Source organism: Microbulbifer echini, assembly GCF_041447225.1.
GTDB classification, from domain to species: Bacteria; Pseudomonadota; Gammaproteobacteria; order Pseudomonadales; family Cellvibrionaceae; genus Microbulbifer; species Microbulbifer echini.
In genome coordinates this window covers 1-187,294 of record NZ_JBGMEL010000010.1, presented here as the reverse complement: position 1 = coordinate 187,294, position 187,294 = coordinate 1, and the positions used below count along the sequence as shown (strand labels likewise).

The window sequence follows — 187,294 nt, the reverse complement described above, 5'->3', positions numbered from 1 at the left end:
AGTTATGCACAAGTCTATCCAGGCTTTCTGTTAATAACGCGCCCCTGTGGAAATCTGCGCAAGGGGCGCTGCTTTTTTACCCGCCTTTTACGGAGCCACGGAAAGACAGTTCGGTAAATAATCAACCTCGTTGTTTTTTCTGACAGAAAAATATACTCAGATCATGATTCTAGAGTGACTTTGACGCTATTTCTCTATTCGTTAGATTGGAGGATACAGGATTGTTAGGATCGATCCATAAAATGGAGGGGGGAGTTTATGTGGCTGTTTAAACTACTGTTGCGATTGATCGTTCTTATTAGCATTGGCTGTATTGTTACTGGGTGCACAAAAGAGAAAAAAATCGTCATACCTGAATCAGGGAAAGTTGTAGATTCCGAAATGGCTGCGCGTATTGACGGAAAAGAAATCAGTCTTAGGGAGTTGGATCAAACTTTGCAGCTGGCTTTGTATGATATTGCTGAGCAAGAGTATCAATTGCGCCTGAGTAAGATATATGCTTGGCCGGATAAGGAAAGTTTTGCCAAAGGAGCGCGGGAAAGGATAGAAGTTCTTTTGAAGGTGCCAGAACCACCGAGAATAAGCTTACCCATTGGATACCGTTTTATACGGGGTGATAGTGAGGCTCCGGTTACATTGGCGGTGTTTTGTTCTTTTCAGTCTCCACACTGTCAGTCAATACAGCCTGTTATACAGCGTCTTACCACTAACTATAAAGACTGGGTAAAGGTGGCATACTTTGATTTTCCTCTGAAATTTCACCGGGAGGGTATTAAAGCAGCAGTTGCGGCTCGTTGTGCGGCGGAGCAGAATAAATTTTGGGAATACCACGATGCTTTATATACATTCACTCCCGAACTAGACGATGCTACTTATGCTCAATTAATCAAACAGTTGCAAATTGATGATGATAAGTTTGTAAAGTGCTTTTCCAGTGATACCCCCAAAAAAGCAGTACTTAAAGACCGGGATAGGGCGCTTGCTCTTGGCCTAAAAAATGTACCTGTAATTTTTATCAATGGTTTGTACCTTAAGGGCCTGCGAACCTATGAACAATATGCCTTTTGGGTAGATAAGGAATTGCGTTCCCTAGGTGTTAATCCGAAACAAAAACAAGCCCAGAGAACAGATGATATTGCTGATGATCGCGAATTACCAATCACCCAACTGCCACTTATTCTGCTGGGAGTTAGCGCATCCAGTGTCGAGAAAAATTCACGGGCTTTAATTACAGCAGAAGAAACTGCGGCTAAGTATTATAATGTAGGGAATGAAGTAATAGAAAATGTATGGCTGCTACGTCTTTATTCTAACTTTGCTGTCATTAAAAGTGAGATTGGTTTGGAGAGATTGCCTCTTAAGGGGAAAGAGGGTGCCGGAATTTTGTTAACGCGGTCCCGTGAACAAAGTGAGGAGTTGGCCCAGCGTATTGAGCAGCCATTGGGGCCGGGGACTCGCAAGCTGATAGCTTCCTCAGGCGTGCTTACCTTGGGGCAGGCTTGGTTGAGTGAACAATTGGCGCAACAAGACGCCCTAGAAGCTAAATTTACTGAAGCTGAGTTGGAGGTGGAAGGACATCGCCTGATGCGACTGGAAGGTGTCCAGGATAATGAATTTTTCACCGCTCTGGGGTTTCAGGACAATGATGTATTGTTGAGAGTCAATGATAGTTGGGTACATAGTGGTCAAAACAATTTGTGGGATGCACTTACCAGTGGGCAGGTCATTGATGTGGCTTTTATGCGCAAGGGATTACCGCAGCGTATACAGTATGTGGTTGAAGAGCTCGGTTATTTTGACGAGAGTTCCGATAGTGAGAAAGACTAATGTTAGATAGGTATGGGCCCGCGAAAGGAATCATCTCGGGCCCGGTGTTCACCGAATAGAAGAGATCATTTATTTATCTGGATTTCCTTGCCAGAGAATATCCGCCACGATGTTTTGACCTTGGACGCTAGGATGGAAGCAGTCTCCACCACCAATATCGTCCTTACCAAACTGAAAGGTGCCAGCATTTACCTCATCTTCACCAGTGTACTCGGCGATTACCTCAACATCATTTATGCCGTTATAGCTCTCAGCTTCTTCAACAAGTATCTCATTATAACGCCGCTGGGCTTCGGTAATTGCGTTATAGCGAGTGATAAAATCCTCTCCATTCATGGTACCGCCATTGGTTGCTATTCGGCAGATGCCAAAGGTTGACCAAACATTTTCACAGTTTACTCGAGAGTTACCAGACTGCTTATCCAAACCTGCTGCACGCAGATCCTGTACTCTTGGCACAGATCCGAGAATAATCGTGGAGCCATTGGGCAGACCATCGACGAGTTTGTCCAAGCCCTCCTGAACAGCTGAGCGCCACTCATTGTCGGTGTAAAGCGGATCATCACAATTGTCAGGATCGGCACAATCTCGGTTACAGATATCATTTCCACCAAGCACAATTTCAACATGGTCAGCGACATTGGATTGGGACAATATTCGATCGGCCTGAACGGCGAAATTTTTCTTACCTCCGCGCATTTCGGCACCGGACTCTGCAGCTTTTTTATTCGCAACCATATTAGGTGAGGTGATTTTGTATTTATCGTAAATACTTTCTACAGAATTGTTATCACCATCAAACCATGAGTGTTCCGGCTGGTCCCCTCCTAGGAGGCAAAAAAGATCCCAGAAGTACTTATTGCGGGTGCAGTCCGCGCCGAATGCCATGGTAATGCTGTCTCCGGCAGCAACCGATTTAGAGGGTGCTGCCCAAGTTGACGGTATCGACAAAACGCTTAAAACGAGTGTTGCTATAACTCCATATCTATTCCACATTGTATTTTCTCCCACACCGACTTTCGTCGTTGTTCATTATTGTTTTGATACTGTATCGGTGAACCAGTGGAGTTTAGGTTGAGGGAAGGAGAGCTGGGGAGTGAATGACTGCGACTATTGAGTCATGATTGAAAAAATTGAAGTGCGTTGGACTTTTGTCGCCAGGGACATTGCGCAGTGATTAACCTTAACAGTTTGATAAATAGCAGTGGGTGTAATATCGGTTAGTTTGATCGACTATCTATTCATAATCCTGGGCTTCCACTATACTGCGGACTACTTGTCGGAGTGCCTATGGGCTGAGATCGCTACTGCGAGATCCGTTGAACCTGATCGGGGTAACCCCCGCGTAGGGAACAAGATCTGAAGTCGTCTATTTTTTACAGTTTAGCGATTTTTCTCTTTGTGTCTGCCCTGGACGCTGCGACCTTTAAATTCCCAAGCTTTAAGGTTACGCATGTCCGAGATCATTGAACAGTCCGGTAAAGCCGGAAAGTCCTCCCGCGCCGCTAGCCGCGATTCTGCTAAATCATTTCTTGAGAATCTCACGGTTCAGTCCTTCCCAAATTCGAACAAGGCCTATTTATTGGGTGAAACAACGGATATCCAGGTTGGCGTTCGCCAGATTTGTCTGGGAGACAGTGTGGTAGGTGGTGATGCTGAAAATCCGGTGTTAGAGCCCAATGAACCGCTGATGGTCTATGACACTTCGGGGCCTTATTCCGAGCCAAATTTCAAAGTCGATGTGCGTGAGGGTCTACCCAAGTTACGTGAGGGTTGGGTGAAGGCGCGAGGTGACACTGAGCAACTGGATTCCCGTCAGGCAGCCTATAGCCAGAAGCGCATGGCCGACCAGGGACTAGACCATATTCGCTTTGAAAACCTACCGAGACCACGTCGTGCCCAGCCGGAGAAAAATGTATCGCAGATGCACTATGCCCGCCTTGGCATTATTACGCCAGAAATGGAATTTGTCGCTGTCCGTGAAAATATGGGGCGTGCAAAATTAGCGGTGGAGATGACAGAAAGCGATTACCAGAAAGCGCGTGATGGTATTTTTATTCCTGAGCAAATTACCCCCGAATTTGTACGAAGGGAAGTCGCTGAAGGGCGGGCGATTATCCCGGCTAATATCAATCATCCGGAAGTGGAGCCGATGATTATCGGACGTAATTTCCTGTGTAAAGTGAATGCAAATATCGGGAACTCCGCGGTGACCTCTTCTATTGAGGAGGAGGTTGAGAAATTAGTGTGGTCTACCAAGTGGGGAGCTGACACAGTAATGGACCTTTCCACTGGCGCCAATATTCATGAAACCCGCGAGTGGATTCTACGCAACTCGCCAGTGCCAATCGGTACCGTGCCGATTTATCAGGCGCTGGAAAAGGTCGATGGTATTGCCGAGGACCTTCACTGGGAGGTTTTCCGCGATACCCTGATTGAACAGGCAGAGCAGGGCGTGGACTACTTCACCATCCATGCGGGTGTACTCCTGCGCTATGTGCCGCTCACCGCCAAACGTATGACTGGCATTGTGTCTCGGGGCGGTTCGATCATGGCCAAGTGGTGCCTTGCTCATCACAAGGAAAACTTCCTCTATACCCATTTTGAGGAAATCTGCGAAATTATGAAGGCCTATGATGTGAGCTTCAGTCTCGGCGATGGTCTTCGCCCTGGCTCCATTGCCGATGCTAATGATGAAGCCCAGTTTGGTGAATTACATACCCTGGGTGAGCTCACCGAAGTTGCCTGGAAACACGATGTGCAGACTATGATCGAAGGTCCAGGTCATGTAGCTATTCATAAGATCAAAGAAAATATGGATGAGCAGTTAAAGCACTGCCACGGTGCGCCTTTCTACACACTCGGCCCTTTGACTACGGATATTGCACCGGGTTATGACCACATCACCTCTGGCATTGGCGCTGCGCTTATCGGTACTTATGGATGCGCCATGCTCTGCTATGTGACACCCAAAGAGCATTTAGGCCTACCCAATAAAGAGGATGTTAAAGAGGGATTGATGGCCTATAAGATTGCGGCTCATGCCGCAGACTTGGCCAAGGGCCATCCACGTGCGCAGAAACGCGACGATGCGCTCTCCAAGGCCCGTTTTGAATTTCGTTGGGAAGACCAGTTCAATATAGGTTTGGACCCGGAGCGAGCGCGAACCTATCACGATGAAACTTTGCCAAAGGAATCCGGCAAAGTCGCGCATTTCTGCTCTATGTGCGGACCAAAATTCTGCTCCATGAAAATTACCCAGGATGTACGCGATTACGCGGCCAAGCAGGAAGCGGCAAAGGGTATGGAAGAAATGGCTATTAAATTTAAGGATATGGGCAGCGAAATTTACCACAAGGGCTGATGAACGTTTTGGGGGAGGTCCGCCTCTCTCGAATTTATGGCATGAGTGCGGTGGTGAAAGGGAGCTTGCTATCGCCGGGTATCTATTGGGAATTGTGAAGATAGGTGGTCAGTGACAAGCGAAAGCAAGGCCAAAATTGCCATTGCCGGTGGGGGGTTGTTGGGGCGATTGCTCGCCTGGCGACTCTGCCAGTATGACGTGAATATTACCCTGTTTGAAGCCGGTAAGTTGTCGGTGCCCCAGGGCGCCTGTTGGACGGCGGCGGGAATGATCTCACCCCTGTCAGAACTGGTCCACAGTGAAAAACAGGTTTATACCCAAGGCTTACAAAGCCTCGATCTTTGGTCAGACTGGTCTAGGAAGCTGGAGTTGCAGGGCGGGCGCGCGGTCGGGTTTCGTCGAGCGGGCTCGGTTCTGGTCGCTCACGGTAAGGACAGAAGTGAACTGTTGCAATTCCTGCGGGAGCTGCAGGGCAAGCTGGGCGAGTCGGCCAGAGAGCAGGTGCAAGTCCTGGATACAAAAGCCCTGCGGGATTTAGAGCCCGCGTTACACAGCTTTGAGCAGGGGCTTTATCTGCGGGGTGAGGCAGATATCAATAATCATCGGCTGCTGCCCTTGTTGCTCGATGTGTTGCGTCTGCAGGGGGTGCAATTGCGTGAGCTCACTAGAGTCAATTGCGAACCGTGGTGTATTTCTTTTCCCGGCGGGGAAGAGCATTTTGACTGTGTTATAGACTGCCGCGGTCTCGGGGCCAAAGATCAGATCAAAGGCCTGCGCGGTGTTCGCGGCGAAGTGATGGTGGTGGAATCCAGAGAAGTTGTCTTGCAGCGCCCGGTGCGTCTGCTACATCCCCGCTATAAACTCTACGCTGTGCCACGCAGCGATGGACGCACGGTGATTGGTGCCACAGAAATTGAGAGCGAAGATCTGTCCCCAATTTCTGTGCGCTCCAGTATGGAATTGTCTTCTGCACTTTATTCCCTTAACCCAGCTTTTGCCGAGGCTCGCATTGTGGAGACTCGAGTCAATTGTCGTCCTGCGACAATGAACAACAACCCCTATATACACAATGAGGAAGGATTGATTCGGGTGAATGGTCTCTATCGCCACGGTTATCTTTTGGCTCCAGCAGTGGTGCAACAGGTAGAGAATCAAGTGGCGCAACAACGGTTACTGGTGTTTTGATGCAGATATTCATTAATGGGGAGCTTTACAGTCTTGAATTTCCTACAGAGCTCACCGTGCTTTTACAACAGTTGGGATATTGTGGGGAAGCCTTTGCCGTGGCGGTTAATGGCGATTTTGTCGCTCGCTCGGAATACAGTAGTACCCAAATTAATAATGGCGATAGCCTTGATATTGTTGCACCGGTAGTGGGAGGTTAAAAGTGAGTGATTTATTAAACTTCTATGGGAAAACATTTAACAGTCGGTTACTAGTGGGTACTGCGTTGTATCCATCTCCCGCCATTATGCGTGAATCGGTGAAGGCCTCTTGCTCAGAAATTATTACCTTGTCGCTACGCAGGCAGAACCCCGCGCAGCAACAAGATAATGTATTTTGGGATTATGTTAGAGAATCCGGCTGCCAATTATTGCCCAACACCGCCGGTTGTAGATCCTCGCGCGAAGCGGTGGAGTTGGCGAAAATGTCGCAGGAAATTTTCCAAACCGATTGGCTCAAGCTGGAAGTTATAGGTGATGATTATAATTTACAGCCGGATCCTTTTGGTTTGGTGGATGCGGCGCGGGAGTTAGTTCAGCTTGGTTTTAAAGTCCTGCCTTATTGCACCGATGATTTGGTCTTGTGTCGCAAGCTTCTGGATGTGGGTTGTGAGGTATTGATGCCCTGGGGGGCACCAATTGGCACTGGGCAAGGGTTGCTCAATAAATACAGTCTGCAAACACTGCGCGAGCGTCTTAGTGATGTGCCGCTGATAATTGATGCTGGAATTGGGGCGCCATCACAGGCTGCGGAAGCACTGGAGATGGGATTTGATGCAGTTTTATTGAATACCGCGATCGCTAAAGCCCAGGAGCCTGTGCTTATGGCACAGGCTTTTAAGCTCGCCGTAGAATCCGGGCGCGCTGCCTTTAATGCCGGTTTAATGCTCAGGCGTCAAACCGCCAGCCCAAGTACCCCCACCCTGGATATGCCTTTCTGGCAGCAGGCAGAAAGTATGCTGCGGGAATAAGATGTTTATGCGAGATCAATTTTTAACGGATAAATCCATTGTCTGGACGATTGCTGGCAGTGACTCAGGGGGAGGCGCTGGTATCCAGGCGGACCTGCTGACTTTCGCCGATTTCGGCTGTCACGGTTGCAGTGCAATTACAGCCAATACTGCACAAAATACGCTGGAAGTAACTGCGCTTAATGCGGTTCCTTTAGCAGTATTGAATTCTCAGCTACAGGCTTTGCAGCGAGACCTGTTTCCCGCTGCGATTAAAATTGGAATGTTAGCCAATTCCGAACAGGTTTTGCTTGTAGCGGATTTCTTACGCAGGCTGAAAGCGCTCCAGTCGGTCCCCATTATTTATGACCCAGTAGCTATTGCCACCAATGGTGCGAATTTGACCGAAGGGGACATTACCACTGAAGTGCTGACACAATTGTTGCCGCAGTGTGATCTGGTAACTCCGAATTTGCATGAGTTGATATGGCTTACAAAAATAAGGGCTAAGGATGCAGCATCCATAATAAGTGCTGCACGACAACTGCACTCCATGGGGGGGGCTGCGGTACTGGTTACTGGCGGTCACTCTCAGCTGGGTCCGAATGAGGTTTCCGACCTGTTTTGGGATGGTGAAAAGGTTGACTGGTTTATCGGCCGGCAAGTGCCCGGCAATAATAGCCATGGCACAGGCTGCTCCTTGTCATCTGCTATTGCGGCCTGTCGTGCTTTGGGCTACCCCGTGCGGGATGCCTGTGTAGTGGGCAAGGCGTATGTGCAGCGAGGCTTGCGTCTTGGGGCTAATCAACATATAGGCACCGGCAATGGCCCGGTGGGGCACTGCGGTTGGCCTCTGGAATTAATTGATTTTCCCGAGGTATTGATCCCGGGAGACGCGCGAGCGCAGCATTATGGCCTGGGCGCACAAATTTCTGAACAGCCACTGGTTAGTGGGTTTGCCGCAATGGACTCCCAGGCATTGGGATTGTATCCGGTAGTGGATACTGTGGGGTGGTTGCAACGACTTGCCGAGCAGGGCGTGCGTACCCTGCAGTTGCGCATTAAAAATCCGGGCGAGGACTTACGCGAGCAGGTTCAGCAGGCTGTTGCTATTGGTCGATCTTATAAGCTGCGTTTGTTTATCAATGATTATTGGCAGCTGGCTATCGAGTGTGGTGCCTATGGTGTTCACTTGGGGCAGGAGGATCTACAGGTTGCTGATCTATCGGCCATCCGATCGGCCGGCTTGAAGCTGGGCATTAGTACCCACGGCTTCTACGAGTTATTGCTGGCCTACCGTTACCGCCCCAGTTATCTGGCAATCGGCGCTATTTACGCAACCGATACCAAGGATATGTCGGAGCAGCTGCAGGGAGCAGAGAAGCTCGCGCGGATGGCTGCACTCTTACCTCAATACCCGCTGGTGGCCATTGGTGGTATCAATTTGCAGCGTGCTCCAGAAGTTATTGCTGCTAATGTAGGTAGCATTGCTGTGGTCAGTGCGATTACTAGAGCGAAGGATTATAAGCGAGCGATTGTCGAGTTTAATGCTCTGCTGGGAGATAAGTGTGCGGAAGCTGAATCATGTTAAGTCGTAAGGAATTACAGCGCTATAGTCGCCAGGTAATGTTGCCCCAGGTGGGAGAGGAGGGGCAGGAAAAGTTGGCGTCTGCGCGGATTATGATAGTTGGTCTTGGTGGCCTTGGCAGTCCTGCGGCACTTTATTTGGCGGCTGCCGGTATTGGTGAGTTACATCTGGTGGATGGTGATCAAATCGATCTCTCTAACTTACAGCGCCAAGTGCTGTATAAAACCAATCATCAGGGCAAATCCAAGTCACAGGTGGCTGCGCAGCAATTAACCGCCGCAAACCCAAACGTACGTATTCACGCTCATTTCCAAATGGCGGATGAGGCTTGGCTTAGAAATCATGTTGGGCAGGTAGATCTGGTGCTGGATTGCACGGATAACTTAGCCATACGTCACCAGATCAACCGAATTTGTTGTGAGCTCGAGCGGCCGGTGGTGATGGCTTCGGTACAGGGTTTTTCCGGACAGTTGATCAGCTTTGATTTTTCTCAGGGGAAAAGTCCCTGCTATGCTTGCTTGTTCCCGCCTCGTGAGCAGGAAGATATTCAAAACTGCTCAACAGTGGGGGTGATTGGGCCGATCTTGGGTATTGTTGGCAGTGCTCAGGCATTAGAAGCGATGAAAATTTTACTCGGATTGCCCGTATCCAGTCTCAATCAATTATATGTAATCGAGGGTGAGTCTCTGTCGATGAGCGCCTTGAAATTAAATAAATCAGAAATTTGTCCAGTTTGTTCTCAGTCAGAATTAACAGAATCCTGCAATAAATAATTTTTTTTTAAATGGGTTGGTGAACTAATTGTTTTTTTGTGGTTTTTTTGCGAAATGATTCTGTATTGTGTGGTGGGGCGTGACACATCTTTCTTATATTGTTAGTGTGTAATCGAAAGCTGTGTATTTGTTGATGTTGAATTTTGTGTCTTGGTTTTCTTGTGACTCAATATTTGTAAATTTTTCAATGCACAGCCTTTTTTACAAAAACCCAACTCTTATACACGAGGGGCGTGTTGTTATGAAGAAAATTGACATTGGTATTAGTGAAAGTGACCGGGAAAAAATTGCTGGCGGTCTTAAGCACTTGTTGGCAGATAGCTATACCCTCTACTTGCAAACGCACAATTTTCACTGGAATGTCACAGGCCCGCTGTTTCGTGAATTACATCTGATGTTTGAGGAACAGTATACGGAGCTGGCCGAGGCGGTTGATGAAATCGCTGAACGTATCAGAACCCTGGGTGTTGCCGCTCCCGGCACCTACCAAGCATTTGCGCAACTGAGCTCAGTTGAAGAAGTCGTGGAAATTCCTGCGGCGGAAGATATGGTTAAAATATTGACCAAGGGGCATGAACAGGTAATCAAGACCTGCCGAGAAGTTTTGAAGTCTGCCCAGAGTGGGGAAGATGAGTCCACTCTTGCACTGGTATCTGATCGTATGCAGGTGCATGAAAAAACTGCCTGGATGCTGCGCGCTACCAGCGGTAATTAAGGTTGTTTTAGGAGGGTTATTCAGCACGGGCTGTTTGCCCGCGCTGAATGAATCTGGCAGCTACTCAGTGTTGCGATCGATGGTCTGCAGGAAGGCACTGGCTGCAGCCGAAAGGGTCCCGCGGCTCTTCAGTAGTATGCCGACTTCCTGATAAACGACGGGAGCCGAAAGAGGCAGGCAGTGCAAACCGTACTCTTGCATCTGAGTTTCGCACAGGCTGGGAACCGCACTGACTCCCATTCTGGCGCGAATCAACCGCCCAATCGTGCTGAGCTGATTAGCTTCGCACAAATAGCGGGCCACCTTGCCGCTCTGCGCAAAGGCCTGCTCAGTCCAGCGGCGTACGGCCGACCCCCGGTTCATCGAAATAAATGGATATGCAGCCAGATCCCGCCAGTGCAGGGCGCTTTTGCCGGACAGGGGGTGCTCTGGAGGAATGACGGCAATAAAGCGGTCCCGCTCTAGGGGAATGAATGCCAGCCCACCGAGGTCTTCCGGGCGAAAGCTGATGCCAAGCTCTGCACGGCCCTCCTGTACTGAACGTACAACGCCTTCCATCACAATATCTTCCAGCACAATGTTGATTTTGGGGTTCTCCCGGTGGAAGTGTGCCAATAGATCGGGCAGGCGATTCGAGGTAAAGGCCGGAATAACGGCCAGTAGCAGTTGCCCCCGCTCGAGGCGAAAGCGCTGCTGGATTGCGTCCAGAGACTGATCCCAGCTGTGTAATAGTTGTTCGGCGCGGACCAGGAAATCCCTCCCTTCGGGAGTCAACATCAGTTGGCGGCCATCGCGACTGAACAGCGGCCCACCGGTGGTTTCTTCTAGGTTGCGGATAGCTACCGATAGCGCGGGCTGGGAGGTGTGCAGTTGGGCGCTGGCCTGTGCCAGACTGCGGTTGCGGGCAACGGCAACGAAGGCGCGAAGCTGTTTTATAGTGGCGCTCAAAGGGGCTCCTGACAGATCAGCGGGTCCCCGTTTGTCTTCAGGGAAAGTTAAATTTTATTTAATGAAACCTCTAAAGATTAAAATAGTTTAAAGTCGCCCGGCAAGGCATGATTGCCGCTTTCGCCTCGCGAAAGTCAAACAACCTCCGAGAATAAAGCATCTAAAAGGTCTGCTGAGATGAAGGACACCGCACAACCCCTTTGGCAACCGAGCCGCGAGTCCATTGCCGCTACGCAAATGGATGAGTTCCGTCGTCTGGTCAATAACAGGCACCAGTTACAGCTGGAAGACTACAGTGCGCTCTATCAGTGGTCCGTGAAAGAGCGGGAGACCTTTTGGAGCGATTTATGGGAATTCTCTGACGTGCTGGCCAGTAAGCGCGATGAGCGGGTAATGGGCCGCGATAGCATGCCTGGAGCCGAGTGGTTTCCCGAAGCCCGCCTCAACTTTGCCGAGAATCTGTTGCGTTTCCGCGACGACAAGCCGGCATTAGTGGAGCGCCTGGAGAATGGCCGTCGCCGCCAGCTCAGCTATGCGCAGTTGTGTAGCCGGGTTGAGCGCCTTGCCTCAGCCTTGGCCAATCAAGGGGTCTCCGAAGGGGACCGTGTGGCCGGCTTTATGCCCAATGTGATGGATACCGTGGTGGCAATGCTGGCAACCACCAGCCTCGGAGCCATCTGGACCTCTTGCTCACCGGATTTCGGTATTAATGGTGTGTTTGACCGGTTTGGACAGGTGAAGCCAAAAGTCCTGTTTGCCTGTGAAGGGTATTTGTACAACGGCAAAGTGATTGATTCGCTACCGCGCCTCGGTGAAATTACTGCCCGCATCGAATCCATCGAAAAGTTGGTGGTGGTGCCAGTTGCTCGCTCCCGGGAAGAAACGGCTGAAGTGTTAGGAGCTGCCCCCCTGGATAAAGCCGTTTTGCTACAGGACTTTGAAGCTGCAGCTCCCGAGCGTGAGCTCACTTTTGTACAAACTGAGTTCAACCACCCGTTGTATATCATGTACTCCTCCGGTACCACCGGGGTGCCCAAATGTATCGTGCACGGTGTGGGCGGCACTCTGCTCCAGCACTTGAAAGAGCATCGCTTACACTGTGATCTGCGCCGTGAGGACGCCCTGTTTTATTTCACGACCTGCGGCTGGATGATGTGGAACTGGCTGGTGAGTGGTCTGGCCTGTGGTGCCACTCTCGTGCTGTTCGACGGCTCGCCTTTCTATCCAGAGGCGAAAAGCTTGTGGGATATGGCGGACGAGGAAGGTGTCAGTGTGTTTGGTACCAGCGCTAAATATATTGCCGCATTGGAAAAGAGCGGCTGTAAGCCTCGTGAGAGCCACGAACTGAAGAAACTGCGCGCGGTGCTGTCTACAGGATCGCCCCTGGCCCATGAAGGTTTCCGCTATGTCTACCGGGATATCAAGCAGGACCTCTGCTTGTCTTCCATTTCCGGGGGCACCGATATTGTTTCCTGCTTCGCTTTGGGTAACCCGACGTTGCCCGTTTACGCTGGTGAGTTGCAATGTCGTGGCCTGGGAATGGCTGTAGAGGTCTGGAATGACGATGGTGAGTCGGTCACTGAGGAGAAGGGCGAACTGATATGTGCTAAGTCCTTCCCCTGTATGCCAATCGGTTTTTGGAATGATCCCGATGGCAGCAAATATCACGCGGCCTATTTTGAAAACTGGCCGAGTGTTTGGGCGCACGGTGACTATGCCGAAATCACCGCCCATGGAGGCGTGATTATTTACGGTCGCTCCGATGCGGTGCTCAATCCCGGCGGCGTGCGGATTGGCACTGCAGAGATCTACCGGCAGGTGGAAAAGGTCGAGGAAGTGCTCGATAGCGTCTGTATTGGTCAGCAGTGGCAAGACGATGTACGCGTGGTGTTGTTCGTGGTTCTGCGTGAGGGGCTGGAATTGGATGAGGATCTGGTGCAGAAAATCCGCTCCACTATTCGTACCAATACCACCCCGCGCCATGTACCGGCCAAGGTAATTCAAGTGGCAGATATTCCACGTACTATTAGCGGCAAAATAGTCGAGCTGGCGGTGCGCAATGTGGTACACGGCAAGGCCGTTAAGAACCAGGAAGCCCTGGCCAACCCCGAGACACTGGTGTTGTTCGAAAATCTGCCCGCGCTGGCAGAGGACTGAGGCTTCTAGGAGGGTAAGGGGATGTAGGCGGGCGCCATTTTGTTTGCGTCGGTTCTGCGCTACCCTTGCCCATTAGTAATACCAATAAATTTACGGCAGAAGAACAGGCATGGTTACATATCTCTACTGGGCGGCGATCATCGCCCTGGTTATTCTCTCTCTTTTCGTCGGCAGCCGCATGGGCAGCTTGAAAATAGGCGCCATTGTGGCCGCAGTTTTCTTTTCGGCCGGGTGGTTGGCGTATTATTTTCACTACGAGCAGGTCTTTGTGAAGCGCTTCGGTGGCGTGATGAGTATTTCTGTGCCCGATGGCTATCGGCACATCGGCGCCACCTGGAAAGAGGATAATCTATGGGTCGAAAATTATGATCCTAGAAGCAACCAATGTATTTTCACTGAGTATTCGAAGGGAAATATCCTCAAGGGGCGGGTGATTATTAAGGATTGCAATCCGCTACTTGGTAGCCCCAGTACGACCAGTACGAGCACCAGTACCCAGCCATAAACCTTTTACTCGTCTCCAGGCCGGTGATTAATGTGGGCTTAAGGCCCTGTTAATACCGGCAAACTCCGCCCGGATACTATCTGTCCGGGGCAAAATCAGATGTGATGGGAATGCACACCCGGTAGCACGTGGAGTAACCGCTGTAGGCAACGGATAATATTTTGCGAATTTTCTTTGTCTTTCTGCTTGTCGGTTTTGTACTGCTGCCCCTGCAGCGGGCGGTAGCCATCCCTTTTTTCTCCAAACTTCCGGGTTTTTCTCTTTCTGTGCAGGGAGACCCCGCACTACAGGACAAATTACGTAAAGAGCTAGAGGAGTTGCGCAAAACCAGCAGTGCGCTTCAGAGCTATGAGGCCCCCCGTGATATCGCCAATTATGAGCGCGGCAATTTAGAGAAACTACTGCGTTCGGATGGCTATTACGATGCCAGCGTACGGGAGTCTGTTGTGGGTGGCGAAATAGTTTATCAGGTGATACCTGGTCCCCAGTATTTGATTAAAAGCTTGGATATTGACATGCCCGTGGACCTGCGTGCAGGGTTTCCGGGGCTGCCGATTGGGGTTGGTGATCCCCTGCGGGCCGACGAGGTGCTCGAAGGGGTGCAAACGATTACCAAGTACCTCAACAATAATGCCTGCTTATACAATGTGGACGTTACCTACCAGGCAACGGTGATTCATCAGGAGGCCTCCGCACGGCTGGAATATCGTGTGGCACCAAGCCCGGAAGTGATGGTGGGTGAAGTACAGATTCTTGGGGCTACCTCTGTAGAAGAGGATTATCTGCGGGATAAACTAAATATCAATCCGGGGGACTGTTTCAGTCGTAGCAAGCTGGATGCGGCTCAGCTGAGTTTATTGCGCACCAATCTGGTGTCCAATGTTGTCAGTCAGGTTTCTGAGCCCTATGGAGGGCTCGTCGATATCACTTTTATCGTGCAGGAGCGCAACCACCGCACGGTTACCTTGGGGGTGGGTTATACCTCCGATGAAGGCCCCGGTGTCTCCGCTAGCTGGGAGCATCGCAATATATTTCATCGTGGTGAAAAGCTGGAGGTGTCGAGTAAGGCTAACTCGGTGAAGCAAACTCTGGAAAGCAAGTTGAGCATTCCGCGTTTTCTCAGTGATAAACAGCGGTTTACCGGCAGCGTTGGACTGACCGGGGAGGATGTGGATTCCTACCGCTCCAAAGCATTGACCCTAAAAGGATTGGTATCGCGCAAGTTAAGTAAGCGCCGCACCGTCAGCGCTGGAGCGGAGCTGAAGTTCAGCCGCGTCGATGAAAAGGTGGAGGGGGCTGTTGTCGAGGGAGAAGACCCTGATGAAAATTATCACCTGTTGGCCTTTCCCCTGGGTTTTAAGTTGAATACAACTGATAAGCCACTGGATGCCCGTCGAGGCGCCACCACAGCCCTGGAGGTAAAACCCTATCTGGATCTCAAGAATAACAGTACTTCGTTTGTAAAAACTATCCTGCAAATGACAGCCTACAAGACCGCAGAATCTGCCCCCTATGAACCCACCCTGGCTCTGCGTTTAAAAGCTGGGGCTATTACGGGTGCGCCCAATCTGAAGCTGCCCGCGGATGAGCGCTTCTATGCCGGTGGCGGTGGCTCTGTGCGCGGTTACGGTTATCAGGAACTGGGGCCTCGTCTCGTGGAAATTGATGAGGATGGCCAAGAGAGCCTGTCCGACGCGATTGGTGGTCGAGGCATCAGTGAGATCTCTATCGAAGGGCGCTTCCGCTTTAGTGATACCTGGGGTGGGGTTCTATTTCTCGATGGGGGCAACGCCTACGAAAACCCTCGTCCCAATTTTTCTAATCTCTTTTGGGGGGCGGGTCTTGGGGTGCGTTATAACACCTCCTTCGCCCCCATCCGCTTTGACTTGGCCTTTCCCCTGGACCGCCGCGACGGCGTGGATGATCGCTATCAAGTCTATATCAGCCTGGGACAGGCTTTCTGATGTCAAAGTTGGGTGCATTTTCCCTGAGTTTTCTTCGTGCATTGAGGGCTTTTCTGCATGGGTTGTGGCGGCCCCTCAGAACTGGGGGTTCGCTGGTCAGTGGCTTATGTCTGTTAATTCTACTCTCGCTGGTTTATTTTCTTGGCACAGAGCAAGGCAGAGTCAATCTAACTCGCACGGCTTTTTACGCGGCGGAGCAGGCGATCGACGGCCTTGCCATCGAGGCCGAGGGTATAGGCAGCGAGCGACTCGGTGCCTGGTTTTTCGAACGTCTTCGGGTCGACTTTCAGGGCAACACCCTGGCCGAAGCGAGCCAGCTGGAATTAACGTTACAGAGCTTTTCCCGCAACCCGATCAATATTGAACGCATCGCTGCGGAAGATCTTTTATTCAATCTCGATGTATTGACAGAATTACTGAACTCTCTAACTCCGGCGGAGACTGACACAACCCAGGACGAGGAGCCGACGGATAACACTGAAGCAACCAGCTGGGAGACCCTACTACCAAGCTTTCGCTTGGGAGCATTACAACTCGATCGGCTACAAGTGATCAGTCGTAAAGTCACTGATATTCCCGCAGTCTCCGTGTTGGGCAGTACGCTGTATCGATGGGAGGGGCAGCCCACTCAGCTGCAGCTTGAGGTCCGTGAATTAAATGGTGGCGATCTACAATTTATTGCCGAGGGGCGCGAGCAAAAGCCCGGCCAGTTTTTTTTAGATTTTTCGGCCAGTGAAAAGGCCCAGGGTTTTATTGGTCGTCTGTTGCATTTACCAGAGGGGCAGGCGCTCGATGCGCGGGGTAAAATTTCTCTGCGCCGCCGTGATCAGCAGGTACAGATTGATATCGAGTCTCTCTCCACTCCCTTTTCCCAGCACAGGCTGACATTGACGGGCAGTTTGCTGGTCGACCTGCTCCCTTGGCAGGTGCGAACTGATGGTGTCTGGTTGCAGGTGGACGGTCGCCGCAGCACCCTATCAGGTAGTATCAGTGCCGATAATATTGTCGCAGACCTCCACCTTAATCGCCTGCCCATAACTCTTTCCCGGCCTTGGCAGAATCTACTGAACAGCGGTTGGTTTAGTGCAGATGTAAAAGTTTCTGGTTCATTGCCACTGCCGAATATGTCCGGACAAATAAAGTTAAATAGTCGTTACCGGGAGCAGCCCCTGGATCTAGCTGGTCGGGTGATCACCGAGCAGGGCATTGTCAGACTGGAGTCCCTAGAGGTAGCGTTTGCCGGTGCGCAGATTCGCACGGCGGGCAGTATCGACACCGAAAATAAAACCCTGGATATGCGCGCAGCAGTGCAGGAGTTGGGAGTTGAAGAGATTCGTCGATTATTGCTCTCTCTGCCGCAAACGGAACATATAACAATCCCCGATGATTTTTCCGGTACTTTGCACCAGTTGCAGGTCATCGCAAAAGGGCCCTGGGATAACCCGGATTTTGAAGGGGATCTAAGTGCTGTATCTGCCTACCGAAATTTACAGAATGAGCTGACGGCCAAGATCGATGGCAACCTGCAGGGGTTAACGATTACGGACTTTACTCTGGTGGGTGACAAGCTGAATGCTCTGGGGGGCGGAACGGTAGATATTGAGGCGAAAACGCTGAATGTGCAGCTGCAGGTGGATATTCGCAACCTCAACCCTAAGGAAGATCTGGGTTTCGCCTCCGCAAAGGGCGTAACCTTGGGGGCCCAAGGTCAGGTTGGCGTGGAGGGACCCTGGTCAAACCCGCGCTTGAGCACCAGCTTGGAATCGGATGGCCTGGTACATGAATACCGCTATAACCTGAAAGGTGATGCCAGTGGCAACCTGGAAAAACTCGACTTACAGGGTTTGCGCCTCGAGTTGTTTGCCAATGGTACCGTGAATCATTTCGGTACGGGGCAGTTCCGCGGTCCTCAGTCGCCGGTGATTATTCCCAGTATGGAAAAGGGGGCAGTGCAGCCGGCACAAAGTGAGAGCCGTCTGAGCTCCCTCGCAGAGGAGGCGCAGCGTCTGGGGCGACAGGGAATTGCTTTGATTGAAGCGCATGGTGTGCTTGAGCCGAAGAGCGACCGACTTCAAGTGGGTGTGAGTGCCCGCAACTTACCACTGAGTTTGGTTGGAGTACTTGGGTTACCCCTACCCAATACCTTGGAAGGGGAGGTGAGCCTGGATGGCGAAATTAATGGCGCGCTGACCAGTCCAGAAGTACGCGCAAGTGTGTTGGCGCAAGGCCGCTATCGCCATGAATCCTGGCAGCTGCAGGGGGCATTAGATTATGCCGACAAGAGTTTGGTTGTCGAAGGCTTGGAGTTTTTGTGGGCGGGGCGCAATCAGTTGTGGGTTCACGGCAGCCTCAATGAGCAGCGACTTGACTTACAGCTGCAGGGCAGGGCCTCGCTGGAAGATATCTCGCGGGAATTACCCGTTACTACACCCGAGCAGGGCGATATCATTCTGCACGCGAGTATTACCGGCAGTCCTCGCCAGCCCCAGCTTGAGGGAGAGTTGCGTCTTAGCGGTTATGCGCCGAGGCGAGAGCGAGGGAGAGTACAGGTACAGCCACTCTCTGTGGCTTTGGAATGGCATACCGAAGGCGATTCGCTACAGGCCACCCTGGTGGCCGATCACGGTGCTCGCCGGGCCATAGATAGTAATGCCAAACTACTGATATCGCCAATTTTTGCCCAGCTGTTTGCAGATAACCCCGCCGAGCCGATGGGTGCATTGCCACTGCAGCTGACCAGCAGTGGCACCGCGGATCTCTCCGTAGTAGCGGAATTTATGGACCCCAGGGTACATGTGATGCACGGGCTATTGAATTTCTCGGCAGATGGTACCGGCACATTGGGAGAGCCGCGCCTGAACGGCGCAATTGAGCTGAGTGAAGCCAGTTACGAACACCGCTCCAGCCATACCCGCATTGCCAATATTGATTTTTATGCGAGCCTGACACCCGGGGAATGGCGTATAGAAAGAGGGAGTGCCAAAGTTGTTGATGGCGGCACGATTAATCTGGGCGGAGCGGTATTTTTCCCTGCGCGAGCGCCGGCGAAAATGGATCTCAGTCTAAGTCTGAATAGAGCCCATCTGCTAAATACACCTGGGGTACGCGGTGCTATCAACGGTCAGGCGACTCTGATCGGCACCTCCGAGAGCGCTGAGGTGGTTGGCCGTTTTACTCTGCGCCCTTTGGCCGTGCAAATCGAGCAGTGGATAGGCAGCTCTGTGCCAGAAATACAAGTAACTGAAGTTCAGGTAGACGGTCTCCAGGTAGAGCGCACACCACCACTGCTCAGTAAAGTTGGTTTGGCAGTAGAAATTGTACTGGACCAGCAGTCCTATGTGCGCGGCCTCGGCCTCAATTCGCAATTGCGCGGCCAGGTAGATATTCATGGGACAGCGGCTAAACCCGAGGCCTCAGGCAAATTGACTATTGTGCGAGGTAGTTTTGATTTACTTGGCAAAAAGTTTGATCTGCAGGATGGAGAAATCCGTTTCGAGAATAACGAGGTGGCAGTCAATGTTGAGGGGGTCTATGAATACAGTGAGGGAGAGATCACTGCAAAAATTTCCGGCAACGCTGCAGATTTGGATATTAATTTTAGCTCCGACCCCTCTGCTTCCCAGGATGAAATCTTGGCACAGCTCCTATTTGGCAAGTCACTCTCGGATATTTCTCCACTGCAAGCTGTGCGTTTGGTCAGTGTGATTCGCAGCCTTCAGACCGGTCGTGCAGCCTTGGACCCTGTGGCCAAAACTCGCGAATTATTGCGTTTGGATACCTTGAATATTGAGCATGAAGAAAGTGATGAGGGGGATGAGTACGCTTTGAGTTTGGGTAAATACATCACGAATCGGATTTATGTGGAATTACAGAGAAGCACTGATCCTCTAAGTCCTTGGCAGGCGGAGATGCAAATAGAAATCCGCGACAACCTCAATCTGGAATTCAAAACGGCTGATGAAGGGGACAGTGGTTCCGGTAGTGTGGAACTGCAATGGAAGAAAGATTATTAGTGGCGCCTGCTATCAGCTTTTAATTCACGCGGTGACAATGGATAGGCGTTTTCCCGTCCGCAGCATTTTTAATGTTTGGTGATTACCATATCTCTAACCTCTAAAGTGCAGCCCTCTTTGGGGGGATGATTGACGCCCCAATTGTCGATCACAATCATCATGGATGTATTAAAAAAAATGGGCCCCGTCTCGCGATAGGCATGCCAAAGTTGGTTCGAGCTGTCACATTTTGTCTCTGAAGGATCACACACTCGAATGTCCCATTGATAAGTCCCGCTATTATGCCCCGATAGAATCTGGCTGGAGGTAAAAGTAATATGCTGACTCGTGCCGGTATCTGCCGTGAGGGCGCCACCTTGCTTAAGCCACTCTACTTGCTTGGGGCGTTCTCCCCAATTTGAGGAGAAGCCGCCGGGACCATTTGGGCCTTTAGTCTCGACAAAATCCACCTCCCGCTCCCCACCATCCCAGCACCCACCAGCTAGTCCACACCAGGGGAACATGAAAACAGCCATCCATTCTGTGGGGCGGCATTTCCCTGGGGGTACGGAAATCTCAAAATCAATTGCGGCAATATCGCCCATCAAAATGTCTTCGTTACCACACTGTATCGCAGTGGTATAAACACAGGCACCTTGAGCATTGCTATTCATTTCAATCATTGCTGAGCCAGGGGTATTGCTTGCCTGGAATTCACTCTGAATACACCTATTGTTTTGGGCAACCTTGTCGTCCTGATGATTAAATAATGGCTTACAGGTGGTAGGTGAGGCCGTTGAGGTTGTTTGCAGGGTAAAAGAAATGACGGCGCAAAGCAGTACCAGGGCTACTCTGTGCATGGAATTAACTCCTGAATTAGAAGGCCCTTATTGATAGTAGCGATTGAAAAAGAATGCCTGCCTCAATGGCTAGTGAGCATGTTGAATTTTAGACTGTTTGTCGCTGGAGAAGAGGTCCTAGGTGTCGTTGCTCGAGTATAGAGGTTTAAGTTTGATCTACCTAATCGGATAAAATACTTTTGGAAAGTTTGATGACTAATGTATTAAGCCAGGAGGATACCTTGTTGAACGCCCTTTCTCGTTTTTTCGAATGGCAGACCAAAGTGTTTGATTCTTGCTTTTACTGTATGTTTTCCAGTAATTGCCTTCAGCGGAAACTTTTTAATTAATGGGGCTCAGCCGAAGGCCTTGGTCGGCGAACGTTAGGGGGTTTTCTTTGTTCGGGTTCAACTAAGAAGACCATTTATTCTAAATGTACTCTATTTGGTGAGGGCGAAAAGAGTTGAAACTATTCTTGCCGTGCAGATGTAGAAATTCCATGACCTGAATGGATAGTTTCTTGCATCCAATATTGCATCGCTAAAGCGATCTGGCCTCCTGCGAGAGTGGATTTTTTTTTGGGGAAATTTAGGTTTTTCTCTTGGTTTTTTCTGCCAGAAAACGTATGGCTTTGTAGCTATTACTTGAAATCAAGTTTGGCTATTTGGTTTTCTGTTTTGATTGGGTTGAGAGTTTGTTGATTAAACGCATCGAGGATTCTTGCGCTTTAAAATTAACTGACCAAAGGTGATTTATACGTTCGCTTCCCTCCCGGACTTTCCGCTGACCAGCGTGGCAGGGTCGAGTCGATAGAAGCGGCTCAGTTCTCTATAGAGCTCTGGATGCAGCGTACGCATGGCAATAGGAATGGTGTAAAAGCTCTCGGTAGCGACCGCAAAAAATTCAGCCGGGGACTGGGCTCCGTATAAGTCCAGTACTGAGGGTTTGTCGCCGGGGGGCTGACGGTGTTCGGCTCTTTGGCGCAGGCGATGAAACTCCTGACTCATTACTTCTGCCCAATTAGCACCTTCCGTTGACGGCTCAAACAGCGGACGACCATCGAAGTAGCCGTCCTCTTCATCTACTTTATGGGCAAACTCGTGAAGTGCGACATTGTGTCCTCGCTGTGGAAATTGTAGATCTTCTTCCAGGTCGCCCCAGGAGAGCACTACAGGCCCACGATAATGAGCTTCCCCCTCTCGCGCACTGTGCCTAGAGGTTTCTATATAGCCTTCCCGGCGGATTTCATGAGCGACATATGTGTCTGGGTAAAGGAGTAGGGTGTAGAGGTTGGGGTAGCATTCATTTTTACGGCCAAGCAGCAGTAGGCAGGCGTGAGCGGCAATGGCGACTTTCATCTTTTCATTTACCTGCAGGCCTTCGCAACCAACAAACTCTTTATCGTGTAAGAATAGTGCGATATTACCGCGTAGTTCTCTCTGCTGTGCCGGATTTAAATATTGATAAATGGGAAGTGTTTCAGTTAACAGCTGTACTTGCTCAGGGTTTAAGGGTTGGGAGCGTCGGTACTGAAGACGCCAGCGGCGGTAAAAGTGCGGAATAAGCCAGACAGCAAGGGCTAATAGGATAATGGCGAAGAATGCATTCATAATTGGATACTGCGTACGATCGGTGAATTTCCCACCGGTTTTGACCGAATTGTTGAGGCAGTCAAAAAGTCTAGTGTTATAGCTCTCATTGCAAATTTAACCAATTAATTCTTCGCCCTTTCTTATGATGGGGGGGATTGTGCCTGTTTCAAGGCTTCCTGACTGGTAGGAGGTTGATGGGTATATGTCATGGATTAAAAATAGAGGGGCAAGCCATGAAAGTTGTTTGTAGTGGCTTGATTAATGGTCACAGGCTGCCAACACTTAGGTTAGCCAAGTGATTTCCCCGTCATTTTTTGGGTTGCTTATGAATAGTCTGCGCACGGTCTTCGGTGTGATTATCGTTCTGTTTTTTATTGCACTCCCGGCGAAGGCCCTATCGGAGGGGACGCCACTAAAAGTGGCGATTGCCGGGGATGCGCCACCCTATGTAATTGATGGCGCAAGTGGCGGCTTGGAGGTGGATATTGTACGGCAGGCGCTACCGGGTTATGACGTTGAGTTTGTTCAAATGGGATTTGCACAAACTGCGCCAGCACTTGAGCAGGGTAAGGTGCAGGCCGCAGTGAATGTAATGAAGAAAAATGATCACCTGTTTTATTCAGGCAATATGATTAGTTTTTCCAATTACGCCATTGCCAAAGCCAGCGATGAGATGAAAGTTAGTCGTATAGCAGATCTCAAGGGTAAAAAAGTCATTACTTGGCAGGGGGCCCCGATGGATCTTGGCATGGAGTTTGAAAAAATGTTTGGCCCCAACGGTACTCAGCGGCAAAACTTGATCCTGGCACCTACAGCGCGTGATCTTGTCGCACAATTTTGGAAAATGAAGGGCGTGGTGGCGGTCGTAGACATGGCGCTTTTCAAGTTTTATAGCCAGAAGATGGGGCATACGATGACACAGGTTGATCTATTTAAGATATTCCCTTTGACGACAGATTTCCGTGTTGGCTTTCGTGACCAGAAGGTGCGCGATGACTTTAACCGTGGGCTTGCGAACTTATGCAACAGTGGCCGCTATCGAGAGTTGCTGAGAAAATATGATGTGGAGCAGAGGGAAGATGTCTGCCAATAATAAGGGGCTATACCGCGGCGTTGATGCTGGTGATCTCTCTTGGCTGGGCTGGAAGTTGGCAGTAAAACGAAAAAGGGCCTGTATTTTTCAATACAGGCCCTTTCTATATGGCGCGCTCGGGAGGATTCGAACCTCCGACCGCCTGGTTCGTAGCCAGGTACTCTATCCAGCTGAGCTACGAGCGCGTTGTTATGGTTGCGGACTATAGTCAGTTGATTTTGAAAAGTCAACTGATTTCCAGGAAAAAACCTTAAAAATCCGCAAGTTAGCGAACTTGCCTAGCTTTTAAAAATGCGCCTAGCAAGTCCGACAGGGCGCGAATTCTGCCGTTTGAACAAGAGGTTTGCAAGCCCTTTTTTTAAAATAGTTGCTCTGGAGTATTTGGTATCAGAAATCTGGCCGAGGTGTTCGCCACCCTGTCTCTCTCAGGTCTAGTTATAGCTAACAGGTGTTTATTCGCCGTTGTTGGCGGAGAACTATACTAATTGTTCCGGGGCAAAATCTCTGCCCCTCAGGTGATGAGGGCTGAGAATCTAAACTGAGCGATACCCTATGGCAATGGCGGACAACGAGGATAAGGGGAAGAAGCTACCGCCAGAGGAGCCAGGTTCTCCACTCTCCGGCCAATCACAGCAGCAGAGCCCACTGAGCTGGCTGCAATATCTCGTTCTTCTCTTTTTGATCATCCTCACGTTTCAATACTGCTCGAATGGGCAGTTTGGGGTAGAAAGGGAGGTATTGTCTTACAGCGATTTCAAAGCAGCCCTCGGTGAGGGCAAGGTTGCCAGCGTACTTTTTAAAGGGCAGCGCATCACAGGGGTCTTCAAGCCGTCGGCCAATGACTCAGCTGCAGATAAGGAGGCGGGTAAGGATAAGACTGAAAATCAGCAAGAAAAACGCTTTGCGACGACCTTGCCCCCGCTAGAGGACCCCCAGCTTCTCCCCTTACTGGAGCGGCAACAGGTGAAAATCCAAGCTGAATCGCCCCAAGGGGGGCTTCTACAGAGGATGGCGATACTCCTGTTGCCCTGGATTCTGATTATTGTCCTATTGGTCTGGCTAGCACGGCGTATGCAGGCTCGCATGGGTGCGGTGACTCCCGGTAGCCCGTTCAGTTTTGCTCGCTCACCGGCCAAGCGCTTTGAGCGCAGTCAATCCGAGATCACTTTTGATGATGTGGCGGGCCTCGCCAATGCCAAGAGGGATCTGCAGGAGATTGCCGGCTACCTCAAAGACCCGGAGCACTATCGCAAACTCGGGGCAAAAATTCCCCGGGGCATACTGCTTATGGGCCCCCCTGGGACAGGAAAAACTCTAATGGCCAAGGCTCTGGCCGGTGAGAGCGATGCCCCTTTTTTTAGCATCAGCGGCTCCGAATTTATTGAAATGTTTGTTGGTGTCGGAGCTTCACGGGTGCGAGATATGTTTGCGGAAGCCAAGAAGGAGGCGCCCGCGATCATATTTATTGATGAGATTGACTCGGTGGGACGCGCGCGCGGTACAGGTTTGGGTGGTGGGCACGATGAGCGGGAACAGACCCTAAATCAGATTCTTGGGGAAATGGATGGCTTCGATCCCCAGGAGGCGGTAGTAGTGATTGCTGCGACCAATCGCCCCGACGTGTTGGATGCGGCACTACTTCGCCCCGGGCGGTTTGACCGCAAAATCACTCTGGATTTGCCGGACAAGCCCGCCCGCAGGGAAATCCTGAGGATTCATTCTAAAAATGTCCCGCTACATGGGGAGGTAGACCTGGAACACCTCGCGGCCCTGACGGCGGGTTTTGCCGGTGCGGACTTGGAAAACCTGATCAATGAGGCCGCCTTGCTGGCGGGAAGGCTAAATAAATCGGTAGTGGATATGGGGTGCTTGTTACAGGCCAGAGACAAGGTGGTACTCGGTGGAGAGCGGGAAGTGATTATGGGGGAGGATGGCCGAAAAACCGTCGCCTACCATGAGGCCGGCCATGCTCTCACGGCAGTCCTGTTGCCCCACGCAGATCCTCTGGAGAAAGCCACCATTATCCCCAGAGGGCACAGTTTGGGGGCAACAGAGCAGATTCCCACGGAGAATCATCACAACATGAAGGTGAGTTACCTGCGTGATCGTATCGGAGTAATGCTGGGGGGCAGGGTGGCCGAGCAACTGGTCTTTAAAGAAGTCAGCAGCGGTGCTGAGTCCGATCTCAAGCAGGCTACCCGCTTGGCTCAGCATATGGTGACGCACTGGGGCATGAGTCAAAAGCTGGGTCCGGTGGCTTTTCGGCGAGGAGAGGAGCACATCTTCCTGGGCAAGGAAATGGCACAACAGAAAGATTTTAGTGAACACACCTCTGAGATTATTGATGATGAAGTTATTGCGTTGATCAGCGGGATAGAACAAGAGATTGAGGAGCTTCTGAAGAATAATGTCAAAAAACTCGATGCCCTAGCGCATGCATTGCTGGAAAAGGAAACTCTGAATGGGGTGGAAATACATCAAGTGATCGCGCAGTGTAGCCAGTGAAATGGCTAGCCTAGTTAGCAGAATGGATTGATGGGGGCAGGCTTAGGTATACCGGCTATATGCCGGAGTAAACCTCTAGTCGATTTGACTACTTTTGACTTAAATCAGAATTTGATTGGTAATTGTATTTTCCAAGTTTGCCAATTATTTCAACTCACCAAAGAATTTTGGCAAAAACCTTTTTGGACTTGAAGGTCAAGTTGGCTTATTGGCAAAGTAGGGCAATACTTGGCAAGAGAATTTTATTTCTAACAAAATGATCATGGGTACCATCTATAGGGTTTCTCTCGGTTTCATTCAAAATTGTGATTGAAGCAAATTTGCTGACTGCTAGGTCTTTTTGTTTTGAGTCAGTGCCGGGTTTTTTCCTGATTTTTCATCCGCTGTGTATTTCAGGCCCTGCGTATCAATTTTTATAATTGTTGGGCACGTGAAGAATTTATAATTTCCAAATTTCCAGTGTTATAACAATCTGGGAGATGAATAGGTTCGCACTTATATAGTGCACCTTGAGATTAAGTTTCTTGTTATTTTTTCATTTTCTCGGTTCAAACGAACTTTCCAGACTAATTGAGTTATTTTTATCGTTCTCCACGATGAATAGACTTCCACCTGGCTTAGCTAGCCTGTAATCTGTTCCCGTCACAGAAAACCTGCGAAATCTGTGTCTCTTTATCAGCGCGGTCTTGGATCGGAGTCTCGCAAAGTCGGAATCTTCTTAGAGAGAGTAGAGCGGCGGGACCAAGTAGTACCGATTGCGATAAGTCCGTTGTTGTAGATAAAAAAAATAAGACAATGGAGAGAAAACATGGGAATTCCGTCAAAACTCAAGCAGCACTCCGCTCTGCTATCCGCCTGTTCAGTAGCAACTCTTTGGTTAGCCAGTGGTGCAGCCCCCAGTTTTGCCGCTGAGGGTTCGGTTAGCACTCTGATGGAGGAAGTGCAAGTGACCGCGCGCAAGCGTGCGGATGCCGAGATCCTGCAAGAGGTTCCGGTTGCAGCCACCGCCTATTCCGGTGACCAGTTAGAGGCACTGCACACCAAGGATCTGCAAAGCCTATCCTTTAAGATGCCCAATGTTCAGTTGGAGGATGTGGGCACTGTCAAAAACACCGCAAACTTTACTGTGCGCGGTCTCGGTATCAACAGTTCCATTCCATCCATTGATCCCACCGTGGGGGTGTTTGTGGATGGTATGTATCTGGGGGTAAACGCTGGCGTTGTCACCGACCTGTTTGACCTGGAAGGTGTCGAGGTCTTGCGGGGGCCACAGGGGTTGCTGTTTGGCCGCAACGTGACCGGTGGCGCGGTGGTAATTAAGACCGCTCGGCCCACAGAGGAGTTTTCCTCGCGCTTTAAACTCTCTACCACAGACAATCTGGACACCGTAGCAGCTGGCTCAATCAACGGTGCCCTCTCCGATACCGTCAACGGTCGCTTAACGGTGTATTACAACGATGACCGGGGCTGGTTCGAAAATGTGGCTACGGGCAATGATAATGCCGGCGCCTCCGATAGCTGGTTTATTCGCCCAAGTTTTAGTATTCAGCTGAATGACACGGCTGAATTGCTGGTACGTATGGAACACGGCCGGATGGATTCTGATGGTGTGGTAGCGCAGAACCGTGGTTCTGAGCCCTATTTTGAAGTGACGGATACAGGGGTTATTCCATGGGGTAGCGCCACTCAAATAGCTGCGTCAGTGGGTATTGATGATTGGGATAACAGCAAGGGCTCGTTTGAGGTGGCCCAGAACGAAGAGGGCTCCCAGAAAGATGAGTGGAGCCAGATCATTACCGAGTTCAACAAGGATGTGGCCTTCGGCGATGGTACCATTACCAATATTCTCGCCTGGCGCGAGTATGAGGCGCGCGGTATGGGGGATATTGACTCCCTGCCTCTAACGCTTTTCCATGCGGATTCCAGTGTTGAGCAGAGTCAGCTCAGTAATGAACTGCGCTATGCGGGTCGCTTTGGTCGCACCGCCTTAACCACCGGCGCTTACTGGTTTAGCCAGGATGTGACTTACCTGGAAAATCGTCTTCTGTTTATGGGGGCATTCGATTGGACTGGGGGCGGCAAGCAGGACCACAGTACTTATGGCGTATTTGCCCAGGCGGATATCGACCTGAATGAGGCTTGGGTGTTGACCCTGGGGGGGCGCTACTCTAGCGAGGAAAAAGACGCCAAGATTGCCTCTATTCCACTGAATACCTGCACTCTGGATGGTTGTTCAAAGTACGATTTTGAGGATAGTGAGAGCTGGAATGCTTTCACGCCCAAGGTAGGCCTACAGTGGTCCGTATCGGATGATACTCAGTTGTATACATTCTGGACCAAGGGCTTCCGCAGCGGTGGCTACAACTTCCGCAATGCCGGTATTAACCCTCTGACTAGAGGACCTTATACCCCACAGGCTACTGATCAGGAGGAGCAGAACAGCTTCGAGATCGGCGCCAAAATGGATTGGTTGGATGGACGCCTGCGCACGAATATGGCGGTATTCCACAATACCATCGACGATATGCAGCGGGAGGAAAACCTTCCAGATGCGGTAACCGGTGTTGCGCAGATAATCCGCAACACCGCCGATGCCACCATTCGCGGTGCGGAGTTGGAGGCTATGGCGGCCCTGAGCGAAAACCTGCTGTTTACTTTTAATGTTGGCTATGTCGATGGGGACTACGACAAGGTATTGGGTGATCTCAATGGGGATGGTCTTGTAGATGGTACCGATCTCGGTCTGGAGATTCCTCGGTTGGCGCCCTGGACTTACGGTGCGGGTTTTATCCACGATCTGCAGTTAGGGGCCTACGGCACACTCACTTCCCGTTTGAACTTCAATCATCGGGATGAGGCGCCTTATACGGATGACAACCGCGGTATGTTGTCGGAAGTCGACATGGTGGATTTCAGTATCGGCTTTACGCCGGACAATGGCAGCTATACCGTCTCACTATTCGGCAAGAATATGCTGGATGAAATGGCCGAAGGCAACAACACTCAATTGCCACCCGAAATGGGGGGAATTGGCGCCAGCTTTACCCCACTCAATAAAGGCCGTGTGATGGGGGTGGAGTTCCTGTACGAGCTATAAAAATTAGACGCTCTCGCCATTAATTGGGGCCCTTGCCGCCGTTGATGGATTTCCTTGTGGTCGGGGTCGCTTGCACAGACTTTCTTTTGGGTGTGTGTGTGGGAGTCCCTGGCCACAGTCGTATTTACTCACCTGTAATTTCTTGGTATTAGCGGTACAGTAGTGCCGAGTATGCCCAGGATGGTATCCAGAAATAGTTGCCATTGCTTTACCGGGTCGTGAAGAAATAGAGGAGTGAAACATGCGTGCGATTGATTTACTGGAATATGGTGGCCCCGAAGTGATGCGGCTTACGAACCTGCCCAAGCCGCAAGCGGCGCCTGGTGAGGTATTAATTGAGGTGGCCGCCGCAGGCGTTAATCGGCCCGATATCGTTCAGCGCAATGGACACTACCCGCCTCCCCCCGGAGCCTCGCCAATCCTGGGGCTCGAAGTGTCTGGACGAATATCCGAAGTTGGTGAGGGGGTGGTGCGCTGGAATGTCGGCGATAAAGTCTGTGCCCTGAGCAATGGCGGTGGTTATGCGGAATTTGTGGCTGTGCCTGAAGGGCAGTGCCTACCGATACCCGGCTCTTTATCTATGCTTGAAGCGGCCGCCCTGCCGGAAACCTTTTTTACCGTTTGGGCCAATGTGTTCGACCGCGCCCGGCTGCAAAGCGGCGAGATTTTATTGGTACACGGTGGCAGTTCCGGTATAGGCACTACGGCTATCCAGCTGGCTCACCAGCTTGGTGCCAGGGTTTTTGCCACCGCTGGCTCCGCTGAAAAATGTGCAGCCTGCGAAAGGCTTGGTGCGGAGCGGGTAATTAATTACCGAGAAGAGGATTTTGTGCAGGTAGTGCGGGAGGCCACCGCAGACCATGGGGCCGATGTCATCCTGGACATGGTGGGGGGCGATTATATTGAACGTAATATTCGTGTGGCGGCAAATGATGGACGCATAGTAAACATTGCTTATCTCCAGGGAGCCAGTGTCGAGATTAATATGTTGCCGGTGATGTTAAAGCGGCTTTCCCTGACGGGATCGACTTTGAGAGCTAGAACGGATCGGGTAAAAGCGGGGATTGCCCAGGCCTTGGAAGCCCAGGTATGGCCACTTATTGAAGCTGGCAAAATTCATCCGCAAATTGCTGCGCGTTTTCCCCTGGGGGACGTTTCTGAGGCGCATCGGTTACTAGAGTCTGGCAACCTCGTCGGCAAGGTTGTATTAACCCTCTAAACCTCAAGAGGCCTTCTTCGTCAGATACTAATATGTGAGGCTAAGTAAAATTTGGCTAGGGTGCAGAATATTTGGGAATCTGTTTGATAACACCCTCAGGAGTATTTTGTGGTGAGCAGTAAGTGTTATCCGGGGAGCGATTTATAGGTGATACTGCGCTGACATCATCGCTCATCATTTCGACATAGGCCTTGTAGAGATTGCTGATATTGCGCACATATTGCACCGGTTCTGAGCCGCGCACATAGCCGTACCGCGCTCGCTTGAAGTATTGAGGTTGTGCCAGTTTCAGCATGGCCACTTCGACATTGTCAAACCAGATATTGGGGTCGAGCCCCAATTGTTTGGCGAGACGCTGCGCATCGAGTAGGTGACCGTAACCCGCATTGTAAGAGGCGAGGGTGAACCACAGTTTGTTGACCGTTGGTAGTGATGGATTAAAGCGATCACGCACCCAATCCATATATTTCACCCCGGCCTTGATACCGCGTTCCGGTTCAAAGAGTGGCGGAGGGAAGCCCATCTCCTCCGCGGTTGCCGGCATTACCTGCATCAAACCTTGAGCGCCAACGGGAGAGACGGCTTTTGGGTTGAAGTTACTCTCTTGCCACATTTGCGCCACGATCATGCGCCAGTCAAAATCGTATTTGAAGGCCGATTCTTTCACCAGGTCATCGTAGGGTGAAAGGTTTTCCCCGGGAATAACCCGGCTACTCACCCTCTGCATAAAGCGTTTATTGGGCTCGAAATAGGCGGCGTACTGTTTTTTGTACTTGGCGGTTTTTCTATAGTTCTGTATGAATTTATTGAGGTTTTTTAGTAAGTGCCAGTTCTGGCGCAGCACTAACCAGCCCTGGGGTTGTGGATCACCAAGTAGGGTGCCAAGTACCAGGTTGGGTTGCACCGAAGCCTCAATTTTTGCGCGGCCTGAGTGGGCGATGGTGGCATCAATCAGCCCGTCTTCAATTAAAGAGAATATTTGTGACTGTGACATGTCTGGCGGCGCAACTTGAATTTCCACATTGATTCCGGCATCGCGCAGTGTTTTTGCGCTGTCAATAAATGAGGAGTAGGCACGCAATGTTAATTTTCGCCCATTCAAATCCTGAATTTGCTCGATTGGCGGTTTATCTTTATTGCTGATCACTTGATCTGCGGACTCGACATAGGGTTTGGTAAATACCATTCCCTTTGCCTCATAGGAGGATGTGATGTTGAGTTCAGCCCCGGCAAAATCTCCCCGGCCGGCCCGGAGCCAGTCCGCCAAGTCCTCCTCGTAGGGCACAACGATAATTTGCAATTGCAATTTGTGCTTATCGGCAAAGGCTTTTGCCAGGTCGTAGTCAAACCCCATCAATAGCCCTTTCCAGAGGAAATATGTCGTGGGTCCGTTATAGGTAAGCAGACGAATAACACCGGATTTTTTGATGCCTTTCCAATCGGTGATACGCTCTTCCTGGGCTTTTACCAGGTTTCGGGTAAGAAAGTTATCCACCGTGGAATGGAGCCTTTTCGCATCCTTGCGCAGCCCCCAGGCAATATTCTGTACCTCGCTGACATAGGCACCTAAGCGCAAGTCATCCCGGTAGTTGCGCAAACCCTCGGCTGAAAAATCCTCCAGAATTGCCACCCGATTTTTTCCCTGATTGAGCATGTCCACCAAGCCGTCGCGATTGCCGTGAACAACAAATTCTTTCACCGTGAGGTTTGCGTCCGGGTACTTGGCGATCAATTCTTTTGCCGTTTCTATATTGGCTGAGCCCTGTGGAACAATCAGTTCAACATCTTTCAGTTTGCTCGGGTCGCTAATATCGGGCCCGGAGGGACCTGTAACAAGCTGTTGGCGGGAGTGGCGAATAGGAACTGCGAAGTCGATAATTTTTTCACGAGCATCCGTAACGGTTAGGTTATAGGCAATAACATCGGCTTCTCCGGCAATTAGCATTTCCACCGCTTGGTCGGGGGTTGCGGCTTTAATCCACTTGGCTTCCAGTTTTAATTGGTTGGCGAGTTTATTTGCCAGTTCGAAGTGGCGCAGGCTGACGACGCTGTCGCGGGGAAGTAAGTTTTCCGAGGCACCGGTCAAATTTACAAAGCGAATGGTGCCGTGCTTTTTTATTGCCTTGAGATCGCCGGTCTCAATGTAATTGACTTGTTGTTCTTTCGCAGGGGTAACAGGTGTCTCGTTGTTTCGTTTTCCCGGCATGTTATTGGCTTCAGGAGACGTAGAGGTAGTCTCTGAGCTGGGTGTTGCGGTCTCAGGTGCTTTTTTTGCACAGCCCGCAAATGCCAGGGTTAGTATCAAAAGATATAACAAAACCCTGATAAAGGGGCTTACAGCTTTATAACGACACTGCATAGATCGCTCCAGAAGCTCTCTACTTGCGGATTATAGTGTCGTGCCGCAGCGGCTCATTTACTGGGTTTTATTTATTGATGCGTTGAAAATTGGTTTAACTCCGTGCGGGGAGTAAATGCCTGCGTTGTGGACAGGGGGATATTGAGAAAACGGGGTTCTCCTTTTTATACCGGGTGAGCCTTAATCGATACTTTCTATCCTGGCAGAGAAATGGCCCTGGGCCAGTTGCACTTGGATTTCCTGGTCCACGGTGAGTGTGCGGCTATCTTTCAAGGCCCGACCCTGTGAGTCTTTGGCAATGGCATAGCCCCGCTGTAGAACGGCCAGCGGACTCACATTGTTGAGCAGCTGTGCCTGCTGGTTGAGCCTGTCGGTGTTGCGTTGCAAGAGGTGTTTCATTGCGCGTTGCAGCCCGTTTTGCGCCATACGTAATTGTTCGTGTTTTTCCTGTAGGCGGCGCTGGGGTTGGCAGTGAGTGAAGGCCCTGTGGGCCACCGTTAATTGCGACCGACGCTGTTGGATCTGCTGCTGCCCCGCGGCGAATAGGCGCATTTCCAGATGGTCCAGGCGCTGTGTGCGGTTTTGTAGCTGCTCGCGAGGGTGGCGCAGTTGGTTGCGTCTCAACATGACCTGCTGCTGCAAATGGCGCATTTGTTGTTGAGTGGCTCGATATAATCGAAGCTTGCTGTTTTCCAGGCGTTGAAATAACTCTGCGGCATTTGCGCTGGCGATTTCTGCGGCGGCAGAGGGCGTGGGTGCGCGTACATCGGCGGCGAGGTCAGAAACCGTCGTGTCGGTCTCGTGACCCACGGCGGAGATTGTGGGAATAGGGCAAGCCGCTAAAGCCCTCGCTACAACTTCTTCATTAAAGGGCCAGAGATCCTCCAGAGAGCCGCCGCCGCGACCCACAATAAGCAAGTCGTGGCGACCGCTGCGCCCGGCCTTTTCAATAGCAGCGGCGATCTGCTGCGCAGCCCCCTGTCCCTGTACGGCCACTGGCCAGAGTTCAATTTGTGCCCCAGGGTGACGGCGCCCCAGCACATGGATCATGTCGCGGATAGCGGCGCCGGTGGGGGAGGTGATAATGCCAATATTGGTGGGTAAATAGGGCAGGGCACGTTTGCGGGCGCTATCGAAAAGTCCCTCAGCCTGCAGTTTTGCCTTGAGCTGTTCCAGTTGGCGCATCAGGGCGCCAAAGCCGGCTTCCTCCATATGTTCGACGATCAGTTGGAATTCACCGCGCCCCTCATAGAGACTCACCCGTGCGCGGATCAGTACTTCACGACCGTTTTTCGGAGGGAATGCCACGCTGCGGTTGCGCCCACGAAACATCGCGCAGCGCACCTGGGCACGGGCATCCTTCAGGCTAAAATACCAGTGGCCGGAGCTGGGCACAGTGAAATTGGAAATTTCGCCGCTGATCCAAAGCAGGGGCACACTGCCCTCCAGCAGGTGTTTCACCTCCCGGTTGAGGTCGCTAACCGACAGGACGCTGCGCTTGGTGTTGGGAGCTGTGGAGCTGGGCTGCATCTGTGCCTCTCAAGAAAAAACTGGCGGAGCAATATTGCAGTATCGCCAGTTTAGGTAAAGTGCTTTACTCGATAAATCCAACTTTGTGTAAATTCTCATTTGCGCTTTTTTACTTGGGGGGTATAATCGCGCCGATACCCAATCCCGCCTATTCGAGGTTTGAGTGTCAACAATGTCTGAATCTAATCTGCGCATCGCGCGCGAAGCCCTCACTTTCGACGACGTCCTACTTGTGCCCGGTTATTCCGAGGTGACTGCCAAGGATGTCAGCCTTAAAACCCAGCTGTCCCGCAACATTACCCTGAATATTCCCATTGTCTCCGCCGCTATGGATACAGTGACGGAAGCGCGCCTGGCGATTGCCCTGGCTCAGGAAGGCGGTATCGGCATTATCCACAAGAGCATGTCTATCGAAGAGCAGGCGCTCGCCGTGCGTGCTGTGAAAAAATTTGAAGCCGGTGTGGTTAAAGACCCGATTACGATCGAGTCTGATGCCACGGTTCGTGAGCTAATTGCACTGACCACTCACCACAATATTTCCGGTGTACCGGTGATGGACAGAGGGGACCTGGTGGGTATCGTCACCAGCCGCGATGTTCGCTTCCTCACCGACCTGGATGTGAGTGTTGCCAGTATCATGACACCGAAAGAGCGTCTGGTAACGGCACATGAGGATGCGCCCTCGGACCAGGTGCGCGAATTATTGCACAAGCATCGCATCGAAAAGGTGCTGGTGGTAAACGATAATTTCGAGTTGCGTGGCCTGATCACCGTTAAAGACTTTAACAAGGCTGAACAGTACCCCAATTCCTGTAAAGATTCCGATGGTCGCCTGCGTGTCGGTGCCTCTGTGGGTACTAGCCCCGATACGGATGACCGCGTGGCGGCTCTGGTTGAAGCCGGCGTAGATGTACTGGTGGTAGATACCGCTCACGGTCATTCTCGCAACGTGATTGAGCGGGTACGTCGCATCAAGAAGATGCACGCTCAGGTAGATGTGATCGGTGGAAATATTGCCACCGGTGAAGCCGCCCGCGCTTTAGTCGAGGCGGGTGCCGATGCCGTCAAAGTGGGTATCGGCCCGGGCTCCATCTGCACCACTCGCATCGTGACTGGAATCGGTGTGCCCCAGGTAACGGCAATTGCCGAGGTATCCTCTGCCTTGGAGGGCACAGGAGTCCCCATGATCGCGGATGGTGGTATCCGCTATTCCGGTGATATCTCCAAGGCGATTGTAGCTGGGGCCTCAGCTGTCATGATGGGTTCCATGTTTGCCGGTACCGAAGAGGCACCGGGTGAAGTGGAGCTATATCAGGGGCGTACCTACAAGTCCTACCGCGGTATGGGTTCCCTGGGGGCCATGTCCCGCACTCAGGGCTCCTCCGACCGTTATTTCCAGGATGCCAGTAAAGGTGCGGAAAAATTGGTGCCGGAGGGTATCGAAGGGCGCGTCCCCTATAAAGGACCACTGTCCGCTATCGTGCACCAGATGCTGGGCGGCCTGCGCTCGGCGATGGGATATACCGGTAGTGCGGACATCGAAATCATGCGCACTCGCCCAGAGTTTGTGCGGGTCACTACTGCAGGCATGGGCGAGTCCCATGTGCACGATGTGCAGATTACTAAAGAGGCGCCCAACTATCCGGTGGGTGGGCGCTAAGCCTTCCCGAGTAAACAGCTTCCAGCACCCAGCCGCAAACGGACCTTTCAGGTCCGTTTGCCGTTATTCACCATGTTATCGAGTCAATCATGAGCCAAGATATCCACTCCAGCCGAATACTGATCCTCGACTTCGGGTCCCAATACACCCAGTTGATCGCCCGCCGTGTAAGAGAGCTGGGTGTTTTCTCCGAAATCCGCGCTTTCGATATGAGCGAGGAAGAGATCCGCGAATACAACCCAAAAGGCGTGATTCTGGCCGGTGGCCCCGAGTCCGTACCGGAGGAGGGGTCGCCCCGAGCACCGGAAGTGATCTTCACTTTGGGTGTACCGGTATTGGGCATCTGCTACGGCATGCAGACGATGGCGCACCAGCTGGGCGGCGCGGTACAGGGTAGTGATATCCGCGAGTTTGGTTATGCCCAGGTGAAAGCGGAGGGTACATCAAAGCTGTTACAGGATATCAAAGACCATCTCAACGATGACGGCGAGGCGTTGTTGGATGTGTGGATGAGCCACGGCGATAAAGTTGTGCAGATGCCGCAAGGTTTCGAACTGATGGCCTCTACGGATTCCTGTCCCATTGCTGGGATGTACTCCGCCGAGAAGAATTTCTTCGGCGTGCAGTTTCACCCGGAAGTCACGCATACCTTGCAAGGGATGCGGATCTACGAACATTTTGTGATTGACATCTGTGGCTGTGAAAAGCTGTGGACGCCGGCCAATATTATCGAGGATTCCATCGCCAAGGTGCGCGAGCAGGTGGGAGCTGGCAAGGTACTGTTGGGGTTATCCGGTGGTGTCGACAGCTCAGTTGTGGCGGCACTCCTGCACAAGGCTATCGGCGATCAGTTGACCTGTGTCTTTGTGGATAATGGTCTGCTGCGCAAGAACGAAGGCGACCAAGTGATGCAGATGTTCGCCGACAATATGGGGGTGCGGGTGATTCGTTCTGAAGCGCAAGACGACTTCCTGTCGCGCCTGATCGGAGTGGATGAGCCTGAGGCCAAGCGTAAAATCATCGGCAACACATTTATCGAAATCTTTGATCGTGAAGCTGCCAAGTTACAGGATGTCAACTTCCTTGCCCAGGGCACCATTTATCCGGATGTGATTGAATCCGCCGCCGCTAAAACCGGTAAAGCGCATGTGATCAAGTCCCACCACAATGTGGGTGGCCTGCCGGAAGATATGCAGTTTGAACTGGTGGAACCCCTGCGCGAACTATTTAAGGATGAGGTGCGTAAGGTCGGTCTGGAGTTGGGGCTGCCCTACGATATGGTCTATCGCCACCCCTTCCCGGGACCGGGCCTGGGCGTACGTATTCTCGGCGAAGTAAAAGCCGAATACGCGGATATCCTGCGCGAGGCCGATGCAATCTTTATCGAGGAGCTGCACAAGGCCGATTGGTATCACAAAACCAGTCAGGCGTTCGTAGTTTTCCTGCCGGTGAAATCTGTTGGTGTTGTGGGGGATGGTCGCCGTTACGAGTATGTAGTGGCGTTGCGTGCCGTGGAAACTGTGGACTTCATGACCGCGCGCTGGGCGCACCTGCCCTATGCGCTTTTAGAGAAGGTATCCAATCGTATTATTAATGAGATAGAGCATATCTCCCGCGTAGTATACGACGTATCCAGCAAGCCACCTGCCACCATTGAGTGGGAGTAACTGTTTAGCTACACGGCTTTCTGATGGGGTGTTCAGCGCCCCACAGTCGGATTTTCCACGCTGAGCGTTCCACTTTCCACAGTCGTGGCTATTTCCCTTGGGGATAGCCACCTGCTTCGCCCGTCCTCCCAATACTCTACACCCTTAACCCTAACTCTTTGATTTTTTAAGCGTTTCCATGTGTGGTCATTTTTTCTTCAGATTGTCACATTGGCGCAACCATGGGCCTTCGCAGCGGGGATAGTGGAGTTATCCTCAGAGATATCCACAGATTCTGTGGGTAGAGGATAACCCAGGGCCATTTAGCCCTAGTTCCGGGGCCGTTAGCGCACTTTTCCTTTTGAGCGGCCCTGGAATATCTTACGTATTAACCGGTAAGGGTGTGTACCCTGAGGATTTAGTCCACGCCATTGAAGGTGAATGGAAGTGTGGTCATCGACAGAGGTTTTAGTCGCTGCGGAGACTCTGTGGATAGGGTGGCCTATTGACCGCCAGCTGCTTTTTAGAGGCATGGTGAGCGATGTACGCCAGGCTTAAGGCAAAGGGAGTCCAAAATATTAACCACATGGGGGAGGGGCCGGATGCAAGGCGATACCCGTCGGAGGACATAAGCAGAAATGTGGTGATTAGGGAGATCATACAGGCAATGCCTGTGCCGGTAAGTCGAGCACAGATCAGGCCCCGGAGAAGGAGGCCTGAAAATATACAGAAAAGCCCCAGGCCTACTGCCCCGCCGTAATACAACATGGAAATAATAATGCTGTGTGGGTGCTCCGGATTGATACCAACCTCATTGAGGATGGCCAGCCCAGCGCTGGTTTCTCGAAGGTTAGTTGCAACGCCAGCGCCGAAAAGCCAGTGATTACTCGCTTCACTCAGGGTGTGTTTCCAGATTACCAGGCGGAAGCTGGATCCACGGTCCAGCAATTCCTGGAAAAATGCCCATTCGATCTGGGTAATTAGCGCACCAAGAGTCACCACGGGCAATATTACCAGCGGCCAGAGTTTTAGCGAGTACAGCGAGCGTAGGTAGAGGGCGCTATATAAGATGATCGCAACGATCAAAGTGATTAAAGGGCCCCGGCTCTGGGTTAGTAGGGTATAAGCCAGTAGCATCGAAGTAGCTGTGATCGTTAAAAGTGCATTGCGACGATCAAAAGGGGTTCTATCTATAAAGCCAATCGCCCAGAGTGAAATCAGTGCAGAGGGTCCCTGAATGGCATGAGAGAGGAATCCGGGCCCGGTGAGGCGCGCGGGGTAGAGTCCATCCAGCATGTAGGTCGCGAGTGTGGCGACTGTGGCAAACAGAACGATGGCGTGTGCGATATGCCTAAATGGTCGGCGGTTCTCCAGGATATCCCGCCCTATGATGTACATGCTGCAAATGAAGATACCGGTTCCGATCAGCCAACGTAGGTGGCGAATGGCTACCTTGCTGGTGATATCTGTGCTCCAGAGGGTGCTCGCAAATAAGTAGGTAAGTAGGGCGGCACCCACCCAAAATGCACTGGGGGTATTGGTAAAAAAAGTTTTCCGCTCTCTATAGATCAAAAACAGTGTTGCCGGCAGGACGGCACAGAAAAAAACTGCTCGGTACAGCTCATCAACTTGGATTGTGGTGGCTGATAAAAAGAATAGGGGGATTGCGAGATGGAGGGTCTTAAGGGCACGAAACATGAATTTGGGTATCTATAAAAAACGCTTAATAGCGGAACAAAAGTACATCTTTATGAGTTCAGCCACTCTAAACCCTGAAATCGCCCAATTCCTAGTATGTTCAGGCTAGGCCGCTCAATTCAATCTTTGATTAAAAGTTCTATTACACTAAATAGTAATAAGTGTACAAAATATCACAGAGGCCAGGGCTCTCACCATAGGGTAACTTGACCTGTGAGTCTGAAAAGCCCAGAGAGAACAACAAAAAAGAACTCTTACCGATATTTATAAGCTCTCCTCTATTTTTAATTGCTCCAAACTCAGAGACTGATCGGCTTGTTATAGCTCCCTACGGAAGCTAATCAGAGCGGCAGTGACGGCCACATTGAGACTCTCCACACCGTTGCGCATGGGGATGCGCAGTAACTCATTACACTGCTTGGCTACCGCATCACTGACACCGCGGGTTTCATTGCCCAGTACAAAAATAGTCGGCCTGTCCCCGGTGACTTCTGCCAGGGTCTTTGGCGCGTGGGAGGATAGGCCGCAGATACGCGCACCGGACTCGCGAAAGTCTCTCAGGGCATCCGCCAGGGTTTCACAGCGCAGGATTTGGGTTTTAAACAGGGCGCCGGCGCTGGCTTTGATTACCAGAGGGTCGACCTGGGCGCAGCCCTTTCTTGGCAGGATTATACCATCCACGCCACCGGCACACGCGGAACGGATTATCATGCCGAGGTTTTGCGGGTTGGTAATGCCATCGAGTGCCAATAGCTCGTAAGCCTGTTGGCTGGTACCTCTTTCCCGCTGCTGTAGGAATGTTTTGCAAGTGCCGTAGTTGGGCAGGGCGAGGTCCAGTGCCACCCCTTGATCCTGGCGGGCATTCTTTGAGATGCGGGAGAGCCCCTTTCGATCCCAGTGGGCAACTTCTATTTGGCGCTCCTCGGCCAGGGCCTCCATGCGATTGATCAGCTGATCTCGCCGGTTGCTGCTTGCCAGGTGCAACTTGTGCAGAGGGAGGCTTGGATCTTCCAGTGCTTCCAGGACCGGTTTGCGCCCGTATATGGTCAGCAGGCTATCGAAGAAGGCTCTTTTTTCCAGGTATTCAGAGGAGTCTTTCACCGCATTGGCTCACTCAGTAGTTCGATCAATTTGGCCGCTGTCTCATCGGACAGCTGGCCGCGCCGCGCCAACTTTACACAGGCGAGACCCAGTTGGCGATAGTGGTGCGCCAAGTGCGGGTCTGCTGAGGTGAGGCTTTTTGCCTGAGTTGCTACTGTTTCCAGGTCTCCCCGGGCAATTGGGCCAGTGAGCGAGGCCTCCGGGCCCAGAGTCATATTATTCTTCACGGTCTGCAGCACTATGGGTTCGAGTAGCCTGAGGGCTTTATCGTGGTTGATGCCTGCAGCGGCGAAGCTTTGCAGGCTAAGATCAATCAGGGTAGTGAGGTAATTGCAAGCGATCACCGAGCCCGCGTGGTAGAGAGATTTGTGCTCGGCACTGATAGCCAGGGTTCTACACCCTATAGAGGCGAAGGCCTCTGTCAACGTCAGCACAGCGAGGCTGTCACCCTCCAGGGCAACGCTGCTGCCACCGAGGCTATCTATGGAGCGTTGCGGGTCGGCAAAGCTGTGAACTGGGTGGGCGCTGGCAATAGAGGTTGGATGCAGGGTCTTGAGTACTTTAGAGCTGAGGGCGCCGCTGCAATGGAAAGCGATTGCCCCTTCACGCTGCTGGAAGTTCGAGGACAGCTGCTCAGCTGCTGTTTCGATTTCTCCATCGCTACAGGAGATCAGCCAGCAATTCGCGTCATTCATGGACTCGATTGACGAGGCGGCTTGCCCGGCACCAATAAACTCGACCGCGGCATGTGCGCTGTCGATGGTGCGATTGTGGATGGATTGAATTTGAAAAAAGCCAGCCTGCTGCCACAAGCGCCCGAGCGTTTTCCCCAGGCGCCCGGCACCAATAATATTGAGTGTTTTCATTATTTGCCGGCGAGGCAGTCCAGATAGGCTTTGACCGCATTCTCCAGGCCCATAGCGATGGCGTCTACGGTGAGGGCGTGGCCGATAGAAACTTCCTGCAATCCGGGCAGTGCACGGTAGCGGGGTAGGTTGACCAGGTTTAGGTCATGGCCGGCGTTCACTCCCAGGCCCAGGTGGCGCGCATGCTCGGCGGCGGCACAGTGGGTATTGAAGATATCTTCCATTTCCGGACTCTGTTTGGCCACTGCTTCCGCGTAGGGACCGGTGTACAGCTCGATACGGTCCGCGCCTACATCTTTGGCCAGGCTGATTTGTTCCTGGTCAGGGTCCATAAACAGGCTGACACGGATACCGGCATCCTTCAATTTGGCAATCACGGGGACCAGGCGTGGGCCGTCCAGTTTAAGGTTGAAACCGTGATCGGAAGTCAGTTGGTCATTGTTGTCGGGTACCAGGGTGCACTGGTCTGGTTGGGTTTCCAGGACAAGTTCCATCAGTCCGGGGTAGTCGCCCTGGTGTGCGGCAAAGGGGTTGCCCTCAACGTTGAACTCGATGCCGTGACGGTTGCCGCATAGGGCGGCCAGCTCGCGCACGTCGCCTGGGCGAATGTGGCGCTGATCCGGGCGCGGGTGCACGGTGATACCCTGGGCGCCAGCGTCCAGGCAGGTGCGTGCGTGGGTGACTACATCGGGGAAGTTACCTTCACGGGAATTGCGGATCAGGGCGATTTTATTGAGATTAACGCTGAGAGCGATCACAGCTTATTCTCCCTTGCTATTGGTGGCGACGGCATCGTCGCCGGTGTTAATACGTTTTGCCTCGAGGATACGAATAGGTACATTGGGGGCGCTGGGATGTTGACGGTAGAGACCGCGGGGCTTTTGCACTATTTCTTCTACCACATCCATACCATCAATCACCCGGCCAAAAACGGCATAGCCGGGTTTGTCTTCTTTGGCGTCGAGGCGGGTGTTATCCACCAGATTGATAAAAAACTGTGAGGTGGCGCTGTTGGGATCGTTGGTCCTAGCCATGGAGAGTGTGCCGCGCAGGTTCTGCAGGCCATTGGCGGATTCGTTGGCGATGGCGTCGCGGGTCTCCTTTTTCTGAAAGTCAAAGGTAAAACCGCCACCCTGCACAACAAAGCCCGGGACTATTCGGTGGAAGATGATCCCGTTATAGAAGCCGCTATCGGTGTAGTCGAGGAAGTTCTCTACGGTAACGGGGGCCTCTTTGGCAAAGAGCTCAATACGAATTATGCCCAAATCGGTTTTCAGCTCCACGTGTGGGTTTTTGGCCAGTGCGGGGAGTGTTAATGCCGCACAAAGTAGCAAAACAAAAAATTTTCGCATCATCCTTAGTCCTTTAGGTTTTACGGCTGAGCCACTGCGCTGCTGCCCATGTGTTGGATGTGGGTCCTGGGAGGGTAGTACCCCTCCCCAGGCTCAATAGTATGCGATTTCAGGGATTTAAGGCGATATCAGTTGGCCCATTCCGAGTGGCGTTTACGCGGGCGTAAATGCGGGGCGATCATTGCGAGCAGGGCTCCCAACAGGACGGATAGGGCGCCGTACATGTACCACTTATGCGACTCACTGCCGGACAGGCGTTGGATCTCGGCCTCCGCCATAGTTTTTTCCTGCTTCAGCAGTTCGTGCTGGTGCAGGAGCTTTTGGTGGCGCTCGTTCATCGCCAGGGCGTCGGCTGACAGGGCTTTGAGAGTTTTCAGCTCGGCAGCCAGAGTCTGATTCTGTTGTTGGATAGAATCCAGGGAGCTGCTCAGTTTCCCGTTTTCTTCCTCCAGTCGGCGCACCTCACCACCGAGGTTGCCCTCCATTTTTTCGAAGCGGGCTAGATTGGCTGTTGCCTCTTCCAGTTTCAGCTTTGCCACCGGTTCGGAAACCAGATATTGGCGTCTTATCCATCCTTCAGTGCCGTTCGTGGTACGTACACGGGTCCAGCCATCTTGCGGAGCATCTTCAAGCACACTGAGTTGGGTGCCGCTGGGCAAACCACGGTGCAGGATGCGAAATCCAGTGCCTTTGCCGGATCGCATGGGCACATGCAGTTGGTCGGTGATATAGCGTGTCTCGGCGGCCGCCGTTGCCGGAACCACATTGAGCAGTGTGGCGGCGATCAGGCCTGACAGTAATTTCTTCATTGTGATACAGCTTCTGCTTAGCGTTGTTATTAGGGCAGTACTAACTTGAACGGTTTGACGGTGACTGAGGCGTAGACGCCCGCATCGACATAGGGGTCGCTATCAGCCCAGGCTTGTGCCTCTTCGATGGAGGGGAACTCCGCAATAATCAGGCTGCCACTAAAGCCAGCCTCGCCGGGTTCCTCGCTGTCTATCGACGGGTGTGGCCCCGCAGCTAACAGGCGGCCCTCATCCTTCAGACGACTGACTCGGGCCAAATGGGCGGGGCGCGCTTTTTTGCGCAAAGGGAGACTATCGCTAACATCTTCACTGATGATTGCGTACCACATTGTGAATCTTGCTCTTGTTGGTTGATTGGAAAATCTTGTTATTGGGGGACCATGACTTCTTCCAGTTTCAACCCGGTTAGTTTGCCAATACGGGAGAACAGGAAAAACAGCACCAGCATCAAAATGATGGTGGCCGGCAGGGCGATCACCGGGTAGCTGAGGGCGGTCATTTTACCCAGCTCCTCATTGAAGGCTGCTGTGCCCGGAGGGCTTTGCAAAATGATTTTTGCCAGTATGTAGTTGAGCACCGACGATAGGAAGAAGGATGCGGCAATCATCCAGGAAGCTTGCTGCAGGGTGCGTTCGAAGGCGCCCTGATTGCCCTTATGGGCAAGGCTCTGGGCGATTTTGCCAGTGTCCAGTATCTGGTCGTTGTATAACAGGGTCTTTACCAGTGGCCAGCGAGTGTAGAGTGAGGCGACGGTGGCAATACCGAGGAGGCCGGGAATGGCGGCTTCTTTGATGGCGATATATTGCGGGTCGAGCTCCATTAGACTGATGCCCCCGGTGAGGAGGATACTGATAATGCCCAGGGCGGAGAAGAAATTGACCTTGCCAGAGCGAATCAAATCGCGGAGACCGTAGCCGAGGGGAAAAGCCAGGGCTACTACCAGGGCCCATTTAGTGCCCAGCCAGTCATCCCCTGACAACTTGGTCAGAACCAGTGTGGGGATCACGATATTTAGAAGTAAGTTGCCAAGCAGGCCCTCTTTCTTCCTGGGTTTTTGCTGGGGTGAAGGGGTGGTTGAATTCGTTTCGGTCATACTCAATTCCGGTGATAATGCCCGCGGGAAGCTTTTGAGAGGTCATTAGGTGATGGCCTTTCGGGTGAAAAAACTTCCCCGCTGACAATACTGCTGTCAGACTCCGGTTCCTCGTGGCCGCCAAGGCAGACTTGTGGTCCGGGCCCTATCCCTGAAAATACCGGCTGCGGCTAAGACAGCTGCACCGGATAATTGTTCCAAATAATAGATACTGCGACTTTTTCACCACCACACTTTTCCACCATCATCAAAGAGAGTGAGAGCCTGTTGTTGAAAGCCTTGCCAGAAGATCTGAATACAGACCTAGTCGACCTGCACTGTCACAGTACCGCATCCGACGGTATTTTAAGTCCTACGCAGCTGGTGTCGAGGGCGAAATCCCAGGGTGTGACGCTGATGGCACTCACCGACCATGATACCTTGGCTGGTGTGGTGGAGGCACAGAAGGAGGGTGACCGCTTGGGCGTCACTGTATTGGCGGGTATTGAACTTTCAAGCCTCTGGGGGCGCCGCCCGGTTCATATTGTGGGGTTGAATGTTGATCCCGCATCGGATCGGCTGCGGGAAGCGATCATTCTGCGCGAACAGCTGCGCCGGGAGCGGGCAGAGCGTATTGCGGAACGCTTACATAAGCGGGGTTTTCCCGGAGCTCTGCAGGGGGGGCGCACCCTTGCTGGGGATGCTGTCCTGGGGCGGCCGCACTTTGCTCGCTGGCTGGTAGAGGCGGGGTACGTGGAAGATACTGCCCGCGCATTTAAGCGTTACCTGGGGGCCGGCAAAATCGGCGATGTGGCGGTGGCCTGGCCGCAATTAGAAGAAACCGTCGAGATCATCCATGCTGCCGGAGGTTCCGCAGTACTGGCTCACCCGCTCAAGTATGGGCTTACCCGGACCCAGCTACTGCGTTTGCTGCAAGCGTTCCACCAGTGTGGAGGCGATGCGATAGAGCTGCTTTGCGGCCGGCAAAACCCCACACAGACCAAGGAGCTGCGGACTCTGATGCAGTCGGTGGTGGTCGAGTCTGACAAGGCTCCGCTGTACTGTTCGCTGGGTAGTGACTTCCACCAGATGGAGCAGCCCTGGAGGGAGCTCGGTTGTGTGCACTTGCCCGAAGACGTCGAGCCTGTGTGGAATCTGTGGCACACTCTGCACCGGGATCGACGCGGGGAAGCGGTATCGGCCTGATTGCGTGGGGTTCACTCTGCGCGCGCAGGTTGCGGATATTGTTTGGCCCGGGATCCCTGGTGGGCGACCTGTGCCCGCCGTGAGAGGTTTCAATTCATAAAAGCTTGGGGGGCTTTGTGGCGCAGTTCTTTCAAATTCATCCGGAAAATCCTCAGGGGCGCTTGATCAGTCAGGCTGCGGATATAGTCACCAGCGGAGGGGTCATTGTGTATCCCACCGACTCCGCTTACGCGATAGGCTGCCGCTTGGGGGAAAAGCTGGCCGTAGAGCGGATACGCGCCTTGCGCCAGCTGGATAAACACCACAACTTTACTTTGATGTGTCGCGACCTGTCAGAGCTGGCAACTTATGCGAAGGTGGACAACCAGATGTTCCGCCTGCTAAAGAATCACACGCCCGGTTCCTATACCTTCATCATGCCGGCCACCGCTGAGGTGCCGCGCCGCCTGATCCACCCCAAGCGCAAGACGATTGGCATTCGGGTGCCTGACAACGCAATTACCCTCGCGCTGATTGAGGCGGTGGGCGAACCGCTGATGAGCTGCAGTCTTATTATGCCGGGCGATGAGCAGCCGCTGACCGACCCCTACGATATTCGCGATACCTTGGAGCACCAGGTGGAACTGATTATTGATGGTGGTTTTTGTGGCTTGGAGCCAACCACGGTGATCGACCTTACTGGTGAGGAGCCGGAGCTGATCCGCCAGGGCTGCGGTGCCGCTGATGAAATACTGGGTTGATTGGCGCCTCGCTGGTGTATAATCGACTGTTTGCGGTTTTGAGGGTGGGGCAGGGTGTCCAGTGAAGAATTACTAGCCGAGGTGGAGGAGCAGGTACTTGCCGATGTCGCGGCTACCGAAACCGAGTCCTCTGCCGACGACACCCCGGAAAACCCAGACCTGCAGAGCGGCGAGGAGCCGCTCGCGCTCGTATTGGGGGAGGCTTTTACCGACCTGCCGCCGGATCTTTTTATTCCGCCGGATGCATTGGAAGTCATTTTGGAGGCCTTTGAGGGGCCTCTGGATCTCCTTCTATATCTTATTCGCCGTCAGAATCTGGATATCCTGGAAATTAACGTGTCGGACATCACCCGTCAGTATATGACCTATGTGGAGATGATGACCTCGATACGTTTCGAGCTGGCGGCGGAATATTTGGTCATGGCGGCGATGCTGGCTGAGATAAAGTCTCGCATGCTGTTGCCACGCCCCCCCGCTGCCGAAGAGGAGGAGGGCGAGGACCCCCGCGCAGCGTTGATTCGCCGCCTACAGCAGTATGAGCGCTTCAAGACTGCTGCCGAGGATCTCGATGAGATCCCCCGAGTGGGGCGCGATATCCATCAGGCCCGTGCAGAGGGGCCGGATCGCAATATCACCCGACCGGACCCAGAGGTGGATCTAAAAGAGGTTCTGGTGGCGCTGGCGGATGTATTGCGCCGTGCTGATATGTTTGAGAGTCACCAGGTAGAACGTGAACGGCTCTCCACCCGCGAGCGCATGACCCAGGTGCTCGACCGTATCCGCCACGGGCAGTTTGTGCCATTTGTGAGCCTGTTTAGTGCGGAGGAGGGTCGTCTCGGCGTCGTGGTGACATTCCTTGCGGTGATGGAACTGGTCAAGGAATCTCTGGTGGAGCTGGTACAGAACGAGTCCTTCGGGCCTATTCACGTGCGTGCGGCCAGCCACAGCAGTGATTCTGTCGATGAGGAATTTGAGGATAGCGAAAGTGACTTCGGTAGCGAAGAGGGGGATGATTTGGCCCGGGCCGCTATCGCTGAAAGCGCCTCGGTTGATGAAGCCTCGCTCACTGTGGAGCAGGCGTCGTCCAGAGAAGAAGAGTTGGAAACGAGAAGATGACAATCGCTCCGGAATTACTGCGCAGGCTCCTCGAAGGTGCTCTACTGGCTTCCGCACAACCCCTCAGTGAAGATAAACTCCTCTCCTTGCTGGATGAGGAGGACCGCCCTTCCATCACAACGCTTCGCGATACGCTCGGAGAAATTGCTCAAAGTTGTGACGGGCGCGGCTTTGAGCTCAAAAAAGTGGCGAGTGGTTGGCGCTTTCAGGTGCCTGAGGACCTAGCCCCCTGGGTGAACCGCCTTTGGGAGGAAAAAGCGCAGAGGTATTCCCGCGCTACCCTGGAAACATTGGCGATTGTCGCCTATCGCCAGCCGGTGACCCGCGGTGATATCGAGGAAATTCGCGGAGTAGCGGTCAGCTCACAGATCGTAAGAACCTTGCTGGATAGAGGATGGATCAAGGTGGTGGGTCACCGCGATGTGCCGGGCAAACCATCGCTCTATGCAACTACCCGGGACTTTCTCGATTATTTTAATCTCGCTTCCCTGGATGAACTGCCCACTTTGGCCGAAGTCCGCGATATTGAAAGTCTGAATAAGATCCTCGAAGCCGAAGGCCTTTCTCCAGAGGAGGTCCCCGCTGCACTCACCGAGGAGGGCGAAGATCCGCCAGGAGATGCCGGGCTAGCGGGTGGAGATCAGAGTACAGCAGAAGCTGAAGAGGTTGTTTCCTCTGAAGAGAGTATCGATGCGGCCGAGGATGCTCTGGTTGCAGCAGCCCTCGAGGATATCGCGGCAGAGACCGCGGATAATCTCGAAGCGGCGGGGCCGGTACAAGCTGAGATGGAAGCACAGGCTGTCGATGATGTTGTATTGGATGCAGCGCCTTCAGAGGCCTTGGAAGATACGTGGGAGTTGGCACAGGTGGCGGGTGAAAATTTGCCTGCCACGGAGCCTCGGGTCATTGTCACCGGGGAAGAACCAGCTCTAGAAACAGAAAATGAAAGCGAAATTGAACAGGAAGCCGAAGATGGGGAGCCAGCGCCCCCTATTGCGGCAGCATTGCCCAAGAGCAGCCTGTTTGGTGATATCGACACGGAGACTGCGTCCGGCCGAGAGGAGCGGGACCGGGAAAGCAGTGGTGTCGATGACGATTCCCAAGATGTAGTGCAAGCGGAAAACACCACCCCATGAGTGATGGCACCTCGCCAGCAGGCGAAAAATTGCAAAAAGTACTAGCGCGCAGCGGCCTCGGGTCACGACGTGAAATGGAGCGCGCAATCGATGCGGGCCGCGTGACGATTAACGGTAAAGTAGCGGAACTCGGCGAGCGGGTTACCGATGCGGACCAAATTGAATTTGACGGTCAGGGCCTGCCCTCTTCAGGGGAAAATCGCTGTCGGGTCATTCTCTACAACAAGCCGGTCGGGGAGATTTGTTCCCGCCACGACCCTGAAGGGCGCCCCACCGTTTACGACCGTCTGCCGAGGCTGAAAACTGGCCGCTGGATTTCCGTAGGCCGGCTGGACTTCAATACCAGCGGCCTGCTGTTATTTACCAATAGTGGCGAGCTGGCCAACAAGCTGATGCATCCTTCATCGGTGATTGATCGTGAATATTTGGTGCGCATCCAGGGGGATGTGGACGACGAGATGAAGAGGCGCCTCGTTAAGGGTGTGCTTTTAGATGACGGCTCCGCGCGCTTTACCGATATTGTCGAGAGTGGGGGAGAGGGCAGAAACCGCTGGTTCTACTGTGTGGTGATGGAGGGGCGTAACCGTGAGGTTCGCCGACTGTGGGAGTCCCAGGGGGTTCGGGTGAGCCGCCTCAAGCGTGTGCGCTATGGCAGCGTGTTTATTCCCTCCCACGTACGCGTGGGCCAGTGGATCGAGATGGAACCTAGGGAGATTGATGACCTGTGCATCACTGCCGGTCTGCCCAAGCTGGGGCAGCGTCCGCTGACGCAGGGGGAAAAACAGATCCTGGAGCGCCAGCGGCGCAAGCTGCGTAAGTCGCCGGTACCGGCGCAGCGACGCAATAAATCCTGAGGTGTGAACCACACGGCATTGTGTCTTAAATTAGGCCCGCGTAATGCGGGCCTCTTTATTTATCAGGACTCGTTTTTTTGGCGCTAGGGCTGCTCGTTTTCCTTCTGATCCCCTGTTTCGTTCTCCTCGGTTTCTCCCGCCTCCTCCTGCTGTTGGTTGCGCATTTCAGACTGTACTCCCTGGGGGCCACCTCCCATCGCATCGTCGACATCGGAGGGAATATCGGAGACAGAGTCCGTAGTGTCGCTATTTTTTCGCTCGTTTACCTCGTTGGTTTTGGCGCTGGATTCCATCAGCTGCTTGAGTTTTGTGAGTCCTTGCTCGTAGGACTCACCCACCATTTTTTTTATGGCTAAGCCCATCCAGCGCTCCCTCGGGCCACCCCCGGTATCGGTATTGAAGCTCCAACTTACCTGGGTGCCGCCATTTTGCTCTTGCAGTTTAAATTCTGCGGTGGCCTCACTGCCGTCGCCAAAATCCAAATCGGTTTGCACCAGTGAGTTCGGTGTACTGGCGGTTATGGTTTGGGTCCCGCCGCCCTCTTTAGAATTTTCACCGTGCCAGCTCATGGAAGCGCCGACGCCCGCTTCCGGGCCGCTGTATTTGTATTCCATGGCTGGGTCGATATTCCGCCAGGGGGACCAACTATTAAACTTGCGAAAGTTGTTAACGTAGGGAAATACCGTCTGGGGAGGTCTGTCGATATAAATACTGCGCTCCAGAGAAACCTCCCTGGGGAATAAGTACCCGGCCATGAGTAATAGGACCAGGAAAATCAGGATGTAGAGTATCCAGCGCATAGCCATGCCCTTTGTTAAATTTGGGGTCATAAACCTCGATGGCCAGCGAATTGCTGGCTTTAGTCAAGGTTATAGCAGCTCCACTGCGGTTCAATCGTCGCTGAGGTGGATCAGCGGCAACTTGATCTCGACACAAAGGCCGGCGCCGACGCTATTACGTGCTGTAATACTGCCGCCGTGGTGCAGTATGGTCCGCTGAGCGATGGCCAGTCCCAGGCCAAAGCCACCGCTCTCGCGGGTGCGGGCGTTATCGGTGCGGTAGAAGGGTCGGAAAATGGCTTCGAGATCGGACTCATCTACACCGGAACCCGAGTCGATGACAGAGATGGTGCAGGTGTCGGTGAATTCCTGCACCAGTATTCGCACCAATCCATTGGCCGGGCTGTACTTGATAGCGTTGCGCAGGATGTTCTCCAGCGCTGCGGTGAGGGAGCTGCCGCGGGTGGCGATCAGCAGTTCCTGGGCGCTGCCACTCATATCGAACCCCAAATGTTTTTCCGCAGCTTCGATGTGGAGATCGTCGAGCAGTGCGTTAAGCAGGCTGTTCAGCTCTACTACATCGTCCAGTGGACGCTGCTCCTGGCTGCTAACCGGCAGGGACAGCACATCGGCGATAATGTCTTCCAGGTAGTCCGCCGCTTTACCGATTTTATCCAGCTCCTTATCCAGTCCCATGACCTGTTTCTGACGAGCGATGGCGAGCGCTACCTGCAGTCGCGCCAGGGGTGAGCGAAGCTCGTGAGAGACATCCTTGATCAGACGGCGCTGTTCGGACATCGATTCCTGTAGTTGAGCAGTCATGGAGTCGAAATCCAGGGCCAGATCAGTGAGCTCATCGTTGCGGGTGTGCAGGCTGGGGGCAACTCGATAGTCCAGCTCGCCGGCTGCGACCCGTTTTGTGGCGGCGCGGAGCTGCTCAAGGGGGCGGCTTAAATAGCTGGCGAGCCAGTAGCAGGCGATCCCGGAGGTAATCATGGAGAGCAATAGCATGGGCCAGAAGTTGCGCCATAAAAATCGCAGTAACAGGCCCTCCTTACTATCCCCGGCAACCAGGGTGATACGCAGGGGATCTCCGGTGCGCATTGGGAGGAAGAAACCTACCGTGGGCTTGTTGTCTACCAGCATGTGAGCCTCACGGTTTCGGTAGTCGAGGCTGTTGATCAGCGGCATCATATTTGCTGGCAGTGACCGCCCGAGCAGGTCATTGCCTTCACTGTCCACGGCGTAGACCCTTCGTTTGACTTTCTTTGGCGCGCGTTCTAGCCAGTGCTGAAACTGCTCGGGCCCGTGGCGGCGGGCGATGCGCATATTGCGCATCACTTCACGAAATAATGCGGGTCCCTCCCAGCGCTCCTCCTGGCGGGGATCGCCGAATTCGCCAAAGTGGGTAATGTAAATGGCGGCGACCACCATCACCATGGCGGTAATCCACGCGCCAAAAAACATCTTCCAGAAGAGGCTGCGCATTTTGAAACTACCTACTGCTTGGCCTGGGTGAGCATATAGCCGGCGCCGCGAATATTGATAATCAAGTCGCGGCTGGCGCCTTTATCCGCGAGCTTTTTGCGAATATTGCTGACGTGAACATCGATGGAGCGGTCGTAGGGCATCAACTTGCGTCCCAGTGCGCTCTCGGTTAGTACCTCTTTACCGACCACATCGCCGGCGTTTTGAATCAGCACCTTGAGAACTGAAAATTCGGCGCCAGTGAGGGATAGGGCCTGGTCGGCCCAATAGGCCTGATATTCGGCCGGTAGCAGGCGCAGCTGGCCACTGGAGAGGCTGTCGTCGCTGTCCTCCACTTCGACCCGGCCGCGGCGCAATATCGCGCGCAGTCGCGCGGCCAGTTCACGTGGGTTACAGGGCTTGGGGAGATAGTCGTCGGCACCCATTTCCAGACCTACGATACGGTCTACGGTATCGCCCTTGGCGGTGAGCATGATCACGGGCAGGGAGCGGCTAGTGGGTGAGGCCTCCTCGCGCAGTTTTCGCAGCACGTCAAAACCGTTGTGCACCGGCAGCATGACATCCAGTACCAGGGCGTCAAAATTCTGGCTCTGCGCCAGTGCCAATCCGCGCCCACCATCGTTGGCCGCGGTCACATCAAAACCTTCCCCGGTTAGATACTCTTTCAATAGGTCGGTCAATTCTGTGTCGTCGTCGATCAGGAGGATGCGGCTCATGGCGTTCTCTCAGTTGCTGTGAGGCCATTATATGCAAAGCATTGGCGCTAGTTATCGCAGCCTCTTGGGCTTTTTACTGTTCTTAACAAATGTTTACCGGGGTTTGCCCCTGTTTACACAGGCCAGACTTACTATGAATTCACTGAATGCAAACGAGAGGATGGAGTGATGAAGAACTGGAAAGTAGTACTAGGTAGCTTGGCTTTGGCCGGGGTGATGGCGGTCCCTGCAGCATCCATGGCATTTGGGGGTGGCGAAGGGCACCACAAGCGCGGTTTTGAGCATATGGCGCGTGAACTGGGCTTGACCGAGGGGCAAAAGGCGCAGTTGAAAGCCAACCGGGAGAGTAACAGCGACAGCAAAAATGCCCAGCGCGAGCAGTTACGTGCGTTGCGTAAGCAAATCCGCGCCGCGATGGAGAGTGGCGCCGACCAGGCCACACTAGACCAGCTTGGTACTGAGTTGGGCAAGCTGGAAGTACAGAAAATGCAAAACCACTTCCAGATACGCCAGCAGTTCGAGGCGATTCTTACCGATGAGCAGAAAGCCAAATTTGAAACGTTGAAAGAGAAACGTAAAGAGCGCCACATGAAATGGCGTGAGGAGCGTCTTGAGCGACGCACATCCGATTCCTGATCCCCACTATCGCAGACTCCTTGTGCGATCTGTCGGGCGTACCCTTCCCCAGAGGTCCGCTCGGCTCATAACCCTTTGCCCCCGCTAGTCGGGGGCTTTTTTATGTTCCCAGTCCACCCGAGCCAGCTTGCCGCGCCCCGCCTTTGCTGGGAGAATACGCCGCCCCGCCAATAGGTATCTAGTGTGGCCCGATTTGGGCGAAGAGGAATAACTGTGAGCAAAATCGGCTTGTTTTATGGCAGCGACGAAGGCAACACCGAATCTGTAGCCCTGCGCATCCGCACCCGCCTGGGGGAAGATCGGGTAGATCTGTTTGATGTAGCCGATGTGACCCAATTGGAGATCGCCAACTATCAGAATTTGATTTTTGGTATCCCGACTTGGGACTTTGGCCAGATTCAATCCGACTGGGAAGAGTTCTGGGAGGATGTGCGGGAAATCGACTTCAGCGGTAAGACTGTGGCCCTGTTTGGTCTGGGCGATCAGTTCGGTTACGGTGATTACTTCCTGGATGCGATGGGCATGCTACATGATGTGATTGTCGGTCGAGGGGCAGCCATTGTTGGGTTGTGGTCGACAGAGGGCTATGAATTTGAGGCTTCCAAGGCGGAAATTGCGGGCGAAGGCAAATTTATGGGCCTCGCTATCGATGAAGACCAGCAGGAAGAGCTGACTACCGAACGCCTCAACCTCTGGTGCAAGCAGATTGCCGATGAGCTTGCCCTCGAAGGTGGTGCCGCCAGTGTCGTCGAGTTGGATGACTAGTTACTTATGCCGTTGACGATCCCCTTTAAAGAATTCTGGCCCTGGCTGACTGAACACCCCAATTGCATTCTCCGGGCCGGCACCCCGGAGAGCGTCGTTTATGATGATGATGACTATTATTGGCGCTTTGCAGAGGAGGATACCCGTACATTGCTAGTACAGGTGATGCGCGGCAAACGCCCGGTAGCGGAGTTCTTTATTGAACCTTCACATATTGTGTCTGTACAAGTGGGCCCAGGGGAAAGGGGGGAGTATAACTTCGACCTGATGACAGAAATCCACGGGCAGCTGCAGGTGATTTATTATTTTGTACTGTCACATGGCTTAGATGAGCCAGTGAGTTCAGTTGAGGAGCCCTCCCAGGCTTCAGGACAGCTCCACTAAAAGGTCGTTTCTTTGTGAAAGCACCAGTTGGTAGCTCAACTGGTGCTGGAAAGTCCGGGGTGGTATTAGCTTATTACTCGTTCACAGCTGGCTGTTTTTCTACTGACCCAATACCGATGTGCTTATCAAGAAAAGCTAGCAGTTCGGTATAAAGCTTCATCTTGTTCTCCTCGCTATAAAATCCGTGCCCTTCGTTGGCAACAATAAGGCTTTTTGCAGGCTTCCCTTCTTTTTCAAGTTTTTTCAGTAGCTCCTCAGCATGTTCAACAGGTACACGCTCATCTTTCTCACCGTGAATAATAAACAAGGGAATGTTGAGTTTATCGGTGTTGTGGATTGGAGAGTTTTCCTTTAAGAAGTTCTTATCTTTACTCAGTTCCCTATTAAGGTAGGCTAACCCTCTATCATGACGCTTGATATCCCCTTTCTTGTACATCATCTCCAAGTCATAAACACCCACATAGCCAGCCGCACATTTATACAGGCCTGGATATCTGATCGGGTTCATTAGGGCAGAGTAGCCCCCAAAGCTGGCACCGTAAATACAAACTTTTCTTGGATCTGCATAGCCTTTTTCTACTGCCCAATGAACGGCGTCGGCTATATCCTTTTGAATTTTTCCTCCCCACTCTTGCTCTCCGGCAGTGTAAAAGTGGTCGCCGTATCCTGTTGAGCCACGAAAGTTTACCTGGAGAACCAAGTAGCCATTTTGGGAAAGTATTTGTACTTCTTGGTCATATCCCCAGTAGTCACGGGCATGGGGGCCTCCATGTGGTACTACTACCATAGGCAGATTTTTAGTTTGTTCTTTCGGGAAAGTCAGATAGGTGCCTATTCTCATGTTGTCCGTGGTGACGAATGACTCAGCTCGCATTGAGTTTAAAGTTTCAGGGGCAAGCCATTCTGATGATGATAATAGAAAGTCTACTTTCTTAGTCTTCAAATTTGCTAAGAAATAATCCCCTGGGAGTCGGTCTCCATAAACTTTTAATATTCCTAAAGAGCCATCATTGGTGAAGCTGGTAAAGTTGATTCTGTAGCCCTCAAAAGCCTTTTTTAAACCACGGAAATAAGCTGCAAACCCATCGCCCTCATCAAAAAAGTACTCCTCAGGGTAGTCGGGGTGCAGGTAAACTCCGATGGGTTTATCACTTTTTGGGTGGTAAATCACCGCGGTAATGTCGGAAATGTCGTGGGAAAATATTTGAGTTAATTCGTTTGTTTTGGTATTAAATTTAACTAGTTGCTCCGTATCGTTAGTGCGGTCTATTTCAAAATAGAAATCTCCTGTTTCTAGATTGCCTCCCCTTGGCCAGCTACGATTTAAAATGGAATTCTCAAGTTTTTCCCATCCCATTTTAGATTTCTTGTAAAGTTCGCGTTCACCATTTTTGTTGCTGCCGGTGGCGAAGATTAAATTCCCATTTCTGTCAGTGTGGGCGCGTCCTACCTGCGGAAGTCCTGTTATTCTTTTTTGTACGCCATTATAAATGTTTACTTCGAGGATTTCTCCTCTTGTTTCCTAGTCCCTAGCCCAGGGAGAGGTGGAGATCAATATTTTATTTTTTTCTTTAGGGAGAGTGTCAATGATTGTTGGGTGGGCATATGTGGACTCAGCCTTTTTTAAGCGAGATCCGACTTGGCGCTCTCCCGCTAAGTGCCCGAATATATTCTTGCCTTTAGTGCCATCATAGTTGATGGCAAATAGTGAACCATAAAACACCGGTGTTTCTAATGCGGCCTTTCGTGATGCGACCTTAGTAACAACTCGCTCATTATTTGCCCAGTAGAAATCGCCGACTTCCTCTTTGCCTCTAAAGCGCAGAAGGCCAGTGATCTTCAGAGGGGTGATCGACATAAAAACCAGTATTCTCTCTCCCTCGTATAATTTTTTAATGGCTAAATGGCTGCCGGTTGGAGAAATTTTTACTTCTTGTATATCTGTATGCCGTACCAAGTCGGATAGGGTAACTTGTTCGCAAATGGCGAGGGTAGGCCAAAGGAGAAAAAGACAAAACAGTTTGCGCATTTGTAAGTTCCTTGTCGTTTTATATTTTTATTATGAGTGACAAGGGATGTTGGTTAAATGGCAAAGGGAAAGCCTTGAGGCTTTCCCTTTGCTAAAATGTCATGACAGTCAAGTTATTTGCTTGCTAGGTCTTCACTATTCCGAATCGGCTTATGCTGATCAAACCAGTACAAAATAGAAGCCACTTTCGCAATCATCTGGCTGGGCCTCGCGGCAATACTATGAGAGGCGCCGGGAATTCGCACCATTGCCGCCTCCACATCATTCAATTTTAAGGCCTGGTAAAACTGCTCTGTTTCGGACATCGGTGTACGGTAGTCCTCTTCTCCGGTAAGCAGCATGGTTGGTGTAGTGACATTGCCGACATAAGTGAGGGGTGAGCGGCGGCGATATTCCTCCGGTTTTTCCCAGGGCATACCTGAGAACCAGTATTTCGTAAAGAATCTGGAGTAATCTGCGGTAAGCACAAAGCTCTCCCAATTAATCACAGGTTTGGCGACCACCGCTGCCCGGAATCGATCAGTCTTGCCAATGATCCAGGCTGTGAGGGTGCCGCCTCCGCTACCGCCGGTCACAAATAGTTGTTCTTCATTGATAAACCCCTGATCAATTACTGTATCAACACCAGCCATCAAGTCATCGTAATCCTGGCTCGGGTAATTGTGGTGAATCAGGTTGGCAAATTCATGTCCGTAGCTGGTGGAACCCCTTGGATTGGTATAGAGGACCACATAGCCGGCAGCGGCGAATAACTGTACTTCAGTAGCAAATCGCGGGCCATAATTGGAGAAGGGGCCGCCGTGAATTTCCAACAGCAGGGGATACTTTTTCTTCGGGTCGAAGTTGGGTGGGTAAGCGACCCAGCCCTGTATATTGCGGCCATCAAAAGTGGACTTGTAATTGATCTCCTCCACTTGGGCCATGTTGCGCAGTGGTATCAAGTCATGGTTGAGACTGGTTAGTGTTTTTACTTTACCGCCGCGGGCCAGAGCCAATTCTGCGGGGTGTTGTGGATTGGTTTGTGTGTAGGCAATATCCCCGCGTTTGGATGTGGCAAAGTGCGTGCCGGAGTAGGGCCGCCCTAGCGATAGACCGCCGGCATCACTGGCGACTACAGTGTCACTGCCACCCATTTTTTTAATGGCAATTTTTGTGGAGCCCTGATCGTCATAGCTGTAAGCGATGCGCTTACTATCGCCAAGCCAGTGGTAGCTGGAGATACTGCGGTCTTTAGCGGTTTGTACTTTGCGGGACTCGCCACTGTCGAGGTTGATGATACGCAGGCTGTGTTGCTGGTATCCGAGCCGCTGATCCTCAAAGCCCAGATAGGCAAGCTTTTTACCATCGGGGGAAATCTGCGGGTGATGATCGGGTCCAAACCTTTCGGTGATCTGCTCAATGCCGCCATCCTTGAGATCCACTCTATAGATTTCAGAGTTCATCAACTCGATCTCGTGATCGGGGTGGCGGTTTGCAGAAAAGTAAATAGCGTCGTTGTTTTTACTCCAGGCGAGACTACTGCCGTGATCGAACTCACCGCTGGTAAGCTGACGCGGTGTACCGCCCTCACGGGGGATGACAAATACCTGGGTGTGCCCCTGCTTGAGATAACCCATGCCGTCCGCACGATAAATACTACTGTCGATAAACTGGGGTGGTTTTGCCCACTTGGCGCCCTCGGGGGCACCGGGCAGTTCAACTGGTAGTGGTTTGCTCTCTGGCACAAACATAGTGAAGGCAATTTGTTTGCCGTCTCGTGACCACTGAATATTGGAAGGGGATTTTGGCAGGTGGGAGATCTGCAGATTCTGCCCGTTGTCGAGCCACAACAGGTGGATTTGAGAGCTGCCGCTGCGAGAGCTGATAAAGGCGATTGTTTTACCGTCCGGGGATAGGCGCGGCGAATAATCAGAGTAGTCCCCCGAGGTCAGTGGGCGGTGGTCCTTGCCGTCGGCACTGATGCGCCACAGGTTTGCCCGTTTGTTGTCCGCCATCTTATTCATGGAGTTGCGAACGTAGTAAATATTTTTCCCGTCGTTACTGAACTGAGGGTCGCTGGCATGCTCGAGATTAAATACATCCTCATAGCTGAAGTTAGTGGGTTGCTCTTCAGCGAGGGCAGGACTGGCGATAAATATCGCCGCGGCTATTTTCAATAGTCTGTTCATTATCTGAGGGCTCCTCCATTTTGTTTTCGGGAAGAGCATACCGCAGAGACAGTTGGGCAGGAGGCGAATAAGCCGGTCGGTGTATTTAGTGGGACAGTCCGTGCAATTAATAAATAATTATCGTCCGGGGCAGTAAATTCAGATTAGCAGCTCCTTAAGCACTTCCCGATAGATTTCCTTAAGTATGTCCAAATCGTCGGCTTTGACTCTCTCATCAACCTTGTGAATAGTGGCATTAACCGGCCCCAGTTCCACTACCTGCGCTCCTGTTGGAGCGATAAAGCGGCCGTCGGAAGTGCCCCCGGCAGTCGATAATTCCGTTTCCTTTCCTGTGATTTTCTGGATAGCCTGTTCCACCGCATGTACCAGTGGCCCCTCGGCCGTGAGGAAGGGATGCCCAGATACATTAAAGTTCGCTTCATATTTTAGGTGGTGCTTATCCAGGATTGCCCTGGCACGGGCCTCCAGTCCTTCGGCGGTAGACTCCGTAGAGAAGCGCCAATTGCAGAGTAAATCCACTTCACCGGGAATCACATTGGTTGCGCCGGTACCCCCATTGATATTGGAAACCTGGAAGCTGGTGGCGGGGAAAAATTGGTTGCCTTGATCCCACTCCTCGTTGGTTAGTTCGGTGAGTGCAGGGGCCAGGCTGTGAATCGGGTTTTCGGCCAGGTGAGGGTAGGCGACGTGCCCCTGTGTACCAAATACTTTTAATTCCAGGCCCAGTGAGCCGCGCCGTCCGTTTTTGATCACGTCGCCGACGCGTTCGCTGCTGGAGGGCTCACCCACAATACAGCCGCCTATTTTTTCTCCCCGCGCCTCGAGCCATTCAACCACTTTGACGGTGCCGTTGGTTGCCGGTCCCTCTTCATCACTGGTGATCAGGAAAGCGATGCGCCCGCAGTGACCCGGATGTGCGGCGATAAACTCTTCACAGGCTACGACCATGGCGGCGAGGGAGCCCTTCATATCCGCGGCGCCACGACCATAGAGAAAACCATCGTGAATTTTGGGGTCGAAGGGGGGGCTGCTCCAGTTGTCCTCTGGTCCGGTGGGCACTACATCGGTGTGGCCGGCAAAGGCGAGTAGTGGCCCTTTACCTTGCCCATTGCGCACTGCCCAAAAATTGTCGGTGTCCCCGCGGCGCAGCCTGGTTGCCTGAAAACCGATTTTTTCCAGACGCTGGATCATCAGGTCCATGCAGCCTGCATCTTCAGGTGTTATGGAGCGGCGGCGGATCAGGTCGAAAGCCAGTTGCAGAGTGGGGGTCACGGAATGTTCCTTGTGTTTGGTCGAGTAGGTGCATGGGCGGTTCGCGGGGAAGTTAGCGGGGCGATAGCCCCGCCGCGCTCAACTTTAATTGCTGTGCAGCGCTTCGTTCAGTTCGATTGCACTCTTGTTAGTCAGGCATTCTACCGCGCCATTGGTAGAGTTCCTGCGGAACAGCAGGTCGGATTTACCGGCCAGGTCGCGCGCCTTGATATGTTCGACGAGTCGGCCGCTATCATCGAGTAAGGCTACCTTGGTGCCGGCGGTGATATAGAGGCCGGCCTCTACAGTGCAGCGGTCGCCGAGGGGAATACCGATGCCGGCGTTGGCGCCGAGCAGGCAGTTGTCGCCCACGGAGATGACGATGTTACCGCCGCCGGAGAGCGTGCCCATGGTGGAACTGCTGCCGCCCAAGTCGGAGCCCGCGCCGACAAACACCCCCGCAGAAATACGCCCCTCGATCATGCCGGGGCCCTTGGTGCCAGCATTAAAGTTGACGAAACCCTCGTGCATGATGGTGGTGCCCTCGCCAAGATAGGCGCCGAGACGCACGCGTGCGGTGTGGGCGATGCGCACGCCCGTGGGCACCACATAGTTGGTCATCTTGGGAAATTTGTCGACGCAGGCAACTTCCAGGTGCTCCCCGTTCAGGCGCGCTTCCAGTTGGCGCTGAGGCAGCTCTTCCAGGTCGATCGCGCCCTGATTTGTCCAGGCCACATTGATCAGTTTGCCGAAAATGCCGTCGAGCTTGGTTTCGTGAGGTTTCACCAGGCGATGGGAGAGCAAGTGCAGTTTCAGGTAGGCCTCTGGCACCGACTGCGGGGCTTCATCGCTGGACAGTACGACCACCACCAGTGGTCGCTGGGAGTTGGCAAATTGCCGCAGGATTTCTGCCTGTTCCGTGGCTCCGGCGCTGTGCAGCTTTTCCGCGAGGCCGTGCAGCTGAGTCGCATCCAGGGGCAGACTGTGATTGCCGCCGTTAATATGTAGGGTTTCAGTGACTGCTTTAGCTATTTCCGCACTGGGTTTAAACAGTGGCTTTGGGTAGAAAACTTCCAGCCAGTCGCCCTTGCTATTACAGGTGCCAACACCAAATCCAATGCCGTAGATATCGCGCATTCTTTCTCTCCTAGTTGGGCTGGTCGGTGAGTTCGGCAAATTCTTTTTCTTTAAATCCGAAACGGGTGATATTGCCTGCGGTGGTTACTGGTCGTTTGATCAGGGTGGGCGTCTCGAGGGCAAGTGTCAGAGCGCTATTGTTATCCATAGCGTCTTTTTGTGTGTCGCTCAGCGCCCGCCAACTGGTGGAGCGGCGGTTCAGCACCTCCTGCCATCCGAATGCGTCCAGCCAAACTTTAAGGGGGACATCGCCCATGCCATCTTCACGGAAATCGTGAAACTGGTAATCGACCCCATTGTTTTCCAGCCATTTGCGGGCCTTTTTTACGGTGTCGCAGTTTTTAATGCCGTACAGAGTAATCACAGTTACGCCTTCTTGGTTTTCTTGGGGTTTTTGCGGCTGGGATAGCAGGTGGTGCAGATTTCACAAACGGTGCCGTCACAGCCGCGCGCGGAGCAGAACTCGCGGCCGTAGAAAATAATCTGCAAGTGCAATTTATTCCACTTTTCTCTGGGAAATAGCCGCTTTAAATCTTTCTCGGTCTGGGTGACATTCTTGCCGCTGGTGAGCCCCCAGCGTTGGGCCAGGCGGTGAATGTGGGTGTCTACGGGAAACGCGGGGTGACCAAAAGCCTGGGACATCACCACACTGGCGGTCTTGTGGCCCACACCGGGCAGGGTTTCCAGGGCGGCCATATTTTCTGGAACCTTGCTGTGGTATTCATTGATCAGAATTTGTGACAGCTTGCTGATGGCTTTGGATTTCTGCGGAGATAGGCCGCAGGGGCGGATGGCCGCCTGGATGTCCTCCACGGGTACCTGGGCCATAGCCTCCGGGTTGTCGGCCAGCTGCCAGAGGGCGGGGGTAACCTGGTTGACGCGCTCATCGGTACACTGCGCTGACAGCAGCACGGCCACCAGCAGTGTGTAGGGATCTTTGTGATCGAGAGGAACCGGGGTTTGCGGGTAGAGTTCTTCCAGGCGCTGCAAGATAAAGTCCACGCGCTCTTGTTTGAGTAAATTTTTTACTGCCATTCTTATTTGTGCCTGGGGGCTCCTGGGTTGCGGTGTCGAAGTCGTTGGTTGTTTAGTTTTGCCGGCAAAATTCCCCGATGCGCTGGGCAGCATCTACGCACTCCTCTAGCGTTGCCACCAGGGCTATGCGTACATACTCCTGCCCGGGGTTCACTCCGTCGCTTTCCCGGGCGAGAAAGGCCCCCGGTAGTACGGAGATATTTTGCTGGCGGTACAGCTCGCGGGCGAACTGTTCGCCGTCGCCGACGCGCGGCCACAGATAAAAACTGGCCTGTGGCTTCTGCACTTCGAGGCAGCCATCGAGAACGTCGAGTACCGCGGCAAACTTCTGCCGGTAGAGTGCGCGGTTTTCCCGCACATGCTCCTCATCGCGCCAGGCGGCGATGGAGGCGTATTGGTTTGGCAGCGGCATAGCGCAGCCATGATAAGTGCGGTAGAGCAGAAATTTTTCCAGTAGCTGCGCGTCACCGGCGACAAATCCGGAGCGTAGCCCCGGCAGGTTGGAGCGCTTCGACAAACTGTGAAACACCACGCAGCGGCGGTAGTCCCCACGACCCATCTGTTCGCAGGCCTGCAATAGCCCCGCTGGGGGCGTGTTTTCGTCGAAGTAGAGCTCTGAGTAACACTCGTCCGAGGCAATGGTGAAATCGTAGCGATCCGCCAGTTCGATCAGTTGTTGGAAATCATCGAGTTCTAACAGCGCGCCGGTGGGGTTGCCCGGTGAGCAGAGATACAGCAGTTCACACTGTTGCCAGGCCGACTCGGGAATGGCGTTGAAGTCCGGTTTGAAGTTTGCGCTGGCGAGGCAGTTGATAAAGTGTGGCTCGGCGCCGGCTAGCAGGGCCGCGCCTTCGTAAATTTGGTAGAACGGGTTGGGCATCAGGACCTTGCTGCGCGGCGATACGGTGGCCTGGGCGAAGGCAAACAACGCTTCGCGGGTGCCGTTCACGGGCAATACCTGGGTGTCGGCACATACCCCCGTGAGCTGAAAGCGCACACTCAGCCAGTCGGCGATGGTCTGGCGCAGCAGTTCCAGGCCTTTGGTGAGCGGGTAGGCGGCGATTTTGTCGAGGTGTGCGAGCAGCTCGCTGTGCACAAATTGCGGTGGTGCGTGTTTTGGTTCGCCGATAGAGAGGGCGATATGGGGTTTGCGCGCGGGCTGTAGACCCGCTTTCAAGGCCTGCAGCTTGGTAAAGGGGTAGGGCTGCAACTTGTCCAGGTTTGGATTCATGGCGGTTTGATCTGCTCGTCAATGGTGCTATTGCGGTGCCGTGTGATCGTCCAGCTCCCGACAAATGGCCTCTTCCAGTTCGCGGTTGATGTCGGCGTCACAGAGGGCGTGCCCCCCGGCATCGGTGATATGGAAAATATCTTCAACCCGCTCTCCGAGAGTGGAGATCTTGGCGTTGTGCAGGCGCAGGTCGTGAGTGACAAAGGTGCGCGCAATCAGCGCGAGCAGACCGGGCCTGTCGGCGCTGGTAATTTCCAGCGTGCTGTAGTGATCGCCGGGTTCCGTAGACAGGTGCGCACGGCTCTCCAGTTCAAACATCTTCAGGCGCCGCGGTGTGCGCCGCTGAATAATTTTGGAATAGTCCTCGACCAGCGCCAACTCCTGCTGCAGCGTATCGCGAATTTGCTGTAGGCGCTGAGGTTCGTCGAGCAGGGGTTGGCCGGACTCGTCGAGCACATAAAAAGTATCCAGGGTGTAGCCCGAGGCCGAGTTGTACAGGCGCGCATCGTGCACGCTCAGGTTGAGCATATCGAGCCCGGTAACTACGGCGGCGAATACATTGGCGCGGTCGGGGGTGTAGACGAAAACCTGGGTGGCGCCGTCGTGCTCACCGGGGCCTGAGTTGCGTGTCAGTACCAGGGTGTCGCTGGGCATCAGGGGGCTGTTGCTGTGCAGCTCGTGAATGGCTGCGGTGTGCCAAACGATGTTATCGGCGCTCTCGCGCACGAAGTAATCGTCGCCCATCTGAGCCCAGATATTCTCCATCGAAGCTTCCGGCAGCCCGAGGGCGCACAGTTTTTCCAGTGCTAGGCTGCGGGTTTCCACGATAATTTCCTCGCGGTCGATGGGGTTCTCCAGGCCGCGGCGCAGGGCGTGCTGGGTGGCCTGATAAAGTTGGCGCATTAGGCTGGCGCGCCAGCTATTCCAGAGCTCCGGATTGGTGGCGTTGATGTCCGCCACGGTCAGGGCGTAGAGGTAATCCAGGTGTTCGCGATCCCCCACCTCGCGGGCGAAGGCGTGCACCACTTCCGGGTCGCTGATGTCCTGTTTCTGCGAGACTTGGCTCATCAACAGGTGTTTCTCCACCAGCCAGCACACCAGGCGGCGGTCCCGCGCCGGTAATTGGTGGCGCAGGCAGAATTCACCGGCATCTACCACGCCAAGCTTCGAGTGATCGCCGCCGCGCCCCTTGGCGATATCGTGGTAGAGGCCGGCGATATACAGCAGTTCCGGCTGGCGCAGTCGCTCAAGGATCTCTGCAGCGATAGGGAATTTTTCTCGCGCCTCGGGGCTGCGAAAACTGCGCATGTTACGCACCACCTGCAGTGTGTGAGCATCCACGGTATATATGTGAAAGAGGTCGTGCTGCATCTGCCCTGTGACCCGGCCAAACTCCGGTAAATAGCGCCCGAGGATGCCGTAGCGGGTCATGCGCGACAGCTGTGTGGAGAGCCCGCGCGCGGAGCGCAGCAGTTCCATAAACAATTCGCTGTTGGCTGGGTCTTCGCGAAATTGTTCATTGATGAGAAGTCGGTGTTCGCGAATCAGGCGAATAGTGGAGGCGCGCACCCGGGTAATCTGCGGGTGTCTGGCCATCAGTACAAAAATCTCCAGCAGCGCTGAGGGGTGCTGGTTGAACACCTGTGGGTAAGCGGCTTCGATGGCGCCGCCACGCAGCTGAAAACGCTCGTTGATGGGGGCTACCGTTTGCTCGCTGCCCTGCCGGATCGCTTCCCCTAAAAATTGCAGCAGCACATCGTTGAGTTCGCGCAGGGCCATCACGATGCGGTAATAGTTGTGCATAAACTGTTCAACAGCCAGCTGGGTGTCGCTGTCCTCATAGCCAAACTGTTTGGCCAGCTCTCTCTGGTAGTCGAATAGCAGTCGCTCTTCGGCGCGCCCGGCGAGCAGGTGCAGGCCGTAGCGCACGCGCCACAGGAAACTCTCGCCGGATTGGAGTATGGCGAACTCCTCCTCGGTGAAAAAGGCCTTGCCCTGTAACTGCCTGAGGGTGCGTACGCGGAAATAATATTTGGCGACCCAGGCGATGGTTTGAATATCGCGCAATCCGCCGGGTGAGTTCTTGATATTGGGTTCGAGGATATATTCCGCAGCCTGCTGGCGATTGTGGCGCTCATCCTGCTCGGCGAGTTTGGCGTCGTAAAAGGCCTCGGTGGACCAGAGTTTACCCGCCTCCATCCGCGCGGCCAATTGCTCCCCGGGTTGGCTGTCACCCACCACTGTGCGAGATTCGGTCAGGTTGGTAATTACAGTGATGTCCTCTGCGGCAAGTGCCAGACACTCTTCCACGGTGCGCACCGAGTGGCCAATATCCAGGCCCAAATCCCAGAGAAAAGTGACAAAGCGCTCGATGCTGTCGATCGTGTCGCTATCGGCGCGATCCTCGGTGAGGATCAGCAGGTCGATGTCCGAGTGCGGGTGCAGTTCTCCGCGGCCATAGCCGCCCACGGCGAGGAGGCTGGCGCCGGGCTTCCAGTGGTACTGGTGCCAGGCGTAATGCAGCAGGCAGTCTATAAAGAGTGCGCGCTCACGTACCAGGGTGGCGACATCCTCCCCCTCGCGAAAGCGTTCGGCCATCTGGTGTTCTGCCGCGCCCACTGCGTCCTTAAAAATCTGCAAGGGAAGCTTTTCGCTGGCAGCGAGGTCCCGGCGAAAACGGGTTTGATCGAAGAAGAACGGAGGGTGCTCAAAATAGGGTGTATTGGCCGGCTGCATGGGTGGGGTCCGTTTGACTGTGACCCGCGCGATGGCGGGTCTTTGCATCTTTCCTGGTTTGCGCGGAGGGTGCTAAAACTTCTCCTCGCCGCGCGCGGTCAGCACTTCGACCCCGCTGCTGGTGACAACCATGGTGTGTTCCCACTGCGCCGACAGGCGGCGGTCCTTGGTAATGGCTGTCCAGCCATCGCCAAGAACGCGGGTGGCGGCCTTGCCGGCATTGATCATCGGCTCAATCGTGAAGGTCATGCCCTCTTGCAGGATTTCGCCGGTTCCAGGCTGGCCGTAATGCAGTACCTGGGGTTCTTCGTGGAATACATCGCCAATACCGTGGCCACAAAAGTCGCGTACCACGGTGTAGTAGTTTTTCTCGGCGTGCTGCTGGATTACGTGACCAATATCGCCAAGGCTGGTGCCGGGCCGCACAATTTCAATGGCTTTGTACAAGCACTCCTGAGTGATGCTCACCAGGCGCTCGGCGTGGGCGGCGGGCTTGCCGACGAAGAACATCTTGCTGGTATCCCCGAACCAGCCATCTTTGATCACGGTGACATCAATATTGATGATGTCGCCCTTTTTCAGCACTTTGCTCTCGGACGGTATACCGTGGCAGACCACTTCATTGACCGAGGTGCAAATGGACTTTGGGAAGCCCCGATAGCCGAGGCAGGCGGGAATGGCCTTCTGCACGTTAACGATATGATCGTGGCAGCGGCGATCCAGTTCTTCCGTAGTGACACCGGGAACCACATACTCGCCAATCATTTCCAGGACCTCTGCGGCGAGGCGGCCCGCGATACGCATTTTGGCAATTTGTTCTGGCGTCTTAATGGCTGAGGTCATGCGTGTCCTTAAGTCTTTCTGTGATGGAGATCTATCTGTGAAGGCGGGCCATTGTAGCGGATTGCCGGTGGCGGGGCATAGCGCCTAACGCCCGCGCAGTCGGGCGGGCGTTAGGCGTCGCCATCTGCTCGATATCGGTCCCCGTCCTTCACTCGGCTCGGGGATTGTGGTATAAAGCGCGCCGCTCCGGAATGCTTCCGGGGTGAAAATGCCGCACACGCATCGACACATGTGTCTGGGTGCCCCTCGCAGGGTTGACGCATGGGATGGGTGGAGGACTAACCCGTACATTTAGAGGTTTATTATGCCGCAAGTAAGTATGCGCGATATGCTGCAGGCTGGTGTTCACTTTGGTCACCAGACTCGCTACTGGAATCCGAAGATGGGTCAATTCATCTTTGGCGCTCGCAACAAGATTCACATCATCAACCTGGAGCACACTGTACCGGCTTTCAATGAAGCCCTGCAGGTGGTCAAGGGGATGGCTGCTCAGAAGAAAAAGATTCTGTTTGTTGGCACCAAGCGCGCCGCACAGAAGTCCATCAAAGAGCAGGCTGAGCGCTGTGGCCAGCCTTTCGTCAGCAACCGCTGGCTAGGTGGTATGCTCACCAACTACAAAACCATTCGCGCATCCATCAAGCGTTTCCGTGAGCTGCAGGCTCAGTCTCAGGACGGTACTTTCGAGAAACTGACCAAGAAAGAAGCCCTGATGCGCACCCGCACGATGGAAAAACTCGACCGCTCCATCGGTGGTATTAAAGACATGGGCGGCCTGCCTGACGCGATCTTCGTAATCGACGTTGAGCACGAGCGCATCGCCATTCAGGAAGCTAACAAGCTGGGCATCCCAGTAATCGGCGTTGTCGACACCAACAGCGATCCCGCTGGCGTTGACTACGTAATTCCCGGTAACGACGACGCTATTCGCGCAATCAAGCTGTATACCACTGTTGTGGCTGATGCAGTGCTCGCCGGTGCAGCTGAGGCTGGCAATGCGGTGGCTAAAGACGAGTACGTTGAAGCTAGCGATGACGAAGCTGCTGCAGAGTAATTTGCAGGGCGTAGTGGTGTAACACTTAAGCGTTGCGCTGCGAACTTAAAAAGGGGCCCGAGATTCGGCCCCTTTTTTCTAACTTTTAAGTGACAGAACCCCGAGGAAAGAATCATGGCGATTACCGCGTCTATGGTAAAAGAATTGCGCGAGCGTACCGGCCTGCCGATGATGGAGTGTAAGAAAGCACTTTCAGCAGCAGATGGCGATATCGAAAAGGCGATCGAAGACCTGCGTAAGGCCTCTGGCCTGAAGGCTGCCAAGAAAGCTGGCCGCACCGCCGCAGACGGCGTTGTCGCTGCAAAAGTCGCTGAAGACGGTAGCTTCGGTGTATTGGTTGAAGTGAATTCTGAGACCGACTTTGTTGCTCGCGATGAAAACTTCCAAGCTTTTGTTGCCAAGGTAGTGGAAAAAGCCTTTGCTGATCGTCAGCAGGATATTGCCGCCCTGATGGAAGGTGAGCTGGAGACTGCCCGCGAAGCGCTGGTACAGAAAATCGGTGAGAACATCGGTGTGCGCCGTGTTGAACTGGTTGAGGCTCCAGTCGTCGGTGCTTACGTACACTCCAACAACCGCATTGCTGCTCTGGTAGCCCTGAGCGGTGGCGAGGTGGAGCTGGCGAAAGACGTTGCTATGCACGTAACCGCGGTGAATCCTCAGGTGAACAAACCGGAAGATATGCCTGCTGAGGTCCTGGAGAAAGAGAAGGAGATCATCAAGGCGCAGCCGGATATGGAAGGCAAGCCAGCGGAAATCGTTGAAAAAATGATGGGCGGCCGAATCAAGAAGTTCCTGAAAGAGAACAGCTTGGTAGAGCAGCCTTTCGTTAAGAATCCGGATGTGAGCATTGGTAAACTGGTTAAAGACGCCGGTGCCGATGTGGTTTCTTTCGTGCGCTATGAAGTGGGCGAAGGTATCGAGAAAGAAGAGGTGGACTTCGCTGCAGAAGTAGCTGCACAGGTTAAGTCCTCTTCTTAATTGGTATTAGTGGGTGCCCCGCGCACTCACTCGCCGAGGGGTGCTTCCGCTGTGGCCTTTTTGGTTGCAGCGGGGCACCCCTCTGTGTAAATGAGTGAAAGTGTTGTAATGTTCGGCGGCAATACTTGGCCACTAAACAGGTACATTTGAGAGGACCAGCGAATGCCCGGTATTAAAGACCGCAAATATAAAAGAATTCTGTTAAAGCTCAGCGGCGAAGAGCTGATGGGTGACCAGGGTTTTGGTATCAGCCCAAAAGTGCTGGACAAAATGGCCTTGGAAATTGGCCAGTTGGTGGGCATTGGTGTTCAGGTTGGTCTGGTTGTGGGTGGTGGTAATCTGTTCCGCGGCGCGGCTCTGAGTGCGGCTGGACTCGATCGTGTTACCGGCGATCACATGGGGATGCTGGCCACCGTAATGAATGCCCTGGCCATGCGCGATGCGCTGGAAAGGTCCAATATTTCATCGAGGGTAATGTCCTCTATCCAGATGAGTGGAATCGTGGATCACTATGATCGGCGCGCGGCGATCCGCTACCTGGAACGCGGCGAAGTGTTGATTTTTGCCGCGGGTACCGGCAACCCGTTTTTTACTACCGACTCGGCGGCCTGTTTGCGCGGGATTGAAATCGAGGCGGAGTTGGTGCTAAAAGCCACCAAAGTGGATGGTGTTTACTCGGCAGATCCGGTGCTCGATCCCACCGCCACCCGCTATGACCAGCTGACTTATGATGAAGTGCTCGATAAAAAGCTCGGGGTGATGGACCTGACCGCTATCTGTCTCTGCCGTGAGCACAATATGCCCGTGCGGGTGTTCCGTATGGATAAAGCCGGTGCGCTGCTCAATATTGTCGTGGGCGGCGAGGAAGGCACGCTAATCGAAGAGGAAGTGAAATCGTGATTGAAGGTATCAAAAAAGACGCTAAGACTCGTATGAGTAAGGCGCTCGACGCACTGTCAGGTAATTTCAATAAAATCCGTACCGGCCGTGCGCACCCGAGTATTCTCGACGGTATCCAGGTTTCCTATTACGGCTCCGATGCTCCTTTATCGCAGGTGGCCAATGTCAATGTTGAGGATGCGCGAACACTATCGGTAACCCCCTGGGAAAAAAACCTGGTTCCGGATATCGAAAAGGCAATCATGAAATCTGATCTGGGCCTGAATCCCAGTACTGCGGGCGCGGTTATCCGTATTCCGATGCCGGCTCTGACGGAGGAAACCCGCAAGAACTTTATTCGCCAGGCTCGAGGGGAAGCGGAAACTGCGCGTGTTTCCATTCGCAATATCCGCCGCGATGCACTGGCCGAGGTGAAATCTCTGCTCAAGGATAAGAAAATTTCCGAGGATGACGAGCGCCGCGCAGGTGACGATATCCAGAAAATCACCGATCAGTTCGTTGCGGATGTAGATAAAGCACTCGCAGCCAAAGAAAAAGATCTGATGGAAATTTAATGGGTAGCAGAGGTACCGAGCTGAATTGTCCCGGCCCCCGGCATATTGCCATTATTATGGATGGCAACGGGCGCTGGGCCGCCCGCCGTGGGCTTTCCCCCTCGGCGGGGCATAAGGCTGGGGTTGAACGTATACGGGATCTCTTGACTGCGTGCAGGAGCAGAGGTGTTGAGGCGCTAACATTGTTCGCGTTTTCCAGTGAAAACTGGCAGCGGCCTCCCAAGGAGGTGGAACTCTTGATGAGTTTGTTCCACTCCTATCTGCGTAAGGAAGCCCGACGTATGCGCGATGAGGGTGTGCGATTGCGGGTAATTGGCCGCAGAGACCGCTTTTCGTCGCGGCTGCAGCGCGCTATCGAGGAAGCGGAAGAGATTACTCGCGATTGTGATCAGGGTGATCTGGTAATTGCAGCCGACTATGGCGGCCGCTGGGATATTGCTCAGGCCGCGAGGCGGCTTGCTGAGGAGGTGACCCGCGGTGAGCGCTCCCTCGACGCTATCGATGAAGACGCAGTCGACAGCCATATTCAGCTCGCCGATTTGCCACCAGTGGATCTACTGATAAGATCCAGCGGCGAGCAGCGTATCAGTAACTTTATCCTCTGGCAGGCGGCTTATAGTGAGTTGTTTTTTACCGATACGCTATGGCCAGACTTTGATGAGGCCGCCCTTGATGAGGCGATAGAAGTATTTCAGCAGCGCGACCGGCGTTTTGGCGGGCGGGCTGAGGATGACGGCACAGCTGTGCAGGCTTGATTGAAATCGGGCCAGATGCGCGGCTATTTTTTTGTCCGCGAATAATTTTAGGAATATTACACCGGGGTACTCGAGGTCGCTAAGTAAAAGCAGGCGGAGTACGGGTCCAGATGAAAGGGGTTTTCGGTGCTGAAACAAAGAATAATTACTGCGCTGGTATTGCTGGTACTTTTCGCTGGAGTTTTGTTCCTGCTGCCAATGCAGTGGTACACGCTGGTTTTTGTCGCGGTGATACTGCTCGGCGGTTGGGAGTGGGCCAATCTCTCCAATCTCAATCGCGCACTGCGCTTTGTGTTTCTCGCGGCGTTGGGTACGACGTTAGTAGCCACTGCTGAATACGTGTTTGCGATGGACTTCAGTTCGCCGGATATCGACCGGGCACGCCAGATATTGGCGATAGCCTGTGGTTGGTGGGCGCTCGCTTTCCTTTGGGTGCAGAGCTACCCCGCGAGTGCCGTGCTCTGGGGGAATCGCTGGGTGCGCGGCCTGGTTGGGTTGGTGGTGTTGGTACCCAGCTGGCTGTCGCTGGTTATTTTGAGGGGGCTCGATCACGGGGCTTGGTTGGTACTCTATGTGGTCGCTATTGTCGTTGCAGCGGATGTGGGCGCTTACTTCGTTGGGCGTAAGTTTGGAAAGCGAAAGTTGGCTCGCGAAGTGAGCCCGGGAAAATCCTGGGAGGGCTTTTTTGGCGGTCTCGGCGCCTGCCTGATTCTCGCCCTTATCACCTCTTATCTGTTTGAACTCCCGCTCAAAAACACCCTGCTGTTTTCGTTTGGTGTTCTGGTGACTGCGCTCGCTTCAGTGATTGGGGATCTGCTGGAAAGTATGTTCAAGCGGCACCGGGGCATTAAGGACAGTAGCCATATACTGCCTGGGCACGGCGGCGTCATGGATCGCCTGGATAGCCTGACTGCGGCACTGCCCGTTTTCACTATGGCAGCACTGGCTAGCGAGCTGCCCAAGTATCTTTAACGGCTAGGCCGCCCTATATATTGTATCTAGTACCCCGAGGGGTATCGGCGCTTTCTGTCGGTACTCCGGTCTGGGGTGCAAGATGTTTCGTAGGTATTTCGAACGCTTATGCAAAGCCAATCTCCACAAGTTGTCACTGTTCTTGGCTCCACAGGTTCTATTGGTGTGAGTACTCTGGATGTACTCGCGCGCCACCCTCAGCGCTACTCCATTTACGCCCTTACTGCTCGCGATCGAGTGGCAGAACTGGCCCAGCAGTGCAGGAAATTGAATCCGCGCTATGCGGTGGTGACCAGAGAGGATCGTGCGGAGGAGTTGCGTAGCCTGCTGGGCGGAGAGGTCTCTACGGAAGTATTGTGGGGAGCGGATGGGCTTTCTCATGTGGCCTCTGCCGATGAGGTGGATACCGTGATGGCGGCGATTGTCGGCGCTGCGGGTTTGCGGCCAACCCTCGCGGCAGTCGAGGCAGGCAAAAAGGTATTACTCGCCAACAAAGAGGCGCTGGTGATGGCCGGCCCGGTGTTTCTACGAGCGCTGCGGGCTGGCGGATCCCAGTTGCTGCCGGTCGACAGTGAGCACAATGCAATTTTCCAGTGCCTGCCATACCCGTGCGAGAGCCTGGAAGAGGCGGGCGTCGATAAGATATTGCTGACCGGTTCCGGAGGGCCATTTCGCACACGCGAGGCGAAAGACCTGCACCGAGTAACACCGGAGGAGGCCTGTGCACATCCGAACTGGTCGATGGGACGGAAGATTTCCGTCGACTCTGCCACCATGATGAACAAAGGGCTGGAGTTTATCGAGGCCTGTTACCTGTTCAATGCCCACCCCGAGCAAATAGAGGTGGTCGTTCACCCTCAGAGTATCGTGCATTCGATGGTGCAATATCGGGATGGCTCACTACTGGCGCAAATGGGCAATCCCGATATGCGCACACCTATCGCCCATGCACTGGCGTTTCCAGCGCGGATTGACGCGGGGGTTTCCGCTCTCGACCTGATAGGTCAGGGTCGCTTAGACTTTGAGGCGCCGAATTATCAGCGCTTTCCCTGCCTGCGTTTGGCACGTGAGGCTATGGATGCGGGAGGCGGGGCGCCGACGGTGCTGAATGCGGCCAACGAAGTGGCCGTCGAGGCGTTTTTACAGGGCCGGCTGGCATTTACTAGTATTGCAGCGGCTATAGAAAAAGTAATGAATAGCGCCCCCGCTGTTGAACTGACAGGGCTGGATGTAGTCGAAGCCATTGATCTCAATGCGCGGGAGTTGGCCCAGCAGGTTGTTGGAGCCCTTTAATCACGCTGCTGGGCATATAATGCCGGGGTTTGCGCATGAAAAGAGACTGTAACTGAGTATGGATCTGATTCAGACGGTAATTTGGGCCCTGGTGGCTCTCGGCATACTGGTATCCTTCCACGAGTTTGGACACTTCCTCGTAGCGCGGCTCTGTGGAGTCAGGGTGCTGCGCTTTTCTGTGGGCTTTGGCCGCCGCCTATTTTCCCGCTATGACCGCCACGGTACCGAATTTGCGATCTCCGCAATCCCCCTCGGCGGCTACGTAAAAATGTTGGATGAGCGGGAGGGGCCTGTCGCCGCTCATGAGCTGGATCAGGCCTTTAATCGCAAGAGCGTGTGGGCGCGCATGGCGATTGCTGCAGCGGGGCCTGCGGCCAATTTTCTCCTGGCAATTGTTCTGTTTTGGGTGGTTTTCATGGGCGGCACGGCGGGGCCCGTACCCATAGTGGATAGCGTCAAGCCGGATAGTATCGCCGAGGCGGCGGGGCTGGAGAGTGGGCAGGAAATTATCGCGGTGGATGGAGAGCCCACGCCAACCTGGCAGGCGCTCAATTGGCGCCTGGCCAATCGTCTGGGGGAGAGTGGAGCGATAGAGTTCTCCGTGCGCTATCCGGATTCGAATCTCGAGTATCATATGGTCGCGGATATCAATCGCTGGCTCTCCGGGCGCGAAGTGCCTGACCCCCTCGGTGAAGTGGGCCTTGGTCTCTGGACCCCGCCGATCAGTATGACGCTACACCATGTTCAGGAGGGCAGCGCTGCCAGCGCCGCAGGGCTGCAAGCGGGCGATAAGATTGTGGGGACTGATGGTCGCAGCTTCTCCGGTTGGGAAGAGTGGAGCAAGTATGTACGCGCTCGCGCAGGAGAGCCCCTGCGGGTGGCTATTGAGCGAGAGGGGCAGCGTTTGACTCTGCCGGTGACCCCGGCGGAAGTGACGCTCGATAGCGGTGAGCGTGTCGGCCGGATTGGAGTACAGCCAGTGACTGAGTCCTGGCCTGAAGAGCGTGTAAGAGTTTTTCACTACGGAGTGGCGGGTGCCTTTTCACAGGGGGTGCAGGAAACCTGGGATAAGACGCTGTTTACACTAAATAGCTTAAAAAAGTTGATATTTGGTCAACTTTCAACCAAAAACTTGAGTGGCCCAATCACCATTGCTAAAGTGGCGGGTACTTCTGCAGAGAGGGGATGGCAGTCCTTTCTTTCGCTATTGGCGCTGCTCAGTATCAGTCTCGGTGTACTCAACCTGTTGCCCATTCCGGTACTCGATGGTGGTCACCTTCTCTACTACGGTATTGAGGCGATCAAGGGATCCCCTGTGTCGGAGCGGGTGCAGGTGATTGGTCTGCAGGTGGGGATGGCCCTGGTGCTCTGTATTATGGGGCTGGCCCTGTATAACGATATTTTGCGTTTGTAATTTGATGAAATGCTCCTGTTCCATGGAATGTGAACGGAAAATTGTGCTGGGGATCTGGGCGCTCACAGGGTGCTTGGAATCCTGGGTTGCGAATAAAAAGACTCGGAATTAGTAGATGAAAGATTTCCTGAAAGCGGCCTCCCTCGGCCTGATGCTGCCTTTAAGTGCAATAGCCCAGTCGTTCGTGGTCAATGATATTCGCGTGGAAGGATTGCAACGCGTCTCTGCCGGCACAGTTTTCTCTGCGCTTCCCGTGCGCGTAGGCGATGAAATTGAATCTGTGGAAATTCAGAGTGCCACCCGGGCCCTGTTCCGAACTGGATATTTTGAGGATATTCAGATTGGTCGCGAAAATGGCGTGCTGGTGGTCACGGTGCGAGAGCGTCCCGCCATTTCCAAGATCGAAATTACTGGCAACAAAGCCATCGCCACTGAAGACCTGATGAAGGGTATGCAGGATAACGGTCTGTCTGAGGGGCAGATTTTCAAGCGTGCCACCCTCGAAGGTCTGGCCCAGGAGCTTGAACGCCAGTATGTGGCCCAGGGGCGATATGGCGCCAGCGTTAAGACGGAAGTGAAAGAGCTGCCGCGCAACCAGGTCGAGCTGCGGGTTATCGTGGATGAGGGCTCAGTCGCGGCTATTAAGCACATCAATGTTGTTGGCAACCGGGCATTTTCCGATGAGGAACTGGCGGAAATCTTCGAATTGCAGACGACTGGCTGGTTGTCCTGGCTGCGCAGCGACGACAAGTATTCCCGTGAAAAGCTCACCGGCGATCTGGAGCGTTTGGAGTCCTACTATCTCGACCGCGGTTACCTGGATTTCCAGATCGAGTCCACCCAGGTTTCCCTAAGCCCCGACAAACAGAGTGTTTTTATCACGGTCAATGTTAGGGAGGGGGATGTTTACACCGTTAACGAGGTAGATCTCGCCGGTGATCCCGTCGTATCGGAAGAGGAAATTAAACGGTTGTTACTGGTGCGCGAAGGGCAGACCTTCTCCCAAATCCGAATGACCACAACTTCCGATTATATTACCAAACGCCTGGGTAACGAGGGTTATACCTTTGCCGAGGTGAACGGTATCCCAGAGGCTAATAAAGAAGAGAAAACGGTAAAAATTACCTTCTTTATCAATCCGGGTAAGCGCGCCTATGTGCGCCGAATCAATTTCCGCGGAAACACTCGTACCTCCGATGAGGTCCTGCGCCGCGAGATGCGTCAAATGGAATCGGCCTCCGCTTCCTCCGCGCGTATCGAGCAATCCAAGGTGCGCCTGGAGCGCCTCGGCTACTTTAAAGGCGTCGAAGTTGAAACCTCCGAGGTGCCGGGTACTTCGGACCAGATCGATGTGGAGTATAATGTTGAAGAGCAGCCCTCGGGTTCTATCGGCGGAACCATCGGTTGGGCCCAGAGCAGCGGTCTGGTGCTCGGTGGTAATATCCAGGAGAATAACTGGCTCGGCACCGGCAAGTCGGTAGGTATTGGCGTTAATGTTTCTACTTACCAGACAGCTTTAAATTTCTCTTATCTCGATCCCTACTTCACTCCGGATGGCGTGAGCCGCGGTTTTAACGTTTTCTACAGGGAAAACGATTACTCTGAAGTCAACCTGTCGGATTACAACACTACAAGCTATGGCGGTGGTGTCAGCTTCGGCTATCCGATGTCAGAAATCTCCCGTGTTGGTTTGAATATTAATTTTAGTCATTTGGAGCTTTCGGCTTCGAGTGGTTCTGTGCAGGAAATACAGTCAAGCCCGTCTCTTATAGATGACACTTTATTGGAGGGAATAACATCTCTTAATGCCCAGCAGATAATTGCAGATGCTAATGATGGAATTGCGGCGAATCTGGCAATGGATATTGACCTCGATCAATTTAACACTTCGGCGGATGGTTTTATTGATCGATATGGAGATGCCTTCAACAGTTTAAGCCTGACTGCGTCTTATGCGCGCTCAACTTTGAATAGGGGTATCCTGGCAACCCGAGGGGCTTCCCAGAATTTTTCTGCAGAATTTACTGTGCCGGGTAGTGATCTTGAATACTACAAATTTATTTACACCGGTCAGTATTTCCGTCCACTAACTAAGAGCTTAACTTTACGTCTGCGTACACGACTGGGTTACGGAGACGGTTATGGTGATCTCGATCAGCTGCCGTTCTTTGAGAATTTTTATGCGGGTGGTTTTGGCTCAGTACGCGGCTTTAAGCGCAATACCTTGGGTCCACGCTCAACTCCAGCTGAGTTCTATACGCGACTACCTTGTGCGACGGATGGTGAGATTATTACCGAGTATTGTTATGAAACCGACGGTGACGGAAATTTGTTGGTAGGCCAGAATGGTGATGCAGATCCTTTCGGTGGCAATATCCTAGTCGAAGGTAGTGCAGAGGTTATCTTCCCTCTGCCTTTTATTAAAGACCAGCGCTCCCTGCAGTCGGCCTTTTTTATCGATGCGGGTAATGTTTTCGATACCAGTTGTGATGAAACCCAGATTAATTGTTACGACGTAGATTTCGGTAATATGAATGTTTCCGCGGGTATTGGCTTGACTTGGGTTACCGGTTTTGGCCCACTGACCTTCAGTCTGGCTAAGGCCTTAAAAGAGAACGATGACGATGAAACCGAAGTGTTCCAGTTTACCCTGGGCAATAGCTTCTAAGTTTATCGGACGTAAATAGATTGAGCGCATCTGCTGCGCATAAAAAATAAAATCAATTGGAGAGACCAAAGTGCTTAAGAATGTAAAAGTTATCGCCGTTCTGCTGGCTGGTATAACCCTGTCTGGCGCCACTCTGGCGCAGACCAAGGTTGCAGTATTTAACCTGCAGGCTGCGATTATGAGCACCGATGTGGCCAAAACCAAGGTCAATTCATTGAAGACCAGCTCCGAATATTCCAAGCTGCAAAGCAGTGCCGAATCTATTCGCTCCGAGTTACAAAAAATGGCCGAAGACGCGCAGAAAAATAGCGTAACCTGGTCCGATGAACAAAAGACTGAATATCAGCGCAAGATGAATTTCAAGCGTTCCGATTTCGAAACCACAGTCAAGAAGCTGCGCGCGATGGAGGCGCAAGTGGGTCAGGAAATTCAGGGCTCTTTGGGAGCAAAGGCCAAAACGGCGTTGGAAGCTATTATTAAGGAGCAGAATCTGGACTTGGTATTGGATGCCTCCTCTGCTTACTTTGCCAATCCTTCGGTCAACCTGACCGAGGCTGTTGTAAAGCGTATGAACGCTGATAAGTAATCGATAGCTTTTTATGAGAGACAATTTGTCGTTGGCCCAGCTTGCACTAGAGCTGGGCGCCGAGTTGCGTCTGGCTCCTGGGGTCGACGCGGCTCACGAGATTTCAGGTCTTAGCACTCTGCAAGATGGTAAACCGGACCAGCTAACCTTCCTGGCAAACCCTAATTATCGTCGCTTTCTTAAGACCACCTCCGCTGGTGCGGTTTTGGTGACCGCTGAGTTTGCGGATGGGTGTCCTGTCAGCGCTCTGTGTGTAGACAACCCCTATTTGGCTTTTGCCAAGGCTAGCGCTCTGTTTAACACGGCTCCGCTAGTCGAGGTGGGTGTTCATCCCAGTGCAGTAATCCATCCGGATGCTGAAGTGGACCCCTGTGCCAGTGTTGCCGCCGGTGCGGTGGTGGAGGCCTTTGCAAAAATTGGTCCCAGAGCATCGGTTGGTGCTAACTGCTTTGTTGGAGAGGGAAGTACTCTCGGTGAGGGGAGCTGCCTCTATGCCGGTGCAATTCTGCATCACGGTTGCCAGGTCGGACGGGATGCCATTATTCATAGCCATGCCGTTATTGGCGCCGATGGTTTTGGCTTTGCGCTTCATCAGCGGGAGTGGATCAAAATTTATCAGCTCGGTGGTGTTCAGGTCGGCGATGAAGTTGAGGTAGGTGCCAATACTTGCGTGGATCGTGGAGCGCTTGGCGATACCGTGATTGGGCGTGGAGTCAAGATCGACAATCTGGTCCAAATCGCGCACAATGTGCAGATTGGTGACTACTCAGCCATTGCCGCATGTACTGGAATTGCCGGCAGCGCAATCGTAGGAAAGCACTGCACTCTGGGCGGAAGCTCCCGTATAGCCGGGCATGTGACAATTGCCGATGGCTGTCAGGTTACCGCCAATACTTTTGTGACCAAATCCATCGATAGTCCGGGGGTTTACTCCGGTGGCTTGCCTTTTGCCGACAGCCAGTCTTGGCGTCGAAACGCAGTGCGCTTTAGCCAGCTGGATAAGATGGCGCGAAGGCTGAAAGATTTAGAGAAGCAGCTGGCGATGTTGTCCTGTACTAAGGACGAATAACTCGGCTGCTATTACGAGAAACAATTTTGTGTTGCTGTTTTCGGGGCGTTTAACGCCCCGAAGTGGTTTCTGGGGGCATTTGGAATGATGGATGTAACTGAGATTCGTGAGTACCTGCCACATCGCTATCCATTTTTATTGGTGGATCGTGTTGTGGAGCTTGAGGAAGGAAAATTTATTAAGGGGTATAAAAATATCTCTGTCAATGAAGAGTTGTTTAACGGTCACTTTCCGCAAATGCCGATTTTTCCCGGTGTCATGATCGTTGAAGCTCTAGCCCAGGTTTCTGGGATTCTCGGCTTTAAAACATTTGGCAAAAAGCCTGAGGACGGCTATCTCTACTTATTCGGCGGTGTCGATAAGGCCCGTTTTAAGCGGCAGGTGGTTCCGGGTGATCGGTTGGATTTGGAGTCCGAGGCCGTGCTGGTGCGTCGGAATATCTGGAAGTTTTCCACCAAAGCCAGTGTCGATGGTGAGCTGGCAGCGTCCGCAGATCTTTTGTGCGCTGTGAAGCAGGTTGAGAAGCTGTAGACCTCTGTTGGTCATTGGCTTGAGTAACTGCGCTGTTAATAACTTTCATCGTTGTTATTTATTTGATGTTGTAGTGCCCGATATGTCACTACCTGAGGAGTAGATTCCAGAATGCAGACAAATATCCACCCCACCGCTATTGTCGATCCGACAGCGGTTATCGGTTCCGGGGTGAGTATCGGGGCCTATTCCATTATTGGTGCCGGCGTGGAACTTGGCGATGGGTGTGATATTGCATCACATGTCGTGTTGAGTGGGCCGACCAAGCTTGGAAAGAATAACCGGATTTACCAATTTGCCTCGGTGGGCCAGGATACGCCAGATAAAAAGTATCAAGGCGAGGAGACCACTCTCGTTATCGGCGACAATAATGTGATTCGTGAGGGGGTCACCATTCACCGTGGCACTGTGCAGGACCGCGGCGAAACCACTATAGGATGTGACAATCTGATTATGGCCTATGCACATATCGGCCACGATTGTGTGGTCGGTGACCACACCATATTGGTCAATAATGTGGGCCTTGCCGGTCATGTGATTGTTAAGGATTGGGCCATTCTTAGCGGCTATAGCCTTGTGCATCAGCATTGCACTATTGGTGAGCATGCCTTTTTGGGAATGGGGGCGGCAATTGGCAAAGATGTTCCCGCATATGTAATGGTTGCAGGGAATCCTGCGGAAGCCAAAACCATCAACGCTGAGGGATTGCGTCGCCGTGGTTTTTCCCGCGAGGATGTCTCTCTGATTAACAAGGCTTACAAAACGGTCTATCGCCGTGGGCTCACCTTACAGGAGGCCTTACAGGCCCTAACGGAGCTGCGTGAGCGGTCTCCTGTAATCCAGCCTTGGATCGACTCTTTGCAGTCCTCTTCTCGCGGCATTATCCGCTAGTCACAGCGGCTGCCGGGAAGTGCGAGTGTTTAGCGCTTCCCGGAATAGCCTTTTCGCATTTTACTCGGTGTATACGAGAGCAGAGTCGCTTCCGCTCTGGAGGGGTTTTTAGGCGTGTCAGAAAATAATAGGCCGGTTCGTATAGGGGTTGTTGTTGGCGAGGCCTCTGGAGATATTCTGGGTGCGGGACTGATTCAGGCTCTGCAAAAGCGTTTGCCTGAAGTCCGGTTTGAGGGAATTGCCGGTCCGCGTATGCAAGCCTTGGGAGCCAAGTCTCTATTTCCCATGGAGCGCCTCTCAGTTATGGGGCTGGTCGAGCCTTTAAAGCGGTTGCCGGAATTATTAAAAATTCGCCGCACCCTGCGGGAGCATTTCTTAGAAAACCCTCCAGACCTGTTTATCGGAATCGATGCTCCGGACTTTAATTTATCCCTGGAGGAGTCCCTCAAGGCTGAGGGTATTTGTACGGTGCATTATGTCAGCCCTTCAGTATGGGCATGGCGGCGAGGACGCATCAAGAAGATTGCGCGTGCGATTAACCATATGCTCACGTTGCTGCCCTTTGAGGCGGCTTTTTACCGGGAAAATCAGGTGCCCGTCACTTTTGTTGGGCATCCCCTTGCCGATGATATTCCCTTACAGGTCAATAATTCTGCAGCGCGCACAGAGCTGGGATTTAAGGTTGATGACAGGGTGATCGCTCTGTTGCCGGGGAGTCGGGGAGGGGAGGTACGCTTACTTGGCCCGCTATTTTTGCAAACGGCCCGCTGGTGCCACCAGCGCAACCCCGACCTCAAATTTGTTTTGCCTGCGGCCAATGAGCAGCGCCTCGCCGAACTGCAGGAGCAGTTAGAGGGGTACCCCGGGCTTCCAGTAACACTACTTCTGGGAGATTCACAAAAGGCGCTTGGTGTGTCAGATTGTGTGCTGATCGCCTCGGGAACAGCGACCCTGGAAACAATGCTGCTGAAGAAGCCCATGGTGGTTGCCTACAAGCTGGGTAGAATTACCTATGCCATTGTCTCGCGCATGTTGCATACGCCCTGGGTCTCACTGCCGAATTTATTGGCACAAAGAGAGCTAGTGCCAGAAATTTTGCAAAGCGATGCCACCCCTGAAAACCTCGGCGCTGCCCTGATGCGTTATTTTGAGGACCCGTTGCTCAGCGATCAGCTACAGCGCGAGTTTGATGATCTTCATCAGCAACTGCGCCGCAATGCGTCTGAGCGGGCGGCGGATGCTGTCTGTTCCCTTTTAAAGTGATGGGGTTGTTGGATTTATGAGCGTTAAAAAAGAATTGCCCCCGTATATTTGTCCGTACAAAGGTGAATTGCTCGCTGGGGTTGATGAGGTTGGCCGCGGTCCGCTGGCGGGTGATGTAGTGGCAGCGGCGGTTATTCTCGATCCTGCCAAGCCAATTACAGGCCTGGCTGACTCCAAAAAACTCAGCGAAAAAAAGCGCGAATTACTTTTTGATGAAATCTGTGCGCGAGCACTGAGCTTTGCTGTTGCCCGTGCGACAGTGGCGGAAATCGACCAGATGAATATTTTACAGGCGAGTTTGTTGGCTATGCACCGTGCGGTTGGGCAGTTGCCAGTTCAGCCGGAATTTGTTTTGGTGGACGGCAATAAAAAGCCAGACTGGTCATACCCTTGTGATACCGTTATTAAGGGGGATGGACGTGTTGCCGCGATCGCTGCCGCCTCGATTTTGGCAAAAGTTACCCGGGATCGGGAGATGGTGACGATGGATACAAAGTTTCCGGGTTATGGGCTGGCCGGCCATAAAGGTTATCCGACCAAAGCCCATATCCAAGCCCTGCAGCAGTTAGGGCCGAGCCCTGTGCATAGGGTAAGTTTCGCTCCGGTAAGAAAGTTACTGGTAGACTTTGCCGAATAGCAGACCTTGCGACCTTTCAGTTACCGGTCAATTTTTTTAATTCGGGCCTTGGTGATCATCTTGTCCGATACTGCTTCAATTTCTACCAGGTAATTGAAGATATACAAGCTAATATTGCCATCCGGGATGCTTTCCAGGTGTTCCATGGCGAGACCGTTAAAGGTCTTGGGGCCGTCGGTGGGGAGGTCCCAACCTAAGGTGCGGTTGATATCGCGGATGGAGGTGCCGCCCTCAATCATATACCAGCCCCCATCAACAGCGACAATTTCTTCATCGTCACTCGGCACTGGGCTCGCGGTAAAGTCTCCGACGATTTCCTCCAGTAGATCCTCTAGGGTTACGATCCCCATGACTTCGCCGTATTCATCCACCACCAACCCCATGCGGCGCTTGGTTTTTTGGAAGTTCATTAGCAGAGTGGGGAGTGGAGTGGCCTCTGGTACAAAATAGGGTTCATCGGTAAAGGACTTGAGGCGCTCGGCGGTGAGTTTGTCTGGGCCATCGCGCAAAATCTGTGCGGCGCGGCGCAAATGTAGTATACCCACGACCTGATTGATGTCGCTTCGATAAACTGGCAAGCGGGTATAGGTGCTCTCGGCCAGCTGCTGGAGAATTTGATCGGCGCTGTTTTCCAGGTCTAAGCCCATCACCTCGTTGCGCGGAATCATAATGTCCTCAACGGTGGCCTGGTCCAGGTCAAGGACATTGAGAAGCATGCCTTTGTGCTTGCTGGGTATCAGCGCGCCCGACTCAAATACAACGCTTCTGAGCTCTTCTGGGGCCAGGTGTTCCGCTTCGCCGCCTGAGGTTGTTTCCACGCCGACTAGCCGCGCAAGGCCATTTGAGATGCTGCCCACTAGCAGTACAAAAGGGGTCAGAAGCCATTGCAGGGGGCGCAAAACCAAGGATGCAGGGAATGCGATGCGCTCTGGGTGCAGTGCGGCGATTGTTTTGGGGGTAACTTCGGCAAAAATGAGAATGACGATGGTAAGGGCACCGGTAGCATAAAGAAGACCGGCATCACCATAAAGCTGAGTGAAAACAGCACCGGCAATAACCGATGCGAGAATGTTGACCAGGTTATTGCCGATCAGGATAACGCCGATCAGCTTGTCCGGGCGGGCGAGCAGCTCCATTGCCCGTTTCGCTCCGCGATGGCCATTTTTGGCTTGGTGGCGCAGGCGATAGCGGTTCAGTGCCATCATGCTGGTTTCGGAGCTGGAAAAAAAAGCCGATATTACAATCAGCAGGGCCAGCAGGCTAAACAGCAGGCCCGGGGGCATCTCGTTCAAGGGAGAACTCTTTTTATTTCTAAGCGGAGATATTGGAACAGAACGGCAATCTCCGCAAGTTTTCCGGTCGTTATCTACTTTTTGCCTCGTTTTAGCCGCGCTGGAGAATCACTTCAATAACCAGCTTGCTGCCAAAGTACGCCAGCATCAAAGCGATGAAAGCGCACAGGGTCCAGCGAACCGCGGTGTTGCCGCGCCAGCCCCATTGCCAGTGTCCCCAGAGAAGAATGCTGTAAAGCACCCAGGCGATGAGAGAGAGTGCTGTTTTGTGGAGAGGGCCCTGTTCAAACAGGTTGCCGACAAACACAAAGCCGGTAATCAGAGAGGCGGTTAGCAGCAGTTGTCCGAAAGTGATTAGGCCAAACAGTAATGACTCCATGCTCTGCAGGGGGGGGAGCAGGCGCATTGCCCCCACGGGCCTGTGATTGTGCAGCTGCTGGTTCAGGTAATAGAGGTAAATGGCTTGCAGGGTGGCCAGGGTCAGTAGGGAGTAAGCAGAGATTGATAATAGGGCGTGCACGGCGATACCCGAGGATAGCTGCTGGTGGGGTGCTACGGGCCCCCAGGTATGCGAAGCTGCAAACTCAGTCAGCGCTCCAACCGGGGCAAAAATGAGTATCAGCAGAGTAAGCGGGCGGCCAGCGGCCAAGATTAGCAGTAACAGGTTTACTACCCAGGCGATGAGCGACAGCATTGCCAGCAGGTCAAAGCGATAGCCATCGGGGGAGTACAGTGTATATACCAGGGAGGCTCCATGGGTAGCCAGAGCGGCGGCGAGCAGTCCCAATAGTAGTTTTCGATTAGGCTGTTCTTCCCGGGCGAGTGCTCTGGCTGCGACAATAGTAGTGGCTATATATAGCGCGATGGCCGTCCAGTGGGCGAATGCCGCCATTGATTAGATCCGTATCTTCTAAGCAGAGGAGGATGAGTGTGTCACAGCCCGGTTTAACAGGGAAGATCTGGTGATATTTCGGCTGTGACAGGACCTGGGCTATACTGCCGCGCCTCAGAGTGGGAGTTGGAGATAGCTCCCCCCAAAATTTCGCGGCCCTCCGCACCGGGGTCCTGTCCGCAATCGGAGAAATCGAGACGAATTTATGTTCGATAACCTGAGTGACCGCTTATCGGCGGCCCTAAAAAAAGTCACCGGCAAGGCGCGCCTGACCGATGACAATATCCGCGATACCCTGCGCGAAGTGCGCAAAGCCCTGCTTGAGGCGGATGTCGCCCTACCTGTGGTGAAGGCCTTTGTACAGCAAGTGCGCGCAGCTGCTGTGGGGCAGAAGGTTAGCAAGGCCCTGAATCCGGGCCAGCAGTTCGTCAAGATTGTTCAGGATGAGCTGGTCAAGGTCATGGGTGCGGCGGCAGAGCCTCTCAATCTTGCGGTTCAGCCCCCGGCAGTTATTTTGATGGCGGGTCTGCAGGGCGCTGGTAAAACCACCAGTGTTGCCAAACTGGCCAAATACCTGCAGGAACGGGAAAAGAAAAAGGTCATGGTGGTGAGTGCGGACGTATATCGCCCCGCGGCCATCAAGCAGCTGGAAACTCTGGCTGGAGAAGTGGGCGCCCTGTTCCACGGCTCTACTTCAGATCAAAAACCTCTGGATATCGCCAGGGGTGCTGTGGACGCCGCGCGCAGACAGTTTGCCGATGTATTGATCGTGGATACCGCGGGTCGCCTGCATATTGACGGCCAGCTGATGGATGAGATTCGGGACCTGCACAGCGAACTGGACCCGGCGGAGACTCTGTTCGTTATCGATGCCATGATCGGCCAGGATGCGGTAAATACCGCCAGTGCCTTTAATGCGGCCCTGCCACTCACTGGCGTTATTCTCACCAAGGCGGACGGCGATGCCCGCGGCGGTGCGGCGCTTTCAGTGCGGCATGTGACTGGCAAGCCAATTAAGTTTATCGGTGTTGGTGAGAAGACCGATGCCCTGGAGACTTTCCACCCGGACCGTATTGCCTCTCGTATCCTGGGCATGGGCGACATCCTGTCTCTGATCGAAGAGGCAGAGCAGAAGATCGATCGGGAGAAGGCCGAGAAGCTGGTCAAAAAGGTACAAAAGGGGAAAGGCTTCGATCTGGAAGATCTGCGCGACCAGCTGCAACAGATGCAAAATATGGGCGGCTTCGGCTCTTTGCTGGAAAAAATGCCCGGTATGGGCGGTGTTGCGCAAGCTGCCCAGCAGGCGGATATGGGCAAAGAATTCAAGCGTATGGATGCGATTATCTCCTCTATGACCCCTGCAGAACGGCGCAATCCGGACCTGCTGAACGGCTCTCGCAAGCGCCGTATCGTCGCCGGTTCCGGTACCCAGCTGCAGGATCTCAACCGCCTGCTCAAGCAGCATAAGCAGATGGGCAAGATGATGAAAAAACTCAAAGGCGGGGGGATGAGCAAGATGATGCGCGGCCTTGGCGGGATGTCAGGGGCCGGTGGGGGCATGCCCGGAGGGCTCGGTGGAATGGGTGGTATGCCCGGCGGGCTCCCGCCTGGACTCAAGAAAAAGTAGGCCCTTTGGCGCCCAATGAGGCGCTATACAAATCTCTGGCGGTACATTAGAATACGCCGCCTTTCAGCCGGGGGTGAGCTGCCGGCAAAGTTGTTTGGGTGATGGCTTAATGCTGTCGCCAAGTGTTTAAAATTACAGGAAAGTTACATGGTAACCATTCGTTTGGCTCGTGGCGGTGCTAAGAAACGCCCGTTTTATCACCTGACCGTGACCGATAGCCGCAAATCTCGCGACGGTCGTTTCATTGAGCGTGTTGGCTTCTTCAACCCGGTTGCCCGTGGTCAGGAAGAGCGTCTGCGCGTTGATCGTGAGCGCGTTGACTACTGGCTGGGTCACGGCGCACAGGTTTCTGACCGCGTCAGCAAGCTTCTGAAAGAAACCGCTTAATTTGCGTGTAAGTGGTGCGTCTGTGACAGATAACGGAAAACCTTCCGAGCAGCTGGTCACAGTTGGGCGCGTAACGACCGTTTATGGTGTGCGCGGCTGGGTTAAGGTTCACTCCTATACCGAGCCGATGGACAACATCCTGCAATTCCCCAAGTGGTGGTTGCGGGGGCCGAAAGGCTGGGAGCCCTTGGATATTGACGCTGGCAAGCGTCATGGCAAAGGGTTGATCATACATGTGAAAGGCATGGATGACCGCGATCTGGCGGCTCAACTTTGCCAGCGTGATATTGCTATAGCACGTGACCTGATGCCTGAACTCGAGCAGGGTGAGTATTACTGGCACCAGCTAGTGGGTTTGCGGGTTATCAGCCGTTTTGGCGGCGAGGAGCACGATTTTGGCAATGTCGCTCGCATGATGGAAACTGGCGCCAACGATGTATTGGTGGTGCGTGGAGGAGTGGACAAGCGCGAGCGCTTGATTCCCTATCTGCCGGGCCAGTTTATTGCAGATATAGACCTGGAAGCCGGTGTAATTACCGTCGACTGGGACCCGGCTTTTTAAGGCGCTGAGCGATGGTAAAAAGAATCGCTCTGGTAAGCATTTTTCCGGAGATGTTTGCCGCACTGACCGAGTATGGTGTCAGCGGGCGGGCCGTCAAAGATGGTCTGCTGGAAGTACGCTGCTGGAACCCTCGGGAGTTCACCAGTGACAAACACCGCACAGTGGATGACCGCCCGTATGGCGGTGGCCCTGGAATGGTGATGATGGCTGAACCCCTTTATCAGTCCCTGGAGGCGGCACGCGCCTGGGCTGGGGAAGAGGGCGAGGCTGTACGCAGTATCTACCTGTCACCGCAAGGACAGCAGCTGGATCAGCGCGGGGTCGAAGACCTCTCTAATGCTGGCAACCTAGTTTTGTTGGCCGGGCGCTATGAAGGCGTAGATGAGCGTATCGTCGAATCTATGATCGATGAAGAGTGGTCTATTGGTGACTATGTCCTAAGTGGTGGTGAGTTGGCTGCTATGGTAATGGTGGATGCGATTACCCGCCTGATTCCCGGTGCTCTCGGACACGATCAGTCGGCGGTTGAGGACTCTTTTTCCTCTGGTCTGCTCGACTGTCCCCACTACACCCGGCCGGAACAGTACCGGGGAGTAGCGGTACCGGATGTGTTGCTCTCGGGCAATCACGAAAGAATACGCCGCTGGCGCCTGAAGCAGGCACTGGCGCGCACACAGCAGCGTCGGCCCGATCTTCTGGAGGGGCTGGAGCTGAATAAGGAGCAGAAGCAGCTGTTGGAGGAAATCCAGCAGGAGCGGAAGCCCGACAAAACTTGATGCCGGATTCGCCGGGAGGCGAGAGTAGTTCGGTGAACTAGCTGAGAAGCTACATAAACTCTATTTGGGAGCAAATCCAAATGACTAATAAGATTATCCAGCAGCTGGAGCAGGAACAGCTGAAGAGCGAAGTACCTCCCTTCGCGCCGGGCGACACTGTCATCGTTCAAGTAAAAGTAAAAGAAGGTAACCGCGAGCGTCTGCAGGCGTTCGAAGGTGTGGTGATCGGCAAGCGTAACCGCGGCCTGAATTCCTCCTTCACTGTGCGCAAGATTTCCCACGGTGTTGGTGTAGAGCGTACTTTTCAGACCCACAGCCCCATGGTTGACAGCATCAAGGTTAAGCGTCGCGGTGACGTGCGCCAGGCCAAGCTGTACTACTTGCGCAGCCTAACTGGTAAAGCCGCACGTATTAAAGAGAAGCTTAACTAGGCACCTCTCTTACAGCTCACAAAAATGCCGGGGTTACAGCCCCGGCTTTTTTATGCCAAAAATCTGCCCTTTGCGCTAAATTTACCTTTCAGTTCAAATTGTCAGCTAGCGGCTCAAAACTACGCCTGCCGTTGTTACCTTATCGTATTTCCCCTTTTTCTGAACTTGGGTCACAAAACTCTCCCGTATGTACTCCCCGGGAACATCATTTCTCGGTATTGGTTTATCAGCGCACAACTTGGCTATTTATTCGTAGTTCCGGGTGCCCAAATATGTTAAAACGCGCCATATAAGCCTGATATGGTGAGCAGCTGCCATACTGGCTGGAACTGAAGGGCGACGTTCGAGTCGAATCTCATTGAGAATTTAAGGAGCAATCGCTAATGATGCTTTTCAAGAAGCCGCTGGCACTCGCTGGAGTGCTGCTCGGTTTGTTTGGGCCAGCGGCCCTTGCGGAGGTCGACGCGAACATTGCGAAGACAATCAAGGCCCGTCTTGAGGCTAGCAATCCCAAGCCAGAGTATGGTGAAGTGCGCGAAACCCCCATTGCAGGGCTCTACGAAGTGGAGCTTGATGGAGGCAGCAGTACCCTGTTTGTCTCTGGCGACGGCAACCACTTTATCCTTGGAGACCTATTTCAGGTGAAGAGTGGTGGTGGCTTTGCCAATCTCTCGGAAGGGCGCAGGGCTGGCCGTCGCGCCCAAGTGATGGGGACCCAGAGTGTCGACGATATGATCGTCTTCTCACCAAAAGGGGAAACCAAGGCGCGTATTTATGTCTTTACCGATGTGGACTGTGGCTACTGCCGCAAACTGCACCAGGATGTTCCCGAGTTAAATAAACGCGGAATCGAAGTCAGATATCTGGCTTTCCCGCGCGGCGGCCTGCAATCTCTGGGTTACCGCAAGCTCGCAACAGCCTGGTGTGCCGATGACAGTAACAAAACCCTGACGGCGCTGAAAAACCGTGAAAATGTGCCCTTGAAGGTCTGTGACAGCAATCCGGTTGCCGCGCAATATAAGTTGGGCAACGAGGAGATTGATGTGCGCGGTACTCCCACCATTGTTATGGAGGATGGCAGGGTCGTGCCCGGCTATCTGCCGCCAGCTTCCCTGGTTAAAGAACTGGGTATCTAATCGTTTCGTGGAAATAGCGGCCCCACTTTGGCGGGCCGCTATTGATACTCAGGCCGGGCTCTTAAGGGCCACCTTGCGTGGCTGCGTCATATTCTCCGGTGCGAGAATGTCATTCAACTCTTCCTCACTCAGCAATCCCTCCTCGAGAATCAATTGCTTGACGCTGGCACCAGTCAACAGTGCCTGCTGGGCGATACGAGTCGCATTTTCATAGCCGATAAACGGGTTAACTGCGGTAATCAGGCCGATGCTGTTCTCCACCATTTGTCGACAGTGCTCTTCGTTCGCACTGATGCCATTGACGCAGCGCTGGGCGAGCGTATTCATAGCCTGGGTCATTAGGCGCATGGATTGCAGCAGGTTAAAGGCGATGACTGGCTCCATAACATTCAGCTGCAGCTGACCAGACTCGGCCGCCAGGGTAATCGTCAGGTCGTTGCCGATGACCTGATAGGCCACCTGATTGACCACCTCGGGGATCACCGGATTCACCTTGCCGGGCATAATCGAAGAACCCGGTTGCATCGGCGGTAGGTTGATTTCGTTGAGCCCTGCTCGCGGGCCGCTGGAGAGTAGGCGTAGGTCGCTACAAATCTTTGAAATTTTTACGGCGATGCGTTTCATTACACCGGAAAACATCACGAAGGCGCCCATATCCGAGGTGGCCTCAACCAGGTTTTCCGCGCAGACAAAATCGATTCCAGAAATTTCTGAGAGGGCCGAAACAACCAGCTGGCGATATTGCGGGTCGGTGTTAATGCCGGTGCCAATTGCGGTGCCGCCCATATTGATTTCATTAAATAAAGCAACCAGTTCTTTAACCCGGGCCACATCCTCGCGAATAGTTGCGGCAAAAGCGGCAAATTCCTGGCCCAGGGTCATGGGCACCGCATCCTGTAACTGAGTGCGCCCCATTTTAATTACGTGGGCAAACTCTTTTGCTTTGCTGTCAAACTCAATACAAAGCGCCTCCATGGATTGCACAAGATCGTTGTAACTGAGTAGTACCGCCAGATTGATAGAGGAGGGGTACACATCGTTGGTGGACTGCGACAGATTGACATGGTTGTTAGGGTGAACCTTTTTGTATTCGCCCTTGTTGTGTCCCAATAACTCCAAAGCGCGGTTGGCGATTACCTCGTTGGCATTCATATTGGTCGATGTGCCAGCACCGCCCTGAATCATATCCACCAGAAATTGATCGTGTAATTTGCCATCGATAATCTCACTACAGGCATCGGCAATGGCCGTCTCCAAATCCTCCTCCAGGTAGCCGAGTTCGCGGTTAGCGCGTGCTGCCGCCTTCTTGACCATAGCCAGGGCTTTGACCAGGTTGGGGAAGTGGTTGAGGGTGATGCCGGTAATCTGGAAGTTTTCCAGGGCGCGCAATGTCTGGATACCAAAATAAACATCTGCCGGCACCTCCCGCTCTCCAAGTAGGTCTTTCTCTGTGCGAGATATACCGCCGGCGCTGAATACGGGCATGGGTTTTAGAGTGTGGAAATCGTTCGTCATAATGTTTTTGTTTTCTCTTCATCTTTGCGGGGCAAATACACCGGGAACAGAGATTAGCCTGGGTTCGGGGTTGCCCATTGTTGTTATTGCTCGGGCCCATTATTTGGGCCCGTTATAGGAATTAATTGTTAAAGTGGCGTGGCAAAAAAACTCTGGGGACCTTCGGTATTTGTAGCCCGGATGTTTTCGCGGATACTGCGGTTAATTTCATCGGAATCTGGGCCGAAGACCCCGCATAGTTTTAACGCATTTTTAATGCTGATTTTTCGCCCGAGGGATTCCAATAACACTTTTGTGCACACGGGCTCGCGCCGGTCACTGGCGGAGGCGCCCAGCTTGAGCCCAGATAAATAACTTACCCGGCTTTTGTAGGTAGGGTAGAGAATCGTCTGGGCGATTTCGTTGTGTGTCAGAGCCTCGTAGCCAATTAGAAAAATTCGCTCGGAGAGAAAGAGCAGCATGCCCTTGTAGCGGGACTTATACCATTCCTCACGGTCTGGATAACGCATTCGCTCAAAACGCTGAAAATAATACCCTTCACCATCTGACTCGATATGCAGCAAACTGCGAATAATGTGGTCTGGAAATGTCATTGAATAGTGATACTCGAAGTAAAAACCCAAGTACTTGTCCGCGCGCCCCTGAGACTCCCGGATCAGCAGATCGATACCTGGAGTGTAGGGGCGTGCGGGCTCTATTGTGCTAGAGGCGCTGCGAACACGAATAATCTGTTCGAAGCGTTCCTGTGGCATCAGGATTTCATGGGGTTCGACACCGAAGAAGTGGCAGATCTTATTGAGTGTATATTGTGAAGGTTGGGTGTTGCCGTTCAGGTATTTATTAAATTGTGCTCGGTTGACACCCATGCGCCGGCACACCTCAGCGATCGAGCGATAAAAGCTGCACAGTAGGCGCAAGTTTTGCGAAAAATTATTGCTCATTGAGGAATATCTGTTACCAGTGCCCTGAGAGTCCCCTTGAAACTAGTCGTGGACCCGGTTTATTTCACCCCATATGGAGCGGGCGAAATGAATATTTACAGCGGAATTTTCGAGCAGGTTCCCTCTGCGTTTCTCAATCCATTCCGGCTGGTGCTATGAGGGCGTACACTCTCCACAAAGGGGGATTTCCATCAGCGTTTTAACTTTACTGGTTGAATAATTCATGGCCAGTAAATGATTTAATTTCGCATAGCACGCTTCGCTGGTCATATCCAAACCACCAATTACACCGGCGTGCAATAGCGCTGAGCCCGCAGCATATTTTCCGAGATCCACATGGTTTTCCAGGCACTGGGAAACCGCCACACAAATGATCTCCAGTTCCGCAGCCCTTTTCAGTTGGGCGGTAAATGCTGCATTGTCGGTCGGCGCGTTGCCGGTACCGTAGGTTTCAATCACTATGCCGCGCGGGCGGGATTCGATAATTTTACTGAGAAATAGCGAGGTGATTCCGGGGAATAATTTTACCAGTACAACATTGCCATCGGCGCGCTCGGGAATCTCGAACTGCGGGGTGTCGCCGTGCATTAATAAGGCGTTGGAGTCGATGTTGACCTGGATACCCACCTCGCCGAGGCTTGGATAGTTGGGGCTGGTAAAGGCATTCAGAGAGCCGGAGCTGACTTTTACGGCGCGGTTGCCGCGCAGCAGTTTGCCGTTAAAGTAGAGGCAGACCTCGCCAATGTTGTCGGAACCACTGAGCAGTAAGGCGGCAATCAGATTATTGTAGGCATCGCTACGCATTTCCCGCAGTGGGATTTGTGAGCCAGTGACTACTATCGGTTTGGCCAACCCCTGCAGGGCAAAAGACAGGGCGGAGGCCGTATAGGCCATGGTATCGGTGCCGTGCAGCACAACAAAGCCCGAGTAGTGGCTATAGTTGTCGCGTATCAGGGAAGCGATGCGGTACCAGTCCTGCGGTTGCATGTTGGCACTGTCGAGAAGTGGGTCGAGGGCCTGGAAGTCATAGCTCGGCAGCTGGCCAATCACATCTTGTAGGAGGCGCCCTAGTGCACCTTCGAGATCGGCATCCGGCACATAGCCGGATTCGCTGCGGCGCATTCCCAAGGTTCCGCCGGTATAAAGGATTAGGGTTTTTTTCATCACTCGACCGCTATCTGAGTTCGTTTTTCAGTGCGCCCATTTTTTGGAAAAGGCGCGGTGGATGCAATTTCGCAGGTTGTCGGTACCTGATGCTAGTAGATGCTTTTATAGCATCTACTGAGGATGGATCCTATTTCCAAGGGTGCTTTTTGGTGACAGAAGTTTCAGCTGCGCTTGTGTCGAGGGGTATGGCGGGGTTGCGCAATTTTATTGACTTTTTTACTTTCTGCTCGGTAAGGTTGTCGATCTTTTATAGTTTTTGTTTGCTTTTATTGCGCCTTCTTCTGGCGCGGCACCTTGAAAATTGGCGGTGCATTGCCGGGAGCCAGCGCGCGGAGGGAATTTGTGAGCGCAACAATTGATGAAGTTGCAGAGGCGGCGGACCAAACGGTTGCCGAAAAGTCGCAGCGCGCCGTGCGTATCGGCGTTTGCGGTTTGGGGACTGTGGGCAGCGGTACGATCAATGTCCTGGCGCGCAATGGGGAAGAGGTGGCTGCGCGCTGTGGTCGAGCGGTGGTGATAGAACAGGTTGGAGCCCGCCGTGACAATCCCGATTGCGATACCAGTGCATTGAGTGTGACCCGCGACATTTTTGAAGTCGCTAATAATCCCAATGTCGATATCTTGGTTGAGCTGATCGGCGGAACCACCGTGGCTCGCGAGCTGGTATTGGCGGCGATTGAAAATGGCAAACACGTGGTCACTGCCAACAAAGCGCTGATCGCCGAGCACGGCAATGAGCTGTTTGAGCAGGCAGCGAATAAGGGAGTGAGTATTGCCTATGAGGCCGCTGTCGCTGGAGGAATTCCTATCATCAAATCCCTGCGAGAGGGGTTGGTGGGCAACCGCATCGAGTGGCTCGCCGGTATTATCAACGGCACTGGCAACTATATCCTCACACAAATGCGAGAGAAGGGCCGGAGCTTTGATGACGCTCTGTCCCAGGCCCAGGCCCTGGGATATGCCGAGGCAGACCCCACTTTCGATGTAGAGGGGATCGATGCCGCCCATAAATTGGTCATTATGGCCTCGCTAGCGTTCACTATACCGCTCGCCTTTGACAAGGTGTATACCGAGGGTATCAGCCGGGTTTGCCCGGAGGATATTCGCTATGCAGATGAACTCGGTTACCGCATCAAGCACCTGGGCATCGCCCGCCGCACGGATCAGGGGGTGGAACTGCGTGTACACCCAACCCTGATTCCACAGCGCCGCTTAATTGCCAATGTGAATGGCGTAATGAATGCGGTATTGGTGAATGGCGATGCGGTGGGGCCGACGCTTTACTACGGTGCTGGTGCTGGTGCCGAGGCCACCGCTTCCGCAGTGATTGCCGATATTGTGGATGTGGCGCGCACCCTCAATGCCAAACCGGACCAGCGCGTGCCCGCCGCAGGCGTGGCGCTGGCGGAGCAGGGTGATACACAGGTTCTGCCTGAAGAAGACGTGGTCACCAGCTACTACCTGCGTATCTCTGCTCACGACAAGCCCGGTGTTATGTCCAGGGTGGCCACCATTTGCAGCGATCAGGGTATTAGTATTGAGGCCCTGATTCAGCACGAGCCGATGGAAGGTGAGGAGCTGGTGCCAGTAGTCATTCTTACCAGCCGTGCCAGGGAAGCATGCTTGCGCGAGGCGGTTGCCCAGATTGAAGCCCTGGATACTGTCGAGGGGAATGTGGTGCGAATCCGTGTGGAAAGCCTCGGCTGATCACTGCCGCTATTGCTGTATGGCGCTCTCACTTTGGGGCGCCAATATTCTTTAAGCCCCGCTAGATTCAAGAGCGAAATAATACCGTGAAATTTATCAGCACTCGCGGCCACGCGCCGTCACTCTCTTTTGCCGATACCGTACTCACCGGCCTCGCCAACGATGGCGGCCTCTATGTACCCGAATCACTACCGCAGTTTTCCCGCCGCGATATCGCCGCGATGGCGGGCATGGATTACGAACAACTAGCTTTCACGATTATCCAGCCTTTTGTAGGTGAGGACCTCAGTGAGCGTGAGCTGCGGGATATTATTGGGCGCTCCTATAACCGGAATCAGAGCCAATTTCGTCACAGAGCGGTGGCACCACTGGTGCAGACGGATACCAACGAGTGGATACTGGAGCTTTTTCATGGCCCAACCTTGGCTTTTAAGGACTTTGCCCTGCAGTTCCTCGGTCAGCTGTTCGATCATCTGCTAAAAAAGCGCGGGGAACGCGTAGTGGTGATGGGGGCTACTTCCGGGGATACCGGCTCAGCGGCGATTGAAGGCTGCCGCCACTGTGACAATATCGATATTTTTATCCTGCACCCCCACAACCGAGTCTCAGAGGTGCAGCGCCGGCAGATGACCACGGTGCTATCGGACAATGTGTTTAATATCGCTATGGATGGCAATTTCGATGATTGCCAGAATATGGTGAAGGCCAGTTTCGCCAACCAATCCTTCCTGCCCGATGGGCGCCGCCTGGTTGCGGTCAACTCCATCAACTGGGCGCGTATCATGGCGCAGATTGTCTACTACTTCTACGCCGCAGTGCGCTTGGGTGCGCCCGACAAAACGGTAAATTTCTCGGTACCTACCGGCAATTTTGGTGATATTTTTGCCGGCTACCTGGCGCGGCAAATGGGTCTGCCGATTGACCAGTTGGTGATCGCCACCAACGCCAACGATATTTTGCACCGCTGTATCAGCGCCAACGACCATAGGCCCCAACCGTTAGTTCACAGCCTTTCGCCGAGCATGGACATTATGGTGTCGAGTAATTTCGAGCGCCTGCTGTTCGATTTGTACGGGCGCGACGGTGCTGCAGTGGCGGAGTTACTGGCGGACCGGGGTGCGCCTATGCATCTGAGTGAGCGGGCCCTGGAGCGTGCGCAGGACGTGTTTTCCAGTTATCGGGTCGATGATGCGCGCACTGTGGAGGTGGTTCGCGAGCAGTTTGCGGCAACTGGCTATCTGCTCGACCCTCACACCGCCATCGGCGTCGAGGCCGCGCGACGAGTGCGCCGCTCCGCCGAGCAGCCCATGGTTTGCTTATCTACCGCGCACCCGGCAAAATTCCCCGACGCTGTGGCGCGAGCGCTGCCACAAACCAAAATTCCCCTGCCGGCCCATATGCAGAACCTCTGGGAGCGCGAAGAGCGGCTCAAGGTGCTGCCCAACGACCTGTCCCAGGTGCATGACTATATGGTGACCATGTTGTCCGGTGGCTGCTAGTCGCCGATGGGGCTTGGATCACCGGATAAAAAAAAGCTGAGAGAGCATGACTACAAGAATTCAGCGACGGCCAGTGGATTTTTCCACTGGCCGTTTTACTTCTGAAACCCCACAGATTTTGCAGAGAGTGTTACTCGGGCGTGGCATCGTCAGCGAGGAGGCCCTGGACCACAGCCTCGTCAAGTTGCAGAAACCCCAGCTTATGCGCGGTTTGGAAACGGCCGTGGCTCTGCTGGTGGAGGCCATCCGGGCGCAGCAGAAAATTTTGATTGTCGGCGACTTCGATGCCGACGGCGCCACCAGCAGCACCCTCGCCGTGCTGGCGCTGGGGGCCATGGGGGCGCCGGGAGTGGATTTCCTGGTGCCCAATCGCTTTGATTTTGGCTACGGCCTGACACCGGAAATTGTCGAGGTAGCCAAAGGCTGTGGCCCGGATGTGCTGATCACCGTGGATAACGGCATCAGCAGTATCGACGGGGTGGCCGCGGCCAAGGCGGCGGGTATGACCGTGGTAGTGACGGATCACCACCTACCGGGTAGTGAGCTGCCGGATGCCGATGCGATCGTCAATCCGAATCAGCCGAACTGCGATTTTCCCAGTAAGAATCTCGCCGGTGTCGGGGTGATCTTCTATCTGCTCAGCCGCTTGCGCAGCGCCTTGCTGGAGTGTGGCTGGTTTGAGCAAAGTGGGATATCCCCACCGAATATGGCCGAGTACCTCGATTTGGTCGCCCTCGGCACTGTGGCGGACCTGGTTCCCCTGGATCACAACAATCGTATTCTGGTGCATCAGGGGATCGCCCGCATTCGCTCCGGCCGCTGCCGCCCCGGCATCTCCGCGCTGCTTGAAGTGGCCGGGCGCGACCAGCGCCGACTGTCCACCACCGACATCGGCTTTATACTGGGACCGCGTATCAATGCGGCCGGGCGCCTGGACGATATTGGCACCGGTATTCGCTGCCTTCTGACACGTGACCCGGGCGAGGCTCGCGAACTGGCGGGGGAGCTGGATATGCTCAACCGGGATCGCAAGGCGATTGAGCAGGGCATGCAGCGGGAGGCACTGGCGGCGCTGGAAACCCTGAGTCTCGAAGGGGAGATTCCCTGGGGCCTGTGTCTCTACGATGCCAATTGGCACCAGGGCGTGGTGGGTATCTTGGCCAGCCGCATCAAGGAAAAATTCCACCGCCCGGTGATTGCTTTTGCCGAGGGAGATAACGGGCTGGTAAAGGGTTCCGCGCGTTCCATACCCGGCCTGCATATCCGCGACGCACTGAGCGATGTGGCCGCGGCCAATCCCGAATTGATCAGTAAGTATGGTGGTCACGCCATGGCGGCGGGCTTGAGCCTGCCCGCACAACACCTCGATGCCTTCCGCGCCGAGTTTGAGCGGGTAGTGCGCAGCCGTCTCGATGAAAACCAGCTGCAGGCGGTGATCGATTCCGATGGCGAGCTGGAGGTACAGGATTACACCCTGCACACCGCTACCCTGCTGCGCACCTGCGCCCCCTGGGGGCAGGCGTTTCCTGAGCCTATTTTCGACGGGGAGTTCCTGCTACTGCAGCAGCGCATTGTCGGCGAGCGCCATTTGAAAATGGTAGTGGCCCCACCACAGGCGCCCCAGCTGGCACTCGATGCCATCGCCTTTAATGTGGACACCGATCAGTGGCCGCAGGCCGCCGAGAAAGTGCGGCTGGCTTTTAAACTGGACGTGAATGAGTTTCGTGGGCGCGAGTCCCTGCAGTTAATGGTGAGCCTGTTGGAAGCCGTATAAGGACACCTTTGTTGGCCGCTGTGCAGCGCATGGAGCCTGTGTACACCGGTTTTTAAAAAGTGGTTGGAAGTTGAAGACGTGAAACGCAAACAAGTACAGGCGGAAACCCTACTGTTATTGGCGGCGCTGTTTTGGGGTGTCGCCTTCGTACCGCAAAAGATTGCCATGGCGGATATAGAGCCGCTGGCGTTCAATGCCTGGCGCTTTATTCTCGGTGGTCTGATTTTGGTGCCGATTGTTTACTGGCTCTCATCGCGGCGGGATGCTCAGCCCGTTGAGGTGGATGGCGGGCACGTCAATCACCGTTGGAAAGCCTGTTTGCCTGGCGGAGCCCTGCTCGGTTTTTGGTTGTTTCTCGGCGCGGCACTGCAGCAGGTGAGTCTGCTCTATACCACTGCCGGTCGCGCGGGATTTATTACCGGTTTTTACCTGTTATTGGTACCGGTCATCGGGTTGTCCCTCGGTCATAAAACCAACCGCTGGACATGGGCGGGTATTGGCTTGGCTTTATTTGGCCTCTATTCGCTCGCAGATTTTAGTGAGGAGTCACAGCTAATAGGCGATCTGATGGTGTTTGCCAGTGCCTTTGTGTTCGCCATTCAGGTGCTCTCCGCCGATCGCCTAGTCAAGCGTTACGATGCGCTGCGCCTCGCCTGTATACAGTTTCTGATGTGCGGCCTGCTATCGGCCCTCGCCTCACTCTTTACTGAGCAGGCCACAATTCAGTCGGCTGTAGATGCGGCTTGGCCCATTGCCTACATGATGATTTTTTCTACGGCGCTGGCGTTTACGTTCCAGTTACTGGCTCAGCGCTATGCGGCACCCTCCCATGCCACTGTAATTATGAGCCTGGAGGCGGTGTTTGCGCTGGCGGCGGGCTGGTTGTTTCTCAATGAAATATTGAATACCCGCGAGTTGGTCGGCTGTGGGCTGATGCTGGCTGGAATGCTGGTCAGCCACTTTGGAAATCACAGCGGTACACACCACTAGGAAAGCTTATGGATTTATCGGTACTCGCGCTTTTTGTCCCGGCCAGTTTCTTTGCCTCGGTCACGCCGGGGCTGTGCATGATGTTGGCACTTAGCTTGGGGATCACTGTGGGGGTGCGCCACACATTGTGGATGATGATCGGTGAGCTGGTTGGTGTTGCCCTGGTGGCACTGGCTTCAGTGCTTGGAGCCGCCGTACTGATGTCGCAGTACCCCTCGGTGTTTCAGGTGTTCAAATACTGCGGCGGGGCCTACCTTATCTGGATTGGCTTACAGATGTGGCGCGCGCAGGGTCAATTGGCAGTACTCGATGAGGCTAAAGGGCGTGGCCGGCCCTCGGCAAAGGCGCTTTTGGTGCAGGGATTTATTACCGCTGTGGCCAATCCCAAGGGGTGGGCGTTTTTCATTGCGCTATTACCGCCCTTTATTAACCAAGGCAAGCCACTGGCACCGCAACTTTCGGTGCTGATTGTCACCATACTGTTGCTGGAAACCCTGTGTTTGCTGATTTACGCTGGGGGTGGTCAGGCTCTCAGTCGCCTGTTGGAGCGCGCGGAGAATGTGCGTCTGATAAACCGTATTTCCGGTACATTGATGCTATTGGTGGGAGCCTGGTTGGCTTTGTCCTGAGCTGGGTGGCCATCGCTTTATGGAGGACGTTCGATGGTGAAAACGATGTTGTCCACTCTGCTTACGCTGACTCTGGCAGTGGCCATGGCGGCTTGTGGTGGAGCCAGGGAGGAAAAGGCAGTGGAAAATCAGGCCGAAAATACTCGGGGTGCCAGCCAGCCTGAAGTGGCATCGAGTCCTCCAGCACCCAGGCCGGGCGAGCTGGTTTGGGTTTACCGCAAGAGCGGCCGCAAGCAGTGCGAGGGTGGTGGTGTGACCCTGCAACAGAGCTTGGCTAAATTACGTGAGAACGGCGTAATGGTGCAGGAATCTCGCTGCGGGGTGCGCACAGACCGAATGTATCCAGCGGTATGCGGCGCTCCCACTGGAGATATACTGCTGCACCTGGTCAGCATGGATGCACTGGATGCGGCATTGGAACTGGGTTACGACCCTGCGGAGCAGATGCAGTATCAGTTTTCCGAGTGCCGGGACAATAGCGCCTAAAGAGAGGCCGCCGGGCACTAAAAGCAGTAAATGGGGTGAGTATTGGCAATGAACATTTCCCAGGCGGCGCAGCAGTCGGGCCTCAGTAGCAAAGCGCTGCGCCACTATGAATCGACTGGGCTTCTGGTTCCTGCGCGGCGGGCGAATGGTTATCGCGATTACAGCGAGGCGAACCTAGAGGCTCTGCGCTTTATCCAGCGCGCCCGTGCCAGTGGTTTCTCTGTCGATGAGGTGCGCAGCCTGTTAGAGCTGCGCGACAACCCCGGTCGGCGCAGTAGAGTAACCCAACAGCTGGTGCGTGAAAAACTCTCAAGGCTGGAAGCCCAGTTGCGCGATATGCTGGAAATGCGTGCTTCCCTGGCGTCCTTTGTAGACAGCTGTGCCGGTGATGATTCCCCGCGCTGCGCGATTTTAGAGCAGCTTTCCGGCCAGCCTTGCGAATAAGAATTTCGTCGGTTTCTGCTGACCGGCCGACTGGCAGTACCCCTGCGCGCTGCGGTAGAATACGCGCCGCTTTATTTTTGTCGGAAGACTGAGAATTCATGGAAATCAATCCCCTCCTCAATCAATTAAAAGACCTCGCAGAGCGCACCGACGTTCTTAGGGGGTATCTTTGACTATGCCAACAAGAAAGAACGCCTAACAGAGGTCGAACTGGAACTGGCTGAGCCGAGCGTTTGGGACGATCCCAATCGCGCGCAGGAATTAGGGCGCGAGCGCGCCTCCCTGGAAACTGTTGTCACCACCATCGAAAACCTCGACTCGGGTATTGCCGATTGCCGCGAGCTGCTGGAGATGGCGGTAGAGGAGAACGACGAGGACTCTGTGGAAGAGGTTTCCGCCGAGATCGAAAACCTGCAACAGCAGCTGGGCGTGCTGGAATTCCGTCGTATGTTCTCTGGTGAAAATGACGAGAATAACGCCTACCTGGATATCCAGGCGGGCTCTGGTGGCACCGAGGCTCAGGACTGGGCGGAAATGATATTGCGCATGTATCTGCGCTGGGGTGAGGCCCACGGTTTTAAGACAACCCTGGAAGAGGTTTCCGCCGGGGAAGTCGCGGGTATCAAGAGTGCCACCGTACATTTTGCTGGAGACCACGCTTTTGGCTGGTTGCGCACCGAGACCGGGGTACATCGCCTGGTGCGCAAATCGCCCTTTGATTCCGGCAACCGCCGTCATACCTCTTTCAGCTCGATATTTGTCTCGCCGGAAATCGATGACAATATTGAAATTGATATCGACAAATCCCAGGTGCGCGAAGATACCTACCGCGCTTCTGGCGCCGGTGGTCAGCACGTAAACAAAACCGACTCTGCGGTGCGCTTGACCCACTTGGAAACCAATATTGTGGTGCAGTGCCAGAGTGAGCGCTCCCAGCACCAAAACCGCGATAAAGCTTGGAAAATGCTGCGTGCAAAAATGTACGAGCAGGAAATGCTCAAGCGCAATGCAGAAAAGCAGGCCATGGAAGACAGCAAGGCCGACATCGGTTGGGGCAGCCAGATCCGCTCCTACGTGTTGGACGACCAGCGTATTAAGGACCTGCGCACCAATGTCCAGACCAGCAACTGCCAGGCAGTACTGGATGGAGACCTGGACCAGTTTATCGAAGCCAGCCTGAAAGCCGGTCTCTGATTCGGGGGCTCCACCCTCACCGCGTCCCTCGCCTCTCACCAACGGGAGGGGGGCAATATCACTCACAAAACTGATAGATCACCATGACTGATATCCAGCAAGACGAAAACAAACTGATCGCCGAGCGCCGCACCAAGCTTTCCGCTCTGCGCGAGAAGGGCAATGCTTTCCCCAACAGTTTTCGCCGCGAGAACCTCGCTGCCGACCTGCAAGCGGAGTTCGGCGATAAACAGAAAGAGGAGCTGGAAGAACTGGGTAAACGGGCGTGCGTAGCGGGACGTATCCTGGCGAAACGCGGCCCCTTCATGGTGATTCAGGATGTCTCGGATCGCATTCAGCTCTACGCCGACAAAGCTGCGCAAAAAGATATTAAAGAGCGCTTCGGCACCTGGGATATTGGCGATATCGTCGGCGTAAAAGGCACCCTGCACAAGTCTGGCAAGGGTGATCTCTACGTCAACTGTGAAGAGTACAGCCTGCTGACCAAGGCGCTGCGCCCGCTGCCAGAGAAATTCCATGGCATCGCCGACCAGGAACTGCGCTACCGCCAACGCTACGTAGATCTGATCGCAACGCCGGAAGCGCGTGAAGTGTTTCGCGTGCGCTCCAAAATTGTCGAGTACATCCGTCAGTTCCTGAATGGCCAGCAGTTTATGGAAGTGGAAACGCCTATGTTGCAGGTGATTCCCGGCGGCGCCAGCGCACGTCCCTTTGTGACACACCACAATGCGCTGGATATTGATATGTATCTGCGCATCGCCCCCGAGCTGTACCTGAAGCGCCTGGTGGTCGGCGGTTTTGAGCGGGTTTACGAGATCAACCGCAACTTCCGCAACGAAGGTTTGTCCACACGCCACAACCCCGAGTTCACCATGCTCGAGTTCTACCAGGCGTACGCGGACTACAACGACCTGATGGATCTCACCGAGAAGATGCTGCGCGGTATCTGTGAGGATGTACTGGGCTCCACCACTGTGGAATACCAGGACAGCAGTTACGACTTCTCCAAGCCGTTCGCGCGCCTATCCGTGTTCGACTCCATCCTGCACTATAACCCGGAATTGACTGCGGCCGATATTGACACGATCGAATCTGCTCGCGCCGTGGCAGAAAAACTGGATATCCCGCTGAAGGAAAGCTGGGGCCTGGGCAAGGTTCAGATCGAGATTTTCGAGAAGACCGTAGAGCACCGCCTCGACCAGCCGACCTTTATCACGGAATACCCCACCGAGGTGTCTCCGCTGGCGCGTCGCAACGATAACAATCCGTTTGTCACCGACCGCTTCGAGTTCTTCGTTGGTGGCCGCGAGATTGCCAATGGCTTCTCCGAGCTGAACGACGCCGAAGACCAGGCCGAGCGCTTCCAGGCTCAGGTAGCCGAGAAAGACGCGGGTGATGATGAAGCCATGCACTTTGATGCCGACTACATCCGTGCGCTGGAGTACGGCCTACCGCCCACCGCCGGTGAAGGTATCGGTATCGACCGTCTGGTAATGCTGTTTACCAACTCCCCATCGATTCGCGACGTGTTGCTGTTCCCGCATATGCGCCCGGAAGCAAATGACTAGGCGAACGATAAATAGGGCGGCAAAGTAAGCCCTGCGCACTGTCCCCAGTGCGCACTGCCACCGCGCCACATCCGGCGCGGCGGTTTCCCTTCGGTAAATTCCCTCAGGCGAGCGCTATCTATCCTTAATGGATGCTTATCGAGATTGAACCTCGGTAAAACCATTACATGGAGGTGGTCTTGGCGGCAAATAAAGCGGCAGTAATCTTTAATGGACTCGCAGCGCTACTAATTGGCTGCGTGGCCGAGGCTCAAACGACACCGGAACACAACTTCGCAAATACAGCGGTTGTTTCACAGCCAGATGGTTGGCGCTTTGTGGCCACCCCCTATATTTTCCTGCCCTTGCGTACCGAAGGGCAGGCCACAGTGGCGGATACCACTGTGGATGTGGATCTGAATTTAAAGAAAACCTTGGAGCTTCTTAATACGGCTTTTTCTGTTCGCCTGGAGGCCTGGAAAGGGCGTTTTGGCTTGGTTTCCGACCTCTACTATGTACACTTGAATTTAAATGAGGGGACGACTGTTGCCCCCCCCAGAAATCCCCAGTTGGATATAAATATTGATATCGATGTTAATGTGGATGTTCACCAGGGGTGGATTGCTGCCTTTGGTGTTTACCGAGTACTGCAAGGGCATTTTAATGAAAGCGACCGTCGCTATTTTTGGGATATAGGTGCGGGAGTACGCTGGAATCGCCTCAGGCAGGAAGTGAAAGCCCGCGTGGGTATTGATATTGGCAGAATGCCGGAAGTACAAAATCGCCTGGGCGGCCGCAAAAGCTGGTGGGAACCCACTATTGGCACCCGTGTGGGTTTTGCCTTGAATGACTGCCTGACACTGGGAGCGCGTACCGAAATCGGCGGTTTCGGAGCTGGTGGTGATGATTTGCAGTGGAATGTATTAGCAGGGTTAGACTGGCGCGCCTGGAAAACCACCTCACTGCGCTTGGGCTACCAGTATTACAGCATCGATTATTCCGGCCGTCTCTCTGATGGGCGCTTTGCTTATGATATTACTGAGCATGGGCCCTATCTAGCAGTGACTTGGCGCTGGTAAATAGAATAATTTTTTCTGATTAGTGGCTGATTTAGATCTCCCCTTTATAGATGCTTGTTAATTAGTGATTAATGTTTGGTGAAGATTTTTTTGCCGTGACCAATGTTTTAAGGAGGATGGTAAGCAGAGGGATAAAGACATCAAACAATAAATAGATAAATTCACGAGGTTTTGACAGTGTTAATAAATTCATCTATTTGGTTCTAACGTTCTATTTGTGTGATTGATTGACTTGCTTGGGAAGTTTTGGGTTGGTAGATAATTTACATTTTTAATGGTAATTACGATAATAGTGGCTGTGATGATCAATATATGAATATTAGTCTCAAGTTGAGTTGGACCAGAGAAGAATTAGTCATGAATAAAGAAGTAGATATATTTGCTCCAATAACCGACTTAGGTAAAGGAGATGCCTTGGAAGCTTGGCGGTGGCTAGTTGGGGGAAGGGCCAGTGTACGTTTGTTGACGGCTATGGGGGATCTTTTTTTCGTAAAAAAAGAAGGAATACTGAAGAAGGAGCGTGTTTATTTTCTTGATACCGGAACTGGTGAAGTTGAGATTGCTTCTAAATCTTGGAAATTGTTTCGAGAGCTGGTGAATTCAGGGGGAGATGTGCCGGGGCATTGGTTTAAGTATAGCTTGCTAAAAGAACTGTCAGGCCAACCACTGGATCAAGGTAATTGTTTTTCTCCAAAGATACTGCCAAGTCTTGGTGGTGAGTACGAAAAAGAAAATTACTGTGCGGTGTCTTGGGTTGTGCATGTAGATATATCTGGCCAAATACACGAACAAATCAGGGATTTTCCTCCAGGAACACCCATTAAGAGTATGAACTTAATTGTAGAAAGGTAATCTTAAGGCTAACAATGGCTAGTGGGCACCTGTGGAGCACTACTCAGCGTCAATGATCCTTATGAGAAAATTTGCAGAAAATTTTTCTAGGCCTTTTCTATATCATCTGAACCTGATGCTTTTGAGATGCGAGTTTTATATACCCAGATTGCCTATCAAAGTGATGAGCCCTGAATTCAACTCTGAAGCGCATCAGTAAAACACCTGAAAAAGAACGACCGAAGAAAATATCTGCCACTTCTGCTCAGTCAAGAGGTTAGGTGATTACGGAAGAAGGTTGCCGAGAGTCGACTGAAGAGCAGTGGTGCCAGAGGGCAATCGCTAAGAAGATTGAGGTTAGGCTGTTTATGATAAGTGGGGAGTTGGCTCGTAATCGAGCAGACAGATAAGATAAAGCACTACCCCCTCTAGAGTTTAGATTTGATAGATACGCCTACTGATATCTTGGTGAAATTTTTTGAAGAAATTTCCATAGAACCCAAAAGTGAAGGCTGTCGCACATTGTAATTTTTTACTTTGGCTATACAGCACAAGCTTTAAGAGAGAGGTTGCAGGTGTTTCGAGCAGAAAAAGGTTCCCGCCCGTCCTTGATGGATTACGATTAGCCTCCTTGTTCAACACACACCCCTCTTCTCATGCCCTCTGAGAGGCATATGATTATCTCTATATAATAGGCATGCGGATTGAGAGGTGCCGCGGTAGAGTTTATCGGCATGGTGGTTTATTGGCTTCCGCTTTGTGGCGAGTGAAGCGATAAGCTTTATTCACTGCTCAGTACAATATTAATGTTTGATTTGCTTTTCTGCTGTATCACACTGATAACCCCAGCTCCGCGCTCAAAAGCCCAGATTACGGCGATTGCAACGCAAATGGTTGCAATCGAGTAGCGTAGTTGAGCCTCCCAGTTTTTTTGCCAGTGCCTAGCCAAGTAAAAGAGAGGCCAGATTGCAAGAATAATAAATATTTGTCCGACTTCTACACCGAGATTAAAAGCCAGTAGGCTTTGCCAGAGATTGGGTGAATCTAACTTGAGTATTTCTTGCAAAACAAACGAAAACCCCAGTCCATGCAAAAGCCCCAATAGACAGGTGGTGAAAAATATTGTGTGTTCATTAGATGTTTTTCCGGTGGGTTTTACCCTCAGGGAAAGCCAGGCCATGTAGATAATGGAGAGGGCTATCCCGGTTTCAACCAGGGGGATAAACCAGACGGCGACAGGGATAAAGCCAAAAATTCCAGCAGAAAGGGTAATGCTGTGACCAATGGCAAATCCGGTGATACGCCATAAAAGTAAGGGTAGGGTCAAGGCGCCAAGACTTAGGCAGAGTACAAAAAGTACATGATCTAGTCCCCCAATGATATGCACTATACCTTTCCTGAGGAAGGTCTGTATGGTGTCAAGGTTGGTATAGCTGATCAGAGCTGTTTTTTGCACTAGGCCCTTTGAGTGAATAACTCTCATTTTCCCTGGTCTGTAGTTGAGGGTTAAATTTTTTGTCTTTTCCTGATTGTGGGGGGCAGAATATCGTGCGCTGGAGAGCCGATATTCTTCTAGCGAGGTGTTTGCTGCATAAGGCAGTCTCATCGAAAGGTTGATTCCGCTGGTCCTATGCTCAATATGCGGGGTTATTACGTTCGGGTTGAGTAGAAGGTGGGCCTCAGCGCTTTGGGGTTGTGCACTCATGCAAAGAACCAGGGTGAGTGAAAGAAACTGAAAGACATAAAATCGAAGATTTCTCATGGCACTTTCCTACTCTGTTTACTCTTAGCCTTATCGTATGGATAGCGGTGTAAATGCAGATATCTTCCAGTAATTATCCGACTGGGTAATTTCGATGCTTGCACGCGTCTCACGTGGTAGCTGTTCCATATGTCCCCAACTGTAGTCTTCAGTAATTGAACGCCATTTACCGATAATTCGGAAAGTTTTACTGCCATTTTCGAATGTTTGATCGGCGTATTCAACTTCCAGATCACCGATAGACTTCACCGAGCCCTGGTTGCCGGTGCTAGTTTGTGGTTGATAAACCTGTGACAGGTTGGAGAGAGTTTTATCAAAATTATCTCGGCTCACTAGGTTGGCTAGCTGTAACTTAAGCTCTTCATTTTCTGGCTCTTCATAGGCGGCGGAGAGCCTGATCAAAAGTGTTTCGGTAATTTCTTCGAGTGCCTTTGTATTGATGGTTCCCGGGAGGGGAATTCGCAGTTCCCCAGGTAGGGCATAGTAGATAGGTACGGCACAAATAATGACAACGCTGTAAAAGAGGATGGGATGTTTATTTTTGGTCTCCATTTTTTTACTGCGGAGAGTCAGAATAAAGAAAACTGCAAAACAGAACGAAAAGAGTACTGCCATCGGAATTACGGCGTTAGGGGTCTTAACGGGAACCGGATCGCTGTTGGGCGCGCGGTAGTCGTAGAGGTAATTGCGCCATTGGATATCGGGGAAATCAGGCACAACATGGGTGGGGAAGGGCCCGGCAGGATCCTGAATCAGGGTGGGTACGGAATTGATGGTTTCGGTAAATAGCTTCCAATCAACGGTAACACTCTGTGGTAATTCCTTGATAGAGAATTTTTCTCGGTAACCAATCAACAGTGAGCCAATTTCGATCTGCTCGTCATGCTTTACAGTGGTGAATCCGATATTGTTGGCTTTGAGGAATAATATTTCAGTGCTGATCGGAATAGATAACTCCTGGTCTATGGTAGTGGGGTTTTTATTCTGTAAGAATTCCTCAGTTGTACGCTGTAAAAAGGCTCTTTTTTCTCGGGTGAGGGTCTGCCATGCGTCAAAGGGCTGTGCGGTCCATTGCAGTAAGTCCCTGGGGCGCAAAAGGATTTCATGGCGTACTTGACGAGGCTCCACATAGAGGAAAGATCTGAGGGGGTAGCGGTTGTGAGGGTTAATATCTTGGTTTTCGAATCGGGTGTTCCAAGGATCTTCCCTATCGATTTTGAGTGATTCGATTCGTGATAAATAGTGGAATCCACTGACAGGCGTGCGCCCATGCTGGCTGGTGAATCCGATAGTGGCAGAGGCTATGCCGTCGTTATCTAGAGGTGGGTGTAATTTCAGGTTTTTGAGCTCTTGAATAGGGAATTCGAGAGTGGCCAGTAGGATAGTTTTATCAGAAGGTAACTCCGGCAGATGCAGTCCGGTCCTGGGATCTACCTTTCCGGCGAAGGGGGAGTATCTCGGTTTTCTCTGTGCAATTCTTACTGAAGTATTACTGGGTATTATTCTCCCCTTTGGTGAGTGCACTTCAAAGGCGATTTCTTTATGGGTTTGTGCGAATCTGGCTATTTCATAGATGCTTTCTGATGGAGTGATTCCTGGCCAGAATGCATCGGCATCGGCAGCGGAAATTTCAAGGGTAACTCGCAAGCTGTGACTTAGTATTTCTACTTCAGCGATATTGGGGGCTGTTTCCGCTCCGCTCAGGCTGATAAAATCAGCACGGATATATGAGGATGCCAGGAGAGTGATCAATAGCCATAATAAAGTTAAGCGCTTTCCCATTAGCTATATCTTTTCTTACTTATAAAAAATTACTGGTCATCGGGTATTCCCACTGCTTCTCCTAAGGTCTGTACTCAAAATAAGATATGTTGAAAGTAGCAATATTCATTGATTTTTAATGAATGCTGTGAATGTCATCCGGAAAAATGAAAAGGAAGTAGTATGGAAATTACTGAAGCTTAGTCGAAAGTCCTATTCTTGCGACGATATACGCGAATTGTGACGTTAAAATCCTACTTGTCGGTAAGGTGATTATCCGGTGCTTTAGTCGATCAGAATCAGGTGGTTGGGTAGTTCATCTTTCACTGAGCTGCTGGGGGCGGCCTCTTTTAATAAATCTCCGCATTGCGCAATACACTGGAGTAGGGCCTCTCCCGCTTTGCCACGTTTAATTTCGTGGATAAATGCCTCAATGATTACCTGCCAATGATCATTGGTAACCTGCTGGGCAAGGCCGCGGTCCGCAAGAATTTCTACATAGTGCTCGGCTTCACAGACAAAAATTAGTAAGCCTAGGCGATCTTGGGTGCTGTGTAACTCCTGTTCTAGAAATTGCCGGCGGGCGAGATTTGCGGCACGCCAATATTTGATTTTTTTGGGCACCAGCCGCATGGTAATCGGGCGCCAGCGGAAAAGTAGCGCCAAGGCGATAAAGAGTATCCATTGCAGAAGGAAGGCCTGCTGAAAGTTGATCCACCAGGGGAGAAATTCAATGAGTGGTGAGAGCAGTAGGGTGAAAAAGGCGGCCCAAAGAGTGGAGATGTACAGGTAGTTGTCGGCTTCCCGTGCGACAATCGCCACAAGCTCCGCATCGGTATGGGATTCCACTTCCTTGATGGCTTCGGCCACCTGGCGTTGATAACTATTGTTGAGCATTACCATCCTCCCGATGCGCCCCCTCCGCCAAACCCTCCACCCCCACCGCTAAATCCGCCCCCTCCGGAAGAACTTCCACCCGGCAGTCCACCACCGAAGCCGCCGCTACCATAGTAGCCGCCAAAGCGGCCACGTTTGTAGCTGCGTCCGTGTACTGGGGAGCTGAGAACGGAAGTCCCGAATAAGTGCAGCATAATCAGAGCCAGGAATAGACCAATCAGAAAGACTAGGCGCCGACCTTCTTTGGTTTCCACTGGCTCGGCTACATACTCATTCTTAGTGGCGGCAATAATGGAGCCTACTCCAGCGTTAATACCACCGGCAAAGTTGCCGCTTTGAAATTCTGGCAGTACCTTGGTTTGGATAATATTGGCAGATAGGGCATCAGTAAGGACACCTTCTAGGCCGTAGCCCACCTCAATGCGAACTTTGCGTTCCCCGGGAGCAATTAAGAACAGTACGCCATTATTTTTTTTCTTGCGCCCCAGCTTCCACTCGCGTGCCAGCTGATTAGCATATTCCTCAATCGTGATACCTTGAAGATCGGGCAGGATGGCGACGACCAGCTGATTACTGCTCTCGGACTCGTATTGCTGGATTCGTTCGGTGAGCTTATACCGTTCTTCGGCGGTCAGAAGCTCGGCCCTGTCCACGACTCGTCCGGAGAGGGGGGGGAGCTGGACCTCGGCCCACAACACCACGGCCAGCAGCGGGGTCATTAGGGCAAATATAGTCTTGGCGAGGCGTATCATAGGGTTTTCAGCACCTGCCTATTGAAAGTCTACTTCTGGAGCCTGTTCTGCTCCCTCGCTGGTGGCCTGAAAAGTTTCCCGCAGCGGCATACCCCTATAGAGGAGTGCATGCCAGATGCGTCCGGGAAAAGTACGAATCTCCCGGTTGTAGCGCTGCACTGCCTGGATATAATCCCGGCGCGCGACACTGATCCGGTTTTCGGTGCCCTCCAGTTGCGACTGCAGGCTGAGGAAGTTCTGGCTGGCTTTGAGGTCGGGGTATCGCTCTACTACCACCATCAGGCGTGATAGGGCGCTGGAGAGCTGGGCCTGGGCGGCTTCGAACTGCTGGAGCTTGGCCGGGTCATTGAGGAGGTTGCCGTCTAGCTGCAGGGAGCTCGCTTTGGCCCGAGCCTCGGTAACCGCTTGTAGAGTCTCGCGCTCATGCCCAGCATAGGCTTGAACGGTCTTTACCAGGTTTGGTACCAGATCTGTGCGACGCTGATACTGGTTTTCTACTTGGGCCCAGGTCGCTTTCACCTGTTCGTCATAGGTGGGAATATTATTGATGCCGCAGCCACTCAGGAAACCCGTCAGCAGGCAGAGTAGAGTGCAGCGCCAGATGAACGGGCTGCTGCCAGTAGCTGAGGTCATGCGGAATATCCTTATTCTCCCGTGAACCAACCAAGAATAGTCCGCCTTAGTTACAGTGCTGAAGGTGGTGTAGAGATGGAGCCGAAATGGCATTAAAAGCAACAATTTTCAAAGCCAAAATACAAATAGCCGATATGGATCGCGACTATTATGCCGAGCACCAGCTCACTTTGGCGCGCCACCCGTCGGAAACGGACGAGCGTATGATGGTGCGTTTACTGGCCTTTGCGCACAATGCCGCAGACTCCCTGGAGTTTACCCGCGGACTCTCCTCTGACGAGGAGGCCGATCTGTGGCAGAAGAGCCTCACTGGTGAAATCGACCTCTGGATTGAGGTGGGGTTGCCCACCGAGGAGCGATTGCGCAAGGCCTGCGGTCGCGCTGGACAGGTTTTGGTATACAGTTACGGGCGGCGAGCTGCGCCAGTTTGGTGGCAAAAGCTCGACAGTCAGCTTGTACGATTTGAAAACCTTAAGGTTTATCATCTCGACGCCGATACCACAGAGCCGTTAGCGCTGATGGCCGAGCGCAATATGGATTTCAGTATCACCATTCAAGATGGCCATATCTGGCTAGCCGATAGCCATCACAATACGGAGATAACTCCGCAAATCTGGAAATAGGAGCAGAGAAATTAATGCCTTCATTTGACATTGTATCCGAAGTAGACAAACACCAACTGACCAATGCTGTAGATCAAGTAAACCGCACTGTTACCAACCGTTTCGACTTTAAGGGCGTGGATGCGGAAGTGGAGATGAGCGACTTTTCCCTGGTGGTGCGCGCAGAGGTGGATATGCAGGTAGACCAAATAGTGGATATGCTGCGCGGCGCGCTGATCAAATGTGATATCGACCCACTGGCGATGGAGGTGGGCGAAAAAGAGCAATCCGGCAAACAGGTGAAAGTGGGTGTGACCCTGAAAAATGGCCTGGACAAAGAATTGTCAAAAAAAATCGTTAAGCTGATTAAAGATGAAAAGCTCAAGGTACAAGCCGCTGTTCAGGGCGAGCAGGTGCGGGTTACTGGTAAGAAGCGCGATGATCTGCAACAGGTCATCGCGCTGCTCCGAAGTAAGGAGCTAGAGCAGCCCCTGCAATTTAACAACTTCCGTGATTAACTGGCGGCACAGTGATTAAACGTTTCCTCCTCAGTGTTGCTTCTATATTGCTCGCGCCTCTGGCTGTGGCAGCGGAAATCATCCCCGCAAAGCTGCAAGCCAGCTACTGGGTGGATAACAGTGAGGGCCTGGATATTTCCGGCCTAAGCTTTTGTGACGGTAAGTTACTGGCTGTTTCCGATAAGAACTCTGGGGAGATTTACTGGCTGGTACTGGATGGCAAGCGCGCCGAGCTGCGTACCCATCGGCTTCTCACAGATTTGGAAACTCCCAGTAAGGAGCAGGGGGGAAGTCTCTGGGTTGCCTTCATGGAGATTTTTCGTCCTGCGGATCAGCTGGACTTTGAAGGAATCAGCTGTACTGGGGATGCCATCCACCTTGTCAGTGAACATTACAATCGCATTGCCAATGTGGATGGTCAAGGCAGGGCAAGTTGGCAGGAGCATATCTGGTCCCCTATAGCCAAGGCGGAAGGTTACCTGCAAAAGCCCAATGCCTCCAGTGAGGGCCTGGTCAGGGCCGCAGGGGCCTTTTGGGTGGCTATGGAGCGTGAGCCCCGCGGCCTTTTACAGCTCAATAGCAAAGGCGAGGTCAGTGTATTTTCTCTGCCATCAGTTGCTGGTCTTGGATTTTATGGGCGCTCTGAGGACCTGGCGGGTCTCGACTATTATGACGGGGCGCTATTTACCCTGGAGCGCAACGCCCACGCAGTATGCCGCAGGGAGCTCCCGAGTTTAGAGGCTCAGTGGTGTGTGGATTACCGCGCACTGGAGGAGTCACCTGAGCGGATTTATGAAGAAACCCGCTACGGTAAGGGGGAGGGCTTGGCGGTCAATCCTCAGGGTATCTTCGTTGTTTTGGATAATAACAATGTGGGGCGTGCTCAAGTACCGCAGGACAAGCGAGCCTTGTTGCTGCACCTGACCTTCCCTGATGTTCATCATTAGTTCTAGTGAGTATTGCCATAGCTGTGGGCACTAAGAGGGTGTTCAGGCTACGGCTTTCTGCGCTTAAGTGAGTCAGTAAACGCCTGCTGCAGTATGATTAAAAACTCCCGTTAGACGCTTAAACTTACCTGGATCAATAGATGAAATTCGTTTATTACGGGGTTTTAAGTACAGTCCTTAGTATTGGTGTCGTGGCGTCAGCGATGCCGATTTGGGCTGTGGGAACACATAAGTACGGTGCTATTGCGTCTATCTGGCAAAATTTAGATCTATATTACTTGATGGCTGCTGGTTGTATTTGCATCATTCTCAGTGCCCTATCCCTCTGGAAGTCGTGGCAACTTTCTAGTTTCTCCGGTGTGTTTGTGCCATTACTCGTGTTCACGCTTGCTGCGCTACAGTTTGTACTTCTGTTCATCCTGTATGTCAGTAAGGTGATATATCATTTTGATTGATTAGATAGTCGCCTAGGCAAATTACCAGATAATTTTCCCGGCGTATTTTGGTAGAAGCCGCCATGATATCTGGTAAATACGACTTGTCTTAGCTGGTAAATATTAATTGGAATTACTGTGATTAAACGTCTCTTATTCGGTGTGGTTAGTGTGTTGCTGTCACAGCTAGGGGTAGCAGCAGAAATTATTCCTGCCCAAAAGTTAAATCATTACTGGGTGGATGCCAGTGCGGGATTAAGTCTCTCCGGGTTAAGTTTTTGCAACGGTAAGCTTCTTACTGTTTCAGACAAAAAATCTCAGGAAATTTACCAGATTGTATTAAAGGGTACGCACGCCAGACTTGAGACGTATTTAACTCTATCTGGGTTGAGTGTTCCAAAGAAAGATAGGCCAAGAAATTTATGGTATTTTCTGCTGGACCTTACTCGGCCAGCAGTGGCGATGGACTTTGAAGCAATCAGCTGTGCAGGTAATACCTTTTACCTGTTGAGCGAACGCTATAACCGTATTGCCGAAGTAGATATTCAGGGGAGGGGGCATTGGCTGGAAAATATGTGGTCGGCTAAAGCTAAAGCCCAGGGTTATATGCAAGGGTACAACCTCTCAGGTGTGGGTTTGCAGAAAGTTGGAGATAATTTTTGGATGGTACTAGAGCGAGATCCCCGCGCGTTGGTAAAGCTTGACGCCAAGGGGGGGGTACAAATTTTCACGCCGCCGCCAGTTGCAGGACTGAATTTTCGTGGGCAACCTGAAAATTTAGCGGGCCTCGATTACTATAACGGTGCTTTGTTTACCTTGGAGCCGAATGGGCACGCTGTGTGTCGGAGGGTGTTACCAAGCTTGAAAGCGAAGTGGTGCCTGGATTATTGGGAGCATGAAAATTCCTCTGAACTTGGCTACGAAGTTTCTCGTACTGGGGGAAAAGGCGATGGTTTGGCGGTGGGCGATCTGGGCATTTTTATTGTATTTGATAATGATAATATTAGCCGTATTCACGATCCCCAAGACCGCCGTGCGCTCCTGTTACACCTGGCTTTTCCGGAGGGAGTAGATTAGGTGGCAGCCGAGAAGTTACCAGTACTGTTGGAAGAAATACGTGCTTGCCGACTATGTGAGGATCATTTACCGCTGGGACCCAATCCGGTACTGCGTGCAGCAGCATCGGCTCGTATATTGATTGTTGGTCAGGCGCCAGGCACCAAGGTTCATACCACGAATATCCCCTGGAACGATCCGTCCGGTGACCGCTTGCGTAAATGGCTTTCGATAGGCCGCGATACTTTTTACGATGAGTCGCGAATTGCCATTATTCCCATGGGGTTTTGTTATCCCGGTAGGGGTAAAGGAGGTGACTTGCCACCGCGGCCCGAGTGTGTCTCTACTTGGCATAATCGCTTGTTGCAGCAGCTACCCAATTTGCAACTCACCCTTTTGGTGGGACAATATGCGCAGCGCCATTACCTGCCGCACTGGTATGGTAATATTACCGAGAATATTCGTCATTACCGCGATGCTCTTCCAGCGAGGTATTTCCCCTTACCGCACCCCAGCCCACGGAATTCCTTATGGTTGCGCCGTAGGCCCTGGTTTGAAAAAGAGGTAGTGCCCGAATTGCAGAAACACGTTAAAAAGATATTGAAGGTTAAATAATGCCGGTTCCGGATAAAATCAAGATTCACCCTTCCTGGTACGATGTATTAGGCGAAGAATTTGAACAGCCCTATATGGCAGAGCTACGCAATTTTTTACGTGGAGAAAAGCAAGCCGGAAAAAAAATCTACCCCGCCGGTGGTCAGGTTTTCAATGCTTTTAATTCCACGCCTTTTGATCAGGTAAAAGTGGTTATTTTGGGGCAGGACCCCTACCATGGCGTAGGGCAGGCACACGGCTTGTGTTTTTCTGTTATGCCCGGTGTGCGTATTCCACCATCCCTGCAGAATATTTATAAAGAATTACACTCTGATATGGGAATACCCCCTGCTCATCACGGCTGCCTGCAGCCTTGGGCTGAGCAGGGTGTTTTATTGTTGAATGCTACCCTCACGGTGGAGGACAGCAAGGCCGGTGCTCACCAGGGTCGTGGTTGGGAGCAGTTTACCGATGCCGCGATCCACAAGTTGGCGGAACAGCGCGAAGGCTTAGTGTTTGTCCTGTGGGGCAGCTACGCACAGAAGAAAGGCGGTTTTATCGACCGCAAGAAGCACCTAGTACTACGCGCACCGCATCCATCGCCCCTTTCTGCCCACCGCGGTTTTTTTGGCACCAAACCTTTCTCGCAAGTTAACCATTGGTTGCAGCAGCGCGGTGAAAAGGCCATTGTGTGGGCCCTGCCGGAAGCGAATCAGTTAAAGAGAGTTTCTGTAGAGGTGTAATAGTTCATATTTATGCAGTAAAAGCCATTCCACAAAATGGTGTCCCGACTTACGGTCTTTATGGGCAAGTTGGGAACACTGAATCAATTGAATTTAATGGTTTTTATAAGTGTTTGAGGTTTTTTTAATAAAACCTCTGCATTAGTGTATTTAAGTGCCTGAAAGGCGCACTCTCACAGAGGGGTGACATTTAATTTTTATAAGTTGTCTACAATATTTTTAGTTTGAATTTGGGCGGCTTACCAAAAGGCGAATCTGTAGGTTTTTTTCTATTGTGAAGGGTGGTGTTGTGTAAGATTTTTTACGACATCTGACAGTTTGAGTGAGGAGGGGCCGGTGGAGTTGGCGTTAACCGATTTTTTTCTGGATTTTCTTTCTGCTCCATTTGTGGAGGCTCTTCTTACCGCAAGTTTTATTGGTTCTGCAGCGATTTTTAAGAAAAAATTCGATGCAAAAGCCTATAAAGATTTGTGGGATAAATTTTTTGGAGATTCTGATTCTGAAATTCATGTGGTGCTTCCTTTAATTAAGCAGAAAACACTCTTTTCTGAAATTACTAGTACTCAAAGTCAAATCCCTGACAATGTGTTGTTTATGCCCTATGATGAATCTCTTGGTATACAGCTTTTAAAAGACAGGGTTGAAAAAGTATATCCTAAAAGAAAGGTTATCTTCCATGATTCCCGAAATTTTGTCGGCGATCATAAGACCTTTATATGTGTTGGGGGTCCGGCCATAAATGTTGTGAGTCGTGATTTGTTGCTTACCAGGAAAATTGACTCAAAGTTTAAGGTGGATTTTCTGGGTCGCTTTGCTGTTGATGAGGTTGATGATAGTTTTTATAAGTCGAATACATTGAGGGGCTCAATTACTGAAGATTATGGGTTTATATTTTTCACGGAAAATCCTTACCATAAGGGTAGCTGTATATGCTTGGTTTTTGGTTTTTGGTATTTGGTCCCATGGGACTTACTCAGCAATACAGGCTTTGTGTCAGAAGGGAGTGCATTTGCCAGAGTTGGTAAGGAGCCTTAAAAACAACAATTCTTTATTTGCCGTCACTAAATCTACAGTAAGAGGGATGGTAACAGGTTTTCCATCTATAGTGAAAATAAGAAAGATAGAGGCCTCTAGCCAGATTTCGTCCGATTCAAGTTAAGTTTTTTGTTTTAAAGTGAATTGGTGGGGCTTATCTGGTCATCTCAGCTTGGTTGCCCATATTGCTAAATACTCCACTTAAACAGATTCTTTTCCTCTTTGAGGAAGTCAAGTAGCGCAGCCAATTTTTTGGGTTTGTTCAGTCCTGTGCGGTAAACGGCATGAATGTCCATTGGTGGAACATGCCAGTTTGGAAGAATATTAATTAGTAAACCTTTATCCAGCTCCTCCATAATATTATTGATGGGTAGCTGGGCAATTCCCACCCCATTGACCGCTGCATTTTTTAATGCTGAAACATTGGCGCAAAAGAAATTTCCATTAACTGGAATGTTTATAGTCGATTGGTCAGAGGTGAGCGTCCATTCGGTATCTCCTGGGTTGAACTGGAATCTAAGGCAGTTATGGCTTACCAGCTCCTCAGGTAACTTGGGTGTTCCATGGGTGGTGAGATATTCAACGCTGGCTACCAGTATTCGTGTGGAGCTGCCAAGTTTTCGGGAAATCAAACGTTCATCGTGGATGTCGCCAACCCGAAAGGCGAGATCAATACCTTGGGAGAAGAGATCTTCAAAGTCGTAGGTGAGATTTAAAGAGATGGTAATTTTGGGCCAGCGTTTAAGAAAGGCGGGCATAACCTTCTTGGAAAGAAATTCACCCAGGGCTGGTGGGGCTGAAATTCGGAGTAATCCCTGGACCTGCTGATCCATTACCAGTACGTCGTTTTGCATTGTTTTAAAGTCTTCCACCAGATGCAGGGCCCGTTCATAGGCAATAGCCCCGACTTCTGTGAGTGCAACACGACGGGTAGTGCGGTCTAGTAATTTGGCCTTCAAGTGGGATTCCAGCCTTGAAACCTCTTTACTGACTGTCGACTTGGGAAGTTCTAGCTGATCTGCCACCAGGGATAGGTTCAAGGTCCTACATACGTGTACGAATACGGATAAGGTTCTAAAGCTTATTGTTTCCAAATCACGAACATTCATTTTCCTAGACCACAATTGTTCACATTGCTGATAATAATAAAATGCTCCTGTATTCGAAACAACCCGACTCACAGGAGATTTATCATGTCGAACGATCGAATTGCACTGGTAACTGGTTCAAATAGAGGTATTGGTTTAGAGGCGGCCAAACAGCTTTCTGACCAGGGTGTCAAAGTAATCCTCTCTGGTCGGGACAGGACTAAGCTGGAGGCAGTAAGAGCTAACTGGAGCGGCAAGGTTGCGCCTATTGATATCATTGAATTGGATGTCACCAAAGCAGAGGATCGTGCGCGGGCAGCTCAAAAGATCGCCGAACAATATGGTCGACTGGATATTCTAGTAAACAACGCCGGTGTTATAGTGGAGGGTGAGTGGGGGCAGAACAATAGTGAGACTGTCTCACAAGAAGACCTGCAAACCACCTTCGGTATCAACTTGTTTTCCCAGGTCGGACTTACACAAGAACTGCTGCCTTTGTTAAAGAAGAGTAACGCTGGTCGTATTGTGAATGTAAGCAGTATCCTGGGCTCATTGGCGGTAAATGCCGACCAGGAATCCGGTTGGAGTGCGGTAAAGCCTTTCGCGTATAATGCTTCAAAAGCTGCGCTAAATATGTTTACTGTTTCCTTGAGCCAAAGCCTCGTCGGCACTGGAGTTAAGGTAAACAGTGCGCACCCAGGGTGGGTGAAAACCGATTTGGGGACCAGTGCTGCGCCTATGGATGTGACTGAAGGGGCGAAAACGGTTGTGGACCTTGCTTTGATTGAAAATGATGGCCCCACCGGACAGTTTGTTCACCTGGGTGAGGAGCAGCCTTGGTAAACGGCTAGGTATTGTTTTCTTTTACAATATTTCTAGATATGCCCCAGCTATATTTGGGGCATATTTTTTGTATGTAAATTACATTAAGATCCTGTTTTTGGGCTTTAATTTTGCAATTAAATAACCAGTTCTGATAAATATATGACTACCGGGTTCTACGGCACATCTGGGGCGTTTATGGCCGCTAAGGCGACCACAAATGTAGTGCTGTTAAAAGCTGAAGAGGGTTAACCTTTCCCTCGAGTTCTTGTTTTGTTGGGTTTAGCGTTGTTCTCAATAAACTCTATAATCATTCCCGCAACATTTTTACTGGTTGACTCTTCTATGCCCTTTAAGCCAGGTGAGGAGTTAACTTCCATAATGAGTGGTCCTCGACTGGAGCGGAGAAGGTCAACACCACAGACATTGAGCCCCATAATACTTGCAGCCTTTACAGCACACGCTCTTTCTGAGGGGGATAGCTTGACCAGTTTAGCCGTTCCGCCGCGATGCAGATTGGATCTAAATTCGCCTTCTGGGGCTGTGCGCTGCATCGCCGCAATTACTTTACCGCCAACGACAAAACAGCGAATATCGCTGCCTCCGGCCTCTTTAATAAATTCTTGAATAAGAATATTACTTTTTACGCCCATAAAGGCTTGGATAACACTCTCTGCCGCCTTCTTTGTTTCAGCGAGCACCACACCGATCCCTTGAGTACCCTCTAATACTTTAATTACTAGGGGGGCGCCTCCCACCTCTCTGATTAAGCCCTCTATATCGTCAGGTGAGTTGGCGAAGGCGGTAACTGGAATACCTACCCCCTTGCGTGATAGCAGCTGGATAGAGCGGAGTTTGTCCCGAGAGCGGGAAATAGCAACAGACTCATTGACACAATAAGTTCCCATCATTTCGAACTGCCGAACTACTGAAGTGCCATAGAAGGTAACTGATGAACCGATACGCGGAATCACTGCGTCAAAATCACCAGGTATAAATTCTTCATTTTTATAATGAATAGAGGGATTTTCGGTTCCCATGTCCATAAAGCAGCGGACATGGTCAATTACGCGTGCTTCATGGCCGCGTTCAATGGCTGCTTCAACAAGGCGGCGGGTAGAATACAGTTTTGGATTTCTTGATAAAATTGCTATTTTCATAATTTTTATTGCATGTGTGTTCAGTTTGATTGTTGTGCAGGGAGCTTTATCCTTGCATGAGTTGTTTTCTGGCTTATGTTTTGCATTTGGTGGTAACGCAAAAATTTACATTATTTGAAGTTTCTATAGGTATTGAATACTGGTTTGTGTTGCGAGTAAATCATTGTGCCGTGGTCGGTGATGATTTGTGTAGGAGTTTGTTTAAATTTATAGCTATGCTCGATATGGGTAGTTGAGAATTGTTGATATGTGGGTACACAAATACCGGTGATACTTTTAGAGGATGAAAGTGCAGTCTCAGCGGCGAGAAGTCTCACTTCAATTGTTGGTTTCTCAATAAGCTGTTCGCCCTCTAGAGTGCTGGATGATGTTAGGTCAAGCATCTGTGGGGCATTACAATGGCCCAATAACTGAGCTGTAATATTGCAAACATACCATATGTAAAGGGGCATAGACAGAATTTCTAAGGCTTTTGCTGGTTGTTCATTTCCGTCTATAGAAGGGGTGTTACGAGCAATCTGTTTCAATGTACTAAACAAATGCTGTACTAGATAAGGTCAGTATGCACTTGATCATTGGTTTGGATGAATAGCTTGAGATGCAGTTTTGGATTGTAAGGGGGCTATCGGCGAGCCTTTCCTCTTTCTGTTTGTGTGCGATTTTTTTCTTTAATGTCAACGGACTTCCAGAGGGGGCGCATTAGAAGTCTGGCAAAAGCAAAGCCCACAAAAAACAGATTGCAAATATATGATAGGAAATAAGGGCCGAACTCTCTTTCGAAGAATATGCCTGCGGCATTTAAGGTGCTTATGATCACTACGAATGAGGCTATGCCAAAAAGTGCATAGTACGTAAATCTCATAATGATAGAGACAAATTTAAAGTGTCTTTTCTTCCAGAGGTAGACAATGAAACCTGTCGTTGCTATTCCCATCAGGCTGCTGCTGGTTGACCAGACATATCCGGCTTCAATGTGAAAATTTAATAAGGAAAGCGAAAAAGCAGCGAGTAGAGCGCTAAATAAACTGATGTAGACAATCATGGCAAGTGAGACAACATGTCCTCGGGTGATGCTTTCTACTTTACGTGATTGAAATGTTGCGACCATTGCTGCAAAGCCCGCCAAAATAATGGAGACCTCTATAATGTGGAGTAGTTGTTCAATTTGTCCCGACAGTGTATTCATCTTTCGCTGTCGCCCCGAGTAGAGGTATTAAAAAGAGACGAAGTTATCCGTGTTCAAAGGATAGTTTATGCTTTTTTATCATAGGAGCCCTCCATTTAGCATTGTGGTTCTTACAGTTTCGGCAGGGTAAGACTTTGTTTTGGGGGTTGACCTTGTTGGCTTCACTGCTGTTGTCGGTTCAAAAAATGTATTTTATGTGTCTAGGGGGTGACGGTGGTTTCAGTATCTCGAGCGAAGCTATTTGATTAGCGATTTTTTCATCTGACGTTAGCGCGAGGCTTGTGTAGGTTTTTCAATTCATTTTCTCTAACCACCTCCCATAGTGGGCGCATAAGTAGCCTCGAAAAGGCATAACCCACGACAAATAGATTGAAAATAAAAGAAAGGAAGTAAGGGGCAAATTCTTTATTGAAGATTATTCCGAAGGCATTTAGCAGGTTGATAAAAACCATTGTGCCAGCAAAACCAAAGAGAAGGAAATACGTGATTTTGGCGGCAATTGATACCGACTTGAGGCGTTTTTTTTGCCAGAGATAAATGATGGAAAATGTCGTGGCTAGGCTCATGGCGGCACTGCTAGCTGACCATAAGCTTTGCTCGCTGATGTCAAAATTAGATAACGCTAGAGTGAATCCGGCGAGAAGGGCATTGACTAGGCTTATATAAATAATCATTGCGAGAGATACAATTCGCCCCTTGGTTATATTCCTCCCTTTCTTGGGCTGGAGTGTACCCACAATTGCGGCAAAGCCTGCCAATACGATACAGGACTCCAGGGCGACGATAAGCTGCTCCATCTCTTTCAATAGCGCCTCCCTTCACGGTCGTGCCCCTAAATAGGTGTAGAAACAAGCTTAAATATTGTAGTGGTCGTGGTTGCAGTTGTGGAGAATCAGGACTCAAATTATTTTGTAGGATTTCAGGGGGCGCAAACAAAACACGGATCAAGGAAAAGGGCGACTGAAAAGCCGTCCTTTTAGTTTTGTTTGCCGTGCCTAAATTGAATCGCTTTCAATTATTAAGTTTCTAAGGATGGAATATTGGCTCATCGGTGCAAAGGAGTGGTATCGCGTTTTCCGGCGCTGACTTATAGCTGATGACAGGCAACCTTTGAGCTGTACCACTTTTTTGGTTGGACTCCGATAATTTAAGCTAAAGGGTCGGCGTCCGCGTCATAAGGTAACTCTTGAATCTCCAGTGTACGGCCGTCTTTCAGCTGCAGAGTTTGGCCGGCGGCGACCTTGGCGATGGTGAGCACAGCCAATAGCTGTATTCCATCTTTGCTGTGGCAGGCCTCCACCAGGTTGCCGATGCTCTGGGGCCCTTCAGCAAAGATTTCCAATCCGCTGCTTGGCAAGTCACCCCCTTCGCACTTCGCACGATAGAGGCGGCGCTTGGCGGCGCCGCGAAATTGCATACGGGCAATCACTTCTTGGCCTGTGTAGCAACCTTTTTTAAAACTGACGCCGCCAAGCAGGTGGAGATTGGTCATCTGGGGGATAAACATTTCGGAAGTGGCAGCATCAATTTGGGGGATGCCGGCGTCGATCTGCCCCTTTTGCCACTGATCGTAGCCGCTGGCCTCACTGTGGGGGGAGAGTTCCAGCCAGAGTTCCTGAGCCTTGCTGGCTGGTACTAAGAGGGATAGCTGGCTTTCATTGACCGATTGGGCAATACAGCGCTGGCCATCATACTCAAAAGTGCTGACTTGACCGGAAGATAGGGGGGCGAACCCCAATATCTGTGAGGCCTGATGAGTCGCGTTTTGCCCCTGTAGGCCGAGCCAGTGGAATTCGTCGCTGATATCACGCAGCTCTGTTTTAAAAAAGACGGCGTATTTGGCCAGTGCCTGTTGGGCAATTGGCGCTAAATCGCGCGGCATTCGGAGTATAAATTCGCTCTGGGAGAGTTTCAGTGCGCTGAAAGCACTGATCATACGCCCCTTGGGGTTGCAGTGTGCCCCTAGGGTGCTGTGTCCGTCGGGTAGGTTTACCAGGTCGCAGGTCAGCTGACCCTGCAGGAATTTCTGGCTGTCGGGCCCGCTCACTGAAACGCCGCCCACGGGGCCCAGGTCGATCAAATGTAAGCCCTGGGGGCTGTCATTGCTGGTAAGGGGGAAGTGGGCCCTGCCGCCTTCCCAAATGGCGCCTTCGTTGCTGAGAAAATCCTGCCACTGTTGCTGGTCCATAGTGCTGCCACCTCCGGTTGTCTTGGTGGCGTTATTTGGGGATTGCCGCGCCCCTTTTCAAGTTTGCCTGGGCTGCGGGTATACTGCGCTCTTTAACCTGGTTGGAAAAGAAGTATGGATCGCAACCGCCTGTTTTGGGCCAGTCGCCGCGGCATGTTGGAGCTGGATCTGGTGCTGCTGCCATTTCTGGATAATATCTATGAAACATTGGAACCAGAGGATCAGCAGCGTTATATCCGGCTGATGGACGAGCAAGATCAGGACTTGTTTGCCTGGTTTATGCGCCGAGAAGATCCGGTCGATCCAGACCTGCTGCGTATAGTGCAGATTATCCGTGACAACACCGGACTTCAGGAATAGCCAGTCTCCCCAGTATTTTGAACGCAGCGCGCGCCTGAGTTGCGCCGTTGCGTCATCGCCATTCCTTCTTCTTTTTTTGCTGGTTGCGGTAATCCAGGCAGCGCTTCTGTTGTGGTTGTGCCAGCTTCCTCCCTGGCTGTTCTGGTCGGCGCTATTGTTGGTGTTGATTTATGCCTTACTTGAGAGGGGGCGTCTGAGGCGAATGACCGGTGTGTTATCAACCCGCGAGCGTCGCTGGTTTTGGCGTAGCACAGGCGGTGAGGAGCGGGAGTTTCAGTTCCGGGGGGAGTTGCTGCTGTGGCGCTGGCTGGTTGTCATTCATGGGCGGGATCAGACTGGCGTACCCTTGCGTCTGGTATTGGCGCGGGATGCATTGGTTAGAGATGACTGGCGCAGGTTGCAAGCTGCACTGCGTTTCTCACGCTAAGGCGGGCGGCGGCCCGCCGTTTGTGCGCAATCAAATAAACTGCCGTTGGTTGGCGTAATTTTCCGGTACCAAAACAGTATCCATGGCTAACTCACGCAGACCCGGGTAATCCAGAGAGTAATGCAGGCCGCGGCTCTCGCGCCGGTCCAGTGCTGAGCGGATAATCAACTCGGAAACCAGGGCCAGGTTGCGCAGCTCTACTAGGTCGTTAGTGATGCGGTAGTTGGCGTAGAATTCACGGATCTCCCGATGAAGTAATTTTACCCGATGCTGGGCGCGCAACAGACGCTTGCGTGTGCGCACGATACCCACGTAGTCCCACATAAAGCGTCGCAACTCATCCCAGTTATGCGAGATCACTACATCTTCATCGGAGTCGGTAACCCTGGAGGCATCCCAGTCCGCTGCCCTGCGGGGCGACTGCACGGACTCTAGGTGTTCGTCGATATGCAGTGCGGTTGACCGCGCGTAAACCAGACACTCCAGAAGGGAATTGCTGGCCAGACGGTTGGCACCGTGTAGACCGGTAAAGGTGGTTTCGCCGATAGCGTAGAGTTGGTCCAGGTCGGTACATCCGTGCTGGTCTACCATGATTCCGCCGCAGGTATAATGTGCGGCGGGTACCACAGGAATGGGTTCCCGGGTGATATCAATGCCATACTTCAGGCAGTTGCTATAGACCGTGGGAAAGTGCTCGCGCACAAAGCCCGAATCCTTATGAGAGATATCCAGGTAGAGGCAGTCTGCACCGAGGCGCTTCATTTCATGGTCGATAGCTCGGGCGACAATATCCCTGGGCGCCAGCTCGCCGCGCTTATCAAAGCGCTCCATAAAGCGGCTGCCATCGGGCAGTTTCAGCTGTGCGCCCTCGCCGCGCAGGGCTTCAGTAATCAGGAAAGCTTTGGCTTTTGGGTGGTAGAGGCAGGTGGGGTGGAACTGGTTAAATTCCATATTGGCCACCCGACAGCCGGCGCGCCAGGCCATGGCAATACCGTCGCCACTGGCGCCATCGGGATTGCTAGTATACAAGTAGGCTTTACTGGCGCCGCCGGTGGCGAGTATCACCGCCTTGGCTTGCAGCAACTCCACCCCTTCGGTGTTTTTGTTTAGCACATAGGCGCCAGCGCAGCGAAAGCGGCCTTTTTCTGGGTCTGGCTGGCGAATTAGATCTATGGCCACATGGTGCTCGAAACAGTCGATGTTTGGACTGTTGAGCACTTTCATCAGCAGGGTACTGTGTACCGCGCGCCCGGTGGCATCGGCGCTGTGAATAATACGGCGATGGGTGTGGCCGCCTTCTTTGGTCAGGTGGTAGTCCTCACCTTCGCGGGTAAAGTCCACTCCCTGGTCGATCAGCCAGCGGATCGCTGCCGTGCTTTCTTCCACAGTGAAGCGCACTGACGATGGGTGGCAGAGTCCCGCACCCGCGTCTAATGTGTCTGCAATGTGTGACTCCACCGAATCCATCTCGTCCAGTACCGCGGCGATCCCCCCCTGGGCGAACCAGGTGGAGCCGTCCTGCAGGCGCTGTTTAGAGAGCAGGGCTACGCGGTACTTGGCCGAGAGATGTAAGGCCAGGGTGAGGCCGGCGGCGCCGCTGCCGATTACGAGAACGTCGTAGTTTACCTGGGCATTCATAGATTTCATTTATCTTTTAGGGTCGCGTAGTATAGCGCCTCCTGATTATTCGTCGATTTGACGTGGAACTTATGTCCTATTGTCAGTGTCTTCAACAGAGTAAAAGAAACGCCTGCGCAGGCAGCTCATTAATAAATAGTCGTGGCGCCCGCAGTGTGGCTGGATATGGGAGTTGGGGATGACAGCGCATCAGGCGTCAACGAGTGACCGCGAGCTGGTAGAGCGGGTTCAAAAGGGAGATAAACGCGCTTTTGACCTGTTAGTACTCAAGTATCAACACAAGATTGTTGCCGTAGTCAGTAGGTTCATTAAGGACCACAGTGAGGTACAGGATGTAACTCAGGAGGCCTTTATCAAGGCCTATCGAGCGCTCGCCAATTTCCGCGGCGATAGCGCTTTTTACACATGGATGTACCGTATTGCGATTAATACCGCTAAAAACCACCTGGTTTCCCGCAGCCGCAGGCCACCGTCCTCCGACGTGGATTTGGAGGATGCCGAGTTCTACTCGGGTGCCGACCTGTTGCGGGATAACGAGACGCCTGAAAATCAGATGTTTCGGGATCAGCTGGAAGCCGCGGTGCACCGCGCCATTCGTGCCCTGCCAGAGGATCTGCGCTCAGCGGTTACGCTGAGGGAGCTTGAGGGACTGAGTTATGAGGAAATCGCCGAGGTGATGGGATGCCCGGTGGGTACGGTGCGTTCGAGGATATTTCGCGCACGGGAAGCGATTGACCGGACAGTCCAGGCCGTGATGGCCGGGGAACCGGAAACACTGGGTGACCGAAGTTAAATTAGCGGAAAATTTTCCCAGCTGGGGAAACCAACCGCCGCGAGCCCGGTCATAACTCATACCAACTATGGTGCGTGTGGGCACCGAATAAATGATTGCACAAGAGGGTTAACCCCTATGTCCCACGGGAATCATCAGGAACGTCTCAACGAGTCGCTCTCGGCGCTTATGGATGGCGAAGTCAGCGAGTTGGAGTTGCAGAGGCTTCTCAAAGCTTCGGCTGCTTCTGAAGAGTTGGGTGCGCGCTGGTCACGCTACCAACTGGCGGCGAGCGTAATGCGCCGCGAACAGACTGCCCCGGTCGATAGTGGTCTCGCCGCGAGCATTTCAGCGGCAATCGATCTCGAAGAGCCGCTATCGCAAGAGGGGAGTGGTGGTGCGATTGCGGCCAATGGGTTGGTCAACAACCGCTGGTGGCGTCCGCTTTCACGTGGCGCTGTAGCCGCGACTGTGGCGTTCGCCGCGATCTTAGGGGTTCAGCAGATGACCGATACCCAGCAGAGTCCGGTGCAGGGAGCCGATTTGGTAGCGGAAGTCGAGCGACCGGCTCAGCCGGTGGTTCAGTCCGCCCCACAGCCATCCGGTTTCTATGTGCCTGCGCCATCTACCCGCTCTGTGAGCACTGCGACTCCGCGGTTTGTTCCGGAACAGCGCGGTGGCGTTGTCGGTCAACAGGTCATCCAGCAGGCGCCTACGCCAGAGCTGATGCGCCACTTAAACCGTGTAATGATTCAACATTCCGAACAGGCCGCGCATGTCGGAAGCCAAGGTATGGTGCCTTTTGCACGCGCGACCTATGGCGAACAAGTTGGAATGTAGCGTGACGAAAGCCGTTTTCAGGGGGAGTCTTATCCGTATTGGAATTCGCAGGGCCAGCAGTTTGCTGCTGGCTTCCTCTCTGCTGGCGCTGCCGGTGTTGGCGCAAGACGCCGTTGGCACCGAAGCCGGTATTTCCTCCAGCGTTCCAAGTACCATTCACCTCGATATGGCCAGCTCCCAGGCTGCGGCCGCTACCGTGGTTAGCGCCACTGTAGAAGCCGCCACCAGTCCGGCCTCGTCGGTGGCTGGCCAGGAATCTCTGGCAGAGCCTTCTCTCATTGACCCCACGGTGCTCTCTTCAGAGGCTTTGTCCAACCCGGGTGCGGTTTCTGTCGCGGTGGCCGGCAACGAGGTAGAGCAGTGGTTGGCCAAGTTGGCTACGGCAGTTGCAGAGCTGGAGTACAGTGGGCTGGTGACTTTTGAGCACGCCGGTATGCTGGAAACGCTTCAGGTGGTGCACGCTGTGCGCGATGGTGAGCAGGTGGAGCGAGTGCGTTACCTGAGTGGTGAGCCGCGGGAGTTGATCAGTCACGGCAGTGGCGGCAACTGTGAGTTCGGTGTATCGCCCAGCGCCAGAACCACTTTGTGGAATGCGGTGGGACAGCAACAGGTACAGCGCGCTTATCAGTTTATCCTGCGCGGTGAGGAGCGTATTGCCGACCGCGATGCGGTGGTGATTGAGGCCCGGCCACGCGACCGCTATCGCTTGGGGCTGGTGGTCAGTCTCGATCGGGAGACCGGGTTACCGCTCAAAACTATGCTGGTCAGTACTCAGGGCCGCGTGTTGGAGCGCTATCAGTTTGTTCAGTTGGACCTGTCACCGATTGAGGACTCCGCTCTCGATGCCGTCTCCAAGAATGCCCGACGTGTGGATAACCGTGCCACTTGTGAATCTTCTCAGAGTCGCTGGCAGGTGCGTTGGCTGCCGGAAGGCTTTAAGGTCGTCTCGGTAAAGCCACTGTCCGATGGCGATATGATGGTCTTCAGTGATGGGCTGGGTGTTTTCACAGTATTTGTACAGCGTCTTGGACCCGAGCTTGAGGATTTCAAAGGTCGCGCGATACGGGGTGCAACCGTAGCTTATATGGACCGGATGGAAGTGAACGGCGTAGCTTATACCATTACCGTTGTGGGGGAGATCCCCGATGCTACGGCGCGCAGAGTGGCTAGCTCCATTATTGAAAAAGGCTGAATGCCTTGCTTGAAGAGCGCGGCCGTATTGTCGCCATAGAGTCTGATGCTGTCTGGGTGGAAACCATCCAGCGCAGCGCCTGCAATGGCTGTGAGGCCAAATCTGGGTGTGGCACAGGTCTTCTTGGCGATTTCTTTTCTTCTTCCACACGGGTGCGTGCCGTTCTCAATGGCTACCCCGCCAATAAAATTTCCCTGAATGATACTGCGGTGATTGGTATTAATGAAAATGCCCTCACTAGCAGCACCTTGCTGGTTTATTTGGTGCCTTTGATCTCCCTGCTGCTCTTGGCGTTACTGGGTGATTACCTGTTTGCTGAGGCCGGGGCGGTAATTGGTGCTCTCGCCGGTCTTCTTGGGGGCGCTTTGGGTGTTCGCTGGTACAGTCGCCTCCAATCCGCCAACCCTACCTATACACCGGTGCTTTTGCGGGTCGAGCCCGAAAGCGAGCGCTCTTAACTTACGGAACCTAAACTGATAGCTCCAAGGTTTATGGATTGGAGTTTTTCATGCTGGCCCGCTGCTACATAGAACGCTGGCCCCTGCGCACGGCTTTTGTTATTTCTCGAGGGGCTCGCACCGAGGCAGAAGTTGTGGTGGTAGAGGTCAAGCTGGAGGGCTGTGTGGGTATTGGAGAGTGTACCCCTTACGCACGCTACGGCGAGAGCCCCGATTCTGTGGTCAGGCAGCTCGAGCCCCTCTTATCCGAACTTGCTGCAGGCTTGAAACGAAGTGCTCTGGCGTCGCGCCTACCGGCTGGTCCCGCGCGAAATGCTCTGGATTGCGCTTTGGCGGACTGGGAGGCCCGCTACAATGGCGAGACCTTTTACGGCCCGGATTCCCTACCCACCGTGCAGACATTGGTGATCGACAGCCCGCAGGCGATGGCCATGGCGGCGAGCGAAGCTGTGGCTGCAGGGGTGGGGGTGCTCAAGCTTAAATTGGATGATCGTCACGTCCTTGAACGGGTCGCAGCCGTGCGTGCTGCCGCGCCCGGCGCTCAGTTAGTGATTGATGCCAATGAGGCTTGGTGCAGTGACAATCTGGTGGCGCGCTGCGAGCGGCTGGCGGAGTTGGAGGTTGCTATGCTAGAGCAACCGTTGCCCGCCGGTGATGATGATTTTCTCGCTACTTTTACCCATCCCCTGCCCATATGTGCCGATGAAAGCTGCCATACCCGTACCGATCTGCCGCGCCTGAAAGGGCGCTATGAGATGATTAATGTCAAACTCGATAAGACGGGTGGTATTGGCGAGGCAGAAGCCTTAGCGGAGGAAGCGGTTAGACAGGGGTTTGAGGTGATGCTCGGCTGTATGTTGTGTACTTCACGAGCAATCCGCGCCGCCTGGCCCCTGGGTCCCAGGGCTCGCTATCTAGACTTGGACGGCCCCACTTGGCTGGCCAAGGATGCGGAGCCCCCTTTGCGCTTTACCGCCGGCCGAGTTTTTTGGTCGTAAATGGGGGGTTGTGTGATCTGGAAATTGAGAATTTAATGAAAAAATTATTCTTATTGATTTTAGTGGTTATTGTTTCTGGGTGTGCGGCGAGTGGACCTGTTTTTTCACCTCTGCCGGCATCAGAAACGAGAGCAACCGTTTATATATACAGACCAAAAACAGTTGTTAATTGCTGTGTTTCTCCAGAATTGTTTGTAAATGAAAAAAAGTAGGCTCACTTAAGAATGGTGGTTACTTGGTGTATCAATTAGAGCCAGGCATTTACAGATTTACTGCAGAGAATGAGTCCGTAGGCTTTTATCGTTTAGGTTTAGACCTAGAGCTGCAAGCTGGTAAAACTTACTATCTAAAATGGTTTGTGGGTGATTTGTCTTCACTAGAGACAGCTGTATACGGAGGTATTGGAGTTGGTGTTGCGAGTTATGACTATAAATTCATCCGGTTACCAAGTGAGGTTGCAATGCCAGAAATCAGAACCCTGAGTTATTCTGGCCCACAGTAAAGCGTTGCAGTTTGTATCTTATTTTTTGTTCGGTCAGAATATTCTATTTTCATGCTAGTTGCTCGCAGGGTGCGTGGTTGCTGAATACGGTTTTAACGGTCATGGGTAAGCAGGCTGATAAATATGTCTAGGTACTCTTCACTGGCAGCATCGGCAGAGATGGGTGGGAGTTCAACTGTGATACAGGGCAGGGCGCGCTCGGCGCACCAGGTACCGAAGGAGCCGGGTGTTTGGTAACCTACCTCCTTGACCAATGGCAACTGTAACCCCTCGGCCAGCCACATGCCCAGGTCTGTCTGGTCCGGGTCCTCCACACAGCCGAGAGGTTCATGGATCGATACTGTCCACTTAGGTTTTAGTTTATCAATCAGCTGGCAGAGAGCTGAGGTCTCGCTTTCCGAGCCGGGGCTGTCGCCGGTGCTCAGTTTCACGTCGCGGGCATCTGCCGAGCTGTTCCAGCGGTACACATTGCCGCCACCATCCCAGTTTTTTGTGGCAAAGTTGCGGTTCAAATCTACTCCGTGCGCGTTGCAGCGTGTGCCCAGTTGGCATCCATCGGGATTTACCGCCAGTATCACATGGTGCTTGAGGTGTTGCGCTGCCAGAGAGCGCAGGGCGCAAGACAGTGCAACGACGGCCGCGACTTCGTCGCCGTGAGTGCCGGCCATTATTAGGCCTGCGCTGCAGCTCGAGTGTGCGGGGAAGTAAAAAAGAGGGGCTCCGAGAGCACTGTGTCCGTACAGCTCTCTGGCGAGGTGGAATTGACCGCGCTGTGGACGCGGGCGCAATCTGGACATCGCAGGCCCTTTACACAGATTTACAATAGGCGGGAGAACTTTTGTGGCTGTATAGCCACTAAATCGTTACTGATTGTCCCCAAAGGGGCCAGAGCTACTTTGCCAAGGCAAACCCTGGAAGGGACTCAATTTCCAATGGTTTCATATTAGAAGGGAACACTAGGGGTAACAAACCTATGGTTAAACGTTGTTCACAATATCTATTGGTGCTCTGTCTTTTGGTTTCCGCAGCTGCCAGTGCGCGCGGGCTGCCAGAGCTTACCGAACTCATCCAGGAAAATTCCCCCGCGGTGGTGAAAATCAACACCGTAGACCGCAACCGGGTGGCCCGCGGCAATAATGCACCGCAATATCAGCAGGAAATCCCCGATATTTTCCGGCACCTGCTGGAGCCCCGCCGGCGTCAGCGTCCGGTGGCCAGCATGGGCTCCGGTTTTATTATCTCCGACGATGGGTACATCGTGACGAATAACCATGTGGTCGAAGGCGCAGATCAAGTCACGGTTACCTTGACCGATCGCCGCGAGTACGAGGCCAAGGTGATCGGTACCGATGAGCGTTCCGACCTCGCGCTTCTCAAAATTGAAGCCGAGGACCTGTCGGCGGTGCGCTGGGGTGACTCCGAGGAGCTTCAGGTGGGCGAGTGGGTGGTTGCGATCGGCTCTCCGTTTGGTCTCGATTACTCCGCCAGTGCCGGTATCGTGAGTGCAATGGGGCGCAGTATCCCCAATGAAAGTCGCGAGAACTATGTACCATTTATCCAAACCGATGTGGCTATCAACCCCGGCAACTCCGGTGGGCCCCTGTTTAATCTCGATGGCGAAGTGGTTGGCATCAACTCCCAAATCTATACCCGTAGTGGCGGCTCTATAGGTCTCTCGTTCGCGATTCCTGCGAGCCTGGCCCAGGATGTATTGGCCCAGCTGAAAGAAAAAGGGCGCGTGGACCGGGGTTGGCTTGGCGTGGGAATCCGCAATGTGGACCGCGATATGGCCCAAGCAATGGGGCTCGGCAAGCCCTCTGGCGCATTGGTGGAGCAGGTGAGCCCAGGTACCCCTGCGGCTGAGGCCGGGATCAAGCCCGGCGATATCATCACGCGTTTCGATGGCCGCAAGATCGGTGTACACGGAGACCTGCCCCACGTTGTTGGTCAGGTTCGCCCGGGTACTGAGGTGCCTGTTGAGCTGATGCGCAAGGGTCGGACTGAAAAGCTGCACGTGATTGTCGGTTCCCTGCCGGGCTCGGATGAGGAGCGTAGCCAGGCTTCGGTTCAGCCTGCTGCTAGAGTCGGTGGGCCTCTCGGGGTGGTTGTAGAGGAAATCCCTGAGGGTATGAAGCAGCGCTGGAATGTCGATGCCGGTGTGTTGGTGCGTCAAGTGATCCCCGGCAAGCCTGGCGCCAAAGCGGGGCTGCGCAGTGGTGATATCATTGCCCAGTTGGGCTTTGAAGAAGTGACAGATATAAAAGACTACAAAACAGTGGTCGATGATCTGCCCAAAGACGAGCTGCTGCCAATCCGTTTCTTCCGGTCCGGACAGTCAACTTTCCGCACAATTAAGATCGAAAGTTAAGTGTGAAGGGTGAATGGTGGCCCAATGGGTCACCTGCCCCTCACCTCTGCCCATGAGTTCTGTTAGACTTGCGCCACACAGCTGCCAACGCCGTCAGCTAATCATATGATTTTTCAAGGGTTTTTATTCCGCAGTGGCAACAGATCTCTCACATATCCGCAATTTTTCCATTATTGCCCATATCGACCACGGGAAATCTACCCTGGCGGATCGCTTTATTCAGGACTGTGGTGGTCTCTCCGACCGCGAAATGGAAGCGCAGGTGCTCGACAGCATGGAGCTGGAGCGCGAGCGCGGGATTACTATCAAGGCGCAGAGCGTAACGCTCGACTACAAAGCGCGGGATGGTAAAACCTACCAGTTGAATTTCATTGATACACCGGGACACGTGGACTTTTCCTATGAAGTATCCCGCTCCCTGGCGGCCTGTGAAGGGGCGTTGCTGGTGGTGGATGCGGCTCAGGGTGTTGAGGCTCAGTCGGTGGCCAACTGCTACACCGCGATCGAGCAGGGCCTGGAAGTTATCCCGGTACTCAACAAGATGGACTTGCCCCAGGCAGATCCGGATAAAGTTGCCGAGGAGATCGAAGATATTATCGGTATCGATGCGGCCGATGCCACCCGCTGCAGTGCCAAGTCCGGCTTGGGTGTGGAGGACGTACTGGAAGACCTAGTGCGGCTGGTGCCCCCCCCAAAAGGTGATGTCGAGGCGCCGCTGCAGGCACTGATAATCGACTCCTGGTTCGATAGTTACCTGGGCGTAGTGTCGCTGGTGCGCGTGGTTCATGGCACTCTGAAAACCAAGGATAAGATTGTCACCAAGTCAATCGGTCGCGCCCATGTGGTGGACAGCGTTGGCATCTTCACCCCCAAACGCCATGAAACCGGAGTGTTGCGCGCCGGTGAGGTGGGCTTTGTGGTGGCTGGAATCAAAGATATCCACGGTGCCCCGGTGGGGGACACTCTGACCCATGCCAAGGGCGTCGATGGCATCGAGATGCTGCCTGGCTTCCAGAAGGTCAAGCCGCAAGTGTATGCGGGCCTGTTCCCGGTGAGCTCCGATGACTATGAGGCCTTCCGCGATGCACTGGAGAAACTCTCCCTCAATGACGCCTCCCTGTTCTACGAGCCGGAGACCTCCGATGCCCTCGGCTTTGGTTTCCGCTGCGGCTTTCTCGGCATGCTGCATATGGAAATTATCCAGGAGCGCCTGGAGCGGGAATACGACCTGGATCTGATCACCACGGCGCCCACGGTCGTTTACGAGGTTGAGAAAACCGATGGCGAGGTGATGATGGTCGATAACCCCTCGCGCCTGCCAGATTTGGGCAATATCGAGGAAATGCGTGAGCCCATCGCCGAGGTGAACATCCTGGTACCGCAAGAATACCTGGGCAACGTTATTACCCTCTGTGTCGAGAAGCGCGGTATTCAGAAAGATATGCAGTACGTGGGCTCTCAGGTTTCCCTGCGCTACGAGCTGCCGATGAGCGAAGTGGTGATGGACTTCTTTGACCGTCTCAAGTCGGTCAGCCGCGGTTTCGCTTCCTTGGATTACGGTTTTGTGCGCTTCGAAGCGGCAAAACTGGTGCGCCTGGATATCCTCATTAACGGTGATCGCGTCGACGCACTGGCTCTGATTGTGCACCGGGAGAATGCCCAGCAAAAGGGGCGTGCCATGGCGGAAAAAATGAAAGAGCTAATTCCCCGGCAGATGTTCGACGTAGCGATTCAGGCGGCTATCGGCGGCCAGGTCGTATCGCGGACCACGGTGAAAGCCCTGCGCAAGAATGTGACCGCAAAATGTTATGGTGGCGACGTCACTCGTAAGAAAAAACTGCTGGAGAAGCAGAAAGCGGGTAAGCGTCGTATGAAACAGCTCGGTCGTGTGGAAGTGCCGCAGGAAGCCTTCCTGGCCGTGCTGAAAGTGGATCAATAGTGGGCTCGGCCCACCATTGGGATCAAGGATAATAGAGATACATAATGGATATTAATTTACCTCTGATTCTGCTCTGGTTGGTTGCAATCAGTGGCGGTATCTGGCTGGTGGACAGCCTGTTTTTTGCCCGTCGACGCAAAAAAGAAGGTGTTGCTAAGCAGGAAGATCCAATTGTTGTGGAGTACGCAAAGTCGTTTTTCCCGATTTTGGCCATCGTCTTTGTGTTGCGCTCGTTTATTGTTGAGCCTTTTCAAATCCCGTCCGCCTCTATGGTGCCGACTCTGCAGGTGGGCGATTTTATCCTGGTTAACAAGTACGAATACGGCCTGCGCCTGCCGGTGTCGCGTACCAAGGTTGTAAATATCGGTGAGCCCCAGCGCGGCGATGTGATGGTGTTTTTCCCTCCGCACATGAACGATACCTACTTTATTAAACGCGTCATCGGTCTGCCTGGCGACAAGATTGAGCTGAAAAACAATGTGCTCTATGTCAACGGTGAGCTGGCGCCACAGGAGCTGATACAGGCCGTTCCCCCGGTTAACCCTCAGGTAGAAATCCTGTGGGAAAACCTCTACGGCCAACGCCACTTGATGGCCAAAAATGTACGTAGCGGCGAGTACGGTAACTTCAGCGGAACTGTACCGGAAGGTCACTACTTTATGATGGGCGACAATCGCGACAACAGCCTCGACAGTCGTGCCTGGGGTTTTGTGCCAGAGCAAGATGTGGTGGGCAAAGCCTTTGCCATTTGGATGCATTGGGACAATTGGCTCAGTTTGCCCAGTTTTAAACGTGTAGGCTCTATCCAATAATGAGAACCCGCCGGTGTTGCGCCGACGATATGGATTGAGGGCAAAGTTATGGGTAGTGCAAATCATTGTTCACTGGGGCGCCAGCGCGGTATGAGTTACTGGGGTTGGTTACTGGTTATTGCGGTGCTGGGTTTTGCCCTCACCTGTGTCTCCAAGATGGCGCCGGCCTATGTGGACGCGCGCTACGTGAGTGAAGCATTGAAAACCCTGGGAGATAATCCCGAACTGGAAAGTATGTCGACGGGTCAGATTAAGAAAGAGCTGGGCCGTTTTTTCCTGATCAACAATGTGCGTGGCGAGCCCACTAAATCACTGCAGGTGGTAAGGGGGGCAAAGAGCACGGTGGTCAGCATTAATTACGAGTTGCGCCAGCCGTTGATTTACAACGTGGATGTCGTAATGAAATTTAACAAACAGCTCGATACGGCCAAGCCCGAGCTTTGTTGTCATCCTTTGGTAGATCTGGAGCAATTCCGCAAACGTGACTGACCTTTTACTGGAGCGCCTTTGCAAGCGCCTTGGCCATAAGTTTGAACAGAGAGAGCTGCTGGAGTTGGCTCTCACGCACCGTTCCCACGGTAGTCGTAATAATGAGCGCTTGGAATTTCTCGGTGACTCCATCCTCGGCTTTACCATCGGTGCCGCACTCTACGAACAGTTCCCTCAGGGGCGTGAAGGCCAGCTGAGCCGTTTGCGCGCGCAGTTGGTCAGTGGTGAAACCCTGGCAAAGCTGGCCCGTGAGCTGGATATTGGCGATTGTCTGCGCCTCGGCGAAGGAGAGATGAAGAGCGGTGGGTTTCGCCGCGCCTCCATCCTGGCCGATGCGGTGGAGGCCCTGATCGGTGCTATTTTTCTCGATACGGACTTGGAGACTGCCCGTTCGAGGGTATTGGACTGGTTTGCACCGCGTTTACAGGACCTGTCCCTGGAGACGGTAAAAGACCCCAAGACGCGCCTGCAGGAGTGGTTGCAGGCGCGCAAGAAACCCCTGCCGGAATACTCGGTCGTAAATGTATCCGGTGCCGAGCACGCCCAGCACTTTATAGTTGAATGTCGCGTCAGTGGCTTGGCGCAGCCGGTTCGCGGTGAAGCCAACAGTCGTCGCGCTGCAGAAAAAACCGCTGCGATAGAGGCCTATAAGCGCCTCACTGGCCAGGACTAACCTTACAATGAGAGCTGGTGCGGATCATCGCCCGGCTCGAACAGATGGCCCCCGCACACTGGGGGCGAGCTGGGCCTGGGGCTTCCGGGTACCTGCAACCCTTTCGGAGAAATTTCTTGAGCGAACAACCCTCTCGCTGCGGCTATGTCGCGATTGTCGGCCGTCCCAATGTGGGAAAGTCCACACTGCTGAATCATTTACTGGGGCAAAAACTGGCGATTACCTCGCGCAAACCCCAGACCACCCGCCACAATATGCTCGGTATTAAGACCGAGGGGCCCAACCAGATTATCTTTGTCGATACACCTGGACTGCATTCAGATCAGGAAAAAGCGATCAATCGCTATATGAATCGAGCAGCTTCCAGTGCGGCGCGGGATGTAGATGTGGTTGTGTTTGTGGTGGAGCGTACCCGCTGGAGTGAGGGAGACCAGTTGGTGGCCGATAAACTGCGCGGCCTCAAATGCCCGCTGATCATCGCTGTCAACAAAGTCGACCAGTTGAACGACAAGGGTGAGCTGCTGCCGCAGTTACAGGCCTTGGCGGAACAGAACCCCAAAGCGGAAATTGTGCCCATTTCGGCATTGCGCAACGTCAACCTCGACACTTTGGAAGAGGTGATTCTCCAACATTTGCCCGAGGGGGAGCACTTCTACCCTGAAGACCAGGTTACCGATCGCAGCTCGCGTTTTCTTGCCGCAGAAATTGTGCGGGAAAAAATTATGCGTCAGCTGGGCGCAGAGGTGCCCTATCAGGTGACGGTTGAAGTGGAAGAATTTGCTCAGGAAGGCAAGGTCTTGCATATCAGTGCGGCGATCCTGGTGGAGAGGTCCGGGCAAAAGCGCATGATCATTGGCAATAAGGGTGAGCGTATCAAGCTGATTGGCAGTCAGGCTCGCGAGGATATGGAGCGCCTGTTCGATAGCAAAATCATGTTGAATCTGTGGGTTAAAGTGAAGTCAGGGTGGTCTGATGACGAGCGCGCTTTGCGCAGCCTCGGCTACCGGGACGATTAACCCCATTCGCTTGGCCGACCACCATGAAGACACCACCGCCGGCGCAGCCGGCGTACATTCTGCACTCCCGTCCCTACCGTGACTCCAGTCTGATTCTCGAGTTGGTTACCCCGGATTTCGGCCGTATTGCGTGTGTTGCCCGCGGTGCGCGTCGGGACAAGCAACGGCGTCAACAGGCGCTGCAACCGTTTACCCCTTTGCTGGTTACTCTGCTGGGTGCCGGATCACTGAAGACCCTGGGGCCGGTGGAGAATGCCGGCGCGCCTCTTTGGTTAAAGGGGCGCGCCGTATACGGTGGGCTCTACGCGAATGAGTTGATGGTACGTCTGTTGCCGGAAGGGGAGGCGCACTACGGGTTATTTGCGGCCTATCAGCGCCTTTTGCAGGAGCTAGTCGACCTGGGAGGTACCGAGAGCACCGAGCTGGAAGGGCCGCTGCGCAGTTTTGAGCTTCAACTGTTGACGGAGCTGGGTAGCTGCCCGCCGTTGGATTACTGTGTTCAGAGTCAGGGAGCGGTGAGTGAAAATGGCAACTATCGGCTGGAATTGGAGCTGGGTTTTGTGCCGGTGCACAGGCAACCGGCGCGGGCCGGGCGCGAGAGAGAGTTTTACGGTGCAGAACTACTGGGTATGCTGCGGGCACGGGAGAGCGGCTGTTGGTCGGCGGATATACTGGCCCCGGCAAAGCGTTTGACCCGTATTTTACTGCGCTCTTTACTGGGAGATAAGCCATTGCAGAGCCGTGAATTATTCAAGCAGGTCTATGGGAAATGATCGTCAGTATCGGTACCGATATTTGCAGTTACGGCCGGATCGAATCTGTTTGGCAGCGCCATGGGCAGCGTTTTGTGACGCGGATACTGAGCGATGGCGAGCGCTGTGATTTTGCCGATCTGCCCGAAGTCAATTGTGCGGCCTATTTGTGTAAGCGCTTCGCCGCAAAAGAAGCCGTTGGGAAAGCGCTGGGTACCGGCATTGGTAAGGGTGTTTCCTGGCAAGATATTGAAGTTCGCCGGCGTCAGGGCGCGGCTCCACTGGTGCTGCTGCACGGTGAGGCGCGAAGACACGCTGAGGCGATGGGCGTCAGTGTGATCCACCTTTCACTGTCCGATGAAAAGGATGCGGCCCTGGCATTTGTGATTTTTGAAGCCCGCGATTAGCCGGGCGGGCTCCCGGCTGCACTCCATTGGGGTATTTAGGCAACCTCCAACCCAAACAGGGTATCCAGGTCCTGTTCAGATGCCCATTCGCGCAAGGCGCGAATTTCTCGCAGCACAGCATCCAGCTTGCGTCGATCGAGCATCGGATTTTCCTTATTTTGTTGGGTGCGCAGCTCTTCCTGTAATACACAAGTGGCTTCGCGCAGGCGCGCCACGCCGCAGTAACAGCAGCCGCCGTGCATTCGGTGGGTCAGTTCAAACATTCCCTTCAGATCGTCAAGTCCCTGCAGGCGCTCAAGTTCTCGCTCGTCGCTCATCAATCCATCGATAAGCATTTGCAGCATGTCTCTGGCCAGCTTGGCGTCCCCGTTGGCGAGATTCAGGCTCTCGCCGATATCCACCAGTCTTACCTGTTTGGGGTTCAGTGTTTCCACCACCTGGGGGGTGATGATTTTGAGCCAGCGCTTGATCATATGGGAGAGCTGGGCCTCGCTTACCGGCTTGCTCAGATAATCGTCCAGCCCGGCGGACAACAGTCGCGCCTTCTCCTCTGCCCCCACATGGGCGGTGAGGGCGATAATGGGCGTACGCTTGCCGGTTTCTCGCTCGCGAATACAGCGGGTGACTTCAATACCGTCCATGCCGGGCATCTGGATATCCATAAAGACCAGATCGAAGGCACCCTTTTGCCAGTGCAGTAAAGCTTCCTCGCCACTTGCGGCGATAACCACTTCCACACCTTGAGCGCGTAATAGCTCTCCTACCAAGCGCCGGTTGGCGGCGTGGTCGTCCACGGCTAGCACCCTGGGTGGGGCGGGCCAGGGCAGTGCGGGCACAGCGCCGCTGCTGGAGCGCGGTTGGCTTTGTTGAGGCACCGCTCTTTTCAAGGCGCGTAACAGGTTCTCGCGCGTTACCGGTTTACCGAGGAATGTCAGGGTGCGGGTGCGCAGCTGCTCATAGCAGCGGCGCAACTCCGCCGGGGCGCCGAGAACAATAACTCGACACTGATAAGCATCGACCAGTGACTGCACTTTGGTGCTGAAACTGTCGAAATCTCCCTCGGCGATGGCGGTGTCGATAATTAATGCATCTGGCAGCGCGTCGTGCCGCCACATTTGCTCAATTGCGGGCTGCAAGGTATCGGTATCGGCGAGCTCCACCGGTTCCACCTGCCACTGCTTGAGCAGCTGTGCGACCTGGGTGCGGGTGAGCTGGTTGGGGTCGGCGACTAATATGCGACAGTCGGGGAAAAGCACCCGCGGGGGGATTCCCCGGTTGCGTTCTGGCATCAGCGTTAGCTCTACCCAACAGGTGCTGCCACCATTGGCGGCCACCTCCATACCGGTGCTGCCGCGCATACGCTCAACCAAGCTGCGGGCGATGGACATGCCGAGGCCGTTGGCGCTGATTTGCTGCGAGTGTTGCGGTGTTTTGGCGTTGAGGATTTGTTCCAGCTCACGGCGGCCGGGGTCATCAATACGGTTTCCGAGATCGGTCACGCCGATACGCAATACCAACTCAGAATCCTTGTTGCTTTGCACCGTCAGGCGTACAGGGATATTGCCGTTCTCCGAACTGCGCACGGCATTGCCGAGGAGGTTGGTAAAGATTTGCTTGGTGCGCAGGGGGTCGCCTACCAATGTGGCCGGTAACTGCGGGTCGATAAGCGGTACCAGCTCCAGGTGATGTTCGTAGGCATAGGGAGCGAGTATCTGCAGGGTCTCCTCCAGTAACTGCCCCAGGTCCATGGGAATATGATCGAGTACCAGGTTGCCGGATTCGATACGGGAAAAATCCAGGATATCGTTAATGGTGGTGAGGAGACTTTCCGAGGAGCGCAGGATGGTTTGCAGGTAATCCTGCTGTAACTCATCAATTTCAGTTTTGAGTAGTAGGTTGGTAAAGCCAATAATGCCGTTGAGGGGGGTGCGAATTTCATGGCTGGTATTGGCCAGAAACGTCGACTTGATACGGCTCGCCTCCTGGGCTCTTTTGCGGGCCAGATCCAGCTCAATATTCTGTTCTTCCATACTGTCGAGGGACTGCCGTAGATCGTCCATGCTCTGTAGTATGTTTGATTTATAGTCCCGCTGATAGTTGCCGAGACTCTCCCCCATTTCATTGATCTGGCTGGCCAGTTGTGCGAGCTCGCGGTTTTCTATTTCGTGAGTGCGGCGATCGAACTCACCGCGGCCTATAGCCTGCAGAACCTGCCCCATGCGCACCAGACTGTGAGCAAAGCGCTCAGACAAGATCACCGACCAGGCCAGGGCCGCCAGGGTACAAATAATCAGGCCTACAAGGCCAACGAGTAATACCTGATAGGTGCCCACGAGAAAGTAGGGTCGGTGCAGCTCGATACTGATCCAGCAGGTGGTGATATCACCCTTTAATGGCTGTAAAACCTGCAGGGTTTCGTCATCTTCAAAAATAAAGGCTTCGCGTTTATTGAGCTGATCGCTGGTGATGGGAGTGCGTGGCCGTGGACCAACACTGGCCAGTAGTCCCAAGCCGGTGGCTATATCAAGCGGACGCTTCGCACTGGCTTCTGTGGAATAGATATGTACCGAACGGACCATATCCTTTTCCAGCATCAGAGCTAGCAGACTTTTACGCAGCCACTCCATGCGCAGCTCAGAGGGGTGCCCACCGCTCATCTCGATCAGTTCGGCCAGCTGTTCTGCGCTCGCGCGTCCGTGGCTTAGTAGTAGTTGACGGCGGTCGTGCATTTGTTGGAGTGTGAAGACCAGGGCCAGGGTCATAGCCAGGATCAGCGCTGGAGCTACCGTGAAGCGAAACATGGTTGAACGCAGCGAGCGCAGCTCAGAAGGCGCCGGTATGGAGGTGTCGGTATTGTTTGGGGCCATGGCGTGTAGAGGGCCTTGTCGATTATTTTTTCCCCATTTTACCTGTATGTAAGTAGAGGCGCACTCTTATCCCCGCTATAGAGGGCAATGTTTTTCTGTTATGGGTGAGCGTAATAACTCGACTATACAGTCCACCTAAGGAGTCGTTATTTAGACTGGGGGTAAGCTTCGGGTACACTGTGCGGCCGCTATACATGTCTGGATCAATGCATTATGGATTACCCCACGATTGCTGACTGCGTAGGCAATACCCCCCTGATTAAGCTGCAGCGCCTGCCCGGTGATACCAGCAATACGATTTTGCTTAAGTTGGAAGGCAATAATCCGGCCGGTTCAGTAAAAGACCGTCCGGCGCTCTCAATGATTAACCATGCCGAAGGTAAGGGGCAGATCAAATCTGGGGATACTTTAATAGAGGCGACCAGTGGCAATACCGGTATTGCACTGGCAATGGCGGCGGCTATTAAGGGTTATCGAATGATCCTGATTATGCCGGACAGTGCGACTGCGGAGCGCAAGGCCTCTATGACTGCTTACGGTGCTGAGTTAATTCTGGTCAGCGCAGAGGAAGGTATGGAGGGGGCCCGAGACTTGGCCCTGAAAATGCAAGCCGAGGGCAAGGGTTTGGTGCTCAATCAATTTGCCAATACCGACAACCCCCTGGCCCACTATGAGGGCACAGGCCCTGAGATCTGGCAGCAGACCGATGGACAAGTGACACACTTTGTTTCCTCCATGGGTACAACCGGCACCATTATGGGCTGTGGCCGCTTTTTAAAAGAGCAGAATCCCGCTATTCAGGTCGTGGGCTTACAGCCTACGGACGGTTCCAGTATCCCCGGTATCCGTCGTTGGCCCGAGGCTTACCTACCGAAAATTTTTGTCCCCGAGGAGGTGGACCTGGTCATTGATATGGATCAGCGTGAAGCCGAAGAAATGACACGTAGACTAGCGCGGGAGGAGGGTATTTTTTGTGGTGTTTCCTCTGGAGGGGCTGTTGCCGGTGCTCTGCGCCTCTCAAGCCAAGTGGAGAATGCTACGATTGTGGCCATCATCTGCGATCGGGGGGATCGTTACTTATCATCTGGGTTGTTCAATTCGTGAGGCTTTACGGGGCGTGCAGTATTTCTGTTGCGCCTCTGTGTTAAATCGGGTGCTGGTGAACCTTGATGTTGGTTGTTGCTCTTAGGTTAAAAGGCCGCTATTTTCCCAGTTATTTTTCTTTAAAGCATATTTCAAAATCTTTTTTCTAGGGTTTATTTAAAGGCTCTTTGCCTTGCGATCATTTTCTCCCTGAGAGTAGAGGTACCATGGAATTTCTAGCGGTACTTTATTCTTATTATTGCAAAAGAATTTTTTGCCTCGATTTTGTCCACGAATGGTGTGTGCCGGCACGAAGATTTGATCGCGTTTTATAGGCTGGTAGTATTTTTTAGATGCCGAAAATTAACTCTTATTTTTGCTGATTTGATCAAAACTAGAGTTGAATACATGACGTGCAATTGCCGACCTTTCAGGCGATGGAAAAGTCATTGGAAGCTAAGCAAATTCTTTTCGGCTTGCAAATCCCTCCTTTGGTCGAGTTGTCCTTGCCCGCAACGTTTTTTCAAATTATTTGGCCTGGTTCGTTATGGTGTCGTAGTTTGCGGCTCCCGGTGAAAAGTTTTGTCCGCAGTGGGGTAGGTTATCGCTGAATTTCGCGCAGCTTATTGAAAAACATAAAGAAAATCGTGGACTTTAGTGTGCCCAAACCTATGATAGAAACGCCCCTTAAATGGAGTGCGCACTGCATTTGGCTGGTATTGCAGTTTTACTGGCTGGCAATGGGTGCCAATGCGTTTACAAATTCCTGTTTCGGTTCGGTAAAACATGGTTCAAGTCAGAAAACATCATTCCTTTGGAGGTGAGAGCGAGCACGATTTGGAATCGTGGTTGCGCCATGTACAGAAATTGGCTGGGCTGGATGGTGCCGCTATAGTGATCCTGCGTCGCGCCGCAGAAGTCAGTGCTGAGGCCGAACAGCGAGCGATCGATGCAGAAAATATTTGGGCGGAAGGTGCCAGCAGTTTTGCCTCGGGCCTGGAAATGGCGGAGATACTGGCGGATCTACAAATTGACTCCGAAGCCCTGGTGGCCGCGGTACTCTACCGGGCGGTTCGGGAAAAGCGCCTGGCGATAAAAAAGGTGGAAGAGGAGTTTGGCCCTGTCGTGGCCAAACTGATTCGCGGTGTCTTGCGCATGGCGGCGATCCGCAGTCGCAGTGCGGATACAGGCGAAGGTGGTAAAGGTGGGGCGGTCGAGGAGCACTCGGAAAATATTCGCCGTATGTTGGTGGCACTGGTTGACGATGTCCGAGTTGCCCTGATTAAGCTCGCCGAGCGCACCTGCGCCATTCGCGCGGCAAAAAATGCTGAGCCGGCAAAGCGTCAGCGCGTGGCCCGCGAAGTGGCCGACGTCTATGCGCCACTGGCCCACAGGCTCGGTATCGGGCACATCAAATGGGAGCTGGAGGATCTGTCTTTCCGCTATTTGGAGCCCGAGGATTACATGCAGATCGCACGTCTGCTGGATGAAAAACGGCTGGCCCGACAGAAATATATCGATGAGGTCTTAGAACTTCTGCGCTCAGAGCTGGCGCGGGCGGACATTGAAGGTGATGTCTACGGCCGCGCGAAGCATATCTACAGTATCTGGCGTAAAATGCGCCGCAAAAATATCGGTTTTTCCCAAGTTTACGATATACGTGCCGTGCGTATTCTCGTGCCTACGGTACGGGATTGCTATGCGGTGCTGGGGATAGTGCACAACCTATGGCGCAACATTCCCAATGAGTTTGATGATTATATTGCCTCCCCAAAGGAAAATGGCTATCGCTCCCTACATACGGCGGTGATCGGCCCAGAGCGCAAAGTGTTGGAAGTGCAGATTCGTACTTTTGCCATGCATGAAGAGGCCGAGTACGGGGTTTGTGCACATTGGCGCTATAAAGGCACCGATTTGAAAACAGAGAGCCAGGATAGCTACGAGCAAAAAATTTCCTGGTTGCGCCAAGTGCTTGATTGGCATGAAGAGGTGGGGGGGAACCCCTTGCAGGATGACCTGCAGGCCGGGGAGGGGGACTCGCGTATCTATGTGTTCACCCCCGATGGGCACGTGGTCGATCTGCCTCGCGGCGCGACGCCTCTGGATTTTGCCTACAAAATTCACACTGAGATCGGTCACCGCTGCCGCGGAGCTAAGGTGGATGGACGCATTGTGCCGCTCAATCACGAACTTGAAACCGCCAACCAGGTGGAGATTCTTACCGGAAAGCGTGAAGCGCCCAGCCGCGATTGGCTGTCATCGGGTATGGGGTATATCACCACTTCGCGGGCGCGGGCCAAAATTATCCACTGGTTCAAGCAGCAGGCACGTGACCAAAATATTGCGGATGGCCGCAGTATCCTCGACGGCGAATTCAAGCAACTGGCCCTCAGTGATTTTGATTTTGAAAAGCTTGCAGCCAAGCTGAACATGCACTCGCTGGATGACCTCTATGCGGCAGTGGGGGCTGGAGATATCGGTGTGGGGCAGGTATTGAATACCGCCCAGCGCATGATCAAGGTCGATAATGTCGAGCGAGTGCCCTCACTCACCGCTCCGGTGGCCTCCGGGGCGGGCAAGGCGGATGTTTATATTGAAGGCGTTGGCAATTTACTGACGCATATTGCCGGTTGCTGTAATCCCGTACCTGGTGATGAAATTATGGGCTACATCACTCTTGGCCGCGGTGTGTCGATACACCGCAAGGATTGCGCGAATATGCTGCGCATGCAGACGGAGGAATCCGAGCGGGTACTGGAGGTTAACTGGGCGGCAAAGCCGAGGGAGCTCTATGCAGTGGAAATCGTCATCGAGGCTTATGATCGCCTCGGACTACTGCGCGATGTCACTGCCATGCTCGACAGCCAGAAAATCAATATTACGGCGATGCAAACCAATACCAATAAGCATAAGCATACGGTTGAAATGGTGCTTACCGCTGAGATCCACAATTTTGAAGAATTGAGTTATGTATTGCACCGCATTAACCGCCTGCCTAATGTGGCATCGGCGAAGCGGCGCATGCTGCGCTGAGGGGGATAATTGCAAAATCAGTACACGGTGGAGGACCTGCTCCACCTGATGGCCCAGTTGCGCAACCCGGATGGAGGTTGCCCCTGGGACTTAAAACAGACATATGCCACGATTGTGCCCTCCACGATAGAGGAGGCCTACGAAGTTGCGGAAGCGATTGAGATTGAGGATTACGAACACCTGCATGAAGAGCTTGGGGACTTATTGTTCCAGGTGATTTTTTACTCCCAGCTCGGGCGCGAGCAGGGCCATTTCGATTTTTCCCGTATTGTGGACACCCTGGTGCGTAAATTGGTGCGCCGCCATCCCCATGTATTTCCCAGTGGAGACCTCTATGGCGAGAATGATACCGCTGCAGTGGATGAGGCTCAGGTAAAGCGGAATTGGGAGGCGATCAAGGCGGAGGAGCGCAGTAAAAAGGGGGAAGTCGGCATTCTGGCTGGCGTCACTGCGGGGCTGCCGGGATTGACACGCGCGGCCAAATTACAGAAACGGGCCTCTCAAGTGGGATTCGACTGGCCGGATATCCATGGCGTACTGGATAAAATTGAAGAAGAAGTAGCGGAGCTGCGGGAGGCCATCGAAGCCGGAGATCGCGAGCATGCCGGTGAGGAGCTCGGCGATTTACTGTTTTCTTGTGTCAATGCTGCCCGACATCTCAAAATTGACCCAGAGACGGCACTACGTCAGTGCAATCGTAAGTTCGTGCGTCGTTTTGGCGCTGTGGAAACGGCACTCCGGGCCGATGGGCGTGTGCCTGCAGATGCGAGTTTGGAGGAGTTAGATGGGCTTTGGGAGCGGGCAAAAGCGAGTGAGAAACCGCGCTCCGGCAATGAGTGATCGAGGTAAAAGGGTCGCTTACCCTGCGGGAATGGGTACATAACGGCCACAATCTTGCCCAATTTGGGGTGTGCGTGTAAGGTAGCGCTCTTTTGGCGCGGCGGCTATTGATGCGTCGACAGTTTTGGAGGCTAACTGAACATGCGAATTATTCTCTTGGGGGCGCCGGGAGCCGGCAAGGGCACTCAGGCACAATTCATAACAGAGAAGTTCGGCATTCCGCAGATCTCCACCGGCGATATGCTTCGCGCAGCGGTGAAAGCGGGCACCCCTCTCGGCCTGCAGGCGAAAGACATCATGGAGGCCGGCAAGCTGGTTTCCGATGACTTGATTATTGCCCTGGTGAAGGAGCGCATTACCCAGGCGGACTGTGCCAATGGATTCCTGTTCGATGGATTCCCGCGCACTATTCCCCAGGCACAAGCCCTGCTGGATGCGGATGTCCACATCGATCACGTGCTGGAAATTGCAGTGGATGATGAGGAAATCGTTAAACGCCTTTCCGGGCGACGCGTACACGAAGGCTCTGGCCGTGTGTACCACACCGAGTACAACCCACCCAAAAGCGAAGGTGTGGACGATGTGACTGGCGAGGCATTGGTACAGCGTAGCGACGATACTGAAGAGACTGTGCGCAAGCGCCTGGCGGTTTATCACGAGCAAACAGCGCCGTTGGTTGGCTTTTACCGAGAGCTGGAAGCGCGCTCCCCTGAAGCGGCCCCCAAATACAGTAAAGTGATGGGTGTTGGCAGCATGGATGATATCCGCGAAAAGGTCATCGAGGCACTCAGCTGATTGCTGCAATCGCACTTTTTTATAAAGCCCCCACTTGGGGGCTTTTTTGTATCTTGCCGAATTGCCGGGGACCCCTTTGCGCAGTTTCAGGGAGCGCTATCCCTTGTAGTTGATTGGTCAATCATTAAGATTGCCGGCAGGTTTTTCCTGGCAAAATTGTATTTCAGACGGGTCTTTGTATGTCCACAGCGATAGTTTTGATGAATCTGGGTACCCCGGCACAGCCCACGGCACCTGCGGTGAGAGAATTCCTGCGGGATTTCCTCTCCGATCCCCGCGTGGTGGAAATACCCCGGCCGCTGTGGCTCGCCATCTTAAATGGCTTCATATTGCCTTTTCGCCCGAAGCGCATTGCTCCGGCTTATGCAGAAATATGGAATTGCAGTGCAGACGGTGCGCAGGTTGAAGGTTCTCCACTTCTCTACTATACGCGTCGCCAGGCTGAGTTGTTACAAAAGCATCTGAACGATAAAGGGCGGGACCTTGCTGTAGAATTTGCGATGACTTATGGCGAGCCGCGCCTTGACAAGGTTATTGATGGTTTGCGAAAGAAAGGCTATGAATCCTTTATCGTTTTACCCTTGTATCCCCAGTACTCCGCTACGACGACGGCTGCCATTTACGATCAAGTGGCGCAGATTTTTCGAAAAAGTCGTGATATTCCGGATATTACCCTGATTAGGGAGTATTACCATTCACCGCTTTATATTAAATCTCTAGCCAATTCCGTTAGAGAGCATTGGCAGAAGTGCGGCCAGGCCGAAAAACTCATGTTGTCATTCCACGGTATTCCCAAAGCGAATGTTGATAAGGGAGACCCCTATTATCGCCACTGCCAGGAAACGGCGAGGCTGCTCGCTGAAGAATTGCAAATTACTCAGGATCGCTGGCAAGTTACTTTCCAGTCACGCTTTGGTAAAGCGGAGTGGTTGCAGCCTTATACGGATAAAACACTAATCGAGTGGGGAAAAAGCGGAATTAAGAGTGTCGATGTAATCTGCCCGGCTTTTTCGGCGGACTGTTTGGAGACACTAGAAGAAATTTCGGTGGAGAATCGCGCTAATTTTATCGATGCCGGCGGCAGTGAATACCATTATATTCCCGCGTTAAATTTACGTGCAGACCATATTCAAGCACTTGCCGCGATTATTGAAGATAAGTTGCCTGGAGCAAAATAATTTCAAGCTTTTACCAATTTGGTCACCGTAAAAGGCAATTTGATAAGAAAAAGATACTTTTTTGCTGAAAAATTTCTCATTTTTCGCTTTTTTACTTGCAATGCCCTGTATTTTTATTAACTTTGATAAAGTTGTATCGAAATAGGCGGTGCGTCGCTCTGTATAAGTAATAAAATAACCCATCGTGGTTTTATTCGATCGCTAACAGGCAATGCTGCCGGCACACTTTTGGAAGTACTTCTTCTTTTTAGTGAGGAGACAAGGGATGGCAAGAGTAGTAAAAAAGAGTACACGTGCTAAAAAGACAACTGGTTCGACCAAAGCGTCGCCAATAGTCGATAAAGCACAGAAAGCAGTGGATGCAGCGAGCAAGTCGCTGGATGCACAAATGGATCGTGTGGCAAAAGCAAAGGCGCGGGTACAAAAAAGTAGCACGGCAGCGGCAAAGACTTCTTTGACTAATGCCAATAGCAAGGCAAAGGAATTGCGCGCCAAGCTGGCGATGGCCAAAGTGGAACTCGTTAAGGCCAAGACCATGGATGCCGTTCGTCTCGCTGAAGAATCGGCTAAAGAGAAGGTTAGCGCCCTTTCTGATAGCCTTTCCGCTAAGGCCGATAAAGAGCTGGCTGCAGCCCTCAAAGCCTTTGAGGCGCGCTGGGTGAAGACCCGGGAAAAGGCTCACGCTAAGAAGATCAAGGCCGCAGAGAAGAAAGCTGAGGCCAAGGTAAAAGCCGCAGCGAAGAAAGCTGTGGCAAAAGCGAAGGAGCTGGAGAAAAAAGCCGCGGCTAAGTTAAAAGCAGAGGTACAAAAGGCGAAGAAAGCCACGACTAAAAAGTCTCCTTCCGCCAAAAAAATGGGCCGCCCTAAAAAGGCTGCCACTGAAACTAAAGCCGCTAAGCGTGTCGGGCGCCCTAAAAAGGCCACTACTGCAGCCAAGCCTGCGAAGGCTAAAAGGGTGGGCCGTCCTAAGAAGTCCACCACCGCAACGACAGCAGCTAAAAAGTCTCCCGCACGTCGTGGCCGCCCGCCTAAAGCGGGTACAGGTCGGCGTGGTCGCCCGCCGAAGAGTGCAGCCTAGTTCCATAAATACCAAGTCCGCTGTTAGCCACTAGAGTATGGCTGGCTTCCCGTCAACCCTGGCTTATGCCGGGGTTTTCTCTTTCCGCATCGTATGAATCTACATGACTAGCCTTTGTGACCATGCCACAATTCACCTCCCTCGATTACCCGGTTTGAGACAGTTGTGAAGATTCTTGCCCTGGATACCACGTCTGGTGCCTGCTCTGTGGCACTTTATAGTAACGGCCAGATTACCGAGCGCTTCGTACAGGCAGAGCGAGACCATACTCGCCGCTTGTTACCGATGGTGGACGAAGTATTGGCAGAAGCTGAATTAACCCTGCCTGGCTTGGATGCCTTTGCCGTAAGTCGAGGTCCCGGCTCGTTCACCGGGCTACGAATCGCAATCAGTTGCGTGCAGGGGCTGGCTTTTTCCGTGGATAAACCAGTAGTACCGGTATCCAGTCTTGCAGCCTTGGCTTTAGGAGCGAGGCGAACACACCCGGAATGGGGCGAATCTCCTATTGTGACGATGCTCGATGCCCGCATGCAGCAGGTGTACTGGGGTATATACGATACCCAGTCGCCCAATGACAGCCTGTGCCCTGAAGCTGTTCAGAACCCGGAGCAGGTTTTGTTGTCTCTGGAAACCGATGGATTGGCCGCTTCCTTTTACGGCGCTGGTCCTGGTTGGCACTACGAAGCGCTAGCTGCGGCCAAGGCAAAGGAGCGTGATCTGGATGCCCTTATTCACGCACGGGATATTGCCGAGCTGGCTGTTCCCCTATGGCAGGCAGCTAAGACGCTTTCCGCCGAGGAATTGGAGCCCGTCTATCTTCGCAATGAAGTTACTTGGCAAAAACGACAAAAAATTCGATCCCGGTAATTCATGGAAATTTTTCAGATTGTTGTATTGGCTCTGATTCAGGGTCTTACTGAATTTCTTCCCATCTCCAGCTCGGCACACCTGATTTTGCCCGCTGAAGTATTCGGCTGGCAGGATCAGGGGCTCGCCTTCGATGTGGCCGTGCATTTTGGCTCGCTGATTGCGGTAGTCCTATATTTTCGCAAGGATATTGGGTTGTTATTGCGTGATGGCCTTGGGGGGCTGAAGTCCAGGCAGTTTACTGACGAGGGTAGGTTGGCCTGGCTGATCGTGTTGGCAACCATCCCCGTTGGTCTGGTTGGATTGATCTTCAAAGGCTATATAGAAACCCATTTACGCACAGCGGCGGTTATAGCAGCCACTACAATAGGCTTTGGTCTGTTACTTTGGTGGGCCGATGTGCGTGGGGCACGGCGGCAGAACCTGGCCCAGCTCAACTGGAAAAAGGCCCTGATCATCGGTTGCGCGCAGGTATTGGCTCTTATTCCCGGCACTTCCCGCTCCGGTATCACCATGACTGCGGGACTGATGCTTGGAATGAAACGCGAAGCCGCCGCACGTTTTTCCTTCTTGTTATCGATACCGGCAATCGCGTTGCCATCTATGTTACTGACATACGATTTGCTCGCTCTGGAGAGTGTGCCTTGGGGCGATATTCTATTGGGAACGGTGCTTTCTTTTATTAGTGCTTATCTATGCATTCACTTTTTCCTGCAGTTTATTAGCCGTATCGGCATGGCACCTTTTGCTATTTACCGCCTGATTCTGGGGGCGGCACTTATTTGGATAATATGGGGGTAATGAATATGACAACGGTAGCGTTTATTGGCCTGGGTGTAATGGGGTACCCCATGGCGGGTTATCTGGCAAAGGCTGGTCACAAGATGCGAGTGTATAACCGCACAGCCAGTCGAGCAGAAAAGTGGCTCGTCGAATATGAGGGGGAGTGCTTTGCAACACCCGCTGAGACCGCAAAAGGTGCCGAAGTGGTGTTTGCTTGTGTAGGTAACGACAATGACCTACGCCAGGTGGTTACCGGAGAGCAGGGTGCCTTCGCGACTATGGAAGAGGGTGCATTGTTTGTGGATCACACTACCGCCTCGGCAGATGTCGCCCGTGAATTGGCAGAGATTGCCAATGAGAAAGGCATCGGCTTTCTCGACGCCCCGGTATCCGGCGGTCAGGCCGGTGCCGAAAATGGCGTGCTCACGGTGATGGTTGGCGGTGAGGAAGCGGATTTCCAGCGTGTTCAGCCATTGATTGATTCTTTTGCCAGGGCAGTAACTCTATTGGGGCCGGTGGGCAGCGGTCAGCTATGTAAAATGGTTAATCAGATTTGTATCGCCGGGGTGGTCCAAGGATTAGCGGAGGGGCTGCATTTTGCCAAGGCGGCAGGGCTGGATGGCGAGCAGGTAGTCGATGTTATCTCCAAAGGCGCTGCACAGAGCTGGCAGATGGAGAACCGCTCCAAAACCATGTTGGCGGGCGAGTATGACCACGGTTTCGCTGTGGATTGGATGCGTAAAGATTTGGCTATTGTCCTGCAGGAAGCTCAACATAACGGAGCCCTGTTACCAGTGACGGCGTTAGTGGATCAGTTCTACAGCGAGGTACAAGCGATCGGCGGTTCCCGCTGGGACACCTCCAGTCTATTTGCACGCCTTATGAATGTGCGTACTTTCGACTGATACTCTCCGCCTGAAGGCCTCTAGCTAGGCTGGATATTTTGTTTCAGCCCTGCATCTCCAAATTTTGTTGTTTTAATTTCCCATGAAAGTTCTTTTACTCTCCGCCTACGACGCAGATAGCCATAAGCGCTGGCGTAAGGGTTTAGTTGCCGCATTTCCCGAATGGCAGTGGACAGTTCTTACACTGCCACCGCGCTATTTCAGCTGGCGAATTCGCAGCAACAGTCTCACCTGGGCTAGGGGCGAGAATGCACAGACGTTAAGGCAGACATGGGATCTGATTATCGCTACCTCTATGACCGATCTCAGCGCCTTGCGTGGCTTAGCGCCAGAGATCGTGGGGGTGCCTACCGCGGTGTATTTCCACGAGAACCAGTTTGCCTATCCAAGCAGTTCAGATGCGTTTCGGTCCTTAGAGCCGCAATTGCTGAATATTTATACCGCACTGGCTGGTGACTTACTGCTATTTAACTCGGAATATAACCGCCGCACTTTACTCGAAGGGGCGGCCAAGTTATTAAAGCGTTTTCCAGACTGCGTGCCTGCTGGAGTTTGCGAGGAAATTGAAAGAAAATCCCAAGTGTTACCTGTGCCTTTAGAGGACGCACTTTTTATTAAGGAGTTTCTCGAGGTTGATTTTACCTGGAATCATCGCTGGCCACAGGGTTACCAAGGGGAGGTCACAGAAGATATCCTGATTATCAGCTGGGCCGCCCGCTGGGAATATGACAAAGGAGCCGACCGCTTACTAAAAATCCTAGAGGGCCTAAAGGAGAATAAAGTAAAATTTTTACTTAATCTGATGGGCCAGTCCTTTCGCAACAGCCCAGAAGAATTTGAACGGATTAAACAGGAGTTCAGCCAAAACCTCCTGGTAGTAGGCTATGTGGAAAGCGAACAACTCTATCGGCAAACTTTACGCAATAGCCATGTGTTTCTCTCTACCGCCTACCACGAGTTCCAAGGGCTGGCCGTCATGGAGGCCGCAGTAGCGGGCTGTACGCCATTGGTGCCAGATGAGCAGTGCTATCCAGAGTTTTATCCCGAGAAGCTGCGTTATTTGGGAGTAGGGGATGCGGTTGTAAGGCTCGAAGCTATGTTTAAAAAGGTCCAGTGTGTAGAGGGACTGGATAAATTAGATTTCCAAAATTTTTCATGGGCAAGCCATAGATATAAGTATTTGCGTGCTTTAAATCATCACGCTTCCTATATTTTTAGCAATTAGTACACGCAACTTGAGTGATTTTGGAATATTACGCTCATGGTGCTTTTAGGTTGTTATAGTTTCACGGTAGCCGATGTCGGAATCAGCTAACCGGTCTTGGTAAAATAATAATAGTTATAGGCGCCTGAAAATCCGGGATTAATACATACAGTTCTTAAGATTCGCAGAGTCGTTCAGATAGGGGGGCAAAGGAGTGTTAACAGGTTATCATTTTCGGGACCCAGCTAGTTTTAACTTTCTTACTCTACAGAATAGAGATGGCAGTAAGCATAAATTATGGTCCCATTCCAAAGGTTAGAAGTGCCCACCTAAGTTTGAGAAGGCTGTGGGTATGCCGTGATATGCATACTCATATTCGCGAAAAACCTAGACAATCTTTGCTAATCCTGTAACCGATAGAGCAGGTCTCTCCATTTTTTACAAATATCACTAGAGCACCTCCACCGCTTGAGACCGTTAAAAAACGTTCAGTCGGTACGTTGTCCCAATAGTTTCCCTTGTGGCTCATTGAGTACACCATTCGCTGCTGCTTCAATAGCGTTTGGTGGCATGCTGACTACCTCGAGCAGAGTGATATAGAAGACCTTTGGGGGTCGTGCGAAAATTGACAGCTATCATCAATGTGTGACTTACCAAAGCTGTTTCCATTTGACGATCTAAGCGCCAACCAAAAATCCGGCGTGAATGGAGATCAATCAGTACTGCTAAGTACAGCCAGGCCTGCAAAGTCCAAACTTGATTTTTAGTACACGGTGCGAAACCCCTTTCAGAAAATTCTCTGCATCCGACAGTTGGTGGTTACTATCTATCGTCAGTGTAAATCGCTTCTTGCATTTTACCGTCAAACCGAGCTTTTCCATTAACTTACGGACTCGATGGCGCCCGATCGCAATGCCTCCCTTACGTAGAGGTTTCATTAACCGACGACTTTCATGGCTCTGTCGAGATTCTGCAAATAAGACCTTCAAGCGATAGCATAGTTGCCATTTTTGAGTATCAAGCAAGCCATTACTGTGGTGGCACCAATAGTAATACTTACCTGCATTACTCGGCGGAGCCTCCTAACTGGAAAGCGGCCCTGTTGCTTCTTAATAAAGTTTTACTTTATTTCATTACTTTCGCAAAGAATGCACTGGCCTTTTTTAGGATTTCTTTCTCCATCCGCAACGGCTTGTTTTCGTGTTGTAACCGATCCAATTCTGCGCGCTCGCCGGTATCCAGCCTTACTCCACTCTCTTCCTGCTTCAGCTCTTTTATCCAGCGTCGCAGGTTGCTGGCAGCGGTTCCTACAGCCTCTGCGGCCTTAGAAATCGAATACGCTTGCTCAGAGACAAGGGCTACGGCGTCTTTCTTGAACTCCGGTTTGAATTGCCGGCGCGTACCTTTTGTTGTCATACTTTACCTCGCTTGCTGGTTTTACCATCTTAGCGAAGTGTCCGGAAGGATTAGACCACAACAGTTTTGCGAGTTTTTTGTGTAAGGCAAATTTATTTTTTTTAATGAAAGCAGTTTCACCTTGCTGGTGGCGATTTATACCTCTTGTTAATTTCAAATAAATAACATCGCCTCTGCTAGTAATTTATCTACATTATCTATTGAGATTTCTTTAGGTGGTTTAATCAAGACTCTTAAAGGGTGCTACACTTAATGTTTTAATTGCGGGGCTGCCATATGGTGACTTTAGGATGTTTTTCCAGGATGGTGGTTATTGTGACTTTCTTTGTAATAGCGATAGCGAATTCTGTAGCTGGGGCTGTTAAGGAGGAACAAAATAAGGCCGAAGAGTTAATTCAGAGGCTTGAAAAGAAATATCTTAGTAATGAAGTTCCTGTCATTCTCCAGAAGCTAGAGAAGAATGAGTTGTCAATGTCAGTTGTAAACGCTTTTGCACTGGAACAGCGTCTGATTATTCAATCTGACCTTCGCAATAATGCGCTCTCCTTACATCGATTCGGTGGTTCTTCAAGTAAGGTGATCAAAAAATTCTTTTATCGTTTAATCGTTAATGAGGTGTCAGCCAGTGAGCAATTACCGGTTCTAATTCAGGCGCTTAATATCTCGGAAAGTCAAATTACTAAGTATCGTCCGCTAGCTGGAGCGCAGGCGTATCCAGCTTATACAGCATGGCTGGCAAATTATGCACAACCTGCAGAGATTGCGGCAGCTCTTTTAATCAACTTTCAAAGTTTTGGTAAAAATGTTGGCCGTATGGCAAAAGCACTTAAACAGTATAAGGGGTTGTCTGACAGTCAGCTGGAGTTCTTAATCAATTTTAGTACTTTACCTTCTGATTTTAGAGAGCAGGCTATAGCTATAGTGTCGCAAGGCTTAGCCGCAGGAGTGCGTGAGTCGGACATTGAAACTCGCGTAAGGCTTATTCAAGTCTATGAGAGTAATTTTTGGAATGCACTTTCAAGTATTGATAGCCAGTAAATTTTATGATTTAACTTTGGGGGGTTGATCCTTGCTATTTCTTAACTTATAGTGACAATGTTTGGCGGTTGGTCGATTATTCATATTAAATAAATTATATTACTTTTATAATTGCTTTATCCTCATGTTGCGGTGTTTATAGGCAATTGCATTGTCTTAAAGTGAGTTATTCCAGTAATAATGCCAGTTGATTCAATATGTCCATGTAGAAGTATAATTTCTATCCAGCTCACTTTTGTGGCGCAATAATATCTTTCAGGTCTGTTTCTGAACCTTGTTTATATTTATTCCTATCTTAATGATTGGTATGTATAGAGATAACAAGGATGGTTGAACTATCAAGTTTGGCTTTATTGCTAAGATAGTTTTCTTTGTCATACAACACTTACCCTTGAATGTGATAAAAGTTGAAGTCGGATTTTCCTATTAAAGGAATAAATGGAAATGATGAATCGTGTAATAGCTCAGAGAATTTCTTTAGTCATGCTTTTTGCTATGTGGAGCTTTGAGGTGTTAGCTAAAGAGGTGGCCAGCCCTGTAGGCCGTAATTCAATATCCTTCGAAGAATCACAAAGATTTGGTTGTGTACAACAGTACCCGGTGGCTGATTCTAGAAAGCATGGTTTTAAACTGTCTAAATTCAAGCAGCACCTTTCTACCATTCCATTTGAGGCTGCAGGGGTAGCTGTTTCCACTTTAGCGATTGGTTTAGTGGATTGGGATTGGGGATCTAGTAGTTTTGGTACAACTAGTGAAGGTTTCTTTGAGGATGATACTGCCAATGGTGGTATGGATAAGCTAGGTCATGTCTATGGGAGCTATCTTCTCAGTGAATTCTTTACAGATGCCATACACTGCAAGGCTGATAATGCTGTGGGGGCGGAGGCTAGTGCAGTCACTCTAGCTTGGCTGAGTATGTTATTTGTGGAGTTGGGCGATGGTTACTCTAAGGAGCATGGATTTGCCTGGGAGGACGTTGTTGCCAATACTGCGGGGGTAGGAATCTCTTACCTAAGACGGAATATCCCCGGGCTTAGGGAAAAGCTGGATTTTCGTCTAGAATATCTTCCATCGGGTAATCGCTCTGGCTTTAAGCCACACTCAGATTACTCGGGGCAAAAATATCTACTGGCCTTAAAGTTAAGTGGCTTTGGCTTATCACGGAGAAATCCTCTTAATTATCTGGAGTTACATGGGGGTTACTTTGCTCGGGGTTTCACCTTGAAAGAAAAAGAACGAGACGACCCTTTGCGTAGAGAGCTCTATGTTGGGGTTGGAGTGAATATAGGGGAGCTGCTTTTTGGCAGGCCTGGAGTTAGAGAGAGTACTGGAGGCCGATTTGGGCGAAAGTTTTTTGAATATATTCAGCTTCCTCATACTTATGTTGCTAGTGAGAATGATTAAATCGGATCCGACTTTATAATTACCTACCCAGTAGACTAATACTCCTAATTGACAGGCCCCAGGAAAAGATTCTCCAGGAGCCTGTAAGCACTTAATCTATCCACACCCTTGTATATATTCGTTTTTGCCCGGGTGTGTCGATAAATTCATCGCGATCGTGCAGGATTCTAGTATTATCAATAAAAATCATGTCGCCAGAATTCATATAAAAGCTAACAACGTTTTCTTCATTGTTGAGTTCCCCATCGAGAAAGTCTAGTGCTTGGAGAGCCTCCTTCGTTAGGGGGTTGCCCACTCGTTGGTGACCTTTCTCTATCCAGTAGCGCATATAACGGATAGAAAGTTTGCCATTGGTGTAGCTAAAAATTGGAAAGTAATTGTTAAGAACATTTTGAGTCGCTTTATCACTTCCTGGTGTGACAAGATCTCGAATATAGTTGTCGTAGAGTAGTTCCAGTTTTTGCGGGGTATTTTCCCGAAGATTCTCGTGCACTTGAGCCGCCGATACAACTTTGGATTTACCACCTTCTATTGCTGGAGTTATACAGCAGAGGCCTAGAATATTGGGTTGTATCGCCCGCTGTGAGCTATCTGTATGTACTCCAGTGGCAGCATTGGTTTGAGAAACTGGTATCGCTTCGTCTTTATAACTTCTGCCTGTGTCCAATATTCCGTAAAGTCGACCGTAGGTATCGATAGTCTTCCCCATTGCCAAGCTGATCTTTAGAAATAATAGGTTTAGGATTTTTTGATCAAAACCTTCGACACCCTGGATCCAGGTTACCCCATTTCCTTCTTGCACCTCGTATTTGATCTGCTGGGCAAGTTGATCGAACTGTGGGGTGGAGACTGAATCTTTCTGCAAGGCTTGAATGGGGTCCTCTTGATTTAAGGTCCACTCTTGCAGGGCCTTTATTTCTGCCTGCCACTGGGCTGGCCAGCTAAACTTCCAGTTGGATTTTGTGGTCATCTCTGCAGCTGTCCAGGCTTGTGCTCGAACAACCTCAGCTGGAGCCATATCAATCATTTGCCTTCACCTTAAATAACACATGCAGTGGATAGCCTTTTAGTGGGCCAAAAAATTTAGGGTCAAATGCCAGATGTTCATCAGTTACAGCTAATTCTTTTACTTCTGGCAGGCTATTAAAGCCCGCTTTTGCCAGGGCTTCAAAATAGTGTGAAAAATTTTTATGAACACAGCGAACAGATACGGGAATACCGTCTCTACGCCAAATTTTACCCTCGAAGGTTTGGTTGATACCATCGAGATAGGTTTTTTTGCCGTGTTCAAAGTAGAACGGCGGGGTTTCTGCTCGCATGAATGGCAGGCAGGGGTGGGGTACGGTAAAGACAAAGGTACCACCTGGTGCCAGTAAGGCGTGCACTCTGGTCATTACCTGCGTCATTTCTTCGATAGTCAGATAATTGAAAAGGAAAACCGCAATAGCTTTATCGAAGCTGGTTTGTGGAAACTGGTCAAAGGTAACCGCATTGCCTTCAGCATAGTTAGCATTAGCCAACTTTAGCTCTGAAGCCATTGTTTGTGCCTGGGTAATCATTTCAGCTGAGGAATCTACGCCAAAGACCGATTTTACCCCTGCTTCAAGGAGCATGCGTGACACATAACCCTCGCCGCACCCAAAGTCCAGAATATCTTGCCCTTCGATATTTCCCAGAGATTCAAGTACGCGGGGCCTCGCAGTAAAATCACTTAGCAAAACTTTTTCTGATCGTAACCAGTTACTCGCTTGTGCGTTATAAATCTTCTCAGTTGATAGAGGTTGGTTCATCCTGAGCCACTCCTGTTTTTTGGTCGATTGATACTTTATGATTATTCGAATTGTTTTTTTTGTTTTTGTGTGCTCGATCTAGCAGGCCATCCCAGAAGGCCGCTCTCAGGTTTAACGATTTCAAGACGCCGTAGTACAGGCGCTTTCTCCCCACCTCGGTGTTGGCAAAATCCAAGGCGATCTGGTTTAAGCTCTCTGCGTGATGATCATCGATCAAGGTGTGAACGGAGAAGAAGCAGTAGTCCTCGGGGCTGATTTCAGGTATTTGTTTTAGACCCTTTTCAATGAAGGGGTAGATTGAACTCACCACGTGTTCTGTGCCCAGGCCCAGAGCGCCTATAGCCTCTTCGGTAGAGCCATAAAGTAGCACTGCTGAGAGCATGTCATACCAGATAGCAGCATCATCTGATACTGGAATTTCTGCGATATCTCTGGTGGCTTTTTCTTTAAACCGGTTGAATAGTTCAGCGTGCGGGATGCCTCGAACCCAGCTCGGATCTATACCATGGGAATGTAATTCCTGAAGTTCATTCTCGACATAGTAACCGGACTCTTCGCTCAGGTTATCCAGCAGAATATTACGATGTTTCTGATCGGTGAGTTTGGAGATCACCGCAGTTAATAAATTGACAAAACGAGATGAGTATAAGCTGTATTGCTGAGCGAAATCGGCTACGGCGTAACGGAAATCGGGAAGTGATGCGTTGCTGAATTGTACAAGGTAAGGGTGGTTTATTGCTCTGTGCTTAAGTGCTTCTTGCGATAGTTGCTCTAGCCAAGCCCTGCTTTGATCGTTCATCTTAAGCCTTTAATTCCATGTTTAATTAAGCCGCCAGAAAGCTAAAAGTTTAATGTATTAAGCTTTCAATTTTCTGACATACGTCCGGTGTATGCGAGTGAGCTATTGTTATCGTTTTGGTATTTCAGTATACCGATCGAGTTTTCTTAATCAATAACCTCTTTGTCGATGTGTCTTGTGTTTTGATGAATGTGTGGAATGAGGTTAGGTTGAACTAATACTTAGTGGGTATTTTAATTTTGATTCCTATCTTCTATTTGGATTTGTTCCTCTTGATGTGCTCAGTAATATGAGGTTATTTTTTTGTTGGTGGATTTTTTTTGAAAACATAAGTTGTGCCTATGTCTGGTTTTTGTATGGTGATTGATATAGATCAATTCTCGTAGTAGAGATATAAACCTGGTCAGTTTAGAGGAGGTCATCGTCCTGCCGCTTCCTTCAGGTAAGCCTTGGGTAGGAGAGGATCAAAACCATGAATTTTTGTGTTTCATGTGCCAGAATTATACTTCCTGGAACTTTCGATGGATGCATGATGGATTTGGAAAAAAATGTGATTGAAGCGATCGAAGATGGTAGAACAATCCTGGCTATAAAATTGCTGCGTGAGTCTCGAGCGATTGATCTAAAAGAAGCTAAAGGGATAGTCGACTCTTATATGCAAGAGAGGGATATTCAACCCTCACCATCAGAAATGCCTGGTCGCGTAGGGTTGATAGGAGTATTACTTCTATTGGCAATAACGGGATATCTGGCGTTCGGCCTGGGCTCCAATTAGGGGGAGTGTGCCGAAAATTTCTATTCCTTTGGCAAAGACCTTACATATGTTGGTTAATTCAATATAGCAGCCTCAGACTGGGTGCTATTCTTTATCTAGCAGGCTCACCATAGTCAGTTATTAGTTTGTTCATGTCCCTTTCACTAAGTTCGAGAGCTTCCCTGAATTCTTATTAACGATATATGTAAAGTCGCTGGCATCGCCTGATGTTTATGGGGTGAAGAATGGCCGCAACATTGATTGACTCAGTAGTCTTTAGTGAAATGTTCAGCACTAATGCCATGAGTGAGATTTTCTCAGACAGGCAGAGAATACAGTACTACCTGGATGTGGAAGCTGCACTGGCCAGGGTTCAGGCACAGTTGAGTATTATCCCTCAGGAGGCAGCCGAGGAAATTTGTCGGCACTGCCATGCTGTGGAAATCGATTTTGCGCGGTTGAAATCTCAAACAGAGCTGATTGGCTACCCGGTTCTTGGGGTTGTTCAACAGCTAGTTGCGCTTTGTAGCGGGGGAGCGGGGCAGTGGTGCCATTGGGGGACCACTACCCAGGATATTACCGATACCGCAACAGTGCTGCAGATTCGCGCGGCCCTGGGGTTAGTGGAAACAGAGGTAGACGCCATTGTCGATGCCCTGGCGAACTTGGCAAAGGATTACCGGGATACGCCAATGGTAGCTCGCAGTAACCTTCAGCAGGCCGTGCCAATCACCTTTGGCTATAAGGCGGCTGTATGGTTGGCTGGTTTCCACCGACATCAACAGCGCCTGCAAGAAATCAAGAAACGTGTGCTGGTCGGTGAATTTGGCGGTGCAGCCGGTAATCTGGCGTCCCTGGGTGACCGGGGGTTAGCGGTACAGTCTGGCATTATGGAGGCGCTCAAACTCGGCACACCTATTATCGCTTGGCATACCATGCGTGACAGAATTACGGAAGTCGCCTGCCTGTTGGGTTTGATTACAGGTACTTTGGGAAAGATTGCCCTGGATATCAAACTAATGGCTCAAACGGAGGTTGGCGAGGTCACTGAACCCTTTACCGCAGGGCGAGGTGCTTCCAGTACCATGCCGCAAAAACACAATCCGGTTTCTTCTGTGTACATCAGTGGCATGGTTCCGATTATACGGCAGCAGGTGGCAGCTTTACTCAATGCAATGGAAGAAGATCATGAGCGGGCAACGGGAACCTGGGAGATTGAATGGGTGGTTCTTCCGGAAATTTTTTGCCTCTCGGCCGCTGCTCTGGCACAGGCGAGGTTTGCTTTGAGTGGTCTCAATGTACACCCTGAAAATATGTTGCGTAATTTAAAGCTGACAGGAGGCCTAGTTTCTTCCGAAGCGGTGATGATGGCACTTGGCCCAAAAATTGGCCGTGAAAAAGCCCACGATCTTGTATACAGGATTTGTAGTGAGGCCATTGAAACGGGGCGTCCATTTGCTGAGTTGCTTAAAGAAAATACCGAGGTGGCGTCCAAGATTAGTGATGACGAAGTAGACAAGCTTCTCGACCCAAAGAATTATCTCGGTCTTTGCGGTGAAATGGTAGATCGGACGCTTGCCAAACAAGAAAGATAATGTACAACCCGAAAGACCTAGCAAATATTGAGCGGCTCTGCTATCAGTATATTAATGCCTTGGAGCTGGCTGATCTGGAAGCACTTGTATTACTTTTTGCTGCTAATGCTACGGTTAACTCTCCCATATTTGGTGAGTGCTCCGTGAGGAGCTTTTATTCCTATGTCTTTCGGTCAATCAGCAACCGCACGATAGTTCTCAAGAATATTCTTTTGGGTATGGTGAGTACGAATCAAGTTGCGATTTATCTGAGCTATACCCGATCAGTAGAGGATAAAGGTCCGGCCACAATTGATGTAGTGGACCTTTTTGATTTAACTGATGATCTTAGTGGTTTTTCGTCTGTGAACATTATCTATGATACTGCTCCAATTCATGGAGCCTTTATAGACGCAAAGGATTGTCCTCAGTAATTTGAGTTTGCTTCTAGGCTAGAATCACCATTTGAATGTTGGTATTAATGTGCTGAAACTGCAGCAAGCGCCCGAAGTAATCCTGTATTAGGGGGGGAAGCGGGAACTGGGCAGTTAAAGCTTTCAGAATGTCCATAGTTGTAACCATAGAGCAGGTTACAGGCCATTATCCTATGTCCGAGTGTTGTCGGGTGCACAGCGTCACCAGTGGGTACAATATTGCCCTGATCGGTAAGAAAAAGCCTCTCGCTGGCCCCTATTCTGGTAAGAGTATTTTTAATTTTTGCATTGTAATAGTCGGTACAGTGATTGGAGGGATCCTGGCCATCCAGGTTGGTCCTGCGAGGTATGGTGGAGATCATAAAGGCGATATTGCTATCAGGTATTCCCTGTGCATTGAGATGGTTGTATATCTTACCCACCAAGGTCGTGTTGTCCCGTATATCTTCGGTGGACACAATACTGGCGACTACTTCATCAAGCCGTTTGGCCGTTGCACTTCCGGCTTCTGGTATTGCGTTACACTGGGTCGCGCCGTTCATATTGAGGAAGGTGATATCGTTCGTCCCCAATTGAATGGGCACAATAATGGCATCAGAAGCTGACAGGTTTTGGTTTAATTGGCAGGCTTGGTTACCTAGCCATCCGGAACTATTGCCATTCTCGCGGCACAATTCGGTAACAACTGAATTAAAGTTGGCAATGGACTCTGTGCAGTTGGTAAAACTGTAACCCGTTGGCACCCGGTGCCTGGTAGGGTTGAGGAAGCACTGCATATCACTTGTCGTGGCCCCTGGGATACCGGAATGCCAGTAATTTTCGGTCTTTTTTTCTACACCATTGGGTTCGGTAGGTCCACTGATCGTACCAATGCTTTCTATGGGCTGGCCGTTATAGCTAAAGGTCATCACCCGATTGGTATCGCTACTGCTCAATGGGAAACTAGACTGCCCATCTGCAGCCTTGCGAATTTGTTGCCAGATTTGAGAGCGGAAGCCCATAGAGTTATAGGGCAGGGTTGTCATACCGTAGGTGATGGAGTCGCCGATAAACCAAAGCTTGATTTTATCAGCCCCGCCTTGGGTTGGATTACCTGGATTGTTGGGCTGGGTTCCGGCTGTTGGCGGAGTATTCGTGTCGGGTGTACTGGTTTGGGGTGTGCCACTGGTCTGGCAAGCGGTGTTAATGTCAGGTTTAGCATTGACTCCGCGGTATTCTCCGTTGAATCCAAAAGCTCGTGCCTCTCCCGGTGGGATAGTGTCCTGGGCGCTGGCAGTTACAGAGCCTGCATGATCGGTGACTTCCGCATTCCAAGAATGCGTTACTTTTTGATCACCGGGCCACTGCCATTGAACCTGCCAAGCCTCTAAGGGCTGGTCACCAGTATTGCGAATCACAACGTTAGCCATAAATCCACTGCCCCAGTCATTTTGAATGGCGTACTCAGCCGTACATTTTCCTGTGGCTTGAGGTTGAGGGATTGGTGTTACCGGCGTGGGCTTTGAATCAGCAATCGGATCCGTTGTGGGAGGTACCGGTGTAGGCACGGTAGGGTTTGTCGGCGGGTTAGTGTCGGGAGTGCTGCCTGTTGAAGATTCAAACCATTTCAGAGCATAAGCGCGAAATTCCGATTCGGAGGGCAGGGTACCCTGTTTGGCTTGATAGTCGCTGAGATAACTCTTGGCATCTTTGAAGAAGTTTTCGTGGGTGTGATAAATCTCTTTTTTATTTCCCTCGTTGTCGATCAGCCAATAACCGACAAATTCGTTAATCCAGCTATCGTACTCATTGCCATACATTTGCCAGTATAGAATAAAGGGTGCTCCCCACTCTAGTGCGGTTTTAATGACATTGCGTGAAAGCATGTCCTGGGCTTCACCCGAGCGGGTCCCCCAGTCTTTAAACCAGGATTCGCCGTAGCCGTATTCGCCAATAAATACGCGCTTTTCAAAGGGGAGCCCAGGTTTAGGCGGAAGCTTTTCGTCAATAAAATCTAATGCTTTGGTTAACTCTGTATGTAGGGTGGCAAAATCTGAATGTTTTTCCTGGGTGGTCAAGTCGTAGGCGGAATAGGAAACCAGGTCGACATTAGTATGCGGGAGTACAGCATTGGTGATGCGCTCTTTACCCTGCATCGCCGACTCTACCCGGTTCACTTCGACATAGTGATACAAGTGGATATTGGCGTGGGGGATATTGGCTTTTGCATCATCGATGGCCTTTTGGCGAATATTGAGCCAGTCGATTAGCCCCTGGATACGCAAGGGATCGAGTTTTTCCTGATTATCATCCCGTGTCCCATCGGCTTTTTGCACAAGGTTCCAGTCTCCCTCCCAGTGGCCGATCATAAAAGTTTTACCGGAGCCGTTATATTGGGTTAACAGATATTCTGCCATCGCATAAATCTTATCGTACTGCCATACAATTTCCTCTTGTGACATTCCTTTATTGTCCATCCAGGAACCAGAGTCCTCAACCCAGAACATATAGTGAGAAAAATCCATCTCCAAGACTTCACGGTAAGCTGGGACTTCTTCCAGCATCCGCTTGAATTGGTAGTCCAGTCCTGCACCCTTCAATTCATCATATAACCCCGTGGAAAGGGCGATCTTAAGGAGGTTTGAGCCCATCGAGCGTATCGCTTTGGCAGACTCCACCAGAGAGCCTTCGCCAGTAAAGCGGTATTTGGGACTAATAGTCTGGGTGCCCAGAATGTAGTTGTAGCTGTCCAGTGCTGATAAGGGGCTATTGGCTTTTGGTGGCTCGCTAGGTGTTGGCGAGGGCGATTGTGGGATATTGCAGCTTGCATTGAGTTCGCTTGGAACCTGCATGCCGCCGGAATAGGTAATGTTGAATCCGAAGGCGCGGGCCTCACCGGCCGGAATATTGGCAAAGTCACCGTTGCCTTCTGCGCTTGCGGCGTTGCCGCTTTGGGTGACTTTAGCGTTCCAGGTATGGCCAATCTCCTGGTCCCCAGGCCACTGCCAGTTAACGGTCCAGCCATTAATGGGCTCTTTGCCGGTGTTACGCACCACCACTGAGGCCATATAACCCTTATCCCATTCGCTCTGAACAACCATGCTGACATCACAGTTTGTGGCTGCCATCGCCAGGGGTGCTGAGCCAAGTAAAAACAAGCTGAGGGAGTAAGTACCCGCTCTGATGAATCGTTTGCTCATCTAAAAACCACTATTTATTCATTTTGTACAGTGTTCTAAGGCCCCGCTGCGCCAGGAAAGTTTCTCTCGAGGGGATGTGCCAGTTTTTGACCATAGAGTCGAGTATTCCCGTTGAGTGGGCTTGGGGAGGGTCACGGGATAGTGAGTAAGGATTGAATATTTAGTCATGTTTTTCGATGGCCTGCTTGCGCGCTTTTGCGGACTGGCTGTGAACCAGACCAGGTTTTCTTGGGGTTCGAGTCATCTTATAAAACCCGATTAAAGAGAAGAGTCATTGCATGAAATTCACCAAATAAAAATGATTTTCATTTTGAGGGGCCTGCATAGGATTGTTTTAACGCTGCCATTTACTGGCTGTTGCAAACTTTGGCGGGCACAGGGCTTTTTGAAACATACCCGCTGAAAATAATCAGGTATGCTGGCACTTTCGTGCCAGCATAAATAATTAACGTTTGATGTGTTCAAGGGTAATAACCCTGCCTTCCATTCTCCACAGGTTGCCGGGAGTGATTGGGGGGAGATAAAAGTGGTGTTGTTGGGGTGTTTCACTTCGCGGCTATCTGTTGGCCATACCAGCTATCCCCGCGCAGTGCGAAGGTGACTTTTGAGGATATGACTGGCTTTCTAGTATTTACTGTCATGGGCACTTTACTTAAAAAAATGGAGAAAAAATGAAGATAATAATAATCCGGTGTTATGCCACATTTTTTATACTGCTTGGATATGCGCCTTTTGTCTTGAGTGCAGACTGGTTATTGGGGGCGGGCAAGTTTGATATTACTGGCCCCGCCGCGGATGTGGGTATGGTTGGATACGGTGAGACCAGCCAGACCACTAAAGGAATTCATAGTCGCTTATGGTCCCGAGCCTTTGTCATTGCCAACACAGCGGACAGTCAGCGTTTGGTATTTGTTTCCGCCGATTTACAGGGCATTCCTCAGGGGGTTAAGCAGGGGGTGATGGCCAAGCTTAAAAGTAAGTATGGCGACAGTCGCTATACCGATAGCAATGTCATGCTGACAGCTACGCACACTCATGTTGGGCCCGGTGGCTACGACCATTATGTCATGCTTAATATGAGTGCACTTGGTTATGCGGAAGATAACTATAATGCGATCGTTGATGGGATTTATCAGTCAATAGTCTTGGCGAATAACGGCCTAGTCGAAGGCGATATTTTTCTGGAGCAGGGTACACTGCTTGATACCAGTATTAACCGCAATCCGGAGCCCTATGTACAAAACCCGGATGCCGGTGATTACCAATACGATACCAATAAGACGATGACTCAGCTCAAGCTGGTCAGTTCAAATAATGATGTGTTGGGTATTATTAATTGGTTTGCGGTACACAATGTCTCACTCGGCACAAGTCAGCGTCAGCTGAGTAGCGATCATAAAGGCGCTGCCAGCTATCTATTTGAGCAGTGGGCAGCGAGCCAAGTAGATACAGCGGGGAATTTTGTTGCCGCTTTTGCCAATAGCAATTTGGGTGATGCTTCCCCCAATATTTGTGGCCCAGGAGATGGCTGTGGTTCTTCCGAATATGGCAGCCTTACCTTGGCGGCGGAAAAGCAAGTCGGCAAGGCAAAGTCTCTCTACGGGGCTTCTGGCACAAAGTTGTCAACGGATCTCGGTTACCGACATCAATATATTTATTTTCCCGGCTATAGCGTAGCGGGGGAATATACCGGTGTAGGCCAGCAGAATATTTGTGAAGGTGCGGTCGGTTGGTCGTTTACCGCCGGTTCTTCTTGGGATGGCCCTTCTGGGATAGAGGGTATTTTTGAGGGTATGTCTGTTGAAAGTGAGGGTACAGACTGGGATCGAAGTGAAAGCCTGTTTGAATCAGTGATTGGTGGCTTTCCACTTTTCGGGCTTATGAATGCATTCTCTGCGGCCGCGGTCTATGAGGATACACAGGATGACCCCTGCCAATATCCCAAACCTACTTTTGTTGAGCGTAAAGTTCTGGGGCAGGAATTGTATACGCCCTACCTACCATTCCAGTTGTTTCGCATCGGGTCCCTTGCTTTGGTTGCCGCGCCTAGTGAAATGACCACCATGGCTGGACGCCGACTGGAAGCACAGGTGCGGTCGGTAATGCAAGACCACGGTATTTCCACGGTGGTCATTGCTGGCTTGGCGAATGCCTATACCGGCTATGTGACCACCCACGAAGAATTTGATAGACAGCATTATGAGGGCGGGCACACAATCTATGGCCCGAACACACTAGCGGCTTACCAGCAAATTTATACTGAAATGGCTCATGCCATGAACAATGACCTGGTTGTGGATGCTGGTCCCACACCGGCGGATTTATCGGATGATCAGGTTATTCCTGTGATTGGGGTCGTCTACGATGACAAGCGGCTGTGGGAGTCTTTCGGCCAGGTTTGGAATGATGTGGGCAACAGTTATTCTGTCGGGGATACGGTGTCTGCAAGCTTCCGTTCCGGTCATCCACGCAATGATTTTAGAACTGGGGACACCTTTATCGAAGTACAGCGTAAGGTGAATGGTAACTGGGAAACTTATCTCACGGATAATGACCTGGATACCCGCTTTATCTGGACGCGGGATACGTCAGTGGATTGCCTGGCTTGCTCGTTTGCTGAGGGGCGGTGGGTGATCGGTGAGGATACTCCCGCGGGCACCTACCGTATTAAACACAAAGGAAACTGGAAAAGTGGCTGGACTGGTAAAATTTCCAGCTACAGTGGAAAATCCAGTAGTTTTACGGTCAAAAATTAAGCGTGGCTAGGGGGAGGAATTCCGCCTCCCGCCGTTCCATTATGACAAGGGTAAGCTATATTTCTTTCTTTCGCAGTGAAATACAAGGAAGTTCTAGATTCGTATTGAGCGTACGATAAGGTAAAAGATCGGGATATATCTTTTTTATTATAGGTTTGTTTAATTTATGTGAACAACCATCAGGCCACTTTAGTGGCCTGATGGTTGCGAAATTTTTCATTCAGAGGGTAACTGAAAATACCCACTTTTCTGTTTAAGAGCTAAGTAACCTCTGAATAATTAAGCAATATTAGCGCGATCGCTAAGGTGCCAGATCTTAGGCTCAGCAAGCTGTTAGTAATTTTCGTCCTTTGCAAGATTATCCCCAAAGCCTTTTTCAGTGACAAAATATATAAGTAAGAGGTTGGGAGTCCCTGCTCACAATCCTGTTCTGCCGGGCGGTTATCTTTGTAGTTGAAAGTGGGCTAAGGCCTTTTCAGCAATCTCTCTACCATATTCCTGTACAAAATGACCGGCCTCTTCAATTTTAAGGGGCTCTGGGCAATTTTTGATGATCTTCCTCATAGCTTCCATCACTTTTTCGCCGAGTACAGCATCTCTCATTCCAATTGCCATAAAACTATCGCCATCCCAGGTCTTGGACCAAAAGTCCCTAGCCCTTAACCCCAGTTCAGCACCTTCCATACCTGGATCAACCGGCACTATGGAGGGAAAGCGACGAACACCGGCTTTATAGCGGTTATCGGGATAAGGGGCATCATAAGCCACTATATCGAAGAGGTTGACTTCAGACCTGGCATCGTTGGCAATCAACCCGCCTACTGGAATTTCTGGCACTCCGACAGAGAAGTTACGCCAGTGATAGAAACCCTCAGAAGCACCATCTCCCGCGGCAATAGCGGTATTCATTACCAGCAGCCGTGTGAACCTTTCAGGCATATCCATCGGAAGCGTGAGGCCCAGTAGCCCCCCCCAATCCTGGCAAACCAAAGTGATATTTTTAAGGTCTAGGGATTCGATAAAACGCATTAGGCTGTTGCGGTGAAAATCAAAGGTGTAGACGTTGTCATCCACTGGCTTGTCCGAACGGCCAAAGCCAAAGAGATCCGGTGCAATAACTCTGTGACCGGCTTCAGTAAAAACGGGAATCATTTTTCGGTATAAATAGCTCCAGCTTGGCTCTCCGTGTAGACACAGGAAGGTTGTTTCTGCATCAGGAACTCCCTCATCAATGTAAGCCATGCGCATTGAATCGAAGCCATCCAGACTATTGATATAATTGGGCTGATAGGTAAAGCCTGGCAATACAGAAAAGCGCTCCTCAGGAGTCCTTAATCGCTCAATAGACATAGTAACCCTCTCTTGTTTTAAAAGTAGGCAAATGGCCTTGCCTGGTTTTTTATGAATATAGGTGCTTCACATCTGAAATCGAAACTATAGGCCAAAATATAGTCTGTATTCAGTAATGAAGTGTATCAATTGATCATATGGGAAAGAACGGCCAGTTGGAGGTAGCATTTACTGCTTCCTTTCTGAGAGGAGATTAAGTGACGGCAGGAAGCTACAGGCAACTGATGGATAAGCAAAAGTGCCAGATTTTAACTCTAAAGAAAATTGTCGGACTTATATAACTTGGGAGCTATGATAAAACAGTTCAGGGTTCAATCACTAACGATGGGCCACTGGAGCAGTTGATCCTACCTACCAACGACGGACACTCTCTTAAGGGATAAACACCGCTAAAGAGGTACCCAATGGCAAGCCGAAGTAAATCAACCAAAACCATTCGTAAACACTACTCAGAGGAATTGATCCTACCCACTAACGACGGACAGAAGAAGGCTGGTTATACCTGACTGTAATGATAGACCTATATAGTCGACTGGTTATGTGTTGGACGATGTCGGAAACGATGACGGATACATTAGTCTGTGACGCCCTTCAGATGGCTCTATGATGACATAAGAAACCTACGAATGTTATCGTACATACTGACAGGAGAATTCAGTATTGCTCTAGAGATTATCAGTCTTTAATTACAGCGTATGATTTTTGATGTGGCATGAGTGTTAAGGGTAATTTAAACATAAGATATCGGGTTAATCTCCTGATCGCTGGTGCCTGTCAGATGCTTAATAATGCGAAAAAAGTGGTCTTTTTTCATGCTTCAAGTGATTGTATTGGCTATGTTTGCTGATTAATTTTAGCTTCCCAGTTTTTATTTCTATGATATTGCAATAAAACTAATCTATTTATTTGATGGGAATAGCGCGCTGGATTAATGCTAGCTGTCTTTTATGTAATTCGGGTTAGATCTCATAAAAATCAGAGGGCTTTTTCTAAGCCCATATCCGAAAATAGATTATGGGTTATATTTTAGTGTGTTGGCTTGTTGTGCAAGAAATTCAGCTGTTTCTTTAGGTATATTTCCAATAGGTGGGGCATTTAACTGTGGTGATTTGAGCAGGTGGGAAACAAAGATTGCTGCAGATAGATATACACCATTCTGATTAGGGTGGCTTCCGTCAGGATCGTACAGATCAATAGCTTTATCTGTGGAGGTGATTTCCTCCCAAGCAAGACCAACTGGTATGATTTCTGAAGAAGTGGACAGAGCTATATTTTGATAGCCCTCTAGCAGGCGAGCTTGCATTTTGCTACGAGTGTCATCCGGAATATTTTGAATGTCACCATATTTTCGCCCCCAGGTGAGAAAAAGGAGGGGAATAGCTCCTGTCTCTCTGATTTCATTGACAAGTTTTATGGCATAGGGATAAATATCTTCACGCCGTTGCTCTTCTGAGAAGGACGGTAGCTGGCTTTGCTCCTGAAGTACTACATAATCCCATGTTCTCTCATGAATAGCTTTTAGACTCTCTTCAGACTTTGAGTGCTTGTGTAAGGTCCAGCCTCCTGGAGTTATGGATCGATAGGTGATTTTCAAGTTATTATTTTCAGCAATTGATTGAATCACCTCTGGCAGCGGTCTTGTGTAGCTATTGCCAATGAAAAGTATAGAAAGATCCTTTTGGGATCCCTGGTCGATCTGTTTTTTTGATGCTGCTAAAAAATAGCCCCCGACGATGGACAGAGTTATAAATAGAAATATTTGAGCTTTCATATGGTTTTTGAGTTTTCTCATTATTTGGATTCGGCTCTGAAGAATATTATTTGTCGAGGGGGGAGGGGAATCGTTTTCAGATAAATTTGATTTTTTTCTAAAATAAAAATATGAAGTGATTATCAAAAGAACTGATTTGTAGTGGTCTAAACCCTCTGGAGACCTCGCCAAGTTGATAAACCTACCAGCCCAGACGAAGTATGACAACATAAAATAAATGTCGGCACTTCTATCTCGAGTTCAATATAGATGCCGTGTCGCTAGTTGTGTGCGAGATGTTTACGATATCTCAGGCTGTCGAGGCCGCTGGCGCCAAAGTAAATAATCTGCGTGGCTGGAAGAAAGAGCAGAGGCTGGGAAGGTAGAATTTGATTCAATTTTGATAAATACGCTGAGCTGGCTTGGCTTATACGAACAGTCAAATAGCTGAGGATAGAGAGGGAAGACCTAATAAAAACCAGTATTTTCTTGTGCAAGATAAATGAAATAAAGTTTTCTTCATTCAGAAAAACTGCTTTCCTCTCAATGCTCCCTTCAGAATGATACAAGAAATTAAGAGTAACTACTATGGTTTGCGTCACGGTAGAGATAAGTCTTTGGATAGCCAAACATGGGAGTTGTGCCTGCTCGGCGGCCTTATTTCCAGAGCCTGGCAAAGCTTTAGAAACCGTCGGCTAATCAAGTTGCTAAACAAAGAAGGATTTAAAATTGGATGCTATCGAGTCTGTAAGCAAGCGAAAAATCTGGGTTTGATAGTAAGGAACAATGCGTGTTTCAGACTGATGATCGGCAGTTAATGCCAGTTACCAGTCATGGAAAATTCCTTAAACCGGCAGTTTTTTATAACAACTGATAACCAAGTTTGGGAAACTGATATTACGTATATTTGGAGCTTGTAGGGTAGTTTATATCAATGGTGATAATCAACCTCTATTCGCATCAGTTTGCTGGCCGGTACTCAGGTCGCTAGATGGAATCCGTATTGCTGAGTCGTACATTGATGATAGTCATAGTTCCACGTACACAACAAAGAGGCATAATTTATCACTCAGACCGAGGCAGTAAGTATGGAAGCCATAACTACTAAGGCTAATGAAGTAGAATACTGGGTGGCGTGCTCAATGAGTTGAAAAGGGAATTTTGGGGAGAAAGCACCGATTGAATGTTTGTTTATTAGTCAAAATGGGAACGGTTAACCGAAAATTAATATCTGAGAAAAGAAGGTTCATAAATAGATATGAGAACCACTACCACTACCGCTTACGACACCACAGGTCGAATCTATAAGATGATGGTGATGAAATCCCCATCGAATTTGAGAAATGCGCTTAACTATGGCGTCTAGTTAGTTTGAGGACAACATCTTAGATGTGCTTTGTTCGGTCAGGTCCTGGACTTGAAAGTGCCATAAGTGCTCATCAGTTACCCCTTGTGACTCTTAGTCACCCGGGTCAATTGACCTGATAGGTCTGATTATCTGGCTGGAGTGTTGGATGTTGTATAGTGCGCCCATAGCTGTCGTCCTGCTCGGACGTTTATCAGATCATTATTAAGGTAGTAAGACGAGATGGAATATCAACCCTCGAAAAGTCCAGTATTACAACTTTGGAAGAAATTCGGAGGCTCGGCATTGGGGCGCTGGTCGGTTTCTAAGGTTGTCGCTTTCAAGGCGCCCTATTTCAGGTCTATCAAACCCTGCTTTGCCGAAGTGTCCCCTGGGCGTGTGGAAGTATTGTTGAAAAAGCGCTGGAGCGTAACGAATCATATCGGCACCGTACATGCGATTGCAATGTGTAATGCCGCTGAACTTGCCGGCGGAGTTTGTCTGGATGTCTCCCTGGATCGCCGCTTTCGCTGGATTCCAGTGGGTATGGAGGTTAAGTATCTGAAGATGGCAAAAACCAATCTGCGCGCGGTATGTGAGTATCCTGATTTTGTATCCATTGAAGGGGGGGATGTGGTGATGCCGGTGGGTGTCTTCGATACCAATGGGGAAGAGGTATTTCATGCGGATATCACTATGCGAGTATCCCAGCGCCCCGCGGCTCAGTAACCGCTGTTTGTCTGGTGAGCTTGCGATTGTCAAAAAATACTGAATCAGAGAGTTACTTTAGCCCTCGTCGGTATCATGCCCACCGTTCACTGATATCTGGACCAAGCCATTATTGGGATGGGTGGGCATAATTTATACAGCTTTTGAAGCCATATTAATGGATGTGCAGTGATCGCCAAAGTCGTAAAATAGTCAAACGCAGAGAAGTGATCGATCAACAGCCTGGAGGCGTTATGGATTTAGTTTGGACCTTGAATCAATCGTCAACCCCGTTTGGTTCTACTGCAGGAGAAGACCGTGAGCATGAGATACACTATGCGGAGAGCACGGCACTGACGAGTGATGCGACCTATCAGGACCTTGCCGCGAGCCTGAATCTGGCCATCTCGATGCTAGATCAAAATGTGAATGACAGCTCCCGCTATTTCTTAATTCATTGGGAATCCCAAGAGGCGACCCTAACCTTATCGGTCACAGATGATTGTAAGGAGAAGGATTCCAGGGCAGTTATTTGCTGTCACTTTGCGGAATTGGAGAAGAGGATGCTAGACACGCAATATTCCTCTGAGGAAGAAAAGCAACACTTTCTGGCAGAGTTTTCTGAAAATCTCAGATTCTGGTGTAAGGAGTTTCTATCTACAGACCAAGGATTTAGTCACTTTTCTTTAGTTGCACTTTTCACGGATACAACCAGGGATAGTGCGGTTATTTTATAGTAGCCGATTTCATCGTATTCTAAATAGAGGTGGGTATTTTTTACTACATGGAGGTAAAAATAGCCCCACTCTCAAACTAAGCTTCTTTATAGGCGTAAGCCGTGTTGCTTGCACCAAGTGAGGCTTGGCTCTGGGAATGTCACAAGTATTGTCGTTTCCTATATATTCGGTTGATATTCAGTATACCAATTATTAGTCTCCCAAACCTTTATCTTTTCAAATTTAACTTCAAAGGTCGGATTGATATTGGTCATTTTATTATTAATGCTCTCGTACCAAGCTTTGGCAAGGTTTTCTGAGCTAGGTTTGAAAGGAGTGATGCACAACTTACCGATTTTTGAATTTTTTATAAGAAATTGTTTTCTTTTTAGTTCTTCACCAATTACTTCTGTGTAATCAGCGGGATTGATTATTTGTTTTAGGAAGGGGTCCTGATAGTCAATGATCGTGGCATGATCACAAAAATCCAGAATCTCAGCCTTGAATATGCCTTTCAAGAAAGACATATCCAGTGGCGGGTCCTGATATTTTACTTTACATGTACATTCCACTCGATATCTATATCCAACAAAGCCTTCTTCCAGTCGGTTCTCTTCTATATAGGTATAGTTTACTTTCTTGGTGATATTGAGATCGATGCAGTATGTGATGTTGAAACATTGAACCATATCTATAATCTCTTTATGGGTAGGCTTTCTGCTGGTTAGAGATTAGTACATTAGGGACACTATCAGTTACTGATACAGGTTAAACTTTAGGAATTTGGCGTATTAATAGCTTCGGAAGGTAGTACATGTCAGGATGTCTTTTCATATAGTGAGTAATTATTCTGTAGATGGATAACAGTGATTAGTGGATCTGTCACCGCAAGAATAATAGGTCCTTTGGAGGTGCGTGAGCTTAACGTGCCTGCTGAGCCCACTCAATATCATCGTGTACGCGGGGATGGATATAGCAGCCAATATACCAATCATAGGGATGATCGCTAAGAAGAAAATCAAAATTAAAGCAAGTTCTGATATACCTAGCCTGTCGCTATACTTTTGCGCCCAGTTACTATTAGAAGTGCAGAGAAAGACAATGGCCTCGAGAAAAGAAACTAAACCTGGGACTCCAGCCCAGAAGAAAAGTAGCAGAAAATCCCTCACCACGGTCCCAAGTAAAATCCATGTATACTGGATATTCCCAGGAATATGGCTAAGTTGTAATTTTCTTAATGAGGGCCATATTTACAAGGGACCTGATTGAATCCGGTAAGATTTAAGATGCGAGGCAATACTGATCTCTGTGGAAGTTTTCTGCAAGAGGCGGTAGCTTTAGATTGATTCCATGCTAAGTCAGTCGTTAGGTAAAGCTTGAGGTGCCCGTCCAGCTTTAGCTTAAGCGCGACGTCCACTTTGCCCAGTGATCACTGCCGAGCCAATCAGATGGGCTAAGCGTAGGGCTTCCGGAACATTGCCGTTATCGGTAGCTTGCACCAATACCCCTGCGGCAATCTTTGGGGGGCAGCCGTGTACCTGGAAGTGAAAATTATTGTGGGTGTAAATCTTACCAGCTTTGTACAGGGTTTCCCTGCGCATTTGGTAATCGGGGAGGTGCCGTAGGGCTTTGTCTATATCGATCATATTTGGTGGCTTGCGCATTACAGCAATACAAGGACGCTGTAAGGCTTCAGCCAGTTTAGGTAGGTCAATAATATTGAAGCCTCCTACGGCGACACCATCCGTGAGCACCACATTTATTTGGTGGTAAAATTTGCTACCTTGAACTAATTGCGCAATAACCCCCGTGGCTTCCATACCATCTTTTCGAATTTCACCCCACAGCATTCCTTCGAAACGGGTATCCGTGCAGACAATGCCGCTGATTTTTACTGGCGAGCCTCGCTCTTTTTGAAAGGGGGCATCGTCAAATCCAATAATACGGAGCTTTTTTTTCAGGCGGAGCAGCTCTTCGAGAGATTTCATCAATTATTTTTTTAGCTGCTGGAAAAGGTAAGGAAAGAGTTGCAGTTTTTCCTCCTGGCTTAGGGACTCAACCCGGCGGATATTATTTTCTGGAATAGTTTCTGGATCAGGGTAGAGGCCAATCATATTTGCCAGGTTTTCCTCCCGCAGAAGGTGCAGGATTGGGTAGGGCGCACGATTGGTCAGGTTTTCTGCATCCTCCGGCGTTGTTCCTGCGAACTGATAGTGTGGATGGAAGCTGGCTAGCTGGTAGGTGCCGATGTAACTGTTGCGTTCCATAATCCATTCAGCTTGGTCCAGAAACTGGTTGTAGTCAGAAAAGTCGTACAAATGTTTGGGGATAATCAGTAGGGTAGTCAGTAGCTCGTTTTCCGGGGTGGTATCGAGTAACTGAAATTCAGCGAGGAGATCCTCGAGCAGGGTCTTATCCTCATTTGCGGTACTAACCCTGTAGCGGATCTGGCCTGCGCGCAGGGGTTTGCGCGCAAAAGGGCAGAGGTTTAAGCCCACCACTACATCGGTGAGCCACTGTTCCACTGCCTGTGTAACTTCTTGTTCCATGAATCGGTTTACCACATCAGATCATCGGGAATCTGGAAGTCTGCGTAGGGATCGTCTTCATCCACTGTGACGGAAATCTCTGCGGGTTTTACGATGATATCGGCATTGCGCTCAGCAATTTTGTCGGCGATCACCCGTGGTACCAGCTCAAAGCGCTCACCCTGGGCGACAATGACCAGGCGACCGGCTATCAAGTGATCACGCAGTTTTTCGCTTACATAGAGGGTTTTGATCTTTTTATCGAAGGTAAAGTTGTAAGCGGTATCACCGGAGTAGGGCTGTCGGTTATTGCTCACCAGCTGTTTGATCTGTGCGGCGATGGCCTTTTGCTGAGCTGCCGCTTCGCGCTCTGCATTCAGGGCGCGGTCCCGAGCTGTTTTCTCAGCGCGGGCCTGTTGGGCGGCCAGCTTGGTTTCATCAACTTGTGGTTGTGCCGATTTCTTTGCAACTTTTTTCTGCTTACGTTTTTCCTTATCGATTTCTTTAGCTTTCTTTTTGTCGACGAGTCCCGCTTGCAGCAGTTGGTCTTGCAGTGAGGCCATGGTGTATTTCCTGCAACAGTAAGTTGGATTAAGTGCCGCCAGTCTATTTAGTGGCCGCATGGTCAAATAGTAATCAGGGAGATGCCCCAATAGTTAATAAAGGGCATTTTACCTGAAGATAACCTCAGAGCTGTCACAGAATTTGATTTAGGGCGTCCAGGGCCTGCCGGAGGTGGCTGTGGCAATAATCTCATCGGGCTCTTTGCCATCGCTCAGCATCTGTGCGCCACCGGGAATGACCAGTGCCGAACCCGTAGCAATCGCTACACGCTTACCGCTGGGCGTATCGATATTGCACGAAGATACGCGAAGCTGGCGGCCGCGGTGGAGTACTTGGGCCTCGAGGATGAGCTCCCCGCTATTGAGCTTGGCTGGCCTGGCAAAGCGAATATGCATATCGAGGGTGGCGAAAATTGATCCCGCCGGCAGGGTGGAGTAAACCGCGCCGCCCATGGTGAAGTCTGCTGCCCAGGCCAATAGCCCTCCGTAAATGGACAGGGTGCCGTTGGAGAACCATGGGGAGGAAGGCATCGTCGAGATACAGCGGCCATTTTCTATCTCGATCGCACGGTAACCGGTGAGCATCCAGACGGGGTGAATACGGCCTTCCCCGATTGTGGTGCGCTGAAGCTCTATGGGTACTTGTTCCGGTAGATGCTGCATGTCGCAAAAGTAGGGTTTTGGTGGTGGTCGCAGGTAGGGGTCTGGAGGGTCCGTAGGTCCTAGATCTGGTAAAGGTAACTCCTGGTCAGGGTTGACTGGAAAGTCAGAAATTAGGCAGCGCGTGCTGCCATAGGCCAAGGTTCTGCCATCCTGGTCATTGATTTGAATACTGGAGAGCCCAACCTGACTGCCTGAGTGCACGGTGGTAGCCCTGCCAACGATATTTTGTGTGCTGCTGGTAATGGGCCGAATAAAGCACATATTCAATTCTGAAGTACTGAGTACCTTACCGGCGGGAAGGGTAGTCCAAATTGCGGAGGCGAGGGGCGCGTCGGCAAACATCGCGTAGATACCACCCCAGTAAATCCCAGTGCCATCTGCTAACCAGGGTGTAATGGGCATAGAGTAAGTGGCTTTACCCAGCCCTGCTTCCGTTGGCTGCATACCTGTGAGCCGCCAAAAGGGCGGGCCCGGTAAGCTTCCGCGAATGTATCGCTTGAAGGTCTGTAGACCAGGCTGTTGTAGTGCTCGCAGGTCACAAATGGCACCGCGATGAACTTCATCGGTGATATTGGTCATCCCCCGCCTCCAAACTCATGTATAGCAAGACTAATGTGTGGAAGAGGCGTAGACGAGAAATTGTGTGGTTGGCTTAGTGGCAAGTGGTTCAGGCTTGCCACTGTGTGGGGGGGGGGAGGGCACTATTCTGGTGAAAAATCTGGCAGAGTCAAAGTGAGGGTGGTTTTTTCTAGCGGACGCTCCTCGATAAACTGATTAATGGTGTTCTGTATCTCGGGAGAGGCCATAAATAAATTGTGGCCAGCATTATTGACGGTTACCAGGGTGGCATTTTTCAGCCCTGAGATCACCTCGCGCTGGCTCTCTATGTAAGTTCTACCGTCTAGAGTGCCGCTCAATAGTAAAACGGGGGTATCACTACGGGGGTTGCTGCGAAAGGTATCACCCAGATCCAGCTCCTCGGCTAAGCCATCGTAGTGGTAGGAAAAGTTGAGGTAGTTACCCAGCAAGGCATTTTCAGCCTGGGCTTTCACCTTTAACTTACGTTGCTTGCTTATACCTGAGGCAATATCCATTGCAGTGGGCATGGCGCTTAGGGTGATCGAGGACCCTGGATTTAAGAATCCAGCGGGAAAGTAGCGTCTGGGCGCTTGCTCAAAAGCGGGCGTCTGCCCCAAATCAATCGCGCGGTAGAAGTGCAATAAATGGGCTGCACTCTTTGGGTCAGCGATAAAAGCGGAAGCGATTTGCTGCATGTCCCTGCGTTGCAATAGGTAATCCAGATTGCCCCCCTCTCGCTGAGGAATCTGAATTTTAATTGGATTCTGTTCCAGCTTGTTATGCACTCTTTTTATCAGTGCTTTGATATCCGGGTAGGCAGCTTTGGCGGCAGGCTGTTGATCTACGGCTAGTTGCAGGCGTTCCAAGTAAGACTCAGTACGAGCTGGTAACTTAATGGTTTGGTCAAGGCCTTCTGCGCTGGATAGAATAATCCGGTCGATAGCGCCTTCCATTTGTCTCAGAGCGGCCAATGCCAGGTGGCTCCCATAGGAAGTGCCCCAGAGTACTATTTTTTCTGAATCGAGCAGGGCCTCTAAGTCCCAGGCATTTTCCCGAGTGTTATAGCCTGCGAGATCCACGCCTTCCTCTTTCCAAAAAGAAAGACATTCCTGCAGGGCCTTGCGATGTTGTTCGATGTACTGCGTATCAGGGATTTTTTCCAGTGGTGGAATAATCTGGTGGGATTCACAGTTAGGTAGATCGTTGGAGCGACCGGTGCCTCGCTGGTCAAGGGCTATCACATCGCCGTACTCTCGCAGAGCCATAAACATCTCGAAGCGATAGTTAATCGCCATAATACCGGACCCACCAGGTCCGCCAGCTAGATAGACGATAGGTGGACCGGGTTTTTTACCGGTTGCAGGAAAGAGTACATAGTGAATTGTAAGGCGACGACTTTCCTGGAGACTGCGGTTTTCGGGCACTTGAAAAGAGCCCTTGTAGCCCTTCGCGGTCTGATTACTCCAGGTTGTAAAGGTGAAAGGTTCCTCATTATGTGCCGGTTGTGCCTGAGATACTCCTGTGCTCAAGAAGAGGTTGCAAAGTAAAAAGCCAGAAATCAGGTGATGTCTACGGAATAAATGCATAGATAGCTGCCCTTCCTTTGAGCGATTTTTTTGTATTTTAATTGAGAGTAATATCTGAAGAGTCCGTTGACAATATGGCGGGAAATTTATTCAGTGGAATCGGTATAGCCGAACACTTGAGGTGCTTAAATAAAGATAACAACAAAGTATCGCATTAGGTCCAGAGAAAGCAGACCCCAGGGGGGCTATAACCGGTAAAGTTTCGGTCAGAGTAACCTAGCTAATACCATTGCTTGTGTTAGCGAGTAATAAAAGGAAGTTCGGCTCTTTGGTGTTGGGGATGGTGCCACCACTTGACTGTTCTAAATTCATCATAAGAGGGGGGAGGAGACTTCCTGCTTGTGAATGGCGCTAATTTCTTCAGGAACATCGCTCTGTGAAAGCCAAGCGCTAGAAGTTACTTGAAAATGTCAGCGTTTGTTCCCTAACATTTTTATATGATGTTATTGAAAGTCAAGTTATCACAAAAAATCAAAATAATAGTAAATATATAAAAATTATTTTTTGCGTGTCTTCAGGTTTCAGCAGCAGATCGTCATCTGTACCAATTTCTGGCTGGAGAATCAAAATTAATAGAAGAAAATGAAGCTAGTGTCCCTAGGTCAGCAGTTTAAGGGTTGTCTATCTCATTTATCGGGTAGTTGTAGTGATTATTTTATTTGAATGATCAGTAAAGGAGAAAAATATTTGCTTACTGGTGATTTCGGGGCTTTATATTAAAGTGACGTTCTGGGCCTGAATCTTCTTGCCTACTACTAGCGATACTTTTGTGAGTTCTGATCCCTGCTGCAAGAAAGGCGTACTATTCTGCTTGAATAAGCGATCTAAGCGTTTATCAATTTTCGTGGTGCGGTTATTCTGATTTTATTGGTCTTTCACAGGGTTGATGTTTTTGTAGCGTTGGTAGTTGAAGAAAATCCAGTTTAATTATGACCGAGCGGTTTTTGTTCTTTGCTTGTTATTTTCCACAAGTTTTACTGATAAGAATAATAAATACTTTTATCTCTTGCCCTTGATTTAGTTGTCTGTCCGGATTTTCGGCTTGTCTTGGCTTGTTAAGTTGAGCCAAGAGGGGGTCGAACAACTGCCGAACTATGTGTGTTTCACTATGGATAAATTATGCCAAAGGAATCTCTCTCTCTGGGTGGGTGAGTACCTCCCTGGGTTGAGACGATACTTTGCCTGCCGGGCTCACCCTGCTGATGTCGATGACCTGGTACAAGAGGTTTTTGCTCATCTATATTGGCACCTGGGACGCTCTGGAGTCGAAGTTAAAAATCCAAGGAATTACATCTACACGGTTGCTAAAAATCTACTGGTCAGCCATAGCCGTTACCAGAAAGCGCGATGTAGAGCCTATCACGATTCACTTTCGAGTGATTTTGATATTCCCGATATGATTACGCCTGAGCGCACAGTGATAGGTATCCAGGATTGCCGGTGTGTATTTAAAGCGATTTTGGGGTTGCCTCCACGTGCACGAACAGCGTTCAAATTTCATCGCTTTGAAGGTATGACCTATCAGGACATTGCTGAGCGTATGGAAATTTCCAAAGAGTCTGTAAAGGAGCTCATTCAGCGGGCGTTGATAAAAGTTAGGCGGGCACTGGAAGAAGCGTCATAGGATTTCAATCAGTAAAAATTTCGCGGGAAAAAATAATCGGCCTGTCTGGATAGAGTTTCCCTAGGTATATTTGCCCTGAAACAGTGCGCACTGGAAGGGTGGGGTGGTGCTCATGCTTTTTATTGCCGGTGAAAAAATTATACCTTTTGATGGCTAACTCTATTGTGGAGTTGTGTTGTTCTTCTTGTGGAGTGTTGGTTTTTCTTTTCAAATTGAAAATATTGTGTTGTGTGCTTGAACTACACTGCCTAAGAGTTTTTGTATTCTCTAGCGATCATTTATTTATGGCTTCTACAGGATCATGGAAGGAGGGCTTTCCTAGTTTTGGTTTGCTTTAGAGAAGGAAGGGGTGAGGATTCTAATTTTAAAGTGGAGGTTTTGGTCACTATGTTTGGTTGTTTTTAACCGTTTGAGTATAAGGTTATTTTTGGTTTTGATGTTCAAGGAGGGACCTATGTAAATAAAGATTACTTTGCAAAGTTGAGGGGAATCCCCCCGATTATGCTGTTAATACGTCTTTAACTTGGTTAGGCCTGAGATAAGGTGGTGTTTGGCTGACTTAAAAATAATAGAGAAAATAATATAGAGAGACTCAGTATGATGATGAGCCTTTGTAAGCAGGAAAAATTGATTGCACAAGCAATTCGTACCACTAATCCAGTCAATAATTATACCCCTTGGTATAGCGTTGCGATTGCCTGTCTGGTAATGACAGCTACGCCATTGACGGCCATATCCCAGGATGAGCAAAACGACGAGAAGGGGAATCGTTCAAGACAAGCCATTGAAGAGGTGACTGTAACAGCCCAGAAGATAGAGCAGAGCATTCAGGATGTTCCTATTGCAGTCTCTGCCCTTTCTGGAGACAACATGGATGCCTTAAAGATTGAGCGCGGAGAAGAGTTGCTGCGTGCAGTGCCGAATGTTAATTTTTCAAAATCTAACTTTAGTACTTATAACTTCTCCATTCGTGGCGTTGGTACCAAAGCAGTTTCTGCCGCCACCGATCCCGCAGTGGCAGTGAGCTTCAATAATGCACCTTTGATTCGTAACCGCCTGTTTGAGCAGGAATTCTTTGATGTGCAGAGGGTGGAAGTGCTGCGTGGCCCTCAAGGTACACTGTATGGCCGTAATGCCACAGCCGGTGTGGTTAATATGTTACCGATCATGCCGGAGGATGAATTCGCATCGGAAATTAAGGCGGAGATAGGCAGCTTTAATTCCAAACGTACCAGTGGCATGTTTAATCTGCCCCTGGGGGAAACAATGGCGCTTCGCTTGTCCGGAGCTTTGACCAAGCGCGATGGTTTCGATACCAATACTTATACCGGCAACGATGTCAACGACCGCGACCTCTATTCCACTCGTGCCATTTTTGAGTGGGAGCCTAGTGATACTTTTAGTGCAAATTTTATTTGGCAGCACTTCGAGGAGGATGACAAGCGTTCGCGTACGGGTAAACAACTTTGTAGCACCGATCCAGGACCGTCGACAATTGGTGATACTGAGCTAACAGAAATCACCTCTATATTCTTCAGTCAGGGCTGTTTGCCTGCGTCAATTTACAGTGATGACGCTTATAATACACCGAATGGAAGGGGGTTTGCATTTGTGCTGGTTCCCCAGTTTATATATTTAGACACTGGGGAGCCTGTCATTAATTATTACGGCAATCCCTACGGCAATGCAGAGCAGTCCAGAGATTTGCGTGAAATTGCCACCAGTTATGATCCGGTTTTCCGTGCTGAGAATGATTTGGTGCAGTTAAATCTTGAGTGGGAGATTGGCAATTCTTTCACTTTGTTCTCCCAGTCAACTTATGCAAAGGATGATTACTACTCCTCTCAGGATTACAATCGATATATATCCGATCCTATTTTTAATGACTCTGCAGAATTTGTTCCTACACCCGGAGGAATTTATACTGATCCACAGTTAGGTCCCTCGGATGGGATATTGGCGGTGGATGTCAGTCGTTCCGATAATAAACAGTGGAGCCAAGAGTTCCGATTGCAAACCTCTTTTGATGGCCCCTGGAATTTTTCTGTGGGCGCTAATTACTTAGATTTTAAAACCCAGGATGATTACTTCGTTTTTAATAATATGTTCAGCCTGATCGCTGAATATTTTTATAATGGTACAAGAGATCCTGATACAGGTTTATTAGTCTCTGAAAAATGTGTTGACCCGGAAGTTGGTGCAGGCGACATGGATTGTATCTATGTAGATCCAAATTCGCTAGAGAATATTGATGAGGAGGGACACAACTATTTTCTTAGCCGTAACCTGGTAGAAACTAGCTCATGGGCTTTATTCGGTGAGGCTTATTGGCAGATTACCGAAGATGTAAAACTCACTACAGGTTTGCGCTATACCGATGACCGCAAGCGTTCAACGCCGGTGCCCAGTCAGTTACTGTTAGGGACAAGTTTTGATAGTGAAACAGGCGAGATAATATCAGGTCGGCGCTCTGGTGGGCTTGTCCATAGAGGGTATCCAGAGGGAGATCAGGTTACTCAGGAGTGGCAGGAATATACGGGTCGTGCCGTGCTCGACTGGCATACGGAGACGCCCTTTACGGATGACACTATGTTTTATCTATCCTTTGCCCATGGGTATAAGGGGGGTGGTACAAACCCTCCTCGAGCAAAGATTGATTCGACTGTAGTTCAGTACCAACCCCTTGAGGATTCATTCGAGCCAGAATTTGTAAATGCGATTGAAATTGGTACTAAGAACGTAATGCTAGATGGAAGTCTGACATTCAATGCAAACGCTTTCTATTATGATTATAGTGACTATCAGGTTTCCCAGATTGTTGACCGTATTTCATTAAATGAAAATTTTGATGCAGAGAACATGGGTCTTGAGTTTGAACTGGCCTGGCAGTTTACAGATAGTACCAGGGTGGATATGAATATAGGGTATTTGAAGACCCGCATTGCAGATGGAGAGAAGTCTATTGATGTGATGAATCGTACCCAAGGAAATGAAGACTGGATGTTGGTAAGGCCCAGTATTCAAGTTCCTTCAAACTGTATTGCACCCGTAGATTTGGTTGAAACAATTGCTGCCTCTGGCAACGTACTTGCGATTTGGTCGCTTTGTGCAGGTTCAGCCCTGTATGGCTCATTTACTCCAGAGATAGAGGGCTTTGCACGTTGGGATATTCTCTATGGGGTAGACCCCTACAACCCGCTTACCGATGCTCCAAATGGAGGACGTGGCTTTGCCGCTGATTTGAGTGGTAATGAACTACCAAATGCACCCCGTTTTACGTTCAACTTTGGTGTTGAGCATGTTATTCCTATCGAAGATTGGGATCTAACTTTGCGTGCAGATTACTATCGCCAATCGGAGAGTTATGCGCGGGTTTACAATACGGAGTATGACCGCTTGAAAGCGTGGAGCAATCTCAATGCCTCAGTGAGTTTGAGTAACCCCAATTCTGAGTTGTATATGCAGCTATATGTGAAAAATATATTTGATGATGCACCTATCACGGATATGTTTACCAATAGTGATGACTCCGGTCTTACCACCAATGTCTTTACTTTAGAACCGCGTATTTTGGGTTTTAGTATCAGTAAGGGGTTCTAAGTTTTACTCACTAGAATAGTGCAAAATTTAATATTTATTTTTTCAAGTAAGCCACAGTAAGTTAGTGGGATAAGATTTCCACTGCTAACTTACTGTGGTGCTGTCGCACCTCCTGATAACCACCATTTTTGCTAGCAGTGTTCAATTTTATTCTCGGTTAAATAAAGTTTCTTGTGTAAACGCTCACAACCTTATAAGAGTGCTTAGATGCTATAAATAAGGAGAGTAAATATAGCCAGAAGAAAGGAAGTCGATTGTAGCTCAGGAGTGGATGCCGGCTTAAGCCCAAATACCACCAGTATTGCTAGTGGTATTTGGGGCTATCTATTTAGCTAGGGTTGGTTTAGGGCACAGTATAGGATGATTGGGGGTTAGTTGAGATTACACCGTTAATTTCACAATCGCTGCCTGACCCTACACTTGAAATTACAGCATTATTAAAAGTGATTCTTCCATTTGACTGATTAAAAGAACCTGTTAGGTCTCCAGCACAATCACCAGTTACTGCCTTTACTGACACATTTTTCAGGACCACGGTGTTATTGGCATTTCCTATCAGATCATATGGTAGGTTATTAAAAGTCACTCTATTGCACATGTTGAGGAAGCCACCGGACAGAGACAAGCTTCCTACCGAGGCATCTGCCCCCGTTGAATTCACACTACCAGATAATGAGCAGTTGAGGGAAATCCCTTTTTTAACGGTTAATGTGCCGACATTAGCAAGACCAATGGCACCTGCTGGTGACCAGGTTTCTGCACTCGCCAACCCGGAAAACCCTAGAGAGGCGAGACAGATAGAAGCAGCGGTAAGGATCTTTTTCATAATAATAGTATTCCTAATATCTCTGTAAATTATTAATGCAGGCGTACTACTTGTCTTGGACATTTTGTACGCCGCCCTAAGAAACATTCTTCATCGCTGGGAGATAGAGCAACTTAGACGTCCGTATTAAGGAGGTCGACTAAGTATCAATACCTTCCATTACTAAAGACGAAATGAGACGTTTGTTGGGGGGAGAGGTAGAGCCTAAATAGACGCAATTTTAGTTGTGGGGCGAATATCTCATCCTCAAAAACAATCGATTATGCGTTTTTTTTCACTGGTTCGCCTTAATGTCCCCATGACTCGGCTTTTACTGGCACAAAAAAATAATTTACAGAGGTACCCAAAATCTGAACTGTTTCTGGTGTCGTTACCGGTAATGTCCGGTGAGAAGGTTAGTATCCTATTTTCTATAGCACCTATTTCATAAGTGTTGCTGCAATTCTAGCTTGGGTTAACCCTGCAAGGTATTGTGCGATTAAGGCAGCTCCCTTGCCACTTTTCAGATAGCAGATAGCAGATACTAGGTGCGGAGAAGTGCTTTTGGTTTACTTGGTTCCAGCATTTTAAGGCCTTTAAGGAACCTCTGAATAATTCCGAGCCAATTTGGTAGTATTCAGTTATCCGTCAAGACTACGATAGATCATGCACCAAGTCACCTTTGCCGAAGCAGAATACAATCTGAAGCGCCGTAAA

The 187,294-nt window shown here is 51.5% G+C and carries 164 protein-coding genes, 1 tRNA gene, 2 pseudogenes and 1 riboswitch; of the genes and pseudogenes, 104 read left to right on the top strand and 63 right to left on the bottom strand.

From position 1 onward, the window contains the following. The first annotated feature begins 258 nt into the window (after nucleotides 1–258). The gene (locus ACCI51_RS11855; RefSeq protein ID WP_371843722.1) at nucleotides 259–1,827 is read left to right on the top strand and encodes a thioredoxin domain-containing protein; all 1,569 of its coding nucleotides are present in this window, start codon (nucleotides 259–261) and stop codon (nucleotides 1,825–1,827) included. A 69-nt stretch (nucleotides 1,828–1,896) separates the two neighbouring features. Here the strand turns inward: ACCI51_RS11855 and ACCI51_RS11850 are convergent, their stop codons facing one another. Next, complete coding sequence (locus ACCI51_RS11850) at nucleotides 1,897–2,823, bottom strand: SGNH/GDSL hydrolase family protein (RefSeq protein WP_371843721.1); 927 nt, start codon at nucleotides 2,821–2,823, stop codon at nucleotides 1,897–1,899. Between the two features lie 274 nt (nucleotides 2,824–3,097). Beyond that, nucleotides 3,098–3,196, top strand: a riboswitch (TPP riboswitch). Between the two features lie 84 nt (nucleotides 3,197–3,280). Here ACCI51_RS11850 and thiC point away from each other — a divergent pair. The 7 genes from thiC (at nucleotide 3,281) to ACCI51_RS11815 (ending at nucleotide 10,440) form a co-directional block, all read left to right on the top strand. Continuing rightward, on the top strand, nucleotides 3,281–5,191 hold the full coding sequence (gene thiC / locus ACCI51_RS11845) for a phosphomethylpyrimidine synthase ThiC (protein ID WP_371843720.1): 1,911 nt from the start codon (nucleotides 3,281–3,283) through the stop codon (nucleotides 5,189–5,191). 111 nt (nucleotides 5,192–5,302) lie between these two features. Next, nucleotides 5,303–6,376, top strand: a complete 1,074-nt coding sequence (thiO, locus tag ACCI51_RS11840) for a glycine oxidase ThiO (RefSeq protein WP_371843719.1) — start codon at nucleotides 5,303–5,305, stop codon at nucleotides 6,374–6,376. After that, complete coding sequence (thiS, locus tag ACCI51_RS11835) at nucleotides 6,376–6,576, top strand: sulfur carrier protein ThiS (protein ID WP_371843718.1); 201 nt, start codon at nucleotides 6,376–6,378, stop codon at nucleotides 6,574–6,576. Before thiO ends, thiS begins: the two co-directional genes overlap by 1 nt. Before the next feature lie 2 nt (nucleotides 6,577–6,578). Further along, entirely contained in the window at nucleotides 6,579–7,385 is an 807-nt protein-coding gene (locus ACCI51_RS11830) for a thiazole synthase (protein WP_299584523.1), read from the top strand. A gap of 7 nt (nucleotides 7,386–7,392) precedes the next feature. Further along, nucleotides 7,393–8,955, top strand: coding sequence for a thiamine phosphate synthase (gene thiE, locus ACCI51_RS11825; protein WP_371843717.1), 1,563 nt, complete (start codon nucleotides 7,393–7,395; stop codon nucleotides 8,953–8,955). After that, the gene (locus tag ACCI51_RS11820; protein WP_371843716.1) at nucleotides 8,949–9,725 is read left to right on the top strand and encodes a HesA/MoeB/ThiF family protein; all 777 of its coding nucleotides are present in this window, start codon (nucleotides 8,949–8,951) and stop codon (nucleotides 9,723–9,725) included. The genes thiE and ACCI51_RS11820 overlap by 7 nt, the downstream gene beginning before the upstream one ends. A 241-nt stretch (nucleotides 9,726–9,966) precedes the next feature. Then, a complete protein-coding gene (locus tag ACCI51_RS11815) occupies nucleotides 9,967–10,440 on the top strand; it encodes a Dps family protein (protein WP_299584516.1) in 474 nt (157 codons plus the stop codon). Between the two features lie 60 nt (nucleotides 10,441–10,500). On the opposite strand, the gene ACCI51_RS11810 is transcribed toward ACCI51_RS11815, so the two are convergent. Next, complete coding sequence (locus tag ACCI51_RS11810) at nucleotides 10,501–11,388, bottom strand: LysR family transcriptional regulator (RefSeq protein ID WP_371843714.1); 888 nt, start codon at nucleotides 11,386–11,388, stop codon at nucleotides 10,501–10,503. 237 nt (nucleotides 11,389–11,625) lie between these two features. Here ACCI51_RS11810 and ACCI51_RS11805 point away from each other — a divergent pair, with 237 nt between their 5' ends. The 4 genes from ACCI51_RS11805 (at nucleotide 11,626) to ACCI51_RS11790 (ending at nucleotide 20,027) form a co-directional block, all read left to right on the top strand. After that, entirely contained in the window at nucleotides 11,626–13,545 is a 1,920-nt protein-coding gene (locus ACCI51_RS11805) for an acetoacetate--CoA ligase (protein WP_371843727.1), read from the top strand. Between the two features lie 109 nt (nucleotides 13,546–13,654). Beyond that, a complete protein-coding gene (locus tag ACCI51_RS11800) occupies nucleotides 13,655–14,050 on the top strand; it encodes a hypothetical protein (protein ID WP_299584507.1) in 396 nt (131 codons plus the stop codon). 161 nt (nucleotides 14,051–14,211) lie between these two features. Next, nucleotides 14,212–16,014 (top strand): autotransporter assembly complex protein TamA, encoded by a 1,803-nt coding sequence (locus ACCI51_RS11795; protein ID WP_371843713.1) that lies wholly within the window; start codon nucleotides 14,212–14,214, stop codon nucleotides 16,012–16,014. Then, nucleotides 16,014–20,027: a translocation/assembly module TamB domain-containing protein gene (locus ACCI51_RS11790; protein ID WP_371843711.1), complete on the top strand. Its 4,014-nt coding sequence runs from the start codon at nucleotides 16,014–16,016 to the stop codon at nucleotides 20,025–20,027. The genes ACCI51_RS11795 and ACCI51_RS11790 overlap by 1 nt, the downstream gene beginning before the upstream one ends. A 68-nt stretch (nucleotides 20,028–20,095) precedes the next feature. On the opposite strand, the gene ACCI51_RS11785 is transcribed toward ACCI51_RS11790, so the two are convergent. Then, nucleotides 20,096–20,866 (bottom strand): hypothetical protein, encoded by a 771-nt coding sequence (locus ACCI51_RS11785; protein ID WP_371843710.1) that lies wholly within the window; start codon nucleotides 20,864–20,866, stop codon nucleotides 20,096–20,098. A gap of 731 nt (nucleotides 20,867–21,597) precedes the next feature. Beyond that, nucleotides 21,598–22,455 (bottom strand): M90 family metallopeptidase, encoded by an 858-nt coding sequence (locus tag ACCI51_RS11780; RefSeq protein WP_371843709.1) that lies wholly within the window; start codon nucleotides 22,453–22,455, stop codon nucleotides 21,598–21,600. A gap of 307 nt (nucleotides 22,456–22,762) precedes the next feature. On the opposite strand from ACCI51_RS11780, the gene ACCI51_RS11775 reads away from it, so the two are divergent. Beyond that, the gene (locus tag ACCI51_RS11775) at nucleotides 22,763–23,530 is read left to right on the top strand and encodes a substrate-binding periplasmic protein (RefSeq protein WP_371843708.1); all 768 of its coding nucleotides are present in this window, start codon (nucleotides 22,763–22,765) and stop codon (nucleotides 23,528–23,530) included. 108 nt (nucleotides 23,531–23,638) lie between these two features. Here the strand turns inward: ACCI51_RS11775 and ACCI51_RS11770 are convergent. Further along, nucleotides 23,639–23,715 (bottom strand) — tRNA-Arg (locus ACCI51_RS11770). 367 nt (nucleotides 23,716–24,082) lie between these two features. Between ACCI51_RS11770 and ftsH the strand changes: the two genes are divergently transcribed. The 3 genes from ftsH (at nucleotide 24,083) to ACCI51_RS11755 (ending at nucleotide 30,351) form a co-directional block, all read left to right on the top strand. Next, a complete protein-coding gene (gene ftsH / locus ACCI51_RS11765) occupies nucleotides 24,083–26,035 on the top strand; it encodes an ATP-dependent zinc metalloprotease FtsH (protein ID WP_371843707.1) in 1,953 nt (650 codons plus the stop codon). Between the two features lie 808 nt (nucleotides 26,036–26,843). Next, nucleotides 26,844–29,132, top strand: a complete 2,289-nt coding sequence (locus ACCI51_RS11760; RefSeq protein WP_371843705.1) for a TonB-dependent receptor — start codon at nucleotides 26,844–26,846, stop codon at nucleotides 29,130–29,132. A 241-nt stretch (nucleotides 29,133–29,373) separates the two neighbouring features. Continuing rightward, complete coding sequence (locus tag ACCI51_RS11755) at nucleotides 29,374–30,351, top strand: NAD(P)H-quinone oxidoreductase (protein WP_371843704.1); 978 nt, start codon at nucleotides 29,374–29,376, stop codon at nucleotides 30,349–30,351. A 55-nt stretch (nucleotides 30,352–30,406) separates the two neighbouring features. Here ACCI51_RS11755 and ACCI51_RS11750 read toward each other — a convergent pair whose 3' ends face one another. After that, a complete protein-coding gene (locus ACCI51_RS11750) occupies nucleotides 30,407–32,710 on the bottom strand; it encodes a transporter substrate-binding domain-containing protein (protein WP_371843703.1) in 2,304 nt (767 codons plus the stop codon). A gap of 180 nt (nucleotides 32,711–32,890) precedes the next feature. After that, entirely contained in the window at nucleotides 32,891–34,240 is a 1,350-nt protein-coding gene (xseA, locus tag ACCI51_RS11745) for an exodeoxyribonuclease VII large subunit (RefSeq protein WP_371843702.1), read from the bottom strand. A gap of 172 nt (nucleotides 34,241–34,412) precedes the next feature. Between xseA and guaB the strand changes: the two genes are divergently transcribed. Continuing rightward, a complete protein-coding gene (gene guaB / locus ACCI51_RS11740) occupies nucleotides 34,413–35,900 on the top strand; it encodes an IMP dehydrogenase (protein ID WP_299584473.1) in 1,488 nt (495 codons plus the stop codon). Between the two features lie 89 nt (nucleotides 35,901–35,989). Then, nucleotides 35,990–37,567, top strand: a complete 1,578-nt coding sequence (guaA, locus tag ACCI51_RS11735; RefSeq protein WP_371843701.1) for a glutamine-hydrolyzing GMP synthase — start codon at nucleotides 35,990–35,992, stop codon at nucleotides 37,565–37,567. Between the two features lie 447 nt (nucleotides 37,568–38,014). On the opposite strand, the gene ACCI51_RS11730 is transcribed toward guaA, so the two are convergent. From ACCI51_RS11730 to ACCI51_RS11695, 8 genes are all read right to left on the bottom strand, one after another. Then, complete coding sequence (locus ACCI51_RS11730; RefSeq protein ID WP_371843700.1) at nucleotides 38,015–39,244, bottom strand: O-antigen ligase family protein; 1,230 nt, start codon at nucleotides 39,242–39,244, stop codon at nucleotides 38,015–38,017. Between the two features lie 318 nt (nucleotides 39,245–39,562). Further along, nucleotides 39,563–40,345, bottom strand: a complete 783-nt coding sequence (locus ACCI51_RS11725; RefSeq protein WP_371843699.1) for a TrmH family RNA methyltransferase — start codon at nucleotides 40,343–40,345, stop codon at nucleotides 39,563–39,565. Next, nucleotides 40,342–41,211 (bottom strand): Rossmann-like and DUF2520 domain-containing protein, encoded by an 870-nt coding sequence (locus ACCI51_RS11720; protein ID WP_371843698.1) that lies wholly within the window; start codon nucleotides 41,209–41,211, stop codon nucleotides 40,342–40,344. The genes ACCI51_RS11725 and ACCI51_RS11720 overlap by 4 nt, the downstream gene beginning before the upstream one ends. Next, nucleotides 41,211–41,969, bottom strand: a complete 759-nt coding sequence (locus ACCI51_RS11715; protein ID WP_299584460.1) for a pyridoxine 5'-phosphate synthase — start codon at nucleotides 41,967–41,969, stop codon at nucleotides 41,211–41,213. Before ACCI51_RS11715 ends, ACCI51_RS11720 begins: the two co-directional genes overlap by 1 nt. A gap of 3 nt (nucleotides 41,970–41,972) precedes the next feature. Continuing rightward, complete coding sequence (locus ACCI51_RS11710; RefSeq protein WP_299584458.1) at nucleotides 41,973–42,566, bottom strand: peptidylprolyl isomerase; 594 nt, start codon at nucleotides 42,564–42,566, stop codon at nucleotides 41,973–41,975. A 125-nt stretch (nucleotides 42,567–42,691) separates the two neighbouring features. Next, entirely contained in the window at nucleotides 42,692–43,372 is a 681-nt protein-coding gene (locus tag ACCI51_RS11705; protein WP_371843697.1) for a TIGR04211 family SH3 domain-containing protein, read from the bottom strand. Between the two features lie 29 nt (nucleotides 43,373–43,401). Then, the gene (locus ACCI51_RS11700; protein WP_299584454.1) at nucleotides 43,402–43,701 is read right to left on the bottom strand and encodes a YciI family protein; all 300 of its coding nucleotides are present in this window, start codon (nucleotides 43,699–43,701) and stop codon (nucleotides 43,402–43,404) included. Between the two features lie 38 nt (nucleotides 43,702–43,739). Continuing rightward, on the bottom strand, nucleotides 43,740–44,465 hold the full coding sequence (locus tag ACCI51_RS11695) for a VC0807 family protein (protein ID WP_299584452.1): 726 nt from the start codon (nucleotides 44,463–44,465) through the stop codon (nucleotides 43,740–43,742). Nucleotides 44,466–44,657: 192 nt separating this feature from the next. Between ACCI51_RS11695 and ACCI51_RS11690 the strand changes: the two genes are divergently transcribed. From ACCI51_RS11690 to rluB, 5 genes and pseudogenes are all read left to right on the top strand, one after another. Further along, nucleotides 44,658–45,650 (top strand): PHP domain-containing protein, encoded by a 993-nt coding sequence (locus ACCI51_RS11690; RefSeq protein WP_371843695.1) that lies wholly within the window; start codon nucleotides 44,658–44,660, stop codon nucleotides 45,648–45,650. 116 nt (nucleotides 45,651–45,766) lie between these two features. Further along, a complete protein-coding gene (locus ACCI51_RS11685) occupies nucleotides 45,767–46,390 on the top strand; it encodes an L-threonylcarbamoyladenylate synthase (RefSeq protein ID WP_299584448.1) in 624 nt (207 codons plus the stop codon). A 54-nt stretch (nucleotides 46,391–46,444) separates the two neighbouring features. After that, nucleotides 46,445–47,332, top strand: a pseudogene (locus ACCI51_RS11680) (segregation and condensation protein A); the annotation flags it as partial. A gap of 170 nt (nucleotides 47,333–47,502) precedes the next feature. Further along, nucleotides 47,503–48,642: an SMC-Scp complex subunit ScpB gene (gene scpB, locus ACCI51_RS11675; RefSeq protein ID WP_371843693.1), complete on the top strand. Its 1,140-nt coding sequence runs from the start codon at nucleotides 47,503–47,505 to the stop codon at nucleotides 48,640–48,642. After that, nucleotides 48,639–49,496: a 23S rRNA pseudouridine(2605) synthase RluB gene (gene rluB / locus ACCI51_RS11670; protein ID WP_371843692.1), complete on the top strand. Its 858-nt coding sequence runs from the start codon at nucleotides 48,639–48,641 to the stop codon at nucleotides 49,494–49,496. The genes scpB and rluB overlap by 4 nt, the downstream gene beginning before the upstream one ends. Before the next feature lie 83 nt (nucleotides 49,497–49,579). On the opposite strand, the gene ACCI51_RS11665 is transcribed toward rluB, so the two are convergent. From ACCI51_RS11665 to ACCI51_RS11655, 3 genes are all read right to left on the bottom strand, one after another. After that, entirely contained in the window at nucleotides 49,580–50,296 is a 717-nt protein-coding gene (locus tag ACCI51_RS11665; RefSeq protein ID WP_371843691.1) for an SRPBCC family protein, read from the bottom strand. A gap of 90 nt (nucleotides 50,297–50,386) precedes the next feature. Beyond that, nucleotides 50,387–51,763, bottom strand: coding sequence for an ATP-binding protein (locus tag ACCI51_RS11660; RefSeq protein ID WP_371843690.1), 1,377 nt, complete (start codon nucleotides 51,761–51,763; stop codon nucleotides 50,387–50,389). 11 nt (nucleotides 51,764–51,774) lie between these two features. Continuing rightward, nucleotides 51,775–52,479, bottom strand: a complete 705-nt coding sequence (locus ACCI51_RS11655; RefSeq protein ID WP_371843689.1) for a response regulator — start codon at nucleotides 52,477–52,479, stop codon at nucleotides 51,775–51,777. A 168-nt stretch (nucleotides 52,480–52,647) separates the two neighbouring features. Between ACCI51_RS11655 and ACCI51_RS11650 the strand changes: the two genes are divergently transcribed. The 3 genes from ACCI51_RS11650 (at nucleotide 52,648) to ACCI51_RS11640 (ending at nucleotide 54,264) form a co-directional block, all read left to right on the top strand. Beyond that, nucleotides 52,648–53,115 carry a Spy/CpxP family protein refolding chaperone gene (locus tag ACCI51_RS11650; RefSeq protein WP_371843688.1) on the top strand — a complete coding sequence of 156 codons (468 nt, stop codon included), beginning with the start codon at nucleotides 52,648–52,650 and terminating at the stop codon, nucleotides 53,113–53,115. A 213-nt stretch (nucleotides 53,116–53,328) separates the two neighbouring features. Beyond that, nucleotides 53,329–53,880, top strand: a complete 552-nt coding sequence (locus ACCI51_RS11645; protein WP_371843687.1) for a flavodoxin — start codon at nucleotides 53,329–53,331, stop codon at nucleotides 53,878–53,880. A gap of 6 nt (nucleotides 53,881–53,886) precedes the next feature. Beyond that, on the top strand, nucleotides 53,887–54,264 hold the full coding sequence (locus tag ACCI51_RS11640) for a hypothetical protein (RefSeq protein WP_371843686.1): 378 nt from the start codon (nucleotides 53,887–53,889) through the stop codon (nucleotides 54,262–54,264). A 73-nt stretch (nucleotides 54,265–54,337) separates the two neighbouring features. On the opposite strand, the gene ACCI51_RS11635 is transcribed toward ACCI51_RS11640, so the two are convergent. The 10 genes from ACCI51_RS11635 to map form a co-directional block, all read right to left on the bottom strand. Continuing rightward, nucleotides 54,338–55,621: an alpha/beta hydrolase family protein gene (locus ACCI51_RS11635; protein ID WP_371843685.1), complete on the bottom strand. Its 1,284-nt coding sequence runs from the start codon at nucleotides 55,619–55,621 to the stop codon at nucleotides 54,338–54,340. A gap of 165 nt (nucleotides 55,622–55,786) precedes the next feature. After that, entirely contained in the window at nucleotides 55,787–56,293 is a 507-nt protein-coding gene (locus ACCI51_RS11630) for a hypothetical protein (protein WP_371843684.1), read from the bottom strand. 113 nt (nucleotides 56,294–56,406) lie between these two features. After that, nucleotides 56,407–58,461, bottom strand: coding sequence for a S9 family peptidase (locus ACCI51_RS11625; RefSeq protein ID WP_371843683.1), 2,055 nt, complete (start codon nucleotides 58,459–58,461; stop codon nucleotides 56,407–56,409). A gap of 138 nt (nucleotides 58,462–58,599) precedes the next feature. Next, nucleotides 58,600–59,733, bottom strand: coding sequence for a succinyl-diaminopimelate desuccinylase (gene dapE / locus ACCI51_RS11620; RefSeq protein ID WP_371843682.1), 1,134 nt, complete (start codon nucleotides 59,731–59,733; stop codon nucleotides 58,600–58,602). A gap of 84 nt (nucleotides 59,734–59,817) precedes the next feature. Then, complete coding sequence (gene dapD / locus ACCI51_RS11615) at nucleotides 59,818–60,849, bottom strand: 2,3,4,5-tetrahydropyridine-2,6-dicarboxylate N-succinyltransferase (protein WP_299584424.1); 1,032 nt, start codon at nucleotides 60,847–60,849, stop codon at nucleotides 59,818–59,820. A gap of 10 nt (nucleotides 60,850–60,859) precedes the next feature. Next, nucleotides 60,860–61,213 (bottom strand): ArsC family reductase, encoded by a 354-nt coding sequence (locus ACCI51_RS11610; RefSeq protein ID WP_371843681.1) that lies wholly within the window; start codon nucleotides 61,211–61,213, stop codon nucleotides 60,860–60,862. 2 nt (nucleotides 61,214–61,215) lie between these two features. Then, the gene (gene nth / locus ACCI51_RS11605; protein WP_371843680.1) at nucleotides 61,216–61,884 is read right to left on the bottom strand and encodes an endonuclease III; all 669 of its coding nucleotides are present in this window, start codon (nucleotides 61,882–61,884) and stop codon (nucleotides 61,216–61,218) included. Nucleotides 61,885–61,936: 52 nt separating this feature from the next. Next, nucleotides 61,937–63,115 carry a succinyldiaminopimelate transaminase gene (dapC, locus tag ACCI51_RS11600; RefSeq protein ID WP_371843679.1) on the bottom strand — a complete coding sequence of 393 codons (1,179 nt, stop codon included), beginning with the start codon at nucleotides 63,113–63,115 and terminating at the stop codon, nucleotides 61,937–61,939. 27 nt (nucleotides 63,116–63,142) lie between these two features. Next, a complete protein-coding gene (locus tag ACCI51_RS11595) occupies nucleotides 63,143–65,851 on the bottom strand; it encodes a [protein-PII] uridylyltransferase (protein ID WP_371843725.1) in 2,709 nt (902 codons plus the stop codon). Nucleotides 65,852–65,923: 72 nt separating this feature from the next. After that, complete coding sequence (map, locus tag ACCI51_RS11590; protein ID WP_371843678.1) at nucleotides 65,924–66,694, bottom strand: type I methionyl aminopeptidase; 771 nt, start codon at nucleotides 66,692–66,694, stop codon at nucleotides 65,924–65,926. A 304-nt stretch (nucleotides 66,695–66,998) separates the two neighbouring features. Here map and rpsB point away from each other — a divergent pair, with 304 nt between their 5' ends. The 15 genes from rpsB to rnhB all read left to right on the top strand — a co-directional run bounded on the left by rpsB (nucleotide 66,999) and on the right by rnhB (nucleotide 82,256). Beyond that, nucleotides 66,999–67,745, top strand: a complete 747-nt coding sequence (gene rpsB, locus ACCI51_RS11585) for a 30S ribosomal protein S2 (RefSeq protein WP_371843677.1) — start codon at nucleotides 66,999–67,001, stop codon at nucleotides 67,743–67,745. Between the two features lie 114 nt (nucleotides 67,746–67,859). Then, nucleotides 67,860–68,723 (top strand): translation elongation factor Ts, encoded by an 864-nt coding sequence (gene tsf / locus ACCI51_RS11580; RefSeq protein WP_299584407.1) that lies wholly within the window; start codon nucleotides 67,860–67,862, stop codon nucleotides 68,721–68,723. 162 nt (nucleotides 68,724–68,885) lie between these two features. After that, nucleotides 68,886–69,623: a UMP kinase gene (gene pyrH, locus ACCI51_RS11575; RefSeq protein ID WP_299584404.1), complete on the top strand. Its 738-nt coding sequence runs from the start codon at nucleotides 68,886–68,888 to the stop codon at nucleotides 69,621–69,623. After that, the gene (gene frr / locus ACCI51_RS11570) at nucleotides 69,620–70,177 is read left to right on the top strand and encodes a ribosome recycling factor (RefSeq protein ID WP_371843676.1); all 558 of its coding nucleotides are present in this window, start codon (nucleotides 69,620–69,622) and stop codon (nucleotides 70,175–70,177) included. The genes pyrH and frr overlap by 4 nt, the downstream gene beginning before the upstream one ends. Then, a complete protein-coding gene (uppS, locus tag ACCI51_RS11565; RefSeq protein ID WP_371843674.1) occupies nucleotides 70,177–70,932 on the top strand; it encodes a polyprenyl diphosphate synthase in 756 nt (251 codons plus the stop codon). Before frr ends, uppS begins: the two co-directional genes overlap by 1 nt. Nucleotides 70,933–71,058: 126 nt before the next feature. After that, nucleotides 71,059–71,904 (top strand): phosphatidate cytidylyltransferase, encoded by an 846-nt coding sequence (locus ACCI51_RS11560; RefSeq protein WP_299584395.1) that lies wholly within the window; start codon nucleotides 71,059–71,061, stop codon nucleotides 71,902–71,904. Nucleotides 71,905–72,012: 108 nt separating this feature from the next. Beyond that, on the top strand, nucleotides 72,013–73,197 hold the full coding sequence (ispC, locus tag ACCI51_RS11555; protein WP_371843672.1) for a 1-deoxy-D-xylulose-5-phosphate reductoisomerase: 1,185 nt from the start codon (nucleotides 72,013–72,015) through the stop codon (nucleotides 73,195–73,197). Nucleotides 73,198–73,255: 58 nt separating this feature from the next. Beyond that, nucleotides 73,256–74,611 carry an RIP metalloprotease RseP gene (gene rseP / locus ACCI51_RS11550; RefSeq protein WP_371843670.1) on the top strand — a complete coding sequence of 452 codons (1,356 nt, stop codon included), beginning with the start codon at nucleotides 73,256–73,258 and terminating at the stop codon, nucleotides 74,609–74,611. Nucleotides 74,612–74,726: 115 nt separating this feature from the next. Next, complete coding sequence (bamA, locus tag ACCI51_RS11545; RefSeq protein WP_371843669.1) at nucleotides 74,727–77,279, top strand: outer membrane protein assembly factor BamA; 2,553 nt, start codon at nucleotides 74,727–74,729, stop codon at nucleotides 77,277–77,279. Nucleotides 77,280–77,349: 70 nt separating this feature from the next. Next, nucleotides 77,350–77,865, top strand: a complete 516-nt coding sequence (locus ACCI51_RS11540) for an OmpH family outer membrane protein (protein WP_371843668.1) — start codon at nucleotides 77,350–77,352, stop codon at nucleotides 77,863–77,865. A gap of 25 nt (nucleotides 77,866–77,890) precedes the next feature. Further along, a complete protein-coding gene (lpxD, locus tag ACCI51_RS11535) occupies nucleotides 77,891–78,934 on the top strand; it encodes a UDP-3-O-(3-hydroxymyristoyl)glucosamine N-acyltransferase (RefSeq protein ID WP_371843666.1) in 1,044 nt (347 codons plus the stop codon). Between the two features lie 84 nt (nucleotides 78,935–79,018). After that, nucleotides 79,019–79,465 carry a 3-hydroxyacyl-ACP dehydratase FabZ gene (gene fabZ / locus ACCI51_RS11530; RefSeq protein WP_299584376.1) on the top strand — a complete coding sequence of 149 codons (447 nt, stop codon included), beginning with the start codon at nucleotides 79,019–79,021 and terminating at the stop codon, nucleotides 79,463–79,465. Between the two features lie 111 nt (nucleotides 79,466–79,576). Further along, nucleotides 79,577–80,356 (top strand): acyl-ACP--UDP-N-acetylglucosamine O-acyltransferase, encoded by a 780-nt coding sequence (gene lpxA / locus ACCI51_RS11525; RefSeq protein WP_371843664.1) that lies wholly within the window; start codon nucleotides 79,577–79,579, stop codon nucleotides 80,354–80,356. A 114-nt stretch (nucleotides 80,357–80,470) separates the two neighbouring features. Continuing rightward, nucleotides 80,471–81,619, top strand: coding sequence for a lipid-A-disaccharide synthase (gene lpxB, locus ACCI51_RS11520; RefSeq protein WP_371843663.1), 1,149 nt, complete (start codon nucleotides 80,471–80,473; stop codon nucleotides 81,617–81,619). Nucleotides 81,620–81,635: 16 nt separating this feature from the next. Continuing rightward, complete coding sequence (rnhB, locus tag ACCI51_RS11515) at nucleotides 81,636–82,256, top strand: ribonuclease HII (RefSeq protein ID WP_371843662.1); 621 nt, start codon at nucleotides 81,636–81,638, stop codon at nucleotides 82,254–82,256. A gap of 20 nt (nucleotides 82,257–82,276) precedes the next feature. On the opposite strand, the gene ACCI51_RS11510 is transcribed toward rnhB, so the two are convergent. Together ACCI51_RS11510 and ACCI51_RS11505 are read right to left on the bottom strand one after the other, a co-directional pair. Further along, nucleotides 82,277–83,548, bottom strand: coding sequence for an HlyC/CorC family transporter (locus ACCI51_RS11510; RefSeq protein WP_371843660.1), 1,272 nt, complete (start codon nucleotides 83,546–83,548; stop codon nucleotides 82,277–82,279). A 91-nt stretch (nucleotides 83,549–83,639) separates the two neighbouring features. Beyond that, the gene (locus ACCI51_RS11505) at nucleotides 83,640–84,440 is read right to left on the bottom strand and encodes a cytochrome C assembly family protein (RefSeq protein ID WP_299584365.1); all 801 of its coding nucleotides are present in this window, start codon (nucleotides 84,438–84,440) and stop codon (nucleotides 83,640–83,642) included. A gap of 205 nt (nucleotides 84,441–84,645) precedes the next feature. Here ACCI51_RS11505 and ffh point away from each other — a divergent pair, with 205 nt between their 5' ends. The 6 genes from ffh to ACCI51_RS11475 all read left to right on the top strand — a co-directional run bounded on the left by ffh (nucleotide 84,646) and on the right by ACCI51_RS11475 (nucleotide 89,359). Continuing rightward, nucleotides 84,646–86,067 carry a signal recognition particle protein gene (ffh, locus tag ACCI51_RS11500; protein WP_299584362.1) on the top strand — a complete coding sequence of 474 codons (1,422 nt, stop codon included), beginning with the start codon at nucleotides 84,646–84,648 and terminating at the stop codon, nucleotides 86,065–86,067. 147 nt (nucleotides 86,068–86,214) lie between these two features. Next, nucleotides 86,215–86,454 (top strand): 30S ribosomal protein S16, encoded by a 240-nt coding sequence (gene rpsP, locus ACCI51_RS11495; protein ID WP_299584359.1) that lies wholly within the window; start codon nucleotides 86,215–86,217, stop codon nucleotides 86,452–86,454. A gap of 22 nt (nucleotides 86,455–86,476) precedes the next feature. Next, the gene (gene rimM, locus ACCI51_RS11490) at nucleotides 86,477–87,016 is read left to right on the top strand and encodes a ribosome maturation factor RimM (RefSeq protein ID WP_371843659.1); all 540 of its coding nucleotides are present in this window, start codon (nucleotides 86,477–86,479) and stop codon (nucleotides 87,014–87,016) included. A gap of 11 nt (nucleotides 87,017–87,027) precedes the next feature. After that, the gene (gene trmD, locus ACCI51_RS11485; RefSeq protein ID WP_371843658.1) at nucleotides 87,028–87,792 is read left to right on the top strand and encodes a tRNA (guanosine(37)-N1)-methyltransferase TrmD; all 765 of its coding nucleotides are present in this window, start codon (nucleotides 87,028–87,030) and stop codon (nucleotides 87,790–87,792) included. Between the two features lie 74 nt (nucleotides 87,793–87,866). Next, nucleotides 87,867–88,223, top strand: coding sequence for a 50S ribosomal protein L19 (rplS, locus tag ACCI51_RS11480; protein ID WP_455363778.1), 357 nt, complete (start codon nucleotides 87,867–87,869; stop codon nucleotides 88,221–88,223). A 383-nt stretch (nucleotides 88,224–88,606) separates the two neighbouring features. Then, complete coding sequence (locus tag ACCI51_RS11475) at nucleotides 88,607–89,359, top strand: DsbC family protein (RefSeq protein ID WP_299584347.1); 753 nt, start codon at nucleotides 88,607–88,609, stop codon at nucleotides 89,357–89,359. Nucleotides 89,360–89,407: 48 nt separating this feature from the next. Here the strand turns inward: ACCI51_RS11475 and aspA are convergent, their stop codons facing one another. The 3 genes from aspA to ACCI51_RS11460 form a co-directional block, all read right to left on the bottom strand. Continuing rightward, nucleotides 89,408–90,874 carry an aspartate ammonia-lyase gene (aspA, locus tag ACCI51_RS11470; protein ID WP_366525566.1) on the bottom strand — a complete coding sequence of 489 codons (1,467 nt, stop codon included), beginning with the start codon at nucleotides 90,872–90,874 and terminating at the stop codon, nucleotides 89,408–89,410. 128 nt (nucleotides 90,875–91,002) lie between these two features. Next, on the bottom strand, nucleotides 91,003–91,815 hold the full coding sequence (locus tag ACCI51_RS11465) for a helix-turn-helix transcriptional regulator (RefSeq protein ID WP_299584344.1): 813 nt from the start codon (nucleotides 91,813–91,815) through the stop codon (nucleotides 91,003–91,005). 153 nt (nucleotides 91,816–91,968) lie between these two features. Further along, a complete protein-coding gene (locus ACCI51_RS11460) occupies nucleotides 91,969–92,979 on the bottom strand; it encodes an asparaginase (protein WP_371843657.1) in 1,011 nt (336 codons plus the stop codon). A gap of 357 nt (nucleotides 92,980–93,336) precedes the next feature. Between ACCI51_RS11460 and ACCI51_RS11455 the strand changes: the two genes are divergently transcribed. The 11 genes from ACCI51_RS11455 (at nucleotide 93,337) to ACCI51_RS11405 (ending at nucleotide 105,183) form a co-directional block, all read left to right on the top strand. Further along, on the top strand, nucleotides 93,337–94,689 hold the full coding sequence (locus tag ACCI51_RS11455; protein ID WP_371843724.1) for a homoserine dehydrogenase: 1,353 nt from the start codon (nucleotides 93,337–93,339) through the stop codon (nucleotides 94,687–94,689). An 86-nt stretch (nucleotides 94,690–94,775) separates the two neighbouring features. Beyond that, entirely contained in the window at nucleotides 94,776–96,188 is a 1,413-nt protein-coding gene (gene thrC / locus ACCI51_RS11450) for a threonine synthase (protein WP_371843656.1), read from the top strand. A 46-nt stretch (nucleotides 96,189–96,234) separates the two neighbouring features. After that, nucleotides 96,235–97,962: a single-stranded-DNA-specific exonuclease RecJ gene (gene recJ, locus ACCI51_RS11445; protein WP_371843654.1), complete on the top strand. Its 1,728-nt coding sequence runs from the start codon at nucleotides 96,235–96,237 to the stop codon at nucleotides 97,960–97,962. Nucleotides 97,963–98,040: 78 nt separating this feature from the next. Then, on the top strand, nucleotides 98,041–98,952 hold the full coding sequence (locus ACCI51_RS11440; RefSeq protein ID WP_299584331.1) for a DMT family transporter: 912 nt from the start codon (nucleotides 98,041–98,043) through the stop codon (nucleotides 98,950–98,952). Between the two features lie 8 nt (nucleotides 98,953–98,960). Next, entirely contained in the window at nucleotides 98,961–99,581 is a 621-nt protein-coding gene (locus ACCI51_RS11435) for a LysE family translocator (protein WP_371843653.1), read from the top strand. A gap of 33 nt (nucleotides 99,582–99,614) precedes the next feature. Further along, nucleotides 99,615–100,067 carry a hypothetical protein gene (locus tag ACCI51_RS11430; protein ID WP_371843652.1) on the top strand — a complete coding sequence of 151 codons (453 nt, stop codon included), beginning with the start codon at nucleotides 99,615–99,617 and terminating at the stop codon, nucleotides 100,065–100,067. Between the two features lie 48 nt (nucleotides 100,068–100,115). Next, entirely contained in the window at nucleotides 100,116–100,511 is a 396-nt protein-coding gene (locus ACCI51_RS11425) for a MerR family transcriptional regulator (RefSeq protein ID WP_299584322.1), read from the top strand. 98 nt (nucleotides 100,512–100,609) lie between these two features. Continuing rightward, nucleotides 100,610–101,705, top strand: a protein-coding gene (gene prfB / locus ACCI51_RS11420) for a peptide chain release factor 2 (protein WP_299584319.1) whose coding sequence is annotated in 2 segments (ribosomal slippage) — nucleotides 100,610–100,681 and nucleotides 100,683–101,705 — 1,095 coding nt in all. Because the reading frame shifts where the segments join, the coding sequence is not laid out codon by codon here. An 83-nt stretch (nucleotides 101,706–101,788) separates the two neighbouring features. Continuing rightward, nucleotides 101,789–103,273, top strand: a complete 1,485-nt coding sequence (gene lysS / locus ACCI51_RS11415) for a lysine--tRNA ligase (RefSeq protein WP_299584316.1) — start codon at nucleotides 101,789–101,791, stop codon at nucleotides 103,271–103,273. A gap of 179 nt (nucleotides 103,274–103,452) precedes the next feature. Further along, the gene (locus ACCI51_RS11410) at nucleotides 103,453–104,331 is read left to right on the top strand and encodes a hypothetical protein (protein WP_371843650.1); all 879 of its coding nucleotides are present in this window, start codon (nucleotides 103,453–103,455) and stop codon (nucleotides 104,329–104,331) included. Between the two features lie 357 nt (nucleotides 104,332–104,688). Next, complete coding sequence (locus ACCI51_RS11405) at nucleotides 104,689–105,183, top strand: T6SS immunity protein Tdi1 domain-containing protein (RefSeq protein ID WP_371843649.1); 495 nt, start codon at nucleotides 104,689–104,691, stop codon at nucleotides 105,181–105,183. Between the two features lie 760 nt (nucleotides 105,184–105,943). On the opposite strand, the gene ACCI51_RS11400 is transcribed toward ACCI51_RS11405, so the two are convergent. The 5 genes from ACCI51_RS11400 to ACCI51_RS11380 all read right to left on the bottom strand — a co-directional run bounded on the left by ACCI51_RS11400 (nucleotide 105,944) and on the right by ACCI51_RS11380 (nucleotide 110,967). Then, nucleotides 105,944–106,924 carry a HupE/UreJ family protein gene (locus ACCI51_RS11400; protein WP_371843648.1) on the bottom strand — a complete coding sequence of 327 codons (981 nt, stop codon included), beginning with the start codon at nucleotides 106,922–106,924 and terminating at the stop codon, nucleotides 105,944–105,946. Nucleotides 106,925–106,954: 30 nt separating this feature from the next. Next, nucleotides 106,955–108,706, bottom strand: a complete 1,752-nt coding sequence (locus tag ACCI51_RS11395; protein WP_371843646.1) for a hypothetical protein — start codon at nucleotides 108,704–108,706, stop codon at nucleotides 106,955–106,957. Nucleotides 108,707–108,970: 264 nt separating this feature from the next. After that, nucleotides 108,971–109,582 (bottom strand): TPM domain-containing protein, encoded by a 612-nt coding sequence (locus ACCI51_RS11390; RefSeq protein WP_299586471.1) that lies wholly within the window; start codon nucleotides 109,580–109,582, stop codon nucleotides 108,971–108,973. After that, complete coding sequence (locus ACCI51_RS11385; protein WP_371843645.1) at nucleotides 109,582–110,334, bottom strand: TPM domain-containing protein; 753 nt, start codon at nucleotides 110,332–110,334, stop codon at nucleotides 109,582–109,584. The genes ACCI51_RS11390 and ACCI51_RS11385 overlap by 1 nt, the downstream gene beginning before the upstream one ends. A gap of 18 nt (nucleotides 110,335–110,352) precedes the next feature. Beyond that, a complete protein-coding gene (locus ACCI51_RS11380; RefSeq protein ID WP_299586477.1) occupies nucleotides 110,353–110,967 on the bottom strand; it encodes a LemA family protein in 615 nt (204 codons plus the stop codon). Between the two features lie 86 nt (nucleotides 110,968–111,053). On the opposite strand from ACCI51_RS11380, the gene ACCI51_RS11375 reads away from it, so the two are divergent. The 7 genes from ACCI51_RS11375 to ACCI51_RS11345 all read left to right on the top strand — a co-directional run bounded on the left by ACCI51_RS11375 (nucleotide 111,054) and on the right by ACCI51_RS11345 (nucleotide 116,896). Continuing rightward, the gene (locus ACCI51_RS11375) at nucleotides 111,054–111,590 is read left to right on the top strand and encodes a YaeQ family protein (RefSeq protein WP_371843643.1); all 537 of its coding nucleotides are present in this window, start codon (nucleotides 111,054–111,056) and stop codon (nucleotides 111,588–111,590) included. A gap of 14 nt (nucleotides 111,591–111,604) precedes the next feature. After that, nucleotides 111,605–112,087 (top strand): YajQ family cyclic di-GMP-binding protein, encoded by a 483-nt coding sequence (locus ACCI51_RS11370; protein ID WP_299586482.1) that lies wholly within the window; start codon nucleotides 111,605–111,607, stop codon nucleotides 112,085–112,087. Between the two features lie 11 nt (nucleotides 112,088–112,098). Then, complete coding sequence (locus tag ACCI51_RS11365) at nucleotides 112,099–113,034, top strand: esterase-like activity of phytase family protein (RefSeq protein WP_371843642.1); 936 nt, start codon at nucleotides 112,099–112,101, stop codon at nucleotides 113,032–113,034. A gap of 605 nt (nucleotides 113,035–113,639) precedes the next feature. Then, nucleotides 113,640–114,545 carry a hypothetical protein gene (locus tag ACCI51_RS11360; RefSeq protein ID WP_299586488.1) on the top strand — a complete coding sequence of 302 codons (906 nt, stop codon included), beginning with the start codon at nucleotides 113,640–113,642 and terminating at the stop codon, nucleotides 114,543–114,545. Then, nucleotides 114,546–115,139 carry a uracil-DNA glycosylase family protein gene (locus ACCI51_RS11355; protein WP_299586491.1) on the top strand — a complete coding sequence of 198 codons (594 nt, stop codon included), beginning with the start codon at nucleotides 114,546–114,548 and terminating at the stop codon, nucleotides 115,137–115,139. It begins immediately after the preceding gene. Continuing rightward, nucleotides 115,139–115,861, top strand: a complete 723-nt coding sequence (gene ung / locus ACCI51_RS11350; protein WP_299586494.1) for a uracil-DNA glycosylase — start codon at nucleotides 115,139–115,141, stop codon at nucleotides 115,859–115,861. The genes ACCI51_RS11355 and ung overlap by 1 nt, the downstream gene beginning before the upstream one ends. A 336-nt stretch (nucleotides 115,862–116,197) precedes the next feature. Further along, entirely contained in the window at nucleotides 116,198–116,896 is a 699-nt protein-coding gene (locus ACCI51_RS11345) for a hypothetical protein (RefSeq protein ID WP_371843641.1), read from the top strand. 188 nt (nucleotides 116,897–117,084) lie between these two features. Here the strand turns inward: ACCI51_RS11345 and ACCI51_RS11340 are convergent, their stop codons facing one another. Next, nucleotides 117,085–118,005, bottom strand: a complete 921-nt coding sequence (locus ACCI51_RS11340) for a LysR family transcriptional regulator (RefSeq protein WP_299586498.1) — start codon at nucleotides 118,003–118,005, stop codon at nucleotides 117,085–117,087. Between the two features lie 84 nt (nucleotides 118,006–118,089). Between ACCI51_RS11340 and ACCI51_RS11335 the strand changes: the two genes are divergently transcribed. Then, entirely contained in the window at nucleotides 118,090–118,827 is a 738-nt protein-coding gene (locus tag ACCI51_RS11335) for an SDR family oxidoreductase (RefSeq protein ID WP_371843639.1), read from the top strand. Between the two features lie 227 nt (nucleotides 118,828–119,054). On the opposite strand, the gene rimK is transcribed toward ACCI51_RS11335, so the two are convergent. The 5 genes from rimK to ygfZ all read right to left on the bottom strand — a co-directional run bounded on the left by rimK (nucleotide 119,055) and on the right by ygfZ (nucleotide 123,340). After that, complete coding sequence (rimK, locus tag ACCI51_RS11330) at nucleotides 119,055–119,966, bottom strand: 30S ribosomal protein S6--L-glutamate ligase (RefSeq protein ID WP_299586502.1); 912 nt, start codon at nucleotides 119,964–119,966, stop codon at nucleotides 119,055–119,057. Between the two features lie 110 nt (nucleotides 119,967–120,076). Beyond that, nucleotides 120,077–120,493 carry a hypothetical protein gene (locus ACCI51_RS11325; protein ID WP_371843637.1) on the bottom strand — a complete coding sequence of 139 codons (417 nt, stop codon included), beginning with the start codon at nucleotides 120,491–120,493 and terminating at the stop codon, nucleotides 120,077–120,079. Nucleotides 120,494–120,588: 95 nt separating this feature from the next. Next, nucleotides 120,589–121,152: a hypothetical protein gene (locus tag ACCI51_RS11320; protein ID WP_371843636.1), complete on the bottom strand. Its 564-nt coding sequence runs from the start codon at nucleotides 121,150–121,152 to the stop codon at nucleotides 120,589–120,591. Nucleotides 121,153–121,409: 257 nt separating this feature from the next. Continuing rightward, complete coding sequence (locus ACCI51_RS11315; RefSeq protein ID WP_299586509.1) at nucleotides 121,410–121,958, bottom strand: hypothetical protein; 549 nt, start codon at nucleotides 121,956–121,958, stop codon at nucleotides 121,410–121,412. A 341-nt stretch (nucleotides 121,959–122,299) separates the two neighbouring features. Continuing rightward, nucleotides 122,300–123,340, bottom strand: a complete 1,041-nt coding sequence (gene ygfZ / locus ACCI51_RS11310) for a CAF17-like 4Fe-4S cluster assembly/insertion protein YgfZ (RefSeq protein ID WP_371843635.1) — start codon at nucleotides 123,338–123,340, stop codon at nucleotides 122,300–122,302. Nucleotides 123,341–123,454: 114 nt separating this feature from the next. On the opposite strand from ygfZ, the gene ACCI51_RS11305 reads away from it, so the two are divergent. Next, nucleotides 123,455–123,700 (top strand): FAD assembly factor SdhE, encoded by a 246-nt coding sequence (locus tag ACCI51_RS11305; RefSeq protein WP_299586513.1) that lies wholly within the window; start codon nucleotides 123,455–123,457, stop codon nucleotides 123,698–123,700. Beyond that, nucleotides 123,675–124,127, top strand: coding sequence for a protein YgfX (locus ACCI51_RS11300; RefSeq protein ID WP_299586516.1), 453 nt, complete (start codon nucleotides 123,675–123,677; stop codon nucleotides 124,125–124,127). The genes ACCI51_RS11305 and ACCI51_RS11300 overlap by 26 nt, the downstream gene beginning before the upstream one ends. A 30-nt stretch (nucleotides 124,128–124,157) precedes the next feature. Here the strand turns inward: ACCI51_RS11300 and nadB are convergent, their stop codons facing one another. Next, nucleotides 124,158–125,765 (bottom strand): L-aspartate oxidase, encoded by a 1,608-nt coding sequence (gene nadB, locus ACCI51_RS11295; protein WP_371843633.1) that lies wholly within the window; start codon nucleotides 125,763–125,765, stop codon nucleotides 124,158–124,160. A 178-nt stretch (nucleotides 125,766–125,943) separates the two neighbouring features. On the opposite strand from nadB, the gene rpoE reads away from it, so the two are divergent. The 7 genes from rpoE to ACCI51_RS11260 all read left to right on the top strand — a co-directional run bounded on the left by rpoE (nucleotide 125,944) and on the right by ACCI51_RS11260 (nucleotide 130,527). Further along, nucleotides 125,944–126,558, top strand: coding sequence for an RNA polymerase sigma factor RpoE (rpoE, locus tag ACCI51_RS11290; RefSeq protein WP_299586522.1), 615 nt, complete (start codon nucleotides 125,944–125,946; stop codon nucleotides 126,556–126,558). Nucleotides 126,559–126,675: 117 nt separating this feature from the next. Then, complete coding sequence (locus ACCI51_RS11285; protein WP_371843632.1) at nucleotides 126,676–127,377, top strand: sigma-E factor negative regulatory protein; 702 nt, start codon at nucleotides 126,676–126,678, stop codon at nucleotides 127,375–127,377. Nucleotide 127,378: 1 nt separating this feature from the next. Next, a complete protein-coding gene (locus ACCI51_RS11280) occupies nucleotides 127,379–128,569 on the top strand; it encodes a MucB/RseB C-terminal domain-containing protein (RefSeq protein WP_371843630.1) in 1,191 nt (396 codons plus the stop codon). 5 nt (nucleotides 128,570–128,574) lie between these two features. Further along, on the top strand, nucleotides 128,575–129,027 hold the full coding sequence (locus ACCI51_RS11275; protein ID WP_299586529.1) for a SoxR reducing system RseC family protein: 453 nt from the start codon (nucleotides 128,575–128,577) through the stop codon (nucleotides 129,025–129,027). A gap of 50 nt (nucleotides 129,028–129,077) precedes the next feature. Continuing rightward, on the top strand, nucleotides 129,078–130,025 hold the full coding sequence (ycjG, locus tag ACCI51_RS11270; RefSeq protein WP_371843628.1) for an L-Ala-D/L-Glu epimerase: 948 nt from the start codon (nucleotides 129,078–129,080) through the stop codon (nucleotides 130,023–130,025). A 35-nt stretch (nucleotides 130,026–130,060) separates the two neighbouring features. After that, a complete protein-coding gene (locus tag ACCI51_RS11265) occupies nucleotides 130,061–130,237 on the top strand; it encodes a hypothetical protein (protein WP_371843627.1) in 177 nt (58 codons plus the stop codon). Between the two features lie 26 nt (nucleotides 130,238–130,263). Then, nucleotides 130,264–130,527 (top strand): hypothetical protein, encoded by a 264-nt coding sequence (locus ACCI51_RS11260; protein WP_371843626.1) that lies wholly within the window; start codon nucleotides 130,264–130,266, stop codon nucleotides 130,525–130,527. A gap of 92 nt (nucleotides 130,528–130,619) precedes the next feature. On the opposite strand, the gene mpaA is transcribed toward ACCI51_RS11260, so the two are convergent. Beyond that, the gene (mpaA, locus tag ACCI51_RS11255; protein ID WP_371843624.1) at nucleotides 130,620–131,324 is read right to left on the bottom strand and encodes a murein tripeptide amidase MpaA; all 705 of its coding nucleotides are present in this window, start codon (nucleotides 131,322–131,324) and stop codon (nucleotides 130,620–130,622) included. Nucleotides 131,325–131,500: 176 nt separating this feature from the next. Here mpaA and ACCI51_RS11250 point away from each other — a divergent pair, with 176 nt between their 5' ends. The 8 genes from ACCI51_RS11250 (at nucleotide 131,501) to acpS (ending at nucleotide 138,983) form a co-directional block, all read left to right on the top strand. Further along, nucleotides 131,501–132,895 carry a Do family serine endopeptidase gene (locus ACCI51_RS11250; protein WP_371843623.1) on the top strand — a complete coding sequence of 465 codons (1,395 nt, stop codon included), beginning with the start codon at nucleotides 131,501–131,503 and terminating at the stop codon, nucleotides 132,893–132,895. A gap of 133 nt (nucleotides 132,896–133,028) precedes the next feature. Continuing rightward, complete coding sequence (gene lepA, locus ACCI51_RS11245; protein WP_371843622.1) at nucleotides 133,029–134,834, top strand: translation elongation factor 4; 1,806 nt, start codon at nucleotides 133,029–133,031, stop codon at nucleotides 134,832–134,834. A 44-nt stretch (nucleotides 134,835–134,878) separates the two neighbouring features. Next, nucleotides 134,879–135,646: a signal peptidase I gene (lepB, locus tag ACCI51_RS11240; RefSeq protein ID WP_299586546.1), complete on the top strand. Its 768-nt coding sequence runs from the start codon at nucleotides 134,879–134,881 to the stop codon at nucleotides 135,644–135,646. A gap of 48 nt (nucleotides 135,647–135,694) precedes the next feature. Then, nucleotides 135,695–136,135: a DUF4845 domain-containing protein gene (locus ACCI51_RS11235; RefSeq protein ID WP_371843621.1), complete on the top strand. Its 441-nt coding sequence runs from the start codon at nucleotides 135,695–135,697 to the stop codon at nucleotides 136,133–136,135. After that, on the top strand, nucleotides 136,128–136,808 hold the full coding sequence (gene rnc / locus ACCI51_RS11230; RefSeq protein ID WP_299586551.1) for a ribonuclease III: 681 nt from the start codon (nucleotides 136,128–136,130) through the stop codon (nucleotides 136,806–136,808). The genes ACCI51_RS11235 and rnc overlap by 8 nt, the downstream gene beginning before the upstream one ends. 116 nt (nucleotides 136,809–136,924) lie before the next feature. Further along, on the top strand, nucleotides 136,925–137,824 hold the full coding sequence (gene era / locus ACCI51_RS11225) for a GTPase Era (protein ID WP_299586553.1): 900 nt from the start codon (nucleotides 136,925–136,927) through the stop codon (nucleotides 137,822–137,824). 23 nt (nucleotides 137,825–137,847) lie between these two features. Further along, nucleotides 137,848–138,597, top strand: a complete 750-nt coding sequence (recO, locus tag ACCI51_RS11220; RefSeq protein WP_371843619.1) for a DNA repair protein RecO — start codon at nucleotides 137,848–137,850, stop codon at nucleotides 138,595–138,597. After that, nucleotides 138,594–138,983 (top strand): holo-ACP synthase, encoded by a 390-nt coding sequence (acpS, locus tag ACCI51_RS11215; protein WP_299586558.1) that lies wholly within the window; start codon nucleotides 138,594–138,596, stop codon nucleotides 138,981–138,983. Before recO ends, acpS begins: the two co-directional genes overlap by 4 nt. Before the next feature lie 35 nt (nucleotides 138,984–139,018). Here acpS and ACCI51_RS11210 read toward each other — a convergent pair whose 3' ends face one another. Beyond that, nucleotides 139,019–141,850 carry a response regulator gene (locus ACCI51_RS11210; RefSeq protein ID WP_371843617.1) on the bottom strand — a complete coding sequence of 944 codons (2,832 nt, stop codon included), beginning with the start codon at nucleotides 141,848–141,850 and terminating at the stop codon, nucleotides 139,019–139,021. A gap of 213 nt (nucleotides 141,851–142,063) precedes the next feature. Between ACCI51_RS11210 and cysM the strand changes: the two genes are divergently transcribed. The 10 genes from cysM (at nucleotide 142,064) to ACCI51_RS11160 (ending at nucleotide 153,637) form a co-directional block, all read left to right on the top strand. Next, entirely contained in the window at nucleotides 142,064–142,954 is an 891-nt protein-coding gene (gene cysM, locus ACCI51_RS11205; RefSeq protein ID WP_299586564.1) for a cysteine synthase CysM, read from the top strand. A 765-nt stretch (nucleotides 142,955–143,719) separates the two neighbouring features. Continuing rightward, the gene (gene relA / locus ACCI51_RS11200) at nucleotides 143,720–145,966 is read left to right on the top strand and encodes a GTP diphosphokinase (protein ID WP_299586566.1); all 2,247 of its coding nucleotides are present in this window, start codon (nucleotides 143,720–143,722) and stop codon (nucleotides 145,964–145,966) included. A 9-nt stretch (nucleotides 145,967–145,975) separates the two neighbouring features. Next, the gene (gene mazG, locus ACCI51_RS11195) at nucleotides 145,976–146,806 is read left to right on the top strand and encodes a nucleoside triphosphate pyrophosphohydrolase (RefSeq protein ID WP_299586569.1); all 831 of its coding nucleotides are present in this window, start codon (nucleotides 145,976–145,978) and stop codon (nucleotides 146,804–146,806) included. 141 nt (nucleotides 146,807–146,947) lie between these two features. Next, nucleotides 146,948–147,601 (top strand): adenylate kinase, encoded by a 654-nt coding sequence (gene adk / locus ACCI51_RS11190; protein WP_299586571.1) that lies wholly within the window; start codon nucleotides 146,948–146,950, stop codon nucleotides 147,599–147,601. Between the two features lie 179 nt (nucleotides 147,602–147,780). Further along, nucleotides 147,781–148,779, top strand: a complete 999-nt coding sequence (gene hemH / locus ACCI51_RS11185) for a ferrochelatase (protein WP_371843614.1) — start codon at nucleotides 147,781–147,783, stop codon at nucleotides 148,777–148,779. A 211-nt stretch (nucleotides 148,780–148,990) separates the two neighbouring features. Next, on the top strand, nucleotides 148,991–149,857 hold the full coding sequence (locus tag ACCI51_RS11180; RefSeq protein ID WP_371843613.1) for a hypothetical protein: 867 nt from the start codon (nucleotides 148,991–148,993) through the stop codon (nucleotides 149,855–149,857). Between the two features lie 165 nt (nucleotides 149,858–150,022). After that, nucleotides 150,023–150,724, top strand: coding sequence for a tRNA (adenosine(37)-N6)-threonylcarbamoyltransferase complex dimerization subunit type 1 TsaB (tsaB, locus tag ACCI51_RS11175; RefSeq protein WP_371843611.1), 702 nt, complete (start codon nucleotides 150,023–150,025; stop codon nucleotides 150,722–150,724). 3 nt (nucleotides 150,725–150,727) lie between these two features. Beyond that, on the top strand, nucleotides 150,728–151,525 hold the full coding sequence (locus ACCI51_RS11170; protein ID WP_371843610.1) for an undecaprenyl-diphosphate phosphatase: 798 nt from the start codon (nucleotides 150,728–150,730) through the stop codon (nucleotides 151,523–151,525). Between the two features lie 5 nt (nucleotides 151,526–151,530). Then, entirely contained in the window at nucleotides 151,531–152,412 is an 882-nt protein-coding gene (locus ACCI51_RS11165) for an NAD(P)-dependent oxidoreductase (protein ID WP_371843609.1), read from the top strand. Between the two features lie 82 nt (nucleotides 152,413–152,494). Further along, nucleotides 152,495–153,637 carry a tRNA-queuosine alpha-mannosyltransferase domain-containing protein gene (locus ACCI51_RS11160; protein ID WP_371843608.1) on the top strand — a complete coding sequence of 381 codons (1,143 nt, stop codon included), beginning with the start codon at nucleotides 152,495–152,497 and terminating at the stop codon, nucleotides 153,635–153,637. Between the two features lie 531 nt (nucleotides 153,638–154,168). Here the strand turns inward: ACCI51_RS11160 and ACCI51_RS11155 are convergent. From ACCI51_RS11155 to ACCI51_RS11145, 3 genes are all read right to left on the bottom strand, one after another. Further along, nucleotides 154,169–154,363 (bottom strand): DDE-type integrase/transposase/recombinase, encoded by a 195-nt coding sequence (locus ACCI51_RS11155; protein WP_366525587.1) that lies wholly within the window; start codon nucleotides 154,361–154,363, stop codon nucleotides 154,169–154,171. After that, nucleotides 154,342–154,605 (bottom strand): IS3 family transposase, encoded by a 264-nt coding sequence (locus ACCI51_RS11150; RefSeq protein WP_371843723.1) that lies wholly within the window; start codon nucleotides 154,603–154,605, stop codon nucleotides 154,342–154,344. The genes ACCI51_RS11155 and ACCI51_RS11150 overlap by 22 nt, the downstream gene beginning before the upstream one ends. A 136-nt stretch (nucleotides 154,606–154,741) precedes the next feature. Then, on the bottom strand, nucleotides 154,742–155,032 hold the full coding sequence (locus tag ACCI51_RS11145; RefSeq protein ID WP_299586591.1) for a transposase: 291 nt from the start codon (nucleotides 155,030–155,032) through the stop codon (nucleotides 154,742–154,744). Between the two features lie 303 nt (nucleotides 155,033–155,335). Between ACCI51_RS11145 and ACCI51_RS11140 the strand changes: the two genes are divergently transcribed. Continuing rightward, nucleotides 155,336–156,070 (top strand): thiaminase II/PqqC family protein, encoded by a 735-nt coding sequence (locus ACCI51_RS11140; protein WP_371843607.1) that lies wholly within the window; start codon nucleotides 155,336–155,338, stop codon nucleotides 156,068–156,070. Between the two features lie 444 nt (nucleotides 156,071–156,514). Next, the gene (locus ACCI51_RS11135; RefSeq protein WP_299586595.1) at nucleotides 156,515–157,474 is read left to right on the top strand and encodes a DUF2279 domain-containing protein; all 960 of its coding nucleotides are present in this window, start codon (nucleotides 156,515–156,517) and stop codon (nucleotides 157,472–157,474) included. A gap of 91 nt (nucleotides 157,475–157,565) precedes the next feature. Here the strand turns inward: ACCI51_RS11135 and ACCI51_RS11130 are convergent, their stop codons facing one another. Genes ACCI51_RS11130 through ACCI51_RS11120 form a run of 3 tightly spaced genes read right to left on the bottom strand, consistent with a single transcriptional unit; the run spans nucleotide 157,566 to nucleotide 160,063 of the window. Next, a complete protein-coding gene (locus ACCI51_RS11130; RefSeq protein WP_371843606.1) occupies nucleotides 157,566–158,501 on the bottom strand; it encodes a TauD/TfdA family dioxygenase in 936 nt (311 codons plus the stop codon). After that, the gene (locus ACCI51_RS11125) at nucleotides 158,494–159,264 is read right to left on the bottom strand and encodes a class I SAM-dependent methyltransferase (protein WP_371843605.1); all 771 of its coding nucleotides are present in this window, start codon (nucleotides 159,262–159,264) and stop codon (nucleotides 158,494–158,496) included. Before ACCI51_RS11125 ends, ACCI51_RS11130 begins: the two co-directional genes overlap by 8 nt. Continuing rightward, nucleotides 159,242–160,063, bottom strand: a complete 822-nt coding sequence (locus ACCI51_RS11120) for an iron-containing redox enzyme family protein (protein ID WP_371843604.1) — start codon at nucleotides 160,061–160,063, stop codon at nucleotides 159,242–159,244. Before ACCI51_RS11120 ends, ACCI51_RS11125 begins: the two co-directional genes overlap by 23 nt. 529 nt (nucleotides 160,064–160,592) lie before the next feature. Between ACCI51_RS11120 and ACCI51_RS11115 the strand changes: the two genes are divergently transcribed. The 3 genes from ACCI51_RS11115 (at nucleotide 160,593) to ACCI51_RS11105 (ending at nucleotide 162,825) form a co-directional block, all read left to right on the top strand. Next, nucleotides 160,593–160,838: a hypothetical protein gene (locus tag ACCI51_RS11115; protein WP_371843603.1), complete on the top strand. Its 246-nt coding sequence runs from the start codon at nucleotides 160,593–160,595 to the stop codon at nucleotides 160,836–160,838. Nucleotides 160,839–161,062: 224 nt separating this feature from the next. Next, on the top strand, nucleotides 161,063–162,412 hold the full coding sequence (pcaB, locus tag ACCI51_RS11110) for a 3-carboxy-cis,cis-muconate cycloisomerase (RefSeq protein WP_371843602.1): 1,350 nt from the start codon (nucleotides 161,063–161,065) through the stop codon (nucleotides 162,410–162,412). Further along, nucleotides 162,412–162,825 carry a nuclear transport factor 2 family protein gene (locus ACCI51_RS11105; RefSeq protein WP_371843601.1) on the top strand — a complete coding sequence of 138 codons (414 nt, stop codon included), beginning with the start codon at nucleotides 162,412–162,414 and terminating at the stop codon, nucleotides 162,823–162,825. The genes pcaB and ACCI51_RS11105 overlap by 1 nt, the downstream gene beginning before the upstream one ends. Nucleotides 162,826–162,869: 44 nt before the next feature. Here ACCI51_RS11105 and ACCI51_RS11100 read toward each other — a convergent pair whose 3' ends face one another. Further along, nucleotides 162,870–166,004: a cellulose binding domain-containing protein gene (locus ACCI51_RS11100; protein ID WP_371843600.1), complete on the bottom strand. Its 3,135-nt coding sequence runs from the start codon at nucleotides 166,002–166,004 to the stop codon at nucleotides 162,870–162,872. A 671-nt stretch (nucleotides 166,005–166,675) separates the two neighbouring features. Here ACCI51_RS11100 and ACCI51_RS11095 point away from each other — a divergent pair. Continuing rightward, a complete protein-coding gene (locus ACCI51_RS11095; RefSeq protein ID WP_371843599.1) occupies nucleotides 166,676–168,760 on the top strand; it encodes a neutral/alkaline non-lysosomal ceramidase N-terminal domain-containing protein in 2,085 nt (694 codons plus the stop codon). Between the two features lie 441 nt (nucleotides 168,761–169,201). On the opposite strand, the gene ACCI51_RS11090 is transcribed toward ACCI51_RS11095, so the two are convergent. Next, complete coding sequence (locus ACCI51_RS11090) at nucleotides 169,202–170,110, bottom strand: haloalkane dehalogenase (protein WP_371843598.1); 909 nt, start codon at nucleotides 170,108–170,110, stop codon at nucleotides 169,202–169,204. Nucleotides 170,111–170,588: 478 nt separating this feature from the next. Between ACCI51_RS11090 and ACCI51_RS11085 the strand changes: the two are divergent. After that, nucleotides 170,589–170,810 (top strand): annotated as a pseudogene (locus tag ACCI51_RS11085) (DDE-type integrase/transposase/recombinase); the annotation flags it as partial. A gap of 312 nt (nucleotides 170,811–171,122) precedes the next feature. Here the strand turns inward: ACCI51_RS11085 and ACCI51_RS11080 are convergent. Beyond that, nucleotides 171,123–171,902, bottom strand: coding sequence for a DUF4886 domain-containing protein (locus tag ACCI51_RS11080; RefSeq protein ID WP_371843597.1), 780 nt, complete (start codon nucleotides 171,900–171,902; stop codon nucleotides 171,123–171,125). A gap of 1,546 nt (nucleotides 171,903–173,448) precedes the next feature. Between ACCI51_RS11080 and ACCI51_RS11075 the strand changes: the two genes are divergently transcribed. Both ACCI51_RS11075 and ACCI51_RS11070 read left to right on the top strand, forming a co-directional pair. After that, the gene (locus tag ACCI51_RS11075) at nucleotides 173,449–173,934 is read left to right on the top strand and encodes a hotdog fold domain-containing protein (protein ID WP_371843596.1); all 486 of its coding nucleotides are present in this window, start codon (nucleotides 173,449–173,451) and stop codon (nucleotides 173,932–173,934) included. 233 nt (nucleotides 173,935–174,167) lie between these two features. Further along, the gene (locus ACCI51_RS11070) at nucleotides 174,168–174,650 is read left to right on the top strand and encodes a hypothetical protein (RefSeq protein WP_371843595.1); all 483 of its coding nucleotides are present in this window, start codon (nucleotides 174,168–174,170) and stop codon (nucleotides 174,648–174,650) included. A gap of 158 nt (nucleotides 174,651–174,808) precedes the next feature. Here ACCI51_RS11070 and ACCI51_RS11065 read toward each other — a convergent pair whose 3' ends face one another. From ACCI51_RS11065 to ACCI51_RS11040, 6 genes are all read right to left on the bottom strand, one after another. After that, nucleotides 174,809–175,318 carry a 6-carboxytetrahydropterin synthase gene (locus ACCI51_RS11065; protein WP_371843594.1) on the bottom strand — a complete coding sequence of 170 codons (510 nt, stop codon included), beginning with the start codon at nucleotides 175,316–175,318 and terminating at the stop codon, nucleotides 174,809–174,811. A 711-nt stretch (nucleotides 175,319–176,029) separates the two neighbouring features. Continuing rightward, nucleotides 176,030–176,617, bottom strand: a complete 588-nt coding sequence (locus ACCI51_RS11060; protein ID WP_371843593.1) for an endonuclease dU — start codon at nucleotides 176,615–176,617, stop codon at nucleotides 176,030–176,032. Nucleotides 176,618–176,620: 3 nt separating this feature from the next. Then, entirely contained in the window at nucleotides 176,621–177,178 is a 558-nt protein-coding gene (locus ACCI51_RS11055; protein WP_371843592.1) for a DUF1415 domain-containing protein, read from the bottom strand. An 8-nt stretch (nucleotides 177,179–177,186) separates the two neighbouring features. Then, nucleotides 177,187–177,720: a DUF2058 domain-containing protein gene (locus tag ACCI51_RS11050; RefSeq protein WP_371843591.1), complete on the bottom strand. Its 534-nt coding sequence runs from the start codon at nucleotides 177,718–177,720 to the stop codon at nucleotides 177,187–177,189. Between the two features lie 147 nt (nucleotides 177,721–177,867). Then, complete coding sequence (locus ACCI51_RS11045; protein ID WP_299585084.1) at nucleotides 177,868–178,962, bottom strand: PaaI family thioesterase; 1,095 nt, start codon at nucleotides 178,960–178,962, stop codon at nucleotides 177,868–177,870. A 122-nt stretch (nucleotides 178,963–179,084) separates the two neighbouring features. Further along, nucleotides 179,085–180,491, bottom strand: a complete 1,407-nt coding sequence (locus ACCI51_RS11040) for an alpha/beta hydrolase (RefSeq protein ID WP_371843590.1) — start codon at nucleotides 180,489–180,491, stop codon at nucleotides 179,085–179,087. A gap of 1,165 nt (nucleotides 180,492–181,656) precedes the next feature. On the opposite strand from ACCI51_RS11040, the gene ACCI51_RS11035 reads away from it, so the two are divergent. Further along, on the top strand, nucleotides 181,657–182,172 hold the full coding sequence (locus ACCI51_RS11035) for an RNA polymerase sigma factor (protein ID WP_371843589.1): 516 nt from the start codon (nucleotides 181,657–181,659) through the stop codon (nucleotides 182,170–182,172). A gap of 597 nt (nucleotides 182,173–182,769) precedes the next feature. Then, nucleotides 182,770–185,772, top strand: coding sequence for a TonB-dependent receptor (locus ACCI51_RS11030; protein ID WP_371843588.1), 3,003 nt, complete (start codon nucleotides 182,770–182,772; stop codon nucleotides 185,770–185,772). A 343-nt stretch (nucleotides 185,773–186,115) separates the two neighbouring features. Here the strand turns inward: ACCI51_RS11030 and ACCI51_RS11025 are convergent, their stop codons facing one another. Continuing rightward, nucleotides 186,116–186,598, bottom strand: a complete 483-nt coding sequence (locus ACCI51_RS11025; RefSeq protein ID WP_299585076.1) for a hypothetical protein — start codon at nucleotides 186,596–186,598, stop codon at nucleotides 186,116–186,118. Between the last annotated feature and the right edge of the window lie 696 nt (nucleotides 186,599–187,294).

Excerpts from the sequence above, each read along its gene's own strand:
- ACCI51_RS11075 (WP_371843596.1), top strand. The coding sequence starts at position 173,449 with ATGGAATATCAACCCTCGAAAAGTCCAGTATTACAACTTTGGAAGAAA.
- ACCI51_RS11035 (WP_371843589.1), top strand. The coding sequence starts at position 181,657 with ATGGATAAATTATGCCAAAGGAATCTCTCTCTCTGGGTGGGTGAGTAC.
- tsf (WP_299584407.1), top strand. The coding sequence starts at position 67,860 with ATGGCGATTACCGCGTCTATGGTAAAAGAATTGCGCGAGCGTACCGGC.
- ACCI51_RS11430 (WP_371843652.1), top strand. The coding sequence starts at position 99,615 with ATGGTGAAAACGATGTTGTCCACTCTGCTTACGCTGACTCTGGCAGTG.
- ACCI51_RS11780 (WP_371843709.1), bottom strand. The coding sequence starts at position 22,455 with ATGAATGCATTCTTCGCCATTATCCTATTAGCCCTTGCTGTCTGGCTT.
- ACCI51_RS11370 (WP_299586482.1), top strand. The coding sequence starts at position 111,605 with ATGCCTTCATTTGACATTGTATCCGAAGTAGACAAACACCAACTGACC.
- ACCI51_RS11705 (WP_371843697.1), bottom strand. The coding sequence starts at position 43,372 with ATGAAGAAATTACTGTCAGGCCTGATCGCCGCCACACTGCTCAATGTG.
- ACCI51_RS11045 (WP_299585084.1), bottom strand. The coding sequence starts at position 178,962 with ATGACCAATATCACCGATGAAGTTCATCGCGGTGCCATTTGTGACCTG.
- ACCI51_RS11380 (WP_299586477.1), bottom strand. The coding sequence starts at position 110,967 with ATGACCTCAGCTACTGGCAGCAGCCCGTTCATCTGGCGCTGCACTCTA.
- ACCI51_RS11805 (WP_371843727.1), top strand. The coding sequence starts at position 11,626 with ATGGATGAGTTCCGTCGTCTGGTCAATAACAGGCACCAGTTACAGCTG.
- pcaB (WP_371843602.1), top strand. The coding sequence starts at position 161,063 with ATGGCCGCAACATTGATTGACTCAGTAGTCTTTAGTGAAATGTTCAGC.
- ACCI51_RS11130 (WP_371843606.1), bottom strand. The coding sequence starts at position 158,501 with ATGATTGATATGGCTCCAGCTGAGGTTGTTCGAGCACAAGCCTGGACA.
- dapC (WP_371843679.1), bottom strand. The coding sequence starts at position 63,115 with ATGAATCCAAACCTGGACAAGTTGCAGCCCTACCCCTTTACCAAGCTG.
- ACCI51_RS11625 (WP_371843683.1), bottom strand. The coding sequence starts at position 58,461 with ATGAACAGACTATTGAAAATAGCCGCGGCGATATTTATCGCCAGTCCT.
- ACCI51_RS11060 (WP_371843593.1), bottom strand. The coding sequence starts at position 176,617 with ATGAAATCTCTCGAAGAGCTGCTCCGCCTGAAAAAAAAGCTCCGTATT.
- map (WP_371843678.1), bottom strand. The coding sequence starts at position 66,694 with ATGACCTCAGCCATTAAGACGCCAGAACAAATTGCCAAAATGCGTATC.
- ispC (WP_371843672.1), top strand. The coding sequence starts at position 72,013 with ATGCAAAGCCAATCTCCACAAGTTGTCACTGTTCTTGGCTCCACAGGT.
- rnhB (WP_371843662.1), top strand. The coding sequence starts at position 81,636 with ATGAGCGTTAAAAAAGAATTGCCCCCGTATATTTGTCCGTACAAAGGT.
- ACCI51_RS11105 (WP_371843601.1), top strand. The coding sequence starts at position 162,412 with ATGTACAACCCGAAAGACCTAGCAAATATTGAGCGGCTCTGCTATCAG.
- aspA (WP_366525566.1), bottom strand. The coding sequence starts at position 90,874 with ATGACGAACGATTTCCACACTCTAAAACCCATGCCCGTATTCAGCGCC.
- lysS (WP_299584316.1), top strand. The coding sequence starts at position 101,789 with ATGACTGATATCCAGCAAGACGAAAACAAACTGATCGCCGAGCGCCGC.
- ACCI51_RS11340 (WP_299586498.1), bottom strand. The coding sequence starts at position 118,005 with ATGAATGTTCGTGATTTGGAAACAATAAGCTTTAGAACCTTATCCGTA.
- rseP (WP_371843670.1), top strand. The coding sequence starts at position 73,256 with ATGGATCTGATTCAGACGGTAATTTGGGCCCTGGTGGCTCTCGGCATA.
- uppS (WP_371843674.1), top strand. The coding sequence starts at position 70,177 with ATGGGTAGCAGAGGTACCGAGCTGAATTGTCCCGGCCCCCGGCATATT.
- relA (WP_299586566.1), top strand. The coding sequence starts at position 143,720 with ATGGTTCAAGTCAGAAAACATCATTCCTTTGGAGGTGAGAGCGAGCAC.
- ycjG (WP_371843628.1), top strand. The coding sequence starts at position 129,078 with ATGCTGGCCCGCTGCTACATAGAACGCTGGCCCCTGCGCACGGCTTTT.
- nadB (WP_371843633.1), bottom strand. The coding sequence starts at position 125,765 with ATGAATGCCCAGGTAAACTACGACGTTCTCGTAATCGGCAGCGGCGCC.
- ACCI51_RS11080 (WP_371843597.1), bottom strand. The coding sequence starts at position 171,902 with ATGAGAAAACTCAAAAACCATATGAAAGCTCAAATATTTCTATTTATA.
- guaB (WP_299584473.1), top strand. The coding sequence starts at position 34,413 with ATGTCTGAATCTAATCTGCGCATCGCGCGCGAAGCCCTCACTTTCGAC.
- ACCI51_RS11390 (WP_299586471.1), bottom strand. The coding sequence starts at position 109,582 with ATGCTCAACAATAGTTATCAACGCCAGGTGGCCGAAGCCATCAAGGAA.
- dapD (WP_299584424.1), bottom strand. The coding sequence starts at position 60,849 with ATGCGCGATATCTACGGCATTGGATTTGGTGTTGGCACCTGTAATAGC.
- ACCI51_RS11070 (WP_371843595.1), top strand. The coding sequence starts at position 174,168 with ATGGATTTAGTTTGGACCTTGAATCAATCGTCAACCCCGTTTGGTTCT.
- ACCI51_RS11785 (WP_371843710.1), bottom strand. The coding sequence starts at position 20,866 with ATGCACAGAGTAGCCCTGGTACTGCTTTGCGCCGTCATTTCTTTTACC.
- ACCI51_RS11385 (WP_371843645.1), bottom strand. The coding sequence starts at position 110,334 with ATGATACGCCTCGCCAAGACTATATTTGCCCTAATGACCCCGCTGCTG.
- ACCI51_RS11630 (WP_371843684.1), bottom strand. The coding sequence starts at position 56,293 with ATGCGCAAACTGTTTTGTCTTTTTCTCCTTTGGCCTACCCTCGCCATT.
- ACCI51_RS11025 (WP_299585076.1), bottom strand. The coding sequence starts at position 186,598 with ATGAAAAAGATCCTTACCGCTGCTTCTATCTGTCTCGCCTCTCTAGGG.
- xseA (WP_371843702.1), bottom strand. The coding sequence starts at position 34,240 with ATGCAGCCCAGCTCCACAGCTCCCAACACCAAGCGCAGCGTCCTGTCG.
- ACCI51_RS11145 (WP_299586591.1), bottom strand. The coding sequence starts at position 155,032 with ATGACAACAAAAGGTACGCGCCGGCAATTCAAACCGGAGTTCAAGAAA.
- ACCI51_RS11730 (WP_371843700.1), bottom strand. The coding sequence starts at position 39,244 with ATGTTTCGTGCCCTTAAGACCCTCCATCTCGCAATCCCCCTATTCTTT.
- ACCI51_RS11665 (WP_371843691.1), bottom strand. The coding sequence starts at position 50,296 with ATGCGCTGGATACTCTACATCCTGATTTTCCTGGTCCTATTACTCATG.
- ACCI51_RS11425 (WP_299584322.1), top strand. The coding sequence starts at position 100,116 with ATGAACATTTCCCAGGCGGCGCAGCAGTCGGGCCTCAGTAGCAAAGCG.
- rimK (WP_299586502.1), bottom strand. The coding sequence starts at position 119,966 with ATGAAAATAGCAATTTTATCAAGAAATCCAAAACTGTATTCTACCCGC.
- recO (WP_371843619.1), top strand. The coding sequence starts at position 137,848 with ATGAAGACACCACCGCCGGCGCAGCCGGCGTACATTCTGCACTCCCGT.
- ACCI51_RS11285 (WP_371843632.1), top strand. The coding sequence starts at position 126,676 with ATGTCCCACGGGAATCATCAGGAACGTCTCAACGAGTCGCTCTCGGCG.
- thiC (WP_371843720.1), top strand. The coding sequence starts at position 3,281 with ATGTCCGAGATCATTGAACAGTCCGGTAAAGCCGGAAAGTCCTCCCGC.
- ACCI51_RS11030 (WP_371843588.1), top strand. The coding sequence starts at position 182,770 with ATGATGATGAGCCTTTGTAAGCAGGAAAAATTGATTGCACAAGCAATT.
- ACCI51_RS11460 (WP_371843657.1), bottom strand. The coding sequence starts at position 92,979 with ATGAAAAAAACCCTAATCCTTTATACCGGCGGAACCTTGGGAATGCGC.
- recJ (WP_371843654.1), top strand. The coding sequence starts at position 96,235 with ATGACTACAAGAATTCAGCGACGGCCAGTGGATTTTTCCACTGGCCGT.
- thiE (WP_371843717.1), top strand. The coding sequence starts at position 7,393 with ATGCGAGATCAATTTTTAACGGATAAATCCATTGTCTGGACGATTGCT.
- ACCI51_RS11375 (WP_371843643.1), top strand. The coding sequence starts at position 111,054 with ATGGCATTAAAAGCAACAATTTTCAAAGCCAAAATACAAATAGCCGAT.
- ACCI51_RS11265 (WP_371843627.1), top strand. The coding sequence starts at position 130,061 with ATGAAAAAATTATTCTTATTGATTTTAGTGGTTATTGTTTCTGGGTGT.
- ACCI51_RS11505 (WP_299584365.1), bottom strand. The coding sequence starts at position 84,440 with ATGGCGGCATTCGCCCACTGGACGGCCATCGCGCTATATATAGCCACT.
- rpoE (WP_299586522.1), top strand. The coding sequence starts at position 125,944 with ATGACAGCGCATCAGGCGTCAACGAGTGACCGCGAGCTGGTAGAGCGG.
- ACCI51_RS11790 (WP_371843711.1), top strand. The coding sequence starts at position 16,014 with ATGTCAAAGTTGGGTGCATTTTCCCTGAGTTTTCTTCGTGCATTGAGG.
- ACCI51_RS11760 (WP_371843705.1), top strand. The coding sequence starts at position 26,844 with ATGGGAATTCCGTCAAAACTCAAGCAGCACTCCGCTCTGCTATCCGCC.
- ACCI51_RS11755 (WP_371843704.1), top strand. The coding sequence starts at position 29,374 with ATGCGTGCGATTGATTTACTGGAATATGGTGGCCCCGAAGTGATGCGG.
- lpxA (WP_371843664.1), top strand. The coding sequence starts at position 79,577 with ATGCAGACAAATATCCACCCCACCGCTATTGTCGATCCGACAGCGGTT.
- ACCI51_RS11465 (WP_299584344.1), bottom strand. The coding sequence starts at position 91,815 with ATGAGCAATAATTTTTCGCAAAACTTGCGCCTACTGTGCAGCTTTTAT.
- rluB (WP_371843692.1), top strand. The coding sequence starts at position 48,639 with ATGAGTGATGGCACCTCGCCAGCAGGCGAAAAATTGCAAAAAGTACTA.
- ACCI51_RS11640 (WP_371843686.1), top strand. The coding sequence starts at position 53,887 with ATGCCGTTGACGATCCCCTTTAAAGAATTCTGGCCCTGGCTGACTGAA.
- ACCI51_RS11850 (WP_371843721.1), bottom strand. The coding sequence starts at position 2,823 with ATGTGGAATAGATATGGAGTTATAGCAACACTCGTTTTAAGCGTTTTG.
- ACCI51_RS11700 (WP_299584454.1), bottom strand. The coding sequence starts at position 43,701 with ATGTGGTACGCAATCATCAGTGAAGATGTTAGCGATAGTCTCCCTTTG.
- ACCI51_RS11635 (WP_371843685.1), bottom strand. The coding sequence starts at position 55,621 with ATGGGATGGGAAAAACTTGAGAATTCCATTTTAAATCGTAGCTGGCCA.
- mpaA (WP_371843624.1), bottom strand. The coding sequence starts at position 131,324 with ATGTCCAGATTGCGCCCGCGTCCACAGCGCGGTCAATTCCACCTCGCC.
- ACCI51_RS11400 (WP_371843648.1), bottom strand. The coding sequence starts at position 106,924 with ATGAGAAATCTTCGATTTTATGTCTTTCAGTTTCTTTCACTCACCCTG.
- ACCI51_RS11595 (WP_371843725.1), bottom strand. The coding sequence starts at position 65,851 with ATGCAGCCGGCCAATACACCCTATTTTGAGCACCCTCCGTTCTTCTTC.
- ACCI51_RS11650 (WP_371843688.1), top strand. The coding sequence starts at position 52,648 with ATGAAGAACTGGAAAGTAGTACTAGGTAGCTTGGCTTTGGCCGGGGTG.
- ACCI51_RS11100 (WP_371843600.1), bottom strand. The coding sequence starts at position 166,004 with ATGAGCAAACGATTCATCAGAGCGGGTACTTACTCCCTCAGCTTGTTT.
- hemH (WP_371843614.1), top strand. The coding sequence starts at position 147,781 with ATGTCCACAGCGATAGTTTTGATGAATCTGGGTACCCCGGCACAGCCC.
- ACCI51_RS11750 (WP_371843703.1), bottom strand. The coding sequence starts at position 32,710 with ATGCAGTGTCGTTATAAAGCTGTAAGCCCCTTTATCAGGGTTTTGTTA.
- ACCI51_RS11180 (WP_371843613.1), top strand. The coding sequence starts at position 148,991 with ATGCTGCCGGCACACTTTTGGAAGTACTTCTTCTTTTTAGTGAGGAGA.
- ACCI51_RS11855 (WP_371843722.1), top strand. The coding sequence starts at position 259 with ATGTGGCTGTTTAAACTACTGTTGCGATTGATCGTTCTTATTAGCATT.
- ACCI51_RS11160 (WP_371843608.1), top strand. The coding sequence starts at position 152,495 with ATGAAAGTTCTTTTACTCTCCGCCTACGACGCAGATAGCCATAAGCGC.
- ACCI51_RS11695 (WP_299584452.1), bottom strand. The coding sequence starts at position 44,465 with ATGACCGAAACGAATTCAACCACCCCTTCACCCCAGCAAAAACCCAGG.
- adk (WP_299586571.1), top strand. The coding sequence starts at position 146,948 with ATGCGAATTATTCTCTTGGGGGCGCCGGGAGCCGGCAAGGGCACTCAG.
- acpS (WP_299586558.1), top strand. The coding sequence starts at position 138,594 with ATGATCGTCAGTATCGGTACCGATATTTGCAGTTACGGCCGGATCGAA.
- ffh (WP_299584362.1), top strand. The coding sequence starts at position 84,646 with ATGTTCGATAACCTGAGTGACCGCTTATCGGCGGCCCTAAAAAAAGTC.
- ACCI51_RS11135 (WP_299586595.1), top strand. The coding sequence starts at position 156,515 with ATGATGAATCGTGTAATAGCTCAGAGAATTTCTTTAGTCATGCTTTTT.
- cysM (WP_299586564.1), top strand. The coding sequence starts at position 142,064 with ATGGATTACCCCACGATTGCTGACTGCGTAGGCAATACCCCCCTGATT.
- ACCI51_RS11335 (WP_371843639.1), top strand. The coding sequence starts at position 118,090 with ATGTCGAACGATCGAATTGCACTGGTAACTGGTTCAAATAGAGGTATT.
- ACCI51_RS11660 (WP_371843690.1), bottom strand. The coding sequence starts at position 51,763 with ATGCGCAGCCTCTTCTGGAAGATGTTTTTTGGCGCGTGGATTACCGCC.
- ACCI51_RS11250 (WP_371843623.1), top strand. The coding sequence starts at position 131,501 with ATGGTTAAACGTTGTTCACAATATCTATTGGTGCTCTGTCTTTTGGTT.
- rpsB (WP_371843677.1), top strand. The coding sequence starts at position 66,999 with ATGCCGCAAGTAAGTATGCGCGATATGCTGCAGGCTGGTGTTCACTTT.
- ACCI51_RS11065 (WP_371843594.1), bottom strand. The coding sequence starts at position 175,318 with ATGGTTCAATGTTTCAACATCACATACTGCATCGATCTCAATATCACC.
- ACCI51_RS11775 (WP_371843708.1), top strand. The coding sequence starts at position 22,763 with ATGAATAGTCTGCGCACGGTCTTCGGTGTGATTATCGTTCTGTTTTTT.
- ACCI51_RS11090 (WP_371843598.1), bottom strand. The coding sequence starts at position 170,110 with ATGTCTATTGAGCGATTAAGGACTCCTGAGGAGCGCTTTTCTGTATTG.
- ACCI51_RS11210 (WP_371843617.1), bottom strand. The coding sequence starts at position 141,850 with ATGGCCCCAAACAATACCGACACCTCCATACCGGCGCCTTCTGAGCTG.
- ACCI51_RS11820 (WP_371843716.1), top strand. The coding sequence starts at position 8,949 with ATGTTAAGTCGTAAGGAATTACAGCGCTATAGTCGCCAGGTAATGTTG.
- lepB (WP_299586546.1), top strand. The coding sequence starts at position 134,879 with ATGGATATTAATTTACCTCTGATTCTGCTCTGGTTGGTTGCAATCAGT.
- ACCI51_RS11120 (WP_371843604.1), bottom strand. The coding sequence starts at position 160,063 with ATGAACGATCAAAGCAGGGCTTGGCTAGAGCAACTATCGCAAGAAGCA.
- ACCI51_RS11055 (WP_371843592.1), bottom strand. The coding sequence starts at position 177,178 with ATGGAACAAGAAGTTACACAGGCAGTGGAACAGTGGCTCACCGATGTA.
- ACCI51_RS11320 (WP_371843636.1), bottom strand. The coding sequence starts at position 121,152 with ATGAATACACTGTCGGGACAAATTGAACAACTACTCCACATTATAGAG.
- ACCI51_RS11655 (WP_371843689.1), bottom strand. The coding sequence starts at position 52,479 with ATGAGCCGCATCCTCCTGATCGACGACGACACAGAATTGACCGACCTA.
- ACCI51_RS11165 (WP_371843609.1), top strand. The coding sequence starts at position 151,531 with ATGACAACGGTAGCGTTTATTGGCCTGGGTGTAATGGGGTACCCCATG.
- ACCI51_RS11140 (WP_371843607.1), top strand. The coding sequence starts at position 155,336 with ATGGTGGTTATTGTGACTTTCTTTGTAATAGCGATAGCGAATTCTGTA.
- scpB (WP_371843693.1), top strand. The coding sequence starts at position 47,503 with ATGACAATCGCTCCGGAATTACTGCGCAGGCTCCTCGAAGGTGCTCTA.
- fabZ (WP_299584376.1), top strand. The coding sequence starts at position 79,019 with ATGATGGATGTAACTGAGATTCGTGAGTACCTGCCACATCGCTATCCA.
- ACCI51_RS11815 (WP_299584516.1), top strand. The coding sequence starts at position 9,967 with ATGAAGAAAATTGACATTGGTATTAGTGAAAGTGACCGGGAAAAAATT.
- ACCI51_RS11125 (WP_371843605.1), bottom strand. The coding sequence starts at position 159,264 with ATGAACCAACCTCTATCAACTGAGAAGATTTATAACGCACAAGCGAGT.
- ACCI51_RS11305 (WP_299586513.1), top strand. The coding sequence starts at position 123,455 with ATGGATCGCAACCGCCTGTTTTGGGCCAGTCGCCGCGGCATGTTGGAG.
- ACCI51_RS11235 (WP_371843621.1), top strand. The coding sequence starts at position 135,695 with ATGGGTAGTGCAAATCATTGTTCACTGGGGCGCCAGCGCGGTATGAGT.
- thiS (WP_371843718.1), top strand. The coding sequence starts at position 6,376 with ATGCAGATATTCATTAATGGGGAGCTTTACAGTCTTGAATTTCCTACA.
- rpsP (WP_299584359.1), top strand. The coding sequence starts at position 86,215 with ATGGTAACCATTCGTTTGGCTCGTGGCGGTGCTAAGAAACGCCCGTTT.
- ACCI51_RS11095 (WP_371843599.1), top strand. The coding sequence starts at position 166,676 with ATGAAGATAATAATAATCCGGTGTTATGCCACATTTTTTATACTGCTT.
- ung (WP_299586494.1), top strand. The coding sequence starts at position 115,139 with ATGCCGGTTCCGGATAAAATCAAGATTCACCCTTCCTGGTACGATGTA.
- pyrH (WP_299584404.1), top strand. The coding sequence starts at position 68,886 with ATGCCCGGTATTAAAGACCGCAAATATAAAAGAATTCTGTTAAAGCTC.
- ACCI51_RS11710 (WP_299584458.1), bottom strand. The coding sequence starts at position 42,566 with ATGATGCGAAAATTTTTTGTTTTGCTACTTTGTGCGGCATTAACACTC.
- ftsH (WP_371843707.1), top strand. The coding sequence starts at position 24,083 with ATGGCAATGGCGGACAACGAGGATAAGGGGAAGAAGCTACCGCCAGAG.
- ACCI51_RS11720 (WP_371843698.1), bottom strand. The coding sequence starts at position 41,211 with ATGAAAACACTCAATATTATTGGTGCCGGGCGCCTGGGGAAAACGCTC.
- nth (WP_371843680.1), bottom strand. The coding sequence starts at position 61,884 with ATGGCAGTAAAAAATTTACTCAAACAAGAGCGCGTGGACTTTATCTTG.
- trmD (WP_371843658.1), top strand. The coding sequence starts at position 87,028 with ATGGTAAAAAGAATCGCTCTGGTAAGCATTTTTCCGGAGATGTTTGCC.
- ACCI51_RS11435 (WP_371843653.1), top strand. The coding sequence starts at position 98,961 with ATGGATTTATCGGTACTCGCGCTTTTTGTCCCGGCCAGTTTCTTTGCC.
- ACCI51_RS11395 (WP_371843646.1), bottom strand. The coding sequence starts at position 108,706 with ATGGGAAAGCGCTTAACTTTATTATGGCTATTGATCACTCTCCTGGCA.
- ACCI51_RS11800 (WP_299584507.1), top strand. The coding sequence starts at position 13,655 with ATGGTTACATATCTCTACTGGGCGGCGATCATCGCCCTGGTTATTCTC.
- ACCI51_RS11050 (WP_371843591.1), bottom strand. The coding sequence starts at position 177,720 with ATGGCCTCACTGCAAGACCAACTGCTGCAAGCGGGACTCGTCGACAAA.
- ACCI51_RS11170 (WP_371843610.1), top strand. The coding sequence starts at position 150,728 with ATGGAAATTTTTCAGATTGTTGTATTGGCTCTGATTCAGGGTCTTACT.
- ACCI51_RS11115 (WP_371843603.1), top strand. The coding sequence starts at position 160,593 with ATGATGGATTTGGAAAAAAATGTGATTGAAGCGATCGAAGATGGTAGA.
- ACCI51_RS11405 (WP_371843649.1), top strand. The coding sequence starts at position 104,689 with ATGAATAAAGAAGTAGATATATTTGCTCCAATAACCGACTTAGGTAAA.
- guaA (WP_371843701.1), top strand. The coding sequence starts at position 35,990 with ATGAGCCAAGATATCCACTCCAGCCGAATACTGATCCTCGACTTCGGG.
- bamA (WP_371843669.1), top strand. The coding sequence starts at position 74,727 with ATGAAAGATTTCCTGAAAGCGGCCTCCCTCGGCCTGATGCTGCCTTTA.
- ygfZ (WP_371843635.1), bottom strand. The coding sequence starts at position 123,340 with ATGGACCAGCAACAGTGGCAGGATTTTCTCAGCAACGAAGGCGCCATT.
- ACCI51_RS11475 (WP_299584347.1), top strand. The coding sequence starts at position 88,607 with ATGATGCTTTTCAAGAAGCCGCTGGCACTCGCTGGAGTGCTGCTCGGT.